Consider the following 172,594-nt stretch of genomic DNA (forward strand, 5'->3'; position numbering starts at 1 on the left):
CTGAAGGGCGGCTCCCATTTGTGCTCGCCGGAGTACTGCCTGCGCTTCCGCCCGGCGGCGCGCTCGCCGCAGGCGGAGGACACCGGCATGTCGCACATCGGGTTCCGTTGCGCGCTGGATGCCTGAGGGAACGCCCTAAGCCGCTCCCCCACCTCGACGACTAAGTGTCCTTTGGCGCCCGGCGGCCCCAACCTGTGGTCGGCATCGTCGCCGGCGTGCCGAATCGTTGGGCAAGGCTGCCCAGTCCATCGATGTTGATGGTGAATGCCTCCCCCGGCTCGAGCCATTCGTCGCGGTCCAGTCCGCAGCAGCCGGGGATAGTTCCCATCCCGACGACTGTGCCTGCAGGGAGCGAGCGACGACGAAGGATGTGGGCGAGCATCCGGGCGGGGTGGAGGGAGTAGTCGCTGGTGGTTCCGGTCCAGGCGGAGCGACCGTCGAACGTCACTGTTACGGCAAGGTCGAGCGGATTAGGCACCTCGTCTGGGGTGACTAGGTACGGGCCGATGCCGTTGCCGGTGTCGAAGTCCTTGCTGCTGGCGGGGCCGGTGAACAGCATCTCCCCCAGCTGCACGTCGCGCGCGCTGGCGTCGTTGTAGATGAGGTAGCCGGCAGGTTCGACCCAGGCAGAGTGCTGTTGGGGTTCGGCGCCGGTGACGATCGCGAGTTCCGGTTCGATGTCGAGGTAGGCGGTGAAGTCGGGCCAATCGATCGTGTCGCCGGTGCCGCTGATGGAGTAGTGATTGCCCTTATAGAAGCGCAGCGTCTTCGACCGAGCAGCCGCACGGCCGAGTAGCGCGCCCACCGGCCTGCCCACACCGAATGGCAGGCTGCGGCGTAACAGGGTCCGGGTGGATGCGCGGAGATGCTTCGGACTCAGACCGCAATCCAGTAGGGCCGCTGGCTGCGGAAGCGGCGCGAGCAACTGCACGTCGTTCAGTCGCAGTGCGGGCTGCGCGGGGTCGGCAACGATCGCCGCGGCGCGGTCGAAGGTGTCGGGGAGGCCGGCGAGATAGGAGTCCATGGAGTCCAGTCCACGAACGTCATGGCCCGCAGCGGACGTGAAGCGAACGACTTCGGCACCACGCACCGCGCCGAACGCAATCTCGGCCCGATCTGCTTCCGTGAGCCGAAAGCTCACCAGCTTCATGACCGACTCCCCCGCACCGCCTGGACACCGATCCATACAGCGCTGCCCAGCGCGAGCGCCCACTTTGTGCGCGTTGCCGCGCCCGAGAGCGCCGCATCTCTTGGGGTGATGTCGTCGGGCCGTGCGGTGAACCGCGCGTGGAAGGCGTTCTCGACTAGGTCAAGCACGGCCGATGCCGCCGGTGCCGCGATCAACGCCAACGTCACCGCTCGCGGCTGGGCGGGTTGTCGAACGGCTCGTCCCGAGGCGATCAACGCTGCCGCATACAGGAACGGATGCAGGGTGTCCGGCCCGAGGTGGCGCTGATATTGCTCGCGTTGCGCAGGCGTCCAGCCACCCATGATCTTGCGGAAGACCGTGGGGTCAGCAGTGGTCTGCAGCCGTCCGACATCGCTCCCCAGCGGAAGCAGCAGCCGTGCGATGTTCGCTTGAGACACCGCGAACGCCACCCACAACGCGACGGTGATGCGCTTGTTTTTCCCGTGCACGCCCATGCCACCCTCCTATTAGACCTTGAGTTCAATAACAAGAGAGCGTACATTATTGAACTGATGTCTAATAAACCGGTGCGCCGGCGCCTGACGACCGAGCAGCGGCGCCTTGAACTGATTAGATCCGCGGCCCAGTTGTTGGGAACGCGACCATACGAGGACGTCTCCATTGATGAGATCGCCGAGCACGCCGGCGCCTCCCGAGCACTGCTGTACCACTACTTCCCGTCCAAACAGGAACTGGCCCGCGAGGTCGTGCAGCATGAGTCAACCGCCCTGCGCGCGGCGATCGAGGGACAAGATCTGCCCGCCGCGTTGGCCGCTTACCTGGACTATGTCGAGTCGCATCCGGATGGCTACCGACTCCTACACGAGGGCGCGCTCCGTCTTGATAGCGAGATCCGCGGCGTGATCTCGGAGAGCCGAGAGCACGTCGAACGTATCGTTTTGGAGCTTCTCGGCACCACAAACCCGGGCCCGGCAGCGCGATTGGCGGTCCGAGGATGGACCGGTTTCGTGATCGCGATCTGCTTGGAATGGATCAACGATTCCGGCATCGACCGGCGAACCGTGGAAGCAATCCTGACGCGCTCCCTCGACCAGCTCGTGCATTCCGCGTGACCTGGTCGCTGACGCATCGGGCGAGCTAGAAGCGTTCAAACAACGGCCTCAAGCGGTGTCTGTAGTCGCGTGGCGTCAAGCAGGGAGAGGACCGCATTTCGGTCGCCTTGCACCGTCGTGTCCTCGCTGCTGTCGAGCGGAGCCCCGCCAATTACGAGGCCTTTCCATGCCCGTGTCGTGCTGACAACGCGGGCATCGACGTCGTCGGGGGCGACTTCCTTTGTGATGGAGGTCCCTTCCTTTGTCACTGTCGCGAGGTATTCGACAGGATCTCGGTCGATCAGGCGGGAGTCTCTTAGTTGAAGACCGACCCGGCGACCACGGGCGCCATGAGCGAGTGGCCGCGCATGCGCTCGCATTGCCAAGACGAGGGTGTCGGGGCTCATATCGGCGTCTACCGGAAGCATTGGGGAGCGGACAGCCCATAGCGACAGGGCTGTGTTGACCGCCTCGAGCTCGCGCCCCCAGTCGGTGAGGTCGTACAGCATCACGTGCGTAGGCGCCGACGAGGTGTGGCGCGCCACCACGCCTACCTCTTCGAGATCCTGAAGCCGTTGCGTGAGCACCGCGGGACCAATTCCTGGGATATCTCGTTGTAGATCGACGAATCGCTTGGGTCCGAGCAGTAGTTCCCGCACAACGATGAGCGCCCACCGCTCGCCAATGAGGTCGAGGCCGTGCGCCGACGCGCATCCGTCGTTGTATGAGCCATAGGTTCTGCGCGTCGCCACCCTCGAATGTTACTACTTGTCAAGGAGTGCACACTACTGTTTTAGTAGTGCTATCGATGATCAACGCGAGGAGACCAGCATTGGCGAACACCACTAGGACGGCACAGCCGATTGACGTCACTTTCAGCGCTGAGGTGATTGCCGACTCGAATAGCGGCTGGCTCTGCGTGCAACTGCCGGACTCGGCCGAGATATTCGGGACGGGCAAATCAGTGAGAGTCTGCGGCACGGTCGATGGCCACGACTACGAGGCGACCATGCTGCCCGTCGGCGGCGGCACACACATGCTGGCCCTCCGGGCTGCGTTGCGAAAGGTTCTGAACAAAGGACTTGGCGACGAGGTCGTTGTGCATCTGACGGGCAGGATCGCGTGACTACCCCGGGAATGCCCCAAGACCTGGATCACACGTTCTCCGCGACCATCGGCGTGGACGTCAAGGGCGAGATCTGGTCATGCGTCGAGATGCCGGAGTCAACCGCATTCTTTGGAACAGGCAAGGCCGTCAAGGTCAATGCAACGGTCGATGATCAGCCCGTGACCACATCATTCATGCCAACCGGTCGCGGTGGTCACATGCTCTCGATCAGCGCGAAACTTCGCAAGCTCCTGAGAAAGGACATCGGCGATGAGGTCACCGTTCATCTGACGCAGCGCCTGAGCTGATGTAGATGCAAGCGCCGACCCCGATCCCCTGTCACTACGAGCACTGACTACCTGTCAGCAGTTGGCGCTAGCCTCGAGAATGAGATGAACTCTGCAACCAAAGGCGTTCGAAGAGCAGCACAACGAGAGGCGCGGGCGGTGGGCTTAGTGACGTGTGACGTGGGCATTTCGGTCGACGGCTTTGTGGCCGGGCGGAATCAGACCCTGGACGAACCGCTCGGAGTAGGCGGCGAGCACCTGCACCGGTGGATGTTCGAGGAACCGGAGCAGCACGCTGCGGAACTGGCCGCCATCACCGAAGCGGGTGCCTTCATCATGGGTCGGAACATGTTCGGCCCCATCCGCGGCGAGTGGGACGAGCCGTGGAGCGGATGGTGGGGCGACGAGCCGCCGTATCACGCCCCCGTGTTCGTACTGACTAACCATGCTCGCGACCCGTTGGAGATGGACGGTGGGACCACATTCTTCTTCGTCACCGAGGGAATCGAGGCTGCGATGGAGCAGGCCCGCGCTGCGGCAGGTGAATCGTCCGTGTCCGTTGCCGGCGGTGCTTCCACCATCAACCAGTACCTGGCCGCCGGCTACATCGATGAGTTGCGACTGCACATTGCCCCAATAGTGCTGGGCGCGGGTGAGCGTCTCTTCGAAGGCAATGCGGGACTTGACCTCGAGCCGGTAAGCAGCCGCTCGACGTCGCTCGTCACCCACGTGACGTACCGAGTGGGAGTAACAGAAACCGGATGACTGCAACGGCGCGCACACTGACGATTGTTCTCCTGGTCGCGGCGGCGGTCGTCACGTCCGGCTGCTCGGCTGCACCCGAACCGGCACCATCGCCGGCGAGTGCCGAGCCGACACCCTCGGCCGCAGCCCCGGTGGACATGATGGACCGAGTCGGGAATGCCGACTGGGAGTGCGGCCAGTTCAGCGCACTTCGGGGCATCGAAGCCCGATCTTGGTGGCAGCACGACAACGGACTGATCGACGACGACGCCTACGACTCCCGGCTTGCGGCACTGAAGGATGCTTGGGTGCACACTGTCTTTGGAGACTCGAGCGTCACTCCAAGCCTTCGCGAGGCTCAGCGAGCAGCCACGGACGGCGTCGGCGAGGACAATGCTGAATTCCAAAGGGCCACCACTGCAGTCACTCTTGCCTGCGACGCCGCTGGCTCCATCGTTTCTTACGGCGCGCTTCTGGAAATGGGCGGGTAAGCACCTCGCTTGAAGTCGACGACTCACATCACTAGCATCGTTTCATCGAACATAGTTTCGAGCGAACTAGCTAGGGTGAGATTATGCAACTCGACCATGAGCCGGTCATCGTGCGTACCGTTGGAGCCGTACCCGCGTGGGTGCAGTGGCGCGGGACGACGTACTCCGTCACCGACACACCGACCGCGCTCTACGGATACATCGCCGAGGCGCCGACACATCCGTTGCAGCCGCGGGTCGGCTGGAGATTCCAGGGAACCAGTCCGGCGGGCGAAACGCACGTCTTTGACGTCCGCCAGACCAACCTGGAGCGATGGGATCTCGTCGCAATCTACGACTGAGCTGAGTGGGACTCGGCAAAGGCTTCCGCTCGCCCCTCTTATGGGGGATGATGAGCGCATGTCGGCTGTGGATGTTCCAGAGCAACGTACGCAGGCAATCCGCCTCCCGCGCGCATCAGTGACGTGGTCGCTCATTGCGGCCGCGCTGTTTCTCACCTCCGCTGCGCTTCAACTCGCGGCATCGCTTCAGCGGTGGGTGGTCTTCAGGGGCGCGTTCCCGGGTAACAAACTTTCGGTCGAAGACCATCTCTACGACTACACCTATCCCGCTGAACCTTGGGAGAGCATCGGCACCGCGGCGCAGCTCTTCGGCGCGGGCATCCTGATCGCTGCGGGCGGCGTGTTGGCCATGACGATCGCGGTCGTGAGCATGCCCAGAAAGGGATCGCACCGCGGCATCCGCATCCTCCTGGAGTTCGTGATTGCAGCCGTCATCGCCAGCTGGTTGGTGATGTACGGATTGCGCGCTCTTCTGTCGGGCCTCGCTGGTTCTCCAGTCGCCCTGCAACCCTCGGGATGGCTGGGCCTCGGCGCGTTCGTCGGCGTGATCGCTCTCGGGGTTCTTTGGCTGTTCCGTGCCCCCGCCGCCGCACTGGCCTGCATGTTCCTGATCGACACAGTGTCGGGCCAGCTCTTCTCCACGTTGCTGATGGCTCCCTTGGTCGCCGGTTACACATCGCACGACACCACCCCGTGGACGGAGACGGTCGGCGCGCTGGGGACGGGCGCTGCGGGAATCTCGATGATCCTCGCCGCCGTGTGGGCGCATCGGGTGGTCACCGACTAGAGGGGCCCAGCTCGAGTGGTTCCGTAAAGTCGCCGGGTGTACGCTCCGCATCAATAGCGCGCACGCGCTGAACCGCTGGAGGTGCCCAGTGAGTCGAGCGACATCCCTCTCCCGCGTCATCCAGAACCCGATCGCGGATGCCGAGGCTCGCGAGTCCTCCGCTCTCCTCGTCGGAGCCGTCGTCTTCGTGGCCGGAACGATACCGGCCCTGTTCGTCTTCTGGGGACGCGACCTGCCGATCTCCGGCCGCGGCTCCGTCGGGGAGTTCGCCGCGATCGGCTCGGGCATCGCCGCACTTCTTGCCGTCCTTTATGCCAGCCTGCTCAGATCAGCTCAGCAGCGCGATACCCGTACCTGGCGTCGGCTGCGCTGGTTCGATGTAGCGGCGATCTGCGCGGCGCACGCCGTCATCGCCCTGCTCGGCTGGATCGGCCTCGCTTCTGTCTTCAGTGCGAGCTTCCAAGGCGCGGAGGTGTACGGGACCTCGGCTGCAGTGCTCGCGGGCGTCATCATGGCGATCACCGCCTACGCAGCGTTCCTCTCCGCCATCAACCTCACACCGATGCTGCTCTCGCTCCTACTGGCCGTGTTCCTCGCCGTCGGCACACTGGCGAGCATGCTCAGCGCCAGCGATCCGCTCTGGTGGAAGGAAAACCTGAGTACGCTCGGGATCAATGACGACATCTCGGCGTTGGCTTTCAACCTGACCTTGATCATTGCCGGCGTCATGGTCACCACGATCTCGCACTATGCAACCGCGTGGCTGCCCACCGCTACACAGGCCGAGGCACGCGGGCGCTATCTCGTTCGGCTTGCACTGATCCTCATCGGCATCCTGCTCGCCTGCGTCGGGATCTTCACGCTAGATGAGTTCTTCGCCATTCATGGCTTGACCGCCTCCGGGATGGCTCTCATCTACGTGGCGATGGTCATTGCCTTGCCGTGGCTCGTGCCCTCCATGCCGCGGGTCTTCGTTCTGTTGGGCTATGTCTTCGTCGGGGTGATCGTCGTGCTGGCGATCTTCTACGTCACCGGGTACTACACCCTGACAGCGGTGGAGTTGATCGCGTTCGTGCTTATTTTCGCCTGGCTCATCGTGTTCCTCCGCACCGCGGGCTCGGTCGAGCCAAAGGTGGAGCTGAACGCCGAATAGGGTCAGCTGCTCCTGCGCATCGACCGGATGCCGACCCACAGTCCGACCGCGGCGAGCGCCAGCGCGGCGACCCAGCCCCAGAGCACGGTGACGCTCCCCAGATCGCCGGCGAACAGCATCCGCTCGGCCTGCACTACCCAGTTGATCGGGTTGACGACTGCGACGGCGCGCATCCAGCCCGGACCCTCGTCGAGCGGCAAAAGCATGCCGGAGAGGATCAGCAGTGGGAAGATCAGCGTCTGCTGCACACCCCAGAACAGCCACTCGCGATCTTTCGTCGCCAGCGCGAGCGAGTAGGACAGCGACCCGAGGCCGATCCCGAAGACCGCCAGCAGCGCCAGGCCGATCACGAGCCCTGGGACGTGGATCGTGAAGCCGAACGGCCAGGCGATCAGCACGATGATGAGCGCCTGCACCACGATCGGTGCGATCTCTTTGAGCGCGCGCCCGACCAGCAGCGATGAGCGTGACAGCGGCGCGACGAGCGTGCGCTCGTGCGAGCCGGTCATCATCTCGTACTGCAGGTTCGAGCCGACCGCGCCGGTGCCGAAGAGCACGATCATGACCAGCACGCCAGGCACGAACCACTGCAGAGTCTCGCCGACCGGTTGCCCGGACGAGCCGACCAGCAACGGCGCGAACAGCCCAAGGAAGACGAGCGGTTGCACCAGGCTGAAAATGAGCGTGAACGGGTCCCGGATGACCGGCTTCAGTTCGCGCCGGAGCACATTCCAGGTGTCACGCGTCGGGGTCGACTTGACTGCGGTGTCGGTTTCTGTGGCGCTCATCGCTGGACTCCTGTCTTCTCGGCCGCGGCGGCCGGTTCGGTGTTCTCGTCTTGGTGTTCGTCGCTGGGCTCGCCCTCGCCTGCTTCGCGAAGCGTGCGCCCGGTGAGCGCGAGGAACACGTCGTCGAGCGTCGGAGGCACCCCGGTAGCACGGTCAACCCGCAGTCCGGCGGCATCCAGCGCTCGGACGGCGGCCGGGAGGAGTGCGTCGCCGTCCGGGGCGGTGAGGGTGACGGATGCTTGCCCGTCGCGCGCGACCTCACGGTCGGTGAGCGTCTGCACCACCGCGATGGCTGCGTCGGCGTCGGCCGTGGTGGCAAAGCTCAGGGTCAACAGGTCGCCAGCCAGGTGGGATTTGAGCCGGGCGGCGGTGTCGTCCGCGATGACCCGACCCTTGTCCATGACCATGACGCGTTCCGCGTAGCGGTCGGCCTCCTCGAGGTAGTGCGTGGTGAGAAACACCGTCGTGCCGTGCTCGGTGCGCAGGTCGAGGATGTGCTGCCACAGGTTGGCGCGGCTCTGCGGGTCCAGCCCGGTCGACGGCTCGTCGAGGAATAGCAGCGGCGGTGCGTGCATGAGGCCGAGCGCGATATCGAGGCGCCGCTTCTGCCCGCCGGACAGCTGCTGCACCGAGCGGGTCGCAAACGGCGCGAGGTCGAGTGACTCGATCAGCTCGTCGGCGCGGGTTCGGGATGCGGCGGCCGACATCCCATAGAACGCGCCTTGGCTGAGCAACTCGTCGCGGACGCGCTGCGCGAAGCTGCCGCTGGTGAGCTGGCCGACGTAGCCGATGCTCGAGCGCACCGCGGCGGGTTGTTTCAGGATGTCGTGGCCGACGACCCGCGCGCTGCCGGAGGTCGGCGGCATCAGGGTGGTGAGCATCCGGAGACTGGTCGACTTGCCTGCGCCGTTGGGGCCGAGGAAGGCGACGAGGGCGCCGCGCTCGACCTGGAAGGTGAGGTCGGTGACAGCCTCGACGGTCTTCTTCTTGACGGTGAAGCGCTTGGTGAGGGAGTGCGCTTCGATGATCGGTTCGCTGGTCATGCGTCGAGGGTAGGACGGTATGCGGACAGATTCTGTCCGCGATGTGTGAAATTCTTGGGACATGTCCGATACGACTACACGGGCGCTCTCGCTGCTCAATCTGTTGCAGACGCACCGGCACTGGCCGGGAGCCGAGCTGGCCGACCGGCTCGGTGTGACGGAGCGGACGGTGCGACGGGATGTGGAGCGGCTACGCGAGCTGGGCTACCGGATCGAGTCGACGCCGGGGGCGAGTGGCGGGTACCGACTGGAAGCGGGAGCGGCATTACCGCCTCTCTTGCTGACCGACGAGGAGGCGGTGGCGATGGCAATCGGGCTGCGAGTTGCGGCCTCCCAGCGGCTGGTGTCGGGGCCGGAGACGACGGTTACGGCACTCGCGAAGCTTGAGCAGGTGCTGCCCGCTCCCCTGCGCCGGCGGGTCATCGCGCTGGCCGACGCGGTTCAGCCGGCGGGTATCAACGCCGGCGCCGCGGTATCAAGTGAGGTCCTCGGCGAGCTCGCCCTCGCCTGTCGGGATCATGAGCGGGTGCGTTTCACCTACACCGCGGCATCCGGTGAGGTGACCCGGCGTCGGGTGGAACCGCACGCGCTGGCCCCGGCGGACCGGCACTGGTATCTGCTGTGCTGGGATCTGGAGAAGGATGACTGGCGCACGTTCCGGGTCGACCGGCTGGAGGGCGTCGAGCACACGCGGGTGCTGTTCGAGCCGAAGCCGCTGACGCCCGAGCAGATCGAGGAGTTCGTCCTGGTGGCGCGGTCGTGGGTGCGGCAGGCGGTGGAGGCAGAGGCGGTGATGGAGCTGCCGCTGGCGGAGATGCGCGAGGTGTTCGGGCAGTGGGGTCAGGGCGCGAACGCGGAGGATGACTTGCGAACGCGGTGGCCGGTGGGTGGCAGTGACTTCCGGGAGACCATGTATGGGTTGTCGTGGATACCGGCGGGGGTCGAGTACACGGTCGACTTGGATGACGTTCCCCGAGCTGAGTTGCGCGAAACGCTCGAGCGGATGCTGCGGGCGCTGGATGCGGCGCCGGCGCAGCAGAGCGACCGCCTCAAGGCATGAGGGGACGGATGTCGGTGGCTCCCGGCTAGAGTGTGGACACGTTCACGAGTCGCGGCTTTCGGTACCTGGCTGGCCGCGCGGCAACCCGAGTCCATCGACTTCCGGGTGCCCCAGGGGAAGAACGGGCGAGGCACCAACGGGTGCCACGCAAGATTCGATGGGGTTCGCCCCCAGAGAGGGCGGCAAGAATGCACGCCGGAACCGCGGCGAAGTCGCCGACGCACCGACGATCGCCATCCGCCGCTCGGTCAACGGTGTTTTCAGCGCCAAGGGACCGGATGGCTGGCTCGAAACGACCGGCCACACGAGTTGGACGTGGCAGCCAAACGACGATCCGGACCCGCTGGCGCAGATCAAGTACGACCTGCTGTCGTTCATCAGGGATCGCCGCGGGGCGCGAAGCGTGATCCTGATCCAGCCGAGCTGACCCGCACGAGATGCCACTCAACGCGGGAGTGGGTATCTCGAAGCGCGGCCACCTCAGGCGCAGATCACCCCTCGCGGATGAGGCTGCTACCGGCGTCCCGGTGCGACATTGGTGTCCAAATCGGCCGCCGTTGAACGATTGCCGGCGACTTCGCCCGAACGACCGGAAGGCACTCTGATGGCATTCGACACCCTCATGGTTATCGCCGGCGTCTACCCCGACCTCAAGTCCGCCGAGGATGACTACGACCTAGTCAAAGAGCTCCACTCCAAGGAGGGGCTCATGGACGCCTACGACGCCGCCGTCATCCATCGCCGCGACGACGGCAAGGTGAAAATCACCCGCAAGCACGAGACCCCGACCCGGGTCGGCGGCGTGCTCGGCGGTGGCGCGGGACTGGCCACCGGGCTCGTCGTCGCGCTCTTCCCGTTCGCGGCGATCGGCGGCGGCCTCCTCGCAGCCACCTCAGCCGGCGGGGCAATTCTCGGGGCCGTCGCCGGTCACGCAGCGGCCGGCATGAGCCGCGACGACCTGAAGGAACTCGGCGAATCCCTCGATAACGGCGAAGCGGGCCTGGTTGTCGTCGGCGTGACCGATATGGAAGCGCGGATCGAAGAGGCCATGCGCCGCGCGGAAAAGCTCGAGAAAAAGCAACTCAAGGCGGACGTCGAGGCCCTCGAGCGCGACGCGAAGGAAGCATCCGGTCAGTAGAGCCCCCGCACCGTGCTACGACCTCAGCGCGACCGGTTCGCCCGCACGGTCGCAACGATCGACATCGTCACCGCCAGCGCCATCACCACCAGGAAGATCACGACGGCAATCACGTTCACCTGCGGCGGCACTCCGCGCTTGGCCGCGCCCCACACGTACATCGGGAAGGTCATCGCGTTGCCCGAGTTGAAGTTCGTGATGATGAAATCGTCCAGCGACAGCGCGAACGCGAGCACGGCTCCGGCCAAGATGCCGGGTGCTGCCAGCGGCAGGGTGACCCGCCTGAAGGTGCGCCACGGCGTCGCGTACAGGTCGGCCGCCGCCTCGGTGAGACTCGGATCGAGCATCGCCAGCCGCGCCTTCACGACGATGATCACGAAGCTGATGCAGAACATGATGTGGGCAAGCAGGATCGCGACCGGGCCGAGCGGGATCCCGACGTTCACATACAGGGTGAGCAGGGACGCCCCGAGCACCACCTCCGGCATGGTCATCGGCAGCAGCACCAGGATGTTGGCCATCCCCTGCCCCCGGAACCTGAACCGGGTGAGCGCGTAGGCAGCCAGCACGCCGATGATCGTCGCCGCGAGCGCGGCACCCAGAGCGATCTGCAGGCTCAGCCCCACCGATTCGCACAGGCCGTACGGGCCGCACATGTTCGTCCAGTTGTCGAGCGTGAACTCGTTGAAGGTGAAGTTGTAGCGGCCAGCTGGTTTGTTCAGCGACATCACGACGATGACGGCGATGGGCAGCAGCAGGTACACGGTGGCCAGCGCGCCGATCACACGAATGATGTGGCGGCCGAAGAATGCGGCCGTACGCTCCCGCAGCGGCGAATAGTTCAGCCGAGCCGAGGACTCCGGAGCCGTCGAGACGCTCATGACACTCCCCTACAAGATTTCGTTCGTGCGCGACCGGCGCATCGAGATGGTGACCAGGCCGATGATCAGCACGATGAGCGACACCGAGAGAGCGGATGCCATCGGGTAGTCGAGAGCGCGCAGGTACTGGCTCTCGATCACGTTGCCGATCATCTGCGTGTCCACGCTGCCGAGCAGTTGCGCATTGACGAAGTCGCCGGCAGCCGGAATGAAAACGAGCAGGCATCCCGACACGATCCCGGGCAGCGACAACGGCAGGGTTACCCGCCGGAACGCGCGGAATCCGCTCGCATACAGGTCGGTGGCGGCCTCGATCAGCCTCTTGTCGAGGCGATCCAGGCTCACATAGATCGGCAGGGTCATGAACGGCAAGAAGTTGTACGTCAAGCCGGCGATGACCGCCGTCGGCGACGCGAGCAGCCACTGATCGGGCGCCAGGATGTGCAGTGACCGCAGCACCTCCACCACGATCCCCTGATCGGCGAGGATCGTGGTCCAGGCCAGCGTGCGCACCAGGAAGCTTGCGAACAACGGCGCCACGACCAGCACCAACAGCAGATACTTCCAGCGGCCGGCCTTGAAGACGATCATGTAGGCCAGCGGGTAGGCGATAAGCAGCGCACACAGGGTGGCGATCGCCGCGTAGGTGATGGACCGCAGGAACCACGGCCAATAGGCGCCGACGGCGCTCACGTAGTTGCCCACCTCGAAGGTGAACGCAAAGCCCTCGGAGAACGACCCCGACTGCAGCGACCCCATCAGCAGGGTGACCATCGGTGCCAGGAAGAACAGCAGCAACCACACCACCATGGGGGCGAGAAGCAGATACGGCGCGAGAGTTCTGCGCCTTTCGGCGCTCAGTGCGGACACCATCACACCGACTACGCGCTCGGGCCCTGGTTGGCCGGGGCGGCCGGGCGTTCGGGATCGATGCTCACGGCGCGCGTGTCGGCTCCGACCGGGCTGCCCTCGCCGGCGTGGGGATCCTCATTGCCGTCCAACGCGAAAGTGTGATCCCGGTGCCAGCGCAGTTTCACCGGCGTGCCCGGGGCGAGTCGCCGCGCGGTTGAGTGGTTCTGCACGAACGCCTTCATCGTGTCGTCCATCCCGGTGACGGCCACAACGTACTCGGTGCCGATGCCGATGTAGGAGGAGTCGAGCACGACGCCTGAGATCTCGTTCTCTGAAGAGTCGGGGGCGCCGTCCTCGACGAGGTGAACCTTCTCCGGCCGCACGCCGACGAAGACCTGAGCGTTCGTGCTGTGTACCCGATCCCGGGGAATACGCACCGACTGCCCCGCGACACCCGCGACCACGAAGTCGCCTTCGCTCCCACGCACGTCGGCGTGCAGCAGGTTCGAGCTGCCGAGGAAGTTCGCCACAAACGCCGTACGCGGCGACTCGTACAGCTCCTCCGGGGCACCCATCTGCTCGATCCGGCCCTTGTTCATGACCGCGATCTTGTCGGCCATGGTCATGGCTTCTTCCTGGTCATGGGTGACGTGCAGGAAGGTGAGACCAAGCTCGGCCTGGATCTGCTTGATCTGGTACTGCATCTGACGGCGCAGCTTCATGTCCAGCGCGCCCAACGGCTCATCCAGCAGCAGCACCTGCGGCTCGTTCACGATCGCGCGTGCGAGCGCGACGCGCTGCTGTTGGCCGCCCGACAGCTGCGCCGGCTTGCGATGCGCCATGCTCGCAAGCTCAACCGTTTCGAGAATCCGGTTGACCTTCTCCTTGATGTCCTTCTTGCGCCGCTCTCGCAGCCCGAACGCCACGTTCTCGAAGACCGTCAGGTGCGGGAACAGGGCGTACGACTGGAACACCGTGTTGACCGGCCGCCGGAACGTCCGCAGCTGAGCGATATCGGTACCCGACAGCAGGATCTGACCCCCATCGGGTTGTTCCAGGCCGGCCACCATCCGCAGGGTCGTGGTCTTGCCGCATCCGGATGGCCCCAACAGGGCGAACAACTCACCGCTCGGAATCGTGAGGTCGAGGTGATCGACCACGGTGTTCTTGCCGTAGCGCTTCACCAGCCCGCGAAGCTGGAGGTCCCCGTCTCGGGCGGCTGTCGCCCCGACGGTGGTTGCGGCGGCCTCGGTCGTGGTGTCTGTAATGCTCACAGACCCAGCGCCTTGTCGAACGCGGACTGGTACTTCTGGTTGTCGTCGATGCTGAGCGACATGTAAGTGAACATCTGCTTCATCGACTCGGAGTCGGGGAAGATGAGCTGGTTGTCCGCGAGCTCAGGGTCGATGTTGGCCATCGCATCCTGTGCACCGGCGACGGGGCAGACCGCGTTGACGTACGCCGCTACCTGCGCGGCGATCTCGGGCTCGAAGTAGAAGTCGATGAGCTCGTGCGCACCGTCCGAGTTCGGCGCACCCTCGGGCACCATCATCACGTCTTCCATCAGCACTCCGCCCGAGTCGGGGATGAAAAACTTGATGGCGGGATTGTCCTTGCTCAGCTGCACCACGTCGCCCGCCCAGGCGAGACAGGCGCCCAGGTTGCCCTGCGCGAGGTCTGACGCGTAGTCATTGCCGGTGAAGCGTCGCAGCTGGCCACTTGCACGGGCCGCTTCGATGTCCTCGATGGCTTGGTCGAAGTCGTCGTCGGTGAAGTTGCCCGGGTCGGCTCCGTTGGCGAGCATCAGCGTGCCCGTGGTCTCACGCAGCTCGGTCAGGAGCGACACCTTGCCCTTGAGGGCGGGGTCGTTCAGCAGCTCGTCGACCGATCGGACGTCCTTGCCCGTGACATCCGTGTTGACCGCGATGCCGACCAGCCAGCCTTGCCAAGGCAAGGAGTACTTGCGAGAAGGATCGAATGCCGGGCTCTCAAACGCCGGCAGCAGGTTCCTCGAGTTCGGGATCTTCGACTTGTCCAGGGCAGCGGCCCAGTCGAGCGAGATGAACCGGCCGCCCATCCAGTCCGTCGGGCTGACGAGGCTGGCGGGGATTCCTTGGCCGTTCTGCATGAGCGGCTGCACCTTCGCGAACCACTCGTCGTTGCTGTTGATCTCGGCAAGGTACTCGGTGTGGATCCCGGTGAGCTCCTTGAACTGCTCGAGGCTCGGGATGGTGCCGTCATCCTCGGTGTCGACCGACAGCGGCCAGTTGGCCCAGATGAGCTCGTCGGTTGCACCATTTCCAGGCCCGGCGACACTGCCGCCCGGCTTTGTGGTGCAGGCCGCGAGGAGCGATACGCCTCCGGCGATTGCTGCGAACTCCAGCAGCTGTCGGCGGGACATGCCCCGCATTGCGGGCAACCGTGTGCCCCCCTGATGTGATGCTGATCGGAAGGTACCCATGATTCCTTTTCCACTGCCATAGTGCTGTCGGTCATGCCCCGGCAGAGTGATGAAAATCCCCCACGCCCGCGGTTGGCTCGATTATGGCCTAGCGGTGCAAGGGAAGCGAAATCGCCCCCTGATGGGGGCGTGAGCCGCGCCTTACGTGAGCGCCTCCGTGAGCGCGCCGAACGGTAACTCGCGGCCGAGAATGTTTTGGGCCGCGCGGTGGCCGGAGCGCAGCGCAGCCGTGACCGTGGCGGGGTCTTCCGTCCAGGTGGCTTCACCTGCAATGTGCAGCACGCCCTCGATCGGGGTGGCCAATAGGTCGTGGTCATCGGCGCCCGCGCCCGGCTTCATGTAGGCGTAGGAACCGCGCGAGTACGGGTCGTCCTGCCAGTTGGTGATCAGCACCTGGTGAGGGACGTCGACTTGGTCTCCGTAGACACCCCGCAGGGCTTCGAGGACGGAGTCGGCGATCTGGTCGGCGCTCCACGATCGCGTCTCGATCGCGCTCGGGCCTGCCGCAAACGTCAGCAGGGTGGGCACTCCATCCAGCGCCGTCAAGTCGTACCAGGAGTGCCACCACTTGCCGGCCTCACCCTGCTGTCGAATGGCGTAGACCTCGTCATCCCAGAACTTGGTGGGGAAGCGCAGGAAGACCTTCTCGAAGTTGTTCATCTCGAATCCGCTGATCGCTCTGGCGTGCTTCTCAGGCAGGGGCGGCTCAAAGACGAAGTCACCGGATTTCAGGACGCCGATCGGCACCGTGACCGTCGCCCTGGCGGCCATGAACTCGCCCTGGTCGGTGCTGACAGTGACCCCATCCGGCGTCCAGGCAATACGCGTGACAACGTGCTCAAGCCTGACGTCGAGTCCATCGGCAAGATTTTCGGCGAGCTCGTCGAACCCGTCGGGAAACACGACCTCATCCCCGAAAATGACATCGTCGTCCAGCCCGCGTGCGGCAAGGTCCCCAGCCCACACCCCGTACTGCTCTTCAGAACGATGCAGCAGGAATTCGCGCACGCGCTCCGCGCGGTCCACATCCCAAGCCAGGCCGGCCAGGGCCGTCTCGATGGCCTCCTGGTAGGTGCCGTGCGACTCGGATGCGTCAACGGCGGCAGCGAGATGCTCATCAAAGTGGCGGATGTCGTCGGCGAACCTCTGCACCGCGTCGTCGTCCAGCCGCTCCCCCGTCGGACCGTAGTAGGCGATGGGGCGACCGTCTGGCTGGTAGCTGCCGACCGTGAACTCAGCCGTGCGCATGCCGAAGGCACTCACCACATCGGCCAACGGATTGTCGTCGATGCCGTGGATCCAGGACGCACCGCGGTCGGCGACGTAGCCGTCGGCGCGGTGGCTCCAGGTGCGGCCGCCGATGCGATCGCGCGCCTCAAGCACGACCACTCGCTGCCCAGCCTGTGCGAGCAGGCGCGCCGCGGTCAGCCCGGATACGCCCGCCCCTATGACGACGGTGTCAAAGACCTGCATGGAGTCAGCGTAGCGATGCGCAGCTCTGGCCTAATTCGCGGGCCTCGCCATCCCGTAGGAGCTCGCGCTCAATTCCTTCCAGCGAAGGTGTCAAAGCTTCTTGACATGGAGTACAGTTTTCATGACACCCGACCGCGCCACACACCGGATGAAGGAGAAGTGAATGACCACCACTCGCACCCCCGCTAGCAAGGGCGTGTCATCGATGCGTTCCTCGGCGATTGTCGCCGGGACGAGCCTTGCGGTGATGGCCGTGATCGCCCCCATCGCCGTGTTCGCGGCACTTCCTGCTGGACAGACCGCTCTGGCAGGGATGATTCTCCTCGTCGTCGCCATGCTCGACGTGATCGTGGCGTACACCGTGGTCGCGGTGCTCGACCCAACTGACAGCGTCCTGGCGCGGATCACCGCGGGCCTGCGCCTTGCGTATGCCGCAGCATTCGCCGTGGCGGCATCCAGGCTTCTCACCGCGGATGACGTCAGCGGTTTCCAGCAGATTTGGGATGCAAGCCTGCTCCTGTTTGCCGCCCACCTCATCGCTCTCGCGCTGCTCGGGTGGCGTACGGGCTTACTGCCCCGCTGGATTGGCGTTCTCGTGATGCTTGCTGGGGCCGGCTATCTCATCGATGCTGTGGGCCCGGCGTTCGGTGTCGAACTCGCCGTCTCCACCATCTCCTTCGTGGGCGAGGTGGTGCTTCTCATCTGGTTGCTCATCCGTGGATTGCGCAAGGAAAGCCGGGCCTAGAGCCAGCTACTCTTCCTGCTGCGGACTCCAGCGCACGCCGTGGTCAGTACAGAAAGTTGTTGTGACCGCTCTCCCCTGCAAGCACGCGGCATCGACGAGCTCTCTTTGCCCAACCGGTTCTGAAAGCTCGACCGTGAGTGGCACCGTGTCATTGCCCAGGCAGGTGTATGCGCCCTCCTGCAGGGGTTCCACGTCGGTCCGGATCACGATGCGGTCCTTCTCATAGGTCACCTCGGGATCGAGGACGGTGCCGGTCTTGCCGCCAGAACACTCCAGTCGTACGACGCCGAGGTGCAGGGTCGTGGACTCCGCGCTGATCTCATCGACATTTGACAACTCCCACACACCGACCCCCGGCTGCTGAGGTGACGAAGCGCACCCGGTCAGCATTGCCGCACCAATCAACACACAGCCCCACCAAGACGCTGAGCGTCTCGAAACAGAGTGGACTGTAGTCACTGCTGTCGACCGCGTTCGTCACTCATCGGCACCCCCAGGACCCTCAACGCAAGGATAGGCAGCCCGAGGCTTGTGCCGCTAGGAATCGGCACTTCCCCACCCAGAACGCCTTTTCCTCCCTCCTGGACGCGCGGTTGTACAGGAGATGTTGCCGTCACTGTCACCCCATGGGGCCGACAAGACCCGCGCGATGAGCGAGCACCGCGGCCTGCACACGATCGCGCACCCCGAGCTTGAGGAGCACCTGAGCGACATGGGTCTTCACGGTCGTCTCCGCGAGGTGAAGGTGCGCAGCGATCTCGGCATTCGAGCGCCCGTCTGCCAGCGAGCGGAAGACCTCGCGCTCGCGCTCGGTAAGCGCGTCGTACCCGCGGGGTGGAGCGGGCACTTCGGGTCGTGCGACGAAGCTGTCGATCAGCTGCTCGAGCACGCGAGGGCTGAGAGTCGTCTCGCCGAGAGCACAGTCCTTCACCGCACGCAGGAGAGCGTGCGGCTCAGTGGTCTTCAGCAGGAACCCCGCCGCGCCCGCACGCAACGCCTCGGCCACATAATCGTCGACATCGAACATCGTGAGGATCAGCACACGGATGCCGGGATGGCGCGCCCGCAGCTCTCGCGTCGCGCTGATCCCCCCACCGCCAGGCATCTCGACATCCATCAGCACGATGTCGGGCTGGAGTTTATCACAGCGGTGAACACTCTCGGGGCCACTGGCCGCTTCGCCTACGACTTGGATGCCCGGGTCGCTGGCGAGCACAGTCGCGAGACCCGCACGCAGGAGGGCGTTGTCGTCCACTATGAGCACGCGAACGCTCACGCCAGCATCCTCTCCAGCGGGAGGGCAGCTTCAACCCGGAATCCGCCGGTGACGCCCGGCTGGGCGGAGAAGCTCCCGCCCGCGAGCTCGACGCGCTCTCGCAACCCAACAAGCCCGTATCCGGGCACGTGAGCGGCATCGAGTGGGCGTCCGGAATCCGTGATGATGACACGCAGCGCCTCACCTGCTCTGATGATCTCAACGGATGCCGAACTCGCCTCCGAGTGACGCAGAACGTTGGTGAGTCCCTCCTGCACGACACGCACGACTAGCGGTTGAAGGGGTGTCGGCACCTCGTCCGCATCGAAAGACACGTCCAGTCCGGCCAGTCTGAATCGCTCTATCAATGCGGTGGCGGACGGTTCCGGCGACAGCCCCGCAGCGGCATCCGATCCCATGCCGACCTGTGTCGCCGCCTCGGTCCGGCCGAGCTCGTCGAGGGCTTCGACAGCCGTGTGGTGCGCGATGGCGAGTGCTGAACGTGCACGTTCGGGGTGGGCGGGCCAGGATACTTCAGCGGCGGCGGCCTGCACGGCGATCACCCCGACGGCGTGCGACACGGTGTCGTGCAGCTCACGGGCGAAGTCGCCACGTTCCGCTGCGAGCGCTGCATCGATTGCGGGACGCACGGCCTCGATGCGTTCGGCCTCGGCGCGGCGCGCCGACGCCATCCCCGCGCGCCCGAGACGGACAACGAGACCGGTCAGAGCCGCCAGCGAGATCGTCAGCAGGTTGGCCCACACGTTGAGGGGTTCGACGATCGTGGTCGCCACGCCGACCAAAGCGCAAAACGCAGCCAATGTCACGATCGCGGTCACTGCCCTGGCTCGCGTCGCCGCTCCGTACGCGAGGAGTCCGAAGCCCGCGAACACCCAAACGCCCCCGAACACCGGCAACCCGACGAACGCTGACGCCAGCCACACGGCGCCCGCGGTGAGAGCACCGGCAACCGGAGCGAGACGCCACCACACGACGGTCGATGCCGCCAGCGCTGTGGTGAGCGCCGAAGCCCACCCCGCGTAGGGCTCAAGGTGTCCGATGTAGGCGAGCCCTTCGCCCACCGCGAGGGCGATCGTGGCCGCCGCGATCAGAAGGTCGGACCCTGCCAGACCTCCACGGCGAGCGCGAGAGGCGTCCGCCGTGTCAGCTGGGTGCACCACGTCGCGCAGCAGACCCAGCTGACGGCGCAGTTCCGCCGTCGCCTCGCGGCTCGCCCGGTGCACCGCACGTGCCGCAGCACCGAGGTCGGCGTGCGGGTCGTTCTCAGACCCTGCGGCCAGATTCTCGATCTGGGCGAGCGATACCCGCAGCTGCCGGTCGATGTCGCTCGACAGGCGCGTGCGCTCTTCGGCGACCGCGCGAGCGATGATCTCGTCGTCGTCCAGTTCGAGCGAAGTCTGCGCTGACCGTCGGGCCACGCGCGCCTGCGACATCGAGCGCGCGATGACCACACCCACGAGCCACAGCAGCGCCGCGACGATACCCAGGAAGGCGGCATCCAGAACACCACCCGGCCAGCCCACCGCGACAGCGGCTGCCACGAGCGCAATGAGCACGACAACGGCGACGACGCGGCGGACGAGCATGCGCTCAGCATGCCATGAGGCGAGGTCCGACGTCCTCGTCCAAAAGGATGACCCGCGCTCCTTCCGCCGGTCAGATCGAATGGTGCCGTGTGGGCGAGGCGGCAGGCCGTCGACCGTTCGTACCGTGGCCTCACACAGCCCCGCAGGGGCTGACGAATCGGAGGTCATCATGCGTATTTCCTGGTATCACGTCGTGGCACTCATCTCGAATCTCGCACTCGGTGCGATCGCCATGACCGACACCGTGGTCAAGGGGACCACAGGCGGGTCGATCATCCCGCTGGAGGATCCGGCTACAGGAAACGCCGTCTACATGCTGCTGGTCATCAATCTGGTCCACGGCGTCGCTTACGCGGCGCTGATCGTCGTGCTGCTGAAGGAGCGAGCACGGTTCGCCGTAGCGAATCGTTTCGCACGAGTGATGCGCATCGCGCTCATCGTCGTATGCGCGGCGCTCGCCGTACCCTTCCTCGTGCTGCAGCCGATCGCGCAGCTCGGGGGCATCCCCGTCGGGTCTGGGTTCATGCTCGAGGTTTCCACGTGGGTCGGCAGCCCGGCGTTCATCGGCATATTCCTCTTCTCGGCCGCTCTGGGCCTCTCCCTCATTCGCAGAAACCCGCTCGGCATCGGCGGGCGCGTGCTCTTGGGTGTCTTGCCAGCGTTCCTGCTTGTGATCACGCTCGCGTTCATCAGCCCCGACTGGGCACACCCCGGCATCGCCGAGGTCGTCGCCGGTGTCGGCCTCGCGCTGCTCGGCGTGGGTTCCGCTCGCGCCCGAGTGGTCGCTCCCTCGCTAGTCGAGTCGAAGGCGACGGCCTGACATCGACCGAGGGAGGGATGCCGCCGCATCCCTCCCTCGACATCCGCAGCGCTGCCGGTCAAGAGCGTCGGCAATCGCCAGGGCGAGCACTACGCGACGTCGTACCGACCAAAGCGGGACGGTGGCCAGCAATAAGCTCGTGTGATGGGTGAAAAGGTGAAGAGCGTCGAAGAATATCTCAACGCGCTCGAGCCCGCGTACCGAGCAGAACTTGAACGGATCCGCGCGCTCGTAACACAACTCGCGCCGGACACCGAAGAGACCATGAGTTACGGGATGCCGACCCTCAAGTACAAGGGTCGGGCGCTGGTGTATTTCACCGCATCCAAGAAGCACATGAGCTTCTACCCCTCGTCATGGGCGATCGAGGAGATGAAGGACCAACTCACGCACTACAAGACCACCGAACACGCGATCCAATTCACGCTGGACAACACCTTGCCCAGCCGCCTGATCGAAGACCTTGTTCGCATACACGTGCGCGAGATTGACATCAACAGGCAGTGAGCCGCTGGCTCCCTACGATCAGCATCGTGGTCGCAGTAATCACTAGCGCCACCCAAACGTCCGGCCACCCAGATGACGATCCGCCGCGACCAAACAACGAAACGCTCCGGGAAATCCACCGGAGCGTTTCGTATTGCGGCTGTTCTTTCAACAGTGCCTAGACCCTTTGGTGTTGTGTTGTTGTTGTTGTCTGGTGTTTGTCTGGTGGGCTGTTCTAAGAACTCGTACTGGCCCGGAAATACATGGACCTTTCCCAGGCCCGAAATGCGTTTTCCTCCGCACCCCTTCGGTTTTTCCTCTTTTTCCGTCGAAGCTGCGTAGTCTCAGATAGGTGAATCGTCCTCTGGTGTTCGGCGCGGGTATCGTTGTCGTCCTTTCTCTATCCGGTTGCACCATGCTGCAGCAGCCTTTTGTGCCGGTCGAGCCAACTATTCCGGTGTCAGACGCGAGCGTTGAGGTTGTGCCGGATGTCGAAGGCATGAGTCTCTCCCATGCACGCACGCTGCTCGGGCTCCTAGGGCTCCAGTCCTCGGGTGTAGACGCTTCGGCCGCCGGCCGGGAGCCGGAGCACTCAGTGCAGTGGACGGTAGTAGGTCAGGAGCCAGCCGCCGGCACCGCGGCAGACGCAGACGAAGAGGTGGAGCTGCGTGTGCTACGCCGAGACGAACGACCCGGCGAGATCCTAACGATGACGGCCGAAGAGGTGGAGGACAAGCATTCGTACGACCTTGCGCTCGACTACCTTGGGTTGACCGTCCGCGAGGCGCAGGGTCTGGCGAGAAGTGTGGACAGCGAGCTCAGGCTACGTGACATCGACGGTGACCGGGTCGACGACTCCGACGTCGAAGATGATTGGGTGGTCATCGGCCAGGAGGACCCGCCGGGTTCGTCGGCCGCGGGGAGCGTGGGGGTCCGCGTCGTCCCGCCGTCCGCTCCGGAAGCTGACCAGATCCCCGAACGGCACCCCGCGTCGTGGGACGGCGTCACGAAGTACTTCGGCATGGTCACCGGGTTCGAGACCGAAGACCCAGAAGATCACCGGGTGGCGAACGTCATGATCGACGACACCCCTGTCCTGATGGTGTTCATCGAACCGTTCGACGCGGTGTGCGAGGGCGACGTCGATACGAGCGTCGCTGTCGAAGACCGGAACAGGGTCCTGCCGATTGGGACACCGGTCATCGCGACGGCGCTCACCAGCGGATACTGGAACGAGGGCGGGTTCGTCCACCCCGTAGCGCACCTGAACCCGGAGGATCCGGTCGCCGACTCGACGAACGAACAGCTCGTGCGGCTCGGATCCTGGATCCCGGACGTTCCCGGAGTGTTCGCGAACCAGTTCGACATGACGACTACCAGCAGCCCTACTTACTTCACGAACCCGGCCGCCTTCGAGGACTTACCGCCGGTCGCCCGAAGCCACCTGTTGCGCATCATCGACGCGGGCAATTCGGCCGCTGGTCTCCAAACGGGCTCAGTCGGCGGTTGCGTGGTGGCTGCCATTGAAGAGGCACGACTCGAAGCCGAAGCCGAAGCCGAGAGGAAAGCCGTCATGGACGCATGGTTGGTCGAGTACCAGCGGAAGGTCGACAGCGGGTATTTCAGGGCTTCGTGTCGGGACGGCGACGGTGACGGCGTGTGCTACGAGCGCTGAGTTCCAGGAAACGACGGCTAGGACCGGTGCACGGCTCCGGGGCATCTGACCCCGGAGGATGACGGGCGTCGGTCCTGAACTGGGGGCGACAGGCTATTCGCTGTCGTCGCTCATTGGAATCGCACCGGGCAAGATGTCAGAGATGTACGGTGCGAAACAAGATCACTGCTAGCTACTCCCCCAGACAAGGTTCCTGCCCTTGGCGCCCATGCTCGGATCGAACCAATGCAGCTCGACCCCGCGCGAGATGGCAACCGCATGAACCGGCGGAGCAGGAGGCGACACGAGGATCTCGATCCGTTCGCCACCGATCTCCTGGAGCGCCACGACTCGTTTCGGACCGCGCTTCTCAACGGCGAGTACGACAAACACGCCTGGGATATGAGTCCCATCGCCGGCCGCGTCGAGCGTGATCAGCTTCCGGATGCCTGAACTTATCCGCTCTGCCAACGCTCGCGATCGCCCCCCACGGAGAAGCCAGGCGGAGACGTGTCCATACACGGATGCTTCGGCCAAGGCGGTCCGAGATCGTCAAAGTAGACCCGACTGCCGAACTCATTCGAGTAAAAGAACACCTCGGCGCCGCAGACGGGGCATCGAGCGTGCGGGTCGACCCAGCTTTCAGTTCGCGCGATCGTCGCGGTGGACTGCGTCGACGGCGCGACTGCTCTGTAAGCCCAAGTCGATGACCAGCCATCACGATCGACCCAATGGCCTTCCACCCAATGCCGATCGTACTTACCCCAGCGCCAGTGTCCGTCGCGCCAAAACCTGGTCATCGCGGCCCTCCGACTCGTCTTAGCTCAGGAGCGTACGGCCTTAGCTAAGTTTCGCAATCCCCAACTTAGGTGATCGCGGCCGGCTGACTACCTCGACCGTCCAGCATCTGGCTGATGGGAGGCCCCCACTCCGCGCAATCACCGTCGCACTCCCAGTGCGGTGTCGATGCGTTCCCCGGTGTGGCACCCTTACCGCATGGCAATTACTGAGAAGCAAGTCAAGGAGGCGTTCACCGACTTCCTCGTTGCCAACGGCTGGGAGGTGACCACTAAGAACGTGGATTACGTCGACCTGATTGCCAGGCGCGACAGCGAACTTATCGTCGCAGAGCTAAAAGGGCATACGAAAAGTGCCGGAACAGCAATCGACATCGGCTACGGGCAGCTGATCCGACGCATGACGGCCGAACGAGAATTCGCCCGCTTCGCCCTAGTGGTGCCCGAGACGCTAGCCACCCACGTTGAGCGCGTTAGCGCTGATGTCAGGATCAAACTCGGCATAGAGGTTTATCTGGTTGACGCACATGGTGGAGTCCGGGGGCTCTGACGTGATGGTACGCACAGCTAAGCTGCTGCGCGAATGCTCAAATCCGGCTGCTTGCTTGTAGATAGAGTTCCACGCTAAAGGGTTGAAGCGGGGTATCTGCCCGCACATACAAGGGGTGGCGAGGGTGGCCGTCTTTGGTCGAGTCGCCAAGCGATACCCAGTCGCAACCCGCGACCGATGTCAGCTTCACGATGTCTCTCAGCAGTGACGGCAGATAGCGTCTAGATGCAATGAGCCCGCCCCAGGCAGCCAAGAGAGTCAGTGGGCGTCCAGCGACGATCCCGGCTATCTGGCGCTCGTTCTCAGCCTTCAGATGTTGGCGATGGGCGGTATCGAGGTCTTTGGGTCCGTGGCGATCCGGCTAGATGTTCAACATCGTCCAGCTGTCGAATCCGTTGTCGGCGGCAAACCTGCTTACGCGCGCGATAGTGCGATCCGGAGCGTTCGGGACAGCGGTGCTCGGATTGATCCCGAAGCACACCAAGGGGTTCAGCCCGACCGTTCCCAACACGAATCGCGCGGAACCGTCGGCCGCCCGCTCGTAGATCCACTGGTCGTGGGTCACGCAGCCCCCTATTCATCGCCTTCGACTATTCCACAACGAAGGGCGCCGACGAAGACACCGCCCTATGAACCTCCATTACGGTGGGCGTCATGACGCTCGACTTGTCGTTCCTTGAGGTTTCGTTGTCGCCAGCACGGACCGCCCAACGGCCGGTGAATGTGTACGACATCCTTCGTGAGGGGTGGCGGGAGACCCGTGTCGATATGACACTGCAGTTCTTCCTTGACCCGACAGAACGCCATGGCCTCGGGCCCCTCGTTATGGACGCACTACTTCGCCTATTGGACGGGGCACCGGAAATTGGACCCGACGGCCACGGCGGCAAAAGGCTGATCGCAAAGGACGCGGAAGGCTCTGACGCTTGGGAGATCGCCACACAGGTCGATTTCATCGACGTCTACGCAACGAACCCGGATCTGGGGATAGCGCTCGTTCTGGAAAACAAAGTCGGCCACGTGCTAAATAACCCGCTGAGGAAGTACGCGGAGTACGCCCGGAACGACGGCTTCGACACCGTTGTAGTCGCGGTGCTTGCCCCCGAGGCGCGGGTTCACCTCGACCCAGCCCAAGGGAACTACCTGTCCAGAGCTGTCACATATGCCGAGTTGAGCGCCGAGATAAAGCGCGCACCAGCGTTGGTCGAAATCCTGATGAGTCCCGGAGACCTGGACCAGCGGCGAAGCCTCGACCTTCTACAGCAGTTCATCGAAGCCCGACACGGAGAGAAAGAAATGACAGACCTTGAAGACGAAGCCCAGCGACTAGACGAGTGGCGGGGCATCCTCGAAGAACACAGACTCGCGATCACCGCATTCGAGGAAGCGCGCAGCAGTATCGGCCGTCTGATTCGCGATCGAAGGAAACGGATCGAGCCTCTGATCGCCGATCGTCTTGAAGCGCTTGGCCTAGAGACAGGATGGGAAGCGCACGGCGGTATCCGAGAAGAAACGTGGAACGCTTACCACTTTCCAGCAGCAGATTGGTCCATCGAACTCAAGTTCTCAGCCGACCCTTCCCGCCCGGTGATCTATGTCTATGACCGGCGTGGACTCACCTACAAGGACTCCACGATCGAAGCGCTCGGGCTCGCGTGGACTGCCAGCGACGAGAAGATCGCCGACGCCTTCATCGAACGTGTCGTTCAGATTCTCGATCAGCTGAAGGCTGGCACCCGTCTCGCGCCTACCAGGTGACACGTTATGTCATATCGCCAGATTAGAAGAGCGTTAGGTCGGACGGAGTCCCGCGCGCTCTTCGTCTGCGACTTGTCGTGCGATTCGTCGCTGGTCTCTGAGGTCGGGTATGGATGTCCTCCGAGGGTATCGGCGTGTGCTCCAAACCTAGTGCTCGCGCTAATTGGATGACATATTCAAGAACGTCGGCTGGGCTGGAGGCATCCCAACTGACCGTCTCAGTGCTTCCCCATTGCGGCATGTCAGCTCTCGAGTACATCGGGGCGGCGGCAAGAGTTTCCCTCCACCACCTGATGACGCTCTGTTCTAGCGCGTATGCGTCATCCCCGGTGGGGACGCGGACTCTCCACTTGAGTCGCCACCCGAGTGCTGTGTGCTTGGAGATCCGCGCCCCAGTCGGGCTTGCAATCCCAATCTTGAGTGCGTTTAGGTCTGCAACCATGTAGACCTCAGCGGGCCCATCAAACGGGAATGAGCTATTGCAGTACCGGCAGATGCCCAACCCTCTGGAGGCCGTGCTCAAGCGAGGGCGGACTTCCTTTCCACAAGTGTGTCGGCATCGCCATGGGGTGCTTGAGTTCACGTATGGTTCCAACGGTTCGAGCCCCTGCTCTCGCATCAACTCGCGTGCCTCTTGCTCCGGCATCCTAAATAGGTTCGAGAGAACGCGGTCGCCACACGGTGAGCATCCTCCCTGACCTCGCTTTATGTTGGTGTAGGTGGGTGATGTCTGCCCGCCACACTCGACGTGAATGCAGAGCCACGGTCGATCCACTCCGGGAAACGGCGAAATCGGTTCAAGGCCCGCTCGCTGCATCATGGACTTTGCGTCCACTTCGTCGAGCATCATCTTGCGGTGCCCGGCTTCATGACCACAGTGCTTGCAAGGGCCCTGCCCGGCGGCAAGGTTGCCAAGTCTGGGAGCTACTTCGCGCCCGCATGCGTCGTGACGGGCCAGCCATGGCTGGGACGAGCCTCCGGGCCACGCCTCCAGGGGTGTGAGTCCACGCGACTTCATGAATGCATGGGCACTCTCGGAGTTCCAGGTCCGGTGCCCTTCCGACTTTCTCCAACACGTTTCACACCCGTAACGTCCCGGACGTCGCACCCCGTTGAGGGTGGTCTCACCTTCAACCCCGCATGCTAAGTGCCTCGCGAGCCACCTGGCAGCTGTGCCTGGGTACGGTGCCAGCGGCTCCCAACCCGCGGCTCGCATCTCGGCCACAGCAGCGTCGGCAAGTTTGGCCCGGCGGGTTGCGCCGCGTTCAAATCCGGCGCAATGTCGGCAAACACCTCGGTCGCCGCGCACATTGGATAGTCGCGGAGAGATGTCTCGGCCGCAAGCCACGTGGACAGATGGCCAAGGGAGATTCTTTCGGCCGGGGTAAGGCACTTTCGGCTCAGCTCCGACGGCCCTGATGGCCATCTCTGCCTCCTCCGGAGTGATTCGCATCGATGCCCCTTCCTCACCCAAGTGCAAACTATCGCAAGGTAACGACGTTCATCGAGAATGATTCGAACCTCTTCCCGCTAAGGAACATCTAGATCTCCCCTTAGGGTCCGAACTCCGAGGCGAGCTAGGCGATGGGGTACCAATTTGGATGATGCTCTGATTCAAGAAACGGTGGGAAGGCGCACGAAAGAGGAACGTTCCGCGGTCGACTGTCGATTCAAGCCCCGATCGCAGAGAAGTCGGGACTTTCCCACATCGGCCGAAGCGGAAATCCGATACCTGGGATACACCGAGGTCGGGGCCCGACGATACGCTTTGCCCTATGGCCGAAGACAAAGAGATTGAACACCCTGGATCAAAGTTCACCCAGGCGCTGGACGCAGCGGCAAGGATGCCTGGTGTACGGATCAACAGGGCAGCGTATCTCCGAGCCGCTCTGAAGCGGCACTGCTCGGAAGAACAGATCGAGAGGGCGGTCGCCGAGACCCCAGCGGCCGCTGGCATCCCATTCGAAGTCATTACAGCGGTGGCGAACGACTCCATCAAGTACGAAACGGCAAAGGCCACCGCGCTCTCCACCGCTGCCGGGATACCCGGCGGCTTGGCGATGATCGGCACTGTACCGGCGGACCTCGTCCAGTACTTCGGCCATGTACTCCGTGTGGCCCAGAAACTCGCCTACATCTACAGCTGGCCCGACTTGTTCATGGACGATGGCGACGAACTCGACGACGCGACCGAGGGCATTCTTACTCTCTTTGTAGGGGTGATGTTCGGGGTTCAGCTGGCCCAAGCTGGGGTGGCGAAAGTGTCGACCATGATCGCCGGGCAGGTGCTGAAGAAGCTGCCGCAGCAAGCTCTCACCAAGGGTGCTGTCTATCCCGTGGTCAAGAAGGTCGCGGCTTACCTTGGTATCCGCATGACGAAGCAGCTTTTTGCTGGCGGCGTTGCCAAGATCGTTCCGGTCGTTGGGGCCGTGTTCTCGGGAGGTCTTACCCTTGCGACCTTCTTACCCATGTCCAAGCGGCTACAGAGCCACCTCGGAAGCTTGGAACTAACGAAAGCCGGGCACAGAGCTGAAGACGCCATCGATGCGGTACTGGTCGACAACGCGCCACAGGACGACCTCGAAGAGTTAGAGCCGCTCGCCACCGTTGAGGAATGAGGTCAGTCGAGCTTCGAAGCCGGGTGGTAGCGGCTCTCACCGATAACGCCCCGCATGTCCCGGTACGGCTAGCGCGCCTGCCCGGCCAGCTGCGCGATCCGCTCCCATGGGAGATGCCGGCGCAGCAGCCCGGACCGCCTCCGGGCGCTTGGTTCGTGCCGGGCGGCATCAGCCGCCGCTTGCACGAGGGCGGGGTCCTCCCCCAGCGCCTCCGCCATCCACACGAACGCCGCCGGGCACTGCAGCCGGTTGTAGGTGGTGCGCGCGCTGGTATTGGGCTCCGTACGGGTGAACGCACCGGATCCGCGGCCCTCCTGGTCGCTGAACCAGCGGATCATGTGCTCCTTCTGACTCGACCACCAGACGCCCGTGAGCTGGGGCCGGTCCCGCTCGTAGACGTCAGAGATCGGAAGGTGCGACTCCAGCCGCCGCAGTATGCGAACAAAGTCGAGGACGTGCATATCCGGGCCGAGAGCGCGCCTCGATGCGTGCCGGATCACAAGCGCGTCAGCAAACCCAACACCTGCATCGCCCAGTGGAGGCCGGGAGTCAGAGTCACCTGCGGCCCGTCCACCGAGCACCCCCTCGGAACTGCGACGATTCGCGCCATTCACGCTTTGGTGCCTCGAAGGCTTTCTCGATAGCCCGCTCGGGCGTTGTCGTAGAGGTCGTCGCTCAGCGAGACCATGTAGGCGACGGCCTCTCCAGACCACGAGTGGGACGCACCGATGCTGTGCTTCCATGCGTATTTCGGGTTCTCTCGCAGTTGATCCCGCCAGCACAGCGCCTGGTGATCGCGGCTAGTCAACTTGCGACCCGTGCGCTTCTCGTTGACCTTCTCAAGCAGCTTCGTCGCACTGAACGGGTGAGTCTGGTTGGGATCGGTCTTGCGAATCGCGATTTGTCCATCCGCCGTTGGGGAGACAGCAACCACCAAATCCGCGCTGCTGAGCTTCTTCTGCGACTGCATATGGATGTCGTACACCGTGGCCACACGCGCCATATCGCCGCCCGAAGCCTGCGCGTCGTCCATGAGATGCCGGAGCTGATTTATAAACTCTTCTACCTCGGCGACCATGGCGGCATTCTTGTCGACCTTCATGAACTGGACAGCGTCGGCAGGAGCGGTCGCCCCGAGGGGCAACAGCTGCCAGGTCATGGAATCCGCCAGATCCTTCTTGAACTTCGCGACCATGAAGGCGCGATAGTTCAAGATGTTCTGCTGCAAGAACGGATAAATCACCGCGCCGAGCCCCTGCGCGTTGTCTAGCCCTCGGCTCATCTCGCGCCCGCAATCACCGGCCGGAATGAGAGGCTTTCACGCATGAGCGACCGACAGCCGCCTCTTGTCTCCGCCCACCCGCGACACATCCGCGTGACCGAAGCAGGTGCCTCGCATGATGCGTCCGTGTGGGAGCTCCGCCCGCCAGCAGGAATCGCGGGCCGCCTCTGGTACTTGCTTGGAGAGTCAGACGAGATTTTCATAGAAGACATCAAGTCCGAAGGGCACGGATGGGGTTCAGCGATGATCATGAAGCTGCAAGCCATGCACCCCGAAAGGACTCGTTGGACGGCGGAGAGCATCAACGTCGAGTCGGAACAGTTTTGGGACAAGATGCGCTCCCGACATGGGATTGACCTGAAGGCGGGTGCTGTTCGACCGGACCGCCGCCCCTAATAGCTGGTCGGTCACATCGTCGGCGCGCCACGGTTCCATGCGATCAGGAACACAAATGAGTCGGCGCGGATCGGAACGTTGCTCAGCTTCCTTGCCTTGCTCGGCTTGCGCAGGAGGCGGTTCAGCGAGGCGCCCCGCATCGACTAGTAGTCCTCATCGAGCATTTCGAAGACTGTCCCGTGCGCCTGATCGTCCAGCAAGGCGGTGGCAGCGCAGAGGCTTTCCGCCGCTCGTGACGAAGGCCCGTACACGCCACTGGTTTTTCGGGGCTCGCAGGTGAGGACGATATTTGGTGGAAGGCCCATGGCTACCTCGCTGACGGGGTCGTCTCAAGCCGGCCCTAGGCGCTGCCGGGATTGGCATTCAGGAAGGCGTGGAGTTCGCGGACTCCGTTGACGCCACGCCAGAAGGTTCCATGATTCCGTGACTGGGTGACAGCCAGTTCGAGCACGCTGCGAAGTGCAACGGCCCATTCTTCGTCGGTGCTTCTGGGCACGAGCTGCTGCCGAATCTCTGGCTTCGTCGCCACCATTCGAAGGGCAACGTTCGCACGTTCCTGATTCAGGGCTGCAGCACTCGGGTAGAGGCGATAGGACAGGTCGTCGTCAGCGCCGACAGCCATCACCAGGCACCAGAGGATGTCGAACCGCGCGAGTGAATCCAGCAATTCATCGCCGGGGTCGATTGCATCGCGGAGCAGAACGTCGTCCGCGAGCGTCTCAACCTCGGTTGCGTAGTCGCGCGCCATCGACAAGATCAGCGCGCCACCGTGGTTCTCGTCGGCAAAGAGACGCGCGCGCGACGCGAAGACAATACCGTGTCGAAGCCAGGAAGGGTACTGCTCGCCGCTACCAAGATCCACAGGGCGGCGCGCGAGGCTCGCGAGCGAGGTCCAGTCTCTTTCGCGCTCAGCGGCAGCCCCGATGAGCCATACGCGGACGAGCACGTTTCGCCAGTGCTCGGCAATTGGAACTTCGAAGACGCTCAGGATGGTCGTCGAGTATTCGTTAACGGGACCACCTGATTCGTAGACGCGGTGGAGTGCCGCGATCACTGCCTCGAATAGCTCCCGCCGCCCGGTGCGCATCGCCTCGATGCCAGCGAGAGCGAGCTTGTCGAGGGTGGCGTCACGTTCGAACGGGTCCGCGTCCGGTTGATAATTAGCAGCACGTCGCGCCTCGCGAAGAAACCGGTGGACGGTGGTGTCACTGCCCGCGTCGATATGTTGCCGCAAAGCTTCGACGAACGACTCTGGATCCATCTCTAGCAGGAGCGGTGGAAGGGCTGGCGCTCCCGGAGAAGCTGGCCCGAGGCTTTCCACAAAGCGACGTATGAGCATGTCCGCGCCCTCTCGCGCATCGGCGGCCAGCTTGACACGATATCGACTGAGCAGTGCATCCCAGTGCACATCCGACGCGGCAACGTTTCTCGTCCCTTCGCGGGTATAGATCACCCCTTGCTGGAACACCGTCTTCCTAGTCTTGCCGTCCTGGGAGTCGTACTCCCCGACCTTGCTGATGATGACCGGCAGCCCAGAGAGGGAAGGTGCGACGTGGACAAGAACGAGCGCGCGTTCGTCGACCTCGTGCACTTGGGACGTGACACGCGGTTGAGCTGCAATGTGCCGCGCCACGAGCGCTCCCAGCGCGGCCGAGTCGAATTGGGTGGGGTCAAGTGGCGGCTGGTCGTGGGCCGGCTTGCCGTTGTCGTGCGCGCCGAGCACAATGAACCCTCCCGCGGCATTCATCATGGCGACGATGTCCAGGACAAACCCGAGACGGTGCTTTGCGACTTTCAGGTCGAGCGTCGACTTGAAATCGAGCTCGTCATGTTCAGCACCGATAGCGAGCAGTTCGAGGAGTTTCTCGCGGTCAAGACGTCCATCGACAACAACAGGCGATGCCATCAGGACAGCCCCTGAGCGTGTGGACTCGCCGGAATTTCTAACCTCGCTCCTGAAGCGAGGCGGTCTTGATCGCGTCGTGATCGTAAGTGGTGGAGCCCAACTTTGTGTGGACTCGATCGATCACCTTCGTTCAGGTCGCGCAGCTGCTTGACGACGTTCTTCGACATCAGCCTCCGGTTGCCCGCCACTTCTTGGATGTTCTCAGAAATGGAGGTGCAACTGCCTGAATCTGACTCTTTACTGTTGCCATTGCAGTCCCGTCTTCCCCGGCAAGACTATCGAGCACTACCAGCCCCCGCCCGCACAGTTCACATCCACCCCAGCATGACTCTCGAGCCGGCACATCATAAGCCCGCGTTCGAGGGAGGCGCGTGCCCTGTCCAGTGTCCGTAAGGAGAGCGGAAGCAACGCTGGCCGTTCCTTCGTTGAACCTTGCATCAATGGTCACATTTAGCTTACAGTTGCATCACTTAGTTTCAGTTGCGGCAACAGGAGTTCGAGTGTTCGGTTCAGCAGACGAAGCGGCGGACGTGCTCCGCGACGCCATCGAAGGCGGGGGCGACACCATCGAGGTGACGCTCAAACTTTCCGCGCACACGGCCGAGAGGGTGCTCGTGCTCCTTGAGGCGGAGGGTGTGTCTGGTGCCGTTGTCGTACCAGTGAAGGAGCTCTACAGCACGACCGAGGCTGCGGCGATGCTGGGCGTATCGCGGCCGACGCTGATGAAGCTCATCGATGCGGGCGAGCTCGAAGCTGAGATGGTCGGTACGCACCACCGGATTCCTGCGGAGGCCATCGTGGCGTACCAGCGTGCCCGCCAGGTGCGTCGCGACCGAGCTGCCGAGGCCATGTCCGAGTTCACGAGCCGCGTGGGCACGGGCCGTCGCAGCAACGTGACGTTCCGCGGTCGAGCGGAGAGCGGCCGGTGAGCACGACAGAGCTGGACCCGACCGAGTTCGCTCAGGGCGGGCGGCGGCTGTTCATCGACACGAACATCTTCATGGACAACCATTCACGCTGGACGGGTGGACTCAAGCGGTTGTTCGAGCGGACTGGACCGACGATCGTCGCCGAGATGAACCCGATCGTGGTGCCGACGAAGGTAGTTCGTGAGCTGGAGAAGTATGCCGGGAAGCACTCGTCCCGCTTGCCTGAGGAGCAGGTGGAGGCCGTGCGGCGGTCCCGCATCGCGCTTACCTTCCTCGAAGATGCTGAAGCCCGGGGACTCGTCCGCACCGACCTAGGGGACGACTCGGCACGCTACGCGGACGACAGCTTCCTCAAGGTGCTGGAATTGGCAGGCGACCGGTACGAGATGTGCCTCATCACTGACGACATCACGCTCCAGCTCCGCGTCCGTCTTCGGTCGGCGCAGCTGGGTCGGAGGCTCGTCGCCGGCACGCTCACAAGTGACGGTCTTGTGGTTATCGAAGATGATCAGTCGCTGTATGGACGCGGCGCCAGAAAGCTGGACGCCAAACGGGAGAAGGTTGATGACGGTACCGCGACTTTCGCGGATCGGCAGGACGTCGAGGAGCTCACGGCGCTCCTTCCCGAGTTTCGGGCAGCCTTCGGGCTCAAGCCCTGGGTGAAGCGGGCGCCACGAGTCCCGGCAATCACGGCGCCTGCGGCAGGTCCAGTCGGCCAGCCGTTTTCCAAGTCCCCCCGCTTTCGCGGTCCCGACCAGCCGTTGCCCGCTGTGCAGATTCCCGGCGAGGGCGAGCGCATCATCTCGCTGAGCCTCTCGGGCGAAGACGTCGTCATCCTCGGCGCGCTCCTCGGCGAAGGCGGAGAAGGTCGCGTCTACGAGATCGATGGACACGCGAGTCGAGTCGCGAAAATATTCGACAAGGACAGCCGAACTGAGCATCGCCGCTCAAAGCTCGAGCTGATTTTGTCCCGGGGGCTGAGTCGCGATGGCGTCGCCTTTCCGGTCGCGACGCTCACCACGAGTGGCGGAGAGTTCCTCGGCTACATAATGCCTCGTGCAAGTGGCCGTGAACTCCAGCGAACGGTGACAAATCCAGGGCGCTTCAAGAAGGCCTACCCGACATGGACGAAACGCGATTTGGTGGATGTCTGCGTGTCATTCCTGGAGAAGGTCGCCTATCTGCACTCGCTCAACATTCTGGTAGGCGACATCAACCCGAAGAACGTCATGGTCGACTCCTCGAAAGCCGTGTGGATCATCGACGCGGACTCATGGCAACTGGAGGGCTATCCATGCGCCGTCGGGACGCCAATGTTCACCGCCCCATCAGTCACTGGTGAATATGCCTCGCGACTCCGCACCATGCAGGAGGAGAACTTCGCTGTGGCGACGATGCTCTTCAACATCCTGATGACCGGCCAGTACCCGTATGCGCGTACCGGTGCCGACACAAGCGACCCGGCAGTTCTGATCGCGGGAGGCAAGTTCCCATACCAGTTCCAAGGCGCCTCGGACAGAGATCAGCCCGAGGGCAACTGGAAGTTCATGTGGAGCCACTTGCCGTTCCCAATCAAATCGCTCTTCTGGAATACATTCCACCGCGACGGCAAGCGCTACGAACGGCGGCCGAGCGCGGCGGAGTGGCTCCAGGCGTTCCGTGAATACAGTGCGTTTTTCGGTGGCGCCGACGACTTCGACCCAATGTCGAACGAGGTCTACCCATTCCGCTTCCGAGCATTTCGTCCGGACACTCCGATTCGCGACTGCCCTGAGTGCCAGCGGCCCAACGCGATCGTGGGGCAATGGGACGAGGACAGCCAGTCCTACTACGAGCCGACCCTGTGCTACGACTGCAACCAAACCAAGACGACCTGCAGCCACTGCGGCAAGCGCAAGCCAGCCAGCACGCTGATCTACGGCGGCCGGTGCTGGGACTGCTACCAGAAGAGGGACCATGCGAAGTGTGCCAACTGTGGCAAGGAAACTCGAACGAAGTACCTCGTCAACGGACTCTGCTCCAACTGCCAACTCGTCCCCTGCAACGATTGCCGCACACCTACCCCCAAGTCACAGCTGAACTATGGCCGTTGCCCGGCGTGCCAGGCGAAGCAGGCATCCGTAGACCCGTCGCGCCTGTGCACGCGGTGCGGTAGGCCATTCATTACCTACGGCAATGTCGCCTGGCATCAACGCAGCTACAAGCCGGTGCCCACCAGCCACAAGTTGTCTGATCCCGGCTGCACTACCGTCGCAGCATCTCGAGTCGCTTCGTCGAGTTCTGTCAGGGGAGCCACAGGATCTGGCGCCTCGTCAACCGCCCGGGCTGGAACATCGCAACCCCTGACGCGGCCGACGGCACCTACGAGGAAGGGCTTCTGGGCTCGCATCGCCGACTGGTACTGGAACTAATCAAGACCGCAGCAAGCAAATCGGAAGGAACATCGCAATGGTTCTCAAAATCGGCGCCGACGATCTCGTCGAAAACCCGACCCCCCGCGTCCCGGTGTCTCTCTGCATCGACACGAGCGGTTCAATGCTGGGTGACAAGATCCGCGAGCTCATGGAGGGCGTGAACCTCTTCTACGACGCCATCGACGAAGACGACGACGCCCACGACGCCGCAGAGGTCAGCATCGTCGAGTTCAACTCGGCTGCTGCGCTGATCCAGGACTACGCCAGCATCGAGCGGCTCGAACGGATCGAGACGATCGACCCGTCCGGACTTACTTTCCTCGGCGAGGGCGTCAATCTCGCGCTCGACACCCTAGAGAAGCGCAAGTCCGTCTACTCCGGGAGCGGAGTGCTCTATTACCAGCCGTGGCTCGTACTCATGACCGACGGCCAACCCAACGGTGACCCGGCCGAGCTGGAACGAGCCGTCCAGCGTGTCACCGAGCTGATTGCCGCCAAGAAACTGACGGTCTTCCCAATCGGGATCGGCGGGGACGCCGACATGGCGGTCCTTGCCCGGTTCAGCCCGCCGGACCGCCCACCGCTACGTTTACAGGGACTCAAGTTCAAGGAGTTCTTCGAGTGGCTGTCCAAGTCGGTCTCCCGCGTGTCCCGGTCGACCCCGGGGGACAAGGTGAAGCTCGACCTGGAGGGACTCGCCGGCTGGGCGGAGCTCTAGTTGCCATTCAAGGAGTTCCACTACCAGGTGCGCGGGCGAGGGCACGCGGCCGAGGGTACGCATGTTCAAGACCGGACCGCCTACAAGCACCGCAGCGGGGTCCAGGTCCTCTGCCTCGCGGATGGTGCCGGGTCAGCGTCCCACGCGGACCACGGGGCACAGACGGTCGTGGACGCCGGGTGCGCGCTGCTGGTCAATCGCTTCGAAGAGTTCTCGACCGGGGAGGACGCGGCTGGTGCTCGCGGAGTCATCATCGAAACGCTGGTATCCGCTCTTGAGGAGACCGCGCGTCGCGTCGGATGCGAGGTGGCAGATCTCGCGTCCACCTTCCTGACTGTGGCCGTTTCCGTCGAACGATTCGTCGTCGCCCACGTCGGCGACGGCGTGATCGGATACATCAAGAACGACGAGATGAAGGTCGCGTCAGCACCCGACAATGCCGAGTTCGCCAACGAGACCACGTTCGTCACCTCCAGTGGAGCCACGTCATCGCTGCGGCTCTACCGCGGATCACTGGAGGGCGTGTCCGGGTTCATCCTGATGAGCGACGGAACGAGCGCAAGCCTGTTTGATCAACGGACTCGCTCGCTTGCACCAGCTTGCGCCAAGTTAATTTCCGTCGTGGCGAACGCTCGCGCACCTCAGTCGAAGAACCCGGAATACAAGAAGCGCATCAAGCGGGTGATCAACACTCAGGTGCGTCAGGCAACTAAGGACGACTGTGCCATCGGGATTCTCGCACGGCGCTGACGCTCTATTGGCAGGGGCCCAAGTTCGTGCGCGAAGACGTTGAGGCAGACCGTCTTACTTCCGATAACACCTCTTATGTCGTGCGGAACGGGCGTGGACACCGCCTTGCGTGGTACTACGCGTGAGCGGACACGGGCTGTGTCCGACGTCGCGAGTATCGTAAGTTCGTGTCGCTTCCCTTCGTCACCGATCACCGCTCGCGGCTCGCCGAGTTTCAGTCCGGCGAGGAGCGCTTTGTGTGGGGTCGGGTTCAGGCGTCCGATGAACTTTGGTTCCTGGAAGACGATCAGGCGGTTGAGCACCGCGATTTCGTGAAGTCGAGCGTCGTCTGCCCGGTGCCCGGCTGCGCCGCTCCGCTGACAACGGTGCACAGCACCAGGAAGCGCGATCACCTTCGCCATTTGGTGGGGACTGGCGGGCACGCCGCGGAGTCGATCTTCCACTCGCAAGGTTGCGCTCTGGTCGAATCGTGGCTGAGGGAGAAGTACCCGCGGTCGCGGGTCACGCGAGAGGAGTACACCAGCGAAACCGGTGAGCGTCGCGCCGACGTAATGCTCACCGGGCCTCAGGGTCACCGCGTCGCGTTTGAGGTGCAATATAGCCCGCTCACACCCGATGCTTGGCGCCGCCGGCACGACTCCTACCGGGCACAGGGCATCGTCGACGTATGGCTGTTTGGCCACGCAGGCAAGCAGCTTCGGCTGGATCGCGACGACCACCTCCTGGCGAACCCTACGCACGCCGCGGTCGTGGACAGCGGCAGCGCGCTGCTGTTCATCAATCCAGACCCCGACCGCCGACAGATCGCGATCGCCGTCGGAGCTGACTGGCGCATCGATGCCCAGATCGGACAGCCCACCGACCGTGCGATCGAGGTTCTCCACTCGCTCGAGCGGTCTCGACTTGAAGTCCATCAACTCGAGGACTTTCACGCCAACCTTCGTCGAGGGCTCGTCTCAGATCGACTGGAGCAACTCTATGAACAGAGCGACCGTCTCCGCTCGCACAATGCGCTTGCGCGGGTTCGGGCAGTCGAATTTCGCGCGCGAGTCGTGCGCGAGCGGGCTGAGCAGCAGCAACGCTGGGAAGCGCGCCGAGCGCCGCAACAGGCCAGCATCCGGGACCTCCTCGGCGGCGTGGAACGCTGGAGCAAGAGCGAGGCGCTCGTGGCGATTCAGCAGTACTTTGGCCCGGACCTCCAGTTCTTGAATGGACGGATCGACCGGAACACCACGCCGGGCGCACCGCCCGACCTGCTCATTCGATGGCAATGCGTCGTCTACTTCGATCTCATCGCCGGACAGTCAACGCCGTTCGGGACCCGTGAGGCATATAACGCCATTAAGAGGCGCGGGGTGAAGATGGACGAGAAGATCGCCTTCCGCGACGTAGCGCGGTTTCTCTACGAGCTGGCGTCAGAAGGTTTCCTACATCAGCGGCCAGGCTACGGAAAGTACCCGACCTTCCAACCGACCGCGAGCGGGGCATGGTGGTAGGTGTCGCGAGCGTCCCGCGGTCTATCGTCCTTGCCGGGTCGCTAGTAGTTCTCTTGCAAAAGCCACAAGAGCTCTTGGCGCTCCACGTCGAGCTGCACAGGGTGTCCCGCAAGCTTATCCAGGGCTTCATCTACGGGCCAGGTCGCGAGACGGCCGTAGCGGGCCGAGTATATGCCGATGTCGTGGATCCCGTACTCATCCTCCGTATCCATGAAGAGATAGCCGAGGAGTTGGTAGATGGCAGACGTCGCGAGAGCATCTGGCCGCTCTCCGTTTCGGTTCCTGGCGCCGAGTTTAACCTTTAGGTCGATCAAGGTCCCGCCCGCGACGAGGTCGGCATCGGCCTTAAGTAGCGCCGAGGCGTAGAAGGTCGGGCTCAGGACGAGTGGGGTCGCCAGCTGCGAGTACAGCTTGACGTTTGCTAGGCGGCGCAACTCTTCAAGTTGCCGTAGGCCGGCATCCGGCGCGAGGGCAAGAATGGCGGCCATATCGCCGTCCTGCTCATAGATGATGAAATTGATTGGACTGGTGCCCCACGCCTGAATCGAGCGATAGGTCTCGGTTAGAAGCGCCAGACCCCAGCAGGCTCGATAGAAGTCGTCGTCCGATTCCGGTGTTGATTTCAGCGCGCCTACAGCCGCCGCAGCGAGCCTCGCCGACACTTTCTCGTGCTGCTCGGTCCACATACGCGTTCGTGGGAACGGTGTGGGCCGGTGCGTTATGTCAAGGAGCAGCCGCGTCATTACGTCGAACGCCGTGCCGACGGTGCCAGCGTTCGCGTCGCCGCCCTCCACGAGCAGGGGGCCAATGTCTGCGGCGTAGACATTTGTGAGAGCCGATGCGTTGGGAAATCGTTCTACAAGATGTTGGCGAAGCGGTGACTCTTTGCTCCGCAGCTCGCCAGTGAGCGTTGAGAACCGAAAGGAGACCATCGCCACATTCTGGCAGTGGCGAGCGCACCGAGAGACCCGTGGCGGCTAGTGGTAGGTCACCGCTGGCCTGCTGCCTCGACCATTCGCTGCACAGGAATCGGGAGGAGATCAGTTACACCTGTCTCGCGGACGAGCTGGGAAAAATTTACCCACACCTGCCTTCGGATGTTCGCGGCGGACATCCCATGAGTCGCAGCCAACGATTCCTCCACGTCCTGGACTGCGCCTGGCTGACGGGGCGCGGCGGACGTTCGATCGCCGGACGGATGATCCGTCTCGGTGAGAATTCGATCGAGCGGGATTCGGGCAACGTCAGCGGCATGCTTCGCGCCAGCGGCATTGACGGAGAACCAGCACCCCAGCTCTACGGCACGTGCGGTCTGCGGGGGCGTTCCGCGCCACCAGTGCAACACAGCGCCACGGATCGGAATTCTGGCGAGGGCGTCCAGAACGCGGCCAGGAGCTCCGCTGCTATGGATCGAGACAATGCGAGGACGCCCAGTGAGTTCACCTAGGACGGCGTGGAGGGTCTTCTCTTGCTCCGCCATAGAGACTTTCGAACGTCCCTCAAGACCCACCTCACTCACGAACGCCGTCTGCCGGACGAGTTCAGCGAATCGGGAACGGTCGAAGGCGCGTTGCGCGCTTTCATCCCCTGGATGGCAGCCCACCCCCCAGACCGTCACGGCGTCGCGCCTCTTCTGAGTCGACTGGAACTCGTCGAGCGACCGGGTCGCGACGAAGACAACCGCTCCGAGCCCTTCGAGCTCCCGTGCGGGGATGGTCGCCTCGACGTGCGCGTGCAGGTCGAGTTGCGGAAGCGACGGCCTCATCCGACGACTCTTCGCAATTCAGCGACACCCCGAGTGCAGAGTTCCAGCGCGTCCTGCGCTCCGTACCCGTCTGGGAGCGACATCGTCATCACATCTTGCGGGCGCACGCCACGATAGACAAAATCGCGCATGGGTTCAACGATGCTCTTGCCCCGGACAAACGCGTCGAGGCGGCCGGTCGTGTCGTCACTAAGGTAGGTCGTGGCATCCCGAACGCCAGATGCGGCGAACGCCGAGCGCCGAACCAAACACCCAAAGCAGACACCACACGCGGCCCCGGAAGGGGCACCGCTGTACCTGCCGTCAGTGTGTGAGCACGAGTTCGTCGCGCTCAGATATCCAGACGCAGCGTCAACGCCGATCTCGCTTGCGAGCCGCTGGAACATCTCGCCCTTGGTGATGCCCTCGAACGGGTTTTCAAGCGCACCATGACCGCCCGCGTCAATCACCAGCTCGCTGAGTCCCCGAAGAAACCGAGGGTGGGTTGTATGAGTGGAGAGGCTCCCTCGCCTGTCGGGTCCAAGCGGTGGATTCAGCGACGCGAATCCGTTCTCAGCGATCCACACAGTCGAGCGTGCTCGTTCAGCGACCGCGAGCCCAAGTGCGAGAAAGAGGAATGACCGGGAGCGAGTAGATGCCTCGCTTCGGAATTCTGTACCGTTAAGCCGCCTGCCGCCACGGTTGAGATGGAACTGGTGGTGGACTTGCTGCTGGTTTGCAACGAGTCTCTCGATCGCCGTGACCAAGTCGCGCTGAACGGGCGCAAAGGCGGTGTAGCTGAAGTGAGACACCAGCGCCTGCGAGTTCCCGTCGCCGAGGTCAAGTGCCGACAGCAGCGCACCCACTGCCGAATCTGCACCACCGCTGAGGAGAACGGTGCGGCCATGGTGCTGTTCTTCAATCGTTAGGGGTGGCCCCGCGGCGGCCGGCGCTTGGGTAAAGGTGAACGCCCAATTGTCTCCAGTCAGGAAGCCGATGAGTTCAGCCAGTTGCCGGGCCCTTTCCGCCCATATCGCAGGGTTGGCAACCTCGACAGTCAGCTCGAAGTCACGAGCGTTCCACGAAGATCCGCCCCGCTCACGGAGGATTGATCGGTCCGACGCGAGGACCGCAAGTGCGATGCGTACGAGATCGACATTGAGGGGATTGACCGCCCCAAGCTCCGCGAGAAAGGGTCCGGTGGAACCGGTGAACGTCGTGCGACCGTGCGCCTTCCAGAGGAAGACCTCGTCAAATGTCCCGCCCGCGAGGGCAGCGTCCGCGACTGCGTCGGAAAGCGTCAGGATGAGCCGGCTCACGAGTCGGCTCCAAAGATAATGCCAATATCTCGAATGCCGGTCTCGATCGCTGTGGCCATCTCTCGCTCGGTGGCGCCGGTCGAACTCAAGTCCGATTGCGCCGCATACTCGGCCGCGACGTCGCGGATCTGCTGCTCGATGCTCTGACGCTCGGCGAACGAGGCACCCTTCTTGTGCAGCGTTGATGAGACTTCGGTCAGTGCCGTCTCAGCAATGGTCGTTTCGATGGCCTTTCGCACGACATCTTCAGGGGAAGGGGTGCGATCACCAGGGTGCTCAAGAATCCACGCGACGACCTCGGCGACGATGTCGCGCTCCTCGGCATCGGCAATAGTGCTGTCTGCCTTCGCCTCGAACGCAGCTTCCACAATCTTAATTCCGATAGACACCGGATCGCCGAGCGCACGAAGTTCGTCATAGTTGAGCCCGGCGCCTTGAAGGGTTGCGCGATCGCCTGAGGAGTATGCCAGAGCGAGCCTTCCGGCCCTACCAGCTGCGCGGGATATGCGACCGACCGATCGTGTCACCCCGCCTGACGAGCGCCCACCGCCGCCTCCGGCTCTTCCGCCGCCGCCACCCGGGCCATCGCCACCTCTGCCACGAGAACGAAATAGGAGGCGAACCGCGGGCCCGAGGTCGATGGTCGGCGCACCTACGCCAGGAGCGCCCGGAGGCTTCGTCGAGGCACCATCGCCGTTGCCGTGGGCCGCTTGAGCGCCATCATTGCCGGTGAAGCCCGCACCGTCGCCATCGAGCCACGCCGAGATGTTGTAGCGAAGGTCCTTGGCGTCCCTGCCGCCGCTTCCGCCGAACGACCCGCTAGTTCCCATGAGACCCCCATGCGTTCACGACGACGCCGATCGAATTCACCACGGGCTCGAGTGTTGCACCCGATTTCCAAGCCGAAAGTACGGTGCCATACGTTGCCTCGTCGAGCGGGCGCAGCTTGAGAACGGTCGCCGCCTCGATGTCGACACCGGGAACCGACTTCAGCGCGGCAACGACGTCCGCCGTAACCGCGGGCTGCGCTGCCGCGATGCGAAGGAGGCTCTCCACCGAGAACTTCTGAATGGAAGGCTGGTCCCGCGTACGTCGTCCGAGGAAGGCGACGAGCGTGCGCGCGTCACCATCGGGGAGTGCTCGAAGCGACGCCTCTGAAACTCCGGAGCGGTCGAGCTTGAGCGAGGAGGTGAGGGAAGCAGCGAGGTCGCGGAGCCGTTCGGGAAGGCCGGTGTCGATGATCTCGATCTTCGCGAATGACGCGGCAAGGTAGAGGTATCCGGAGATCGCGGCGGCATCGAGCACGGGCGGGAGCTTCGCCCAGCGCCGCAAAGTGTCAGAGAAGCCCTCGTCAGGCTTCAGCGACGGAGTGACGTCTTCGACGGCAGCAACGGTGCGCCTTGTTTTTGACGCGGCCCTCTTACCTTGCGCGGAGGCGGTCGTTGCTTCGGCTTCGGGCTCCGCCGGGGCACCCGGACCATTGGCGAGCACATCGAGCGCCTCGAGCTTGTCGCGGAGCTGGTTCGTCGCGAGCCAATCGAGCACTTGCTCGAAATCGTCCGTCAGGATTCCGTTCCAGAACCATCAACTTCGCCACCGCGTCAGGCTCAAGCGCAATACCGCGACGCCCCGCGATGCTCTGGCGCACGTTGAGATCGTTGAGAAAGCGCTTGATGCGGCGAGGGTTGCCGTGGAACTTCTCGTAGAGAATTGGGGTGAGGCGCGCCGCAGTCACGAGATGGTCGGCGAGCGCACTTCCCTCAGCGACCTGAATTGCGTCGAGTCCGCCTCCGGAGACCCTTAGCTCGTCGCACTGCGCCACGAGCGCCTGATACTCCTCATTCTCAAGGCCTGCCTTCGCGAGAAGGAGGAAGAGGTATGCCTCTGTGTCAAAGCGGCTGAGTGCTGGAACCGGAATCGTCGTCTGCACGATCTTGTGGAGGTACAGCTTGGCCGGCGTCTCCTCGACGTTGTCATCGGCCGGCGTCCTGAACTTCTGCTGGATGGCCTCAGCAACGCGATCCTCATCCGCAGCGATCACGAACGACATGCCCCTGGCCGAAAGAAACAGGCGGATAGCCTCAAGTGTCTCAACGACGGTGTCGGGGAGGCACCGATCCAAGTCGTCCACTAGGACGACGACCCGGGAGATGTGTTGCAGCGCGGGGTCAGCGAGGAGCACCTGGAACTGCTCGCGAAACTCGGCCATACCTTTCTCGCCCTCGAGGCTCTCGGGGTCATCGTTGACCAGACCGAAAACATCGTCGAGCTCGGGTAGCTGCAACGTGATGGCGGTGCGCGTCGCCATCTTCACGGCCTTGGTCCAGTTAACCTTGCGCACAAGCTTCTTGAACGCCTCGAGCCCGGCTTTGCCGATTGGATCGCGCTCGTCGAACTCGCCGTTCAGCGCACCGAGCACCTCGGCGATGAGGCTCTCCTTCGGGCCAATCGCAGGGTCGTATCGCCACGGCTGAGTGGGCACGACCAGCACCTTGCCCTTATAGCCATGTGAGCGCGCGTCGATCTCCGACACCACGAGTTCCAGCACGCTCGTCTTACCGCTCCCCCAAGCGCCTGAGAGTCCAATCGCAATCGGATCGAGGCCGTCGTCAAAAATCGCGTCGGCGACGGTCTCCGCGACCGCGCGAAATGCGAGCAGATCCTGCTCGGCCGGTTCATCCGACCAGAGCGGGAATCTGTTTGTGCTCGGTGATGTATTCATGGTCTCCCATCTGCGCTGGGTATGTGAATGGCGCGCATGGATGTCCCCCAGGTTGTCAATAGCAAGCGTGGCAGGGAGGCGGTGACGTCTGCGGCATGCCCCGCCGCATGAGTCTAAATTGCCGATAACTCCTCTTATCTTTCGGGGACGCGGAGGGACTACCGATGCTTCTCGGCCGCAGTTGTCGTCGTGCTCGAAACCCGGGCATCACCGCTGTCATACCCTCTCCCCGTGAACTACAATTCGCGACGGAACTTCAATCTCCAAGAGTCCGAGATCAGGCTGCTACGGGCTGGAAGGTGCGGCATCCCCCCAATTGTGGAGTCGCGCTTGGTCTGTGGGCAGCGATAGCTTGAGGACATGTCTGACGCTGACTCTCCGATCGCACCCGAGGATCGCTCGCGAGCCACACCTGCTGCCCCAACCGCTGCAGGAAAGTCTTTCCCTGTCTGGGCGCTCCCGACGATCACCGGCGTCGCCGGTCTCGTTATTGGCCTTGCCATCGGAGGAATCGGCCTCGGCGCAGTGCAAGCAGCTCAGCAAGCAGAAGCAGAGGACAAGGCCGCGCAGGCAGAGGCCGACGCCTCGGAAAAACTTAAGTCGATTTTGCAGTCAGCCGTGAAAGCGTGCGGTGCGGACAAGCAGTACGCGGTGGTTTCCGACGGCGGCATGACGCTCACCGTCGAGCATAAGGGCAAAGACGACTTCGCCGGGCTTGCTGCGAAGGAGATGTGGTGTATCGTCGATGCGCTGAAAGCCCCGTCAGCTGTGAAGTCGCACATGGAACAGACGACCTCGATGGATGGCCGGCAGTCGGCGTCTTGGGGAAACATCGAGGTCTCGTGGTCCTACCACCCGAAGCGCGGTATGGACAGCGTCTACACCGTGGTCGAGTAGCGTGGCAGTCGGCTAGCTGTGCCGCCGGAAGTCGAAAACTCCGGGGCCGGTCTCCCGAGGATTGTGATGGGTCATTCTCGTCGGGTGAGCGACGCAGCGTGCTGCCGTAGGTAGTCGCGAAGGTGCGGGATTGCGAAATCGACTCTGCCGCGCCCAGGGGCGACGATGACACCTGCGTCGATGAGGCGTCGGCGGTAGACCGCCACGTACTTGTCGCTGACGCCCATCCGCGCTATCAGTTCTGCTGTACGCGTAGGACCGTCATCCTCGGCCATTCTCAGCAGGAACGTCTTGTCGACACCGGACAGGTCGCTAAGCGCCGCCTGCAGAACGGTGGCCTCAAGGCGTTTCGTCGCTGCATCGATACCAGCTTGGAACTGCTCCTCGACGATCGCCCCGCTGATGGCGCGGCGCCACACGTGGTAGCCGACCAGCTGCATCAAGAACGGATACCCGCCGGTCGCAGCCGCCGCGCGATCCAACTGGTCGTCAGTGAGGTTCACACCCGAGGTAATGAAGGTGTCCCCGAGCGCGTCATGAACAGCCGGGACAGGCAGCTCACCAAGGTTGACCCGATCGGCGCGCCGTAAGAAGGCGGACCCCTGCTCGTTGAGCAGGTCTGAGACCGGCTTCGAGAGGCCCGCTACGACGAGGGACACGGCCCGTTTTTCGTGCATCAAGTGGTCCATGCCGGCCGCGAGCTGCGACAGCTCACTCCGGTCCACCGCGTGTATTTCGTCGATGGTGATCAGCATCCCGGTCTTTCGCGCTTCGAGGGCTGCGAGCAGTTCCGTCGCGGTGCCTCTCCAATCGGAATATCCTCCCGATGGCGACTGGATGGTGACACCGGATCCGTCGATTGTCGCGCCTCGTGGCTTCCTTGCCTGCGGGCTGCCACCGAGCTCCTCGAGGTGGGTAGCCATTTGACGGTGGATCCGACCCAGTAGACCAGGAGTCGCGGTTTCAGACACATGTACCCAGCCGTGTTCGCGGGCGATGTGCTCGACGGCGGTGAGCATCACGGTCTTGCCGATTCCGCGCGGACCGGTGAATACGGTCAACAGGCCGGGTGCGCCTGGACCGATTGAGATGGCCCGTGCATACCACTTAAGCGGTTCTTCGCGGCCGATGAGCAGTGGGGGCGTCGCGCCGGCGGTCGGCTTGAACGGGTTACGAGGCCTCGGCATGATCTTCTAGGTCGCTATGGGGTTAATGGAGCTCATGGGACCTTCGAGGGTTCGGGACAGAGCGGCGCGCGGTCCAGCCGACATGGGGAATAAAGAGCCGCCAACGAGGAGTGCAATCGCGATCTGAACAAGGATCGAGGGACTCTGTTCCGATTCGCTGTGTGAAAGCTCAGCCATTCGGCAAGCGTCTCACGCACCGCCGACGACAAGTTCCGGGAGCGGGTAGGAGCCCCGTCTTCCGGGCGACGCAACGGTCGTCCAAGGGGCCCGCGGCGGATGACGTCTTGAGCCTTCCCAGCGAACTGGAAAGAAGTCCTTGTGAGTTCGCCGCGTCCGCCAGGCGTGAACGCGTGGAGGTGTCGATGAGTCGGCTGCCGGTGACTCGGGGAATTGTCACCGCCGTTGCTGGTCATATGAACGAAGGAACCCTTGAAGTTCTTCGGCTCGATCGGGCAGGAGGGTGCCGTCCTGAAGTTGGCGAAGTTGGCGGGCGAGCCACCTTGCTGCGGTGAACTCCGCGCGGTCGGCGGAGTTTAGGTATGGCAGCCGGCCGTTGACGATGACGTATTGGCGGCACGCTTGGAGCGCTGCGTGCCAGTCCGCTGATTGTGGGTCCCACGCGAACGCGGGCGACTGGGTGAGCCTTGCGACCTGGTAGTGGCGGAGCAGTTGTCTGTTCCGACGCTGGTACCGTGCCCACTCTCCCATCCGCCGCTCGGGTGCAGGCAGGGTGACCTTGGCGCGTGTGCTCTCGCGCGGTCGACGTCCATGCACTGTTGTGAAATGCTCGTAATCGTGAAGCTTTTGAATCCACTTGAGCTGCCTGACACCGATCTCGCCGTCGGTGTCAGGCATGAGTCCGAGTAAGTGCTGTTCGGCCCTCATGTACTCATCGGACAGGGGATCGGATGGTTGTTCGACAGTCGCGGCCATCGCTGCCATGGCTGCCAAACGAGACTGTTCTCGGGCGTCGTTGTGTTGCATGCCTGCCTTCCCGAGCCGACGCATGTCGACTCAAGAGACATATGCGCGGTGGCTACGCGGTTTTGGCGGGCGGGCACGCTTGCTACGGCGTGACCTGTGAATGACTCGGCGATTTGTGCGTCTAACCTCCGAAGAACCGAGTAGCGACCCTGGTCATATCCGTCGGTCCCAGGACGGCATCGCCACGCGCGAAGACCGGGCTTTGTCATTGACTCGGCACTTTTCTGCGGGGTCCTCGGCTTAACGTGAAAGTGACTTGTTTACATGATCCGGGCATGACGCCGGAGGTGACGGCGGAGGGTTCAACGCCTTCACTGAACGAAGGTGGTGAAGGCAATGCCGCTTGGTCGACCGGCGTACATGCCGATCATTGCTCTGCCTTACTGGTCGGTCATTGGGCCGTTCGTTGACGCTGCCGTGGCCGATTGCGGTACCCACACGCGTAGAGCAGATAGGGATCTGTACGCCGCTGCCGTGCCCATGGTGTTGTGGTGTTGGCAGGCACGCGGTGTTCCGTTGGAGCGGTCGCGGATCTTCCGCAAGAGCATGATCGACCAGTTCATCCACCTCGGCATGCCCTGCCGCCCGCGGAAGTCAGGCCACGCTCCGCTCGACACTGTGGCGGATGGCCGAGATACTCAACCCCAGCGACAACGAGGGCAAGCATCGGCCGATCTCCCGCTCAAGCCCGACTCGCCCGTACAGCCCTGAGGAGATTGCCGACTTGAGGTCGTGGGCGGCAACTCAGTCCACCGAACTCCGGCGACGCGACGCGTGGACCATGCTGGCGCTGGGACTCGGCGCCGGCCTCGCCACACGCGAGCTGCTGGAGCTGCAGAGCACGGACGTGATGATCGGCCCCGACCGCTCAACCGCGCAGGTCATCGTGTGGCGCGACCGCACGAGGGCGGTTCCACTCCTGACCGCGTGGGTTCCGACGTTGCTAAGGACGGTCGCCGAGAGCCCACCCGGGGGCTGGCTGTTTCGACCGGGTCGACAAAAAGCCATGCCCGGTCAGGTCACCGACTTCCTCACCCGCTCACGCAGCCCGTTGGACGTTCGCCCCTCACGGATGCGTGCGACCTGGCTGAACCACCACCTCAACGAGGGAACACCTGCCGACGAGATCCTTCGCATCTCCGGCTTGAAGAACTTCGCTGCACTCGACCGGCTCCTCCCAATGACCGACCGACACAGCGATGCAAAAAACTCTTAGGCAGTCAAAGTGGCCTCTGACCAGGGCTAATTGCGCCGCGATCGGCTTCTCGGAAAAAAGATTCCAAAAAGGCGGGCAAATGCGTTTCCGCCGCATACATGCCCGGTGTTGCAAAACAACCGACTCATTGACAAGACCGCCGCTCGTGCCGACAGGAAGCAACGCTTCTCTTGGCCGACCCCGAGCTTCCGATCGTGTGCGCTCGAATCATCGCTGGGTACACACCCAATCCGCCAACCGGAATCTGGCCGCAGGTGCGCCAGTTCACCATGGAGTGCGCGCTCGCCATGAAGCCGCGCACGTACTCCAACGCCCGTCGGCTCATGACGATGATTGCGCTCTTCGCGTGTTGGGTTGTGACGGTCACTGGGTGCCCGGTGACGCCTCAGCGCATCTTCACCCAGAGCAACCTCGACCGCTTCCTCCGGACGAGACTCGGTGGCCACTCCGTCACTTACCGCTTCGATGTGTCTCGCAACCTGACGGCGGCCGCCCTCGCCGTGGCAGGTGTCAAACTGCGCCAGCTGCCCACTCCCACCCAAGGCGATGCGGTGCGGCCTCACTCTGCACGAGATCGCGCGACGTTCGTCTCCTGGGCAAATACGTTGTCCACGCCTCTCAAGCGTCAGAATGCTCAGACACTCCTCGCGTTGGCTGGCGGTGCAGGTCTCACCGCACAGCAGATCATGGACGCGCAGGTCACCGACGTCGAAATCGACGGTGACCGTGCGTTCGTCACCATCCCTGGGCCGCGACCCCGTCGCATCCCGGTACGCCGGCCTTGGGTCAAGATGCTCGCCAATGGCATCGGCGCCCACACCTCCGGGGACGCATTCCGCGCCTACCGGTTGGATGAGTACCCACCGAACCAGCTCCAGCAGTTCCTGACCCGCAATCGCGGAGAGCTGCGCCCGTCAGTTTCCCGACTCCGATCCGGTTGGCTGGTCGAGCTCATCGATGCGAATCTTCCACTCGAGGTCCTTCTGGCCACCACAGGGTTCACCACCCTGGCCAGCCTCCGTCCCTACCTTCGCTACGCGCAATCCCACGATGCCGCCGATTGGGCCGCCACCATCGCGGGCGAGGTGTCCGCATGACCACCATGACGGCGCCAACGCGAGGGTCCTTTGACGAACTGATCGGCGATTTCACTGAGCAAGAAGTCGACAGCCGCGCAAGGTTGGAAACGACAATCAGCCACGAGGCCGTCCTGCGGACAGCCAAACGCATCGATGACTCCGGCGTGGTTGCCATGCTTGAGAACTGGGAACTGATAGACAATCCCGTTCCGGGCAATGGTGGGCAACCCAAGATCTTCGGCCATCGGGCAATCCTCATCGGACTGCTCCTTCTTGCTGGGGAAAGAAATGCGATGTGGCTCCGGAACTTGAACCGGCTGTTCTACCGCCGTCTCACCCCGGAGTCCCGCGAATACCTGGGGTTACCCACTCCTGTGGCGTCCTTCGGCATCGCCGCGCGCGAGGAAAAGCGGTGGGAAAAGAACGTTGGAAATGCCTTCCACCGACTGCTTGGGCCGATGGACCCGTACCCAATGAAGCGGCACAAGAGCCTCTTGTACGTCGAGATCCGCGAGGTTCTGGAAGCGCACGATGCGAACAGAGAACGAATCGCCCGTCACCGACTGAACCAATTCACCAACGCGCTGCTCATGATGACCTTCTTCACACAACCCCGGGAACTCCGCCGGATCAGCACAAAGCTCGACATCTCGTTCGACCAGACCGTTGTCGAGTCCCCGACCCTGCCCAAGCGCTATTCGCCCAAGCAGATGAAGCAGAAGGTTGAAGAAGAGCTCGCCGCGATCGCAAGCGGCAACTTCGAGAAGAAGCAACGAGCATCCATGACAACAACCGTCGACCCCTACGCCGGCTACCACTACAGCTCCGCGGACCGACGTGCAGACCTCACACCCGGCAGCACGCACACCGAAGCTCCGATGAAGGGCGAGAAACGCGGAGACGACTACCTCTGGGGGTGGGAACTCAATCTCGCCGTTAGGGTCGACGCAGAACAGCCCACCCGCAACCGATTCCCGCAAGTTGTGACGGCCGCCACCATGAGCATGCCTAACATCGGGGTTTCCGAGGAGGCAATCGAACTGATGCGGTACAGCCTGGCCACCCGCCTCAAACCAGGCCTCGGCGACGCTGACAAGCAGTACTGGGCAAACGCTCTCCCCGAACGCCTCCACCACCCGGCAAGCGAGCTGGGATGGACGCCGTCCACCGACTACCGAATCGACCGCCTGGGACCCCAAGGTAAGAAGGGCCAACTCGGATCAAAGGGCGGAGTCGAGTTCATCGAAGGCTCGCGCCTGTGCCCCGGAACCCCTCACGAGCTGAAGATGGCGTCCGTTCATCATGCCCAGGGCAAGATCGACACCCAGACTTACAGAATCCGGATCGCCGAACGCCGCGCATTTCAGGTTCGCCCCAAGGAAAAACCAGACGCGAAAGGTCGCCAACCCGTCAGCTGCCCCGCCCGAGGCAACAGCCCCAACGCCACCTGCCCCATCTACGAACTCCTCATGGAACGTGAGGGGAAAAAGCTCCCCACCGTGACAGACAAGCCACGGCCCCGAGTTGACCTTGAAGACGCCCCGGACATCGATCACCTCCCCGCGATCTGCCGGCAGCACTCCGTCTCACTCAACGCCGCCGACGATGCCCGCACCGCCCAAGGCATGCCGTACATGAGCGAGGAGTGGGAGGAGTTCCACACGTACGCCCGCAACAGCATCGAATCGGTCAACGCCGACATCAAAGGCGAAGGCCATGAAGGCCTCGCGTCCAAGGGACGCAGGAAGGTTCGCGGTTTTGCCGCGGCCGCTGTGATCTTTGCAATTCAGCTAACCCAGTACAACTTGCGAACGATCGCGTCATTCCTGAAAGCGCGAGCAGTTGCCGCGGAGCTCGGCAAGCCGGACGGGCCACCGAGCCCAACCATGCGCCGAAGGGATGCCGGCGCCGTGAACCCGTACACGAAGACCCTGCCAAGCGAACCTCTCCTCGATCGCTGGGCAAAGGGCGAACTATATAGCCCACTTCGGACATAGACACCCCGTCCGACCGCCACACCCGCAACACCCACCCGCACACGAGACAATCCAACGCGCCCAAAAACGGGCGCGTTTCGTCATTTAAGCCCCAATCGTCGTCATTCAAGCTTCAATCGCTGACGACGTCTGGCCGAAGCGCTCAATTTGACCCGTTCGAATCAGAAAATCCCTCCCGAAGAGACTCGAGAGGGATTTTCTGATGAGTACTTAGGACAGTACTTACTTTGACCCTTGTTGTCGGGCTGACAGGATTTGAACCTGCGACCCCTTGACCCCCAGTCAAGTGCGCTACCAAGCTGCGCCACAGCCCGTGGCATGCCGCCGGAGCTTGCGATCCAGCAACCGGAATAGCTTATCGCGTTGCGGGAGGGTTGGTTGGCACGGGTCTCGACAAGCTCGACCACCGAAGCGGGCAAGGTGGCGATTAACCCGTGTCAAGGTGATTTGGATGCCGATGGTTCCGGATGCCTGTTGCGCGGCATCCAGGAGCCGGAAAGTCCTTGAGACGGGTTCAGCCCGTAGCCACGCTAGCGCTTGCGCTTCTCCCGCACGCGCATGTTCACGATCACCGGGCTGCCCTCGAAGCCGTACAGCTCGCGCAGCCTGCGCTGGATGAACCGGCGGTACTGCGGGTCCAGGAATCCGGTCGTGAACAGCACGAACGTCGGCGGACGCGTCGACGCCTGCGTGCCGAACAGGATCCGCGGCTGCTTCCCACCACGCACCGGGTGCGGGTGCTCAGCCGTGATCTCCGCCAGCAGCGCGTTGAACTTGCCGGTCGGGATGCGCGTGTCCCACGACTGCAGCGCCAGCTCCAGCGCCGGCACCAGCTTCTCCAGGTGCCGCCCGGTCTTCGCCGAGATGTTCACCCGCGGCGCCCACGACACGTGCGCGAGATCCTTCTCGATCTCCCGCTCGAGGTAGCGGCGGCGGTCATCATCCAGTAGGTCCCACTTGTTGAACGCGAGCACCAGCGCACGGCCCGACTCGAGCACCAACTCGACGATCCGCACATCCTGTTCGCTGATCGGCTCCGACACATCGAGCACGACGACAGCGACCTCGGCCTTCTCCAGCGCCGCGCTCGTACGCAGCGACGCGTAGAAGTCGGCGCCCTGCGCCAGGTTCATCCGGCGACGGATGCCTGCGGTGTCCACGAACCGCCACACCTTGCCACCCAGTTCAACCTGCTCGTCCACCGGGTCGCGCGTGGTGCCGGCCAGGTCGTCCACGACGACCCGCTCCTCGCCAGCGGTCTTGTTCAGCAGCGACGACTTGCCGACGTTCGGCCGGCCGAGGATCGCCACGCGACGCGGGCCGCTGACTTCATCCTTCGCCACCGCAGAAATCTCCGGCAGCACGGTGAGCACCTTGTCGAGCAGGTCGGCCACTCCCCTGCCGTGCAGCGCCGACACCGGCCACGGCTCGCCGAGGCCCAGGCTCCACAGGGTCGCCGCCTCCGGCTCCTGCCGCGCGTCGTCGACCTTGTTGGCGACCAGGATGACCGGCTTTTTCGATGAACGCAGCATCCGCACGACGTGCTCGTCGGTCGCTGTCGGGCCGACGTTCGAGTCGACCACGAACAGCACCGCGTCGGCGAGGTCGACGGCGATCTCCGCCTGGGCGGCGACGGATGCGTGGATGCCCTTCGCATCCGGCTCCCACCCGCCCGTATCGACGATCGTGAAGCGGCGGTCGTTCCACTCCGCCTTGTAGCTGACCCGGTCGCGAGTGACGCCCGGGGTGTCCTGCACGACCGCCTCGCGGCGACCGAGGATGCGGTTCACCAGCGCCGACTTGCCTACGTTCGGGCGGCCGACGATGGCCAGCACCGGCAGCGCGGGCAGGTAGGTGATCTGGTCGACGTCGTCGGTCGCCGCGTCGAGGAGGGCGCGGTCCTCCTCGTCGAGCTCGTACTCTTCGAGGCCGCCGCGGAGCGCGTTGGCGCGCTGGGCGGCGGCGTCCTCGTCGAGGGTTGCCAGGCGGTCGGCGACCTCAGGGCTCAGGTCAGGGAAAGCATCCCGGTCGTCGATAGGCATGAGGTTAATCCTAGGTGGAGGCGGCTGGGCGGGTGGTCGGGGTCGAGCACCCCGTGGTCGAGCTAGTCGAGACCCTCCGGGTGTGGGCTGGTTTCGAGACGATCGCTTCGCGATCCCTCAACCAGCGATCAACGGGTCTCGATACGCTCGACCACCGAAAGCCTCACCCGTCACGTAGGGCGCCCTAGTCGAAACGAGCACAGAATTCTTCGGCCGACTTCTCGAAGCCGGCGGCGTCGACAACCTCATTGTCGCTGCTCAGCGGAACGCCGTAGAGGATTTGGCCATCCGTCAACTGCTCGATTTCAGACCGATCGAAACTAATCCAACCGCCCGTGGCGCTCAGGCCACCGGAGGTCGAAGATGAGATGCCGATGTGCGAGTCGCCGATCATGTCGAGAAATTCATCAGTGTCACCCAGGTCGATCTCCGCGGTACGTGCCCCGTCAAAGTGCCGCACGGGCTCCGGCACCGAGGCACGCTCCCAACTTCGGGTGATCTGAATCCTGTCGGACGTGTAGCCGGAGCACATGAATACGAGTGCGCTTATGCGACCTTCCTTAGCTGCTAGGCCGATAACGCCCGTGACAGCGGACTGACATGCCGACAAGACCAGAGCGAGTACGACACCGAGCGCCACCGACGCAAGCCGACGAGCAGTCATGTTTGGACCGTAGCGGTTCAAGCGGTGACTGTGAGCGACGAGTCGATAACGATACGGACAGGGCGGGGCTCGCGGTGTCGAGCTCGCGGTGGTCGAGCTTGTCGAGACCCTCTGCGTGCTGGCTGGTTTCGAGACGATCGCTGGCGCGATCCCTCAACCAGCGGCCTTGCGATCCCTCAACCAGCGGAAGGACGGGTCTCGACAAGCTCGACCAGCGAAACGCTAGGACTGCGCGGCGCGGATCAGGGCGATCAGGGCGTCGACGGTTTCGTCGAAGGTCAGGTCTGTCGAGTCCAGCGTGTGCACGCCGTCGGCGGCGGTCATGAAGTCGACCACCTTGCGGTCCTGCGCATCCCGCGCGCTCAGCTGTGCACCGACCGACTCCAGAGTAGGGCCGTCCAGCTCCGCCGCACGCCGCGCCATCCGCGCCTCCTCCGACGCGGTCAGCAGCACCCGCACATCAGCATCCGGCGCCACCACCGTCGTGATGTCGCGCCCCTCGGTGATGATGCCCGGCCGGGTGTCGTTCGCGATCGTGTCGCGGAAGATCGCCGTCACATGCTCGCGCACCTCCGGCACGCGCGCGACGCTGCTGACGATCGCCGACACCTGAGGGTCCCGGATGGCGCCGGTCACATCGGACTCGCCGACGCGCACGAAATAGTGCTCCGGGTTGATGCCGATCGCGTACTCGAACAGGTCGAGCGCGCCGATCACCGCCGCGGAATCCTCCGGGTCAATGCCCTCGCGCTGCACGAGCCAGGCCAAGGCCCGATAGGCGGCGCCGGTGTCCTGGTAGTCGAAACCGAGCTGGCGAGCCGCGGTGCGCGAGACGCTCGACTTGCCGCTGCCAGCCGGCCCGTCGACGGCGACCACGATGTGCTTCATTTCCATGCCTCCGCGATCCTCCATCCGCGGCGCTCCAACTCCTCGAGCAGCCGCTGCTCTGCCTCCGGCACGACCGACACCTCGGCGAGGCCGATCTGCGCGCCCGGCGAGTGCTCGAGCCGCAGGTCCTCCATGTTCACGCCCGCGTCGCCGATGTCGGTCAGCAGCCGGGCGAGTTCGCCCGGCCTGTCGTCAACCATGATGACCAGCTGACTGAACCGGGCATCCTGCCCGTGCTTGCCCGGCAGCCTGGCAACGCCGGTATTACCGGCGGCGATCGCCTCGGCGATACGGCGACGGGAACCGGATGCGTCGGGCTCCTCGAGCGCGTCGATCACCGTGTCGAGATCGTCGCGCAGCGCCTTCAGGATGCGGGCGACCGGCCCGGCGTTCGCGCCGAGGATCTGCACCCACAGGCTCGGCTCGCTCGCCGCGATCCGCGTAACATCGCGCACTCCCCCGCCGGCGAGCCCGAGCGCGGCGTGCGAGCCGTCGGTGAGCCGCGCCGCGAGCAGTGACGACACCACCTGCGGTACGTGCGACACCAGCGCGACACTGCGATCGTGGTCCTCGACACCCATCTCGATCGGCACCGCGCCGAGGTCGAGGATCATGTCCTCGATCGCCGCCGCGCGCCGGTAGCTGATCGCGTCGTGCCCGGCGAGTACCCACGGGCGGCCGATGAACAGGTCGGCGCGCGCCGCGATTGGGCCGCCGCGCTCCCGCCCGGCCATCGGATGCGTGCCGAGGTAGCGGCTGAGGTCCGCGCCGACGTCGCGCAGCTGCCGCAGCGGACCCAGCTTGACGCTCGCGACATCCGTCACCAGCGCATCCGGGAACGCAGCCAACTCGCGGGCCACAACTGAAGCCGTCACATCCGGCGGCACCGCGACGACGATCAGGCCTGGGTTGTCGCCCGCGGCCGGCGCCCGTCCGGCGCCGTAGTCGATTGCCAGCTGCTTGGACGACGGCGACACGTCGTCGAGGATCACATCGACACCCTTGGCGCTCAGCCCGAGCCCGATGCTGGTGCCGAGTAGTCCGCTGCCGACGATGCGCACCTGCTCCGCCAGACGGCGATCGGTCACTTCGGTTCCTTGTCCTGCTTCTCTGCTCTGGCGAGGGTGAGCAGTTGGCCGAGTTCAACTTTAGTCAGATCGCGCACCCGGCCCGGCGGCAGGCTGCCTAGGTGCAGCGGGCCGAATTGGCGGCGCACCAGTTCGAGCACAGGATGCCCGACCGCGTCCAACATCCGGCGCACGATCCGGTTGCGGCCGGAGTGCAGGGTCAGCTCGACGATGCTCGTGTTCCCGGAGGTCCCGGTGAGCTTGGCGGAGTCGGCCGCGATCGGGCCGTCCTCCAGTTCGATGCCGGAGCGCAGCTTGGCGATCGTCGCCGGGGTCACCCGACCGTCGACCTTGGCGACGTAGGTCTTTGTCACCCCGAACGACGGATGCGCCAGCACGTGCGCGAGTTCGCCGTCGTTGGTGAGGATCAGCAGGCCGCTGGTCTGGGCATCCAGCCTGCCGACGTTGAACAGCCGCTCCTCGTAGCCGTCGACGAACTGGCGCAGGTCGGGGCGGCCACGCTCGTCGAGCAGCGACGAGACAACGCCGACCGGCTTGTTCAGCATCAGGTAACGGCGGGTGGTGTCGGTCTGCACCGCGGTGTCGTCGACCTCGATACGGTCGGTGGGCAGCACCCGGCGGCCGAGCTCGGTGACGACCTCGCCGTTGACCTTGACCCGCCCTGCGGAGATCAGGTTCTCCGAGACGCGGCGGCTGGCAACACCGGAGGCGGCCATCACCTTCTGCAGCCGCTCCCCCTCGGATGAGACGTCAGCGGAGGTCATCGAACCCCTCGGAACCATCGTCGAGCAGCGGGGAGATGTGCGGCAGCTCATCGAGCGAGTTGATGCCGAGCTGCTGCAGCAGCAGGTCGGTGGTCTCGTAGTGGATGGCGCCGGTCTCCGGGTCGGTGAACGCCTCGGTGATCAGCCCGCGGCCGAGCAGGGTGCGCACCACCGAGTCGACGTTGACCGCGCGGATCGAGGCGACCTGGCCGCGACTGATCGGCTGCTTGTAGGCGATCACCGCAAGGGTCTCCAGCGCGGCCTGCGACAGGCGGCTCGGGTTCTGGGTGGAGACGAAGTCACGCACCACGGTGTCGTGCTCTGGACGCACGTAGATGCGCCAGCCGCCACCGACCTCACGCAGTTCGAAGCCGCGCCGGATGCCGCCGTCCTCGCCGTCGTAGTCCGCCACCAGCTGCTCGATCGTGTGGCGCACCGCGGCAACCGGGGCGCCAAGCCCGGTGGCGAGGCCGACGATGCTCTGCGGCTCGTCGGCGACCATGAGGATGGCCTCGAGGGCGCGGGCAAGGTCGGCGGGCGCGGTGGGGGTCTCGGCAGGCTCGACCACCGCATCCGGGGTCTCGACGGGCCCGACCACCGGGTTCGGCTCAGCTGTCATAGTCGGCTCCCAGGTTGGCAAGGCTCTCCTCCGACCAGTGGTCCGCGGTCCAGCGGATGGTCAACTCACCGAGCGGCTCAAGCTGCTCGAACGACACGTTTGCGCCACGGTACAGCTCCAGGATGGCAATGAACCGGGCCACGATGACCCCGCGCTGCGCGACGCCGGCGATCAGCTGCCGGAACGACAGTGGTTCTCCCCCGCGCAGCATCGCGACCACGTGCGCGGCCTGCTCCCGGATGCTCACCAGCGGCGCGTGCAGGTGGTCCAGGCCGACGGTGGGCAGCTCCTTCGGAGCGAACGCCAACGCGGCGAGCGCGGCGAAGTCGTCGACGCTGAGGGTCCAGACGAGCTCCGGTTCCTGCTTGCGGTACTTCTCCTCCAGCCGCACCTGACGCCAGTGCCGGGTCGACTCGGTCTCCAGCTTGTCGGCGAACCAGGCGGAGGCCTCCTTGAACGCGCGGTACTGCAGGAGCCGCGCGAACAGCAGGTCCCGTGCCTCGAGCAGCGCGACGTCCTCGGCATCCACCAGCTCGCCCTGCGGCAGCAGCCCGGCGACCTTCAGGTCCAGCAGGGTGGCCGCCACGACCAGGAACTCGCTGGCCTGATCGAGCTCCTCCTCGGTGTCGAGGCCGCGCAGGTAGGAGATGAACTCGTCGGTGACCCTGCTCAGCGACACCTCGGTGATGTCGAGTTCGTGCTTGGCAATCAGGCTCAGGAGCAGATCGAACGGCCCGCTGAAGTTGCTGAGGCTGACCGAAAACCCGGGTGTCTGCGTCTCGTCCAGCGTCGTCGCGCTAGGCGGCTGCGCCACGGTAGACCAACTCTCTCGCGAGCTGTCGGTACGATTCGGCGGCCTGGTGCTCGGGCGCGAAGGCGGTGATCGGAGCGGCGGCGACCGACGCATCCGGGAACTTCACGGTACGACCGATGACGGTCTCGAAGACCCGGTCGGTGAACGTCTCGACGACCCGCTCGAGCACCTCGCGCGAGTGCAGCGTGCGGGAGTCGAACATGGTGGCGAGGATGCCGTCGAGCTCGAGCGCCGGGTTGAGGCGGTCGCGCACCTTGTCGATGGTCTCCACCAGCAGGGCGACGCCGCGGAGGGCGAAGAACTCGCACTCGAGCGGAATCAGCACGCCGTGGCTGGCTGTGAGCGCGTTGACCGTGAGGATGCCCAGCGAGGGCTGGCAGTCGATCAGGATGACGTCGTAGTCGTTGGCGACACGGCGCAACACGCGGGCGAGGATCTGCTCTCGGGCGACCTCGTTGACCAGGTGCACCTCGGCTGCGGACAGGTCGATATTCGCCGGGATGACGTCGAGGTTCGGCACACCGGTCTTCTGGATGGCCTCGTGCGGGTCCTGGTTGCTCAGCAGCAGGTCGTAGACCGTCGGCACGTCGTGCGTCTGCACGGCGAGACCGGCGGACAGGGCGCCCTGAGGATCAAAATCGACAGCGAGGACCTTGCGGCCATACTCTGCGAGCGACGCACCGAGGTTGATGGTGGTCGTGGTCTTGCCGACCCCGCCCTTCTGGTTGCACAGCGCGATGATGCGCGCCGGGCCGTGACCGTTCAGGATTTTCGGGGTCGGGAACTCCCGCAGCGGGCGACCGGTGGGCCCAAGCACGGGAACCTGGGTTCCCTCCAGCTCGACCACGTCATTCCGCTTCATGCTCGAAAGTCTAAAGGCGGGTCTTCGCGGGCCCCGACCGGCACGCCCGACCGCGCGAGGCTCGCCTCTACCACTGGTTGAAGGTTGGCGCCAGCATTGAACCGCGTTGAGTCGGGAGTAGTTGCCCAATTGGAGGCGGATATTTGGGCAACTACCCCCGACTCGATGCGGTTGGGGGTCAGCGGGCGCGCGGGTGCGCGGTCGTGTACATGTCGCGCAGGGTGTCCGCGGTCACGAGCGTGTAGAGCTGGGTTGTGGCAACGGATGCGTGGCCGAGCAGCTCCTGCACGACCCGGACGTCCGCGCCGCCCTCCAGCAGGTGCGTCGCGAACGAGTGCCGAAACGTGTGCGGCGACACCTCGTGTGCGAGCTTCGCCTGCTCGGCGCGCTGCTGCACGATCAGCCACACGTTCTGCCGGCTCAACCGCGCGCCGCGCTGCCCGAGGAACAGCGCCGGGGTGCCGGTCCCCCGCGCCACCAGCAGCGGCCGCACCCGCACCAGGTAGGCGTCGATCGCGGCGCGCGCGAAACTGCCCAGCGGCACGATCCGCTGCTTGCCGCCCTTGCCGAACAATCGCACGACATCCCCGGTGCCGAACTCCGCGCCCGCACCGTCCTCGGTGGTCAGCACGTCGTCGACGTTCAGGTCGACCGCCTCCGACACCCGCGCGCCGGTTGCATACAGGAACTCCAGTAGCGCCTTATCGCGGAGGTCGCGCTCGTCATCGCCATCCGTCGTCGCGAGCAGCGCCCCCATCTCCTGCACCGTGATCGCCTTCGGCAGCCGGCTCGGTAGCTTGGGTGGGCGGGCATCGGCCGCGACATCCGCCTCGACGACCCCCTCCTCAAGGAGGAACCGGTGGAAGCCGCGCACAGACGACAGCATGCGCGCGGTCGAGGTCGCCGCCAGCGCACCGTCGCCCTCGCGCAGAGACCGGGCGAACCCGGCCACCTCGGCGGCCGTCACCTCCCCGGGCCGGCCCAGCCCGGCAGCGGCCAGGAACTCCAGGTACGCGCCGAGGTCGCGCCGGTACGCAGCCACGGTGTTGGTGGACAGGCCGCGTTCGATCGCGACATGCCGCAGGTAGCGCTCAAGCGCCTTGTCGAGCGTGAGGTCAGCGCCGCCCACGCAGCACCGCTTCGGTGAGCACGGCGTGCGCGAGGATCGAGTTGCGCAGCCGCCCGTCGAGCACCGCCTCGAGCACCTCGTCGAGCGGCGCCCAGCGCAGTTCGAGCTCGGCCTCCTCGCCGGTGCGCTCGAACGCATCCGCGGTCGCCGTCAGCCCGGTCGCCCGGTAGACGATGATCTCCTCGGAGCTGCCGCCGGGTGAGCTGAAGAACCGGCACAGCGGCGCCCAGTCGGCCGCCACGAGATCGGCCTCCTCCGCCAGCTCGCGCACCGCGGCATCCTGCGCTCCCTCGCCGTCGACATCGAGCAGGCCGGCCGGCAGCTCCCAGTCGCGGTGGCCGATCGGATGCCGGTACTGCTTGATCAGCAGCACCCGGTCCGCCTCGTCCACCGCGAGCACCGCGACGGCACCCGGATGCTCCTGGTACTCCCGGGTCAGCTCGCCGTCGCCGAAGGTGAAGGTGTCGGCGCGAACGTCCCAGACCCTGCCGTCGAAGACGCGCTCGCTGAAGAGCACCGGCGCCCGGTACTCCTGGTCGCGCAGCGGCTCAGGCGTCAACCGGCTCAGCGACCTCGAACAGGCGGCTCGCGCGCTGCCGCTCGAGCGCGGCGGTCACCAGCCCGCGGAACAGCGGATGCGCGCGGTTCGGCCGGGACCGGAGCTCCGGATGCGCCTGCGTCCCGACGTAGTACGGGTGCACCTCGCGCGGGAGCTCGACGTACTCGACCAGGTTCCGGTCCGGCGACATGCCGGAGAACTGCAGGCCGGCATCCGAAATCTGCTCGCGGTACTGGTTGTTGACCTCGTAGCGGTGCCGGTGACGCTCAGACACGCGCGGCTCGCCGTACACCTCACGCACGATCGACCCCTCGGTGAGGTCGGCCGGGTAGAGGCCGAGCCGCATGGTGCCGCCGAGGTCGCCCGCAGCGATGATGTCGACCTGCTCGGCCATGGTCGCGATCACCGGGAATTCGGTGTCGGGGTCGAACTCGGTGGAGGATGCGCCGGGCAGCCCGGCGACGTCGCGTGCGTACTCGATGACCATGCACTGCAATCCAAGGCACAGGCCGAGTGTCGGGATGCCGTTCTCGCGCGCGAACTTCAGCGCGCCGAGCTTGCCCTCGATGCCGCGCACCCCGAACCCGCCGGGCACGCAGATGCCGTCCAGGTCGGCCAGGTGCTTGGCGGCGCCCTCCGGCGTCTCGCACTCGTCGGACGGGATCCAGCGGATGTGGACCTTGGTCTGCTGGGCGAACCCGCCGGCGCGCAGCGCCTCGGTGACTGAGAGGTAAGCATCCGGCAGGTCGATGTACTTGCCGACCAGCCCGATGGTGACGTCGTCCTTGGGGTCGCGCACCGCATCGAGCAGCGGCGCCCAGCGGCTGCCGTCGACGTCGTCCGCTTCGATGTCGAAATGCTCGATGATATAGGCGTCCAGACCCTGCTCGTGCAGGATCGTCGGGATGTCGTAGATGCTGGGGGCATCCGGGCAGTTGACGACCGCCTCGGGGTCGACGTCGCACATGAGGGCGATCTTGCGGTTCATCGAGTCGGGCACCGGACGGTCGCTGCGGAGCACGATCGCATCCGGCTGGATACCGATCGAGCGCAACGCCGCGACCGAGTGCTGGGTCGGCTTGGTCTTCTGCTCGCCTGCCGCGTTCAGGTACGGGACGAGCGAGACGTGCACGAAGAAGCAGTTGGCGCGGCCGATCTCGTGGCGCACCTGACGGGCGGCCTCCAGGAAGGGCTGCGACTCGATGTCACCGACGGTGCCGCCGATCTCGGTGATGATGACATCCGGCGCCTGCTCCCCGTCCGGCGCCGTGGCCTGCAGGCGCATCCGGCGCTTGATCTCGTCGGTGATGTGCGGGATGACCTGCACGGTGTCGCCGAGGTACTCGCCGCGGCGCTCCTTGGCGATGACGTGGGAGTAGATCTGGCCGGTGGTGACGTTCGCCGCCTGGCTCAGGTTGATGTCGAGGAAGCGCTCGTAGTGGCCGATGTCCAGGTCCGTCTCGGCGCCGTCGTCGGTGACGAAGACCTCGCCGTGCTGGAACGGGTTCATCGTGCCGGGATCCACGTTCAGATAGGGATCCAGCTTCTGCATCACGACGCGTAAGCCGCGCGCGGTGAGGAGATTGCCAAGGCTGGCAGCCGTCAGGCCCTTGCCAAGGCTGGAGACGACACCCCCCGTGACGAAGATGTGCTTTGTTGTCTCGGGGAAATGTTTGACCACCACGGAGTTACAGCCTATCAGCGGGTCGGACCGGTTCTCTGAGAGCGATGCCGTGTTTCGCACCCCAAAACGCATCGAGTCGGGAGCTTTCCCGTTATCTGGAGCGGATAAGGGGAAAAGCTCCCGACTCAATAGCGATGGTTAGCGGAACAGCTCGGTCTGCTTCTCCAGTTCGTCCGCGAGCTGCTCGGGCGTCACGTCGTCCTTGAAGATGCCGTCGAAGCCGTCCTCAGCCTGGATCGCGTCGCGCACCGCGTCCGAGTGGTACAGCTCGACGATCGTCTTGTACGCCTCGTTGTCGGCGTCATCCGCCCGCACCGCGAAGATGTTGACGTACTGGCGCAGGTCGTCGCGGTTGGAGTCCTCGACGTAGATCTGCAGGTCCTCGGTGACGCCTGCGGCGACTGCGAAGGCCGGGTCGACGAAGGCGATGTCGACGCTGTCGAGGGATGCGGCGGTCAGGCTCGGGTCGATCGGGGTGATCTTGCCGATGGTGGAGTTGGCGTAGTCGACGTCATCGAGCGTCGCGCTCCAGCCCGGGTTGCCGAAGAACTCGATGAGGCCGGCGGCCTCGAGCGCGAGCAGCGGTCGAACCTGGTTGGCGGGGTTGTTGCTCAGCGTGACCTCTGCACCCTGCGGCACGTCCTCGACTGACTCCCACTTCTTCGAGTAGAACCCGATCGGGTAGATCTCGCTCGCGCCGATAGCAACGAGAGCGTCACCCTCCGGCTGCGACGCGTTGTACTGCGCGAGGTACCGGATGTGCTGGAACTTGTTGATGTCGATGTCGCCGCTGGCGAGGGCCGGGTTGGGCGTGTTGTAGTCGGTGAACGAGACGATCTCGAGGTCGATGCCCTTCGCTTCGGCCTCCTCGACGAGGACGTTCCAGAACGACTTGCCCGCGTCGGCGACACCGAGGCGGACGGACACCGGCTCGGCTGCGTCTCCGGATGCGGCGTCGGCGTTCTCGGATGAGCCGCCAAGCCATCCGGGCACCAACAGCACGGCACCGACGATGAGCGCGACGACGACTACGGCGATGCCGGCGAAGAGCCCGGTTCGGTTGTTCTTGGGCTTCTCGGGGAGGGACGGTTTGGTGCGCTCTGACATGGTTCGCTCTCTCTTGGTAAGTTTCGCGACGGCCCCTGACGCCTTCGCAGCCTCCATCGTTCGCTCGACGAGCACGGTTCGCCAATCGTGTGACGAACCGTTTCATTTCGCACCCGGTACCCGAGCAAGTCTTCGGCGAGCGCCGCCGCTGTCCAGAGCGTTGGGGTAGCTTGTCCGGCATGCAGGACGCCCCCGATCCGGCACAGACGTCGCGCATGCCGCGGAACCTCGGCGCCCGCATCCGTGCCTGGTTCCGGCTCTCCAGCACGCAGACTCGGCTGTTGCTCGCCGCGAAGGCCGCCATCGCCGCAGGCGTGGCGTGGGCGGTAGCGGGGTTGGTGCCGGGCGTCGCCGCCGAGTACCCGTATTACGCCCCGCTCGGTGCCGTGGTTGCGATGACCCCCACGATCGCGCAGTCGTTCCGCAACGGCCTTCAAACGCTTGCAGGGCTGGCACTCGGTGCGGTCATCGCCGGGGCGGTGATCGCGCTTGGACGCCCGACACCGCTCACCGTCGCCCTGGCAGTGGGACTCGCCATGCTGCTGTCCAGTGCCCGACTCTTCGGCGCGCAGCGCAGCTGGGTGGTCACCGGGGCGCTGTTCGTGTTGCTGCTCGGCTACTCGCAGGCGGACGAGTACTCGTTTGCATACATCATCCAAATGCTCATCGGTGTGGCCATCGGGCTCATCGTGCACTTCCTGTTTCCGCCGCTCTACTACTCCGAGGGCAGGCAGGCGCTGGACGCCGCGCGCGTCGCCGCCCGGGACCGCCTGCGCACGCTGGCCGACGGCCTGGATGCCGGCGCCGACCCCGGCGTGGACCATGGCCGGCTGCCCCGCGTGGTGGATGAGGCGCGCGAAGCGGTCGAGCAGGCTGGCGAGAGTCGACGAGGCAATCCGCGCGCGCGGCGGCACCGCGGAACGTTCGAAGAGGAGCAGCAACAACTCGCCGCGATCCAACGGGTCAGTCGCTGTGTCGACGAGATTGCCGCAGTCGTCGACGACCCGGGCAACCTGCCCGCCGAGGTGACCGCGTCACTTGCTTCCAGCATCCGGGATGCGGCCGACGCTGTGGACGCGTGGAACCGTGGGGAGCTCACCGCAGCACAGTTGGATGCGGCGGAGGAGGTTCTCGACCAGTTGGACGAGCGCATCGACGCCCTCCCCGAGCGCGGGGCTGCGCTGCGGATGGGTATGACCGCCTCCGCGATGATCCACCGCATCGTGGCGCTGCTGCGGCCATTCACAGCAGAGCGCACCGACTGACGGCAACGGCTGGACTGTTCAGAACTGTTACGCCTCGATGTGATTCGGCGCCACTTCTTGCCTAACGTTGCAGGTCGGTCGGTTCCCTTCTCGCACCGCACGCAGTCCAGAAAGCAGCAAGCGCCACACATGTCAGCGATCATCGAGTTCAGCCAGGTGACCAAATCCTTCCAATCGAAGGGCGCCCCGATCACCGCACTGGACGGGATCGACTTGAGCATCGAGGCCGGCGAGATCTTCGGCATCATCGGCTACTCGGGGGCGGGCAAGAGCACCCTCGTGCGGTTGATCAACGGGCTCGAGACTGCAACCAGCGGACGCATTGTCGTCGACGGGGTCGAGATCACCGCTCTGAAGGAACGCGACCTGCCGCCGGTGCGCAGCCGCATCGGGATGATCTTCCAGCAGTTCAATCTGCTCCGCTCGCGCACCATCGCGGGCAACGTCGAGTTCCCGCTCAAGGTCGCCGGATGGCCGAAGGCCAAGCGCCGGGAGCGCGTCGCCGAGCTGCTCGATTTCGTCGGCCTGCTCAGTCGTGCGTACGACCATCCGGAGCAGCTATCCGGCGGCCAGAAGCAGCGTGTCGGCATCGCCCGCGCCCTCGCCGTGTCACCGTCGGTGCTCCTCGCCGATGAGGCGACCAGCGCGCTCGACCCCGAGACCACGCAGGATGTGCTTGAGCTTCTCAAGCGCACCAACCGCGAGTTCGGCGTGACGATCGTGGTGATCACGCACGAGATGGACGTCATCCGCTCGATCGCTGACCGCGTCGCGGTGCTCGACCACGGTCGGCTGGTCGAGACCGGCACCACCTTCGACGTGTTCGCCGAGCCGAAGGCGGATGCGACCAAGAAGTTCCTGAAGACGGTCATGCGCAACCGCCCGGACGCCGCCACGCTTGCCCAGCTTCAGCGGGAGCATCCGGGTCGACTCGTCACCGCCCAGGTGCGCGACGTCGCGGCGTTCGGTGACGCGCTCGAGGCGGCCAATGAGCGCGGGGCACGGGGACGCATCGTCTTCGGTGGCTTCGAGCGGTTGCAGGGGCAGGAACTCGGCAGTGTGACGCTGTCGTTCTCCGGGGAGGACGCCGCGGTGCAGGATGCGATCGACCGCCTGGGCGCCGCAGCGCGCCTTGAGGAGGTGCACGCGTGAACACGACGTGGGAGGTGCTCTTCCCGAAGCTGGTCGAGAACCTGTGGATCACCCTCTACATGGTCTCGCTCACCCTGCTGATCGCGGGTGTGCTCGGGCTGCTGCTCGGGCTGGCGCTGTACACCACCCGCCCGAACGGGATCCTGCAGAACCGGGCGGTGTTCGCGATCCTCAACGTGGTCGTCAACATCGTGCGGCCGATCCCGTTCATCATCCTGATCTCGGCGCTGCTGCCGGTGACGCGGGCCGTTGTCGGAACGCACATCGGCACCAATGCGGCGATCTTCGTGATGATCGTCGCGGCGACCTTCTACATCGGACGCATCGTCGAGCAGAACCTGGTGGCGATCGACCCGGGCGTGATCGAGGCGGTGCGGGCGGCAGGCGCCCGGCCGGGGCGGATCATCCTGTCGGTGCTGATCCCCGAGGCGCTCGGCCCGCTGATCCTTGGCTACACGTTCGTGGTCATCGGCATCGTGGACATGTCGGCTCTCGCGGGCATCATCGGTGGACGCGGCATCGGCGACTTCGCCCTGGTCAACGGCTACAACGTGTTCCGCTGGGATGTGACCCTCGTGGCCACCGCGGTGATCATCATCCTGGTGCAGGGCGTGCAGTTCCTCGGGAACTGGCTGGCCCGCAAGGCGCTGCGCTACTAGCCCTCCCCTTTTGGTGGTCGGGCCCTCCGGTCATCGAGCCCTCCGGTGGTCGAGCTTGTCGAGACCCGCACGCGCGGGTGTTTCTTTCACGCGCGGGTCAAACAACACCCGCGCGAGAAAGTTCGACCCGCGCAAGGGTCGCGCGCGCGGCCGGTGGTCGCCGCCCTCGAGAAAGAAATCAGCCCGCGAGAGCGCGCGCGGTGTCCAGCAGCTCGCGCGCGTGCGCCAGCCCGCTCTCCGAGTCCGCCAGCCCCGACAGCATGCGGGCCAGCTCGGCCGCGCGCTCGTCGCCATCGAGCTGACGCACGCTGCTTGCGGTCACCTCGCCGTCGGTGCCCTTCACCACGCTCAGATGATTCGTGGCGAACGCCGCCACCTGTGGCAGGTGCGTGACCACGATCACCTGTGCCGACTGCGCCAGCCTCGCGAGCCGCTTGCCGATCTCGATTGCGCTCGCACCGCCGACGCCGGCGTCGACCTCGTCGAAGATGAACGTGGGGACCGGGTCGCTGCCGGCGATGACCACCTCGATGGCGAGCATGACGCGCGACAGCTCACCGCCGGATGCGCCACGGCCGAGCGGCCTCGGCTCTGCACCCGGATGCGGCTGCAACAGAATGGAAACCTGGTCCCGCCCGCTCAACCCGTGCTCGTCGCCGCTCGAGACGGTGACGCTCACGCGCGCATCCGCCATTGCCAGCGCGGTCAGCTCTGCCGTGACCTGCTCAGACAGCTGCGTCGCGTACGCGCTCCGGATGCCGGTCAACCGGTCCGCGAGCTCGACCACCAGAGCATGATCCGCCGCGACCTCGTCGCCCAGTTGCTCGATGCGGTCGGCGTCGTTGTCGAGCTCCAGCAGGCGCGAGCTGCCGACGTCGAGGAAGTCGATGGTCTCATCCAGCGACCCGTGCTTGCGCGCGAGCGCCGCGAGCACGGCACGTCGCTCCTGAATGACCTCGAGTTCGCCCGCGCCGTCGGCGTCCAGCGACGCCAGATACCCGGAGAGCTCGGCAGAAGCCTCCGACACCGCGAACGTGGCGCCGGCGATCGACTCCGCGATCGGGCCGAGCGTCGCGTCGTGCCCAACGACGCGCTCGAGCGCGCGGCGCGCAGTATCGAGCAGTCCGAGCACGTCCCGACCGTCGCCCTCCTCGGATGACAGCAGTTCGTGCGCCTGCGCGGCCGCCAGCCTCAGCTCCTCGAGGTTGCCGAGCCGCTCGGCGCGCTCCGCCAGCTGGGCATCCTCACCGCGTCGCGGCGCTACCTGCTCGATCTCCTCGATCGCGGTGCGCAGGTCCTCGGCCTCTCGGGCGCGACGGTCACGCTCGGCGACGAGCACTTCGAGTTCGCTCTGCTTCGCCTGCCAGCTCCGATACACCCGCTGGTACTCGTCCATGACGGCTGCCAGTTCTGCACCGGCGAACCGGTCGAGCGCCTGTCGTTGCGCTGTGGCCGACCGCAGCCGCACCTGGTCGGACTGGCCGTGCACGACAACCAGCTCGCGGCCGAGCTCACCGAGCACGCCGACCGGCGTCGAACGCCCGCCGACGACGGCGCGACTGCGCCCTTCCGCGCTGATCGAGCGGCTCAGGATGAGCGCCGAGCGCCCGTCGCCGGCCGGGTCCAGCTCTCCCCCACCGTCCCTGACCCGCTCGGCGATGCCGTTGTCGTCTTCGATCAGCCAGGTGCCCTCGACCACCGCCGACGCGCTGCCGGCGCGAAGCACTCCGCTGTCGGCGCGTTCCCCGAGCAGCAGCCCGAGTGCGGTCACGACCATGGTCTTGCCCGCGCCGGTCTCGCCGGTGAGGGCCGTGAATCCTGGGCCGAGCGGCAGAGTCGCCTCGCCGATGACACCGAGGTTCCGGATGCTGAGTTCCTCGATCACGCTGCGCCGCCGTCGTCGGCGGGCCCGCGCCATCCGGTGACCGGCAGCGCGAACTTGCGCACCAGGCGGTCCGTGAACGGAGCGGGTTCCAGGCGAGCCAGGCGCACCGGGATCGGCGAGCGGTGCACCACGACGCGCGCGCCGGGCGGCAGGTCCCGCGTGCGGCGGCCGTCGCACCACAACACGCCGAGGCCTTGCGTACGCTCGTGCACCTCCACGGCGAGCTGCGAATCTGGCCCGACAACGATCGGCCGGGCAAACAGTGCGTGCGCGCTGAGCGGCACGAGCAGCATGGCGTCGACACCGGGCCAGACGATCGGCCCGCCCGCGGAGAACGAGTACGCGGTCGAACCGGTCGGCGTGGACATGACGACCCCGTCGCATCCGAAGCTGGACAGCGGCCGCTCATCGACTTCGATGACGACCTCGAGCATCCGCTCCCGGCTTGCCTTCTCGACTGTCGCCTCGTTCAGCGCCCAGCTCTCGTAGACAACTTCGGCGTCGACCATGACCTGCACGTCGAGCGTCATCCGTTCCTCCACCACGTAATCGCGGTCGAGTGCGCGCTGCACGCAGTCGTTGATCCCCTCGCGCTCGATTTCGGCGAGGAAGCCGACGTGCCCGAGGTTGATGCCGAGCAGCGGGGTGCTCGAGCCGCGAAGCAGTTCGGCGGTGCGCAGGATGGTGCCGTCGCCGCCGAGGACGATCGCGAGCTCGAAGTCGTCGACCGGGTCGCCGCTGTGCAGGGCCTGCACCCGATGCAGCGTGCTGTCGCGTTCGATCAGGAACTCGAGTTCGTCGTCCGGCATCGCGGGTGCAATGTCCGCGGCGAGCAGCTGGCGGCAGACGGTGGCTGCGGCTTCGATCGATTCGGCGCGACCGGTGTGCGCGATCACCAGCATGCGCCGTTCAGCCAATGCCACTCCTCCCGCTTCAACCGATCTCAGAGATCGTCTTCGTCCATTCTGTCGGATTGCGTCCTGCGCGTGCGCTCAGCCAGGCGAGAAACTCGTGGTTGCCAGCCGTTCCTGCAATCGGCGACGGTATGAGACCGGCGGTTCCGAGGCCCAGATCCCAAGCCGCCCAGAGCACCCCCGACACCGAGTCGGCCCACAGCGCCGGGTCCCGGACGACGCCCTCACGGATGCCGCCCCGACCCACCTCGAACTGCGGCTTGATCAGCACGACGTAGTCGGCATCCGCTCCCACCGACTCCACCAGCGCCGGCAGCACGGTGGTCATCGAAATGAAGGAGAGGTCGGCGACGACGAGGTCCGGATGTGCGGCGTCGGCGAAGCCGTCGAGTTCCTCGCGCGTCATGTAGCGGGCGTTGACCCCCTCGACGACGGTGACCCGCTCGTCGGCGCGCAGAATCGGCGCCAGCTGGGCGTGGCCGACGTCGAGCGCAATGACCCGCGCGGCACCGCGTTCGAGCAACACTTGCGTGAAGCCGCCTGTGGATGCGCCGACATCGAGCGCGGTGCGCCCGGCCGGGTCGATGCCGAACGCGTCGAGCGCGGCGATGAGCTTGTGCGCCGCGCGGCTGACCCAGTGGTCGGTGGCCGCGACGACAATCTCCTGGTCGTCGCGCACCTTGGCGGAGGACTTCACAACGGGCTGCCCGTCGACCGTGACGAGCCCGTCGGCGATCAGCCGGGCCGCTTGGTTGCGTGATGGGGCAAGCCCTCGCGCGGTGAGTGCCGCATCCAGCCGTTGCCCGGTCACTCGGGCATCCGATAAATCATGATGCCCGAGCGTACCGGGTCAGGCGGGGACGGACCCCCGCCTGCGAGTTGCTGCCAGGCCGAGGCCAAGCGCGAGCGCACCGAGCACGACCAGCGGCAGCGGCGACGTGCCGGTCGCCGCGAGCTGTGGCGCTGCCGGAGCCGTCGGCGGGGTGGCCGCTGGCATCGTGGTCGTTGCGAGGCCGTCCAGCACGCGGAAGATGTAACGGCCCGGAACGGTCGAATTCAGGCTGTTCGTGATGAGCGACTGTGCGCCACCGTCGACGAGGTTGTCGCGCGGTGTTGAGTCATCGCCCCCCATGCACTCTGCGCCAAAGGGATCGAACATGGTGGTGCTCCCATCGGTGCCGTTGATGCCGCCCATACCGATGCCGAGGTACTCCGCCGTGTCGCCTGCCGCATACGCATCCTCACACGCGTTTGCGTATCCGATCCACCAGTCGAGGGTGAAACCGTCGCTGGTCACTGCATCGTAGTTGTAGACCACTGTGACGTTCCCAGCCCCGTCGTCGACGAGAATGATCTGGTACGTGTTGAATTCGGTGTCGTCGTCCCAGGAGTACGTGGGGTTGTGGTACCAGGTGGCAGCGAATGCAGCCCTGCCGTCATAAGTGGTGTGCCCCCACGAGATCGAACTGCAATATTCGCCGCCCTGGTCAGCGAAGTAGAACGCTCCGAACTCACACGCGTCATTGATCGAGTCGGCGTCTGTGTCGATCGGCTCGTCCGAGTCCCGCGGGTCTTGGTCGTTGTTAAGCACCGCGAACGCGGCATACGACGTGCCCGTGCCGACCCAATCTGGGTCGGTGAACAGTATCGGCATCACGTCGTAGTCATCGCACCAGGCGCCTACTGTGGCATCCGTCGACGAGTAGAGGCAGAGACTCCCGTTTGAGCCGACGAACACCTCGTCGTAGTTGACTCCGGCAACGTTCACGACAAAGCCGAGCGGGATGCCGCTGCTCATCACACCGAAATCTCCGTCGATGTTTGCCGGGTTTCCGGCGCTGTCGAGGCCCCAGTAGTCGTCGTCACCGGTCACGGATGTGTACACATACAGCGGGTCTGCTGTGGGGGTGTATTCCGAACCGATCGGCGTGCCGTCAGGGTTGAACAGCACCGCTCCGTCGCCGTCCGCGGCGGACGCCGGAACTGCCGCTCCGAGCACGAGTAGCGCGCCCAATCCAACAGTCGTCACGATCTTTACGGCAGGGTGAGCAGACATCATCGTCCTCGGGTAATTTCGGGTAGTCGGCCCGCAGGGCGAGGGCCGACTAAAAGCTATCAGTGACGAAAGCCCGCGTTATACAACAGACGCCCCCAGTTCGGGGGTCGCGAACAACTGCCCTAGTCGAGCGCTTGCTGCAGTTCGTCGTGCAGTTGTGTGTAGGCGGCAGCTCGTTGCTCGAGCGGCTGATCCTCGATGAGGCGCAAGCGCGACAGCAGTGCGTCGGTCTCGTCCGGGCGTGATTGCTCCGCGTCAGGCACCTGTGGCTCATCCATCACGCTGCTCCTCTCTTCGCTCAAGCGTAAAGCTCCTCGGGGACTTCGAGGCCGTAAATCGCCAGGCCGCTCCCCCAGATCGCCGCGGCGCCCGCGCGCAGCAGGTCGGTCGGGTTGTCGCCGCGCTTCTCGATCGTGAGCACGTTGGCCGACATCCGAATCTGCGCGCCACGCACGGTCACCAGCCGGTCGCCGCGCCGATCGGTGGTCTCGACCGGGTGCGGGTACGGTTCGAACAGTTCGCGGAGGTCGTCGATCAGGTAGGTCGGGCGCGAGTTCTTGCCGGCGGCGAGCACCTGCTTCGCGCGGTCGATCCCGGTGAGCACGAGCGCAGAAGGGATGCCCGCCCGGTTCGCGCCCAGGATGTCGGTGTCGAGCCGGTCGCCCAGGAAGAGCGGCGATGCGCCACCGAAGCGCGCTACGGCTTCCTCGAAGATCGCCACCTCGGGTTTGCCCGCGACCACCGGGAGCCGGGCGATGGCGGTGTGCACCGCGGAGACGAGCGTGCCGTTGCCGGGAGCCGTGCCGCGAGCGGTCGGCAGCGTCCAGTCGGTGTTGGTGGCGACCCACGGGCGCTCGGCACCCTCGCCCTGCAGCGCGTACGCGGCCTCGGCGAGTTCGACCCAGCCGACCTCCGGGGCGTAGCCCTGGATGACGGCGGCCGGGGTGTCCTCCGCCGAGGTTGTGACGCGGAACCCGGCGCGATCGAGTTCGCTGTGCAGGCCATCGCCGCCGACGGCGAGCACTGTCGAACCCGCAGGCACCAGCTCGGCCAGCAGGCGCACCGCCGCTTGCGGCGAGGTGACCACGTCATCCGGTGCGACGGTGAGACCGAGCGCAGTCAGCTGGTCGGCGACGGATGCCGGGGTGCGCGACGCGTTGTTCGTCACGTAGCCGACCGCGATCGACTCGTGCGCGCGGTTTATGCTCTCGACGGCATATGGGATCGCCTGATGCCCCTTGTAGACGACCCCGTCGAGGTCGGCGAGCAGGAGGTCAACCCCGTCGAGCGGGGTCACCTCACTCGTCTTCGGGGAGTTCCTCTTCAACAATCTCAATGGGTTCCTCATCGTCTTCATCGGCCGCCTGGGCCATGAGCGCCGCGGTGGCGCGGGTGGAGCGGGCGTACCACTGCTCCGCCTCGGTGGTGTGCCCGAGGTCCTCGAGCACAGTTGCGTAGGCGTCGAACAGGGCCGGGCTCCACGGGAACGCGCGCTCCGGGTCGAGTTGCGGGATCTGCAGTTCGACCAGGGCGGCATCGGTCTGTCCGAGGTCGAGGCGGGCACCGGACATCGCGATGGCGAGCTCGACCTGCACCTCCGTCGACAGCGTGGCGCGTGGCACCGTTCTGCCCAGCTCGAGCGCGCGCTCCGGGCGGCCGAGACCGCGTTCGCTGTCGACCATCATCGGCAGCTGGTCGTCGCGACCGGAGATGCGTCGGTAGGTGCGCAGCTCGCGCAGCGCGAGGGCGTAGTCGCCGGTCGCGTACGCGGTGATCGCGAGCGTCTCCCGCACGACCGCGATGCGGCCGGCACGGCGCGCGGCGGAGACCGCATGCTCGTGGGCGAGCTTCGGGTCGGTGTCGATGAGGCGGGCTGTCATTACCAGGTGGCGGGCGACCCAGTCGGCGTTGTCTGCGCTCAGCGTCTTCAGCTGGGCGCGGGCGACCCGGTCGAGGTCCTTGGCCTGCACGTCATCCGGGATCTCCGGGGCGTCGTGGCGCGTGCGCACCGAGCGGAGGCCGAGCGGATCCTTGTCCTCCCGGATCTCGTCGCGCGCGTCACGGTCGCCGCGGGCCGGCTTGCCGTCGCGGGTCCACAGCCGCTTCTCGCCGTCGCGCTTCGGGCCGGCGTCACGCCGCGGTCGACCGGACCCCGCGCCTTCTGGCTTTCCGCGATAGGGACGGTCGCCATCGCGCTTCGGACGGTCGGACCCTGCGCCATCCGGTTTCCCGCGGTACGGACGGTCACCATCGCGCTTCGGACGGTCGGACCCTGCGCCATCCGGTTTCCCGCGGTACGGACGGTCGCCATCGCGCTTCGGACGGCCGGCGCCCGCCTCGTCGCTGCGAGGCCGTCGGTCGTTGTCCCGAGCGGGCCGACCCTGGGCATCCGCGTCCCGGCGAGGACGCCCCGAACCCTGTGGCTTGCCTTTCGCCGGTCGCGCCGATCCGGGACGGCCGTTCTTCGGCGGTCCACCTGGACGCTTCGGGCGATCGGGGGTCTCAGCCACGGGTGGTGCTCCTTCGAGTTCATTCGGTGCTTCGACGCGCGATTCTTACGCCACGACGAAAGACCTTAACGCAAAATGGCCACCCTTATCGGGTGGCCATTTCACAAAGAAGTCCGGCGGTGTCCTACTCTCCCACAAGGTCCCCCTTGCAGTACCATCGGCGCAGAGAGTCTTAGCTTCCGGGTTCGGAATGTGACCGGGCGTTTCCCTCTCGCTATGGCCGCCGAAACACTATTGATTTATGTATCAGTTCATAGCCAAAGCCTTTCGGCTTCGGGTTGGTTCCCGACCGTAAATCGAGAACCACAAAGTGGACGCAAGCAACTACTCATTACTTCTCAAGGAAGTGAGTGTTATCAAGTTGTCGGCTTATTAGTACAGGTCAGCTGCACGAGTCGTTAGTCCTCGCTTCCACGTCCTGCCTATCAACCCAGTAGTCTACTGGGAGCCTCTCCCCCTAAGGGATGGAAATCTCATCTTGAAGCTGGCTTCCCGCTTAGATGCTTTCAGCGGTTATCCGTTCCGAACGTAGCTAATCAGCGGTGCTCTTGGCAGAACAACTGACACACCAGAGGTTCGTCCATCCCGGTCCTCTCGTACTAGGGATAGATCTTCTCAAATTTCCTACGCGCGCAGCGGATAGGGACCGAACTGTCTCACGACGTTCTAAACCCAGCTCGCGTACCGCTTTAATGGGCGAACAGCCCAACCCTTGGGACCTACTCCAGCCCCAGGATGCGACGAGCCGACATCGAGGTGCCAAACCATGCCGTCGATATGGACTCTTGGGCAAGATCAGCCTGTTATCCCCGAGGTACCTTTTATCCGTTGAGCGACAGCGCTTCCACAAGCCACTGCCGGATCACTAGTCCCGACTTTCGTCCCTGCTCGACCTGTCAGTCTCACAGTCAAGCTCCCTTGTGCACTTACACTCGACACCTGATTGCCAACCAGGTTGAGGGAACCTTTGGGCGCCTCCGTTACTTTTTAGGAGGCAACCGCCCCAGTTAAACTACCCACCAGGCACTGTCCCTGAACCGGATCACGGTTCGAAGTTAGATATCCAGAGTGACCAGAGTGGTATTTCAACAATGACTCCACGAACACTGGCGTGCCCGCTTCAAAGTCTCCCACCTATCCTACACAAGCCACACCGAACACCAATACCAAGCTGTAGTAAAGGTCACGGGGTCTTTCCGTCCTGCTGCGCGTAACGAGCATCTTTACTCGTAGTGCAATTTCGCCGAGTTCGCGGTTGAGACAGCTGGGAAGTCGTTACGCCATTCGTGCAGGTCGGAACTTACCCGACAAGGAATTTCGCTACCTTAGGATGGTTATAGTTACCACCGCCGTTTACTGGGGCTTAAATTCACAGCTTCGCCTTACGGCTAACCGTTCCTCTTAACCTTCCAGCACCGGGCAGGCGTCAGTCCGTATACATCGTCTTGCGACTTCGCACGGACCTGTGTTTTTAGTAAACAGTCGCTTCCCACTGGTCTCTGCGGCCATACAGCGCTTCCGGGAGTAAATCCCTTCACGCCTCAGGCCCCCCTTCTCCCGAAGTTACGGGGGCATTTTGCCGAGTTCCTTAACCACGATTCTCTCGATCTCCTTAGTATTCTCTACCTGACCACCTGTGTCGGTTTAGGGTACGGGCAGCTAGAACCTCGCGTCGATGCTTTTCTCGGCAGCATAGGATCATCGGATCTTGTCCTTGCGGACTCCCCTTCAGCTCTCAGCCTATGAGGGGGACGGATTTGCCTATCCCCCGGCCTACAGCCTTGGCCAGAGACAACCATCGCTCTGGACCGACTACCTTCCTGCGTCACACCTGTTAATACGCTAACCGCACCAGCACGGGGTCGAGCGTTAGGCCGGCCGCTTCACCCCGAAGGGATCCGTCAGCCGGATTAGGACTCTTAGCACTACTGGGTTGGTTTGGGCGGTTCTTCGCCGGTACGGGAATATCAACCCGTTGTCCATCGACTACGCCTGTCGGCCTCGCCTTAGGTCCCGACTTACCCAGGGCGGATTAACCTGGCCCTGGAACCCTTGGTCTTTCGGAGGACGGGTTTCTCACCCGTCTTTCGCTACTCATGCCTGCATTCTCACTCGTGTGGCGTCCACGGCTGGTTTCCACCGCCGCTTCACTCGCCACACGACGCTCTCCTACCACTCCGTGTGCCTGGACATCCTTGCGGATGCCTAGCTAATACACGAAATCTACAACTTCGGTGGTGTGCTTGAGCCCCGTTACATTGTCGGCGCGGAATCACTTGACCAGTGAGCTATTACGCACTCTTTCAAGGGTGGCTGCTTCTAAGCCAACCTCCTGGTTGTCTCTGCAACTCCACATCCTTTTCCACTTAGCACACGCTTTGGGACCTTAGTTGGTAGTCTGGGTTGTTTCCCTCTCGACGATGAAGCTTATCCCCCACCGTCTCACTGCTGCGCTCTCACTTACCGGCATTCGGAGTTTGGCTGACGTCAGTAACCTTGTAGGGCCCATCGGCCATCCAGTAGCTCTACCTCCGGCAAGAAACACGCAACGCTGCACCTAAATGCATTTCGGAGAGAACCAGCTATCACGAAGTTTGATTGGCCTTTCACCCCTATCCACAGCTCATCCCCTCGGTTTTCAACCCAAGTGGGTTCGGTCCTCCACGCGCTCTTACACGCGCTTCAACCTGGCCATGGATAGATCACTTCGCTTCGGGTCTAGGACATGCGACTGAATCGCCCTATTCAGACTCGCTTTCGCTACGGCTTCCCCACACGGGTTAACCTCGCCACATATCACTAACTCGCAGGCTCATTCTTCAAAAGGCACGCTGTCACCCCTGCTATGGAGGCTCCAACGGTTTGTATGCAAACGGTTTCAGGTACTATTTCACTCCCCTCCCGGGGTACTTTTCACCTTTCCCTCACGGTACTTGTCCGCTATCGGTCATCTGGGAGTATTTAGGCTTACCAGGTGGTCCTGGCTGATTCACACGGGATTTCTCGGGCCCCGTGCTACTTGGGATACTTCTCGAGTGCTAACTGCATTTCGACTACGGGGTTGGCACCCTCTATGACTGACCTTTCAAAGCCATTCGTCTATACAGCTCGCTGACTCTTGCAGTGCGGCAGCAACTGCTGAGAAGTCCCGCTACCCCGAACGTGCAACGCCTGCCGGCTATCACACACGTTCGGTTTGGCCTGTTCCGGTTTCGCTCGCCACTACTAACGGAATCGCGGTTGCTTTCTCTTCCTGTGGGTACTGAGATGTTTCACTTCCCCACGTTCCCTCTACCCGCCCTATATATTCAGGCGGGAGTCACCAGGTCGTCTTGCGACGCCTGGCGGGGTTTCCCCATTCGGAAATCCTCGGATCAAAGCTCTATTATCAGCTCCCCGAGGCTTATCGCAGATTTATACGTCCTTCTTCGGCTCCAGATGCCAAGGCATCCACCGTTTGCACTTAGAAACTTGATTTCACATGAGTATTTTGAATCGATCGCCGGCCCTAGAGCCGGAGATTGATCAATGATGGGACACCGCTAGGTGCCCCTATCTGTGATATCGAGATCTCAAAGAGATCCCTATATCTAAGATGCTCGCGTCCACTGTGTAGTTCTCAAATTACGGGCGGTACCCTTACGCGCCTGGATTAGACCAGGTCGACGAAAGGGTCCAGAGGATTCGTTTCCCACCTTTCGGTGAGGCCCGGTCCCTCAGGACCCAACAGCGTGCTTGTCGGTGTCGAGCTCGTGGCACTTTTCCAGTCCCGCAAGCGGGACGTACTGGGTGCCGGCGATCTCAGCGCCGACCATGTCAAAGTTCCACCCATGAGCTAACCACCTCGAAACATTCGCTCGAGTAGTGGCTCTGGACCAGGCAAGCCTGGTCAGATGCTCCTTAGAAAGGAGGTGATCCAGCCGCACCTTCCGGTACGGCTACCTTGTTACGACTTAGTCCTAATTACCGATCCCACCTTCGACAGCTCCCTCCTTGCGGTTGGGCCACTGGCTTCGGGTGTTACCGACTTTCATGACTTGACGGGCGGTGTGTACAAGGCCCGGGAACGTATTCACCGTGGCGTTGCTGATCCACGATTACTAGCGACTCCGACTTCATGAGGTCGAGTTGCAGACCTCAATCCGAACTGAGACCGGCTTTTTGGGATTCGCTCCACCTTACGGTATTGCAGCCCTTTGTACCGGCCATTGTAGCATGCGTGAAGCCCAAGACATAAGGGGCATGATGATTTGACGTCATCCCCACCTTCCTCCGAGTTGACCCCGGCAGTCTCCTTTGAGTTCCCACCATTACGTGCTGGCAACAAAGAACGAGGGTTGCGCTCGTTGCGGGACTTAACCCAACATCTCACGACACGAGCTGACGACAACCATGCACCACCTGTATACCGACCTTGCGGGGCGACTGTTTCCAGCCGTTTCCGGTATATGTCAAGCCTTGGTAAGGTTCTTCGCGTTGCATCGAATTAATCCGCATGCTCCGCCGCTTGTGCGGGCCCCCGTCAATTCCTTTGAGTTTTAGCCTTGCGGCCGTACTCCCCAGGCGGGGAACTTAATGCGTTAGCTGCGACACAGAATCCGTGGAATGGACCCTACATCTAGTTCCCAACGTTTACGGCATGGACTACCAGGGTATCTAATCCTGTTCGCTACCCATGCTTTCGCTCCTCAGCGTCAGTTACGGCCCAGAGATCTGCCTTCGCCATCGGTGTTCCTCCTGATATCTGCGCATTCCACCGCTACACCAGGAATTCCAATCTCCCCTACCGCACTCTAGTCTGCCCGTACCCACTGCAGGCCCGAGGTTGAGCCTCGGGTTTTCACAGCAGACGCGACAAACCGCCTACGAGCTCTTTACGCCCAATAATTCCGGACAACGCTTGCACCCTACGTATTACCGCGGCTGCTGGCACGTAGTTAGCCGGTGCTTTTTCTGCAGGTACCGTCACTTTCGCTTCTTCCCTACTAAAAGAGGTTTACAACCCGAAGGCCGTCGTCCCTCACGCGGCGTTGCTGCATCAGGCTTTCGCCCATTGTGCAATATTCCCCACTGCTGCCTCCCGTAGGAGTCTGGGCCGTGTCTCAGTCCCAGTGTGGCCGGTCACCCTCTCAGGCCGGCTACCCGTCGTCGCCTTGGTGAGCCGTTACCTCACCAACTAGCTGATAGGCCGCGAGTCCATCCTTGACCGAAATTCTTTCCAGCTCCTAGTCATGCGACTGAAGCTCGTATCCGGTATTAGCCACCGTTTCCGGCGGTTATCCCAGAGTCAAGGGCAGGTTACTCACGTGTTACTCACCCGTTCGCCACTAATCCAGCCGGAGCAAGCTCCAGCTTTCATCGTTCGACTTGCATGTGTTAAGCACGCCGCCAGCGTTCGTCCTGAGCCAGGATCAAACTCTCCGTAAATGTTTGATTGCACGGCAGCAAGCTGCCGGCACATCTAGTGCAACCTGTCCACCGGAAAGGGCGAACGGGCTGCAAGTTTGATACTGACAAGAACAAACATCATTGCTGACATTTGTTTGTTGTCTTAATTTTTTCCAAAGGAATCTCTTTGACTGACCGAAGTCAGCCAACGAGGTTTTTGGCATTTGACATGTGCACGCTGTTGAGTTCTCAAGGATCGGGCGCGCCTAGAATCTGACCTTCCGGTCTCGTTTTAGGGCAACTGCTCTAGCCTACCACCCACAGGGGTTCTCGCCTAATCGAGCGGCTTGCGGATCTTGGTGATCCGTTCCGCTGCGGGAGGCTGTTTCTCCTGGAGTGGGTTTTCCATCGTAGCTTGCCGACCACATCGCATCAAGTGCTTTTGTGTGCCGTTAGGCTGATGGTTTCGGTCCCGCTTGAGGCCGGAGAGCGCTTCGGCTCTTCCGCACCTTTGGGGTGACAAGTAAGAACATTACGGGGCTTTTGGCGCTTCGTGCAAATCACCGCGGCATCCCGGGCGTGTCGGCCCGGCTCAGGTTTTCGACCCCGTTTGGAAAGTGGCTGGTGGGGCGGCGTTTACCTTCGCGGGGGGCGGATTTCGGCCCGACTCGCGGCAGATCGGGTCGCGCGGGTGTTGTGTTCCTGCGCGGGTGCTGCAACACCCGCGCGAACACAGAACACCCGCGCTGGCGGAGCCGGCGCCCGGTGGCCCACCCCCTCGCGAGGCTCATCATCCAACCGCGAATGGCTCGCGCGGGTCGAACACTCACGCGCGGGTCGAATCAGACCCGCGCGTGGAAGGAACACCCGCGCGAGCGGGGATGCGCGCGGCGGCGCCGGGCACAGCAGGTCAGCTGACGCGCACGCCCGCGAGGGTCTTCTTGCCGCGACGCAGCACCGCGATCCCGCCGGCGAGCACGCGGTCGCCGATCGGCGCGTCCTCGGTGACTTTCTGGTTGTTCACGTAGACGCCGCCCTGCTCGATGGCACGGCGCGACTCCCCCAGGCTCGCGGTGAGCCCGGTGTCGACGAGCAGCTGCGCGACGGAGGCATCCGGTCCGCCCTGCGCCGACGGCAGCTCCTCGATCGCAGCGGCGAGAGTGGCCGCGTCCAGGGAGTCGAGCTCTCCCCGGCCGAACAGCGCCTCGGATGCCGCGATGGCAGCATCCGTCGCATCCACCCCGTGCACCATGGTCGTCACCTCGACGGCCAACCGCTTCTGGGCCGCACGCTTGAATGGCTCGTCGGCTACCGCCCGCTCGAGCTCCTCGATCTCGTCCCGGCTGAGGAAGGTGAACACCTTGAGCCGCGAGATGACGTCGGCGTCATCGGTGTTGAGCCAGAACTGGTAGAAGCGGTATGGGCTGCACATCTCGGCGTCGAGCCAGATGGCGTTGCCCTCGCTCTTGCCGAATTTGCTGCCGTCGCTGTTGGTGATCAGCGGCGTGCCGATCGCGTGCGCGGAGACGCCCTCGGCCTTCCGGATGAGGTCGGTGCCGCTGGTCAGGTTGCCCCACTGGTCGCTGCCGCCGGTCTGCAGGACGCAGCCGTAGTTGCGGTACAGCTCGAGGAAGTCCATGCCCTGCAGCACCTGGTAGCTGAACTCGGTGTAGCTGATCCCCTCGCTCGAGTTCAGCCGGGCGCTCACGGCGTCCTTCTTCAGCATGGTGCCGACCCGGAAGTGTTTGCCCACCTCGCGCAGGAAGTCGATCGCCGACATCGGCGCCGTCCAGTCGAGGTTGTTCACGATGCGCGCGGCGTTCTCGCCGTCGAAGCTGAGGTACCGCGAGATCTGTCCGCGCAGGTTCTGCACCCACTCGGCGACGGTGTCCTTGGTGTTGAGGGTGCGCTCGGCCGTGGGCCTGGGGTCGCCGATGAGTCCGGTGGATCCGCCGACCAGGCCGAGCGGCTTGTGCCCGGCCAGCTGCAGCCGGCGCAGCAACAGGATCTGCACGAGGTTGCCGAGGTGCAGGCTCGGCGCCGTCGGGTCGAAGCCGCAGTAGTAGGTGATCGGCTCCCCCGCGAGCAGGGTCTTCAGTTCGCCGACGTCAGTCGAGACGTGCACGAGTCCGCGCCAGAGCAGCTCCTCCCAGATGTCGGGGAAGCTGTCATCGTTGCGCTGTGAATCGAGGACTTCGGATGCTGCGATGTCTGACACGGCAATAACGCTAGCAGCGAATCGATAATCAATACTGAATGGTTGATCTGCTCAAATCATGCTTGTAGGGTTGAGTTTGTCGAATCAAGTCGCCGAGTTTGATGGAGGAGCGGATGTTTGTCATCACCGCGGATCAGGTCGACAGCCGCAGCACCCGCGACCTCGTGGGTGAGGTCGTCGCGGACCTCAACAAGCGCCTGAAGAAACAGCTCACGCTGGCCGCCGATCGAACCGCCGGTGATGAGCTGCAGCTGCTGGTCGACAGGGCCGAGACCGCGCTCGATGTCGTGCTGCAGCTGACCCGGAGCGGCCGTTGGAGCGTCGGCTGCGGAGTCGGTGCCGTCGCCGAGCCGCTCCCCCGCAGCATCCGGGAAACCACCGGCGACGCTTTCGTCGCTGCGCGCGCCGCGGTCGATCGCGCCAAGCGGCGGCAGACCCGGTTCGCGCTCGAGGGCACACATGGGAGCGCACCGGATGCCGAGGCTCTCATCGACCTGCTGCTCGTGCTCCGCTCCCGCCGCAGCGACGAGGGGTGGGAGATCGTGGACCTCGTCTCGGCCGGGATGACCCAGGCTGCTGCCGCGAAGCAGCTCGGCATCACCCCGCAGGCCGCCAGCAAGCGCGCGCTGGCGGCGGAACTGCGGGCCGAGCAGGCGGCCATCCCCGCCCTAACGCGCCTGCTCGACAATCTCGGCCTTGCCGCAAGCAATCCCTGACCGCGTGATCGCCCGGGTTAGGCTCTGACACCGGGAGGGACCACGCATGGAAGTGCTGAACTACGTGCTCTGGATCACCGTCACGCTGCTGCTGATCGCGGCCATCGTGCTCGCGGTGTTCGCGAGCCGGTCCGGCAAGGACTGGCTGGCGGTGCCGTGCGTCGGATTCGTCGCGGTGTGGATCCTCTGGGCGCTCGTCGACGGGATGCGCACCGCCCCGAGTTTCGGATTCATCGTCTCGAGCGCGATCGGCCTGCTGGCGCTCGCCGTCATCGCGGGCTCGCCGATCGTCTCACTCGTGCTGCGGCTGGCAACCCGCGGCAGCGAGCACCTCGGCGATCACGGCGGAATTCTCGTCGGCCCCAAGGATGACGAGGACGAGGACGATCAGCCGCGCGAACGGGAGATCCTGCGCGGCGGCATGACGATCGGCTTCCTCGAGCGGTTCGCGATCGTCGGCTCGGCGTTCGCCGGGCAGTTCGCCGCGGTCGCGGTCGTAGTGGCGATCAAGGGCCTCGGCCGATTCTCCGAGCTCGAGAACGCGGAAGCCCGCGAGCGGTTCATCATCGGCACCCTCGCGAGCTTCATCTGGGCGGGCGTTTGCGCGGTGCCGATCGTGCTCGCGTTCTAGGTTGAATTCCGGTTACGCGCGGCTGTCGTAGATGCCGACGATGTTGCCCTCGGAGTCCCTGAAGTAGGCGTAGCGAGCTGTCTCCCCCAGCGGCATGACCTGCCCGACCTGCTCGCCGCCGTTGGCGATAACGGCCGCCATGGTCTCGTCCAGATCGTCGACGGTGATCACAACAGTCGGATGCGGAATAGCGCTGCGCTTGTGGATGTCACCACCGATGCTGTCCTCGCCGCCGGGCTTGATCATGACGGTGTCCTCGTCCCAGTCGTCGAACTGGAAGTCGAATACGCCACCGTAGAACGCCTTCGCGCGCTCGACGTCATCCGCGGGGATCTCGAAGTGCTCAACCTTTGCCATGGCATGAGCATCGCCGCTGACCGTTGCCAGCGTCAAGGAATCTGCGCGGTTTCGAAGCTGGGTCAGCGTTTCTTCGGAACGTGCCGCTTGTACGGTGACACCGTCGGGTCGCCGGGAACCCAGAACCGCCACGGGAAGACATCCGTGCCCCCATGCCCGGACACGCCCGTGCGTGGCCCGGTCGCGAACTCGGTCGCCGGCTTGCCGGTGAGGTGCAACCGGACGGCTCCGTCTTCGAGGTCGGTGCCGCCGTCGTCGAGAGTGATGCCGAGGGCGACGGTGAGACGCGCGGGGCCGCGGGCCAGGTCGGCGTCGCCCTTGGTGGTGTGGCGGCGCTCACGCGCCAACTCGATGCCCTCGATGACTTCGCCGGCTCGCAGCAGGCATCCGGATGCTTCCCCTTCCGGCGAGCAGACCACGTTGGCGCACGTGTGCATGCCGTACGTGAAGTACGTATACAGGTGCCCGGGTTCGCCGAACATGACCTGGTTGCGGTTGCTCTTGCCGCGGAACGCGTGCGAACCGGGGTCGATCGCTCCGAGGTACGCCTCGACCTCGGTGATGCGCACGCTGACGCCGTCCTTGCTGATCACCGAGCCGAGCAGGTACGGCGCCACCTCGAGGGCCGGCCGGGTCAGAAGCTCGCGGTCGAACATCGCGTCAGGCGAGGGCCCGGACGCGCGCGGTGAGTGCGGCCAGCTGGTCGGCGACGCGGGCGGGAGCAGTCCCGCCTACGCCGTCCCGGCTGGCGATCGAGCCGCCAACCGACAGCACGCTGCGGACCTCCGGCGCCAGGTGAGTGGAGATCGACGCGAGCTGCTCGTCGCTGGGCTCGTGCAGCTCGACCCCGTGCTGCTCGCAGAACCTGACGAGCGCGCCGCTGATCTCGTGCGCATCCCGGAACGGGACGCCGCGCTTCACCAGCCACTCCGCGACATCCGTCGCCAATGAGAAGCCTTGCGGCGCGAGCTCGGCCATCCGCTCGGTGTTGAATCGCATGGTCGCGACCATGCCGGTGAAGGCGGGCAGCAGCACCTCGAGGGTCTGCACCGAGTCGAAGACCGGCTCCTTGTCCTCCTGCAGGTCGCGGTTGTACGCGAGCGGCAGCCCCTTCAGGGTCGCGAGCAGCCCGGTCAGGTTGCCGATCAGCCGGCCTGCCTTGCCGCGCGCGAGCTCGGCGATGTCCGGGTTCTTCTTCTGCGGCATGATCGACGAGCCGGTCGAGTAGCCGTCATCGAGGGTGACGAAACCGAACTCGCGCGTGTTCCACAGGATGATCTCCTCGGCGAAGCGCGACAGGTCGACGCCAAGCTGCGCGCACACGAACGCGAACTCGGCCACCAAATCACGGGCCGCGGTGGCGTCGATGGAGTTCTCGCTCGGCCCGCTGAGCCCAAGCTCGCTGGCCACCAGCGCCGGGTCGAGCCCCAGCGAACTGCCGGCGAGCGCGCCGGATCCATACGGCGACACGGATGCCCGCGCCGCCCAGTCACGCAGGCGCTCGAGGTCGCGCACGAGCGGCCACGCGTGGGCGAGCAGGTGATGCGCGAGCAGCACCGGCTGCGCGTGCTGCAGGTGCGTGCGCCCCGGCATGACGGCATCCGGATGCGCATCGGCCTGCGCGGCGAGCGCGTCGACCAGCTGGATCACCTGGTGACGGATCACGCTCGCGTGATCTAGCAGGTAGAGGCGCACGAGGGTTGCGATCTGGTCGTTACGGCTCCGACCGGCGCGCAGCTTGCCGCCGAGCTCGGGGCCGGCGAGCGCGATCAGCTCGCGCTCGAGCGCCCCGTGCACGTCCTCGTCGGATGGCTGCGGGAGCACCGTGCCATTCTCGACTCCGGTCTGCAGCTTCTGGAGCGCGTCGAGCATCCGCTCCAGCTCGTCAGCGCTCAAGTAGCCCGCGGCGGCCAGCGCCTTGGCGTGCGCGCGCGAACCGGCGATGTCATACTCTGCGAGCTGCCAGTCGAAGTGAGTGGACCGGCTCAGCGCCGCGAGCTCGGGCGACGGCCCTGACTCGAACCGACCGCCCCAGAGGGCGCCCTCGTTGGTGCCGCCGGTCTCCGTCATCGCTACTGCTGGTCCGCCTGGTCGCGGCGCGCCGAGATGCGGCTCGGCAGCGACCACAGCTCGATGAAGCCCTTCGACAGCGACTGGTCGAACGTGTCGCCGGTGTCGTAGGTGGCCAGGTCGAAGTCGTACAGGCTCTGCGCGCTCTTCTGCCCGGTCACCACGGCGCGGCCGCCCTGCAGCTTGATCCGGATGTCGCCGCTCACGTACCTCTGCGTGTCGTCGATGAAGACGTCAAGGGAGCGCTTCAGGCTGGAGAACCAGAGGCCGTCGTAGACGAGCTCGGCCCACTCGGCCTCAACGCGCCGCTTGTAGCGGGCCAGGTCGCGCTCGAGGGTGAGGTTCTCGAGGGCTTCGTGAGCCTCGATGAGCGCGACGGCGCCCGGTGCCTCGTACACCTCGCGGCTCTTGATGCCCACCAGCCGGTCCTCGACGATGTCGATGCGGCCGACACCGTGCTTGCCCGCGAGCTCGTTCATCCGCTCGACCACCTGCAGCGCGCTAAGTCGCGTGCCGTCGATGGCGACCGGGATGCCTGCCTCGAAGGTGATGATGACCTCGTCGGCGTCCTTGATGACGGCCGGGTCCTGCGTGTACTCGTAGATGTCCTCGATCGGCGGGTTCCACGGGTCCTCGAGGAAGCCGGTCTCCACCGCGCGACCCCACACGTTCTTGTCGATCGAATAGGGGCTCTTCTTCGACTGCTCGATGGGCAGGTTGTTCTCTTCGGCGTAGACGATCGCCTTGTCACGGGTGAGCGCGAGGTCGCGCACCGGCGCGATGCTCGTCAGCTCGGGCGCGACGGCCGCGACAGCGGCCTCGAAGCGCACCTGGTCATTGCCCTTGCCGGTGCAGCCGTGCGCGACGCTGTTGGCGCCGAGGTCGCGCGCGGTCGCCGCCAGGTACTTGGCGATGAGCGGGCGCGAGAGCGCGGAGACCAGCGGGTACTGCTTCTGGTACATCGCGTTGGCCTTGAGCGCCGGCATCAGGTAGTCGTTTGCGAACTCGTCCTTCGCGTCGACGACGACCGAATCGACCGCGCCGCAGTCGAGCGCGCGCTGACGGATGACATCCATGTCCTCGCCGCCCTGGCCGACGTCAACCGCGAGGGCGACGACCTCCTTGCCGGTCGCATCCTTCAGCCAGCCGATGCCGACCGAGGTGTCAAGACCCCCAGAGTAAGCGAGCACAACACGTTCTGACATGGTTCTCCTTCAAGATTTCGCGTTCAAGTCTACGGTCCGCCACCTTGGCGCTCCGGCGGTCCTCGCGCACCCAGTTGCCCACTTCCGCCCCTAAATCCCGCGGAAAGTGGGGCCGAAGTGGGCAACTCGGCGAAGAGTTCCGCGCGGATTCGTGGTTACGCCTGTCGCAGCAGCCACACCAGCAGCGCCTTCTGGGCGTGCAGCCGGTTCTCCGCCTCATCCCAGATCAGGCTTCGCGGCCCGTCCAGGACGTCTGCACTGACCTCGAACCCGCGGTCGGCGGGCAGGCAGTGCAGGAAGTTCGCGTCGGGCTTTGCGAGCTCCATCAGCTCGGCGTTCACCTGGTAGCGGCTGAGCTGCTCCAGGCGCGCAGCCGTCTCGGCCTCGCGCCCCATCGACACCCAGGTGTCGGTCACGACGACGTCGGCGCCCGCGACCGCCTGCTGCGGGTCGGTGAACACCGCGACCGAACCGCCAGTGCGCTCGGCTGCCCGCTCCGCATCGGCGATCACGGATGGCGTCGGCGCGTAGTCGGCCGGGGCCGCGATGCGCACGTGCATCCCGGCGGTGGCACCGGCGAGCAGGTACGACTGCGCCATGTTGCACGAGCCGTCGCCGACGAAGGTCACGGTCTGCCCGGCGAGCTCGCCCCGGTGCTCCCGGATGGTGAGCAGGTCGGCGAGGAGCTGGCACGGGTGGAAGTCATCGGACAGCCCGTTCACGACGGGCACGCGCGTGCCGTTGGCCATCTCCTCCAGCCCGGCCTGCGCGAAGGTGCGCCAGACGATCGCGGCGACCTGCCGCTCCAGCACGCGCGCGGTGTCGGCCGGGGTTTCCTTGCCGCCGAGCTGGCTGTTCGCGGTCGTGATGATGAGCGGGTTGCCGCCGAGCTCGGCGATGCCGACGGCGAAGCTGACACGCGTGCGCGTCGATGACTTGTCGAACACCACCGCGACGGTGCGCGGCCCCTCCAGCGGGCGCTCGGCGAAGCGATCCTGCTTCAGCCGGCTAGCCAGCTCGAGAATCTCCAACTGCTCCGCTTGGCTGAGGTCGTCGTCGCGCAGGAAGTGCCGGGTCACTGTGTCACCTCCAGCGAGCGCGCGAACAGGTCACGGAACTCGGCGATGTCGTCGTCGCCGATGATCAGCGGCGGCGCGATCCGGATGCTGCTCTCGTTCGCCGCGTTGATGATCAAGCCGTTCGCGAGCGCAGCGGCGGAGAGTTCCTTGGCGACCGGCCTGGTGAGGCCGACGCCGATCAGCAGTCCCCTGCCCCGCACCTCGGCGACCAGGTCCGAGTCGAGTGCGCGGATGACATCACGCAGCTCATCACCGCGCCGGATGGCGTTCTCCATCAGCCCGGAAGCCTCGATCTCGTCGAGCACCGCCAAGCCTGCCGTCGCCGCGAGCGGGTTCCCGCCGAACGTGCTGCCGTGCTGGCCCGCCCGGAACAGGTCGGATGCCTCACCGAAGGTCACGAGCGCGCCGATCGGCACACCGCCGGCGAGGCCCTTGGCGATGGTGATCGCATCCGGGATGATCCCGGCGTGCTGGAACGCGAACCAGGCACCGGTGCGACCGATGCCGGTCTGGATCTCGTCGATGATCAGCAGCACGCCGTGCTCGCTCGTGAGCTCGCGCGCGCGCTGCAGGAACCCGTCCGGCAGGTCGACGACGCCCGCCTCACCCTTGACCGGCTCGAGGAACAGCGCCGCGACATCCGGTCCGATCGCCGTCTCGAGAGCCTCGATGCTCGTGTGGATGTGCTCGATACCCGGCACCAGCGGTGCGAAGTCCTTCTGCAGCGCCGGCTGGCCGGTGAGCGACAGCGCGCCCATGGTGCGGCCGTGGAACGACCCGCCCAAGGTCAGGATGCGCGGGCGCGACCCGCCCCGCGTGTTCAGCCTGGCCAGCTTGAGTGCCGCCTCGATCGCCTCGGTGCCGGAGTTGCCGAAGAACACCCGCCCCTGCTCACCCGCGCCGCTGATCTCGCGCAGCCGCTCAGCGAGCCGGATCTGCGACGGCGTCGCGAAGTAGTTGGACACGTGCGCGAGCGTCGCGATCTGGCTGCTAACGGCGTCCACGAGCGCCGGATGCGCGTGCCCAAGCGAGTTGACGGCGATGCCGGCCAGGAAGTCGAGGTAGCGCTTGCCGTCGACATCCCAGACGTGGGTGCCCACTCCTCGCTCCAGCACCGCCAGCGGTGGGGCGAAGGTGCCCATCATCGCGGTGGAGTGCCGTTGAAGCCACGTGCTCATGTTGCCTGCCCTGACCCTTCGACAATCGTCGTGCCGCTGACGCCGAAGGGCTCTCGCGTGAGCGGATGACTGGTGGTGCCGTCGATGATGGCGGCCCGGGCAACGCCGCCCCTGACCGCGTGGAGGCACGCGGTCATCTTTGGAATCATGCCAGATTCGAGGCTGGGAAGCAGACGCTCGAGCGCCGCGGCGTCCAGTTCGCGGATCAGGCTGTCGCGGTTCGGCCAGTCGCCGTAGAGGCCGGGCACGTCAGTGAGGATGATCAGCCGGTCAGCGCCAAGGGCGATGGCGACGGATGCCGCGGCCGAGTCGGCATTGACGTTGAGCAGGCTGCCGCGCGCATCCCGATCCAGGGCGATCGCGGAGATGACGGGGATGCGGCCGGCTCCGATCGTCTCCGCGATGGTCACCGGGTCGACCTCGACGACATCGCCGACCTGACCGAGATCGACCGGCTCGCCGTCAACCATGGTGTTGCGCTTCGCGCCGAGGAACAGTGACCGCTCGTCACCGACAATGGCTTCCGCCTGCTCGCCCGCCTCTGCGATCCGGTCGGCGAGCTCGCGGCCGATGCTGGCGAGCACATCGCGCACGACGAGCACGGCATCCGGTGTCGTGTAGCGCAGCCCACCCCGGAACTCGCTCTGGATGCCGCGCGCCTCGAGCGCCGCGGAGATCTGCGGGCCGCCGCCGTGGGTCACCACCGGCGTCAGGCCGGCGCGCTTGAGCGCGACGATGTCCTCGGCGAACGCGCGTCCGAGCTCGGCATCGACCATTGCGTTGCCGCCGAACTTCACAACGACCGTCTCGCCGTGGTGATCGCTGAGCCAGTCGGTCATCAGCTGGAGTAGGCGCTGTTCTCGTGCACGTAGTCGTGCGTGAGGTCATTGGTGAGCACGGTGGCTGTCGCCTCGCCTGCGAACAGGTCGATCACGAGGTGCAGGTCGCGCGGCGTGAGGTCGACACGGTCGCGCGGCTCGTCGGGAGCACCGGCGTGGCAGACCCGCACGCCGTTCATGGTGACGTCGACCGCGTACGGGTCGAAGTCGGCGCTCGTCGTGCCGATGGCCGCGAGTACCCGGCCCCAGTTCGGGTCGTTGCCGAACACGGCGGTCTTGAACAGGTTGTTGCGGGCGACTGAGCGGCCCACCTCGACCGCGTCGTCCTCGGTCGCGGCGCCGCGCACCTCGATCGTGATGTCGTGGCTGGCGCCCTCGGCGTCCTGCATGAGTTGGGTGGCGAGGTCGAGGCACACCGCGGTCAGCGCGTCGGTGAACTCGCGCACCGTCGGGCGGATGCCGGACGCTCCGGATGCCAGCAACGTCACCTGATCGTTGGTGGAGGTGCAGCCATCGGAGTCCAACCGGTTGAAGCTCACGCGCACCGCGCCCAGCAGCGCCTCGTCCAGCTCTTCTGCTTCCAGGTCGGCGTCGGTGGTCAGCACGACGAGCATCGTCGCGAGGGCCGGGGCAAGCATGCCCGCGCCCTTCGCCATCCCGCCGATCGACCAGCCCTCACCCTGGTGCAGCGCCTGCTTCGGGCGCGAGTCGGTGGTCATGATCGCGTGCGCGGCGTCCCGGCCACCGTCGCGGCTGAGCCCGCCCGCGGCCGCGTCGACCCCGGACTCGAGCTTCTGCAGGTCGAGCTGCTCGCCGATCAGCCCGGTGGAGCACACCAGCACGTCGTCGGGCGACACCGCGAGCGCACGCCCCACCGCCTGCGCGGTGGCCTCTGTCGTGCGGTAGCCCTGTTCCCCGGTGAAGCAGTTCGCCCCGCCGGAGTTGAGCACGATGGCAGAGACCGTGCCGTTGGCTGCCACCCGCTCCGACCAGAGGATCGGGTTGGCCTTCGCCCGGTTGCTCGTGAACACGACCGCGGCTGATTGACGCGGGCCGCGGTTCACGACAAGCGCGAGGTCCAGAGCCGCGGACGCCTTCAGCCCGGCAGCGACGCCAGCAGCCTCGAAGCCGAGCGGCGTGGTGACAGTCACGGCGCCACCGCGTTGAGCGGGAGCCCGGTGCCCTCCGGCAGCCCGAGCGCGACGTTTGCTGCCTGGATCGCCGCGCCCGCGGTGCCCTTGGTGAGGTTGTCGATGGAGGTGACCGTCACGACCCGGCCGGCTGCCTCGTCGACCGCGAAACCGACCAGCGCGGTGTTGGCGCCGACGGTGTCCGAGCTCTTCGGGAACTGCCCTGCCGGCAGCAGCCGCACGAACGTCTCGTCCTCGTATGCGCGCTCCCATGCCGCGCGCGCCTCGGCGGCGCTGATGCCCGGTGCCAGGCGCGCTGTTGACGTTGCGAGGATGCCGCGCGACATCGGCACGAGCACCGGTGTGAAGGAGACGGTCACGTTGCGCCCGCCCGCCGCGGTCAGGTTCTGGCGGATCTCCGGAGTGTGTCGGTGCACGCCGCCGACCGCGTAGGCGCTAGCCGAGCCCATGATCTCGCTTGCCAGCAGGTGCGGCTGCAGGCTCTTACCCGCGCCGGAGGTGCCGACCGCGAGCACGGCCACCACATCGTCGGCCATGATGACCCGATCCCGGATGCCGGGAGCCAGTCCCAGCGTGATCGCCGTGACGTTGCATCCGGGTACCGCGATGCGATGGGCGCCGGCGAGCCGGTCGCGCTGCTTGCTGCCGTCGCCGAGCACCAGCTCTGGAAGTCCGTAGGTCCATGCCCCGTGGTACTCGCCGCCGTAGAACTTCGCCCAGTCCTCTTCGCTCGTCAGCCGGTGGTCGGCGCCGCAGTCGATGACCAGCGTGGACGCGGGAAGGCTCTCGGTCAGCGCGCCGGACTTGCCGTGTGGCATCGCCATGAAGACGACGTCGTGGCCGGCGAGCAGGTCGGGCTTGGTCTCCTGCAGCACGAGCTTCTCGTAGGAGCGCAGGTGCGGGTGCACCGCGAGCAGCGGCTGGCCGGCGTTCTGGTTCGCGGTGACCGTTCGCACGTCGAGTTCAGGGTGTGCCGCGAGCAGACGCAGCAGTTCGCCGCCTGCGTAGCCGCTTGCGCCGGCTATTGCTACCGAAAAAGCCATCCTCTAAATCTACCGTCCGACCTGGGAGCCTCAGTCGCGAAGGCTCGCGCCGTGCCGCTCGGCCGCGACGGCAACGCCCGCGAGCTTGGACTCGGTCGCCTCCGCCGCGGTGAGCGTGCGGTCGGGCGCACGGAACCGCAGGGCGAACGTGAGCGACTTCGCGCCATCCGGAAGGCCGGTCCCGCGGTAGTCGTCGACGAGGTGAGCCTGCTCGAGCAGTTCGCCCGCGCCGTCAATCAGTGCAGTGAGCACGTCATCCGCCGGCACCGCCTGGTCGACGACCAGCGACACATCCTGCGTGGCCGCCGGGTAGCCGGAGATCGGGGTCGGCACAACTTCTCGCGGTGCCAGGTCGATCAGCGCACCCAGGTCGAGCTCGACAACGGCGACAACGCGTGGGAGGTCGTGCTCCTCGGCAAGCGCGGGCAGCAGCTCGCCTGCGAAGCCAACGCGAGTTTCGTCGACGAGGAGCTCCGCTGTGCGGCCCGGGTGCAGCGCGGCGTGGCTGCCCTGACGGATGCGCAGCTCGGCGCCGACCGCGAACGCCACCTGATGGGCGGCGTCAAGCGCGTCGCTGAGTCCCGCGGGAACGGCACCCTGACCGGGCTGACGTTCAATGGTGTTGCCGACGAACAGCGCGCCGATCCGCAGCGGCTGCTGCGGGATCTGCTCGGCCAAAGCGGCGAGCTCGTCATCGCTCGGCTTGGCCGTTCCGCTCGGGATCGTCGCCAGCCCGTAGCGACGCTCCGGGTCCCGCAGGTACACCACGCCCGCCTCGAAGATCCGCAAGTCGACAAAGCCGCGGGACAGGTTGCGCCTGGCGATGTCGATGAGCCCGGGGACGAGGCTCGTGCGCAGCTCGGGTGACGTCGGGTCGAGCGGGTTCACGAGGGTGAACGCGTGCGCAGGCGAGCCGTCCGGGGTTCCGAATGTCGCGTTGGCTGCGGTCGTGACGAAAGGGTAGGCGAGCACCTCGGTGAGCCCGGCTGCCGCGAGCGTATTCGCGGCGGCGCGGCGCAGCCGCTGCTCACGCGTGAGACCGCGGCCGGGCGGCGCGACCGGAAGCGCGGATGGGATGCGGTCGTAGCCGACGATTCGCGCGGCCTCTTCCGCCAGGTCGGCCTGGTCGAGCAGGTCGGGACGCCAGGTTGGCGGCGTTACCGTGAGTCCGCCGTCAACCGGCTGGACAGCCGCGCCGATCTGGGTCAGGGCGTTCAGGATCTCGCCGTCAGCGAAGTCGGCACCGATGATGCCGTTGACGTAGCCCTGCGGCAGGAAGATCGACTCGCGCTCCGGAACCTCGCCGACGCGGTACACCGCGCCGGTGTCGGTGCCGCCGGCGAGTTCGACGAGCAGCTGGGCGACTCGCGCTGCAGCCGGCTCGGCCACAGCGGGGTCGACGCCCCGCTCGAAGCGGCGGCTCGCCTCGCTGGGCAGCTTGTGCCTGCGTGCGGTACGGGCGATCGACACTGAGTCGAAGCTGGCGGCCTCGATCAGCACATTGGTGGTGCTGTCGCTGATCTCCGTGGTTGCCCCACCCATGACGCCCGCGAGGCCGATCGGCCCGGAGTCGTCGGTGATCAGCAGGTCCTCGGGGCTGAGCGTGCGCTCCTTGTCGTCGAGCGTCGTGAGCTTCTCGCCCGGCGTCGCACGGCGCACCGTGATGCCACCGGTGAGCTTGTCGAGGTCGTACCCGTGAATCGGCTGTCCGAGCTCGACCATCACGTAGTTGGTGATGTCGACAAGCAGCGAGATCGACCGGATGCCCGCAAGCGCCAACCGCGCGACCATCCAGGCCGGGGTCGGCCGGCTCGGGTCGACGTCGCGAACCACGCGGGTCACGAAGATGGAGCAGCCGACGCGGCCGCGGATCGGAGAGCGGTCGTCGATGGACACCGGAACCGGCGACTCCTCGACTGCGGTGCGGGCATCGTCAGCCGGCTGGTGTCTCGCCGGGTCCCGGAATGCCGCGCCGGTCGCGTGCGAGTACTCACGGGCGATGCCGCGGATCGACAGCGCGTACCCGCGGTCGGTGGTCACGTTGACCTCGACCGCCCAATCGTCCAGGCCGAGCAGGCTGATCGCATCCGTTCCCGGCTCCGGGTCGAGGCCCAGCTCGGCGAGACGCAGGATGCCGTCGTGGTCCTCCCCGATGCCGAGTTCGCGGACCGAGGCGATCATGCCGTCGGAGACGTGGCCGTAGGTCTTGCGCGCGGAGATCGGGAACGGGCCGGGCAGCACGGCACCGGGCAGCGACACCACGACCTTGTCGCCGGCGTGGAAGTTGTGCGCGCCGCACACGATCCCCCGGGGCTCACCGTCGCCCACGTCGACCTGGCACCAGCGGATCGTCTTGCCGTTGCTCTGCGGTTCATCGACGTACTCGAGCACCTGCCCGACGACGACCGGTCCGGTCACGTCGAAGCCGTAGGCGCTCTCCTCCTCCAGGCCGACCTTGACCAGGGCGGCCTGCAGCCCCTCAGCGCTGATGTCCTCGGGGACATCGACGTACTCACGCAGCCAGCTGATCGGGACGCGCATCACACCACCATCCCGAACTGCTGCGAGAAGCGGATATCGCCCTCGACCATGTCCCTCATGTCGTTCAGTTCGTTGCGGAACTGGAGGGTGCGCTCGACGCCCATGCCGAACGCGAAGCCCTGGTACTCGTCCGGGTCGACTCCGGCCGCGCGCAGCACGTTCCGGTTGACCATGCCGCATCCGCCCCACTCCACCCAGCGGGCTCCGCCCTTGGCACCGGGGTGCCAGACGTCCATCTCTGCGCTCGGCTCGGTGAACGGGAAGAAGTTGGGGCGCAGCCGGATCTTCGCCTCGGCGCCGAACATGTTGCGCGCGAAGTGCTCGAGCGTGCCGCGCAGGTTCGCCATGGTCAGGCCACGGTCGATCGCGATGCCCTCGATCTGGTGGAACACCGGCGTGTGGGTGGCGTCGAGCTCGTCCTTGCGGAACACCTTGCCCGGCGCGATCACGTAAACGGGCAGTTCACGCTCCAACAGGCTGCGGATCTGCACCGTCGAGGTCTGGCTGCGCAGCACAAGCTGCGAATCGGCGGGGTCTACGAAGAAGGTGTCCTGCAGGCTGCGGGCCGGGTGGTCGGCGTCGGTGTTGAGGGCGTCGAAGTTGAACCACTCGTGTTCGAGCTCCGGGCCTTCTGCGATCTCCCAGCCCATGCCGACGAACACGTCCCCGATGTGCTCCATGAGCAGGCTGAGCGGATGCCGCGCACCTGCCGTCCAGCGCGACGGGACGGCCGTTACATCAACCGCTTCTGCGGCGAGTCTCGCGGTCTCCTCGGCCTCGAACAGTTCGGCCTCACGCGCGGCGATCGCCTGGTTGACTCGGGCGCGCGCCTGACCGACGAGCTTGCCGGATGCTGCCTTCTGGTCGTTCGGCACGTCGCGCAACCGCGAGTTCAGCTGCGCGAGCGGCGAATTCTCCCCTGCGTGGGCGGAGCGCGCCGACTTCAGCTCGCTCAGCGTCTCGCACTCGCGGATGGCCGCGAGGGCGTTCTCGACTGCTTCGGCTACTGCGTGTTCAGGAATAACGGGTTCAGGCACGAGACCCAAGTTTAGTGGCCCGGGTCGGGCGGCCGATCCCGCTCCAGCACCGGCAGCGTGATCGCTCGCGTTCCCTCAGCACCCAACGCCATCGGAACGTTCAGATCCGCCTTACCGAGCCGCGGACCGCTGCGGCGCGCGACAAACCGGGCGATCCACGAGACCGTCAGGTTCAACGCCAGGTAGATGACCAACCCGACGACAAACAGCGTGAACATGTAGCGGCTGCCGTAGAAGTTGCGGTTGTTGCTGATCGTGCGCGCAAGCTCCGGGTAGCTCACGATGTACGCGAGCGATGTGTCCTTCAGCAGCACGACGAGCTGGGCCAGGATGATCGGCAGCATCTGCCGGAAAGCCTGCGGGAACTCGATCAGGATCCATGACTTCATCGGGGTCAGGCCGACGGAGAGGCCCGCCTCGCGTTGTCCGCGAGGAAGCGACCGGATGCCGGCGCGCAATGCCTCGCCGATGATCGCACCGTTGTACAGCGCCAGGCCGAAGACACCGGACCAGTACGAGCCTGCGGTGAAGACGAGGAACACGAAGAAAATCATGAGCAGCACAGGGATGCCGCGGACGAACTCCAGGATGACACCGGTTACCACTCGCACCCAGGTGATCCGCGCGGCTCGACCGAACGAGAACAGGATGCCGATCATGAGGGCGAGAACAGCGGCGACCGCCGCCATGCGAAGCGTGTTGACAGTGGCTTCGCCGAATGACTGCCAGACGACCGGGTCGGCCATGATGTCCCAGCGCGACGGATCGAACATGCCGGGGGTGGTGACGCCGCTGGTCTCGTTCACACGCGGTGCAGCAAGCGTCACGTACATCCAGAAGAAGAACGCGATGATCACAATGACACCGACGATGGACGCGATCATCGAGCGGCGACGGGTTTTCGGTCCCGGCGCGTCATAGAGAACGGTCAGGCTCATCTCATCACCACCACTCTCTTCTCGATGGCGCCCGCGATGAGTCCGAGGGGAACCGTAACGCACAGATACAGCAGCGCCGCGTACAGCAGGATCAGGATGACAGCGTCTGGGTTGTCACGCGCGCCAGCGTTGGTCTGCTTGAAGAGCTCGTCGACGAAGAAGATCCCGGCGACCGAGGTGTTCTTGGTGAGTGCGATGAAGACGTTGATGAGTGGTGGCACAACCATGCGTCCAGCCTGCGGAAGAACGACGAGACCGACCGTCTGGGTGAAACCCATGCCGATGCTTCGCGCGGCCTCCGCCTGCCCGACCGGCACGCCGTTGAAGCCGGAACGGATCGCCTCGGCCACAAACGGTGACGTATAGGCGGTAAGCCCGATGAGGGCTAGCGGGAAGTAGTCGAGGTCGGAGCCGAGAATCGGCAGCACGAGCGCACAGAACATGAGCACGAGCAACAGGGGCACGTTCCTGAGGACCTCGGTGTACACGGTCGCGAAAGCGCGAAGCGACGGCACCGGGGAGATCCGCATGACCGCAATGATCGCTCCGACGATGAAGGCTCCGATTCCGGAGATCACCAGCAGCTGCAGGGTGGTCCAGAATCCCGCAAGGTATGCCGGCGTCACGTCAATGATCGCGTCCATGCATCCCCTCTCCCAACTGTGTGGTCACGGTGGGCCCACCCGCTGGCGCGGATGGGCCCACTGTGGTGTGACTTAGTAGCGGTTGACTGCCGGGGGCTCCGGCGTCTTCAGCACCTTGCCCGCGGTGGACTCCCACGCGGCCACCCAACTGCCATCCTCGTACGCTGCTTCGAGCACGTCGTTGATGAAGTTGCGGAACTCGTCGTCATCGAGCGCGAGGCCGATGCCGTAGGGCTCCTCGGTGAACGGGTTGCCGACAACCTCGAACTCGCCCTCATTCTGGTCGGCGAGGCCGGCCAGGATGACGTTGTCGGTGGTGACGGCAATCACGCGGTCCTGGCGCAGCGGCTCAAGGCAGTTCGAGTACGTGTCGCTCGTGATGAGGTTCACCCCGTACTCGGCGATGTTCTTCTCTGACGTCGAACCCGCGACGCTGCAGACGTTCTTGCCCTCGAGGTCCGCGGGGCCGGTGATGCCCTCGGGGTTGCCCGCGAGAACGAGGATGTCCTGACCAGCGTTGTAGTACGGCCCGGCGAACGAGACAACTTCCTTGCGGGCGTCGTTGATCGTGTACGTCGCGATGACGATGTCGACGGTGCCGTTCTCGATGAACGCCTCACGGTTCGCCGAAACGGTCTCAACCCACTCGATGCCGTCCTCGGGGATGCCGAGCGCTGCTGCAACGAGCTTGCCGATTTCGACATCGAATCCGACGGGCTTGCCGTCAGGGCCAACCAGGCCGAACAGCGGCTGGTCGAACTTGGTGCCGATCTTGATCGTTCCGGCCTCGTTGAGCGCGGCCATCGTTGTGCCGGCCTCGAACTCGACCTCGGTGTTGGGCTCGGGCGCGGTGCCCGGGGTGCCAGTGTCGGCGCAGCCTGCGAGCGCGAGTGCGCCCGTCAAAGCCATTGCTGAAATCATCAGACCCTTTTTGAGTCTCATGGTTCCTCCTAGATGCTGTGTTTCTTAGCTCACCGGTCAGTGAGTAAGGATCTTCGAGAGGAAATCCTTCGCTCTCGGCGTCTGCGGGTTCGAGAAGAACTGCTCGGGGGTGGCTTCTTCGACGATCTCACCCTCGGCCATGAACAGCACGCGATTGGCAGCCTTGCGCGCGAAGCCCATCTCGTGGGTGACGACGACCATGGTCATGCCGTCCTTTGCCAGCCCGATCATCACCTCGAGCACCTCGTTGATCATCTCCGGGTCGAGCGCACTCGTCGGCTCGTCGAGCAGGATCAGCTTCGGGTCCATGGCAAGTGACCGCGCGATGGCGACACGCTGCTGCTGCCCGCCGGACAGCTGGGAGGGAAGCTTGTTCGCCTGGTTGGCGACACCGACGCGCTCGAGGAGCTGCATCGCCTGCTTGTCGGCATCCGCTTTGCTCATTCCGCGCACCTGGCGGGGGCCGAGCGTGACGTTCTCGAGCACGGTCTTGTGCGCGAACAGGTTGAACGACTGGAAGACCATGCCGACATCGGCGCGCAACTGGGCGAGACCCTTGCCCTCTTCGGGCAGCTTCTTGCCGTCGATCGTGATCGTGCCCGAGTCGATCGTCTCGAGGCGGTTGATCGCTCGACAGAGCGTCGACTTGCCGGAACCGCTCGGGCCGATCACCACGACGACCTCGCCGCGACGGACGGTCGTGTTGATGTCCTTCAGCACATGAAGATCGCCATAGTGCTTATTGACCTCGTCGATCACAACGAGAGGATCGGTTGCGCTTCCTTGCATTTGATCAGTTGACCACAGCGCGCACTATGCGGTCAAACCAAAACGCCGGTTGTGATCGACGTGAGATGCGTCAGGCCGAGCGGTGCGCGAATGCCGACTCGTACAGGCAGACGGATGCCGCGGTCGCGAGGTTCATCGATTCGGCGTTGCCGTAGATCGGAACGGTGAGAACGCGGTCGACCAGCGACAGGTGCTCGTCCTCGAGTCCGTGGGCCTCGTTGCCGAACAGCCACGCGGTCGGCCCGGCAAGCACACCCGAGATCCGCGACTGAAGCAGGTCGTCACCCTTGACATCGGCGGCGATCACCTGGAGACCGGCGGCGCGAGCGCGCTCGATGACCGTGTCGAGATCGGCGCCGACCGCGATCGGCACATGGAAGATCGAACCGGTCGAGGCCCGCACGACCTTCGGGTTGTAGAGGTCGACCGTGCGCCCGGTGAGGATCACGCCGTCAGCACCCGCCGCATCCGCTGCCCGGATGATGGTTCCGGCGTTACCAGGGTCGCGCACCTCTTCGAGAATGGCCACGAGCTTCGCGTGCCCCGGGCGGAGGATGTCCTTCACCGCGGTCGGGAACTGGGCGCACACCGCGACGATGCCCTGCGGCGTCACGGTGTCGGCCATCGAGTCCAGCACCTGCTCGCTGACGAACTCGACATCGACCCCCGCGTCGACCGCGGTCTGGGCGATGTCGGTGTAACGGTCGAGCGCAGTCGGCGTCGAGTACAGCTCAACGACCAGTTCTGGTCTGTACGCGAGGGCCTCGGCTACCGCTTGCGGTCCCTCCAAAAGGAACAGCCCGGTCTCAGACCGGGCTGCCTTGTTGGAAAGCTTGGCAACCGCTCGAACCCTCGGTGACCGTGGATTGTCGATGATCGCCATGTAAGAAATACTACTTCGCTGCGGTCTCCCGGGGAGCCGAGGTGTCGGCCGGAAGAGCGGCCTTGGCGGCCTCGACGATCGACGCGAAGGTCGCAGGCTCGTTGACCGCGAGCTCGGCGAGGATGCGACGGTCGACCTCGATGCCGGCCAGGTTCAGGCCCTGGATGAAGCGGTTGTAGGTCATGCCGTTCGCGCGTGCCGCCGCGTTGATGCGCTGGATCCACAAGCGACGGAAGTCGCCCTTGCGTGAACGGCGGTCACGGTACGCGTAGACGAGCGAGTGGGTGACCTGCTCCTTCGCCTTGCGGTAGAGACGCGAACGCTGGCCGCGGTAGCCGGATGCGCGCTCGAGGATGACGCGACGCTTCTTGTGGGCGTTGACGGCCCTCTTCACTCTTGCCATTTGTGTAAGTTCCTTATCGTGTCTTCGGCCGCAGTTACTTGCCGAGAAGCTTCTTGATGTTCTTGACGTCGGCAGGCGCGATGACCTGGTCCTGGTTCAGGCGACGCTTGCGCTGGCCCGACTTGACCTCAAGGTTGTGGCGCATGCCCGCCTGCTGCTTCATGACCTTTCCGCTGCCGGTGACCTTGAACCGCTTCTTGGTCCCCGAGTGGGTCTTCTGCTTAGGCATCCTTTTCCTCTTTCGTTTCTGTGGTCTCTTCGTGCGACTCGGGCGCGGCATCCCGGTGGGGCTTGGACGCATCCCGTCGGGCGTTCGCCTCGGCCTTCGCCGTTGACTTGTTCTTGTGAGGGCCGATGACCATCACCATGTTCCGACCGTCGATGGTCGGGGTGGACTCGACCGAACCGAATTCGGCGACATCCTCGGCGAAGCGCTGCAGCAGCTTGACGCCCAGTTCCGGACGCGACTGCTCGCGACCGCGGAACAGGATCATCGCCTTGACCTTGTCACCCGCCAGCAGGAAGCCCTCGGCGCGCTTGCGCTTGGTCTCGTAGTCGTGCTTGTCGATCTTGAGGCGGAAGCGCACTTCCTTCAGCACGGTGTTCGCCTGGTTGCGCCGGGCCTCCTTGGCCTTCTGCGCCTCTTCGTACTTGAACTTGCCGTAGTCCATGATCTTCGCCACGGGCGGCTTGGAGTTCGGCGCGACCTCTACAAGGTCCAGGTCCGCCTCCTGGGCAAGACGAAGCGCGACGTCGATCTTGACGACGCCGACCTGCTCACCGCTGGGTCCGACGAGTCGGACCTCGGGCACCCGGATCCGGTCGTTAGTACGGGGTTCGCTGATAGGGAGCTCCTCATTCGTGAAAATCTGCTGCCAAACCGAAAAGCGGATGCTTATCCGGAGCGCGAGAGAGGAAACCCACCTGCCGCGCTTGAGAATTCTCACGCGGCAACGGCACCCAAACCTACCCCCGGATTGCGCCGGCGGCGGAGTGCCATTCGACCCGGTAACCTTGATGAGGCGGTCAACGCGGGTGGGAGAATCTCCACTTTCGCACCGAGAACACGTAATCGTTTCTCAGGGCCCGGACGATTCTAACAGAGGATGCACTGATGAGCGACACCTTCACCGACGACCTGGGCAACGACGCTGCCCGCGATATCGCGGATGTCCCCGCGGTCGAGGTCATCAACACCGTCGCGATCCACCTGCTGAGCGCTGCCGCAGTCAAATGCGGCCTCGCCGACGACCCCGAGTCGCAGACCGACCTCGATGAGGCGCGCAAGCTCATCAACTCCCTGGCCGGTCTGGTCACCGCGGCCGCGCCGGAGCTCGGCGACCACCACGCTCGTCCACTGCGCGACGGGTTGCGAAGCGTGCAGCTCGCGTTCCGAGAGGCGTCGGTGATCCCGGATGCTCCAGGCAAGGGTCCCGGGGAGAAGTACACCGGCCCGGTCAACTAGGCGCGGGCGAGCCTGACCTCGACCGAGTCGACCCGTTCGGCGATCAGCTCGCTGGCGGACCAGCGCTCGTTCAGGCGCGCGAACAGTGACTTGAGCTGCTCTGCGTCGAGTCCGTCAATGAGGGTGAGCACGACCAGGAGTTCCGGACCGGCCAGGCGCGCATCCGGGTCCCCCGGGGCGAGCTGAAGCGCGACGACCGCCGGCTCGTCGGCGACCGACCGGTCGAACTCGGCGGCGACCGCGACGTCGGAGAAGGCCGGTGTCCACGGCTGCTGCTTCGCCATCGACCACAGCGCTGGGCGGCGCACGCCGAATTCGGTCGGTGATGTCGGGTCGAGCACGACGAGGTCGGTGTGTTCGCTCGCGGCCGCGAGCGCGACGCGCACACCGGTCGCGGGAACGGGCCGCGCGGTGGGGTTCCACGCCGACATCGCGCCGACCGAGCTGAACACCGGGATCACGGAGCGGCCATCCGGGCCCTTCACAGTGACGATCGCGAGCTCCTGCGTCTTGTCGATGAGCTTGCCATCGTCGCTCAGCCCCAACTCTCCTGCCTTCGCGAGGAGCGGGATCAGCACGCGCGCATCGCGGAGGACGTCGACGACGGCCGCCTGATCCGCCTGACCTGCGTGGAACCGGTCGATCGCGTCGATCAGCTCGGGCGGCGCGCTGCCGTCATCGTCGGCGTTGGGGTTGGGCTCGAAGTGCCTGCCAGCCCACGGCTGGCCTGCGGAGTCGGTGGGTCCGGTCATCCGGATGCGACGTCGAGCGCCTCAGCCAGGGTGAACGCGCCGGCGTAGAGTGCCTTGCCGACGATGGCGCCCTCCAGGCCGTGCGGCACCAGCTCGCGCAGGGCGGCGATGTCGTCAAGGCTGGAGACGCCGCCGGAGGCGATGATCGGCTTGTCGGTGCGCTCGGCGACCATGCGCAGCAGCTCCAGGTTGGGGCCCTGGAGCGTGCCGTCCTTGGTGACGTCGGTGACGACGTAGCGCGCGCATCCGGCTTCCTCGAGCCGGTCCATGACCTCGAACAGGTCGCCGCCGTCCCGGGTCCAGCCGCGCGCGGCGAGCGTCGTGCCGCGCACATCGAGGCCGACAGCGATCGCGTCACCGTACTCGGCGATGACGTGGGCGGCCCAGACCGGGTTCTCGAGTGCCGCGGTGCCGAGGTTGATGCGCTTAGCGCCGCTCGCGAGAGCCGTCTCGAGGGTCTGGTCATCCCGGATGCCGCCGGAGAGTTCGATGTTGACGCCACGCGCGGCGCGTATGACGCGGCGGATGGCCGAGTGGTTGGTACCGCGGCCGAACGCGGCGTCGAGGTCGACGAGGTGGATCCACTCGGCTCCCTGAGCCACCCAGTCCGCCGCGGCATCTGCCGGGTCGCCGTAGTTGGTCTCGGTTCCCGCTTCGCCTCGGGTGAGGCGGACGGCCTTGCCGTCTGCGATGTCGACCGCCGGAAGCAGGGTGAGGCCCGGGATCGTATTGAACTCGCTCATGGTCGCTTTCTTGAAGGGTGTTGGTGCTGTGTGAGGTCGCGCGGCGCCGTACGCGCAAGCTTTAGATACTAGTCACTTCCGCAGTGACCCGACCCAGTTCGACAGCAGCCGCAGCCCGGCCTCGCCGGACTTCTCCGGGTGGAACTGGGTCGCGGCCAGTGGGCCGTTCTCCACCGCCGCGACGAAGCGCACGCCATCGTGCTCCGCCCAGGTGACAGCCGGGTGGGAGAACGGGGTGTCGGTGAGGGTCCACTGCCGGGCCGCGAACGAGTGGACGAAGTAGAAGCGCTCATCGCTGACGCCTGCGAAGAGCCGTGAGTTCTCGGGCGCCTCGACCGTGTTCCAGCCCATGTGCGGGAGCACCGGGGTGCCCAGGCTCTCCACGGCGCCGGGCCATTCGCCGAGGCCCTCGGTGTTCTGCCCGCGTTCGAGGCCGGATTCGAACATGACCTGCATGCCCACGCAGATGCCGAGCACCGGGCGTCCGCCGGCCAGCCTCCGGTCGATCACCTCTGGGCCGCGGACCGTTGCCAACTGCTGCATGACCGCGGCGAAGGCGCCGACGCCGGGCACGACGAGCCCGTCGGCTTCCATCGCGGCTGCCTTGTCGCCGGTCACCGTGACATCCGCCCCGGCGGCCTCGAGAGCCTTGGCTGCGGAGTGGATGTTCCCGCTCCCGTAGTCGTAGACGACGACGGATGGCCTGGTCACGACTACAGCGCGCCCTTAGTCGACGGGATGCCGCTTACTCGGGCATCCGGAGCAACCGCCTGGCGCATGGCACGCGCGAACGCCTTGAACTCGGCCTCGGCGATGTGGTGCGGGTCGCGTCCGCCGAGCACCGTGATGTGCACCGTGAGTGCCGCGTGGTGAGTGATCGCCTCGAAGACGTGGCGGACCATCGAGCCGGTGAAGTGGCCGCCGATCAGGTGGAACTCGAAACCCGCCGGCTCGCCGCTGTGAACGAGGTAGGGACGGCCGGAGACATCGACGACGGCGCGGACGAGCGCCTCATCGAGCGGCACGTGGGCGTCGCCGTACCGGGCGATGCCGGCCTTGTCGCCGAGCGCCTGCCCGATGGCCTTGCCGAGCACGATGCCGATGTCCTCGACCGTGTGGTGCACGTCGATGTGGGTGTCGCCGGTGGCGTGCACCTCGAGGTCGATGAGCGAGTGCTTCGAGAACGCGGTGAGCATGTGGTCGAAGAACGGGACGCTGGTCCGGATGTCGGAGGTGCCGGTGCCGTCGAGGTTGACCGACAGACGGATGCTCGACTCACTGGTCTCCCGCTGGAGCTGGGCGACGCGCTGATTAGCCATTGATCAATCCTATTCGTCAGCCGAGTTCGGCCAAGGCCGCGAGGAACTGGGTGGTCTCCTGCTCGGTGCCGGCGGTGACACGCATGTGGTGCGGGATGCCAATGTCGCGAATCAGGATGCCTCGCTGCAGCAGCGCCTCGAAGGTGGCGCTCGGGTCGGCGACGCCGCCGAACAGCACGAAGTTGGTCCAGCTGCGCAGCACCGGGTGGCCGAGGCGCGGCAGCTCTTCCAGGAGCCGGTCGCGTTGGCCGCGGATGTCGTCAACCATCGCGAGCATCTCATCGGCGTGGGCGAGCGCCGCGAGGGAGGCCGCCTGGGTAAGCGCGGAGAGGTGGTACGGCAGCCTGACGAGCCGCAGCGCGTCGGCAACCGACGGGTCGGCCGCCAGGTAGCCGAGCCGGGCGCCCGCGAACGCGAAGGCCTTGCTCATGGTGCGGGACACCACGAGGCGTTCCCGGCCGGGCAGCAGGGTGAGGGCGCTCGGCTCCCCCGCCGGCATGAACTCGGCGTAGGCCTCGTCGACGATCAGGATGCCGCGGGTAGCCGCGTACGCGACCTCAATGGTCTCGAGAGATACCGGTGTGCCGGTCGGGTTGTTCGGCGAGCAGAGGAACACGATGTCGGGATCAGTCTTCTTGATCCAGCGTTCGACCGTCTCAGGCGAGAGTTCATAGTCGGCGTCGCGCTCGCCCGTGACCCAGCGGGTTCCGGTGATGGAGGCGATGATCGAGTGCATCGAGTACGTGGGCGGGAAAGCCAGCGCGGTGCGGTCCGGCCCGCCGAATGCCTGCAGCATTTGCTGCAGCACCTCGTTCGAGCCGTTGGCGGCCCAGATATTCTCGCCCGTGAGGTCGTGGCCGAGGTAGCCGGCGAGGCTCTCCCGCAACGCGGTGAACTCGCGATCCGGGTAGCGGTTGATGCCGAGGACCGCCTCGGCGAGGCCCGCGACGATGTCGTGCGCGACCGCCTCCGGGATCGGGTGCGAGTTCTCGTTGACGTTCAGGGCAACCGGCACGTGGAGCTGAGGTGCGCCGTACGGTGTCAGGCCGCGAAGGTCGTCACGAATGGGCAGGTCTCGAAAGGAAAGAGGCATCGATCAATCGTACGGCGGCCTCTGTGTCCGCCGGGCCACCGCCGGGTCGCGCCCGTTCCGGACACCTGCGGCCACGCGCCACGCCGCGCCCGTTCCGGACATCCGCACCCTCCCGCCGCGACGCGCCTGCTCCGGACATCTGCGGCGCGTGTGCCGGGCGCGCCTGTCCGGAACGGGCGCGGTCCGCCGAGACACCGCCGTCCTCTCCCCTACAGGCGTCCGCCGGGCGATTCGCCGGAGGCAGCGTCAGTTGGAGTAGGCCGCCGGAATGGCCAGGCGCTGACCGCCTTGCACCTCGGAGCTGGTCAGCCGGTTGAGGCTGAGGATGTCGGCGACAACGTCACCCGGGTCGGCTTGCGGCGCGATGTCGGCCGCAAGTTGCCACAGGGACTGCCCGGCGAGCACCGTCGTGTACTCGAACTCATGCGCGGAGCCTTCGCTGTCTGCGACCGCGCCGCCCCCGTTGAGCGCGAACGCGCTGATGGCGATCACGACTGGGGCGGCAACCAGGGCGGTGATCACTGCGCGCCCACGACGAGTCAGCCGAAGTCGGGCCACGGGCTGCGCTGCGGTCATTGCTGTCTCCTTCATGGTGCTCCTCCTCTAGTGATCTCGCCGTACTGGGTTCTCGTATCCGACGCTCGGCCGGGAGCGCCGGATACGAAGCTTTGTTCCGAATGTATCTTCGATAGTGATCGAAATCAAGTCAATTTTCGAAGTGTGTCGCGGCGAGTTATCAACACGCTCGAAGAAATGTTTGTTTTGGTCACGAGAGGCGGATACAGTTTCGATTGTCTGGACTACAGACAATCAGCAGCCACTGACATTGATGTGGCGTGAGGGGTGGAGGACCCTATGAGCGCGATCGAGAACGGGCGCGGCGAGGCGGGCGCGAAGCCCGGTACCCGACGCCGCAAGAGCCTCAGCGAGAAGCAGCTCGCGATTCTCGAGGTGATCCAGCGCTCGGTCGCGACGCGCGGCTACCCGCCGAGCATGCGTGAGATCGGCGACGCCGTGGGTCTCTCCTCACTGTCGAGCGTCACTCACCAGCTGAACCAGCTGGAGCTCAGCGGCTACCTCCGCCGCGACCCGAACCGCACCCGCGCGCTCGAAGTGCTCATCGAACTGCCGAGCCAGCCGGAGGAGAGCACCATCCCGGTCGGAGACGCCGCGATGGTCCCCCTGGTCGGACGCATCGCCGCCGGCATCCCGATCACCGCGGACCAGCAGATCGACGAAGTGTTCCCGCTCCCCCGCCAGCTAGTCGGGAAGGGAGACCTCTTCATGCTCAAGGTTGTCGGCGATTCCATGATCGACGCGGCCATCTGCGACGGCGACTGGGTTGTCGTGCGCCAGCAGAAGAACGCCGAGAACGGCGAGATCGTCGCGGCGATGCTCGACGATGAGGCCACTGTCAAGGTCTTCCAGCAGCGCGACGGACACACCTGGCTGCTGCCACGGAACTCGGCCTTTGCGCCCATCCTGGGCGACCAGGCAGAGGTCCTCGGCAAGGTCGTGGCGGTGCTGCGGGCGGTCTGACCGCCGACCCCTTCACGAGACTGCAGAAAACGGCATTCTGAGCGCTCAAAATGCCGGTTTGCGCAGTCTCGGTGGGAATCTCGGCTGAAGGGGATCTCGACAGGCTCGGATCTCGACAGGCTCGGTCACCGAGGAGGCACGATCACCGATGGGTCAGGCCGACACGACCGCCCAGCGGCGAAGCTCGGGGGCGTAGTGCGCGGTCACGAGCGCGTGCACGCGCGTGCCGGACTCTTCGTAGTCGGTGGACAGCACCCGACCGTGGTCGTGCAGACCCGAGATCACGTCGCCACGGTCGTACGGCACCAGCAGTTCGACCTCGATGTCCGGCGCGGGCAGCAGCCGGGCAATCTCCCCGAGCAGCTCCTCGATGCCCTCACCGGTGCGGGCGGACACGAACACCGCGTTCGGTTCCAGTCCGCGCAACACCAGGCGAGTGCCGTCATCCACCAGGTCGGCCTTGTTGAACGCGACGATCTCCGGGATGTCCCGCGCGCCCACCTCGCCGATGACGTCGCGCACGGTCGCGAGCTGGCTGGCTGGGTCCGGATGCGATGCGTCGACGACGTGCACGATGACGTCGGCGCCCGCGACCTCCTCGAGGGTGGAGCGGAACGCCTCGACCAACTCGTGTGGGAGGTTCCGCACGAACCCGACGGTGTCGACGAGCGTGTACCGGCGGCCGTCCTCGGTCTCCGACTTGCGGACGGTGGTGTCGAGTGTTGCGAACAGGGCGTTCTGCACGAGCAGTCCGGCTCGCGTGATGCGGTTCAGCAGCGACGATTTGCCCGCGTTGGTGTAGCCGGCGATCGCGACGGTCGGCACCTCGTTGCGCTGACGGTTGGCGCGCTTCGCCTCGCGTGCGGGCGCGAACTCCTTGATCTGCTTGCGCAGCTTCGCCATCCGGGTGTGGATACGCCGACGGTCGAGTTCGATCTTCGTCTCACCTGGACCGCGGGAACCCATGCCGACGCCGGCGCCGACCTGGCCACCGGCCTGCCGGCTCATCGACTCACCCCAGCCACGAAGGCGGGGAAGCAGGTACTCGAGCTGCGCGAGCTCGACCTGAGCCTTGCCCTCGCGGCTCTTCGCGTGCTGGCTGAAGATGTCGAGGATCACGGCCGTACGGTCGATGACCTTGACCTTGACGACATCCTCGAGGGCGCGCCGCTGGCTGGGTGCCAGCTCGGTGTCGGCGACGACGGTGTCGGCGCCGAGTGCCGCGACCACGCCGGCGAGTTCCTGAGCCTTGCCCTTGCCGAGGTAGGTGCTGGGGTCCGGGTGCGGGCGTCGCTGCAGCAGGCCGTCGAGCACAACCGCGCCGGCGGTCTCTGCGAGGGCCGCGAGCTCGCGCATCGAATTCTCCGCGTCGGCGAGGGCGCCCTGGCTGTACACGCCGATCAACACGACATTCTCAAGCCGCAGCTGCCGGTACTCGACCTCGGTGACATCCTGCAGCTCGGTGGACAGCCCGGCGACGCGACGCAGCGCCTGCCGGTCCTCGCGGTCGAGTTGATCGCCGTCAGCATCGGTGTCGACGGATGCCGACTGCAGCGCCTGCGCCCGAGATCCGAAGATCGCGTACTGCTCCGCACGCGAATCGGCTGCCGCGAGTACGCGGTCGACGGCGTCGTCGTTGCGCTCAAGTTCAGTCATTGGGTTAACCCTAACTCTTCGTCACCGGGTAAGTTTCTCTGCATGCCCGACGAGCACTACTTTTCTTCACGTCCGGCAAGTGCACCCCAGCTCCGGCCGCTGCATGTCACTTTGGCGGGGCGCCAGGCAGTCCTCACAACGGCTGGCGGCATCTTCTCCCCCGACCGGATCGACGTCGGAACACAGGTGCTCCTGGCGAACAGTCCGGTCGCGCCGCCTGGCGGCCACTTCCTCGACCTCGGCTGCGGGTGGGGTCCGATTGCCCTCACTCTCGCTCTCGAGTCTCCCCGCGCGACGGTGTGGGCCGTTGATGTGAACGAGCGGGCGCTAGATCTGGTCCGACGCAACGCCGAGACCCTCGGCCTCGACAATGTCAACACCGTACGGCCCGAGGATGTTCCCGCCGACGTGCGATTCATGACCATCCGCAGCAACCCCCCGATTCGGGTGGGCAAGAGCGAGCTGCACAACATGCTCGAGTTCTGGCTGCCCAGGCTGGAGGCGGATGCGGATGCCTGGCTGGTCGTGGCGCGGAACCTCGGGTCGGACTCGCTGCAGCGCTGGCTGGAGACTACGCTCCCGGACGGCTTCAGCGTCATCCGCTCGTCGACCAACAAGGGTTTCCGCGTGCTGCGGGTCCGCCACAAGTGAGCTAGGCGGAGTACTCGATCGAGCCGGTGTAGACCAGCTCGGCCGGGCCGCTCAGCGAGACGTGCTCGCCGTCCTCGGCCGGCCACATCCTGACCCCGAGCGAGCCGCCGGGGACCTCGACGCGCCACTGATGCGGTGCACTCTCGCCTGCCCAGTGGCGTGTGGCCAGCGCCGCCGCGACCGCACCGGTGCCGCAGGACAGCGTCTCGCCGCTGCCGCGCTCGTGCACACGCATCCGGATGTGTCCGATGCCGTCACGCACGAGCGGGTCGCCGGGCACGACGAACTCGACGTTCGCGCCCGCCACCGGCTCCGGGTCGATGATCGGGATGTACGCGAGGTCGGCCGACTCGAGCTCCTCCTCGCTGGAGAGGGCGACGACGACGTGCGGGTTGCCGACGTTGATGCCGAGCCCCGGCCGAGCCACCTTGAGGTTTTTCGCGCGGACCAGCGGCTCACCGCCGTCGAGCTTCCAGCGGCCCAGGTCGACCTGGAAACCGGTGAGGTTGCGTTGCAGGTCGCGCACGCCGGCGCGCGTGCCGATCGAGAGGGTCTCGCCGTGCTCGAGCGTGGTCAGGCCGTTCTCGAGCAGGAAGCGCGCGAACACCCGGATGCCGTTGCCGCACATCTCGGACACCGACCCGTCGGCGTTGTAGTAGTCCATGAACCACTCGGCGTCCTCGTCCTCGGCAAGCGCGGCGGCGCCATCCGGAATGTGGCGAGAGCGCACGGCCCGGATCAGCCCGTCGGCGCCGATGCCGAAGTGCCGGTCGCAGAGCTCGGCGATCTGGATCGTGCTGAGTTCGACCTCGCCATCCGGATCGGCGAACAACACGAAGTCGTTCCCCGTGCCGTGGCCTTTCGTGAAGAGCAGTTCAGGCATCCTGCAATAGTAGTTGCGCGCCGCCCAAGGCCTCATAGGACTCGAACCAGTGGGCGCTCCGGTAGCGGCGGAACCAGCTGACCTGTCTGCGCGCGTACTTGCGGGTGAGGGCCGCGGTGGCCTCGATCGCCTCGGTTCGAGTTAGTTCGCCGTGCACTTCGGCGATCGCCTGCGCGTAGCCGATGGCCCGGCTCGCGGTGACTCCCCGCTCGATGCCGAGTGGGATCAGTCGGCGTACTTCGTCGAGCAGTCCGTCGTCCCACATCCGCTGCACCCGGTCGTTCAGCCTGGCGACGAGTTCGTCGCGGGGCGCCTGCACGCCGATGACGATGGTGGGTCGCCAGAACTCATCGGCCGGCAAACCGCTGCCGAACGGCTCCCCGGTGAGTTCGATCACCTCGAGCGCGCGCACGATGCGCCGCCCGTTGTGCGGGCCGATCGACGCGGCAGCGTCAGGGTCGACCGCACGCAGCCGCTGGTAGAGCATGCCCGGACCGCTCGCGTCGAGCTCGGCTTCCAGGCGCGCCCGGATCCCGGCATCCGTTCCGGGGAAGCGGAAGTCGTGCAGCACCGCGGAGACGTAGAGGCCGGAGCCGCCGACGAGAATCGGCACGGCCCCGCGCGCGATGATGTCGTCAATGTGCTCGCGCGCGACCGGCTGATAGCGCGCGACCGTGGCCTCCTCGGTGACGTCGAGGACGTCGAGCAGGTGGTGACGGATGCCGCGACGCTCGCCCTCCGGCAGCTTGGCCGTGCCGATGTCCATGCCCCGGTAGAGCTGCATCGCGTCGGCGTTGACGATCTCGGCCGGGCGGCCGGTGTCGCGCAGCCATTCTGCGACGTCGAGCGACAGGGTCGTCTTGCCCGTGCCGGTCGCGCCGACGATCGCGATGATCGGCGTGCCGCTGGGGTCAGCGCTGCCCATCTGCCGGGTCGTAGATCGGTGTGGTCGCGACGCGCAGCGTTGGCAAGCCCAAAGAGACCTTTGCGCCTGTGGACGCGGTTCCGCCGTGCGCGGGCACCGCGCAGGACTCGGCCTCGGCGCGGTCCCACGCGTCGCCGGCGCGGGTGCGTCGCACGCGCAGCGGGGAACCGTCGGAGTCGGCGATGAGGTAGAACGGCGCCGCCTGGGTGACGGCGACCGTCACCACGTCGCCCGGGCGGGGGACGTCGCTGCCGGCCGGGACGTCGAAGTGCACGAGTCGACTATCTTCTGCGCGTCCGCTCATCCGGTGCGTGTCGGCGTCCTTGCGACCCTCGCCGGTCGCGACGAGCACCTCGACGGTGCTGCTGACCAGCTTCTGGTTCTCCTCCCAGGAGATGTGCTCCTGCAGTGCGACCAGTCGTTCGTAGCGTTCCTGGACGACCTCCTTGGGCACCTGGTCGGGCATGGTTGCCGCCGGTGTCCCTTCTCGGATCGAGTACTGGAAGGTGAACGCGCTCGCGAAGCGCGCCTGTTCGACAACGCGCAGGGTGTCCTGGAAGTCCTCCTCGGTCTCGCCGGGGAACCCGACGATGATGTCGGTGCTGATCGCCGCGTTCGGGATGCGCGCGCGAACCCGGTCGAGGATGCCCAAGAACTTCTCCGACCGGTAGCTGCGGCGCATCGCGCGCAGGATCCGGTCCGACCCGGACTGCAGCGGCATGTGCAGTTGCGGCATGACGGTGGGCGTCTCGGCCATCGCGTCGATGACGTCGTCGGTGAAGGCGGCGGGGTGCGGGCTGGTGAAGCGGATGCGCTCAAGCCCGTCGATCTCTCCCGCGGCCCGCAGCAGCTTGCCGAACGCCTGCCGGTCGCCGAACTCGACACCGTAGGAATTGACGTTCTGGCCGAGCAGGGTGACCTCGATGGCGCCATCGTCGACGAGTGCCTGCAGTTCGGCGAGGATATCGCCGGGGCGACGATCCTTCTCCTTGCCGCGCAGCGATGGCACGATGCAGAAGGTGCAGGTGTTGTTGCATCCGACCGAGATGGAAACCCAACCGCTGTAGGTGGAGTCCCGTCGGGTGGGGAGGGTGGACGGGAACACCTCGAGCGATTCGAGGATCTCCAACTGCGCCTCACCGTTGTGGCGGGCACGTTCAAGCAGCGCCGGCAGCGACCCCATGTTGTGGGTGCCGAAGACGACATCAACCCACGGCGCCTTCTCGAGGATGACCGACTTGTCCTTCTGCGCCAGACATCCGCCGACGGCGATCTGCATGCCCTCGTGCTCGCGTTTGACGGATGCGAGGTGCCCGAGGTTGCCGTACAGCTTGTTGTCCGCGTTCTCGCGGACCGCGCACGTGTTGATCACCACGACGTCGGCCTGTCCGTCGTCGGCACGCACGTAACCGGCGGCCTCGAGCGAGCCGCTGAGTCGCTCGGAGTCGTGAACGTTCATCTGGCACCCGTAGGTGCGCACCTCGTAGGTGCGCGGGCGCTCGGTCGTGGTGGTGGCGCTCATGAGGCCTCAAGCCTAATCCGGTCACGGCGGGCGCGACCACCTGGGCGGTCAACACCTGCCCGGCACACCCGAGGGGTCAGAAAGCGGCCTTCTTGCGGAGGGGAAGGACCCTTTGCGACCCCTCGGTGGTAGGCCCGGCCGGGTTAGCGTCGCCGGTCAGCGGAAGCGCGGACCCGACGCGGAGGGTGCGGCGAGGGCACGGTCCACCGCGTGGCGCACAACGTCGCCCGAGTAGCCTTTGCGCATCAGGAACCCGCTGAGACGGCGCACCGCCGTCTCCCGGTCGAGGCTGCCGAGCTGGCGGGCGCGCTTGGCCGCGAGTTCGTTGGCGCGCTCCTGCTCATCGTCGTCGTCGAGCTCCTCCAGCGCCTCCAGGATGAACTCGTCGTCGATGCCGCGCCGCCGCAACTCGGCGGTGAGCGCCTGCCTGCCGAGACCTTTGCGCTCGCGCAGCGTGCGGACTAGCGTCTCCGCCAGTGCCCTGTCGTCGATCAGGCCGACCGACTCCAGCCGGTCCAGCTCGATCTCGACGGCGCAGATGTCGATGCCGTGCTTGGCCAGCTGGTCGCCCAGCTCGACACGCGAGAGGCCGCGGCGGGTGAGACCGCGCATGCTGATCTTCTCGGCCTCGCGTGCCTGCTCCTCGAGACTCTCGGCCGTGTGCGGCCTGGCGTCGGAAGTCGGATCCGAGGCGGCGACGTCCGACGAGGGCTCGGCTCCCGGCAGGTAGGTGACCGGTGCGAGCCGCTCGTCGGATGTCATGTCGTCAGCCCCTTAGCTCGGCTCTGGCGGCTATTCGCCAGCCGCCTTGCGGGTCGCGAGCTTGTCGGCGATCGAGTCGACGTTGTTCTCGGCTGCGGCCGCTGCTGCAGCGGCTTTCGCCTCGGCGCCGATGCCGAGCTTGACCATGATCTTGGTCTCGATCTCGGCGGCGATCTTGGGGTTCTCGATCAGGAACCGGCGTGAGTTCTCCTTGCCCTGACCGAGCTGGTCGCCTTCGTAGGTGTACCAGGCGCCGGACTTCTTGACGATGCCGTGCTCGACACCGAAGTCGATCAGGCTTCCCTCGCGAGAGATACCGGTGCCGTACAGGATGTCGAACTCGGCCTGCTTGAACGGCGGCGCCATCTTGTTCTTGACGACCTTGACGCGCGTGCGGTTGCCGACCGCGTCAGACCCTTCCTTCAGGGTCTCGATGCGCCGGATGTCGAGACGCACCGAGGCGTAGAACTTCAGCGCCTTACCGCCGGCGGTGGTCTCAGGGCTTCCGAAGAAGACACCGATCTTCTCGCGCAACTGGTTGATGAAGATCATCGTGGTGTTGGTCGAGTTGAGGCCACCGGTGAGCTTGCGCAGCGCCTGCGACATGAGCCGCGCCTGCAGGCCGACGTGTGAGTCGCCCATCTCGCCCTCGATCTCAGCGCGGGGCACGAGTGCTGCGACCGAGTCGATGACGATGAGGTCGATGGATCCGCTTCGCACGAGCATGTCGGCGATCTCGAGCGCCTGCTCACCCGTATCGGGCTGCGACACGAGCAGGGAGTCGATGTCGACGCCGAGCGACTTGGCGTACTCCGGGTCGAGCGCGTGCTCCGCGTCGATGAACGCCGCGATGCCGCCGGCGCGCTGCGCGTTGGCGATCGCATGCAGCGTGAGCGTCGTCTTACCCGAGGACTCAGGGCCGTAGATCTCGACGATCCGGCCGCGAGGCAACCCGCCGATGCCGAGTGCGACGTCAAGGGCGATCGACCCCGTCGGGATCACCGCGACAGGCGCGCGCTCATCGCTGCCCAGACGCATGACGGAGCCCTTGCCGAACTGGCGGTCGATCTGGGCGAGGGCGGTTTCCAGCGACTTTTCACGATCCGCTGCTGATGGCATTTGGAACTCCTTAGGACTCGTACTCGGTGCGCCTATAGGCTGCCGTTCCCCCCACGAGCCGATGATGCAAGGCTTCGTGAGTACCGCGACAAGGCAGTTGGCTGCATATCTCCAACGATCGCTACGCTACGCCCGACCGGTGACATTCGACTGTCGCCCGCCGCCCGTTGTGAGTGCCACGTTTTCGAGTGCTGCTGTGTAGGAGCCTAGTCATATCCGAATCGATGTTCGAACCATTTTCGGCGTGTCGGAAGGCGAATCTCGAACTGGCCCCGAGCACGCGCCGACCATCAGGACTTGGCGGGCTGCCTGCCCGCGCCGTACCAGCGGTTCGGCGGCACGTCCGTCGCCTTGCACAGCGCGATCCAGACCTCGCGCGGCGGCTGGCCCGCGGCGAGTGCCTGCTCGGCAGTGTGGTCCCCGAACTCGACGAGCACCAGATCGCGCAGCAACGTGCTGCCGTAGCCCTCGCCGAATTCCTCGGCGACGGCTCGACGGAACTCGCTCAACCTCACCGCCGCGCCCTTCGCGTCAGAAAGCGAACGCCCCGGACGCAAGCCGGGGCGTTCAACGTGTGTGGAATCAGCGGACCGCGAGATCCGCGTCGAAGTTCGCGACGAGGTCGTCGGGAACCGTGTCCGGGATGACGTCGAGACCTTCGATTACCGCAAGGCGGTCTCCGACTTCGCGCATGATCACCGAGATGGGCGTGTCGAGCGCATCAGCCACTGATGCGAGAATCTCGGAGCTGGCCTCCTTCTGTCCACGCTCGACCTCGCTGAGATAGCCCAGCGCGACGGACGCCTTGCTCGCGACCTGACGAAGGGTGCGTCCCTTCTGCAGACGGAAGTCCCGCAGCACGTCACCGATTTCTTGACGAACCAGAACCATTGGACCCCTCCTCTTCCCTGTCTGCTGAGCTCTTACGTCGAGTGGATGTTGAACTCTACATCCAACCGTCTTCAAACTCTAAACGGTGGTCACTGAATGACGTTTGTGAATCACCAGTTGTAACGAGATCGACACCCGGGCTATTCCCTCGCCGCCACCGAGCGGATGGTGCCGCTCAGCCAGGCGACCGCCTCGCTGACCGCGCGTGCCCGGATCTCGTCGCGCGTGCCGGCGAGCTCGAGTCGCTTCGAGACGGTGTCGTCCCCGATCGAGAGGCCGAGGTAGACGGTGCCGACCGGATGCCCGGCCTGCGGGTCCGGACCGGCGACTCCGGTCGTCGCGATGCCGACCGAGGCGGGCGAGCCGTCGACCGCGAGGATGGCGCGCACGTTGCGCGCCATCTGCTCGGCGACCTCAGGATGCACCGGCCCCTCCCGCTCGAGCAGTTCAGCGTCGACCCCGAGCAGCGTGTGCTTCAGCTGGGTGGCGTAGGCCACCACAGAACCGTTGACCACGGCAGAGGCGCCGGCCGGGCGAACCAGTTCCGCCGTCACCAGCCCGCCGGTGAGCGATTCTGCGACGGCGACGGTCATGCCCCGTGCGCTGAGCTCCGCGACCAGGGCGGCGGTGATCGGCGCCGGAGCGTCCGGACCGGGCTCAGTCGACGGCGCCATGCGCTCTCTTCTGCCTGACCGCGCTGACGATGTATTCGATGCCCGACCACAGGGTGAGCACTACCGCGATCCCCATCAGCACGGCGTTGACCCAGTGGGTCCACTCGCCGAACCACTCCCAGGTGGGCACGAGGTAGAACGACACCGCCACCGCCTGCATCACGGTCTTGAGCTTGCCGGCCGGGGACGCCGCGATGACGACCTGGCGGACCACGGCCATCCGGAACGCGGTGATCCCGAGCTCCCGGGCGAGGATCACGATGGTGACCCACCACCACAGCTCGCCGAGGATCGACAGCGCGATGAGCGCGCCGCCGATGAGGATCTTGTCGGCGATGGGGTCGAGGATCTTGCCGAAGTCGGTGATCAGGTTCTGCCTGCGCGCGAGCAGCCCGTCGACGCTGTCGGTCACGATCGCGACGATGAACAGCGCCGCGGCGGCGTACCGCAACGGCCCGTTCTCGCCGCCGTCGACGAGCAGCATCCAGACGAACACGGGTGCCAGCAGGATGCGCACGACGGTGATGATGTTGGCGATGTTTCCGGTGCTCGCGGGGGTATCCCCGTTGCGGGCAACCCGTCCGCGCATCGGGAACGACCGCTCGCGGTCCCCGTTCACAGGGCTGGAGGGCAGGGACACTGCTTCACTCTCTGTCGGTCAGTTGCCAGGCGTCCTCGTCCGAGTCGCCTTCCACCTCATCGTAACCGCCGCCGCCGGATGCGTTCTGGTCATCGACCGGTTCGTCACCGCGCAAGCGCGCGAGCACCGAGGGGAGCTGTTCCGGCGTGACGAGCACGTCACGGGCCTTCGACCCTTCGGACGGGCCGACGATCTCGCGGGACTCCAGCAGGTCCATCAGGCGGCCGGCCTTGGCAAAGCCGACGCGAAGCTTGCGCTGCAGCATCGAGGTGGAGCCGAACTGTGTGCTGACGACGAGTTCAGCGGCGGCGAGCAGCAGTTCAAGGTCGTCGCCGATGTCGCCGTCGACCTCCTTCTTCTGCGCGACGGCGGTGATGTCCTGCCGGTAGTCAGGGCGGGCCTGCGCGGTGACGTGCTTGACGACCTCCGCGACCTCGTTCTCGCTCACCCACGCACCCTGCACACGCATCGGCTTGGATGCGCCCATCGGCAGGAAGAGGGCGTCGCCCTGGCCGATGAGCTTGTCCGCGCCCGGCTGGTCCAGGATGACCCGCGAGTCGGTCATGCTGCTGACCGCGAACGCGAGGCGACTGGGCACGTTGGCCTTGATCAGTCCGGTGACCACGTCGACGCTCGGCCGCTGGGTGGCGAGCACGAGGTGGATGCCGGATGCGCGTGCCAGCTGGGTGATGCGCACGACCGAGTCCTCGACATCTCGCGGCGCGACCATCATCAGGTCGGCGAGCTCGTCCACCACCACGAGCAGGTACGGGTACGGCTTGAGCTTGCGCTCGCTGCCTGCCGGCAGCTGGATCTCATCGTTCAGGATGGCGCGGTTGAAGTCGTCGATGTGGCGGAAGCCGAAGCTGGCCAGGTCGTCGTACCGCATGTCCATCTCCTTGACGACCCAGGACAGCGCCTCAGCGGCCTTCTTCGGGTTCGTGATGATGGGCGTGATGAGGTGCGGGACACCGGCGTAGTGCGAGAGCTCGACGCGCTTGGGATCGATCAGCACCATGCGCACCTCAGACGGCTTCGCGCGCATCAGCAGGCTGGTGATCATCGAGTTGATGAAGCTGGACTTGCCTGAGCCGGTGGACCCGGCGACCAGCAGGTGCGGCATCTTGGCGAGGTTCGCGACGACGAAGCCGCCCTCGACGTCCTTGCCGACGCCGATGGTCATCGGGTGCGAGCTCGAGGTGCTCGCCTTCGACCGCAGCACGTCGCCGAGGGACACGATCTCGCGGTCGGCGTTGGGGATCTCGACACCGATCGCGCTCTTGCCCGGGATGGGCGACAGGATGCGCACCTCATTGCTGGCGACGGCGTAGGAGAGGTTCTTGCTGAGCGCGGTGACACGCTCGACCTTGACGCCGGGGCCGAGCTCGATCTCGTAGCGCGTGACCGTCGGTCCGCGGCTGAACCCCGTCACCGTTGCATCCACCTGGAACTGGCGCAGTACCTCGGTAATGGCCTTGACGATGTCGTCGTTGGCGCCGGTGCGCGCCTTTGCTGGCGTGCCCGCGGCCAGAGCGGTCGGCGACGGCAGCCGGTACGGCGCGGTCGGCGCATCCGGCGCATCCGGTGCGTCCTGGAACTCGCCCGCTGCGCCCTTCTGGGAGGCGGTGTCGGCGAAACCGGGCAGCAGCGCCTCGGCTTCGGCCGGTGAGTCGTCGCGGATGCCCGTCGCTGCCGGTTGGACCTCGCCGGTGAACTTCTTCACCGCGTCCTCTGCCTTCAGCAGGTCCTCGATGAGCTCGATGCCGAATTCTTCGCCGTCGTCCTTGGGCGTGTGGTCGATGACTTCGGTGCCGCCCACGAGCACCGGGCTGTCGAACGCCGGGTCCTCCTCGCGCCGCGTCTTGGTGCGACGCCACCACGGCAGCGAATCGGCGTCGGCCCCGTCCAGGCCAAGGTCTTCGAGCGAGCCGAACTCGACCGTCTTCTTCTCCGGCTTCGCGGCCGGCTCTGGCAGTTCCGCGCCGAACAGGTAGGCGTAGAGCTCACCCAGTCGCGGGCCGATCCGGTTCGGCGGTGTCTTCGTGATGATGAAGAGGGAGAGCACGAGCACGATCCCGATGACCGGCACTGCGCCGTACGGGGTGAGCACCAGCGACAGCGAGCCACCGACGAGCATGCCGATCAGGCCGCCGGCGCGGGCGATGACCTCCGCATCCGCTCCCCAGGCCGGCTGGCCGCCGAAGACGTGACACAGGCCGCTGACCGAGACGAGGAGCAGCGCGAGCCCGATGCCGATGCGGCCGTTGTCGTGCACCGATGCCGGATGCCGGAACAGCCAGACCGCAAGCAGCAGCAGGATCACCGGCAGGGCGAACGCGAGGCGCCCGAAGAGCCCGCCGAAGGTATAGGCGTCGATCGCGATGGCGACCGGATCGTTGGGCCGGATCCACTCGACCACCGCCCCGGCGATCGCGAGCAGGAAGATGAAGAACGGGGCGCCGTCGCGCAGCTCGTCCTTGGACAGGGTCTCCTTGCCGAAGAAGCGCGCAGCGCCGCCGACGAGATGCGCCAAGCCCATCCAGGCCTTCGACAACAGGCCGGGCTGGGTCGGTGGCGGCGTCTTCGCCGGGGTCTTGCGCGTCGAGGTGCTGCGGCCGCGCGCGGTCGACGACGTGCTGCGCGCACGCGAGGTCGACCTGGTGCTGTTAGCCATGCTTTCTACGGTACTTGCGAGCCCCGTCAATGGGCGGCAGCGACCCGGTTCAGTACCGGATGGCGTTGATCACCTTGACACGAACGGCCACGATCGCGGGCAGCAATCCGGCGAGCGCGCCGACCAGGGTCGCCGCACCGATGCCGATGATCGCCGCTTCCACGGGGAACGGCGGCAAATCCACCGGGAAGCCCGAAGTGATCCAGCTCTGTACCAGATCGCTTTGGATCACCAGCACCGCGATCATCACGCCGACGACTCCGGCAACGGCCGACGCGACGACGCTCTCCATCATGACCGCGAAGAACACCCGCCCGGCGGTGGCGCCGAAGCTGCGCCGGATGCCGATCTCCCGGATCCGCTGCTTGACCGTCACCATCGAGATGTTCACCAAGCCGAGGGCACCGAGCAGCAGCACCAGAATGGATACCCCGGTGACGATGAGCTTGAACGGGCCGAACGGGTCCATCGTTCCTCCCCACGCCTGATAGTCCTGACGGCTCACATCCACGTTGACGCCCTCACCCAATGCTCCAGCTATGTCGCGCTTGATGCGGAAGGTGAGCTCGTCGGAAAGTTCGGTGGGAACCCACGCTTCCAGCATCGGAGGGGACCACGCGACGACGGATGGAGGCGTGATTCGCAGGTATGCCGAATTGAGCATGTGCATTACCGGCTCCTCACCCTCCCATTTCTCCGGGATCACTCCGACTACGACTGCAGCGGTTTTCGTGTCACCGAGCAGCGTGACCGTCGGGTGGCCACTGAGCTCCGGCCATCCCATCCGTGCGTAGAACGCCTCATTCACGACCAGCGCGGGCGCGAGCCGCTGCTCATCCGCCTCGACGAACCAACGCCCATTGGTCATGACCACGCGGTGTAGTGTTCCGTAGCCGACCTCGACCCCCATGGTCGTCACGGGCATGGCCCCGTCGACGAACTGGACGGTCTGGCTGCTGTGGGTGAACGCCCCCGCGTACTCGATCTGGTACCGGTCGACGACGGTATCGAAGGCCGCGCTCACCGCCAGCGCGTCGGGCGGCACCTCCCCGGTGCCCCACACGTTGACGATGAGTGTCGCAGGCCGGCCCGATTGACGTTCATAGGTCTCGATCATCGCCTGTTCGGCGATCGAGCCGAGTCCAACCACGCTGGTCAGCGCGGCGACCGCCACGGCGACGCCGATGAGGCTCATCAGCACGCGGGTCTTGTGGATGCGCACCTCGGCCCACGCTTCGCTGAATGCGCCGACCAGCCCGGACGCGAACCCGCTCACAGCGCGACTTCCGGTTCCGCGAGGGCGATGACGCGTCGGACGTCGACGGGGGCAAGTACGCCGCGGTCCAGCCGGTAGTGACGGTCGGCGAGCGCCGCAACGTTGGCGTCGTGCGTGATGGTGATCAGCGCTGCACCGGTCTGCTGCGCAACCGAGTCGAGCAGCTGCATCACGCTCGCGCCGGTCTCGATGTCGAGTGCGCCAGTCGGCTCGTCGGCGAGGATCAGCCGCGGGCCGCGAACGAGCGCTCGGGCGATGGCCACCCGCTGCTGCTCGCCACCGGAGAGCTGCTCCGGCATCGAGTTGGCACGCTCGGCCAGACCGACGCGGTCCAGCATCTCGAGAGCGAGCTTTCGGCGCTGCCAGAACTTCCTGCCGGACGCGTAGAGCAGCGGCGTCATCACATTCTCGAGCGCAGTGCGCCCCGCGAGCAGGTTGAACTGCTGGAAGATGAAGCCGATGTCGCGGCCCCGCGCCCGATCGCGTGCTCCTGAGCGCAGAGCGGACAGTGGGCGGTCCTCGAAGAAGATCTCCCCCGATGTCGGGCTGTCGAGCAGACCGAGCAGGTTGAGCAGCGTCGACTTGCCGGACCCGCTCCGCCCGACGATGGACACGTGATCGCCGACCGCGACGCCCAGGTCGATGCCCCGCAGGATGTGCAGCGGCGAGCCATCCGGAAGCGCCACCGTCCTCGTCACCGCCTCCAGACGGAGGATGGTCATCCGCCCATCCCGACGCTGAAGCACTCCATCGAGCCGTCCGGATGCACGATGCAGTCTTCCCCGAAGCCCGGCATTCCCGGCATGCCCGGGAATCCGGGGTCGGCTGGCGCCCCCGGCACGAACTGCAGGATCATGTCGCCCTCCGCGAGCCCCTCCTTGATCTCGACGCTCATTCCGTCGTTCAGCCCGAGGATGACGGTGCGGGTCTCTGTGGTGCCGTCCGCCAGGACGAAGTAGACGTTGCCAGTGTCGGCGATCCCTTCCACCGCGGTCGTCGGCACGGTGAGCACGTTCTCGGCGATGCCGCCCGCGATCGTCAGGGTGGCCGAGAGGCCTGGGAACACACGAACGTCAGCGGGGATCGCGCAGCGGAGCGTCGTGCCGCCGCCCTGCTCACCCGAGCCCTCCAAGGGAGACGAGATGGTGAGCCCGGTGCACGTGAATGGCGCGGGCCCACCGACTATGGTGACTTCCGCCTCGGTGGGTTGTGCGAGCAGCTTGTACTGCTGTTCGGGCGCGAGAGTCGCGGTCACATGGAAGGTCGGTGGCGCCACCTTGGCGAGGTCTTCGCCGACGCTCACGAGCTGGCTTGGCATGACCGTGAGCGACGACAGCGCGCCGGCGACCGGTGCGGTGACCTTCGACTCCTTTTTCCACGTTGTGCCGTCCTCACGTGGGACGTCCTGCCAGATGATGGCGATGTCCGCTCCGGCGTCGACCCACTGACCTGCGGTGACGAGCACCTTGCGCACCTCACCGGCGAGGTTCGCCTTGGCCGGCACCGCGGCATCCGCGGCGACAGAACCCTGCAACGTCACGTCGTTGCGGACGGTGCCGACGGCGACCGCGACCTGTGGTTCGACTATCTCGGCGGTTGGGAAGGTCGGGTCGACGACCTGCTGCACGTCCGGGAAGAACGCAACCTTCACCAGTGCTGCCGCGATCGCCGCGAAAATCACCATCCGGATGATCGGAAATACCCAGCCGCGCCAAACGCCCATCATGCCCCCGCCCCAACAAGTACGACGAACATTCGTGTTCGTCGCTTGGCACACCCTACCGGGCGGCGAGGGCAACGTCAGCCCAACGATCGGGTCGTGTCGTTCGTCTGGGAACCGCTGCCCATTCCGCAAGAGTGGCAGTTTCTGCCATTTTTGCTAAACTTGAGTCATGGCAACTCAACGCAAGGCGGGGGTCGCGCTCCGCGCATCCGAACGCTGTGCGCAGTTGTACATCGATCGCCAGAGCACCGAACTGACCGCCGCCGAGGTCGCCGCATGCATCGGCGTCGGCGAGCGCACCTTCTACCGACACTTCCCGCGCAAGCGGGACACCATCCGCCCGTTGCTGGATGAGGGAAGCAGGGTGATGGCAGCGAGCATCCGGGAGACGACGGACCGACCGCTGCAGGAGTCCCTGGTGACGGCATTCCGGGATGCGTTCGGCGGCGAGAGGGACGAGCGGACCCGGCGCCTGTTCCCGCTGCTGCTAAGAGACGACGGGATGCGCGCCGGGCTATTGCACGCGGTTCACGACGGGCGCGCGACGCTCCGACCGGCGATCGCCGATCGGCTTGGCATCCCCGAGGACAGCGTTCAAGTTCGCGCAGCGGCCTCGCTCTTCGTCGCGGCGATCTTCACAGCATTGGAAGCCATGGCGCAGGACGGGAGCGACCCGCTGGGGGCATTCTCCGACGCTCTCGCGGCCGCCGTGGGCAACCCACTACAGACCAACAATGGAAAGGAAACAACACCATGAACAAGCTCACCGATAAGGTCGCCGTCATCACCGGCGGAACCAGCGGGATCGGCCTGGCGAGTGTCGAACTCTTCGTCGCGGAAGGCGCGAAGGTGGTGGTCGGTGACATCCAGGACGACCTCGGCGCTGCGCTCGAGAAGAAGCATGACGGCAACGTCGTGTACGTCCACACCGACGTGACCGATGATGCGGCGGTCGAGGCGCTTGTCGCAACTGCCGTCGACAAGTTCGGCAAGCTCGACGTCATGTTCAACAACGCCGGCGCTGCGGGTGACCCGTCTGCGATGGTCGACCTGAGCGCTGACGGCTTCGACAAGACCCTCGCACTGTTGACGCGGTCGGTCGCATCCGGTCACAAGCACGCCGCTCGCCAGTTCCAGAAGCAGGGCACCGGCGGATCGATCATCTCGACCGCCAGCGCCGCCGGCATCCAGGGCGGCTGGTCGTCCGCCGGCTACACCATCGCCAAGCACGCGGTGGTCGGGCTTGTGCGTCAGGCGACGGCAGAGCTCGCCCCGCTCGGCATCCGCTCCAACGCGATCGCTCCTGGGATCATCATGACCCCGATCATGGCCCGCTCCTTCGGGATCGCTCCGGAGAAGGCAGACGAGTTCGAGGCGCTGCTGAGTGAGCGTCTCGCGACCGCCCAGCCGATCGGTCGTGTCGGCCGCCCAGAGGACATCGCGGAAGCAGCGGTGTTCCTGGCAAGCGACTCGTCGTCGTTCGTCACCGGCGTGACTCTGTCCGTGGACGGTGGCGCGACGGTCGTGACGCAGAGCGGATTCGCGGCGACCGCGGCACAGGCCGCAGCCGACTTCCAGGCAGAGCGCTGACACCAGCGAAACGAAAGGGGCACCGACGAAGTTCGTCGGTGCCCCTTGGCGTTTCTAGGCCTCGATCACCACGGGGACGATCATCGGCCGGCGCCGGTGCTGCGTGTTCACCCAGCGCCCGACGGTGCGGCGAACCACCTGCTGGTAGGAGTGCTGGTCGCGGGTGCCGTTCTCGGCCGCATCCGCGATCGCCTTCACGATCTTCGGCTTGACGTCGTCGAACACCGACTCGTCCTCGGCGAAGCCGCGGGCCTGGATCTCCGGCCCGACGATGACGCCGCCGGTCTGCGGGTCGATCGCGACGAAGATCGAGATGAAGCCCTCCTCGGCGAGGATGCGGCGGTCCTTCAGGTCGGCCTCGGTGATCTCGCCGACCGTTGAGCCGTCGACGTAGACGTAGCCGAGGTCGAGCTGGCCGACCACTTCGACGTGCCCGTCCTTGAGGTCCAGCACCATGCCGTCGCCGCCGACGAAGGTGTTCGCCTCCGGCACCCCGGTGGAGACCGCGAGGCTCTTATTGGCGACCAGGTGGCGGTACTCCCCGTGCACCGGCAGCACGTTCTTCGGCTTGAGGATGTTGTAGGTGTACAGCAGCTCCCCCGCGCTCGCGTGCCCGGAGACGTGCACCTTGGCGTTGCCCTTATGCACGACATCCGCACCGAGCCGGATGAGCCCGTCGATGACGCGGTAGACCGCGTTCTCGTTGCCGGGGATAAGGCTCGACGCGAGGATGACCAGGTCGCCCTTGCCGATCTCGATCTGGTGCTCGAGGTTCGCCATGCGCGCGAGCACCGCCATCGGCTCGCCCTGCGACCCGGTGCTCATGTAGACGATGCGGTTGTCGGGAAGGTCGGCCGCCTTCTTCGCGTCGATGAGCACGCCCTCCGGCACCTTGAGGTAGCCGAGGTCGGCGGCGATGGTCATGTTCCGCACCATCGAGCGACCCATGAAGGCGACTCGGCGACCGTTGCGGTGCGCTGCGTCGAGCACCTGCTGCACGCGGTGCACGTGGCTGGCGAAGCTCGCGACGATCACGCGACGGGATGCGCGCGCCATGACCGACTCGAGCACGTCACCGATGGCGCGCTCGGGCGCGGTGAAGCCGGGGACGTCCGCGTTGGTGGAGTCAGGCAGGTACAGGTCGACGCCGGTCTCGCCGAGGCGGGCGAAGGCGCGCAGGTCGGTGATGCGGCCGTCGAGCGGCAGCTGGTCCATCTTGAAGTCGCCGGTGTGCAGCACGACCCCGGCGCGGGTCGTGATCGCGACTGCCAGCGCATCCGGGATCGAGTGGTTGACGGCGATGAACTCGAGGTCGAACGGCCCGAGCTTCTCGTGCTGGCCCTCGGTGACGGTGAGGGTGTACGGGTTGATCCGGTGTTCCTTGAGCTTCGCCTCGACGAGCGCGAGGGTCAGCGTTGAGCCGATCAGCGGGATGTCGCCGCGCAGTCGGAGCAGGTAGGGCACCGCGCCGATGTGATCCTCGTGGCCGTGGGTGAGCACGATGCCGAGGACGTCGTCGAGTCGGTCCCGCACCGGGGAGAAGTCGGGGAGGATCAGGTCCACACCGGGCTGCTCCTCTTCAGGGAACAGCACGCCGCAGTCGACGATGAGCAGCTTGCCGTCGATCTCGAAGACGGTCATGTTGCGGCCGATCTCCCCCAGTCCGCCGACGGGGATGACCCGAAGGGTGCCGGGTTCGAGTGTGCGCGGTTCGTAGATCGCTGAGTTCATCGTGTGGTTCCTGCAATCTTCGGTAAGGCGCCACCCGCGGCGGCGTTTCGGTCCGGTCGGAAGTTGTCGAAGCCTGCACCGTCGAGCTGGCCGACGAGTGCGATGTCGTCTTCGATGAGGGCTGCCTCGAAGTCCTCGGGGCCGACCAGCGGCAGCCGCACCCGCGGCGAGCCGATCCGCCCCAAGCCATGCAGGACGTACTTTGCCGCCACCGTGCCCGGGACATGGGTCATGACCGCTCGCACAAGCGGCTCGAGCCGCTTGTGCGCATCCGTCGCCGTCGCCAGGTCGCCCGCGTTCACCGCGTCGACGATCGCGCGGTAGGGGGCAGGAGCGACGTTCGCGGTGACGCCGATGAGCCCGGTGGCGCCGATCGCCAGGTGCGGCAGCACGTTCGCGTCGTCCCCTGAGAAGTACATCAGGTCGGTCTGGTTGAGCACCCGGCTGACCTCGGCGAAGTCACCCTTTGCGTCCTTGACGGCGAGGATGTTCGGGTGCACCGCCGCGCGCAGGATGGTCTCGTACTTGATCGGCACGCCGGTGCGGCCCGGGATGTCGTACAGGATGACCGGCAGGTCGGTGGCGTCGGCGATCAGCCGGAAGTGGGTGAGGATGCCTGCCTGGGTCGGCTTGTTGTAGTACGGGGTGACGATCATCACGCCGTCGGCGCCGGCCTTCTCGCTCTTCTTGTAGAGCTCGATCGCGTGGGCGGTCTCGTTGGATCCGCCGCCGGTGATGATCTTGGCGCGGCCGGAGGCGACCGACTTGCCGACCTCGACCAGGCGGAGCTTCTCCGGGTCGGTGAGGGTGCTTGTCTCACCGGTGGTGCCGGTCACGACGATGCCGTCGGCACCGCCCGAGATGACGTCGTCGATGTGCTTCTCGACACCCGGCCAGTCGACCTCTCCGTCGGCGGTGAACGGTGTCACCAGCGCGACAAGAACTTGACCGAACGGATTATTGAGATGAGCCACGGGTACAAGGGTATCGCCACGCGTGGATGGGCTTTCCCGCGAGCATGTGCCGCTTCCCCCTCCCTGTTGTGCAGGAGATTCCTTGTTGTGCAGGAGATTCTGGTGATTCGGCCGCTCGGCACGGGCATCCGGGGCGGTTTCGGGTGGGAAGTCCTGTACAACATGGAGGTGATCGGCGGCGGCGGGAGTGAATTATCGGACGCGGAAGGCCCGCCGCGAGTCACGCCGCCAGGTGGTCACCGCGCGACATCGCAGCGAGGATCGCGGCCTCGACGGAGCGCCACTCGTAGAGAACCTGCGAGTACATGAACCGCAGGACTCGGTAGCCCAGCGCGCTCAACACGGCATCCCGGCGCCGGTCTGCGTACGGATCGGAGTGATATTCTGCGACATCGTGGAAGCCTGCTCCGCCAGCGGCCGCGCCGGCTTTGGAAGCATGGCGAGAAGCGATGCTGCTCCGCAGCGTTGAGTCGGTGCTGATTCAGCGCCGACTCGAAGAAGACGAATCCTGCCACCGCTCCCTGGCACCTGTAGACCTGGTCGATGCAGTCAGGGATCGCGACGGCCAGACGGTCACCGGGGCGCTCGGAATCCTTGCGCCAGTGGATGGCTATCGAATCGTCCGGATGCGACGCCAGCCGCTGCCGGTGATCCGTCTGCGCGCGAAGGCGGGAACCGGTGCCGGGAATATCGACGTGCAGCTTTAAAATCCGAGGAAGGCACCCACAACCCATGGCGACGCGCGGCGCTGACGCACGCGAGTCGGCCTCCAACCTGAACCGCGCGGAAGACCGACTCTCCCACATCCGGAACGGTGTACCAGCCCTTGCGCGCTCGGCGGATGTCACCGCTTTTCACCGCGGCCAGAACGTGGTCTGCGGTGAAACCAAGCCGGAGCAACTCCGCCTTCTTCGCCACACCGCCGAGCATCCGAATGTCCTTGTCAATCCGTCCCATCCGACGAGAGTGCCGTTTCGGTTTCTCCCGCTCCAATGGAGTCGGGCACTTCGGGAAAGGTTGGCGGCGGTGCTGGTCTGGAGGAGGGGCCCACCGAGGCATCCGCGAGCCGGGATGCCCCCGTTGTGCAGGACACAATTCTGGTTTCGGTGCCAGTCATCGGCATCCGGAGGTGTACCGGGTCGAAAGTCCTGCATAACAAGGGATGTCCTGCACAACAGGGTAGGAGGGCGAGGGCGGGCTTGACGGGCGGGCGGGTGCGGGAGCAGTCTGAGCCTTCGGAGGCCGCCATGCTGCACGGCAACTCGATCACCCTCCGCCCGGTGCGGGCATCAGACCTCGACGCGCTCTACGCCGCTCACGTCGACATCCGGAACCGGGGCGCTTTCTTCCCGCTTGGCGTCCTGTCCGAGCCGAAGTTCCGGGAGAAGTTCTCCCAAACCGGGTTCTGGGACAAAGACGAGGGCATGCTCCTCATCATCACTGGTGATGGGGAGGTGGCTGGACACATCGAGTTCTTCCTCCCGGCCGGCTACTGGGATGCCTTCGAGCTCTCCTACCAGCTCTACGACGACCGGTTCGCGGGACGCGGCCTCGTCACCGAGGCCGTTCAGCTCACAGTCGACCACCTGTTCGCGACCACCAAGACGTACCGGATCCAACTCGTCATCGTGCCCGAGAACGGAGCCTCACGCCGCATCGCCGAGAAGTGCGGCTTCGCTCTAGAAGGCACCGCCCGCGGTGCCTTCTACAACGACGGTCGCAACCAAGACGTGCTGATCTACTCGCTGCTGGCAACGGATGTGCGCCCGTGGCGGGCGGGTACAGCAGGGCAGGGCTAGGGCGCGACGCGACCGTTCGTGTTGAAGGCCTCGTAGGTCAGCGGCATCAGCTGGGCGAAGTGCTCCTCCATCTGCTCCGCGCACATCTCGATCTCGCGCTGCGGGAAGGATGGGAAGTGGGTGCCCTCGCGCTTGGTCCGAAGGCTGAGGAAGTTCATCAGCGACCGCGCGTTCATGGTCACGTACATCGACGAGTAGGTCGTGACCGGCAGCACGATGCGTGCGACCTCGCGCGCGACCCCGGCCTCGAGCATCCGCTGGTACGCCTCGTAGGCGTGCCGCGAGACATCCATCGTCTGCTGCTGTACGAGCGCGGTCTGCTCGGCGGTACCAGGGTGGAACTCGTACGCGCCGGGCTTGCCGGTCTGCACCAGGTTGCGCTCGGCTGCGGGAACGTAGAACACCGGGCGCAGCTCCCGGTAGCGGCCGGACTCCTCGTTGTAGGAGGCGATGCGGTGCCGCATGAACTCGCGGAACACGAAGATCGGCGCCTGCACGTAGAAGGTCATCGAGTTGTGCTCGAACGGAGAGCCGTGGCGGTCACGCATCAGGTAGTTGATCAGCCCGCGGCTGCGCTTCTCGTCCTGCTCCGTCTCCACCCCATCGAGCCTGCTCGACTCGAGGGTCTGCTCCCCCTGTGTCGACACGCGCGCCGCGAACAGCACGTCGGAGTCGTGAGCACTCGCGCGGACGAGTTCAACGGTCATGTCGGAACGGAATTCGAGAGTCTCAGGCACGGCCTTCACGATAGCGAACGCCTCCCGACGCTCCGCCCGGCCACGCCGCAACCGACGCCGCGAAGCATCCGGATGCGCATGGCTGGGGATTGCCCGCAACCCTCTGCCGCTGTGTGACGGCGTGACCTATGGTGGGAGGCACCTGAGAGAGAGGTGGCCAGAATGGCTCTGACCAGCGAAGCAACGACGATGTGGCACGGCGACCTGATGTCGGGCAAGGGCACCACAAGCCTCGACTCATCGGAGGCCGCCGAGTTCGAAGTGAACTGGAAGGCGCGCACCGACGGCGAGGGTGGACACACCAACCCCGAAGAGCTGCTCGCCGCCGCCCACTCCGCGTGCTTCTCGATGGCCTTCTCCAACCTGCTCGCTCAGAACGGCACACCCCCGGACTCGCTGCAGGTCACCGCGGCGATCACGTTCGACACCACCGGCGGGGCCCACATCACCGGCAGCCACCTCCTGGTCAGCGCCAAGGTGCCGGGCATCAGCGAAGAGGACTTCGAGCGCATCGCAGACGACGCCAAGGACGGCTGCCCGGTCTCCAAGGCGCTCACCGGCATCGACATCACGATCGAGGCGAGCCTGGCCTGATGACCGACGCCGCATCCGCTAACGAGCAGCCGGCCGACCGGCCGCTGCGGGTAGCGGTGAGCGGCGCATCCGGCTTCCTCGGCACCGAACTGGTGCGAGGGCTGCGCGCCGATGGCCATGACGTCGTGCGGCTCGTCCGCCGCAGCGCGACCAGCGACGACGAGGTCCGCTGGGACCCGGCGCAGGGCATCCTCGACGAGCGGCTGCTCGACACCGTCGACGCGGTCGTGAACCTGAGCGGGGCGTCGCTGTATCGGCTGCCGTGGACCCCCTCCTACAAGCGAGAGCTGGTCGACTCGCGGGTCGGACCGGCGCGGACCATCGCCGAGGCGATCAGCCGCTCCAGCGACCCACCGGCGGTGTTCCTTTCCGCCTCCACCGTCGGCTACTACGGTGACCGCCCGGGCGAGCGGCTCACCGAGGACTCCCAGCGGGGGAAGGGCTTCGTCACCGAACTGGTCGAGCAGTGGGAGGAGGCGGCGAATCCAGCACGCGAGGTCACCCGGGTCGTGCACACCCGCAGCGGCATCGTGCTCGGGCGCGGCGGCGCGCTGAAGAATCTTGCCCGCGTCACCAGAATCGGCGCCGGCATCCGACTCGGCACGGGCGGCGACCTCTGGCCGTGGATCAGCCTGAGCGACGAGGTGCGCGGCATCCGCCACCTGCTCACCTCACGACTACGCGGGCCGGTCAACCTGGTCGGCCCGACAACGGCGACCTCCGGCCGGATCAGCGATCATCTGGCGAAGCGGATGGGCAAGCGGATGCGGGTCACGGTGCCGGAGTGGGTGATTCGGACCCCGCTACCGGATGCCGCCGCACTGGCGTTCGCGAGTCAGGACGTGGTGCCGCGGAAGCTCACTGCGGACGGCTTCACCTGGGAACACGAGACGGCGGAGCAGGCGATCGACGCCGCGTTCACGTTCCGCTCTCGCGCTCGAGCGCAATCGCACGCCTGATCGCGTGCCGCGCGCGGCGCCGGTCCCCCGCACTGTCGTAGGCGAGGCCGAGGCGGAACCAAGCCCGCCAACTGTCCGGTGCGGCGTCGGCCTCTGCCCGGTACCGCTCGAAGACGACATCCGCAGCCGCGCGATCGATGACCCGCCCGCTCGGATAGCGTTCCAGGTTGTCGTCGGGAAGGCCGCCCTCCGCCGCCAGCTCCCGCTCCAGCCGCCCACTGCGCCAGCCGAAGAGCAGCTCGGCACCCAGCGCCCAGAACCCGATGAGCGGCAGCACGAGGAGCGCGACGCCCATCACCTTCGCGACGGGTTCGTCGACCGCGATCAGCCTGAACGACGACTGCACGACCAGCAGGAGGTACAGCGCGAGCAGCGCGGCCATCACGATCGCGCCGATGCGTGCGGTCATGGTGCGGTCGGCGCCGGCTCGATCAGCGAGTCGAGGCCGACGGTCACCCCACGGAGTGTGCGCATGGCGCGCAGCGCGAGGAGGATTCCTGCTTCGTAGGAGTCCTGGCTCAGGGTCTCGTGGCTGATCGTGAGCAGTTCGCCCTCTCCGGCGAAGATCACGTCCTGCCGCGCCGTGATGCCGCGCACGCGAAGACTATGCACCGGGATACCGGCGACGAGCTGCCCCCGAGCGCGCTGGTCGGCGTGCGGTGCGACCGTGGGAAGGAACTGCCGCGCCTCGGCGATCAACTCGGCGGTGCGAACCGCGGTGCCGGAGGGCGAGTCGATCTTGTTGGCGTGGTGTGCCTCGACGATCTCGATGGATTCGAAGAACCGGGCTGCGGTTGCCGCGAATTGCGACGCCAGCACCGATCCGAGCGAGAAGTTCGGGACCATCAGCACACCGGCATCCGGCGCCTCAGCCACCCGGGTCTCGAGTGCGGTGATCCGCTCCCCGGACCACCCGGACGTGCCGACGATCGCACGGATGCCGTTCTCGACGGCGAACTCGACCACCTTGGGGCTGACAGTCGGCAGCGTCACGTCCACGACGATGTCCGCGCCGAGCATCTCGTTGAGCGGTGTCTTCGAATTGAGGCGGGCAAACAACTCGAAGTCGGATGCGGCGGCGATCACGTCCGAGATGTAGCGGCCCATCCGGCCGGACGCACCGGCCACAGCCACCTTGGTTCGCATTAGGCAAATCTACCGCAGCGCGTCATTAGGCTTTCGTCGTGCTGACGTTCGAACCGACACCCGTTGCCGACACAGAGGCACACGCGCTGCTCAGCGAGTACTTCGCGGATCGCGCGCGCGACTTCCCGGGGCCGCAGGGGTATCGAACGACGTTCCCGACTCAGGAGCACTTCACTCCCCCGGCTGGCGTCTTCCTGGTCGCCAGGCGGGACGGAGCAGCCGTCGGATGCGGCGGCATCCGTCGCATCGACGCAGGCGAGGCCGGCGGCATGCGCTACGAGCTCAAGCACCTATACGTGCGCCCCGCTGCCCGCGGCGGCGGGGTGGGCCGAGCGATGATGACGGAGCTGGAACGCCGGGCGGCCGAGTTCGGTGCCGCCGAGGTGGTGCTCGACACCAACGCGAGTCTGGAGGCGGCCGCTCAGCTGTACCGCTCGAGCGGGTACCGGGACATCCCGGCCTACAACGACAACCCGAACGCCACCGTGTGGATGGGGAAGGTTCTGGACTGAGTGTCGCCGAAACAAGTACGGTTTCGGCATGCGACGACTGACGCAGGGATTCGGGTCGGCGGCGGTTTTGCTGCTGGTTATCGTTCTTGCCGCGTGCTCACCCGGCCATGCGGAGACTGCGCCCTCTCCGACCCCCAGCGAGCAACGCCCGGTCCCGACAAGCGCCCCTGCGCCAATGGGTGAGCCGTCACCTTCGCCTACACCGGCAAGCGCGCCCGACCCGTGCGCTGGACTCGCTCCCGTGCGCTCCCTGACGATCGAGGAGCCAGACCAACTGGGGGGCTACAGCATCCTCGAACTGCGGGATACGGGACCGCGCCCCTATGCAACAGGTGATGTCAAGACCGACGAGGCCGGGAAGCCAGCGAGTTACACCGTCGCCGCGGGCGACACGATGATCTCCGTCGCGGAGCGGTTCTGCATTTACCATCACTACCTGTACATGATGAACGCTGTGCGGCGAGGGAGCCACGAGTTGTTCGTTGGCGACACTCTGAACTTGAACCCCTACACCGTCGAAACCGTTGGCGACATAAACGGCGTTGTCCAGAGCAACGAACCCGTCGGGCCGCTGCCACCTCAGCGCTAACGCCACCAACTGGTACGCGAAGACGCTCTAGTAGGGCTGTTCCTCCGGCAGTCCGGTTCGCAGCGCGGCCGGGAGGTGGCCGAGGTCGTTGTGGGTGACGAGAACGGGCGGCTTCGCCGTGCGCACCCGGATGATCGTCAGGCCGCAGTTGGCCTGGTTCAGCCCCATCCAGCGCCAAGCCGGCGCGCCGAACACCTCCCGCACGAACCAGGCGATGACGAAGTTGTGCGTGATGAGCAGCTCGTGGCGCTCGTCGCGGGACGGGGTCAGCCACTCGGCGACGGCGTCGGCCATCTGCGCCTTGCCCGCCTCCAGCTCTTCCGGTGTCACGCCGCCGAAGAATGGTTCGAATGCGTGAGGCATGTCCGGCGTCGGGCCGGACGGGATGCAGTCATACAGCAGTGCGCTGGGCTCGGGCGTCACACCTGGAAGCGTCTGGGCGATGACCTTCGCCGTCTCCTCGGCGCGCTGCAGCGGCGAGTGCCACACAGCGCCGAGCGGTACCCCGGCAAGGCGCGCACCGATGGCCTTGGCCTGCTTCTGTCCGCGGGTCGACAGCGGTCCATCCGGCATGCCGTGCTCGGCATCCTTCTGCTCGCCGTGGCGAACCAGATACAGGTAGTGGGACATCGTTGTCCTGGCCTTTCGGGTTTGTTTTTCTCAGCCGACCGCTGCGGGCTCCGCGGTGAAGCCGGCGAAATCGCCCTCAGAGACGGCGCCGACGACGCTGAGGCTGAGTGGCCGGGACACCAGGTCCTGCGCGAGGGCGGCGACGTCGTCCCTCGTCACCAGGTCGAGGCGCCGCAGCGCCTCATCCAAGTCGACGAACTCGCCGAGGGTCAGTTCGGCGCGCCCGAGCCGCGACATCCGTGTGTCGGAGTCCTCGAGCGCGAGGGCGGATGCGCCGGAGAGCTGGCCGATCGCGCGTTCGCGCTCCGCGACAGTGATGCCGTGCTCCGCCATCCGCCGGAATTCGCCGAGCAGCAACTCGGCGACCTGTGGCGCCTTGGACGGGGAGCAGCCCGCGTAGAGGCCGAAGATGCCGGCGTCCGAGTAGGCGGGCGAGTACGAGTAGACCGAGTAGGCGAGTCCGCGCTTCTCGCGGATCTCCTGGAACAGTCGCGATGACATCCCGCTGCCGAGGACCGAGTTCAGCACCGCCATCACACTGCGGCGGTCGTCGGCTGCGGCGATGCTCGGGACACCGAGCAGCATGTTCGCCTGCTCCAACGGGCGCTCGACGACGGTGAGCGCCGCGCCGCGGTCGATCACGGTGTGGGAGGCGTCGCGGCGCTCAACCGGCTTGGCCGGGACATCAAGCTCCCACCCAGCCGACCGGAGCGACTTCTCGACGTGTTCGACGAGCTGATCGTGGTCCACCGCGCCGGCCACGGTGATGACCAGGTCGTTCGGGCGGTAGTTGGCGCGGTAGTGCTTCCAGACCGCGTCCCGGGTCACCGCCTTGATGGTCTCGGGGCTGCCGCCGATCGGGCGACCGAGCGGGTGCGACCCGAAGACGGCCTCGAAGAACCGCTCGCTCGCGACATCCGACGGATCATCGTCCGCCATCGCGAGCTCCTCGAGGATCACGCCCCGCTCGTTCTCGAACTCCTGCGTGTCCAGCAGCGAGCTGGTGAACATGTCGGAGAGCACCTCGACCGCCATCGGCAGGTCACGGTCACGCACCTTCGCGTAGTAGCAGGTGTGCTCCTTGGCGGTCAGCGCGTTGTTCTCGCCGCCGACCGAGTCGAAGCTGACGGCGATGTCCAGCGCGGTGCGACTGGTCGTCCCCTTGAACAGCAGGTGCTCGAGGAAGTGGGTGGAGCCGTACCCCTCTGCGGCCTCATCGCGCGAACCCACTGCGACCCAGTAGCCGATGGTCGCGCTGCGCGCACCGGGCACCTGCTCGGAGAGGATGCGCACGCCGGATGGGAGGACGCTGCGCCGCACGAGACAGTCACCGGTAGCGCGAAACGAGAGTTCTGAAAGATCCAGAGGAAGCTGCACTGCACGGTTCATATCACCCATGAGCCTATGCCACCGGTTCACCCCTCACGCGCCCCAGAAAGGGCACCCTCGAATTGGGGTACAAACACAGTCCACACAACTGCGGACAAACAGACTTGTCTGTCCTCAATTCTGTGCTAGCCTGACAACCGTCGAACGGTCCGCTCATCCCCCATCTGAGCGGAACGTTCTGGGGCAAGCGAGCCGACCCGAAGGTCCGCTTGCCCCTGCCTTCGGGCGGACACAGCACGCCCGCGAACTTCGCGGTACCAGCGCCGGATCCTTCCCCCAAGATCCGGTTGGCTGCCGAAGCGGAGTGGGGATAAACGCCCGAGGGAGCCACGCTGTGACGATTGTCGAGTCTGATCCAACGTCACAGCGTGCCCCTTGGGCCAAGCAGCGCATTCTGGACACGGCGACACGCCTCTTCTACGACGAGGGCATCCGCCAGGTCGGCATCGATCGGCTGATCGCCGAGGCCGAGACCACAAAGGCCACGTTCTACAAGTACTACCGAGCCAAGGCGGTGCTCGTGGCCGCCTACATCCGTGGCGCACACGAACGCGACAAGGCGGCCCTCGAGGCGCTCATCGTCGAGTCGGACGGTGCGGCGCAGGCGCTCGAGCTGCTCGTGCAGCGGATCATCGACGAACTGCAGCGGCCCGGCTTCCGCGGCTGCCTCTACCTCAACGCGGCTGCCGAATATCCCGAACCCCACCATGAGGTGCGCGTGATCATCATGGAGCACCGCGACTGGTACACCGCCGCGATCGCCGACCTGCTTCGGCAGGTCGGGCATCCCCTCCCCGGTGAGGGGGCTGACGACTTCCTGCTCGCCCGCGACGGCGCGATGGTCGGTGGCTATGCAGGCGACGTCACCGCAGCGGCCGGAGCGCTCCAGCGCAGCGTCGATCGCATCCGCGCCGCCCGGGCCTGAAGCTCTGGCCCACTCAGGCGGTTGCCGCGTCGAGCGCTGCGACCTGGTTGCGGGTCAGCTGGACCAGCGTGCCCGCGATGAGGTCCTCGACCTGATCCGCGCTGCTCGCACTGGCCACCGGCGCGACGACGTTCGACTTGGTGAGCAGCCACGCGATCGCGATGCTCGCCGGCGCAACCTCGTGCTCGGCGGAGACTCGATCCAGCGCGGCGAGCACCCTCAGCCCCCTCCGGTTGAGGTGGCTCTGCGCGTCGACGACGCGCGAGTCGAACCGGCCATGCACGCTCGCCAGGTTCGCGCGCGATCGGTACCTGCCCGTGAGGAACCCGCCATCCAACGCGAAGCGCGGCATTACAGCCAAGCCCTGCGACGCGGCGACCGACGCCATCGAACCCTCGAACACCGCACGGTGCATCAGGTTGTAACGGCTTTGCACCGCGACGAGCGGCCCAAGGCCGAGCTGCGCGGCAATGATCCGTGCCTCGATCAGCCGATTGCCCGAGTGGTCCGAGGCACCCAAATAACGCACCTTCCCCGCCCGCACGACTTCGTCGAGCGCGACCAGGGTCTCCTCGAACGGCACGTCCGGGTCGTCGATGTGGAGGTAGAGCAAGTCGAGGTAGTCGGTGCCCAGGCGGGTCAGGCTGGCATCGATCGCCGCGGTCAGCGCACCCGGCGTTAGGCCAGGGAAGTCGGCACTCTTGCCGATCTTGGTGGCCAGCACGACATCCGCCCGGTTCCGCCGGTCGCGCATCCAGTTCCCGATCAGGATCTCGCTTCGTCCGCCCGCGTAACTGTCCGCGGTATCGATGAAGGTGCCGCCGAGCTCGACGTAACGGTCGAGGATGTCGACGGTCGCCTCGTCGCCCACCGTCCACCCGAAGACGTTCCCGCCGATCGCCAGCGAACTCACCCGGAGCGGAGTGGACCCGAGTCGGCGCTGGTGCGCGCGCGTGCCCAGTTGGCTTGTCGGGTTCATGGGATCTCTCGGCCGGTGGAGGTGTGTTGCACAGAGGGTAGAGCACGCCCAGGCCACTTCCGTGGCACGAATGGCGCGATTCGTGCGCGAGAAGGACTCGCACCGGTACGGCTATCATCGGCACAACCGACCGAATGCAATGGAGCGGGGGGCGATTCACCGTGGTCAATGACCCGAACTGGCGTTTGCCGGAGGTGCCGGCGTTCTCGCTGACCAGCCCGGAAGTGCGCGACGGCGACATTCTGCCCAGGTGGGCACGGGCATCCGGGATGGGCGGCGAGGACCGCTCCCCGACCCTGCACTGGTCCGGGCAGCCACGCGGCACCAAGAGCTTCGCGCTCACCGTGTACGACCCGGATGCGCCGACCGGCAGCGGCTACTGGCACTGGGCGGTCTACAACATCCCGGGCGACGCGAGCGCGCTGCCTCAGGATGCCGGGAACCCGGCCGCCGGGCTGCTGCCCGCCGGCGCGATCACGCTGCCCAACGAGTCACGCGAGGAGCGGTTCGAAGGCGCCGCACCGCCGGCCGGCCATGGCGAACACCGCTACGTCTTCACGCTGTCCGCGCTGGGCGTCGAACGGCTCGACCTGCCGGCGCGCTGCACCCCGGCGGTCCTCGGCTTCACCCTGCGGACGGTGATCCTGGCTCGCGCGCAGTTGACTACGTTGTCGGAGACCCCGGCGTAGCGCCCACCAGTTCGCGCGCGGAGGCGATCGCATTCGGGGTCGCCTCGAAGACGCGACCGGCGTCCTTCAGCCGTCGCGCGGAGGTCAGCGCGGCGAGCACCTTCTTGTGACCGGGTCGGATGCCCGACAGCAGCACGACGATGCCGCGGCGCTCGAGCTTGGCTATCGCGTCGTCGAGCATCAGCGCGCCGGTCGCATCGATGGTGGTCAGCCGGCTCATGCGGAGGATGACCACGGCGACATCCGCGACCTCGCTGAGTTCGAGCAGGAAGCGGTGGGCTGCGCCGAAGAACAGGGCGCCGTCGAGGCGGAAGGCGACGATGCGGTCGTCGAGCAGGCTGCGCTCCTCGGCGGAATGGTCGGCATGGTCGAGAGGCACCCGCTCGACCCTGGACGCCTTCGCGACCGCACGCAACGCGACGAAGCCGGCCAGCGCGAGGCCCACGACGACGGCCGTGACCAAATCGATCGCCACGGTGACCACGAACGTGAGCACCAGCACGAGGGCATCCCCACGCGACGAGCGCATGATGGCCTTGATCGAGCCGACCTGGATCATCTGCACGGTAGTCGCGAGCAGCACGCCGCCGAGGGCGGCCAGCGGGATCACCCCGACCAGCGGCGCGGCGACGAGCGTGAACAGCAGCAGGATGACCGCGTGCGAGAACGACGCGAGGCGCGACTGCGCTCCCGCGCGCACGTTGACGGCGGTGCGGGCGATCGCCGCGGTCGCCGGAACGCCACCGAACAGCGGGGCGGCCAGGTTCGCCAGTCCCTGGCCGAACAGCTCACGGTCGGGGTTGTGCTTCTGCCCGACGCTCATGGCGTCCGCAACGGTCGCGCAGAGCAGGCTCTCCAGCGCGGCCAGGGCTGCGACGGCGAGCGCCGATGGCAGCAGCGCGGTCAGCGTGCTCGGGTCGAAGAAGCCGACGGATGGCGCGGGCAGGCCGGCGGGCAGGGTACCGACGGTGTCGATGCCGAAGCCTGCGAAGAAGGCGACGGCCGTGGCGATGACAACGGCGACGAGCGAGAACGGAACAGCCGGCTTGAAGCGGGCGCCGATCAGGATGACCGCGGCCACGGCCAGCGCGATGACCACCGGCACGAGATCCGGAGCCGCCGCCCAGCGCACGATCGCGTCGAAGGCGATGGCCCACACCTGCTCCTGGTCGCCGGCCTCAACACCGAGGATGTTCGGCAGCTGCTGCAGCGCGATGACCACGGCGATGCCCGCCGTGAAGCCCTCGACGAGGGACGCAGGGAGGTACCGCACGTAGCGGCCGACCCCGGACACCGCGAGGCCGAGCAGGATGACGCCGGCCATCACGCCGACCTGCAGCACGCCGCTCGCGCCGAACTGGTGCACCACCGGGATCAGCACGACCGTCATCGCCCCTGTGGGTCCTGACACCTGCAGGTTGCTGCCACCGAACACCGCGGCGATCGCACCCGCGACAATCGCGGTGATCAGCCCGGCTTCCGCGCCGAGCCCGGATGCGACGCCGAAGGCGAGTGCGAGCGGCAGCGCAACGATGGCGACGGTCAGTCCGGCCAGGAGGTCCCGCCCCGGCGACCGGCGCATCGCCGCGACGTCGCCCTTACCGGGGAGCAGTCCGAGCAGGAAGCGGCCGCTTGCCGACATCCGTCGTCTCATCGCACCTCCGTGCCCGTTGCAGCTTCGCTGGCGGCGTGCTCACGCTCGAGCGTTGCGAGGAGTTCTGTCGTGTCCTGCAGATTGCTGAGGAGCAGCTGCCTGGCGACGGCCAGCAGCTCTGCCATGCGCGGGTCGCGCACCGAGTAGTAGATGGTGTTGCCGTCGCGGCGGGTGACGACCACACCTGCCCTGCGCAGCACCGCCAGCTGCTGGGAGAGCTGCGTCAACTCGGCGTCGATGCTGTCGGCGAGGTCGCCCACGGAGCGCTCCCCCTGCACGAGCTGCTCGAGGGCCCGTACGCGGACCGGATGCGCGAGCGCCTTGAACAGCTCGGCCTTCAGCGCTGCCACGGGAAGATCTGCCATCCAAGCATTATAACTAGCTATCTAGCAAAATAGCCAACTAGTCAATCATCGAGTCGGGGGCAGTAGCCGTTATGAGCCTGCCAAAACGGCAACACCTCCCGACTCAATGGAAGTTCGGGAGGCTGTGGGGTGCGGCGGCCGGCCTCAGGGGCGGCGGCGCACCGGGATGGGGACGCTCTCGACTGGCGGCTCGGAGTGACGCTGGTACTGCGGGCCGCTCCAGCGACGCGCGAACCGGATGCTCAGCACGACGCGAACGGCGACAGCTGCAGCGACGATGACCGCGACCGCGAGCCAGAAGATGGGGTCGACGATCCAGGTGAACCAAGACAGCACGCTGCTGACCGCCTCGGCGCCATTTCCCATCAGACCAGAGTACGAACCCGGCCCGCGCCTGTCCTACCCCCAACCGGGGGTGTTAGTCGCCCGCGCGCCGCACCAGTTCGGCAGCGTGCCGGAGCACCGGCTCGTCCACCATGCGACCGCGGAAGGCGAACACGCCTGACTCGTCGGTCGCCGCCGCGAGCACCGCGCGCGCGAATTCCAGGTCCGCATCCGAGGGCCGGTAGGCGTCGCGGATGGTGGCGACCTGACCGGGGTGGATGCACGCGGTCGCCGCGAAGCCGCTTGCCGCGGCATCCGACGCCTCGGCCCGCAGTCCGTCGAAGTCGTCGATGTCGACATGGATGGCGTCGATCGCGGCCTTGCCGTAGGCGCCCGCCGCGAGCAGCACCGCGGAGCGCGCGTGCCGGGCCACCTGCCGGTAGCGGCCATCCGGCAACCGGCTCGAGGTCCCGCCAAGGGAGGCCATCAGGTCCTCCGCACCCCACATGAGCGCGACCACCGACGGGTGCGCCGCGATCGCGGGCGCCCCAACGACTCCACCTGCGGTCTCGCACAGCGCCACCAGCTCGAACCCGTCCAGCCCCTCGAAGTCACGGGGCGCGGTCGCCTTGGCGACCATCACCGTGCGGTACTCGGTCTGCCGCAGCGCCTCCAGGTCGGCAGCGCGCTCCGGTGAGTCGTAGGCGTTCACCCGCACGATCGTGCGCGCCGGATCGAGCAGATGCTCGATGAGCGCGGCCCGCGCGGCGTCCTTGTGCGCGGCGTCGACGGCGTCCTCGAGGTCGAGGATGACCGCATCCGCCCGCTCGGCGGCCTTGTCGAACCGGTCGGTGCGGTCGGCGGGGCAGAACAACAGGGCCGGGCCCATCCGGAAGCTCATTGCCGCGCCTCTTTGCACCACACCAACGTCGACCGCACGGCCGTCGCGACGACGACGCCGTCCTGGTTGCGGGCGGTGTGCTCGAGCGTGACGATCCCCTGCCCCGTCCGGGACTCGGAGAGCCGCTTGCCGGTGACGATCGTCTCGCTGTACAGGGTGTCGCCGTGGAAGACCGGATGAGGAAAGGCGACCTTCTCGAAGCCGAGGTTTGCGACGATGGTGCCCTCGGTCAGCTGCGCCACCGAACTGCCGACCAGGGTGGCCAGTGTGAACATCGAGTTGACCAGGCGCTGCCCGAACGGCTGGGACGCGGAGAACGCGGCATCCAGGTGCAGCGACTGGGTGTTCATAGTGAGGGTCGTGAACAGCACATTGTCGGCCTCGGTGACCGTACGGCCCGGCCGGTGCCGGTAGAGAACAGACTCGTCGAACTCCTCGAAATAGAGTCCGCGCTGCTGCACGATTTCGCGTTCCTCGGGCATCCGCGCCTCCTACTGATTGAAACCGAGCGACCTGGCGATCACCATGAGCTGCACCTCGTTGGTGCCCTCGCCGATCTCGAGGATCTTCGAGTCACGGTAGTGCCGTGCAACAAGGCTCTCATTCATGAAGCCCGCACCGCCGAAGATCTGGGTCGCGTCGCGCGCATTGCTCATCGCCGCGTCGCTTGAGACCAGCTTCGCGATCGCCGCCTCACGCTTGTAGTCGAGGCCCGCAGCGCTGCGGCGCGCGGCGTCGTGCCAGGCGAGCCGGGCGGTGTGCACGCGCGCCTGCATCTGCGCGATCATGAACGAGATCGACTGGAATGAGCCGATCGGCTTCCCGAACGCGTTGCGATTCTTGGCGTAGGCAACCGCCTCGTCGAGGCAGCCCTGTGCCGCGCCGGTGGCGAGCGCGGCGATCGCGACTCGTCCGTCGTCGAGGGTGTGCAGGAAGTTGGCGTAGCCGCGTCCGCGCTCGCCGAGCAGGTTGGCCTCTGGGACCCTGGCGTCGTCGAAGGTCAGCGGATGCGTGTCCGACGAGTTCCAGCCGACCTTGTCGTAGGCAGGCTCCACCGTGAAGCCGGGTGTCCCGTTCGGGACGATGATGGTCGACAGTTCCTTGCGCATCCTGCCGTCCGGGTCCTCGCGCTCGCCTGTCACCGCCGTCACGGTCACGAACCTGGTGATCGGCGTGCCGGAGTTGGTGATGAACTGCTTGCTGCCGTTGATCACCCATTCGCCGTCGTCCAGCCGGGCGGTGGTGCGCGTCGCGCCGGCGTCGCTGCCCGCCTCGGCCTCGGTCAGGCCGAACCCGGCGAGTGCGGTGCCCGCCGTGAGGTCGGGCAGCAGTTCCCGCTTCTGCTCCTCGGTGCCGAAGCGGAAGATCGGGAAGGACCCAAGCCCGACGGCAGCCTCGAGTGTGATGGCCAGCGACTGGTTGACGCGCGCGATGGCCTCGATAGCGAGTCCGAGCGACATCACGTCGCCGCCCTGTCCGCCGTACTCCTCCGGGAACGGCAGCCCGAACAGCCCGAGTTGCCCCATCTGCGCGACCACGTCCATCGGCAGCCGATGCTCGCGGTCGGCCTCGTAGGAGATGGGTGCGATCACCTCGTCGGCGAACTCGCACACCGTGTCGTAGAGCGACTGCTCCTCTTCCGTCAGGTTCCAGCTCATGGCGTGACCTCTCGTTCGGGATGCGGCTGGGCCGCTTCCATCGCTTCCTCTTCGCTTCTGACGCGCGCAACCACCTGATCCAGCCGGACCAAGTCGCCGACGCTCACGGTGATCTCCACCTCGCCCGCGGCCGGGGCGGCGAGCTTGTGCTCCATTTTCATCGCCTCGACGGTGACCAGGGTCTGGCCTTCCGTCACCCGGTCACCGGTTTCGGCCGCCACCGCGACGACCGTGCCCGGCATCGGCGAGCGCACTTCTGGGCTGACCGGATGCGCGACCCGCTCGATCGCGGCCAGCATTTCCGCGGTCTGCGCCGACCGGTCCAGGTGCCGCAGCGGCAGGCTCACGCCGTCGCATCCGATCCACACCTGGTCACCGGAGCGCGCGATCGCCAGCGGGCGGGTAACGCCGTCGAGAGTCAGCCGGTGATCGCCACCGTCGCCCACCAATCGGGCCGCGTGCTCGCGCCCGTCGATCGTGACGGCTGCCGCCTCGGCGGTCCCGGCGACCAGCACGTCGACCCGGTCGCTCTGTGAGGTCGAGAACCGGTACCGGCTCGGCCGCGCTGCCTCCGCCATCCGCCAGCCAGGTCTGGAGGTCCACGGGTCAAGCGCATCGGCATTCGTGCGCTCGGCGTGCAGAAAGAGCGCGGCGGCAGTGAGCAGCTCGGCGTCGGCGCCCCGGAACACCAGCTCCGGCAGTCGCCGCTCGATCAGGGTGGTGTCCATGGTCCCGGCGATGACATCCGGGTCCGCGAGCAGCTCGCGCAGGTACTCGATGTTGGTGCGAACGCCCAGCACCGTCGTGGCGGCGAGCGCGGCATCGAGGCGCGCGATCGCCTCCGAGCGGTCGACGCCGTGTGCGATGACCTTGGCCAGCATCGGGTCGTAGTCAACGCCGATGGTCAGTCCCTCACGCAACGAGCCGTCGACCCGGATGCCCGTGCCGTCCGGCTCGCGCAGGGACAGGATGTGCCCGGTGCTGGGCAGGAAGCCGCGCTGCGGATCCTCCGCGTAGAGGCGAGCCTCGATGGCGTGCCCGGTGAGGTGAATGTCGGACTGTGCGAGAGTCAGCCGCTCCCCCGCCGCGACCCGCAGCTGCCACGCGACCAGGTCGACCCCGGTGACCAGCTCGGTTACCGGATGCTCGACCTGGAGGCGCGTGTTCATCTCCATGAAGAAGAACTGGTCCGGCGCCTCTGCGGACACCAGGAACTCGACAGTGCCCGCGCCGCGATAGTCGACGCTGCGCGCCACGGTCTTCGCCGCCTCGCCGATGCGCTCGCGTGTCGCGGCATCCAGCAGCGGCGACGGCGCCTCCTCGATGACCTTCTGATGGCGCCGCTGCAGCGAGCACTCGCGCTCGCCCAAATGGATCACGTTGCCGTGGCTGTCCGCGAGCAGCTGCACTTCGATGTGCCGGGGGCTGGTGATGAGCCGTTCGAGCAGCATGGTGTCGTCGCCGAAGGCTGCGGACGCAACGCGGCGGGCCGTCGCCAGCGCATCCGGCAGCGCCTCGGCGGAGTAGACCGGCTGCATCCCCTTGCCGCCGCCGCCGGCCGACGGCTTGATGAGCAGCGGGTAGCCGACCCGGTCGGCCTCCGCTGCCAGCTGCTCGTCGCTGAGGCCACGGGACGACACACCCTCGAGCACCGGCACGCCTGCGGCCGAGACGTGGTCCTTGGAGCGGATCTTGTCGCCCATCAGCTCGAGCGAGCGCTCGGTCGGGCCGATGAAGACGATGTCGGCTGCCTCGCACGCGCGCGCGAATTCGGCGTTCTCGGACAGGAACCCGTAGCCGGGGTGGATCGCCTGCGCGCCCGACTGGATCGCTGCCGCGATGATCGCGCCGACGTTCAGGTAGCTGGCAGCCGGGGCGGCCTCGCCGATGCGGACCGCGACGTCGGCGTCCGCGACGTGCTTGGCGTCGGAATCGGCGTCGCTGTAGACGGCGACCGATCGGATGCCGAGTTCGCGCAGGGTGCGGATGACACGGCAGGCGATCTCACCGCGATTGGCGACCAACACGGTGTCGAAGATGCTGTTACTGAGCTTGTCGAATTGCACCGGTCACATCCTGAACAGGCCGAAGGCGGAATCGGGCAGCGGGGTGCGCGAGGCGACGTCGAGGGCGAGCCCGAGCTGGGTGCGGGTCTCGGCCGGGTCGATGATGCCGTCATCCCACAGCCGGGCGGTCGAGTAGTACGGGTTGCCCTGGTGCTCGTACTGCTCAGTGATCGGCGTTTTGAACGCGGCCTCGTCCGCCTCGGGCCACTCCTCGCCGCGCGCCTCGAGCTGTTCCCGGCGGATGGTGGAGAGCACGGAGGACGCCTGGGCGCCGCCCATGACCGAGATGCGGCTCGCCGGCCACATCCAGAGGAAACGCGGGCCGTACGCCCTGCCGCACATCGAGTAGTTGCCGGCGCCGAACGATCCGCCGATGACGACAGTGAACTTGGGGACGCGGGTGGTGGCGACCGCGGTGACCATCTTCGCGCCGTGCTTCGCGATGCCGCCGGCCTCGTAGTCACGGCCCACCATGAAGCCGGAGATGTTCTGCAGGAACACCAGCGGGATGCCGCGCTGGTCGCACAGCTCGATGAAGTGGGCGCCCTTCTGCGCCGATTCGCTGAACAGCACGCCGTTGTTGGCGATGATGCCGACCGGATGCCCGTGCAACCGGGCGAACCCGGTCACCAGGGTCTTGCCGTATTCACGTTTGAACTCGTGGAACTCGGAGGCGTCGACGAGCCGTGCGATGACCTCGTGCACGTCATAGCTGCCCTGCACGTCTACCGGCACGGCACCGTACAGTTCCCCGGGGTCGACGGCCGGTTCGCGGCTCTCGATTACGTCCCATGCCGGCGCGGCGGGCCGGGGCAGGGTCGCGACGATGTCCCGGATGATCTGCAGCGCGTGCTCGTCGTTCTCCGCCAGGTGGTCGGTCACGCCGGACGTGCCGGAGTGCAGCTCGCCGCCGCCGAGCTCCTCGGCGGTGACGATCTCCCCGATCGCGGCCTTCACGAGGGGTGGGCCGCCGAGGAAGATGGTGCCCTGGTTGCGCACGATGACCGTCTCGTCGCTCATCGCCGGCACGTAGGCACCACCGGCGGTGCTAGAGCCCAGCACGGCCGCGAGCTGGGGGATCTTCGCCGCCGACAGCCTGGCCTGGTTGTAGAAGATGCGGCCGAAGTGGTCGCGGTCAGGGAACACCTCATCCTGCATCGGCAGGAACGCGCCCCCGGAGTCGACCAAGTAGACGCACGGCAGACGGTTCTCGAACGCGATCTCCTGCGCGCGGAGGTGCTTCTTGACCGTCATCGGGTAGTAGGTGCCGCCCTTCACGGTCGCGTCGTTGGCGACGACCATGACGTGGCGGCCGTGCACGAGGCCGATGCCGGCGATCAGGCCGGCGCTCGGACTATCGCCGTCGTACATCCCCTCGGCGGCGAGTGGCGCGATCTCGAGGAACGGGCTGCCATCATCCAGCAGAGCGTCGACGCGGTCGCGCGGGAGCAGCTTGCCGCGCGCGACGTGGCGCTCGCGGGAGCGCTCCGGGCCGCCGAGGGCGGTGACGCGCAGGCGCTCGCGGAGCTCGTCGACGAGTTCCCGCTGGCCGGCCTCGTTGGAGCGAAACGCGTCGCCTGCGGTGTCGAGCGAGCTGGTCAGGACTTCCATGCGTCTCCGTCGACTCATTCGGTTAATGATCGCTAACTGGGTCTAAGGTTAGTGAACACCCCTACCGATGTCTACAGCGGGAAGCATCTGATGTCCGATGGCCTGACCACCGAGCGCAGTCGCGCGAAGGCGAGCCGTCGCGCGGCCCTGCTCGACGCGGCGGCGCGGCTGTTCGCCGAGCGCGGCTTCAACGGGGTCTCCATCGAGGACCTCGGTGCCGCCGTGGGTGTGAGCGGTCCGGCGGTGTACAAGCACTTCGCGGGCAAGCAGGCCGTGCTCGCCGCGGTGCTCGTGGACGTGAGCCGCGGACTGCACGACGGAGGCGCGAGGGTCGTGGCCGCGGCATCCGGGGCATCCGACGCGCTGACCGATCTCGTGCGCTTCCACGCCGACTTCGCCCTGGGGAATCCGGATGTCATCCGCGTGCAGGATCGCGATCTGGACAGTCTTGGCGACGAAGACCGGCACCTGGTGCGAACGCTGCAGCGCCGCTACGTCGAACTGTGGGTGGGTGTGCTCGAGCGGCTCCACCCCGATGTCGACACTGCGGTGCTGAGGGCGCGAGCCCACGCAGTGTTCGGGCTACTCAACTCGACGCCGCACAGCGGGCAATCGCTGGAACCCGGTGCGGTGCGGGCGGAGCTGGAGCGGATGGCGCTTGCGGCCCTCCGCTGACCGCGCCGACGGCTAGCTGAGTTGCTGGTCCAGCTGCTCGACCCAGTCGGCGCGCCAGTCTGGCGCGACGAACGACTCGCTCCAGTAGGCGGTCTCCCGCTCGATCTTCCCGCCCCGGAACTCGAAGATGAAGACGGTCTCGTAGGTGGGGCCGTCGTAGTCGAGGTGCGCCTCGGCGACGACCAGGTCCCCCGAGCTGACGATGCGCCGCGGGGTGATCGTCGGCAACTGCGGGAAGGCGCTGTAGATGGCGCGCCGATTGTCGGCGCCCCGCACCCGCTCTCCGGACTGCGGCCATTCCATGACGGCGTCGTCGTGGAACAGTTCATCCATGACCGCCGTGTCGCGTGCGTTGATGCAGTCGATGAGGCGACCGACGACCGCCTCGTTCTCGCTCGAGCCCATGGGACTCACCTCGCTTCCGTAGCAGGTGTTGGTTCCAATGGTGCGCCCGAGGGCGCGTGAATGTAACCCCTGCTTCAAGCACCACGCGGGTCAGAAAGAGGCCCTAACTCTCCCGGGAATGGCGCTTTGCGACACCTCGAAGCAGTAAGGGACGAGAATCGCCGATTCGGGAAATCAACCCCTAGAGGTCGGAGGTGCAGACGCAGGCCTCGTTGCCCTCGGCGTCTGCGAGCACCCACCATCCGGGCGCGTACTCGTCGGTCAGCAGCGTGCCGCCCGCGTCGAGGGCCGCCTGCACCCGGTCGGGCGCATCCGAGGTCGGCACGTACACGTCGACGTGGATTCGATTCCGCTGGGTGCGGGGCGGCTCCATGTGCTGGAACCAGAACCGCGGGCCCTTGCCGCGCGGGTCGACGAGCTCAATCTCTCCGTCGTCGTCGACCTCGTCGTAGTCGAGAACCGCCTTCCAGAAACCGCGGATGCCGTCGGCATCCACCGTGTCGATGGCGATGTCGTAGCGGGCGGGCACCTGCGTGTCTCCGGTGGCGCCCGCTTCGTCGGCGAGCTCCTGAATACGTCCCGCCAGCTCGAGGTCGCGCCGCGTAACGCCGTCGGCGTCGTGCGAGGTCAACTCGAATGAGATCGAACCCCAGCCGAGGCGAAGCTCGGGATGATGGTTCAGCTCCTCCGCCACCTCCCCCACCCTTGCGGCGAGGGATGCTGCGGATGCGAAGTCCGGCGTGGAGAACGACGCGTAGAGGATCCCGTCGAGGTGGACGAACGCGGTGCCGGCGAGTTCCGGACTCGTCTGCTCGGGGATCAGCCGCTCCATGTCGTCCCTCACACCATCGCGATGAGCGACGCCGGGTTTGCCAGGATCCGGCCGACATCCGCGAGGAAGCGACTCGCTTGCTCCCCGTCGACCAGGCGGTGGTCGAATGAGATGCTCAAGGTGAGCACCTGGCGGAGGGCGATCTCCCCCTTGTGCTCCCACGGCATCCGCTTCACCGCGCCGAGCGCGAGGATCATGGCCTCCCCCGGCGGCAGGATCGGTGTGCCCGCATCGATGCCGAAGACGCCGATGTTGGTGATCGAGATCGTGCCGCCGCCGAGCTCCGCCTGGCCGGTGCGCCCGGCCTTCGCCGTCTCGACCAGTTCAGCGAGCGCCCCGGCCAGCTGGATCAGGTCGAGGGTGTCGGCGTCCTTGATGTTCGGGACCATCAGGCCGCGCGGTGTCGCCGCCGCGATGCCCAGGTTGACGTAGTTGAACTGCACGATCTGCTGCGCCTCATCGTCCCAGCGTGAGTTCACCGACGGGTTGCGTCCGACGGCGAAGCACACCGCCTTCGCGACCACCGCGAGCAGGTTCAGGCGCACCTGGCTGAATTGCGACGACGCCTTGAGCGTGTCGATCAGCTCCATTGTCGGGGTCACGTCGATGGTGAGGAACTCGCTCGCGTGCGGCGCGGTGAAGGCGCTCGCGACCATTGCCGCGGCGGTGTGCTTGCGCACGCCCTGGATCGGGGTGCGCGTCTCGCGGTCGCCGGAGCGCTGGGATGTTGTGCGCGTTTCGGGCGCGGCGGATGCGCCGGTGGACGCACGCTCGACATCCTCGCGGGTGACGACCCCGTTGTCGCCGGTGCCGGTGAGGGTCGTGAGGTCGACGCCCAAGTCGCGAGCGAGCTTGCGGACGGGCGGGGTGGAGAGGGCGCGCGGCGCTGGGCTGGTTTCGAGACGGTCGCTGCCCGATGCCGGGGCAAGCGTTGCCTGCGGCCCGGCGGCCTTCCGCGCTCTCCGCTTCGGGCGGTCGCCGGTCTCCACGCGCGGCCCGTAGCCGACGAGCACGGATTCGCGCCCGCTGTCGACCGGCTGCGGCGAGCCATCGGTCGGTGCGTCCTCATCGGGCATGGGCACGTCGGCCGGCTCACCGGAGTCGGCGAGTTCGAACGCTGCGATGGGAGCGCCGACCAGCACGGTCGTGCCGGGCTCCGCGTACAGCTTCGCGATGACACCGGCGAACGGGGAGGGCAGCTCGACGAGTGCTTTCGCGGTCTCGACTTCGGCGATGACCTGGTTCAGCTCGACGGTGTCGCCCTCGGCGACCCGCCAGCTGACCAGCTCCGACTCGGTGAGGCCCTCGCCGAGGTCCGGCAGCGCGAATTCCTTGACTGCCATCAGGCCTCCCAGTTGCTGAGCGAGTTGGGCCGTCCAAGCACGCGGTCGACGGTGTCGAGCATCCGGTCGAGGTCCGGTAGGAAGTGCTCCTCGAGCGATGCGGGCGGGTACGGGGTGTCGAAGCCCGTGACCCGCGCCGGCGCGGCCTCGAGCCAGTTGAAGCAGCGTTCGGTGATGCTCGCAGCGATCTCGGCTCCGATGCCGCCGTGCTGCTGCGCCTCGTGCGAGATCACCAGCCGCCCGGTCTTGCGGACGGATGCCTCGACGGTGTCGAAGTCGATCGGCGAGAGCGACCGCAGGTCGATGAGCTCGATGGAGACGCCATCGTCCTCCGCTGCCGCCGCGGCGTCGATTGCCGTCGCCACCAGCGGCCCGTAGGTGACGAGCGTCACCTGCGTTCCCTCACGCACGACGCGCGCCTTGCCGAGGGGAAGGGCGTCGGCGATATCCTCGTCCACCTCGCCCTTGGCCCAGTACCGCCGCTTGGGTTCGAAGAACAGCACCGGATCGTCACTGGCGATCGCCTGCCTGAGCATGGTGTGCGCATCCTGCGGCGTCGAGCAGGTCACGACTCGCAGACCTGCCGTGTGCGCGAAGTAGGACTCCGGCGACTCCGAGTGGTGCTCGACCGCGCCGATGCCTCCGCCGTACGGCACCCGGATCGTGATCGGCATGCTGACGTGGCCGCGGGTGCGGTAGTGCAGCTTGGCCACCTGCGCGACGATCTGGTCGAAGCCCGGGTAGATGAAACCGTCGAACTGGATCTCGCACACCGGACGGAACCCGCGCATGGCGAGCCCGACCGCGGTGCCGATGATGCCCGATTCGGCCAGCGGCGAGTCGATGACTCGCGTTTCGCCGAACTCGGCCTGCAGCCCATCGGTCACCCTGAACACACCGCCGAGCGCTCCGATGTCCTCGCCGATCAGCACCACCCGGTCGTCGTCGGCAAGCGCGCGGCGAAGGCCGGAGTTGAGCGCTTTTCCAAGGGTGAGCTGTGTCGTTGTTGTCGTTGTCATCGCTCGTCCCCCTCGAAGGTTTCGAGGTAGGCGGCGTACTGGCTCTTCTGCCGCTCGAGCCAGCTGTGCGGCTCGGCGTAGACATTGTCGAAGACGCTGAGCGGGTGCGGGTCCTCCATCGAGATCACGCCCTGGCGGAGCTCCCCCGCCACAGCATCCGCCTTCGCCTTCACGCGAGCCCTAACCTTGTCGCTCAGCGCCCCCGTCGACTCGAGCAGCGCCTCCAGGCGAGTGATCGGGTCCTTGCCCTTCCACTCCTCGAGTTCGTCCTTGGTGCGGTAGCGGCTGGGGTCGTCGGAGGTGGTGTGCGGCCCCATCCGGTAGGTGACCGCCTCGATGAAGGTGGGTCCGCCGCCGCCGCGGGCGCGGTCCAGCGCGATGCGGGTCGCCGCCATCACCGCGAGGACATCGTTGCCGTCGGTACGCATGCTCGGGATGCCGAACCCGGGGGCGCGTTCGGAGATGTGCCGCTTGGCCTGCACCCCGACCGGCTCTGAGATGGCCCACTGGTTGTTCTGGCAGAAGAACACCACCGGCGCGTCGAAGCTCGCGGCGAAGACCAGCGCTTCGTTCACGTCGCCCTGGCTGGTCGCGCCGTCCCCGAAGTAGGTGATCGCGACGCTATCGGCCGCTTCCGCCTTGATGCCCATCGCGTACCCGGTCGCGTGCAGCGCCTGGGCGCCGATGATGATGGCCGGCACCGCCATGTTGACGGTGTACGGGTCCCAGCCTCCGTGTGAGTGGCCGCGCCACATGCTGAGCAGGTCGGTGAGCGCAACGCCGCGGCAGTAGGCGACGGCGTTCTCGCGGTAGCTGGAGAAGATGAAGTCGTCGTCGCGCAGCGCGCGAGCCGAGCCGATCTGCGCGGCCTCCTGGCCGAGCAGCGGGGCCCACAGGCCGAGTTCGCCCTGACGCTGCAACGCGGTCGCCTCGGCGTCGATGCGACGGACGACCACCATGTCTTCGTAGAGCGACACCAGCTGTTCGTCGGTCACATCCGCCACCCACGTGTCGAACGTCGGGTTAGCCACCCTCGACCCGTCAGGCTTCAGCAGTTGGACGAAGTCCTCGAGAAGATCAGCTGTGCCATGCTCCGTGACGCTTTCGCGCAACATCGGTGCCCCTTCCGTCGCGACCCTCCCGCCTGATGAGCGACGAGGATCCACTGGAGAGGAAGCGGCCATCCGGGTAGGGGGTCGCCTCCGTCCCGGCGTCCTTGCCGGGCTACTGCCGAGCGTACGCAAGTTGGCTGAAAATGGGCAAATTGACTCGCGTTCTCGCCCTGCAATATTCGCCGAGTCGCCCACTTCGGCCCCTGAATCCGGTGCTGTGAGGGGCCAAAGTGGGCAACTCGATGCTGAGACGAAGAACCCGCCCCCACCGAAGCGGGAGCGGGTTCTTTGCGTCTGGTGCGAGGGGTCAGGCCTCGGTGGTCTCCACCGACTCGACGGAGGCGTCGGACGAGCCGTCCGACTCCTCGAGGACCGGGGCCAGCGAGAGCTTGCCGCGGTCGTCGATCTTGGTGATCTCCACCTGGATCTTCTGGCCGACGCCGAGGACGTCCTCGACGTTCTCGACGCGCTTTCCGCCGGCGAGCTTGCGCACCTCGGAGATGTGCAGCAGGCCGTCCTTGCCCGGCGTGAGCGAGACGAACGCGCCGAACGTCGCGATCTTGACGACGGTTCCGAGGAACCGCTCGCCGACCTCGGGGTTCAGCGGGTTCGCGATCGCGTTGACCGCCAGGCGGGCAGCCTCGGCCGACGGGCCGTCGACGGCGCCGATGTACACGGTGCCGTCGTCCTCGATCGAGATGTCTGCGCCGGTGTCGTCCTGGATCTGGTTGATCGTCTTGCCCTTGGGGCCGATGAGCTCACCGATCTTGTCGATCGGGATCTGCACGCTGATGACGCGAGGCGCCGTCGGCGCCATCTCGTCCGGAGCGTCGATCGCCGCGTTGATGACGGCGAGGATCGCGTTGCGCGCTTCCTTCGCCTGCTTCAGCGCACCGTCGAGCACCGACGACGGAAGCCCGGAGAGCTTGGTGTCGAGCTGGATGGCGGTGACGAACTCGCTCGTTCCGGCGACCTTGAAGTCCATGTCGCCGAGGGCGTCCTCAGCACCAAGGATGTCGGTGAGTGCCGCGTAGCGCGTCTCGCCGTCCACCTCGTCGCTGACCAGGCCCATCGCGATGCCGGCGACCGGCGCGCGCAGCGGCACACCAGCGTTCAGCAGCGAGAGGGTCGACGCGCAGACGGAGCCCATCGAGGTCGAGCCGTTGGAGCTGAGCGCCTCCGACACCTGGCGGATCGCGTACGGGAACTCCTCGCGGCTCGGCAGCACCGGCACGAGTGCGCGCTCGGCGAGGAAGCCGTGGCCGATCTCGCGACGCTTCGGGCTGCCGACGCGGCCGGTCTCACCGGTCGAGTAGGGCGGGAAGTTGTAGTGGTGCAGGTAGCGCTTCTTCGTGACCGGGGCCAGCGAGTCGATCTGCTGCTCCATCTTCAGCATGTTCAGCGTCGTGACGCCCAGGATCTGGGTCTCACCGCGCTGGAAGATCGCGCTTCCGTGCACGCGCGGGATGACCTGCACCTCGGCGTCCAGCGGGCGGATGTCCGCCAGGCCACGACCGTCGATGCGGACACCGTCGGTGAGGATGCGGCCGCGGACGACCTTCTTGGTGACCGACTTGTACGCGGCGCTGAACTGCCCGAGCACGGAATCCGGCAGCTCACCGGACTCGACCTTCTCGGCGACGGCGACCTTGACGCGCTCCTTCAGTGCGTCATCCGCGTTCTGGCGCTCCATCTTGTCGGCGATCTGGTAGATGCCCGCGAGCTCGGCCTCTGCCAACTGCGCGACGGCGTCGTAGGTGCCCTGGTCGTAGGGCAGGAAGACCGGGTAGTCCTGCACCTCCTTGGCGCTCTGCGCTGCGAGCTGCTCCTGCGCCTTGACCAGCTGGGCGAGGAACGGCTTGGCCGCCTCGAGTCCCTGCGCGACGATCGTCTCGTCCGGTTTGATGGCACCGCCCTGGATCAGGTTCCAGGATGCCTCGGTGGCCTCAGCCTCGACCATCATGATCGCGACATCCTCGTTGCCGTTCGCGTCGGTGACGATGCGGCCGGCCACGGTCAGGTCGAACACGGCCTGCTCGAGCTGCGAGTGCTTCGGGAATGCGACCCACTGTCCGTCAATGAGCGCGAGGCGCACACCGGCGATCGGTCCGCTGAACGGCAGACCGGAGATCTGGGTGGACGCGGATGCGGCGTTGATCGCGAGCGCGTCGTAGAACTCGTCGGGTGCGATCGAGAGCACCGTGATGACGATCTGGACCTCGTTGCGCAGACCCTCGACGAACGACGGGCGCAGCGGCCGGTCGATCAGGCGGCAGACCAGGATGGCCTCGGTCGACGGACGACCCTCCCGGCGGAAGAAGCTTCCGGGAATCTTTCCCGCGGCGTACGAACGCTCTTCGACGTCGACGGTCAGCGGGAAGAAGTCGAAGTTCTCCTTCGGCTGCTTGCTCGCGCTCGTCGCGCTGAGCAGCATGGTGTCTTCGTCGAGGTAGGCGGCAACGGCACCCTGTGCCTGCTGCGCCAGTCGTCCGGTCTCGAACCGGACGGTGCGCGTGCCGAACTTGCCGTTATCGAGAACGGCCTCGGCGAACTTGATTTCTGGACCCTCCAAGGGATCTTTCTCCTTATGTAATGGCTCACGCGCATGGGGATGCGCGCGGCGTACGCCGGAGCAGGAGCGGGCAGGAAGGGACACGACACGTCTTGTGCCGGGCGTCTGTTCTGGCCAACAGTAGAAACACACCGTTCGAGACGGGATGCCACCACCGGTGACCAGCTTCGAGCCGGCCTGCTCCGTTGTAGTTGCTCGGTTGCGGTTGGGCAACCGCGTCAAGGCTACCAGCCGACGCGGACGGAGCCTAGTTGGACTCGCCTTCTACTCCGCCGGGCCTCGGCAAAAGTCTCGAACTCTAAAGAAACACGCTTATTTCGCGCCGCGCTGGGCTTAATCGGCGCTGAACACCGGATCCCCCGTCCATACTCTGAGGCGTTCAGAGAGGAGCGCAATGAGAGTCGCTATCGAGCGGGAACGCCGCGTCGGGGAACGGCGGGTCGCCGCCACACCCGAGACGGTGAAGCAACTGACCGGGCTAGGCATGACCGTGGTCGTCGAGGCTGGCGCCGGTGAGGAGTCCGGATACTCGGATGACGCGTACCGGGCCGCCGGGGCATCCGTCGAGCCGCGCATCGACCTGGGAACCGTCGACGTGTACGCCCACGTGAGGCCGCTCGAACCGGAGCGGGTAGCTGCGCTGCGGCGCGGCGCCATCACGGTCGGGCTGGCCTCCCCCGCCTCGGAACTCGACACTGTGCGCGCCCTGGCCGACGCCGGGGTCACCTCGTTCGCGCTCGAATTGGTGCCGCGCATCTCGCGCGCCCAGTCGATGGATGCGCTCAGCTCGCAGGCGCTGGTCGCCGGGTACCGGGCTGTGCTCGAGGCCGCCACCCGCTACCCGCGGTTCTTCCCGCTCTACATGACCGCCGCCGCCACCATCCCGCCGGCAAAGGTGCTCGTGCTCGGCGCCGGCGTCGCCGGACTGCAGGCCATCGGCACTGCCAAGCGTCTCGGCGCGCGAGTGTCAGCGAACGACATCCGCCCCGCATCCGCCGACGAGGTAGCCTCGATGGGCGGCACCTTCATCAACCTCGAACTCGAGGCGGAAGGCGCGGGCGGCTACGCGCGCGAGCTGAGCACGGACAGCGCGGAACGCCAGCGCCAGTTGCTCAGCCCGCACGTCGCCGAGGCCGACATCCTGATCACCACCGCAGCCATCCCCGGCCGGGCTGCTCCGCTGCTCGTCACAACCGAGATGGTCAAGGGCATGAAGCCGGGATCGGTGGTGGTGGACCTCGCCGCAGAGAGCGGCGGCAACGTCGAGGGCGTCGTCTCGGGCCAGGACACTCCTGTGGAGGTCGAGGGCGGGCACGTCACGCTCGTCGGTCTCGCCGACGCGCCGTCCACCATCCCTGCTGACGCGTCACGCCTGTACGCGAAGAACGTCGCCAACCTGCTCGCGCTGATGGCCGTTGAGGGACGCGTCGAGCCGGACTTCGAGGACGAGGTCGTCGCCGGCGCGTGCCTCACCCATGACGGCGTTGTGCGGCATCCGCAGACCGCCTCTGCGCTTGGACTGACCACGGAAGGAACCAACTGATGGATGCCGTGACCCTGCTCACGATCACCGTGTTGGCGGTGTTCGTCGGCTTCGAGGTGGTCTCGAAGGTGACGAGCAAGCTGCACACCCCGCTCATGTCGGGCGCGAACGCGATCCACGGCATCATCCTCGTCGGCGCCATCATCGTCGCCGGGCAGACCCAGGATGCCGCGCTGCTGGTCGTCGCGCTCATCGCGGTCGTGCTCGCGACCGCGAACCTCGTCGGCGGCTTCGTGGTCACCGACCGGATGCTGGAGATGTTCGGCGGTCGCAAGAGCACCAAGGGAGGGGAAGCCAAGTGAACCTGCTATCCCCCGAAATCACTGCGATCCTCTACCTGATCGCGGCCGTCTGCTTCATCCTCGCCCTCAAGGGACTGAGCTCGCCGAAGTCGGCACGACGCGGCAACCTGATCGGTGCGGCCGGTGCGATCGTCGCGGTCGTCACGGTGTTCCTCTCCATGCAGCTCGACAACCTGCTGCTGATCGTCGCCGCGATCCTTGTCGGCTCGGCCATCGCGGTGCCGATCGCGCGGCGCGTGCAGATGACGCAGATGCCGCAGCTCGTCGCCGGCTTCAACGGTGTCGGCGGTGGCGCAGCGGCGCTCGTCGGCATCCTCGAGCTCGGACACGCGGACGACACCTGGGTGCGGGTCGCGATCGTGTTCACCATGCTGGTGGGCGCCGTGTCGTTCGCTGGCTCGGCGATCACCGTCGGCAAGCTGCAGGAACTGATCAGCACCAGGCCGATCGTGTTCCCCGGCCTGCCCCTCCTGATGGGTCTGGTGCTGCTCGCGGCGATCGCCGCGTGCGTCATGGTCGTGGTGACCGGCGACCTGGGCTGGGCGCTCGGGCTGCTCGGCGTGGGCCTGCTCGCGGGCTTCCTGCTCGTGCTGCCGGTCGGCGGCGCTGACGTCCCGATCGTCATCTCGCTGCTGAACGCGTTCACCGGTCTTGCGGTCGCGGCATCCGGCATCGTGCTCGGCAACGTGCTGCTGCTTGTCGCCGGGACGCTCGTCGGCGCATCCGGAACGATCCTGACCCTGGCGATGGCCTCTGCGATGGGCCGCAGCGTCGCCGGCATCATGTTCGGAGCGTTCCGCGGCACGTCGACCGCCGGGTCGACGACGCAGAGCGACCGGCCGGTGCGGTCGGGCAGCCCGGAGGATGTCGCGGTCGAGCTCGGCTACGCGCAGCGGGTCGTGATCGTGCCCGGCTACGGCCTGGCGGTCGCGCAGGGCCAACACACGATCGCGGAGCTCGCGACGGCGCTCGAGGAGCGCGGTGTCAAGGTCTCGTTCGGCATCCACCCGGTCGCCGGACGCATGCCAGGGCACATGAACGTGCTGCTGGCCGAGGCGAACGTGCCGTACGAGTCGCTGCGCGAACTGGACGAGGTCAACCCGGAGTTCAGCCACACCGACGTGGTGCTGGTCGTCGGCGCGAACGACGTCGTCAACCCGGCGGCGAAGACCGCGCCGGGTTCGCCGATCTACGGCATGCCGATTCTCGAGGTGAACCAGGCGAACCAGGTCATCTTCCTGAAGCGGTCGATGCGGCCCGGCTTCGCCGGCATCGAGAACGAGCTGCTGTTCGACCCGAAGACGACCCTGCTCTTCGGCGACGCGAAGGACTCGCTCTCCAAGGTGCTCGGGGCGGTCAAGGCCCTCTGACCACGTTGAGTCGGGAGTAGTTGCCCAATTGAGCATGCTCATAAGGGCAACTACTCCCGACTCGATGATGGTTCGGATCGGAAGGGCGGGCGGGTCAGCTGGGCTGGAAGCCGCCGACCGGGCTGAGCGAGGTGTCCAGCGCGAACGGGTCGCGCACGGTGTGGGAGCGCTCGGATGCCTTCATCAGCTCGGCGAGTTCGCCTGCGCCGCGGTCGATCCGCTCGGGCAGCGAGCGCACCTTGTCGCCGCTGTCGCCCCAGTCGCCGGTCGCGGCGAACACGCCGGTCGGAACGACCACCGCGTGCAGGTAGTTGAACACCGGCCGCATTGCGTAGTCGAGCGCGAGCGAGTGCCGGGGCGTGCCTGCCGTCGCACCGATCAGCACCGGCAGGTCGGTGAGCGCCTTGTTGTCGACGACATCGAAGAACGACTTGAACAGGCCGCTGTAGCTCGTCGTGAAGATCGGACTCACCGCGATGAGCCCGTCCGAGGTCTCGACGGATGCGATGACCTCCTCGAGCTTCGGGCTCGGGAAGCCGGTCAGCATGTTGTTGACGATGTCGTGCGCGAAGTCCTTCAAGTCCACGGTGACGACGTCGACCGTGTATTCGTCCTCGAGGCGGGCGAGAGTCGCCGCCGCGAGCTTGTCGGCGAGCATCCGGGTGGACGACGGCTGGCTCAGTCCAGCCGAGATGACGGTTAGCTTGCGGGTTTCCATCAGGCATCCACCGCTTCCGTCTCGACGCGCGCCGCGCGGGACTCCGCCACGCGGGCCGCGTGGGTTGGCGCATCCGGAACCTCCGCTGGGCGGTTGTTCGCGAACTCGCGGCGCAGCGCGGGGACGACCTCGCCGCCGAGCAGGTCCAGCTGCTCCAGCACCGTCTTCAGCGGCAGGCCGGCGTGGTCCATGAGGAACAGCTGGCGCTGGTAGTCGCCGACGTAGTCGCGGAAGCCCAGCGTGCGGTCGATGACCTCCTGCGGGCTGCCGACAGTCAGCGGCGTCTGCGCGGTGAACTCCTCCATGCTCGGCCCGTGGCCGTACACCGGCGCGTTGTTGAAGTACGGCCGGAACTCGTTCACGGCGTCCTGCGAGTTCTTGCGCATGAACACCTGGCCACCGAGGCCGACGATCGCCTGCGCGGCGGTGCCGTGGCCGTAGTGCTCGAAGCGCGACCGGTAGAACTCGACCATCCGCTGCGTGTGCGATGCCGGCCAGAAGATGTGGTTGGCGAAGAAGCCGTCACCGTAGAAGGCGGCCTGCTCCGCGATCTCGGGGCTGCGGATGCTGCCGTGCCAGACGAACGGCGCGACACCGTCGAGCGGCCGCGGCGTCGAGGTGAAGCCCTGCAGCGGCGTGCGGAATTTGCCTTCCCAGTCGACGACGTCCTCGCTCCACAAGCGGCGCAGCAGCGCGTACTTCTCGAGCGCGAGCGGGATGCCCTGACGGATGTCCTCACCGAACCACGGGTACACCGGTCCGGTGTTGCCGCGACCGAGGGTGATGTCCATGCGTCCGCCGGAGACGTGCTGCAGCATCGCGTAGTCCTCGGCCAGGCGCACCGGGTCGTTCGTGGTGATCAGCGTGGTCGCGGTGGAGAGGATCAGCCGCTCGGTCTTGGCCGCCAGGTAGCTGTTGATCGAGATCGGGCTGGACGGGAAGAACGGCGGGTTGTGGTGCTCGCCCATGGCGAAGACATCGAGGCCGACCTCCTCCGCGTGCTGCGCGATGGTGAGGATGTTCTGGATGCGTTCTGCGTCGGTCGGTGTGTACCCGGTCGTCGGGTCGGTCGTGATGTCGCCGACACTGAAGATGCCGAACTGCATCGGAGAGCGAGACGCTCCGGTCTGGGTTTCCATGGCTAGCCTTTCAATGCGTTTGCATGTACATCCTACTGAACATCACTGGCGACGTGAGAATTCCCGCCCGACCAACTGACTTATTCGAAGCGCTTGTTCAGCGTGCTATGAGTCGTTGCACCCCCGGCGTGAAGATGCTCAGAGTCTCGTGAGTGATCCCCTTCCCCACCGAGAAGCGACCTAGCGTGATGGCATGCTCGCTTCAGCACCTGAGATAACAGAACTCAAGAAACTGGCGCTTCACCGAGACCCCGCAAGTGTGAGCATCTACCTCCCCTCTTCACCGATTCCGAACGAAGTCCCGGGCGTTCGGATCGCGCTGAAGTCCGCGGTTGCGGATGCCGTTGCTCGCCTTGAATCGGATGGCATCGACGCATCCTCCCGGCAGTCGATCCTCGATGCGATCGGCGACCTCGACCAGGACGAGGACTTCTGGGACCACCAGTCGAACAGCCTCGTCGTGTTGGTCGCGCCCCGCATGCTGAACGCCTACCGCCTCGCTAGCGACGTCCGCGAGTCGGTGGTCACGAGCGACCGATTTGAGATCGGTCCGCTGCTGCGCTCGATCAGCTATCCGCAGTGCGGGTACGCGCTCGCCATCAACGCTCGCGGCGCGCGACTGTTCCACCTCTCCCCCAACCGCCGCCCGCGGGAACTGACCCTGAACGGGCTGCCCGACGATCTCCACTCGGTGCTCGAGTTCACGGTCAACGAGGGCGACGCCGACCGCGCGGGTGCCGTCGGCGGTTCCGGCCAGCGGATCGAGCACCAGAAGTATTGCCGCCTGATCCAGGACGCCGTGATCGAGCGGATCGACGGCTCCGACCTGCCGCTGATCCTGGTCGCGACCGACGACTTCGAACCGGCGTACAGGGTCGTGAACAGCTACCCCAAGCTGCTCGAGACCGGCATTCGGCTCAATCCGGAATCCGTCGACCCCGCCGCGCTGGACGCTCGCGCCCGCGAACTGCTGGAGCAGCACTACCGCGAGGAGCTCGAGGCGTGGCGCGAGGATTTCGGCACCAAGCAAGCGCATGGCCTGGGCACATCGCACCTCGAGGAGGTCGCCAAGGCGGCGACGTTCGGCGCCGTCGACCAGCTGGTGTTCGATCAGTTCGCGCGGGTCGAGGGCTACATCGACGATGACGGCATCATCCACGACGACGGGTCGCCGTCGCGCTCGTACAACATCCTGGACGCCATCGCGGTACGCGTGCTCGAGAAGGGCGGCATCGTGCGGGCGGTCAACCCGGGTGACGCGGGCAACCTCGGGCCGGTCTCGGCGATGTTGCGCTATTCGCTGGCGAACGTCTGAAGCGCGTCGGCGAGCAGTTCGAGCGTGCGCTCGCGCGCTGGCGAGGTACGCGGATCGGTGCCACGCCGCGCCGAGGCGACCGGCGCGATCATCACCTCATCCACCGCGAAGCGTTCGGCTAGCTTCCGGATGCCATCGGCGGCCTGACCGGGAGTGCCGATCACCCACCGCTCGGCCATGCCGTCCATGATCGATTGCTGCGGCGAGGCAACCTCCTCGGCGAGGGCATCCTCGACCAGTGATTGCGCGGTCAGCGGCAGTCCGCTGCGCAACCGCGCCATGTGCAGCAGCTGTGGGACGGCCAGCTCCCTGGCCTCCTGCGCCGTCTCGGCGACGACCGCGTTTACGGTCAGGAACGTGCGCGGCGCATCCGTGACCCCCGGAGTGAACGAACCCCGGTAGAGGTCGAGCGCGCGCTGGGTGCCCTCCCCGGAGAAGTGGTGGGCAAAGACGTACGGCAGGCCGAGCGTCGCGGCGAGCGTCGCCGAGTAGTCGCTCGAGCCGAGCAGCCACAGATCGGGCACGCTCGCTGCGCTCGGCGTCGCCCGCACCTCGTACTCGCGGCCACCGCCGATCCGCAGCGTCGCGCCATCCGGGTTCAGCAGCGCGAGGATGTCCTGAACGTTCTCGGGGAAGCGGTCTACCTCGCTCGTCGTGCCGGTGGAGCGCAGCAGCGCGGTGATCACCGGGTCGCTGCCTGGGGCACGGCCGATGCCGAGATCGATCCGGCCAGGGAACGCCGCCTCGATCGCGGCGAACTGCTCGGCGATCACCAACGGCGCGTGGTTCGGGAGCATCACTCCACCTGATCCGACCCGGATGCGCTCGGTGACGGCCGCCAGCATTGCGATCAGCACAGGCGGGTTGGTTGCTGCGACCGCCTGCATGTTGTGATGCTCTGCCACCCAGTAGCGGTGGTAGCCGAGGGTGTCGGCACGCTTGGCGAGGGACACGGATGCTGCGATGGCGTCACTTGTCGTCTGGTCGCTGCGGACGGGGACGAGGTCGAGCACGGACACGCGAGGGGCGGAGGAAGTCATCACCTCAGTCAAACATGCGGCGCCGGCTGCCGTCGCCCGTGTGTCGCCCGCTACGAGTTGAGTGTTGCCAGCAGCAACGGCAGCAGGCTCACTGCGATTCCGAGGACGGCCCAGGTGAGAGTCGCGATACCGAGGCCACGCGGACCCCGCGCGATCGCGACACCGCCAAGGATTGCGGCGACCGCGAACAGTGCCGCAAGGTAGGGCCCGCCGAGCACCAGCACAGCAGCGATGGCGAGGATCGCGAAGCCGGTGTCGTTCATGGTCAACAGCCACAACACGGTGCCGAGCAGGATCGGCAGAGTGGCGACGATGTCGAGCACCAGCGCTGCGACGGCGAAGCCTTTCCCCCGCGGGCCGTTGGCGTGCGGGGCGAGCGAAGCGCTGGTGTGGGTCATTGCAGTCTCTTCTCTTGGTTGGCTGCGGCACGCACCGCGGCGTAGGCGATCAGTCCCTGACCGACGATGTAGGTGAGCATGATGATGAAGTCGACCTGCCACAGTTCGAAGCCGGGCAGGAACCGGTTCACCCCGAGCAGGGTGTCGGAGACGAGGAACAGCGCCGTGCCGGCGATAAGGGGGACACTTCCGGTGGTGCCGAACGCGGCGACCGCTGACAGCACCAGTCCGTAGACCGCGACCGGGATGAGCAGGCTGCCCAGATGTGGAGCCAGCAGCACCACCAGGGACACCCACCACGCGGCATAGATCAGCGCGAACGGGCCGAGCCGGCGCATCCGGAGCTTCCGGATGATCAGCAGCAGGTAGGCGACGTGCGCGAGCAGGAAGAATCCGAGGCCGGTCAGGAAGCCGAGGTCGCCCGAGTAGAGGAGCGACACGTCGCCGAGCCAGGAGAACGCGATCGCGAGGCTGCCGAGCAGTGCGACTTCGCTGCGTCGACGCGGAAGCGCGAATAGGAAGCCGACCAGCAGCAGCGGCATGAGAAGCGGCTTGGTGAACTGGTCCAGCGCGACGTTGTCGACCAGCTTCGCGACGAGGTGCACCGCTCCGACGACGACGTACGGCAGGAAGGCGGCGAACGGCCTCACTGCGACGCCCCTCTGCACGGAATCCGTAGTGATGCTCACGCTTCGGATGCTACCGCTATGACGGCCCGTCGAGGCGGCGTTGGAGCGCCATGGCGTCGAATGGGGCACGCACCTTGACGTCGTTGTCGAAGTAGATGTAGCTGTCGTATCCGGAGACGCGCCAGCCACGCACCGTGTCGGCCCAGCGATCGAGCGCCTCATCGTCGTAGCCGCTCGTGTAAAGCTCCTTGTCGCCGTGCAGCCGCGCATAGGCGAAGTCGGCGGTGACCTCGGTGAGCCGCGGCCACTTCCCCGCGGTGTCGGCAACGACGGATGCGACGTTGTGCTTCTCGAGGATGCGGAAGTAGGCGGGATTCTCGAAGGTCGCGCTGCGCACTTCAAGCGCGTGCCGGAGCGGACTGTCGGCATCCGGTTGAAACCACACCTTGCCCGTCATCCGCTCCTCGTGCCCGGCCGCAATGGTCGCCGCTTCGGCGGTCGTGCGCGGCAAGCTGGCCAGGAACGCCTCGAGCAGGTCGGGGTCGAAGTGGAGCGTTGCCGGCAACTGCCAGAGGATGGGACCGAGCTTGGCGCCGAAGGCGAGCATCCCGGATGCGAAGAAGTTGGCCAGGCCGCCTTGCGTGTCCTTCAGCCGCAGCAGGTGGGTGATGTAGCGACCACCTTTGACCGAGAACACGAAGTCATCCGGTGTCGTATCGCGCCAGCGCTGGTACGACTGGGGGCGCTGCAGCGAGTAGAACGAGCCGTTGAGTTCAATGGAGTTCACGTGCTGGGACGCGTACTCGAGTTCGAGCCGCTGCGGGAGCCCCTTGGGGTAGAACACACCCCGCCACGGCGGGTAGCGCCAGCCGGAGATCCCGATGCGCACGTCGCCGCCCATGTGCCGGAGGGTAGCTGACGCGCCCGAGAGGTCCTTCGGTGGTCGAGCCTGTCGGTGGTCACACCAGCCAGGCGACCAGCACGATCAGGCCGAGCCCGCCCTGCACCGCCGCACCACGCCACAGCCGGCGTTCCGACAGCAGCAGCACGAGGCCGAGCAGGATCATCGCCGCTGCGACGAACACCACCATCGTCTTCCCGACCACTACTTGTCCGACGGCCGCGAGAATGGCGCCGACGATGATCCCGAGACCCCAGACGATGTTGTAGAAGCCGACGTTGATGGTCCAGATGCGAACAGCCGGCGCGTGCTCCTCCCGGATGCGAAACAGCGGGTAGAAGCGCTTCGAGCGGGAGAAGAACGCCTCAATAGCACCGAAGCCGATCAGCAGCACACCGAGAACGATCGCGAGCACCAGCGCCAATGCCGTCATGGGGGCAAGGCTAGTGCGCGCGGTGCCCGAGACAAGCGAAACGGGCCGCCATCCAAGAGGATGACGGCCCGCAGCCAAGCAAGAAATCTATCGGCGGAGTCCGAGACGCTCGATCAGTGAGCGGTAGCGCTCGATGTCGATGTCCTGCAGGTAGCCCAGCAGGCGGCGACGCTGACCGACGAGCAGCAGCAGGCCACGACGTGAGTGGTGGTCGTGCTTGTGCTCCTTGAGGTGCTCGGTCAGGTCCTTGATGCGACGCGACAGCATCGCGACCTGAACCTCGGGGGATCCCGTGTCACCTGGGTGGGTTGCGTACTCTTCGATGATCTGCTTCTTGACCTCTGCATCAAGTGCCATATGTGATCCCCTTTTCTCTCGTTGCGCGGTGCCCGACACCCGACTGTGTGAGCTCTCTTTATCCGCGGCCGTTCGACGGCAACCTTGAGATTCTAGCAGAGCGGATGCGGCGGAAGGTCCACGCCAACAGCAGAACGCCCAGCGCGATCGCCACCCCGATCACGGTGTCGATGGCCCGTTCTCGGACCACCGCGCCGACATCCGTTCCCGCGCCGAAGGTGCTGATGAGCAACGCGAGCGGCGTGATGAAGACCAGCGCGAGGCCGTAGTTGCGCGTAACCAGAAGCTCCACGGTGAACTGCAACATGCCGAGTGTTGCCGCAAGCCACAGCCCTTGCGGGTGCAGCATGGCGACAAGCGCAAACGCGCCGACGCCCAGGAAGGTGCCGAGGGCACGGTGGATGCCCCGAATCGCCGTGACGCGGATGTGCGCGAAGTTCTGCAGGATCGCCACGACAGCTACGAAGACCCAGTAGGCGCGGTCGATACCGAGAGGTGCGCTGACGAGTGCGGCGATGCCGGATGCCGCGATGATGCGCCCGACGATCGGCCCGGACTCGTGATCGAACGCGAAGCGAGGATGGGATCGCGCTTCCTCACTGTTGTAGCGCTCCAGCTCGCGCTCGCGGTACTTGGTCACCAGCAGCGGCGCGAGCACGACCAGGTAAGCGAAGACGCTGCCGACGGAGACCATCGAGATGATCGCGAACGGATCGCGTTCGACTCCGCCGAGTTCCGCCGGCGCTGCGAGGTAGCCGGAGACGCCCGCGATCAGCACGAAGAACACCGGTCCGGGTGGCCCGATCCGGGCGCCGAGGCACAGCACGGATGCGACGGAGGCGACGACGAACAGGGTCACCAGCCCGAGCGCGAGACTGTGCGATGTGGCAACACCGAGTGCCGATGAAGCGATCATCCCGAGGATGATGATCGGCAGCACCTGGGCGCGGCGCACCCTGCTCATCGCCGCCGAGTACAGCGACACGAAGGCGCCCATCGACGCCATGAGGCCGAGTTCCTCGTACCCGGCGAGCTGGAACACGGCCAGCGGCACGGAGACCGAGATGGCGGCTTGCAGTCCGATGGGCCACCGCACCGGGCTTTGACGGAACGCGAAGAGACTCCGGATGTCTTCGCGAATCAACTGCCTGCCCCTACGTTTCCTAGAACCTCAAGTTTCTCAGACGCCCTGACCGCCCGTCCTCTGACGTTGCGGTCTCGCGCGGTCAGGCGGCCGTTGAGTGCGTACGGGCCGCGCGCTGCACCCGGTCGAAGACGCCCGCGCGAATGGCGTGGAACACGTCAATTGCGGCGAGCTGCAGCCGCCCCTTGCGGTAGGCGGCCTCCGTCGCTGCCCGGCGGGCGGCATCGTCGATCACGACCGAAGCATCCGCCGGGTCGGCGACGATGCGAGCGCCGAGCGCACGAGACCAGGCCTCGATCACATCGCGCAGCACCGAGTGTGCGACCGTGACATGCACCCGATCACCGGCGCTGATGACGCGTCCGCGCAGTAGCAGCGCATGCGCAACCAAGCCAGGAGCGAGAATCTCAGCGACCTGCGCGTCGGTCACGTCCTTGGGCACGCCGATCAGGTTCTCTGCGCTGACAATCGGCGAGTCGGAGAACTGCCGCTTCGGGGTCGGCAACGCGACGCGATCGCCGCGCTCGAATCCGGATGCCTCAGCTCCGACAGCATCCACCGTCGCCGCGATCATCGAACCGACCGCGTTGATGCGCAGCCGCACCTTGCCGTCCGGCGTGGTTCTGGTCGCTGTGGTGCTCATGTATTAGAAAACCGCAGATCACGGCCCAGTATTCCCCGCTCAGAACTCCTCGTTGGTGTCGGGGTCCCCGCCCCACAGCCGGCCCTCCTCGAGGGAACTGATCGACTCCACCTGCTCGTCGGTGAGCTCGAACCCGAAGATGTCGATGTTCTCGCGCTGCCGCTCGGCGGTGCTCGCCTTCGGAATCGGGATCGTGCCCAGCTGCACGTGCCAGCGCAGGATCGCCTGCGCTGGCGTGACGCCGTGCGCATCCGCGACCTCCCGGATCTTCTCATTCGTGAACGGCGACTTCTTGCGCGCTAGCGGCGTCCAGCTCTCGGTCTGGATGCCGTGCTCGGCGTGGAAGCGGCGCAGCTCGCCTTGGGGGAAGTACGGGTGCAGTTCGACCTGGTTCACCGCGGGGACGACATCCGTCTCGGCAATGACTCTTTCGAGGTGCGCTGGCGTGAAGTTGCTGACCCCGATCGAGCGGATGACGCCCTCCTCGCGCAGCCGGATCATCGCCCGCCAGGAGTCGACGTACTTGTCGACGCGCGGCAGCGGCCAGTGGATCAGGAACAAGTCGACGTAGTCGAGACCGAGGTGCTCCAGCGACTCGCGGAACCCCTCGAACGTCTCGTTCAGCCCGTGGAAACGGCCGGGCAGCTTGGTGGTGACGAACAGCTCCTCACGCGGGACGCTCGAGCGCCGGATCGCCTCTCCGACCTCCTTCTCGTTGCCGTAGTTGAGCGCGGTGTCGATCAAGCGGTACCCGTTCTCGATCGCGGAGCCGGTCGCGGTGATCGCCTCCTCGCCGCGCAGCCTGTACGTGCCGAATCCGATCGCGGGCAGCGTATTGCCGTCGTTCAGCGTTCTCAGGGGAATCGTCATGCGTCCAGTGTGGCAACAGGAGCGGCGGGGTATTGTCAGCGTGCATTCATGAGGAGGAGGCCGGATGCTGCTCGCGGGGTTCTTGGACGTGGCCCTGTTCCTGCTGTTCATCGGCTACCTGGCATACGGCTACGGGGCCGGTTTCCTGCGCAGCGCCGGTCCGATGCTCGGCGCGCTGCTCGGAGCGCTCGCGAGCTTCTTCGTCACGCCGCTGATCAACGCGACCGTCCTGGAGCCGATGCTGCGCCTCGTCGTGCTGATCGTCGCGAGCATCCTGCTCATCGCCATCGGGCAGGCGATCGGCGCCTGGCTCACCGGAGTGAACACCCGGCGCCGCGAACGCCGGAGTCCCGGAACCGTTGACCGGGCATTCGGCGCCATCACCAACGTCGTGGTCGCTGCGCTCATCGCCTGGATCCTCGGATTCAGCGTCGGCTCGATCGGAGTCCCCGCCCTCACCCAGGCGATCGCGTCATCCGGCGTGCTGAAGACGATCGACACGCTCACTCCCGAGCCCGTCAAGCGCGGACTCTCGCAGTTGCGTGCCATCGCCGTCAATCAAGGCGTGCCGCGGGTCATCGACGCGCTCGGCAGCCCGTCGCAGCAGCCGCCCGAGATCAGCCTCGATTCGCCGGAGCTGCAGGATGCCGCCGATTCGGTCGTGCGCATCACCGGCACCGCGTGGGAGTGCGGCCAGGGCCAGTCCGGCAGCGGATTCGTGGTCTCGGATGATCGCGTCGTCACCAACGCGCACGTCGTCGCCGGCGTCTCCGAGCCGGTCATCGAGGCGACCGGCGAGCCGGCCCGCTCCGGCCGGGTCGTGTACTTCGACCCGGACAGCGATCTCGCGGTCATCGCGGTTCCCGGGCTGGATGCCGACCCCATCCCGCTCAGCGACGACCTCGACGAGGGCGACGGTGCCGTCTTCCAGGGCTACCCGCTCGGCGGCCCGTTCACTTCGGAGCCGGCACTCGTCCAGGACATCGCGAACGTCCGCACCCCGGACATCTACGGCCGGGCACCGAACAGCCTCGAGGTGTTCGTGCTCACCGGCAACGTGCAGTCGGGCAACTCGGGCGGGCCCCTCCTCACCCTCGATGGGGACGTCGCCGGTGTGATCTTCGCGCGTTCCGAGAACCTGCAGAACGTCGGCTACGCGCTCACCATGGACCAACTCGGCCCGGTTGCCTCCCAGGCTCCTGCCCTCGACCGTGCGGTGCCGACTGGCGCGTGCGTGCCCGGCTGAACTTCTCGCGGCTCGGGGTGCGATCAGGGCAAACCCCGATGGCGGCGGCTTCCGGGTGCCTGCGACGCTGAGGTCATGGCAACAGCACTGGCCCCGTCGGCACCCACGTTCCTCTCGCGCAACCGCTTCACCCGTGGCCAAAAGTTCCTGCTCGTCTCTGGCATCCTGCTGCTCGCGTCCGCGGCCGTGCACGGTGTCGTCTTCCTGCTCTCCGGCACCGGGTGGGATGGACCGCTGTCCTGGCGCAAGCCCATACTGTTCGGCTTCTCGTTCGGGATCACCCTGGCCACCATCGCGCTGTTTGCATCCTTCCTCCGGCTCAAGCCCCTGCTCGACTGGCTCCTGCTCGGCGGGCTGGGGTTGCTCGGCATGTCAGAGACGGCGCTCATCACCATGCAGACCTGGCGCGGTGTGCCCTCGCACTTCAACTTCTCCACCGCGTTCGACTCTGGCGTCTTCGTGGTCATGGGCGTGGAGGTGGCCGGCATCGCGCTTGCCCTGCTCATGATCACCGCCCTGTTCTTCACCCGCGCTGCGGACGGGCCGCCTGCGATGCTGCTCGCCATCCGGGTGAGCATGCTGCTCCTGCTCGTCGGCCAGGTGCTGGGCGGGCTGATCGTCGCGGTCGGCGTCCCTGCCGCGGCGTCCGGCGACGACGCGGTCTTCGGGCCGCAGGGCGTCGTCTTCGGGGATGGCGGGATCCTGAAGTCGCCGCACGGCATCGCCATGCACGCCATCCAGGTGCTTCCGCTGCTCGCGTGGCTGGGCGCATTCACCGGCTGGGCGCTTCGACGGCAGTTCCGGATGTCGCTGGCCGCGGCGATCGGCTACACGCTCGTGCTCGGGGTCAGCGTCGTGCAGGCTCTCGCCGGGCAGCCGCCTCTCGCTCTGAACCTTGCGTCGCTCGCTGCGGCCGCGCTCGGCGTCCTGCTCGTCGGCGCGCCGTACGCACTCGCCATCCGGTCACTAGCCTTGAGGCGTGGACCCTGGACCCAGCGTGACGGTGCGAGTGAAGCCGGGCAGCCGCAAGGGGCCGCTGGTCGAGACCAGCGATGACGGCCTGATCGTCTACGTGCGGGAGCGGGCTGTGGACGGTGCCGCGAACGCCGGGGTGATCGCCGCGCTCGCCGACCACTTTTCAGTGGCCAAGTCGCGGGTCGAGATCGTCCGCGGTCACACGTCGCGCATCAAGCACGTGCGGGTGGAGAAGTGAGCAGGGTGGCGCTCGTCACCGGCGCGACCGCGGGGCTCGGCGCCGAGTTCGCGCGCCAGCTCGCCGCGCGCGGCCACGATCTCATCCTCGTCGCCCGTAACCGCGCGCGCCTCGAGGCTGCGGCGAAGATGCTGGAGCAGGCCTACGGGTGTCGGGTCGATATTCTGCCCGCCGACCTGACCGATCGCGATGACCTGGCAACGGTGGAGCGGCGACTGGCCGAAACCGTCCGCCCGGTGGATGTGCTTGTCAACAATGCCGGTTTCGGTCTCGCGACGCCGTTCGAGTCCAGCAACGTCGATGACGAACAACGCATGATCGACCTGCTGCTGAGCACACCCATCCGGCTCACCCACGCCGCCCTGCGGCAGCAACTCCCCCGCCGCAGCGGCACGGTGATCAACGTCACCAGCATCGCGGGCCTCACCCTGCGCGGCGTGTACGGTGCGGCAAAGGCCGGGCTGATCTCGTTCAGTCGCTGGGCCCACGTGCAGTATCGGGGCCGCGGCGTGAGAGTCACGACCGTCATCCCCGGGTTTGTCCGCACCGAGTTCCACGACCGGATGAGCGTCACACCGGACGCGGTGCCGCGTTTCATGTGGCTGAGCGCCGAACGAGTGGTGCGGGAAGCGCTGCGCGGAGCCGGCCGCGGGCGGGCCGTGGTCACGCCGTCCAAGCGGTACAAGGTCATCGCCGGCGTCATCCGGATCCTTCCTCCGGGAGTCACCGCACGGGGCGAGCTGACCCACCCGGAAGAAGCTGGCAAAAACAACCACTAGCCCACCCCCCATTCGCGGGGTATCATCACCAACAAGATGCGCGGGGAACTCAGGGAATTCCGACCGCATCCCACATGGCGCACCGCCACAGGGGGCGGTGCGGGATGGGGAGGTGAAGATGACCACGCTCACCAAGCACTCGCTCGTTCCGTACGAGCACCCCAATTGGGTTGCAGTGCTGCCAAGCCGCTGGGTCGCAGAGTATGACGGCGAAGCGGCGGGCACGATCGACGTCACCACGACGGGGCGGTATCGGGCCACCGACCGTCGCGGGCACGTCGTCGGAACCTACCGCAGCCTCGAGCGGGCGCGCGAGAAGCTCATCGAGAGCAATATGGCGACACCGCTCGAGCGCCTGGACCGCTCGAAAACGCTCATGGTGCTCGGACTGTTGTTCGGCATCGCGGCGTCAACCCTCGCCGCCTTCGGGCTCATGTCGCTGATCGGCTGACGGCAGCCGGACACGAAAGTCAGCGCAACGCGTCGGTGAGCGCGGCAGCGATGGCTGCCGCCCAGAGCACCGTTGCGAGCCCGACGATCCAGATGACTCTGGCGCGTCTGGCCCTGTTCACCTCGGTGCGCAGCGCGTGGAATCGCTCCAGGATCCGCTCGGTGTCGCCTTTCGGCCAGGCGTCCATAGACCAGGTGAGCGCATCCGATGCCGCATCGCGAATGCGCTCCTGAAGCTCGGGCGGCATGGTGGGCTCCAACCCGAGCAGCCAGGTCCGCAATTCGCGCGAACTGACGACGACCACGCCGCGTCGCGGCTTGCTCACGATCAGACTGGCTGCGTTCACCACGACGACAACCGGCTTTACGCGCACTCGATCGCCGGTGGCATCCGACAACGCCGTCTCGGCGAGCGCTGCGGCCAGCTCGGACTCGCGCAGTTGCGGCACCTCGAGCCCGTCGACGACGAACACGCCGTTGCCCGCCCACACCTGCAGGCCCTGTGCGTTGCGGATGGTCAGCGCGATCACGCCGGCCGGTCCGATGATCAGCTGGTCGATGGGCGCTGTGCCGCCCGCAACCGGCACCCCGCACAGGGTCACCCAGTCCGGGCCGAGCTCTGCGAGCACGTCGTCCAGTGCGAGGAGCGCGAGGGCGCTGCGGTACGGAGCGCGCGTCTCCGCCCGCAGGGGGCTCACGCCGACGACGCGGGCGATCGGAGATCTTGCTCTGACGGCCGATTGCCGATCGAGGACCTCGGCGACCTCGGCCGCGACGGCGGTCGTCTGCATCCCGTGATCACCTCTCCCTCCGGTGCGCGATCCCGCGCGAATCGAAGCTAGTAGGTCGGGCTCGCTGGCGGTCAGTCCCCAAAAGTGAGGGTGCAACGACTTGTTGTTGGCGCGGGAAGGGGTTGCATTTCACCGCCGGGAGGCGCAGGCTGGAAGCAGATCAACTCATCGCCCGGAAGAGCCGCACCAAGTGCCGCACCGGGCGATGAGTCCGTTCGCGGCCAGGCCGCACGACTGGGGCCCCCGCTTCATCGAGTCGGGGGGGGGGGGGGGGGGGGGGGGGGGGGGGGGGGGGGGGCGGGCCGGGGGGGGGGGGGGGGGGGGGGGGGGGGGGGGGGG

Annotated in this window: 174 protein-coding genes, 1 tRNA gene, 3 rRNA genes, 2 pseudogenes and 1 riboswitch (1 of these 181 cut by a window edge); of the genes and pseudogenes, 57 read left to right on the forward strand and 123 right to left on the reverse strand. The window is 66.0% G+C overall.

Annotated features, from left to right (window positions below):
• Positions 1 to 126, forward strand: the final stretch of a protein-coding gene (locus IRG63_RS11105; protein WP_193510147.1) for a formylglycine-generating enzyme family protein. It extends 765 nt beyond the left edge of the window; 126 of the gene's 891 nt are visible here — the last part of the coding sequence; the start codon falls outside the window, past its left edge; the stop codon is at positions 124 to 126.
• Between the two features lie 34 nt (positions 127 to 160).
• On the opposite strand, the gene IRG63_RS11110 is transcribed toward IRG63_RS11105, so the two are convergent.
• A complete protein-coding gene (locus IRG63_RS11110) occupies positions 161 to 1,150 on the reverse strand; it encodes a fumarylacetoacetate hydrolase family protein (protein WP_193510149.1) in 990 nt (329 codons plus the stop codon).
• Positions 1,147 to 1,644 carry a hypothetical protein gene (locus IRG63_RS11115; RefSeq protein ID WP_193510150.1) on the reverse strand — a complete coding sequence of 166 codons (498 nt, stop codon included), beginning with the start codon at positions 1,642 to 1,644 and terminating at the stop codon, positions 1,147 to 1,149. The genes IRG63_RS11110 and IRG63_RS11115 overlap by 4 nt, the downstream gene beginning before the upstream one ends.
• Positions 1,645 to 1,716: 72 nt before the next feature.
• On the opposite strand from IRG63_RS11115, the gene IRG63_RS11120 reads away from it, so the two are divergent.
• Positions 1,717 to 2,262: a TetR/AcrR family transcriptional regulator gene (locus IRG63_RS11120; protein ID WP_168627564.1), complete on the forward strand. Its 546-nt coding sequence runs from the start codon at positions 1,717 to 1,719 to the stop codon at positions 2,260 to 2,262.
• Positions 2,263 to 2,297: 35 nt separating this feature from the next.
• On the opposite strand, the gene IRG63_RS11125 is transcribed toward IRG63_RS11120, so the two are convergent.
• Positions 2,298 to 2,993, reverse strand: coding sequence for a helix-turn-helix domain-containing protein (locus IRG63_RS11125; protein WP_168627565.1), 696 nt, complete (start codon positions 2,991 to 2,993; stop codon positions 2,298 to 2,300).
• Between the two features lie 80 nt (positions 2,994 to 3,073).
• Between IRG63_RS11125 and IRG63_RS11130 the strand changes: the two genes are divergently transcribed.
• From IRG63_RS11130 to IRG63_RS14120, 7 genes are all read left to right on the forward strand, one after another.
• The gene (locus IRG63_RS11130; protein ID WP_193510151.1) at positions 3,074 to 3,367 is read left to right on the forward strand and encodes a DUF1905 domain-containing protein; all 294 of its coding nucleotides are present in this window, start codon (positions 3,074 to 3,076) and stop codon (positions 3,365 to 3,367) included.
• Positions 3,364 to 3,657 carry a DUF1905 domain-containing protein gene (locus tag IRG63_RS11135; RefSeq protein ID WP_370566241.1) on the forward strand — a complete coding sequence of 98 codons (294 nt, stop codon included), beginning with the start codon at positions 3,364 to 3,366 and terminating at the stop codon, positions 3,655 to 3,657. Before IRG63_RS11130 ends, IRG63_RS11135 begins: the two co-directional genes overlap by 4 nt.
• Positions 3,658 to 3,795: 138 nt before the next feature.
• Entirely contained in the window at positions 3,796 to 4,401 is a 606-nt protein-coding gene (locus IRG63_RS11140; protein WP_349236200.1) for a dihydrofolate reductase family protein, read from the forward strand.
• Positions 4,398 to 4,871: a hypothetical protein gene (locus IRG63_RS11145; protein ID WP_168627569.1), complete on the forward strand. Its 474-nt coding sequence runs from the start codon at positions 4,398 to 4,400 to the stop codon at positions 4,869 to 4,871. The genes IRG63_RS11140 and IRG63_RS11145 overlap by 4 nt, the downstream gene beginning before the upstream one ends.
• Positions 4,872 to 4,954: 83 nt before the next feature.
• The gene (locus tag IRG63_RS11150) at positions 4,955 to 5,212 is read left to right on the forward strand and encodes a hypothetical protein (RefSeq protein ID WP_168627570.1); all 258 of its coding nucleotides are present in this window, start codon (positions 4,955 to 4,957) and stop codon (positions 5,210 to 5,212) included.
• Between the two features lie 58 nt (positions 5,213 to 5,270).
• Complete coding sequence (locus IRG63_RS11155) at positions 5,271 to 5,999, forward strand: hypothetical protein (RefSeq protein WP_168627571.1); 729 nt, start codon at positions 5,271 to 5,273, stop codon at positions 5,997 to 5,999.
• A gap of 88 nt (positions 6,000 to 6,087) precedes the next feature.
• Complete coding sequence (locus tag IRG63_RS14120; protein ID WP_168627572.1) at positions 6,088 to 7,152, forward strand: DUF998 domain-containing protein; 1,065 nt, start codon at positions 6,088 to 6,090, stop codon at positions 7,150 to 7,152.
• 2 nt (positions 7,153 to 7,154) lie between these two features.
• On the opposite strand, the gene IRG63_RS11165 is transcribed toward IRG63_RS14120, so the two are convergent.
• Together IRG63_RS11165 and IRG63_RS11170 are read right to left on the reverse strand one after the other, a co-directional pair.
• Positions 7,155 to 7,940 carry an ABC transporter permease gene (locus IRG63_RS11165; protein ID WP_193510152.1) on the reverse strand — a complete coding sequence of 262 codons (786 nt, stop codon included), beginning with the start codon at positions 7,938 to 7,940 and terminating at the stop codon, positions 7,155 to 7,157.
• Positions 7,937 to 8,983, reverse strand: coding sequence for an ATP-binding cassette domain-containing protein (locus tag IRG63_RS11170; protein WP_193510154.1), 1,047 nt, complete (start codon positions 8,981 to 8,983; stop codon positions 7,937 to 7,939). The genes IRG63_RS11165 and IRG63_RS11170 overlap by 4 nt, the downstream gene beginning before the upstream one ends.
• A 61-nt stretch (positions 8,984 to 9,044) precedes the next feature.
• On the opposite strand from IRG63_RS11170, the gene IRG63_RS11175 reads away from it, so the two are divergent.
• The 3 genes from IRG63_RS11175 (at position 9,045) to IRG63_RS11185 (ending at position 11,181) form a co-directional block, all read left to right on the forward strand.
• Positions 9,045 to 10,043, forward strand: coding sequence for a YafY family protein (locus IRG63_RS11175; RefSeq protein ID WP_168627574.1), 999 nt, complete (start codon positions 9,045 to 9,047; stop codon positions 10,041 to 10,043).
• 40 nt (positions 10,044 to 10,083) lie between these two features.
• Positions 10,084 to 10,203: riboswitch (SAM riboswitch) on the forward strand.
• Positions 10,201 to 10,470, forward strand: a complete 270-nt coding sequence (locus IRG63_RS11180) for a hypothetical protein (RefSeq protein ID WP_193510155.1) — start codon at positions 10,201 to 10,203, stop codon at positions 10,468 to 10,470. Its footprint overlaps the riboswitch before it by 3 nt.
• Positions 10,471 to 10,647: 177 nt before the next feature.
• Positions 10,648 to 11,181 (forward strand): DUF1269 domain-containing protein, encoded by a 534-nt coding sequence (locus IRG63_RS11185; protein ID WP_168627576.1) that lies wholly within the window; start codon positions 10,648 to 10,650, stop codon positions 11,179 to 11,181.
• Between the two features lie 23 nt (positions 11,182 to 11,204).
• On the opposite strand, the gene IRG63_RS11190 is transcribed toward IRG63_RS11185, so the two are convergent.
• The 5 genes from IRG63_RS11190 to IRG63_RS11210 form a co-directional block, all read right to left on the reverse strand.
• The gene (locus tag IRG63_RS11190) at positions 11,205 to 12,062 is read right to left on the reverse strand and encodes an ABC transporter permease (protein WP_193510156.1); all 858 of its coding nucleotides are present in this window, start codon (positions 12,060 to 12,062) and stop codon (positions 11,205 to 11,207) included.
• Between the two features lie 9 nt (positions 12,063 to 12,071).
• A complete protein-coding gene (locus tag IRG63_RS11195) occupies positions 12,072 to 12,935 on the reverse strand; it encodes an ABC transporter permease (protein ID WP_168627578.1) in 864 nt (287 codons plus the stop codon).
• Between the two features lie 8 nt (positions 12,936 to 12,943).
• Entirely contained in the window at positions 12,944 to 14,188 is a 1,245-nt protein-coding gene (locus tag IRG63_RS11200; protein WP_370566242.1) for an ABC transporter ATP-binding protein, read from the reverse strand.
• Positions 14,185 to 15,315, reverse strand: coding sequence for a PotD/PotF family extracellular solute-binding protein (locus tag IRG63_RS11205; RefSeq protein WP_193510157.1), 1,131 nt, complete (start codon positions 15,313 to 15,315; stop codon positions 14,185 to 14,187). The genes IRG63_RS11200 and IRG63_RS11205 overlap by 4 nt, the downstream gene beginning before the upstream one ends.
• A 201-nt stretch (positions 15,316 to 15,516) precedes the next feature.
• Positions 15,517 to 16,848, reverse strand: a complete 1,332-nt coding sequence (locus IRG63_RS11210) for an NAD(P)/FAD-dependent oxidoreductase (protein ID WP_193510159.1) — start codon at positions 16,846 to 16,848, stop codon at positions 15,517 to 15,519.
• Between the two features lie 163 nt (positions 16,849 to 17,011).
• On the opposite strand from IRG63_RS11210, the gene IRG63_RS11215 reads away from it, so the two are divergent.
• The gene (locus IRG63_RS11215; protein WP_193510160.1) at positions 17,012 to 17,593 is read left to right on the forward strand and encodes a DUF4386 family protein; all 582 of its coding nucleotides are present in this window, start codon (positions 17,012 to 17,014) and stop codon (positions 17,591 to 17,593) included.
• A gap of 6 nt (positions 17,594 to 17,599) precedes the next feature.
• On the opposite strand, the gene IRG63_RS11220 is transcribed toward IRG63_RS11215, so the two are convergent.
• The 3 genes from IRG63_RS11220 to IRG63_RS11230 all read right to left on the reverse strand — a co-directional run bounded on the left by IRG63_RS11220 (position 17,600) and on the right by IRG63_RS11230 (position 20,455).
• Complete coding sequence (locus IRG63_RS11220; RefSeq protein ID WP_193510162.1) at positions 17,600 to 18,001, reverse strand: hypothetical protein; 402 nt, start codon at positions 17,999 to 18,001, stop codon at positions 17,600 to 17,602.
• Between the two features lie 211 nt (positions 18,002 to 18,212).
• Positions 18,213 to 18,869, reverse strand: coding sequence for a response regulator transcription factor (locus tag IRG63_RS11225; protein ID WP_193510163.1), 657 nt, complete (start codon positions 18,867 to 18,869; stop codon positions 18,213 to 18,215).
• A complete protein-coding gene (locus tag IRG63_RS11230) occupies positions 18,866 to 20,455 on the reverse strand; it encodes a histidine kinase (RefSeq protein WP_193510164.1) in 1,590 nt (529 codons plus the stop codon). Before IRG63_RS11230 ends, IRG63_RS11225 begins: the two co-directional genes overlap by 4 nt.
• 169 nt (positions 20,456 to 20,624) lie before the next feature.
• On the opposite strand from IRG63_RS11230, the gene IRG63_RS11235 reads away from it, so the two are divergent.
• The 5 genes from IRG63_RS11235 (at position 20,625) to IRG63_RS11255 (ending at position 24,762) form a co-directional block, all read left to right on the forward strand.
• On the forward strand, positions 20,625 to 21,275 hold the full coding sequence (locus IRG63_RS11235) for a hypothetical protein (protein WP_193510165.1): 651 nt from the start codon (positions 20,625 to 20,627) through the stop codon (positions 21,273 to 21,275).
• Positions 21,276 to 21,419: 144 nt separating this feature from the next.
• Positions 21,420 to 21,782, forward strand: a complete 363-nt coding sequence (locus tag IRG63_RS11240) for an iron chaperone (protein ID WP_193510166.1) — start codon at positions 21,420 to 21,422, stop codon at positions 21,780 to 21,782.
• 460 nt (positions 21,783 to 22,242) lie between these two features.
• A complete protein-coding gene (locus tag IRG63_RS11245; RefSeq protein WP_193510167.1) occupies positions 22,243 to 23,436 on the forward strand; it encodes a PASTA domain-containing protein in 1,194 nt (397 codons plus the stop codon).
• A 225-nt stretch (positions 23,437 to 23,661) separates the two neighbouring features.
• Complete coding sequence (locus IRG63_RS11250; protein WP_193510168.1) at positions 23,662 to 23,868, forward strand: hypothetical protein; 207 nt, start codon at positions 23,662 to 23,664, stop codon at positions 23,866 to 23,868.
• Between the two features lie 543 nt (positions 23,869 to 24,411).
• On the forward strand, positions 24,412 to 24,762 hold the full coding sequence (locus tag IRG63_RS11255; RefSeq protein ID WP_193510169.1) for a hypothetical protein: 351 nt from the start codon (positions 24,412 to 24,414) through the stop codon (positions 24,760 to 24,762).
• 37 nt (positions 24,763 to 24,799) lie between these two features.
• Here the strand turns inward: IRG63_RS11255 and IRG63_RS13825 are convergent.
• A pseudogene (locus IRG63_RS13825) lies at positions 24,800 to 25,327 on the reverse strand (DUF1643 domain-containing protein).
• A gap of 89 nt (positions 25,328 to 25,416) precedes the next feature.
• On the opposite strand from IRG63_RS13825, the gene IRG63_RS11270 reads away from it, so the two are divergent.
• Positions 25,417 to 26,520 carry a PD-(D/E)XK nuclease family protein gene (locus IRG63_RS11270; RefSeq protein WP_193510171.1) on the forward strand — a complete coding sequence of 368 codons (1,104 nt, stop codon included), beginning with the start codon at positions 25,417 to 25,419 and terminating at the stop codon, positions 26,518 to 26,520.
• 1,775 nt (positions 26,521 to 28,295) lie between these two features.
• Positions 28,296 to 29,138 (forward strand): hypothetical protein, encoded by an 843-nt coding sequence (locus IRG63_RS11275; RefSeq protein ID WP_193510172.1) that lies wholly within the window; start codon positions 28,296 to 28,298, stop codon positions 29,136 to 29,138.
• 68 nt (positions 29,139 to 29,206) lie between these two features.
• Here IRG63_RS11275 and IRG63_RS11280 read toward each other — a convergent pair whose 3' ends face one another.
• The 3 genes from IRG63_RS11280 to IRG63_RS11290 all read right to left on the reverse strand — a co-directional run bounded on the left by IRG63_RS11280 (position 29,207) and on the right by IRG63_RS11290 (position 32,722).
• Entirely contained in the window at positions 29,207 to 29,638 is a 432-nt protein-coding gene (locus IRG63_RS11280) for a hypothetical protein (RefSeq protein ID WP_193510173.1), read from the reverse strand.
• Positions 29,639 to 29,748: 110 nt separating this feature from the next.
• Complete coding sequence (locus IRG63_RS11285; protein ID WP_227412051.1) at positions 29,749 to 30,420, reverse strand: DUF3644 domain-containing protein; 672 nt, start codon at positions 30,418 to 30,420, stop codon at positions 29,749 to 29,751.
• Positions 30,421 to 31,156: 736 nt separating this feature from the next.
• The gene (locus IRG63_RS11290) at positions 31,157 to 32,722 is read right to left on the reverse strand and encodes a helix-turn-helix domain-containing protein (RefSeq protein ID WP_193510174.1); all 1,566 of its coding nucleotides are present in this window, start codon (positions 32,720 to 32,722) and stop codon (positions 31,157 to 31,159) included.
• Between the two features lie 500 nt (positions 32,723 to 33,222).
• Here IRG63_RS11290 and IRG63_RS11295 point away from each other — a divergent pair, with 500 nt between their 5' ends.
• From IRG63_RS11295 to IRG63_RS11315, 5 genes are all read left to right on the forward strand, one after another.
• Positions 33,223 to 33,651 (forward strand): helix-turn-helix domain-containing protein, encoded by a 429-nt coding sequence (locus IRG63_RS11295; RefSeq protein ID WP_370566243.1) that lies wholly within the window; start codon positions 33,223 to 33,225, stop codon positions 33,649 to 33,651.
• Entirely contained in the window at positions 33,648 to 36,062 is a 2,415-nt protein-coding gene (locus IRG63_RS11300) for a hypothetical protein (protein WP_193510176.1), read from the forward strand. Before IRG63_RS11295 ends, IRG63_RS11300 begins: the two co-directional genes overlap by 4 nt.
• 37 nt (positions 36,063 to 36,099) lie before the next feature.
• A complete protein-coding gene (locus tag IRG63_RS11305) occupies positions 36,100 to 36,783 on the forward strand; it encodes a VWA domain-containing protein (RefSeq protein ID WP_193510177.1) in 684 nt (227 codons plus the stop codon).
• Positions 36,784 to 37,533 (forward strand): PP2C family serine/threonine-protein phosphatase, encoded by a 750-nt coding sequence (locus IRG63_RS11310; protein ID WP_193510178.1) that lies wholly within the window; start codon positions 36,784 to 36,786, stop codon positions 37,531 to 37,533.
• A 335-nt stretch (positions 37,534 to 37,868) separates the two neighbouring features.
• Complete coding sequence (locus IRG63_RS11315; RefSeq protein ID WP_370566253.1) at positions 37,869 to 39,029, forward strand: competence protein CoiA family protein; 1,161 nt, start codon at positions 37,869 to 37,871, stop codon at positions 39,027 to 39,029.
• A gap of 41 nt (positions 39,030 to 39,070) precedes the next feature.
• Here IRG63_RS11315 and IRG63_RS11320 read toward each other — a convergent pair whose 3' ends face one another.
• The 6 genes and pseudogenes from IRG63_RS11320 to IRG63_RS11340 form a co-directional block, all read right to left on the reverse strand.
• Positions 39,071 to 39,961: a hypothetical protein gene (locus IRG63_RS11320; protein ID WP_193510180.1), complete on the reverse strand. Its 891-nt coding sequence runs from the start codon at positions 39,959 to 39,961 to the stop codon at positions 39,071 to 39,073.
• Between the two features lie 56 nt (positions 39,962 to 40,017).
• A complete protein-coding gene (locus tag IRG63_RS11325; protein ID WP_193510181.1) occupies positions 40,018 to 40,794 on the reverse strand; it encodes a TatD family hydrolase in 777 nt (258 codons plus the stop codon).
• Positions 40,791 to 42,092, reverse strand: a complete 1,302-nt coding sequence (locus tag IRG63_RS11330; protein ID WP_193510182.1) for a hypothetical protein — start codon at positions 42,090 to 42,092, stop codon at positions 40,791 to 40,793. Before IRG63_RS11330 ends, IRG63_RS11325 begins: the two co-directional genes overlap by 4 nt.
• Positions 42,089 to 42,460, reverse strand: coding sequence for a hypothetical protein (locus IRG63_RS13830; RefSeq protein WP_227412052.1), 372 nt, complete (start codon positions 42,458 to 42,460; stop codon positions 42,089 to 42,091). Before IRG63_RS13830 ends, IRG63_RS11330 begins: the two co-directional genes overlap by 4 nt.
• 451 nt (positions 42,461 to 42,911) lie before the next feature.
• Entirely contained in the window at positions 42,912 to 43,637 is a 726-nt protein-coding gene (locus tag IRG63_RS13835) for a hypothetical protein (protein ID WP_370566257.1), read from the reverse strand.
• Positions 43,638 to 43,737: 100 nt separating this feature from the next.
• A pseudogene (locus IRG63_RS11340) lies at positions 43,738 to 44,814 on the reverse strand (P-loop NTPase fold protein); the annotation flags it as partial.
• Positions 44,815 to 45,174: 360 nt separating this feature from the next.
• On the opposite strand from IRG63_RS11340, the gene IRG63_RS11345 reads away from it, so the two are divergent.
• Positions 45,175 to 45,711 carry a hypothetical protein gene (locus IRG63_RS11345; RefSeq protein ID WP_193510185.1) on the forward strand — a complete coding sequence of 179 codons (537 nt, stop codon included), beginning with the start codon at positions 45,175 to 45,177 and terminating at the stop codon, positions 45,709 to 45,711.
• 71 nt (positions 45,712 to 45,782) lie between these two features.
• On the opposite strand, the gene IRG63_RS11350 is transcribed toward IRG63_RS11345, so the two are convergent.
• Positions 45,783 to 46,898 carry an ATP-binding protein gene (locus tag IRG63_RS11350; RefSeq protein WP_193510186.1) on the reverse strand — a complete coding sequence of 372 codons (1,116 nt, stop codon included), beginning with the start codon at positions 46,896 to 46,898 and terminating at the stop codon, positions 45,783 to 45,785.
• A 393-nt stretch (positions 46,899 to 47,291) separates the two neighbouring features.
• The gene (locus IRG63_RS11355) at positions 47,292 to 47,753 is read right to left on the reverse strand and encodes a hypothetical protein (protein ID WP_193510187.1); all 462 of its coding nucleotides are present in this window, start codon (positions 47,751 to 47,753) and stop codon (positions 47,292 to 47,294) included.
• A gap of 754 nt (positions 47,754 to 48,507) precedes the next feature.
• On the opposite strand from IRG63_RS11355, the gene IRG63_RS11360 reads away from it, so the two are divergent.
• From IRG63_RS11360 to IRG63_RS11370, 3 genes are all read left to right on the forward strand, one after another.
• Positions 48,508 to 49,098 carry a hypothetical protein gene (locus IRG63_RS11360; protein ID WP_193510188.1) on the forward strand — a complete coding sequence of 197 codons (591 nt, stop codon included), beginning with the start codon at positions 48,508 to 48,510 and terminating at the stop codon, positions 49,096 to 49,098.
• Between the two features lie 194 nt (positions 49,099 to 49,292).
• A complete protein-coding gene (locus tag IRG63_RS11365; RefSeq protein WP_193510189.1) occupies positions 49,293 to 50,195 on the forward strand; it encodes a hypothetical protein in 903 nt (300 codons plus the stop codon).
• Positions 50,192 to 52,174 carry a hypothetical protein gene (locus tag IRG63_RS11370; RefSeq protein ID WP_193510190.1) on the forward strand — a complete coding sequence of 661 codons (1,983 nt, stop codon included), beginning with the start codon at positions 50,192 to 50,194 and terminating at the stop codon, positions 52,172 to 52,174. The genes IRG63_RS11365 and IRG63_RS11370 overlap by 4 nt, the downstream gene beginning before the upstream one ends.
• A 240-nt stretch (positions 52,175 to 52,414) precedes the next feature.
• On the opposite strand, the gene IRG63_RS11375 is transcribed toward IRG63_RS11370, so the two are convergent.
• The 13 genes from IRG63_RS11375 to IRG63_RS11435 form a co-directional block, all read right to left on the reverse strand.
• A tRNA-Pro gene (locus IRG63_RS11375) sits at positions 52,415 to 52,488 on the reverse strand.
• 216 nt (positions 52,489 to 52,704) lie between these two features.
• A complete protein-coding gene (gene der, locus IRG63_RS11380) occupies positions 52,705 to 54,216 on the reverse strand; it encodes a ribosome biogenesis GTPase Der (protein ID WP_193510191.1) in 1,512 nt (503 codons plus the stop codon).
• 184 nt (positions 54,217 to 54,400) lie between these two features.
• Positions 54,401 to 54,880, reverse strand: coding sequence for a hypothetical protein (locus tag IRG63_RS11385; protein ID WP_193510192.1), 480 nt, complete (start codon positions 54,878 to 54,880; stop codon positions 54,401 to 54,403).
• 222 nt (positions 54,881 to 55,102) lie between these two features.
• Entirely contained in the window at positions 55,103 to 55,774 is a 672-nt protein-coding gene (gene cmk / locus IRG63_RS11390; protein ID WP_227412055.1) for a (d)CMP kinase, read from the reverse strand.
• Positions 55,765 to 56,856 carry a prephenate dehydrogenase gene (locus IRG63_RS11395; RefSeq protein WP_193510193.1) on the reverse strand — a complete coding sequence of 364 codons (1,092 nt, stop codon included), beginning with the start codon at positions 56,854 to 56,856 and terminating at the stop codon, positions 55,765 to 55,767. The genes cmk and IRG63_RS11395 overlap by 10 nt, the downstream gene beginning before the upstream one ends.
• Positions 56,853 to 57,620, reverse strand: coding sequence for a pseudouridine synthase (locus tag IRG63_RS11400; RefSeq protein WP_168627595.1), 768 nt, complete (start codon positions 57,618 to 57,620; stop codon positions 56,853 to 56,855). Before IRG63_RS11400 ends, IRG63_RS11395 begins: the two co-directional genes overlap by 4 nt.
• Positions 57,607 to 58,239, reverse strand: coding sequence for an SMC-Scp complex subunit ScpB (gene scpB, locus IRG63_RS11405; RefSeq protein WP_193510195.1), 633 nt, complete (start codon positions 58,237 to 58,239; stop codon positions 57,607 to 57,609). Before scpB ends, IRG63_RS11400 begins: the two co-directional genes overlap by 14 nt.
• Positions 58,229 to 59,053, reverse strand: a complete 825-nt coding sequence (locus IRG63_RS11410; protein ID WP_370566244.1) for a ScpA family protein — start codon at positions 59,051 to 59,053, stop codon at positions 58,229 to 58,231. The genes scpB and IRG63_RS11410 overlap by 11 nt, the downstream gene beginning before the upstream one ends.
• On the reverse strand, positions 59,037 to 59,915 hold the full coding sequence (locus IRG63_RS11415; protein WP_168627598.1) for a ParA family protein: 879 nt from the start codon (positions 59,913 to 59,915) through the stop codon (positions 59,037 to 59,039). Before IRG63_RS11415 ends, IRG63_RS11410 begins: the two co-directional genes overlap by 17 nt.
• 178 nt (positions 59,916 to 60,093) lie before the next feature.
• Complete coding sequence (xerD, locus tag IRG63_RS11420) at positions 60,094 to 61,044, reverse strand: site-specific tyrosine recombinase XerD (RefSeq protein ID WP_193510197.1); 951 nt, start codon at positions 61,042 to 61,044, stop codon at positions 60,094 to 60,096.
• The gene (locus IRG63_RS11425; RefSeq protein WP_193510198.1) at positions 61,031 to 61,603 is read right to left on the reverse strand and encodes an NUDIX hydrolase; all 573 of its coding nucleotides are present in this window, start codon (positions 61,601 to 61,603) and stop codon (positions 61,031 to 61,033) included. Before IRG63_RS11425 ends, xerD begins: the two co-directional genes overlap by 14 nt.
• Complete coding sequence (locus tag IRG63_RS11430) at positions 61,593 to 63,359, reverse strand: CTP synthase (RefSeq protein ID WP_193510200.1); 1,767 nt, start codon at positions 63,357 to 63,359, stop codon at positions 61,593 to 61,595. Before IRG63_RS11430 ends, IRG63_RS11425 begins: the two co-directional genes overlap by 11 nt.
• Before the next feature lie 66 nt (positions 63,360 to 63,425).
• Positions 63,426 to 64,394 carry a MetQ/NlpA family ABC transporter substrate-binding protein gene (locus tag IRG63_RS11435; RefSeq protein WP_193510201.1) on the reverse strand — a complete coding sequence of 323 codons (969 nt, stop codon included), beginning with the start codon at positions 64,392 to 64,394 and terminating at the stop codon, positions 63,426 to 63,428.
• 179 nt (positions 64,395 to 64,573) lie between these two features.
• Between IRG63_RS11435 and IRG63_RS11440 the strand changes: the two genes are divergently transcribed.
• The 3 genes from IRG63_RS11440 (at position 64,574) to IRG63_RS11450 (ending at position 67,470) form a co-directional block, all read left to right on the forward strand.
• A complete protein-coding gene (locus IRG63_RS11440) occupies positions 64,574 to 65,659 on the forward strand; it encodes an aromatic acid exporter family protein (RefSeq protein WP_193510202.1) in 1,086 nt (361 codons plus the stop codon).
• Positions 65,660 to 65,788: 129 nt separating this feature from the next.
• On the forward strand, positions 65,789 to 66,811 hold the full coding sequence (locus IRG63_RS11445; RefSeq protein ID WP_168627604.1) for a methionine ABC transporter ATP-binding protein: 1,023 nt from the start codon (positions 65,789 to 65,791) through the stop codon (positions 66,809 to 66,811).
• A 59-nt stretch (positions 66,812 to 66,870) separates the two neighbouring features.
• Positions 66,871 to 67,470 (forward strand): methionine ABC transporter permease, encoded by a 600-nt coding sequence (locus IRG63_RS11450; protein WP_210422915.1) that lies wholly within the window; start codon positions 66,871 to 66,873, stop codon positions 67,468 to 67,470.
• Between the two features lie 178 nt (positions 67,471 to 67,648).
• Here the strand turns inward: IRG63_RS11450 and recN are convergent, their stop codons facing one another.
• The 11 genes from recN to tyrS all read right to left on the reverse strand — a co-directional run bounded on the left by recN (position 67,649) and on the right by tyrS (position 82,432).
• Entirely contained in the window at positions 67,649 to 69,355 is a 1,707-nt protein-coding gene (gene recN / locus IRG63_RS11455) for a DNA repair protein RecN (RefSeq protein ID WP_168627606.1), read from the reverse strand.
• Positions 69,352 to 70,272, reverse strand: coding sequence for an NAD kinase (locus tag IRG63_RS11460; protein WP_370566245.1), 921 nt, complete (start codon positions 70,270 to 70,272; stop codon positions 69,352 to 69,354). Before IRG63_RS11460 ends, recN begins: the two co-directional genes overlap by 4 nt.
• A 16-nt stretch (positions 70,273 to 70,288) precedes the next feature.
• Positions 70,289 to 71,080 (reverse strand): TlyA family RNA methyltransferase, encoded by a 792-nt coding sequence (locus IRG63_RS11465; protein WP_168627608.1) that lies wholly within the window; start codon positions 71,078 to 71,080, stop codon positions 70,289 to 70,291.
• A gap of 39 nt (positions 71,081 to 71,119) precedes the next feature.
• Positions 71,120 to 72,298 carry a hypothetical protein gene (locus IRG63_RS11470; RefSeq protein ID WP_168627609.1) on the reverse strand — a complete coding sequence of 393 codons (1,179 nt, stop codon included), beginning with the start codon at positions 72,296 to 72,298 and terminating at the stop codon, positions 71,120 to 71,122.
• A 149-nt stretch (positions 72,299 to 72,447) separates the two neighbouring features.
• A complete protein-coding gene (locus IRG63_RS11475; RefSeq protein WP_168627610.1) occupies positions 72,448 to 72,603 on the reverse strand; it encodes a hypothetical protein in 156 nt (51 codons plus the stop codon).
• Positions 72,604 to 72,623: 20 nt separating this feature from the next.
• Positions 72,624 to 73,673, reverse strand: coding sequence for an HAD-IIA family hydrolase (locus IRG63_RS11480; protein ID WP_193510203.1), 1,050 nt, complete (start codon positions 73,671 to 73,673; stop codon positions 72,624 to 72,626).
• Entirely contained in the window at positions 73,624 to 74,835 is a 1,212-nt protein-coding gene (locus IRG63_RS13840; protein WP_210422828.1) for a primosomal protein, read from the reverse strand. Before IRG63_RS13840 ends, IRG63_RS11480 begins: the two co-directional genes overlap by 50 nt.
• A gap of 111 nt (positions 74,836 to 74,946) precedes the next feature.
• Positions 74,947 to 75,063 (reverse strand): 5S ribosomal RNA (rrf, locus tag IRG63_RS11490).
• Between the two features lie 124 nt (positions 75,064 to 75,187).
• Positions 75,188 to 78,312: ribosomal RNA gene (locus tag IRG63_RS11495) — 23S ribosomal RNA — on the reverse strand.
• Between the two features lie 427 nt (positions 78,313 to 78,739).
• Positions 78,740 to 80,262 (reverse strand): 16S ribosomal RNA (locus IRG63_RS11500).
• Together the 16S, 23S and 5S rRNA genes form the textbook arrangement of a ribosomal RNA operon.
• Positions 80,263 to 81,133: 871 nt before the next feature.
• Positions 81,134 to 82,432 (reverse strand): tyrosine--tRNA ligase, encoded by a 1,299-nt coding sequence (gene tyrS / locus IRG63_RS11505; protein WP_370566254.1) that lies wholly within the window; start codon positions 82,430 to 82,432, stop codon positions 81,134 to 81,136.
• Positions 82,433 to 82,554: 122 nt separating this feature from the next.
• On the opposite strand from tyrS, the gene IRG63_RS11510 reads away from it, so the two are divergent.
• Positions 82,555 to 83,157 (forward strand): DNA-binding protein, encoded by a 603-nt coding sequence (locus tag IRG63_RS11510; RefSeq protein WP_193510204.1) that lies wholly within the window; start codon positions 82,555 to 82,557, stop codon positions 83,155 to 83,157.
• 46 nt (positions 83,158 to 83,203) lie between these two features.
• Entirely contained in the window at positions 83,204 to 83,788 is a 585-nt protein-coding gene (locus tag IRG63_RS11515; protein WP_227412056.1) for a hypothetical protein, read from the forward strand.
• A 12-nt stretch (positions 83,789 to 83,800) separates the two neighbouring features.
• Here IRG63_RS11515 and IRG63_RS11520 read toward each other — a convergent pair whose 3' ends face one another.
• The 19 genes from IRG63_RS11520 to infC all read right to left on the reverse strand — a co-directional run bounded on the left by IRG63_RS11520 (position 83,801) and on the right by infC (position 101,699).
• Positions 83,801 to 84,145: a VOC family protein gene (locus IRG63_RS11520; protein ID WP_168627613.1), complete on the reverse strand. Its 345-nt coding sequence runs from the start codon at positions 84,143 to 84,145 to the stop codon at positions 83,801 to 83,803.
• 62 nt (positions 84,146 to 84,207) lie between these two features.
• Positions 84,208 to 84,801, reverse strand: coding sequence for a DNA-3-methyladenine glycosylase (locus IRG63_RS11525; RefSeq protein ID WP_193510205.1), 594 nt, complete (start codon positions 84,799 to 84,801; stop codon positions 84,208 to 84,210).
• 4 nt (positions 84,802 to 84,805) lie between these two features.
• Positions 84,806 to 86,215 (reverse strand): argininosuccinate lyase, encoded by a 1,410-nt coding sequence (gene argH, locus IRG63_RS11530; protein ID WP_193510206.1) that lies wholly within the window; start codon positions 86,213 to 86,215, stop codon positions 84,806 to 84,808.
• A 2-nt stretch (positions 86,216 to 86,217) separates the two neighbouring features.
• Positions 86,218 to 87,420 carry an argininosuccinate synthase gene (locus tag IRG63_RS11535; RefSeq protein ID WP_168627617.1) on the reverse strand — a complete coding sequence of 401 codons (1,203 nt, stop codon included), beginning with the start codon at positions 87,418 to 87,420 and terminating at the stop codon, positions 86,218 to 86,220.
• 155 nt (positions 87,421 to 87,575) lie between these two features.
• Entirely contained in the window at positions 87,576 to 88,499 is a 924-nt protein-coding gene (gene argF / locus IRG63_RS11540) for an ornithine carbamoyltransferase (RefSeq protein ID WP_193510207.1), read from the reverse strand.
• Entirely contained in the window at positions 88,496 to 89,677 is a 1,182-nt protein-coding gene (locus IRG63_RS11545) for an acetylornithine transaminase (protein WP_193510208.1), read from the reverse strand. Before IRG63_RS11545 ends, argF begins: the two co-directional genes overlap by 4 nt.
• Positions 89,674 to 90,516 carry an acetylglutamate kinase gene (gene argB / locus IRG63_RS11550; RefSeq protein ID WP_193510209.1) on the reverse strand — a complete coding sequence of 281 codons (843 nt, stop codon included), beginning with the start codon at positions 90,514 to 90,516 and terminating at the stop codon, positions 89,674 to 89,676. Before argB ends, IRG63_RS11545 begins: the two co-directional genes overlap by 4 nt.
• On the reverse strand, positions 90,516 to 91,667 hold the full coding sequence (gene argJ / locus IRG63_RS11555; protein ID WP_193510210.1) for a bifunctional glutamate N-acetyltransferase/amino-acid acetyltransferase ArgJ: 1,152 nt from the start codon (positions 91,665 to 91,667) through the stop codon (positions 90,516 to 90,518). Before argJ ends, argB begins: the two co-directional genes overlap by 1 nt.
• On the reverse strand, positions 91,664 to 92,710 hold the full coding sequence (gene argC / locus IRG63_RS11560) for an N-acetyl-gamma-glutamyl-phosphate reductase (protein WP_193510211.1): 1,047 nt from the start codon (positions 92,708 to 92,710) through the stop codon (positions 91,664 to 91,666). The genes argJ and argC overlap by 4 nt, the downstream gene beginning before the upstream one ends.
• Positions 92,711 to 92,740: 30 nt before the next feature.
• Entirely contained in the window at positions 92,741 to 95,251 is a 2,511-nt protein-coding gene (gene pheT / locus IRG63_RS11565; RefSeq protein ID WP_193510212.1) for a phenylalanine--tRNA ligase subunit beta, read from the reverse strand.
• Complete coding sequence (pheS, locus tag IRG63_RS11570; protein WP_168627624.1) at positions 95,251 to 96,288, reverse strand: phenylalanine--tRNA ligase subunit alpha; 1,038 nt, start codon at positions 96,286 to 96,288, stop codon at positions 95,251 to 95,253. Before pheS ends, pheT begins: the two co-directional genes overlap by 1 nt.
• 11 nt (positions 96,289 to 96,299) lie before the next feature.
• Entirely contained in the window at positions 96,300 to 97,226 is a 927-nt protein-coding gene (locus tag IRG63_RS11575; protein ID WP_168627625.1) for an amino acid ABC transporter permease, read from the reverse strand.
• Positions 97,223 to 97,870 (reverse strand): amino acid ABC transporter permease, encoded by a 648-nt coding sequence (locus tag IRG63_RS11580; RefSeq protein ID WP_193510213.1) that lies wholly within the window; start codon positions 97,868 to 97,870, stop codon positions 97,223 to 97,225. The genes IRG63_RS11575 and IRG63_RS11580 overlap by 4 nt, the downstream gene beginning before the upstream one ends.
• A gap of 72 nt (positions 97,871 to 97,942) precedes the next feature.
• Complete coding sequence (locus IRG63_RS11585; protein WP_227412057.1) at positions 97,943 to 98,779, reverse strand: glutamate ABC transporter substrate-binding protein; 837 nt, start codon at positions 98,777 to 98,779, stop codon at positions 97,943 to 97,945.
• Between the two features lie 69 nt (positions 98,780 to 98,848).
• Positions 98,849 to 99,601, reverse strand: a complete 753-nt coding sequence (locus IRG63_RS11590) for an amino acid ABC transporter ATP-binding protein (RefSeq protein ID WP_168627628.1) — start codon at positions 99,599 to 99,601, stop codon at positions 98,849 to 98,851.
• Between the two features lie 70 nt (positions 99,602 to 99,671).
• Positions 99,672 to 100,478: an RNA methyltransferase gene (locus tag IRG63_RS11595; protein WP_193510282.1), complete on the reverse strand. Its 807-nt coding sequence runs from the start codon at positions 100,476 to 100,478 to the stop codon at positions 99,672 to 99,674.
• Between the two features lie 16 nt (positions 100,479 to 100,494).
• The gene (rplT, locus tag IRG63_RS11600; protein ID WP_168627629.1) at positions 100,495 to 100,887 is read right to left on the reverse strand and encodes a 50S ribosomal protein L20; all 393 of its coding nucleotides are present in this window, start codon (positions 100,885 to 100,887) and stop codon (positions 100,495 to 100,497) included.
• 34 nt (positions 100,888 to 100,921) lie between these two features.
• Positions 100,922 to 101,116 (reverse strand): 50S ribosomal protein L35, encoded by a 195-nt coding sequence (rpmI, locus tag IRG63_RS11605; protein ID WP_168627630.1) that lies wholly within the window; start codon positions 101,114 to 101,116, stop codon positions 100,922 to 100,924.
• Entirely contained in the window at positions 101,109 to 101,699 is a 591-nt protein-coding gene (gene infC / locus IRG63_RS11610; protein WP_370566246.1) for a translation initiation factor IF-3, read from the reverse strand. Before infC ends, rpmI begins: the two co-directional genes overlap by 8 nt.
• Positions 101,700 to 102,001: 302 nt before the next feature.
• On the opposite strand from infC, the gene IRG63_RS11615 reads away from it, so the two are divergent.
• Positions 102,002 to 102,352 carry a DUF1844 domain-containing protein gene (locus tag IRG63_RS11615; protein ID WP_168627631.1) on the forward strand — a complete coding sequence of 117 codons (351 nt, stop codon included), beginning with the start codon at positions 102,002 to 102,004 and terminating at the stop codon, positions 102,350 to 102,352.
• Here IRG63_RS11615 and IRG63_RS11620 read toward each other — a convergent pair.
• The 6 genes from IRG63_RS11620 to IRG63_RS11645 form a co-directional block, all read right to left on the reverse strand.
• A complete protein-coding gene (locus tag IRG63_RS11620; RefSeq protein ID WP_168627632.1) occupies positions 102,349 to 103,104 on the reverse strand; it encodes an SseB family protein in 756 nt (251 codons plus the stop codon). The two genes, IRG63_RS11615 and IRG63_RS11620, sit on opposite strands and share 4 nt — an antisense overlap.
• Positions 103,101 to 103,847, reverse strand: a complete 747-nt coding sequence (priA, locus tag IRG63_RS11625) for a bifunctional 1-(5-phosphoribosyl)-5-((5-phosphoribosylamino)methylideneamino)imidazole-4-carboxamide isomerase/phosphoribosylanthranilate isomerase PriA (protein WP_168627633.1) — start codon at positions 103,845 to 103,847, stop codon at positions 103,101 to 103,103. Before priA ends, IRG63_RS11620 begins: the two co-directional genes overlap by 4 nt.
• A 72-nt stretch (positions 103,848 to 103,919) precedes the next feature.
• A complete protein-coding gene (hisH, locus tag IRG63_RS11630; RefSeq protein WP_168627634.1) occupies positions 103,920 to 104,558 on the reverse strand; it encodes an imidazole glycerol phosphate synthase subunit HisH in 639 nt (212 codons plus the stop codon).
• A 2-nt stretch (positions 104,559 to 104,560) separates the two neighbouring features.
• Positions 104,561 to 105,166 (reverse strand): imidazoleglycerol-phosphate dehydratase HisB, encoded by a 606-nt coding sequence (gene hisB, locus IRG63_RS11635; protein ID WP_168627635.1) that lies wholly within the window; start codon positions 105,164 to 105,166, stop codon positions 104,561 to 104,563.
• A gap of 16 nt (positions 105,167 to 105,182) precedes the next feature.
• Positions 105,183 to 106,259: a histidinol-phosphate transaminase gene (locus tag IRG63_RS11640; RefSeq protein ID WP_193510214.1), complete on the reverse strand. Its 1,077-nt coding sequence runs from the start codon at positions 106,257 to 106,259 to the stop codon at positions 105,183 to 105,185.
• Positions 106,260 to 106,505: 246 nt separating this feature from the next.
• Positions 106,506 to 106,850: a LysM peptidoglycan-binding domain-containing protein gene (locus IRG63_RS11645; RefSeq protein ID WP_193510215.1), complete on the reverse strand. Its 345-nt coding sequence runs from the start codon at positions 106,848 to 106,850 to the stop codon at positions 106,506 to 106,508.
• Positions 106,851 to 107,114: 264 nt separating this feature from the next.
• Between IRG63_RS11645 and lexA the strand changes: the two genes are divergently transcribed.
• On the forward strand, positions 107,115 to 107,798 hold the full coding sequence (gene lexA, locus IRG63_RS11650; protein WP_168627638.1) for a transcriptional repressor LexA: 684 nt from the start codon (positions 107,115 to 107,117) through the stop codon (positions 107,796 to 107,798).
• Between the two features lie 153 nt (positions 107,799 to 107,951).
• Here lexA and hflX read toward each other — a convergent pair whose 3' ends face one another.
• A complete protein-coding gene (gene hflX, locus IRG63_RS11655) occupies positions 107,952 to 109,454 on the reverse strand; it encodes a GTPase HflX (protein ID WP_193510217.1) in 1,503 nt (500 codons plus the stop codon).
• A 42-nt stretch (positions 109,455 to 109,496) separates the two neighbouring features.
• On the opposite strand from hflX, the gene IRG63_RS11660 reads away from it, so the two are divergent.
• Entirely contained in the window at positions 109,497 to 110,105 is a 609-nt protein-coding gene (locus IRG63_RS11660; RefSeq protein WP_168627640.1) for a class I SAM-dependent methyltransferase, read from the forward strand.
• Between the two features lies 1 nt (position 110,106).
• On the opposite strand, the gene dapF is transcribed toward IRG63_RS11660, so the two are convergent.
• The 13 genes from dapF to IRG63_RS11725 form a co-directional block, all read right to left on the reverse strand.
• Positions 110,107 to 110,988, reverse strand: a complete 882-nt coding sequence (gene dapF, locus IRG63_RS11665; RefSeq protein ID WP_168627641.1) for a diaminopimelate epimerase — start codon at positions 110,986 to 110,988, stop codon at positions 110,107 to 110,109.
• Complete coding sequence (gene miaA, locus IRG63_RS11670) at positions 110,981 to 111,913, reverse strand: tRNA (adenosine(37)-N6)-dimethylallyltransferase MiaA (RefSeq protein ID WP_193510218.1); 933 nt, start codon at positions 111,911 to 111,913, stop codon at positions 110,981 to 110,983. The genes dapF and miaA overlap by 8 nt, the downstream gene beginning before the upstream one ends.
• A complete protein-coding gene (gene miaB, locus IRG63_RS11675) occupies positions 111,900 to 113,435 on the reverse strand; it encodes a tRNA (N6-isopentenyl adenosine(37)-C2)-methylthiotransferase MiaB (protein ID WP_168627643.1) in 1,536 nt (511 codons plus the stop codon). The genes miaA and miaB overlap by 14 nt, the downstream gene beginning before the upstream one ends.
• A gap of 156 nt (positions 113,436 to 113,591) precedes the next feature.
• Positions 113,592 to 114,197 (reverse strand): regulatory protein RecX, encoded by a 606-nt coding sequence (locus tag IRG63_RS11680; protein WP_193510219.1) that lies wholly within the window; start codon positions 114,195 to 114,197, stop codon positions 113,592 to 113,594.
• 30 nt (positions 114,198 to 114,227) lie between these two features.
• On the reverse strand, positions 114,228 to 115,316 hold the full coding sequence (gene recA, locus IRG63_RS11685) for a recombinase RecA (RefSeq protein ID WP_193510220.1): 1,089 nt from the start codon (positions 115,314 to 115,316) through the stop codon (positions 114,228 to 114,230).
• Between the two features lie 290 nt (positions 115,317 to 115,606).
• Positions 115,607 to 115,831, reverse strand: a complete 225-nt coding sequence (locus IRG63_RS11690; protein WP_168627646.1) for a DUF3046 domain-containing protein — start codon at positions 115,829 to 115,831, stop codon at positions 115,607 to 115,609.
• A gap of 67 nt (positions 115,832 to 115,898) precedes the next feature.
• Positions 115,899 to 116,207, reverse strand: coding sequence for a helix-turn-helix domain-containing protein (locus IRG63_RS11695; RefSeq protein ID WP_168627647.1), 309 nt, complete (start codon positions 116,205 to 116,207; stop codon positions 115,899 to 115,901).
• Positions 116,208 to 116,347: 140 nt separating this feature from the next.
• Positions 116,348 to 116,881, reverse strand: coding sequence for a CinA family protein (locus IRG63_RS11700; RefSeq protein WP_193510221.1), 534 nt, complete (start codon positions 116,879 to 116,881; stop codon positions 116,348 to 116,350).
• Positions 116,865 to 117,470 carry a CDP-diacylglycerol--glycerol-3-phosphate 3-phosphatidyltransferase gene (gene pgsA / locus IRG63_RS11705; protein ID WP_168627770.1) on the reverse strand — a complete coding sequence of 202 codons (606 nt, stop codon included), beginning with the start codon at positions 117,468 to 117,470 and terminating at the stop codon, positions 116,865 to 116,867. The genes IRG63_RS11700 and pgsA overlap by 17 nt, the downstream gene beginning before the upstream one ends.
• Before the next feature lie 55 nt (positions 117,471 to 117,525).
• Complete coding sequence (locus IRG63_RS11710) at positions 117,526 to 120,195, reverse strand: DNA translocase FtsK (protein ID WP_168627649.1); 2,670 nt, start codon at positions 120,193 to 120,195, stop codon at positions 117,526 to 117,528.
• Positions 120,196 to 120,244: 49 nt separating this feature from the next.
• Positions 120,245 to 121,471, reverse strand: a complete 1,227-nt coding sequence (locus IRG63_RS11715) for an ABC transporter permease (RefSeq protein WP_168627650.1) — start codon at positions 121,469 to 121,471, stop codon at positions 120,245 to 120,247.
• On the reverse strand, positions 121,468 to 122,193 hold the full coding sequence (locus IRG63_RS11720) for an ABC transporter ATP-binding protein (protein WP_168627651.1): 726 nt from the start codon (positions 122,191 to 122,193) through the stop codon (positions 121,468 to 121,470). The genes IRG63_RS11715 and IRG63_RS11720 overlap by 4 nt, the downstream gene beginning before the upstream one ends.
• Positions 122,190 to 123,197, reverse strand: coding sequence for an HlyD family efflux transporter periplasmic adaptor subunit (locus IRG63_RS11725; protein WP_193510222.1), 1,008 nt, complete (start codon positions 123,195 to 123,197; stop codon positions 122,190 to 122,192). Before IRG63_RS11725 ends, IRG63_RS11720 begins: the two co-directional genes overlap by 4 nt.
• A gap of 166 nt (positions 123,198 to 123,363) precedes the next feature.
• Here IRG63_RS11725 and IRG63_RS11730 point away from each other — a divergent pair, with 166 nt between their 5' ends.
• Complete coding sequence (locus tag IRG63_RS11730; protein WP_193510223.1) at positions 123,364 to 123,951, forward strand: TetR/AcrR family transcriptional regulator; 588 nt, start codon at positions 123,364 to 123,366, stop codon at positions 123,949 to 123,951.
• Positions 123,948 to 124,784, forward strand: coding sequence for an SDR family NAD(P)-dependent oxidoreductase (locus IRG63_RS11735; RefSeq protein WP_168627653.1), 837 nt, complete (start codon positions 123,948 to 123,950; stop codon positions 124,782 to 124,784). The genes IRG63_RS11730 and IRG63_RS11735 overlap by 4 nt, the downstream gene beginning before the upstream one ends.
• A 54-nt stretch (positions 124,785 to 124,838) precedes the next feature.
• On the opposite strand, the gene IRG63_RS11740 is transcribed toward IRG63_RS11735, so the two are convergent.
• The 3 genes from IRG63_RS11740 to IRG63_RS13845 all read right to left on the reverse strand — a co-directional run bounded on the left by IRG63_RS11740 (position 124,839) and on the right by IRG63_RS13845 (position 127,970).
• On the reverse strand, positions 124,839 to 126,515 hold the full coding sequence (locus IRG63_RS11740) for a ribonuclease J (protein ID WP_168627654.1): 1,677 nt from the start codon (positions 126,513 to 126,515) through the stop codon (positions 124,839 to 124,841).
• A complete protein-coding gene (dapA, locus tag IRG63_RS11745) occupies positions 126,512 to 127,489 on the reverse strand; it encodes a 4-hydroxy-tetrahydrodipicolinate synthase (protein WP_168627655.1) in 978 nt (325 codons plus the stop codon). The genes IRG63_RS11740 and dapA overlap by 4 nt, the downstream gene beginning before the upstream one ends.
• Positions 127,490 to 127,709: 220 nt before the next feature.
• Positions 127,710 to 127,970 (reverse strand): DUF559 domain-containing protein, encoded by a 261-nt coding sequence (locus IRG63_RS13845; protein ID WP_370566255.1) that lies wholly within the window; start codon positions 127,968 to 127,970, stop codon positions 127,710 to 127,712.
• Here IRG63_RS13845 and IRG63_RS11755 point away from each other — a divergent pair.
• Both IRG63_RS11755 and IRG63_RS11760 read left to right on the forward strand, forming a co-directional pair.
• Positions 127,939 to 128,196 carry a hypothetical protein gene (locus IRG63_RS11755; protein WP_193510224.1) on the forward strand — a complete coding sequence of 86 codons (258 nt, stop codon included), beginning with the start codon at positions 127,939 to 127,941 and terminating at the stop codon, positions 128,194 to 128,196. The genes IRG63_RS13845 and IRG63_RS11755 overlap by 32 nt on opposite strands.
• A 540-nt stretch (positions 128,197 to 128,736) precedes the next feature.
• Positions 128,737 to 129,288 (forward strand): GNAT family N-acetyltransferase, encoded by a 552-nt coding sequence (locus IRG63_RS11760; RefSeq protein ID WP_168627658.1) that lies wholly within the window; start codon positions 128,737 to 128,739, stop codon positions 129,286 to 129,288.
• On the opposite strand, the gene thyX is transcribed toward IRG63_RS11760, so the two are convergent.
• Positions 129,285 to 129,995: an FAD-dependent thymidylate synthase gene (thyX, locus tag IRG63_RS11765; protein WP_227412129.1), complete on the reverse strand. Its 711-nt coding sequence runs from the start codon at positions 129,993 to 129,995 to the stop codon at positions 129,285 to 129,287. The two genes, IRG63_RS11760 and thyX, sit on opposite strands and share 4 nt — an antisense overlap.
• A 192-nt stretch (positions 129,996 to 130,187) precedes the next feature.
• Here thyX and IRG63_RS11770 point away from each other — a divergent pair, with 192 nt between their 5' ends.
• Both IRG63_RS11770 and IRG63_RS11775 read left to right on the forward strand, forming a co-directional pair.
• On the forward strand, positions 130,188 to 130,619 hold the full coding sequence (locus IRG63_RS11770; protein WP_168627660.1) for an OsmC family peroxiredoxin: 432 nt from the start codon (positions 130,188 to 130,190) through the stop codon (positions 130,617 to 130,619).
• Complete coding sequence (locus IRG63_RS11775) at positions 130,619 to 131,578, forward strand: TIGR01777 family oxidoreductase (protein WP_168627661.1); 960 nt, start codon at positions 130,619 to 130,621, stop codon at positions 131,576 to 131,578. Before IRG63_RS11770 ends, IRG63_RS11775 begins: the two co-directional genes overlap by 1 nt.
• On the opposite strand, the gene IRG63_RS11780 is transcribed toward IRG63_RS11775, so the two are convergent.
• Positions 131,538 to 131,987 carry a hypothetical protein gene (locus tag IRG63_RS11780; RefSeq protein ID WP_168627662.1) on the reverse strand — a complete coding sequence of 150 codons (450 nt, stop codon included), beginning with the start codon at positions 131,985 to 131,987 and terminating at the stop codon, positions 131,538 to 131,540. The two genes, IRG63_RS11775 and IRG63_RS11780, sit on opposite strands and share 41 nt — an antisense overlap.
• Positions 131,984 to 132,724 carry a 4-hydroxy-tetrahydrodipicolinate reductase gene (gene dapB, locus IRG63_RS11785; protein WP_193510226.1) on the reverse strand — a complete coding sequence of 247 codons (741 nt, stop codon included), beginning with the start codon at positions 132,722 to 132,724 and terminating at the stop codon, positions 131,984 to 131,986. Before dapB ends, IRG63_RS11780 begins: the two co-directional genes overlap by 4 nt.
• A gap of 38 nt (positions 132,725 to 132,762) precedes the next feature.
• Between dapB and IRG63_RS11790 the strand changes: the two genes are divergently transcribed.
• Together IRG63_RS11790 and IRG63_RS11795 are read left to right on the forward strand one after the other, a co-directional pair.
• The gene (locus IRG63_RS11790; RefSeq protein ID WP_168627664.1) at positions 132,763 to 133,236 is read left to right on the forward strand and encodes a GNAT family N-acetyltransferase; all 474 of its coding nucleotides are present in this window, start codon (positions 132,763 to 132,765) and stop codon (positions 133,234 to 133,236) included.
• Positions 133,237 to 133,477: 241 nt separating this feature from the next.
• Positions 133,478 to 133,825: a LysM domain-containing protein gene (locus IRG63_RS11795; protein WP_193510227.1), complete on the forward strand. Its 348-nt coding sequence runs from the start codon at positions 133,478 to 133,480 to the stop codon at positions 133,823 to 133,825.
• 27 nt (positions 133,826 to 133,852) lie between these two features.
• Here IRG63_RS11795 and IRG63_RS11800 read toward each other — a convergent pair whose 3' ends face one another.
• Positions 133,853 to 134,455 carry a histidine phosphatase family protein gene (locus IRG63_RS11800; protein WP_168627666.1) on the reverse strand — a complete coding sequence of 201 codons (603 nt, stop codon included), beginning with the start codon at positions 134,453 to 134,455 and terminating at the stop codon, positions 133,853 to 133,855.
• A gap of 30 nt (positions 134,456 to 134,485) precedes the next feature.
• Positions 134,486 to 135,844, reverse strand: a complete 1,359-nt coding sequence (locus tag IRG63_RS11805) for a pitrilysin family protein (RefSeq protein WP_168627667.1) — start codon at positions 135,842 to 135,844, stop codon at positions 134,486 to 134,488.
• A gap of 334 nt (positions 135,845 to 136,178) precedes the next feature.
• Here IRG63_RS11805 and IRG63_RS13850 point away from each other — a divergent pair, with 334 nt between their 5' ends.
• Positions 136,179 to 136,769: a helix-turn-helix domain-containing protein gene (locus IRG63_RS13850; protein ID WP_349236204.1), complete on the forward strand. Its 591-nt coding sequence runs from the start codon at positions 136,179 to 136,181 to the stop codon at positions 136,767 to 136,769.
• Between the two features lie 13 nt (positions 136,770 to 136,782).
• Here the strand turns inward: IRG63_RS13850 and IRG63_RS11815 are convergent, their stop codons facing one another.
• Entirely contained in the window at positions 136,783 to 137,748 is a 966-nt protein-coding gene (locus tag IRG63_RS11815; RefSeq protein ID WP_193510229.1) for an aldo/keto reductase, read from the reverse strand.
• Positions 137,749 to 137,909: 161 nt separating this feature from the next.
• Here IRG63_RS11815 and IRG63_RS11820 point away from each other — a divergent pair, with 161 nt between their 5' ends.
• The gene (locus IRG63_RS11820; protein ID WP_370566247.1) at positions 137,910 to 138,437 is read left to right on the forward strand and encodes a YbhB/YbcL family Raf kinase inhibitor-like protein; all 528 of its coding nucleotides are present in this window, start codon (positions 137,910 to 137,912) and stop codon (positions 138,435 to 138,437) included.
• On the opposite strand, the gene IRG63_RS11825 is transcribed toward IRG63_RS11820, so the two are convergent.
• The 8 genes from IRG63_RS11825 to IRG63_RS11860 form a co-directional block, all read right to left on the reverse strand.
• Positions 138,412 to 140,079: a SulP family inorganic anion transporter gene (locus IRG63_RS11825; protein WP_227412059.1), complete on the reverse strand. Its 1,668-nt coding sequence runs from the start codon at positions 140,077 to 140,079 to the stop codon at positions 138,412 to 138,414. The two genes, IRG63_RS11820 and IRG63_RS11825, sit on opposite strands and share 26 nt — an antisense overlap.
• Positions 140,080 to 140,087: 8 nt before the next feature.
• Entirely contained in the window at positions 140,088 to 140,456 is a 369-nt protein-coding gene (locus IRG63_RS11830; protein ID WP_193510232.1) for a helix-turn-helix transcriptional regulator, read from the reverse strand.
• Positions 140,457 to 140,600: 144 nt separating this feature from the next.
• A complete protein-coding gene (locus IRG63_RS11835; RefSeq protein WP_168627673.1) occupies positions 140,601 to 140,822 on the reverse strand; it encodes a hypothetical protein in 222 nt (73 codons plus the stop codon).
• Between the two features lie 52 nt (positions 140,823 to 140,874).
• Positions 140,875 to 141,681 carry a CoA ester lyase gene (locus IRG63_RS11840; protein ID WP_193510233.1) on the reverse strand — a complete coding sequence of 269 codons (807 nt, stop codon included), beginning with the start codon at positions 141,679 to 141,681 and terminating at the stop codon, positions 140,875 to 140,877.
• Complete coding sequence (locus tag IRG63_RS11845) at positions 141,678 to 142,163, reverse strand: MaoC family dehydratase (RefSeq protein ID WP_193510234.1); 486 nt, start codon at positions 142,161 to 142,163, stop codon at positions 141,678 to 141,680. Before IRG63_RS11845 ends, IRG63_RS11840 begins: the two co-directional genes overlap by 4 nt.
• A gap of 9 nt (positions 142,164 to 142,172) precedes the next feature.
• The gene (locus IRG63_RS11850; RefSeq protein ID WP_193510235.1) at positions 142,173 to 143,339 is read right to left on the reverse strand and encodes an acyl-CoA dehydrogenase family protein; all 1,167 of its coding nucleotides are present in this window, start codon (positions 143,337 to 143,339) and stop codon (positions 142,173 to 142,175) included.
• The gene (locus IRG63_RS11855; protein ID WP_370566248.1) at positions 143,336 to 145,405 is read right to left on the reverse strand and encodes a biotin carboxylase N-terminal domain-containing protein; all 2,070 of its coding nucleotides are present in this window, start codon (positions 145,403 to 145,405) and stop codon (positions 143,336 to 143,338) included. Before IRG63_RS11855 ends, IRG63_RS11850 begins: the two co-directional genes overlap by 4 nt.
• Positions 145,406 to 145,408: 3 nt before the next feature.
• Positions 145,409 to 147,016, reverse strand: coding sequence for a carboxyl transferase domain-containing protein (locus IRG63_RS11860; protein ID WP_193510236.1), 1,608 nt, complete (start codon positions 147,014 to 147,016; stop codon positions 145,409 to 145,411).
• A gap of 90 nt (positions 147,017 to 147,106) precedes the next feature.
• Between IRG63_RS11860 and IRG63_RS11865 the strand changes: the two genes are divergently transcribed.
• Positions 147,107 to 147,691, forward strand: coding sequence for a TetR/AcrR family transcriptional regulator (locus tag IRG63_RS11865; RefSeq protein ID WP_193510237.1), 585 nt, complete (start codon positions 147,107 to 147,109; stop codon positions 147,689 to 147,691).
• Between the two features lie 12 nt (positions 147,692 to 147,703).
• Here the strand turns inward: IRG63_RS11865 and IRG63_RS11870 are convergent, their stop codons facing one another.
• The 6 genes from IRG63_RS11870 to IRG63_RS11895 form a co-directional block, all read right to left on the reverse strand.
• A complete protein-coding gene (locus IRG63_RS11870) occupies positions 147,704 to 148,096 on the reverse strand; it encodes a nuclear transport factor 2 family protein (RefSeq protein WP_168627678.1) in 393 nt (130 codons plus the stop codon).
• 181 nt (positions 148,097 to 148,277) lie between these two features.
• Positions 148,278 to 148,928 carry a VOC family protein gene (locus IRG63_RS11875; RefSeq protein ID WP_193510238.1) on the reverse strand — a complete coding sequence of 217 codons (651 nt, stop codon included), beginning with the start codon at positions 148,926 to 148,928 and terminating at the stop codon, positions 148,278 to 148,280.
• Positions 148,929 to 148,936: 8 nt separating this feature from the next.
• Entirely contained in the window at positions 148,937 to 150,271 is a 1,335-nt protein-coding gene (locus IRG63_RS11880) for a dihydrolipoamide acetyltransferase family protein (protein ID WP_193510239.1), read from the reverse strand.
• A complete protein-coding gene (locus tag IRG63_RS11885) occupies positions 150,271 to 151,290 on the reverse strand; it encodes an alpha-ketoacid dehydrogenase subunit beta (RefSeq protein ID WP_168627680.1) in 1,020 nt (339 codons plus the stop codon). The genes IRG63_RS11880 and IRG63_RS11885 overlap by 1 nt, the downstream gene beginning before the upstream one ends.
• Positions 151,287 to 152,405, reverse strand: a complete 1,119-nt coding sequence (gene pdhA, locus IRG63_RS11890; protein ID WP_193510240.1) for a pyruvate dehydrogenase (acetyl-transferring) E1 component subunit alpha — start codon at positions 152,403 to 152,405, stop codon at positions 151,287 to 151,289. Before pdhA ends, IRG63_RS11885 begins: the two co-directional genes overlap by 4 nt.
• Before the next feature lie 304 nt (positions 152,406 to 152,709).
• Entirely contained in the window at positions 152,710 to 154,974 is a 2,265-nt protein-coding gene (locus IRG63_RS11895) for a polyribonucleotide nucleotidyltransferase (protein ID WP_193510241.1), read from the reverse strand.
• A 394-nt stretch (positions 154,975 to 155,368) separates the two neighbouring features.
• On the opposite strand from IRG63_RS11895, the gene IRG63_RS11900 reads away from it, so the two are divergent.
• The 3 genes from IRG63_RS11900 to IRG63_RS11910 are packed head-to-tail and all read left to right on the forward strand — an operon-like array spanning position 155,369 to position 158,189.
• Positions 155,369 to 156,517, forward strand: a complete 1,149-nt coding sequence (locus IRG63_RS11900; protein ID WP_193510242.1) for a Re/Si-specific NAD(P)(+) transhydrogenase subunit alpha — start codon at positions 155,369 to 155,371, stop codon at positions 156,515 to 156,517.
• Positions 156,517 to 156,819: an NAD(P) transhydrogenase subunit alpha gene (locus tag IRG63_RS11905; protein WP_193510244.1), complete on the forward strand. Its 303-nt coding sequence runs from the start codon at positions 156,517 to 156,519 to the stop codon at positions 156,817 to 156,819. The genes IRG63_RS11900 and IRG63_RS11905 overlap by 1 nt, the downstream gene beginning before the upstream one ends.
• A complete protein-coding gene (locus IRG63_RS11910) occupies positions 156,816 to 158,189 on the forward strand; it encodes an NAD(P)(+) transhydrogenase (Re/Si-specific) subunit beta (RefSeq protein ID WP_168627685.1) in 1,374 nt (457 codons plus the stop codon). The genes IRG63_RS11905 and IRG63_RS11910 overlap by 4 nt, the downstream gene beginning before the upstream one ends.
• A 94-nt stretch (positions 158,190 to 158,283) precedes the next feature.
• Here the strand turns inward: IRG63_RS11910 and IRG63_RS11915 are convergent, their stop codons facing one another.
• A complete protein-coding gene (locus tag IRG63_RS11915) occupies positions 158,284 to 158,907 on the reverse strand; it encodes an FMN reductase (RefSeq protein ID WP_193510245.1) in 624 nt (207 codons plus the stop codon).
• Positions 158,907 to 160,046: an LLM class flavin-dependent oxidoreductase gene (locus IRG63_RS11920; protein WP_227412060.1), complete on the reverse strand. Its 1,140-nt coding sequence runs from the start codon at positions 160,044 to 160,046 to the stop codon at positions 158,907 to 158,909. Before IRG63_RS11920 ends, IRG63_RS11915 begins: the two co-directional genes overlap by 1 nt.
• Before the next feature lie 193 nt (positions 160,047 to 160,239).
• Between IRG63_RS11920 and IRG63_RS11925 the strand changes: the two genes are divergently transcribed.
• Positions 160,240 to 161,361 (forward strand): hypothetical protein, encoded by a 1,122-nt coding sequence (locus tag IRG63_RS11925; RefSeq protein WP_193510246.1) that lies wholly within the window; start codon positions 160,240 to 160,242, stop codon positions 161,359 to 161,361.
• Here IRG63_RS11925 and IRG63_RS11930 read toward each other — a convergent pair.
• The 9 genes from IRG63_RS11930 to IRG63_RS11970 all read right to left on the reverse strand — a co-directional run bounded on the left by IRG63_RS11930 (position 161,340) and on the right by IRG63_RS11970 (position 167,776).
• A complete protein-coding gene (locus IRG63_RS11930) occupies positions 161,340 to 162,401 on the reverse strand; it encodes an LLM class flavin-dependent oxidoreductase (RefSeq protein ID WP_193510247.1) in 1,062 nt (353 codons plus the stop codon). The genes IRG63_RS11925 and IRG63_RS11930 overlap by 22 nt on opposite strands.
• Positions 162,402 to 162,451: 50 nt before the next feature.
• The gene (locus IRG63_RS11935; protein WP_193510248.1) at positions 162,452 to 162,799 is read right to left on the reverse strand and encodes a hypothetical protein; all 348 of its coding nucleotides are present in this window, start codon (positions 162,797 to 162,799) and stop codon (positions 162,452 to 162,454) included.
• A complete protein-coding gene (locus tag IRG63_RS11940; RefSeq protein ID WP_193510250.1) occupies positions 162,796 to 163,488 on the reverse strand; it encodes a lysoplasmalogenase in 693 nt (230 codons plus the stop codon). Before IRG63_RS11940 ends, IRG63_RS11935 begins: the two co-directional genes overlap by 4 nt.
• 16 nt (positions 163,489 to 163,504) lie before the next feature.
• Positions 163,505 to 164,329 carry a DUF72 domain-containing protein gene (locus IRG63_RS11945; protein ID WP_193510251.1) on the reverse strand — a complete coding sequence of 275 codons (825 nt, stop codon included), beginning with the start codon at positions 164,327 to 164,329 and terminating at the stop codon, positions 163,505 to 163,507.
• 58 nt (positions 164,330 to 164,387) lie between these two features.
• A complete protein-coding gene (locus IRG63_RS11950) occupies positions 164,388 to 164,762 on the reverse strand; it encodes a DUF1304 family protein (RefSeq protein ID WP_168627692.1) in 375 nt (124 codons plus the stop codon).
• 87 nt (positions 164,763 to 164,849) lie between these two features.
• Positions 164,850 to 165,119, reverse strand: a complete 270-nt coding sequence (gene rpsO / locus IRG63_RS11955; RefSeq protein ID WP_168627693.1) for a 30S ribosomal protein S15 — start codon at positions 165,117 to 165,119, stop codon at positions 164,850 to 164,852.
• 58 nt (positions 165,120 to 165,177) lie between these two features.
• On the reverse strand, positions 165,178 to 166,263 hold the full coding sequence (locus IRG63_RS11960; RefSeq protein ID WP_168627694.1) for an FUSC family protein: 1,086 nt from the start codon (positions 166,261 to 166,263) through the stop codon (positions 165,178 to 165,180).
• 82 nt (positions 166,264 to 166,345) lie between these two features.
• Complete coding sequence (locus IRG63_RS11965; protein WP_168627695.1) at positions 166,346 to 166,906, reverse strand: hypothetical protein; 561 nt, start codon at positions 166,904 to 166,906, stop codon at positions 166,346 to 166,348.
• 39 nt (positions 166,907 to 166,945) lie between these two features.
• The gene (locus IRG63_RS11970) at positions 166,946 to 167,776 is read right to left on the reverse strand and encodes an aldo/keto reductase (RefSeq protein ID WP_168627696.1); all 831 of its coding nucleotides are present in this window, start codon (positions 167,774 to 167,776) and stop codon (positions 166,946 to 166,948) included.
• A 64-nt stretch (positions 167,777 to 167,840) separates the two neighbouring features.
• On the opposite strand from IRG63_RS11970, the gene IRG63_RS11975 reads away from it, so the two are divergent.
• From IRG63_RS11975 to IRG63_RS11995, 5 genes are all read left to right on the forward strand, one after another.
• Positions 167,841 to 169,022: a MarP family serine protease gene (locus IRG63_RS11975; RefSeq protein ID WP_193510252.1), complete on the forward strand. Its 1,182-nt coding sequence runs from the start codon at positions 167,841 to 167,843 to the stop codon at positions 169,020 to 169,022.
• Positions 169,023 to 169,097: 75 nt separating this feature from the next.
• Positions 169,098 to 170,078, forward strand: a complete 981-nt coding sequence (locus tag IRG63_RS11980; RefSeq protein ID WP_193510253.1) for a hypothetical protein — start codon at positions 169,098 to 169,100, stop codon at positions 170,076 to 170,078.
• Entirely contained in the window at positions 170,032 to 170,235 is a 204-nt protein-coding gene (locus IRG63_RS11985) for a DUF167 domain-containing protein (RefSeq protein WP_370566250.1), read from the forward strand. Before IRG63_RS11980 ends, IRG63_RS11985 begins: the two co-directional genes overlap by 47 nt.
• Positions 170,232 to 171,014, forward strand: a complete 783-nt coding sequence (locus tag IRG63_RS11990; RefSeq protein WP_193510255.1) for an SDR family oxidoreductase — start codon at positions 170,232 to 170,234, stop codon at positions 171,012 to 171,014. Before IRG63_RS11985 ends, IRG63_RS11990 begins: the two co-directional genes overlap by 4 nt.
• A gap of 118 nt (positions 171,015 to 171,132) precedes the next feature.
• Complete coding sequence (locus IRG63_RS11995; protein ID WP_168627701.1) at positions 171,133 to 171,465, forward strand: hypothetical protein; 333 nt, start codon at positions 171,133 to 171,135, stop codon at positions 171,463 to 171,465.
• A gap of 19 nt (positions 171,466 to 171,484) precedes the next feature.
• Here IRG63_RS11995 and IRG63_RS12000 read toward each other — a convergent pair whose 3' ends face one another.
• Positions 171,485 to 172,255 (reverse strand): NERD domain-containing protein, encoded by a 771-nt coding sequence (locus IRG63_RS12000; protein ID WP_193510256.1) that lies wholly within the window; start codon positions 172,253 to 172,255, stop codon positions 171,485 to 171,487.
• Positions 172,256 to 172,594 lie beyond the last annotated feature (339 nt).

The organism is Cryobacterium sp. BB736 (assembly GCF_014980265.1).
Classification (GTDB): Bacteria; Actinomycetota; Actinomycetes; order Actinomycetales; family Microbacteriaceae; genus Terrimesophilobacter.

What these genes read in the sequence shown, in the direction of transcription:
- IRG63_RS11840 (WP_193510233.1), bottom strand. Translation starts at nt 141,681, where the DNA reads ATGAGCTTCCGGATGGGCCCGGCCCTGTTGTTCTGCCCCGCCGACCGC.
- IRG63_RS11110 (WP_193510149.1), bottom strand. Translation starts at nt 1,150, where the DNA reads ATGAAGCTGGTGAGCTTTCGGCTCACGGAAGCAGATCGGGCCGAGATT.
- IRG63_RS11255 (WP_193510169.1), top strand. Translation starts at nt 24,412, where the DNA reads ATGGCAATTACTGAGAAGCAAGTCAAGGAGGCGTTCACCGACTTCCTC.
- IRG63_RS11270 (WP_193510171.1), top strand. Translation starts at nt 25,417, where the DNA reads ATGACGCTCGACTTGTCGTTCCTTGAGGTTTCGTTGTCGCCAGCACGG.
- IRG63_RS11640 (WP_193510214.1), bottom strand. Translation starts at nt 106,259, where the DNA reads ATGCCTCTTTCCTTTCGAGACCTGCCCATTCGTGACGACCTTCGCGGC.
- IRG63_RS11945 (WP_193510251.1), bottom strand. Translation starts at nt 164,329, where the DNA reads ATGGGCGGCGACGTGCGCATCGGGATCTCCGGCTGGCGCTACCCGCCG.
- IRG63_RS11240 (WP_193510166.1), top strand. Translation starts at nt 21,420, where the DNA reads ATGGGTGAAAAGGTGAAGAGCGTCGAAGAATATCTCAACGCGCTCGAG.
- IRG63_RS11545 (WP_193510208.1), bottom strand. Translation starts at nt 89,677, where the DNA reads ATGAGCACGTGGCTTCAACGGCACTCCACCGCGATGATGGGCACCTTC.
- IRG63_RS11735 (WP_168627653.1), top strand. Translation starts at nt 123,948, where the DNA reads ATGAACAAGCTCACCGATAAGGTCGCCGTCATCACCGGCGGAACCAGC.
- IRG63_RS11805 (WP_168627667.1), bottom strand. Translation starts at nt 135,844, where the DNA reads ATGAACCGTGCAGTGCAGCTTCCTCTGGATCTTTCAGAACTCTCGTTT.
- miaB (WP_168627643.1), bottom strand. Translation starts at nt 113,435, where the DNA reads ATGAGCGCCACCACCACGACCGAGCGCCCGCGCACCTACGAGGTGCGC.
- pheT (WP_193510212.1), bottom strand. Translation starts at nt 95,251, where the DNA reads ATGCGCGTCCCGATCAGCTGGCTGCGTGAGTACGTCGATGTCCCCGAG.
- IRG63_RS11935 (WP_193510248.1), bottom strand. Translation starts at nt 162,799, where the DNA reads ATGACCCACACCAGCGCTTCGCTCGCCCCGCACGCCAACGGCCCGCGG.
- IRG63_RS11950 (WP_168627692.1), bottom strand. Translation starts at nt 164,762, where the DNA reads ATGACGGCATTGGCGCTGGTGCTCGCGATCGTTCTCGGTGTGCTGCTG.
- IRG63_RS11740 (WP_168627654.1), bottom strand. Translation starts at nt 126,515, where the DNA reads ATGAACTCAGCGATCTACGAACCGCGCACACTCGAACCCGGCACCCTT.
- IRG63_RS11720 (WP_168627651.1), bottom strand. Translation starts at nt 122,193, where the DNA reads ATGACCATCCTCCGTCTGGAGGCGGTGACGAGGACGGTGGCGCTTCCG.
- dapF (WP_168627641.1), bottom strand. Translation starts at nt 110,988, where the DNA reads ATGCCTGAACTGCTCTTCACGAAAGGCCACGGCACGGGGAACGACTTC.
- IRG63_RS11975 (WP_193510252.1), top strand. Translation starts at nt 167,841, where the DNA reads ATGCTGCTCGCGGGGTTCTTGGACGTGGCCCTGTTCCTGCTGTTCATC.
- IRG63_RS11180 (WP_193510155.1), top strand. Translation starts at nt 10,201, where the DNA reads ATGGGGTTCGCCCCCAGAGAGGGCGGCAAGAATGCACGCCGGAACCGC.
- IRG63_RS11860 (WP_193510236.1), bottom strand. Translation starts at nt 147,016, where the DNA reads ATGGAAGTCCTGACCAGCTCGCTCGACACCGCAGGCGACGCGTTTCGC.
- scpB (WP_193510195.1), bottom strand. Translation starts at nt 58,239, where the DNA reads ATGACAGCTGAGCCGAACCCGGTGGTCGGGCCCGTCGAGACCCCGGAT.
- IRG63_RS11980 (WP_193510253.1), top strand. Translation starts at nt 169,098, where the DNA reads ATGGCAACAGCACTGGCCCCGTCGGCACCCACGTTCCTCTCGCGCAAC.
- IRG63_RS11620 (WP_168627632.1), bottom strand. Translation starts at nt 103,104, where the DNA reads ATGACCGGACCCACCGACTCCGCAGGCCAGCCGTGGGCTGGCAGGCAC.
- IRG63_RS11580 (WP_193510213.1), bottom strand. Translation starts at nt 97,870, where the DNA reads ATGGACGCGATCATTGACGTGACGCCGGCATACCTTGCGGGATTCTGG.
- IRG63_RS11995 (WP_168627701.1), top strand. Translation starts at nt 171,133, where the DNA reads ATGACCACGCTCACCAAGCACTCGCTCGTTCCGTACGAGCACCCCAAT.
- IRG63_RS11215 (WP_193510160.1), top strand. Translation starts at nt 17,012, where the DNA reads ATGACCACCACTCGCACCCCCGCTAGCAAGGGCGTGTCATCGATGCGT.
- dapB (WP_193510226.1), bottom strand. Translation starts at nt 132,724, where the DNA reads ATGCGAACCAAGGTGGCTGTGGCCGGTGCGTCCGGCCGGATGGGCCGC.
- IRG63_RS11185 (WP_168627576.1), top strand. Translation starts at nt 10,648, where the DNA reads ATGGCATTCGACACCCTCATGGTTATCGCCGGCGTCTACCCCGACCTC.
- IRG63_RS11385 (WP_193510192.1), bottom strand. Translation starts at nt 54,880, where the DNA reads ATGACTGCTCGTCGGCTTGCGTCGGTGGCGCTCGGTGTCGTACTCGCT.
- IRG63_RS11615 (WP_168627631.1), top strand. Translation starts at nt 102,002, where the DNA reads ATGAGCGACACCTTCACCGACGACCTGGGCAACGACGCTGCCCGCGAT.
- IRG63_RS11205 (WP_193510157.1), bottom strand. Translation starts at nt 15,315, where the DNA reads ATGTCCCGCCGACAGCTGCTGGAGTTCGCAGCAATCGCCGGAGGCGTA.
- IRG63_RS11510 (WP_193510204.1), top strand. Translation starts at nt 82,555, where the DNA reads ATGTTTGTCATCACCGCGGATCAGGTCGACAGCCGCAGCACCCGCGAC.
- IRG63_RS11345 (WP_193510185.1), top strand. Translation starts at nt 45,175, where the DNA reads ATGTCTGACGCTGACTCTCCGATCGCACCCGAGGATCGCTCGCGAGCC.
- IRG63_RS11210 (WP_193510159.1), bottom strand. Translation starts at nt 16,848, where the DNA reads ATGCAGGTCTTTGACACCGTCGTCATAGGGGCGGGCGTATCCGGGCTG.
- IRG63_RS11930 (WP_193510247.1), bottom strand. Translation starts at nt 162,401, where the DNA reads ATGACTTCCTCCGCCCCTCGCGTGTCCGTGCTCGACCTCGTCCCCGTC.
- IRG63_RS11905 (WP_193510244.1), top strand. Translation starts at nt 156,517, where the DNA reads ATGGATGCCGTGACCCTGCTCACGATCACCGTGTTGGCGGTGTTCGTC.
- IRG63_RS11915 (WP_193510245.1), bottom strand. Translation starts at nt 158,907, where the DNA reads ATGGAAACCCGCAAGCTAACCGTCATCTCGGCTGGACTGAGCCAGCCG.
- IRG63_RS11320 (WP_193510180.1), bottom strand. Translation starts at nt 39,961, where the DNA reads ATGGTCTCCTTTCGGTTCTCAACGCTCACTGGCGAGCTGCGGAGCAAA.
- IRG63_RS11900 (WP_193510242.1), top strand. Translation starts at nt 155,369, where the DNA reads ATGAGAGTCGCTATCGAGCGGGAACGCCGCGTCGGGGAACGGCGGGTC.
- IRG63_RS11815 (WP_193510229.1), bottom strand. Translation starts at nt 137,748, where the DNA reads ATGAACCCGACAAGCCAACTGGGCACGCGCGCGCACCAGCGCCGACTC.
- IRG63_RS11515 (WP_227412056.1), top strand. Translation starts at nt 83,204, where the DNA reads ATGGAAGTGCTGAACTACGTGCTCTGGATCACCGTCACGCTGCTGCTG.
- IRG63_RS11445 (WP_168627604.1), top strand. Translation starts at nt 65,789, where the DNA reads ATGTCAGCGATCATCGAGTTCAGCCAGGTGACCAAATCCTTCCAATCG.
- rpmI (WP_168627630.1), bottom strand. Translation starts at nt 101,116, where the DNA reads ATGCCTAAGCAGAAGACCCACTCGGGGACCAAGAAGCGGTTCAAGGTC.
- hflX (WP_193510217.1), bottom strand. Translation starts at nt 109,454, where the DNA reads ATGACTGAACTTGAGCGCAACGACGACGCCGTCGACCGCGTACTCGCG.
- IRG63_RS11760 (WP_168627658.1), top strand. Translation starts at nt 128,737, where the DNA reads ATGCTGCACGGCAACTCGATCACCCTCCGCCCGGTGCGGGCATCAGAC.
- IRG63_RS11800 (WP_168627666.1), bottom strand. Translation starts at nt 134,455, where the DNA reads ATGTCCCACTACCTGTATCTGGTTCGCCACGGCGAGCAGAAGGATGCC.
- IRG63_RS11725 (WP_193510222.1), bottom strand. Translation starts at nt 123,197, where the DNA reads ATGATGGGCGTTTGGCGCGGCTGGGTATTTCCGATCATCCGGATGGTG.
- IRG63_RS11430 (WP_193510200.1), bottom strand. Translation starts at nt 63,359, where the DNA reads ATGCGTTTTGGGGTGCGAAACACGGCATCGCTCTCAGAGAACCGGTCC.
- IRG63_RS11730 (WP_193510223.1), top strand. Translation starts at nt 123,364, where the DNA reads ATGGCAACTCAACGCAAGGCGGGGGTCGCGCTCCGCGCATCCGAACGC.
- IRG63_RS11850 (WP_193510235.1), bottom strand. Translation starts at nt 143,339, where the DNA reads ATGAGCTGGAACCTGACGGAAGAGGAGCAGTCGCTCTACGACACGGTG.
- IRG63_RS11835 (WP_168627673.1), bottom strand. Translation starts at nt 140,822, where the DNA reads ATGGGAAATGGCGCCGAGGCGGTCAGCAGCGTGCTGTCTTGGTTCACC.
- IRG63_RS11645 (WP_193510215.1), bottom strand. Translation starts at nt 106,850, where the DNA reads ATGAAGGAGACAGCAATGACCGCAGCGCAGCCCGTGGCCCGACTTCGG.
- IRG63_RS12000 (WP_193510256.1), bottom strand. Translation starts at nt 172,255, where the DNA reads ATGCAGACGACCGCCGTCGCGGCCGAGGTCGCCGAGGTCCTCGATCGG.
- IRG63_RS11145 (WP_168627569.1), top strand. Translation starts at nt 4,398, where the DNA reads ATGACTGCAACGGCGCGCACACTGACGATTGTTCTCCTGGTCGCGGCG.
- rpsO (WP_168627693.1), bottom strand. Translation starts at nt 165,119, where the DNA reads ATGGCACTTGATGCAGAGGTCAAGAAGCAGATCATCGAAGAGTACGCA.
- IRG63_RS11400 (WP_168627595.1), bottom strand. Translation starts at nt 57,620, where the DNA reads ATGACCTCCGCTGACGTCTCATCCGAGGGGGAGCGGCTGCAGAAGGTG.
- IRG63_RS11150 (WP_168627570.1), top strand. Translation starts at nt 4,955, where the DNA reads ATGCAACTCGACCATGAGCCGGTCATCGTGCGTACCGTTGGAGCCGTA.
- IRG63_RS11475 (WP_168627610.1), bottom strand. Translation starts at nt 72,603, where the DNA reads ATGGATGAGCCACAGGTGCCTGACGCGGAGCAATCACGCCCGGACGAG.
- IRG63_RS11680 (WP_193510219.1), bottom strand. Translation starts at nt 114,197, where the DNA reads ATGACATCCGACGAGCGGCTCGCACCGGTCACCTACCTGCCGGGAGCC.
- IRG63_RS11710 (WP_168627649.1), bottom strand. Translation starts at nt 120,195, where the DNA reads ATGGCTAACAGCACCAGGTCGACCTCGCGTGCGCGCAGCACGTCGTCG.
- argC (WP_193510211.1), bottom strand. Translation starts at nt 92,710, where the DNA reads ATGGCTTTTTCGGTAGCAATAGCCGGCGCAAGCGGCTACGCAGGCGGC.
- thyX (WP_227412129.1), bottom strand. Translation starts at nt 129,995, where the DNA reads ATGACCGTTGAACTCGTCCGCGCGAGTGCTCACGACTCCGACGTGCTG.
- lexA (WP_168627638.1), top strand. Translation starts at nt 107,115, where the DNA reads ATGAGCGCGATCGAGAACGGGCGCGGCGAGGCGGGCGCGAAGCCCGGT.
- IRG63_RS11290 (WP_193510174.1), bottom strand. Translation starts at nt 32,722, where the DNA reads ATGGCATCGCCTGTTGTTGTCGATGGACGTCTTGACCGCGAGAAACTC.
- IRG63_RS11275 (WP_193510172.1), top strand. Translation starts at nt 28,296, where the DNA reads ATGGCCGAAGACAAAGAGATTGAACACCCTGGATCAAAGTTCACCCAG.
- argB (WP_193510209.1), bottom strand. Translation starts at nt 90,516, where the DNA reads ATGACCGACTGGCTCAGCGATCACCACGGCGAGACGGTCGTTGTGAAG.
- IRG63_RS11875 (WP_193510238.1), bottom strand. Translation starts at nt 148,928, where the DNA reads ATGGAGCGGCTGATCCCCGAGCAGACGAGTCCGGAACTCGCCGGCACC.
- IRG63_RS11520 (WP_168627613.1), bottom strand. Translation starts at nt 84,145, where the DNA reads ATGGCAAAGGTTGAGCACTTCGAGATCCCCGCGGATGACGTCGAGCGC.
- IRG63_RS11770 (WP_168627660.1), top strand. Translation starts at nt 130,188, where the DNA reads ATGGCTCTGACCAGCGAAGCAACGACGATGTGGCACGGCGACCTGATG.
- IRG63_RS11235 (WP_193510165.1), top strand. Translation starts at nt 20,625, where the DNA reads ATGCGTATTTCCTGGTATCACGTCGTGGCACTCATCTCGAATCTCGCA.
- IRG63_RS11970 (WP_168627696.1), bottom strand. Translation starts at nt 167,776, where the DNA reads ATGACGATTCCCCTGAGAACGCTGAACGACGGCAATACGCTGCCCGCG.
- IRG63_RS11755 (WP_193510224.1), top strand. Translation starts at nt 127,939, where the DNA reads ATGCTGCTCCGCAGCGTTGAGTCGGTGCTGATTCAGCGCCGACTCGAA.
- IRG63_RS11355 (WP_193510187.1), bottom strand. Translation starts at nt 47,753, where the DNA reads ATGCCTGACACCGACGGCGAGATCGGTGTCAGGCAGCTCAAGTGGATT.
- IRG63_RS11775 (WP_168627661.1), top strand. Translation starts at nt 130,619, where the DNA reads ATGACCGACGCCGCATCCGCTAACGAGCAGCCGGCCGACCGGCCGCTG.
- IRG63_RS11360 (WP_193510188.1), top strand. Translation starts at nt 48,508, where the DNA reads ATGGCCGAGATACTCAACCCCAGCGACAACGAGGGCAAGCATCGGCCG.
- cmk (WP_227412055.1), bottom strand. Translation starts at nt 55,774, where the DNA reads ATGGAAATGAAGCACATCGTGGTCGCCGTCGACGGGCCGGCTGGCAGC.
- IRG63_RS11450 (WP_210422915.1), top strand. Translation starts at nt 66,871, where the DNA reads ATGGTCTCGCTCACCCTGCTGATCGCGGGTGTGCTCGGGCTGCTGCTC.
- IRG63_RS11885 (WP_168627680.1), bottom strand. Translation starts at nt 151,290, where the DNA reads ATGACAACGACAACAACGACACAGCTCACCCTTGGAAAAGCGCTCAAC.
- IRG63_RS11925 (WP_193510246.1), top strand. Translation starts at nt 160,240, where the DNA reads ATGCTCGCTTCAGCACCTGAGATAACAGAACTCAAGAAACTGGCGCTT.
- IRG63_RS11480 (WP_193510203.1), bottom strand. Translation starts at nt 73,673, where the DNA reads ATGAGGAACCCATTGAGATTGTTGAAGAGGAACTCCCCGAAGACGAGT.
- IRG63_RS11230 (WP_193510164.1), bottom strand. Translation starts at nt 20,455, where the DNA reads ATGCTCGTCCGCCGCGTCGTCGCCGTTGTCGTGCTCATTGCGCTCGTG.
- IRG63_RS11780 (WP_168627662.1), bottom strand. Translation starts at nt 131,987, where the DNA reads ATGACCGCACGCATCGGCGCGATCGTGATGGCCGCGCTGCTCGCGCTG.
- IRG63_RS11415 (WP_168627598.1), bottom strand. Translation starts at nt 59,915, where the DNA reads ATGAAGCGGAATGACGTGGTCGAGCTGGAGGGAACCCAGGTTCCCGTG.
- IRG63_RS11585 (WP_227412057.1), bottom strand. Translation starts at nt 98,779, where the DNA reads ATGGCTTTGACGGGCGCACTCGCGCTCGCAGGCTGCGCCGACACTGGC.
- rplT (WP_168627629.1), bottom strand. Translation starts at nt 100,887, where the DNA reads ATGGCAAGAGTGAAGAGGGCCGTCAACGCCCACAAGAAGCGTCGCGTC.
- IRG63_RS11190 (WP_193510156.1), bottom strand. Translation starts at nt 12,062, where the DNA reads ATGAGCGTCTCGACGGCTCCGGAGTCCTCGGCTCGGCTGAACTATTCG.
- recA (WP_193510220.1), bottom strand. Translation starts at nt 115,316, where the DNA reads ATGCCATCAGCAGCGGATCGTGAAAAGTCGCTGGAAACCGCCCTCGCC.
- IRG63_RS11825 (WP_227412059.1), bottom strand. Translation starts at nt 140,079, where the DNA reads ATGTCGGCAAGCGGCCGCTTCCTGCTCGGACTGCTCCCCGGTAAGGGC.
- priA (WP_168627633.1), bottom strand. Translation starts at nt 103,847, where the DNA reads ATGAGCGAGTTCAATACGATCCCGGGCCTCACCCTGCTTCCGGCGGTC.
- IRG63_RS11845 (WP_193510234.1), bottom strand. Translation starts at nt 142,163, where the DNA reads ATGCCCGAGGAACGCGAAATCGTGCAGCAGCGCGGACTCTATTTCGAG.
- IRG63_RS11590 (WP_168627628.1), bottom strand. Translation starts at nt 99,601, where the DNA reads ATGCAAGGAAGCGCAACCGATCCTCTCGTTGTGATCGACGAGGTCAAT.
- argH (WP_193510206.1), bottom strand. Translation starts at nt 86,215, where the DNA reads ATGACGGAGACCGGCGGCACCAACGAGGGCGCCCTCTGGGGCGGTCGG.
- pgsA (WP_168627770.1), bottom strand. Translation starts at nt 117,470, where the DNA reads ATGCGCGGACGGGTTGCCCGCAACGGGGATACCCCCGCGAGCACCGGA.
- IRG63_RS11115 (WP_193510150.1), bottom strand. Translation starts at nt 1,644, where the DNA reads ATGGGCGTGCACGGGAAAAACAAGCGCATCACCGTCGCGTTGTGGGTG.
- IRG63_RS11305 (WP_193510177.1), top strand. Translation starts at nt 36,100, where the DNA reads ATGGTTCTCAAAATCGGCGCCGACGATCTCGTCGAAAACCCGACCCCC.
- IRG63_RS11250 (WP_193510168.1), top strand. Translation starts at nt 23,662, where the DNA reads ATGCAGCTCGACCCCGCGCGAGATGGCAACCGCATGAACCGGCGGAGC.
- IRG63_RS11700 (WP_193510221.1), bottom strand. Translation starts at nt 116,881, where the DNA reads ATGGCGCCGTCGACTGAGCCCGGTCCGGACGCTCCGGCGCCGATCACC.
- IRG63_RS11535 (WP_168627617.1), bottom strand. Translation starts at nt 87,420, where the DNA reads ATGTCAGAACGTGTTGTGCTCGCTTACTCTGGGGGTCTTGACACCTCG.
- IRG63_RS11880 (WP_193510239.1), bottom strand. Translation starts at nt 150,271, where the DNA reads ATGGCAGTCAAGGAATTCGCGCTGCCGGACCTCGGCGAGGGCCTCACC.
- IRG63_RS11175 (WP_168627574.1), top strand. Translation starts at nt 9,045, where the DNA reads ATGTCCGATACGACTACACGGGCGCTCTCGCTGCTCAATCTGTTGCAG.
- IRG63_RS11660 (WP_168627640.1), top strand. Translation starts at nt 109,497, where the DNA reads ATGCCCGACGAGCACTACTTTTCTTCACGTCCGGCAAGTGCACCCCAG.
- IRG63_RS11870 (WP_168627678.1), bottom strand. Translation starts at nt 148,096, where the DNA reads ATGGGCTCGAGCGAGAACGAGGCGGTCGTCGGTCGCCTCATCGACTGC.
- der (WP_193510191.1), bottom strand. Translation starts at nt 54,216, where the DNA reads ATGCCTATCGACGACCGGGATGCTTTCCCTGACCTGAGCCCTGAGGTC.
- IRG63_RS11285 (WP_227412051.1), bottom strand. Translation starts at nt 30,420, where the DNA reads ATGAGCCGAGGGCTAGACAACGCGCAGGGGCTCGGCGCGGTGATTTAT.
- miaA (WP_193510218.1), bottom strand. Translation starts at nt 111,913, where the DNA reads ATGGGCAGCGCTGACCCCAGCGGCACGCCGATCATCGCGATCGTCGGC.
- IRG63_RS11170 (WP_193510154.1), bottom strand. Translation starts at nt 8,983, where the DNA reads ATGACCAGCGAACCGATCATCGAAGCGCACTCCCTCACCAAGCGCTTC.
- IRG63_RS11350 (WP_193510186.1), bottom strand. Translation starts at nt 46,898, where the DNA reads ATGCCGAGGCCTCGTAACCCGTTCAAGCCGACCGCCGGCGCGACGCCC.
- hisB (WP_168627635.1), bottom strand. Translation starts at nt 105,166, where the DNA reads ATGGCTAATCAGCGCGTCGCCCAGCTCCAGCGGGAGACCAGTGAGTCG.
- IRG63_RS11440 (WP_193510202.1), top strand. Translation starts at nt 64,574, where the DNA reads ATGCAGGACGCCCCCGATCCGGCACAGACGTCGCGCATGCCGCGGAAC.
- IRG63_RS11370 (WP_193510190.1), top strand. Translation starts at nt 50,192, where the DNA reads ATGACCACCATGACGGCGCCAACGCGAGGGTCCTTTGACGAACTGATC.
- pdhA (WP_193510240.1), bottom strand. Translation starts at nt 152,405, where the DNA reads ATGTTGCGCGAAAGCGTCACGGAGCATGGCACAGCTGATCTTCTCGAG.
- IRG63_RS11965 (WP_168627695.1), bottom strand. Translation starts at nt 166,906, where the DNA reads ATGAGCACCACAGCGACCAGAACCACGCCGGACGGCAAGGTGCGGCTG.
- IRG63_RS11195 (WP_168627578.1), bottom strand. Translation starts at nt 12,935, where the DNA reads ATGGTGTCCGCACTGAGCGCCGAAAGGCGCAGAACTCTCGCGCCGTAT.
- IRG63_RS11325 (WP_193510181.1), bottom strand. Translation starts at nt 40,794, where the DNA reads ATGAGGCCGTCGCTTCCGCAACTCGACCTGCACGCGCACGTCGAGGCG.
- IRG63_RS11435 (WP_193510201.1), bottom strand. Translation starts at nt 64,394, where the DNA reads ATGTCAGAGCGCACCAAACCGTCCCTCCCCGAGAAGCCCAAGAACAAC.
- IRG63_RS11575 (WP_168627625.1), bottom strand. Translation starts at nt 97,226, where the DNA reads ATGAGCCTGACCGTTCTCTATGACGCGCCGGGACCGAAAACCCGTCGC.
- IRG63_RS11830 (WP_193510232.1), bottom strand. Translation starts at nt 140,456, where the DNA reads ATGGCAGATCTTCCCGTGGCAGCGCTGAAGGCCGAGCTGTTCAAGGCG.
- IRG63_RS11525 (WP_193510205.1), bottom strand. Translation starts at nt 84,801, where the DNA reads ATGTTCGACCGCGAGCTTCTGACCCGGCCGGCCCTCGAGGTGGCGCCG.
- IRG63_RS11920 (WP_227412060.1), bottom strand. Translation starts at nt 160,046, where the DNA reads ATGGAAACCCAGACCGGAGCGTCTCGCTCTCCGATGCAGTTCGGCATC.
- IRG63_RS11865 (WP_193510237.1), top strand. Translation starts at nt 147,107, where the DNA reads ATGTCCGATGGCCTGACCACCGAGCGCAGTCGCGCGAAGGCGAGCCGT.
- IRG63_RS11155 (WP_168627571.1), top strand. Translation starts at nt 5,271, where the DNA reads ATGTCGGCTGTGGATGTTCCAGAGCAACGTACGCAGGCAATCCGCCTC.
- IRG63_RS11165 (WP_193510152.1), bottom strand. Translation starts at nt 7,940, where the DNA reads ATGAGCGCCACAGAAACCGACACCGCAGTCAAGTCGACCCCGACGCGT.
- IRG63_RS11695 (WP_168627647.1), bottom strand. Translation starts at nt 116,207, where the DNA reads ATGGTTCTGGTTCGTCAAGAAATCGGTGACGTGCTGCGGGACTTCCGT.